Genomic DNA, 227,428 nt, shown 5'->3' with positions numbered 1-227,428 from the left:
CGGCCGTTCCCTGGTCGTGCGCCGGGACGATGTGCCGCACAACTTCTCGTTGGTCGTCATGGCCGAGGGGTTCGTGCTGCGGGGCATTGTCGTCGGGGTGGCGTGTCATGCCGTGCGGCCCGGCGCTTGGGTGCGCGTGGACGTGGATGCCGCCGCCCAATCTCCGCCCTGGGCTGTCATGTTCAGGCCTTGGGGCGGCCCTGACGCCATTTGGTAGCCGCACCCACTGGACGAAGTGAGTTAACGAACGCTAACCTCCAGGGCTGTAAGTTAACGTTAACTAACATCGATCACGCACAGTGCCCCTGGCTCGTCTGCCGAGCGGGCAGCGCAAGGAAGCAGTGATGACGACTCCGGCCACACAGCTCCAGCGGGGCCCGGCCCCCTCACCCTCCGCGACCGGGAAGCACTGGCCGACCGGTCTCAGACTCCCGACCGGCGTCGATCCACTGTCGGAGGACTACCGCCGAAACCGGGACGCGCACGCAGCAGCGGTGGAGGCGCTTCGCCGTCGGTTGTCCGAAGCCGCCGAGGGGGGCGGTGAGCGGGCCAGGGAGAAGCACGTCGCCCGCGGCAAGTTGCTGCCCCGTGACCGGGTGGAGACCCTGCTCGACCCTGGTTCACCGTTCCTGGAGCTGGCGCCGCTGGCGGCGTACGGGATGTACGGCGGCGACGCGCCGGCAGCCGGAGTGGTGGCAGGAATAGGCCGTGTCGCAGGCCGTGAGTGTGTCATCGTCGCCAACGACGCCACGGTCAAGGGCGGCACGTACTACCCGATGACCGTCAAGAAGCATCTGCGCGCGCAGCAGGTGGCGTTGGAGAACCGGCTGCCCTGCATCTACCTCGTGGACTCCGGGGGCGCGTATCTGCCGATGCAGGACGAGGTGTTCCCCGACCGTGAGCACTTCGGGCGGATCTTCTACAACCAGGCGCAGATGTCCGGGGCGGGCATACCGCAGATATCCGCGGTACTGGGCTCCTGCACGGCCGGCGGGGCGTACGTCCCCGCGATGAGCGACGAGACGGTCATCGTGCGGAACCAGGGGACGATCTTCCTGGGAGGTCCGCCCCTGGTGAAGGCCGCCACCGGAGAGGTGGTCACGGCCGAGGAGCTGGGCGGGGGAGAGGTTCATGCCCGCGTCTCCGGCGTCGTCGACCACCTGGCCGAGGACGACGCGCACGCTCTGCGCACGGTCCGGTCCATCGTCGCCACCTTCGGCCCGCGGGCCCCGAGGCCGTGGGATGTCGCACCGGTGGAAGAGCCGGCCGTGGATCCCGCCGGTCTCTACGGCGTCGTCCCGGCGGACAACCGGACCCCCTTCGACATTCGTGAGGTCATCGCCCGGATCACGGACGGGTCGCGTTTCGCCGAGTTCAAGGCCGAGTACGGCCAGACGCTGGTCGCCGGCTTCGCCCGCATCCATGGGCATCCGGTGGGGCTCGTGGCCAACAACGGCATCCTCTTCGCCGAATCAGCGCAGAAGGGCGCCCACTTCATCGAACTGTGCGACCAGCGCGGCATACCCCTGGTCTTCCTGCAGAACATCACCGGCTTCATGGTCGGCCGCGCCTACGAGCACGGCGGCATCGCCAAGCACGGCGCGAAGATGGTCACCGCGGTGGCCACCACCCGCGTACCGAAGCTGACGGTCGTCGTCGGCGGATCGCACGGCGCGGGCAACTACTCGATGTGCGGGCGTGCGTACTCACCCCGGTTCCTGTGGATGTGGCCGGGCGCCAAGATCTCCGTGATGGGCGGTGAGCAGGCCGCGACCGTGCTCGCGACCGTCAAGCGCGACCAGCTGGAGGCGCGCGGCCAGGAGTGGACCGCCGAAGCGGAAGAGCAGTTCAAGCAGCCGATCCGCGAGCAGTACGACGAGCAGGGCAGCGCCTACTACTCCACCGCGCGGTTGTGGGACGACGGGATCATCGACCCCCTCGACACTCGTACCGTGCTGGGGCTGGCCCTGACCGCCTGCGCCAACGCTCCCCTGGTCGAACCGCAGTTCGGCGTCTTCCGCATGTGACCCCTCCTTCCCCCTTCCACTTCGAGGAGCTTCCAGGTGTTCGACACCGTCCTGATCGCCAACCGTGGCGAAATAGCGGTACGGGTCATCCGCACGCTGCCCCGGCTCGGCATCCGCGCGGTCGCCGTCCACAGCACCGCGGACGCCCACGCCCGGCACGTACGCGAGGCCGACACGGCCGTGGCCCTGCGCCCCGGCGGACCGGCCGACGGCTATCTCGACATCGAGCAGATCGTGGAGGCCGCACTTCGCACGGGTGCCCAGGCGATCCACCCCGGCTACGGCTTCCTGTCCGAGAACCAGCTTTTCGCCCGGGCTGTCACCGATGCCGGACTGGCCTTCGTCGGACCACCGGCGACCGCGATCCAGCTGATGGGCGACAAGATCCGTGCCAAGGACACCGTGCGGGCCAACGGCGTGCCGGTGGTGCCCGGCAGCAGCGGCAGCGGACTGACGAATGACCAGCTCGCCGAGGCGGCACGCACGGTCGGCCTGCCGGTGCTGCTCAAGCCGTCGGCGGGCGGTGGCGGCAAGGGCATGCGCCTGGTCCGCGACCCGGCCGTGCTCCACGAGGAGATCGCCGCCGCACGGCGCGAGGCGAGCGGTGCCTTCGGGGACGACACCCTCCTGGTCGAGCGCTGGATAGACCGCCCCCGCCACATCGAGATCCAGGTGCTGGCCGACACCCACGGGAACGTGGTGCACCTCGGCGAGCGCGAGTGCAGCCTCCAGCGCCGCCACCAGAAGATCGTCGAGGAGGCCCCCTCGGTCCTGCTCGACGACGACACCCGGGCGGCGATGGGCGCAGCGGCGGTCGAGGCGGCCCGCTCCTGTGGGTATGTCGGCGCGGGCACGGTGGAGTTCATCGTCTCCGCCGACCGCCCGGACGAGTACTTCTTCATGGAGATGAACACCAGGCTCCAGGTCGAGCACCCGGTGACCGAGATGGTGACCGGCCTGGACCTGGTCGACTGGCAGATACGCATCGCCGCCGGCGAAGCCCTGACGTTCGGCCAGGATCAGGTCGGCTTCGACGGCCACGCCGTCGAGGTGCGCCTGTATGCCGAGGACCCCGCGAAGGGCTTCCTGCCCAGCGGCGGGCGGGTGCTGACCCTGCGCGAACCGGCCGGCGAGGGCATACGCGTCGACTCCGGCCTGGTGGAGGGCTACGAGGTCGGCAGCACATACGACCCCATGCTCGCCAAGGTGATCGCCCACGGTCCGGACCGGGAAACCGCGCTGCGTCGCCTGCGGGCCGCCCTCGACCGGACGCGTGTGCATGGCGTCACGCTCAACACCGGGTTCCTGCGCAGACTGCTGGAGGACAGCGACGTGATCGCCGGCCGGCTGGACACCGGGCTGGTCGAGGCCCGGCTGGACTCCCTCGTCGACGCCCCGATGCCGGACGAGATCGCGCTGGCGGCCGCACTCGCTGTCGAGTCGGCAAGGGAGCCCGCGCAGCGAGACGCGCACGCATGGGTCGACCCGTTCTCCGTGCCGTCGGGCTGGCGGATCGGCGGACCCGCCTGGACCACCCACCGCTTCCTCGACAGCGACAGCGAAGCGTTCGAGATACGCGTCCGTCGCACCCCCTTCGGCCCGGCCCTGTACGAGGTCTCGCGCGGCGGCGGGGAGGCCGAGTCGGCCGACCTGCGCACCGACGGATCCGGCGGTGTGCTGCTGACCTGGAACGGGACCGTTCAGCGACTGGACCACACGCTGGAGACCACCGCGAACGGCGAGGTCGTGCACTGGCTCTCGCGCGGCGCCGACACGTGGCGGCTGCGCACCTTCGATCCGGCCGTCGCGGCCGGGACCGGCTCCGCGGCAGCTGCCGGCGGCGCTCTCACCGCCCCCATGCCGGGCACCGTCACGCTGGTGAAGGCCGCCGTCGGAGACCTCGTCACAGCAGGTCAGACCCTTCTCGTCGTCGAGGCGATGAAGATGGAGCACGCTCTGACCGCCCCCTTCGACGGAGTGGTGGCCGAACTGCGCGCGGCACCCGGCACCACCGTGGCGATGGACGAGACACTCGCCGTCGTCGCGCCCGCATCCGACGCGGCCGACGCGTCCCCGAGCGAGGAAGCAACCTGACGCCCACCGTCACCCCATCCATCCATTGGACGGCCGCAACCCAGCTGTTCGGCCCCCTGTACCGCTTCCGCTTCCGCTTCCGCATTCGCGTGAGATCGAGGACCGCATGTTGAACCACCGGCTCAGTGATGAGCATGAACAACTCCGCCGTACGGTCGCGGAGTTCGCCCGCGATGTGATCGCCCCGGTGATCGGCGACTACTACGAGCGGCACGAATTCCCGTACGACATCGTCCGGGAGATGGGGAAGCTGGGCCTGTTCGGGCTGCCCTTCCCCGAGGAGCACGGAGGCATGGGCGGGGACTACCTCGCGCTCGGCCTGGTTTTGGAGGAGCTTGCCCGGGTCGACTCCTCGGTGGCCATCACTCTCGAGGCCGGTGTCTCGCTCGGCGCCATGCCCATCCACCTCTTCGGCACCCAGGAGCAGAAGGCCGAGTGGCTTCCCCGCCTCTGCTCGGGCGAGATCCTCGGGGCGTTCGGCCTCACCGAGCCCGACGGCGGCTCGGACGCCGGAGCCACCCGGACCACGGCCCGCCTGGACGAGGCCACGAACGAATGGGTGATCAACGGCAGCAAGTGCTTCATCACCAACTCCGGCACCGACATCACCGGGTTGATCACCGTGACCGCGGTCACCGGCACCACGCCGGACGGGCGCAAGGAGATCAGCGCGATCATCGTCCCCGCGGGAACCCCGGGCCTGACCGTGGCCGCGCCGTACTCCAAGGTGGGCTGGAACGCTTCCGACACCCGGGAGCTGGCCTTCACCGACGTCCGCGTCCCGGTGCGGAACCTGCTGGGCGAGCGGGGCCGCGGCTATGCCCAGTTCCTGAGGATTCTCGACGAGGGCCGCATCGCCATCGCCGCCCTCGCCACGGGCCTTGCCCAGGGCTGTGTCGACGAGTCGCTGAAGTACGCCCGCGAACGAAAGGCGTTCGGCCGCCCCATCGGAGCCAACCAGGCCATTCAGTTCAAGCTCGCCGACATGGAGATGCGCGCGCACACCGCCCGACTGGCATGGCGCCACGCCGCCTCGAAGCTGGTCGCCGGCGAGCGCTTCAAGAAGGAAGCCGCGCTCGCCAAGCTCTACAGCTCCGAAACAGCCGTGGACAACGCCCGTGACGCCACCCAGATCCACGGCGGCTACGGCTTCATGAACGAGTACGCCGTCGCCCGCTTCTGGCGCGACGCCAAGATCCTCGAGATCGGTGAGGGCACCAGCGAGATCCAGCGCCTGCTCATCGCCCGCGAACTCGGCCTCGCCGACCTGAACGGAGCACGCTGATGGACAAGGTCGTCACCTCGGCCATGGAGGCGGTCGCGGTCATACCCGACGGGGCCTCACTGGCCGTCGGCGGCTTCGGCCTCTGCGGCATACCCTCCGTACTCATCCAGGCCTTGCACGCGCAGGGCACCACCGACCTGCGCGTCGTGTCGAACAACTGCGGAGTCGACGGGTGGGGCCTGGGGATGCTGCTGGAAACCCGCCGCATCTCCCGTGTCACCGGGTCCTACGTCGGCGAGAACAAGGAGTTCGCTCGCCAGTACCTCTCTGGCGAGATCGAGTTGGAACTGGTGCCTCAGGGCACCCTCGCCGAACGCCTGCGGGCCGGCGGCTGCGGCATACCGGCCTTCTTCACCCCCGCCGGCGTCGGCACCCAGATCGCCGAAGGCGGCCTCCCGTGGCGTTACGACGCACACGGCGGCGTGGCCGTCGCCTCGCCGAAGAAAGAGGTACGCCAGTACCACGGGGCGGAGTACGTGCTGGAGGAGTCGATCACCACCGACTTCGCCCTGGTCCGCGCGGCCCGAGGGGACCGGCACGGCAACCTCGTCTTCGACAAGTCCGCCCGGAACTTCAACCCGCTCGCGGCGATGGCCGGACGGGTGACCATAGCGGAGGTCGAGGAACTGGTCGAGCCCGGCGAACTCGACCCGGACACGATCCATCTGCCAGGCGTGTTCGTGCAGTCGGTGCTCGCCCTGAGCGCCGAGGAAGCCGCCGACAAACGCATCGAGAAGACGACCGTACGCCCGGTCCCCGCGATCACCGAAGGGGTGCCGGGGCAGCGCGAGACGGCAGGAGGGCGAAACTGATGGCTTGGTCCAGGGACGAGATGGCCGCTCGGGCGGCGCGCGAGCTGACCGACGGGTCGTATGTGAACCTCGGCATCGGACTGCCGACGCTGGTGCCCAACCATTTGTCACCCGGCGTGCACGTGGTGCTGCAGTCGGAGAACGGCATCCTGGGCGTCGGCCCGTACCCCACCGCCGATCAGGTCGATCCCGACCTGATCAACGCCGGCAAGGAGACCGTCGCCGTGCTGCCGGGCGCCTCCTTCTTCGACTCCTCCCTGTCCTTCGGGATGATCCGCGGCGGGCACATCGACGCGGCGATCCTCGGTGCCATGCAGGTCTCGGCCGTGGGCGACCTGGCGAACTGGACCATCCCCGGAAAGATGATCAAGGGGATGGGCGGGGCGATGGACCTCGTCCATGGCGCACGGAAAGTGGTCGTGCTCATGGAGCACGTGGCCAAGGACGGCACACCGAAGGTCGTCGAGGAATGCACCCTGCCGCTGACCGGCAAGCGCTGCGTTCAGCGGATCATCACCGACCTGGGCGTCATCGACATCACCGAGCACGGGCTGGTACTCACCGAGACCGCGCCGGGGGTCACGGTGGCGGAGATCCGAAGCAGCACCGACGCCGAGCTGGCGGTGGCCGAGGCGCTCGACGCCGTGGGGGAGAGCGCCGCGTGACCTCGACGCCTGCCGGGCACAGGACGGCGGTGTCGATTCCGCTGCCGGGGAGGCATCGTTCGTGAGTGACGCGGCTGTCCTTTTGCCCCGCGACCCACGGGCAAAGGGACAGCCGGATGTTGTCAGCCGGAGAGCGCCCAGCGCGGCGGCCGGCGTTCACGGAAGGCGCGCATGCCTTCCGCGGCCTCCTCGGACGCGAAGAGGTCGGCGGAGAGCCTGACCATGGCATCACCCTGCTGCTCGAGCACATCACGCAGCCGCGCTGCAGTCAGCTTCTTGGACTCGACCAGACCCTGCCGGGAACACAGCCGCAGAGCGCTGACGATCTCCCGGACGCCGTTCTCCACACCCCCGGCGTCACGCGGAGCCTCGGTCAGCAGGCCCATGCTCACCGCCATCGCGCCGTCGAACGTCTCACCCGTCAGGAAGTAACGTCCGGCTGCCCGTTCGTCGATGCGGGGCAGGACGGTGAGGGAGATGATGGCGGGCGCCAGACCGAGACGGACCTCGGAGAAGGAGAAGGTCGTGTCGGCGGGCGCAACCGCCATGTCGGCGGCCGCGACGATGCCCAGCCCACCGGCCCGGGCATTGCCCTTCAGGTGCGCTATGACAGGGACCGGGGTCTCCACGATCCGCCGCAGCAATCCCAGCAACGTCTCGGCGCCCTGCTGCATACCGCCCTGCGCGGCTTCTTTGAGGTCCGCGCCCGCACAGAACGTCGGCCCGGTGTGGGAGAGGACGATCGCGCGAACGGTTTCGTCGGCCGCGGCCCGGGTCAGGCCGTCGTGCACCTGTCCCACCAGCGCGGCGGACAGAGCGTTGCGATTGCCCGGCGAGTCGAGGGTGAGGGTGGCGATGCCGTCTTCGATGTGGACTCGCACCACGTCGTCGGTGTGCTCTGCCATTGCAGCTCCTTCATGACGGGAACGGAGCGCGCCGAACGGAACCGGTGATACCTGGTTGAGCCCGCAGTCCCTGTACTACAGCCGGAGATCTTGTGACGGAGCCTGTGTGGCGTCGTTGACCGGGCATGATGCTGGGTGTGACGGCTGAGCAGATAGCCGGGTGGGATGCTGAATTGAATTGTCCGCGTTGACTGGTTCGTTGGGGTACTTGTTCAACCGGCCGGAGCCTCGGGTGGTGTTCGCGCAGTTCATCGAGGGGCTGCTGGCGGAGCTGCCGAAGAAGAACGGCTGGACACTGTCGGAGCGTGCCGGGCATGTGACCGCGGACCGGATGCAGTGGCTGCTCAACGGGTCGGTGTGGGACGCCGACCGGCTGCGTGACGCGGTCCGCGATTACGTCATCACGCACCTGGGCGGCCAGGACGCCTCACTCGTCATCGATGACACCCAGGCTCAGAAGAAGGGCACCAAGTCGGTCGGGGTGGCCTTCCAACACTGTGGGCTGACCGGCGATGTCCGCATCTGCCAGACCATGGTGATGCTCACCTACGCCACCGCCGCCGGGCACGCCTTCATCGACCGCCGCTTGTATCTGCCCGAGGAATGGACGGACGACCGCGACCGGTGCCGCCAGGCGGGGGTGCCCGACGAGATCACCTTTGCCACCAAGCCCGAACTGGCCATCACGATGCTGGAGCAGGCCCGCGCGGCCCAGGTGCCGTTCTCCTGGGTGCTGGCCGACGCCGGCTACGGCCGTGACCCGCAGCTTCGGGCCTGGTGCCACGGGCGGCAGGTGCCGTACGTGTTCGGCGTCCCGGTCGACCTCCCGATCGACGGCCCGCCGGGCAAGCCGCGCCAGCCGGCCGTGAAGCGCGCCGATGACCTGCTCCACTACGCGAAAACCCGTGACCAGTGGGAACGCCGCTCCTGCGGCGACGGCGCCAAGGGCGAGCGCCTCTACGACTGGACGGCCTTCGCCGTGCAGGTCAAAGACGAGAACCCGGCCGACGGCTTCACGCACTGGCTGGTACTGCGCCGGTCCCTGCACCCCAACCGACGCGGCAAGGACGGACAACTCCACCGGGAAATCGCCTGCTTCCTCGTCCACGCCCCCGCCGCCACCACGGTCTCGCAGGTCATCGCCAGAGCCGGCGGCCGCTGGCAGATCGAGGAGGACAACGAGATCAACAAGCAGCTCGCCGGCCTGGCCCAGTACCAGGTCCGCAAGTGGACCCCCTGGCACCGTCACGCCACCGCCTGCATGCTGGCCACCGCGTTCCTCAGCATCCAACGCGCCGCCATCCCCGAACCCGGCCAGACCCCCGAATCCGAGCCGGACGCCGACCCGGAGCAGGCCCCCGATCAGGGAAAAGCTCCGAGCATCGACGAGAGCGAGGCCGCTGGCTGATCCCCAGCTCGCTCCTGCGGCCCTCGGTCCACACCATCCGGCACTGCCTGGCCGCCACCCACCTCAACCCGCGCCACCCCGTGGAGACCGTCCTGACCTGCGAGTTATGGCGTCGGCTCCACCAGACCCGAGCCATGGTCAGCCACTACCGACGCCGCGGAGACCCGCTCCCGGACCCCCTCCGACCCTGGGCCCACCACCGGCCGATCCCACCCATCACCGACCCTCAAGATCTCCGGCTGTAGTACAAGCACCTTCCACAAACCGGCGTCACAATGTGGCCCGAATTCCCGAGGCTGTTGGTCACGCTGGCCATGGCCGGCTCCGCCGGCCTCATGGGGATGGACACCCCTGCCCCAGATCACCGCCGGTACCTGCTCGATCCTCTACAACGGCACCGAAGGAAACGCGGGCCTGGCCGGGGCTGCGTGCACGTGGCCGTCGGTCTCATCATGGCCGCACTCTTCGGGGTGACGGGCTACCACGGCCGCAAAGGGGCACAAGGCGTGCCGGCCCAGACGAAGCCCGAGAAGACCGCAGAGCGGCAGAGCGGAGCCGTACTCCCCCTCCGCTCGACCGCGGCAGCGCGAAGGTCGCCCCGAAAAAGCGACGTAAACCGATCGGTTTTCATTTCGTCGCGAGCGAGTTAACCTCGCGGTATGACCACCGAAGTGAAACTGAGCCCCAGGGAGCGGCTGCTGGAGGCGGCGGCCGCGCTCACCTACCGAGACGGTGTCGTCATCGGCGTCGACACGCTGTGCAAGGCGGCGGGCGTGTCGAAGCGCTCCATGTACCAGCTGTTCGAGAGCAAGGACGAACTGCTCGCGGCGAGCCTGGAGGAGCGCTCCGCCGCATTCGTGGCGACCCTTCTGCCCGCGGCGGACGACAGCCGCTCACCCCGCGAGCGGATCCTGCACGTCTTCGATCAGTTGGAGGAGCAGGCGGGTACACCCAACTTCCTAGGCTGTCGATACCTGGCTGCTCAGATCGAGCTGAAGGACCAGAACCACCCCGCGAGCCGGGTCGCGCACCGGGTCAAGGCGAACCTGACGGCCTTCTTCCGTGCCGAGGCCGAGCGGGGCGGGGCGAGCGATCCCGACCTACTGGCCCGGCAGCTGATCCTGGTCTTCGACGGCGCCAGTGCCCGCGCAGGCATTGGAGCCGACAGACTGACCGGGCTCATCACGCCCACGGTGGCCACCCTGCTCGACACGGCGGGCATGCACTGACGCGCCCCGTCTTCGCCAGGAGTCTCTGCAGACGGTGGGTGCTGCGGTCGCTGCCTTACAGCTTCACCCAGGCCATGACCCTGAGCCTCGCGACGACCTCCGCACCGCACCGGCCGTTGTGCACACGCCGAACCCTCCCCCGCCGCCACCGTCCCGTCGATCCAGACGACGACAACCGTCACTCCGGACGCCGGAGGCAGACACGACAGCCGCCGGGACCATCGCTGCCCCGATTTCGCCTCAACGGCGGATCAAGCCCGGCTCACCCATCCTTCGGTGCTGTCCTCGTTCGGCTGTGCCACATAGCCGGCCTGCGTGAGAATCTCCGTCAGGGCCTGCCTCAGAGCAGCACGGATGCCCTCATATTCCGCATCCTGACGGTTGACAGGATCTAGTTCACTGGAGGGCACCCAGCTCACCACCACAAAGTCCCCTTCCTGGCGGATTCGCAGCCCCGTCCCCTCCCCTGACTGGGCCGACGCGATGTCGAAGCCAGCACGCGCCAGTGTTTGGCACACATCGGTGAACAGTGTCTCATCGGTCACGCCCCGAGCCTATTGCCCTGATGATCACCGGCGGGCACCATCTGGCAAGCCAGCGTCGCCCCCTGCGTTCCCTCTGCTGTTACTGGTGCTTGCCCGGCTCGTATTTGGGCACTACGCCACCTGTTCATCGACCGGGTTCCCGGACCCATGGGCCGGTGACGTTCCACGACCCGTACCTGCGGCAATACCTGGTCACGCTCAGCGAGGGCCCCGTCGCTCGGGCGTGATGCGGAGCGGGCCGAACCAGGCTGGAAGCCAGGACGCCGGTGGTCAGCTGCCTGTCGGCCGCCGCTTCGTCAAAACGATCGGGCCCTTGAGTCCCGCACCTCCAAGGGATGCCCGCCCATATCACTTACCCGTACACTTGGATTGTGGGAACCGACACCCATTCCTTCCTTCGCGATCTCGCCCGAGGGCTCGAGCCGCAAGCGGACCAGCTCGTCGATGCGATGGTAGAACGCTTCCGCCGCGAGCTTCCCGAGGTGTGGAAGTACGAGGACGTCGCCGCTCTGATACCCACGACCGTGTCCCAACACGTCACCGCCGTTCTGGAAATTCTTCAGCACGGCAATGATCTGACCGAGGTCACGACGCCACCCGCCGGCATTGAGCTCGCTCGCCGACTCGCCAAGCACGGGGTGCAGATAAGTGAGCTCCTACGGTCCTACCGGTTCGTCCACGCCGGTCTGATCCGGCTGTTCTCTGAGGAGATGGCCCGCCTCACCAAGTCCCCGGAGCTGATCCACGCGGCGACGATCACACTGAGCACGATGGGTTTCGAGTACGTCGATCGCACCGCGGAAGGGGCCGCGGCGGCGTACCAGACGGAACGCGACCGCTGGCTGCAGCGGCGTCTGATCATGGTCAATGAGGCGAGCGTGCGGATCGGGACCACCCTGGACACCACGCGCACCGCCCAGGAACTGGCTGAGGTAGGTACCGACCAGTTCGCTGATCTCGTCACCGTTGACCTGCTCGACTCCGCACTCCGGGAAGAGGACACGGGGCCGACACCCGTTCCGTCGGTAGTCCGTCGCGTCGCCCAGCAGTCAGTGCTGGACGATTGGGCGGACTCAGCAGACGGTACGGGGGAGACGCACACCTACCCCGAGGGGTCGGAGCCGGCTCGCGCGCTGGCCACCGGACAGCCCCTGCGGCACCGCATCACGGCCTCCGACATTCCCACCTGGCTGGCGGTGTCTGCGGACCACAGACGTACGCTGCGAACCCTCGGTATCCACTCGGCGCTCCTGGTTCCACTGTGGGCCCGCGGAACCCCCCTGGGCCTCGCACAGTTCCTCCGCCACCGGACCGCGGACCCCTTCGACGACGAAGACCTGCTCCTGGCCCAGGAGATCGCCTCCAGAGCAGCCGTCTACATCGACAACGCCCGTCGCTACGCCCACGAGCGTTCCACCGCGCTCACCCTCCAGCGCAGCTTGCTCCAGCACCGGATGCCCGAACAGTCCGCCGTCGATACAGCATCCCGTTACCTGCCCAGCGGATCCCGCGCGGGCGTGGGCGGCGACTGGTACGACGTGATTCCGCTCTCCGGAGCACGTGTCGCCCTCGTCGTGGGGGACGTGGTCGGCCGCGGCCTCCACGCCTCCGCCACCATGGGCCGACTGCGCACGGCTGTCCGTGCTTTCGCGGACATCGACCTGCCACCCGACGAACTGCTCACCCACCTCGATGACGTGGTCATCCGCCTGCAGCGTGAGGAGGAACGGGGGGCGGACGGGATCAGCGCCACCTGCCTGTACGCGGTGTACGACCCGGTCTACCGTCTGTGCTCCCTGGCCAGCGCCGGACATGTTCCCCCAGCCGTCGTCACTCCCCCAGTCTCCGGCAGCGGCGGCCCGGCCTCGCGTGCGGTCGACCTCCCGAAGATACCGATCGGTGTACCTCTCGGCCTGGGCGGGTTCCCCTTCGAAACAGCCCAGTTCGAACTGCCGGAAGGCAGTCTCCTGGCCCTGTACACCGACGGACTCGTCGAAAGCCGCACGCGCGACGTGGACATCGCCCAGACACTGCTACGCGATGTGCTTGCCCAAGCGTCGGCGTCACTGGAGGAGACCTGCGACAAACTCCTGTCGGCGCTGCTGCCCAGCCGCCCCGCTGACGACATCGCTCTCCTCTTGGCGCGAACCCGAGCGCTCGACGCCGACCGCGTCGCCACGTGGGACCTTGCCACCGACCCAGCGGTCGTCTCCGGGGCCCGCGCCCAGGCATCCGACCAACTGGCCGCCTGGGGGCTGGAAGACATGGCCTTCACCACGGAACTCATGGTCAGCGAGCTGGTGACGAACGCCATCCGCTACGGCAAAGCCCCCATCCAGCTGCGCATGATCCTCCAGTCCACTCTGACGTGCGAAGTCTCCGACGCCAGCAGCACCGCCCCGCACCTGCGCCGTGCCCGGGTGTCCGACGAGGGCGGCCGCGGCCTGCTCCTGGTCGCCCAGCTCGCCCAGCACTGGGGCACGCGGCACAACCGCGAAGGAAAAGTCATCTGGGCCGAACAGCTCCTCCCGGGCAGCGGGAGCCCCGAACCGGTCCTGTGATGGCCGCTTGACACCCAGCGAGGCTATATCACGTCAGGGAAAGCCGGGAGGCGGAAGCCGTCCGGGCGGCCCCGGCTTCGACCGGCTTCACTGGCCCGCTCGACCTCGCGCTGGGCCTCCTCGACCGTGGCAAGGGCTTATGCGAACGGTCGGCATCGCGGTCACGGCCGCGGCGAATCGTCCCCTCGGAACCACGGATCGCACTGGGCGATCTCGCCGGGCGGGTAGACGTGCGCGAGACCGGGTCGGCGGGCGGACAGACGGGCCGTAGCCCGCGCACCCGCTCCCTGAGCACGGTCATGCCACGCCGCCGGCCGGTCCCCTGGGCGATGACGGCGGCGGACATGGTGGGGGTGGCCTTCAGCAACTCGCGGATCGCGGGCTCGAACGCATCGCCCGCGAAGCCGGCCGGGACACGCGTGTACTTCCGCGGCCGGGCGGTTCACAGCCTTCTTCACGGTGTTCTTCGAGATGCCCAGGTGCCGGGCGACAGCCCGGACAGGCACGCTGTCGGCGTGGTGCAGCCTGCGGATCTCTGCCCAGTCCTCCACCCGGATCGCCCTCTCCTCCTGGCTCCCTGGTAGGGCCAGGATGGCCAGAAGATCCCGGAGTGGGGCACGAGTGTCAGGGGCGGCGCCACACGTCGATACCCCTGCGCAGACGTTCCACCTTCGTACGAAGACATCTCGGGCTGACGTGCGTGTCGACGCGGAGGCAGCTGATCCCTGGCGGACCCGCTCATGCGCGCGGCCGAGGTAGTCGGCGCAGCCCAAGCCGAGAGCGACCGAGACGCTTGCGAGGGTCGACGGCGCCCGGTGTTGTCCCAAGGCGGCAGGCTCCAGCCTGGCTGTGACGTTGTCCAACGGCCCCGGCGTGACGTCTTCCAGCGGCCCCAGTTGATGGGGCTCGCGGGTGCATTGGGGGGTGGTGACGGGGCGAAGTGGCCCCACCTCAGCTCTTGCGGTGAGACGGTTCCTGTGGTTTTCGGCAGGGGCGGTGCTGTGGATGTCTTTGTCCAAGCAAGAGCTGTTCGACCGGATCCGGCGGGACAGCTGGCAGCGGCAGATGTCGATCCGGGCTCTGTCGAAGAAGTACGGCGTCCACCGCCGACTCGTACGCGAGGCTTTGTCCTCGCCGGTGCCCACGCCGCGCCGTCGGCCGGTGCGGACGTCGCCTCGGATGGAGCCGTACAAGAAGACGGTCGATGCCTGGCTGCGGGCTGATCTGGAAGCTCCGCGCAAGCAGCGGCACACCGTGCGGCGGATCACTGCGCGGATCGAGGAGGAGTTCGGCGAGGCGATCCCGTATCCGACGGTCCGGGACTACGTCGCGGCCCGCCGCAAGGAGATCGCCGCCCAGGTGGGAGCGCCCGTTGAGGCGTTCGTGACCCGGCACAACGCGCTCGGCGCGGATGCCGAGGTCGACTTCGGGGACGTCTACGTGGACCTGGCCGGCCAGCGCACCCGCTGCTATCTGTTCGCCTTCCGGCTGGCCTACTCGGGCAAGGCCGTGCACCGCATCTCACGATCGTGAGGTCAGCAGGCGTTCTTCGAAGGCCACGTCCACGCGCTGACCACGCTGAACGGGGTGCCGGCCGGCCAAGTTCGCTACGACAACCTCACTCCGGCCGTGAAGAAGGTGGTCTTCCACAGTCGCTCGCGGGAGGAGAACCCGCGCTGGACCGCTTTCCACGAGTACTACGGATTCACCCCGTTCTACTGCGAGCCGGGACTGCGCGGCGCCCACGAGAAAGGCGGTGTCGAAGGCCAGGTCGGCTACTTCCGCCGCAACTACCTCACCCCGGTGCCGCAGGTGGACAGCCTGGATGAACTCAACGCCCGATTAGCCGAGTTCGAGGCGAAGGAGGACGAGCGGCGGATCGGTGCGAGGATGCGGACGATCGCGCAGGACTTCGCCCGCGAGGCCGGTCACCTGCTGCCGTTGCCGGACGATCCGTTCACCACCGGCATCACACTCACGCCCCGCGTCGACCGCTATGGCCTGATCACCGTGAAGATGTGCCGGTACTCGGTCCCGGTCCGCTACATCGACCGCAAGGTCACTGTCACCCTCACCTGCGACGACCTGACCGTCTATGACGGCCGGCGGGAGATTGCCCGACACCGGCGGCTGACCGAACGTGGTGCCGAACACCTCGTGCTGGACCACTACCTGGAAGCCCAGCTGACCAAGCCGGGGGCGCTGGAACGCTCCGAGGCCCTCCACCAGGCCCGCGCCGAAGGCACCTTCACAGCCGTCCATGAAGCGTTCTGAGCCGCCGCCAAGAAGGCCCTCGGCGATGCCGAGGGAACGAAAGCCCTGGTGAAGGTGCTGTTGCTGCACCGGCATCAGCAGCACGGCGACGTGGTGGCCGGGATCCACGGGGCTCTCGGGGCGGGCACCTTCAACGAGGACGTCATCGCGCTGGAGGCCCGCAAGGCGGCCCAGACGGCCGGGCGGCACCGACCGTCACCGCAGACACCCTAGCCCCGGAGCCGCTGGATCGGGACCCGGCCCAGGTCACCCCGCTGACTCCGCGTCGTCTCGCCCATGCTTTGCCCGCCGACCAGCGTCCGCTGCCCCGCTTGGAGCAGTGGGACGAGTTGTTGCAGCTTCGCCGGAAGGACTCATCATGACCACCGCCCATCACGCGCTGACCGCGCAGGCATCCGACGCGGCGATCGACACCGCCTGCCGCCTGCTGCGGCTGCCCACCAGGCGAGCCCAGGCCGCCGACACGATCGCCCGGGCCGAACGCGAAGGCCTTTCCTACGCGGGTTTTCTCGCCGAGTTGCTGATGGCCGAATGCGAGGACCGGGACCGGCGCCGGGCCGAACGCCGCATCCGAGCAGCTCACTTCCCCCGCGAGAAGTCGCTGCGGGAGTTCGACTACAGCGTCAATCCCCACGTCGATCCTGCGGTCATCCACAATCTCGCCACCTGCGAGTGGATCGCCAAGGGGCACCCGCTGTGTCTGATCGGGGACTCCGGCACGGGCAAGTCGCACCTGCTGATCGCGCTGGGCACCGCAGCCGCCATGGCCGGCTACCGCGTCCGCTACACCACCGCCGCAGCCCTGGTGAACGAACTGGTCGAAGCGGCCGACGACAAGCAGCTGGGCAAGACCATCGCCCGCTACGGACGGGTCGACCTTCTCGAAATCGACGAGCTGGGCTACCTGGAGCTCGACCGCCGTGGCGCGGAAATGCTCTTCCAGGTCCTCACTGAACGCGAGGAAAAGAACAGCATCGCGATCGCTTCCAACGAGGCGTTCACCGGCTGGAGCCGGACCTTCACCGACCCACGGCTCTGCGCGGCGATCGTGGACCGCCTCACGTTCAACGCCACCATTATCGAGACCGGAACCGAGTCCTACCGCCTGGCCCGCACGAAGGCGCAGAAGAACGACGCCGCGAAGTACACCGTCACGACGCCACGGAGTAGCTGAGATCAGTCGCGGTGAGCGAGGCAGGCACCAAACGCAGCCACATCGTGCCTCGTTCGCGGTCTTGCCGTCGGCGTCGTAGGGCAGGACGTCGAGCGGGCTGGGGCCGTCGGCCGCGTACACCGCGCAGTCCGAGAGGACCGCGACCGGGTAACGGCCGGTGGCCGCCGCGAGGTTGAGCATCTTGCGGTGCATGTTGATGCGGGCCCGGGAGATGACGGTGGCGCGGATGTCGGGGCGCCATGTCGGGCGGGCGAGGGCGGGCCAGGCCTGACCCGGCTTCCAGCCCCCGCCGCGCGCCTTCTCCTGCAGCTTGCCGATGCCGCCCTTCACGGTCATCTTGACCGCGTCCACCACGATCCCCAGCTCCGGATCACGCTGCTTGTAGCCGTCCATCGCCTCCAGGCACTCGGCCGGGGACAGCTTCTCCGCGACGCCGAGGTCCGCCATGGTGGCGACATAGGCATCACGCAGCCGCTTGTACCAGCCGTCCAGGAACCGGCCGCTCTCCGGCCGCACCCATGCCTCCAGCGGTGTGACGTCGTAGCCGAGTTCGACGGCCTACGCCACGGTGGGGGTGGCGTACCAGGCCGGGCCCTCGGGGCGCTTGCCGGTCGGCGTGAACGGGCTGGGCAGCAGCACGCCGTCCAGGTCGCGCCACTGCTTGCCGACCTTCACCCGGGACAGGTCGACGTGGGAGAGGTCGACCAGCCAGGAGCCGGCCGCCGCCGCATCGAAGACCGGGCGGGTGACGTGCACGGGAGGTGCGGCCAGGCCGACGACGGCGCCGTTGGCGGCCGCACCGAAGGCGAGGTTCACATCCAGGCCGACCAGGTGCCGCTGCATGCACTCGTCATCGCTCAGGTCCCGCGCCCAGTCGTAGGCCTCCTCGAACAGCCTCTCATCGGGCCCGCGCACGTGGAAGCGGGGCAGATCGGCCAGGACGGGGTGCCCGTCGGTCGCCTCGCACGGCGCGGGGTCCAACGGCTCCGTACCCAGCGAGCCTGGCCGGTGCTCGCGGTGCCGCCTGCCGCCTGCCGTTCTCGTCCGGCTCGCTGGCGCGGGTCGGGGGGCTGAGCGCGGTCATCAGCTGCAGCCCCGTCACGGCGGTGGAGCCGACCGGCGTCATCACCCGGGTCGCGTACACCCCCAGCACCCTGGCGAGTTCCGCAGGCTCAAGTTGGGCGGCATGGCCCCAGGCACGGCCGTCCAGGGCCCGCCAGCAGGGGATGCACAGCTGCACGCACTGACGGCGGCTGCCCTGTACATCCAGTCGGACGACAACGAAGGCGAACTGGTGGGGCCGTCGCTGCGTGCCGACCCCACCGTGATCGGCGCACTGCGCTTGGACCTAGCGTCGCAGGACACCGCCTACCGCCGGCAGCTGCGTCAGGCATTCTTCGGTGACGTGGATCCGGACGCCGCCGGGGCCGCCCTCGGCCTGCTTTCCCCCGACGCCCCGGTCGGTATCGCACTCGGTGCCACCACCCTGACCCGAGACGGCTGGGGATCGATTCCACGCACCTACGTCACCTGCGCGCAGGACATGGCGATACGCCCGGCAGCGCAGCGCAGATTCATCACGGAAGCCGACGCCGCTTTCCCGGACAATCCGACATCCGTGGTGGCGCTGGACGCCTCCCACTCGCCGTTCCTGTCGATGCCGGACCAGGTTGCGGACATCGTCAAGGAGCTGGACCGTCGGGCGTAGGGTCGGCGGTCCCTTGGGAGTAGTGCCCTGTCGTGCTGTCGCTGCCCGGGAGGTCCTGGATGCCGTCGGTATGGGCTGTCGGAACAGCGGGAGCTGGGCGCTCGCCGTCGTGTGGCCGAGCTGCGGGAGGAGGCCGACCGCATCCAGGCCGAGCTGGCCGTGGCCGAGCGGGAATGGCAGGAGTGGGCCATCGCCCGCTCGCGGGTCGGCGAGGTGCTGGCCCCGGCGGACGAAACCATGCAGGACCACGCCCCGGGCCGACCGGACCGCGCAGGCCGCCGAGCAGCGGACCGGAAAGATTTCGCAGGTGCCTGATGCGGCGACGGCGAAGTCGCAGGAACCGGTGTGGCACGAGGGGCTGGACGGCTGCGCTCCCTGTGAGGCCGACCTCCGGCGATCCGCTCGGACCCGGTTTCCTCAAGCGGACGGCGTCGGCAGGAACACGCGAGAAACCGCGTCGGCGTCGTGGTGGATGGTGTGCGTGCACGGCCGCAACTCGTTTCAGGTGCCGGGCAGGGCACCGGTGCAGCTCGGTCATGGAGGCGGGGCCGACCCATCTGGTGGCGCACGAGCCGGCGCACCCGTACACCCGCGCCCTTCTGTCGGCCGCCCCGGTGGCCGATCCGGAGGTGCAGCGGCAACGGCGCAGTGTGACGGCGGCGGCCGCCCGGCCGACACCCCCGGGCAGCCGCTGAGCGGATGCGCGTTCGCCTCCCTGTCCGTTCGCGACGGAGCCGTGCCGGCAGAGCCGTCCCGAACCTCGCGAGCTGGCCGACGGGCGGGTCGTGACCTGCCACCGCTATCCGGAATGGCGGCAGGAGGTTCCGGCCGACGCGTCTGTGTCCTCACTGACGAGCACCTCGCCGAAGGCCTGATCCGCATCGCGATCCCACCGACCAACCGCGGCCGCATGCCTGGCCGGTGCCGCCGACGCACGCGAGCGCCGCGGCGAGGTCGCCGCACCGCGCCCCGCTTACTTGGGCTGACGTCCGAAAGAGTCCGTTTGAATCGATGGTCAGCGCATGCGTTCGGGCGCTCTGACGTGACAGGAACTGTGTATGCGATACGCCCCGCCCGGCCTCTGACAGCCGAGTTCTACCACCTGCGGATAGAGACCTCCTACGGCCGCGCCACGTCCGCCGACCTGGTCCACTGGCAGCCGCAGGGCACTGCCTTCGGCGTCGGCCTGCCCGGCCGCTTCGACCGGCAGGCGGTGTGGACCACGCATCCCATCCCGCACGGCGATGGTCCACACCGGGGTGCGTGGACTGGCGGCAGGCGGCTGGCCGGCGTGAGCGGAGGGGAAGGGTCGGGGCCGCCTCCTGGTCCGCCGTCGGCACACACCGTGGGGACGGGCCGCCCGGTGGCGACCCAGCCGAGGGCCTCGGCCATGGACACCCACCGGGCGCCACCCGGACCGAACAGCGACTCGGGCTCGGCGACCTGGGCATGGGCGGGCGAGGGCGGTTCGGCGGTACGGACGCGGGAGGCGAGCAGGAAGGCGCGCTTTCGCGTCCGGGGTACGCCGTAGTCGGCGTCGGCGCTGCGTGAGCCGAGGTTTCCCGGGAGCCGTCAGCGCACTCGCAGCATGTCGAGAGCCGTGAGGGCCACGTGCAGTTCGGTGCGCTGTGCGCCGGATTCGAGGTCACAGTCGAGGAGGCGTTCGACGGTGCGCAGGCGTTGGTAGAACGTCTCGCGCGACAGACCGCCGCGGCGGGCGGCGCTGGTCTTGTTGCCGGCCACGTCGAGGTAGTGGCGGAGGGTCGTCAGCAGGTCGGTGCCGTGTCGGGCGTCGTGATCGAGGAGCCGGCCGAGTCGTCGTTCGGCGTATTCCTGGATCCGGGTGTCCTCGCGGAGCGCGTACAGCAGGCGGCGCAGGTCGACATCGCGGAGTTCGTGGAAGGAGCGGCCCGCAGGGAGAGGCTGGTCGGGTGGGGTGGCCTCGGCCACGCGGCTCGCCTGGTGGAAGGAACGAGGAGTGTCAGTGAGGTGGTCGACCTCCAGGCCGACGCTCACGACGGCCCGCGGGGAAAGGTCGCGCGCCATGTGGCTCAGCCGTTCGACCACGGGTTGCCAGGGGTGTGAGGGGCTCAGGGCGAGCAGTACTCCCAGGCGGCCGGGGGACAGTTCGCCGGTGAGTGCCGGGATTCCCGTGGCGCGCAGGACTTGGGAGAGGCGGGCCTCGGGATGCGCTGTGGTGTCCATTGCGGGGAGGTCCACCACGACCGTGAGGAAGCGGCTGTTCTCGGTGGGCAGGCCCAGTGCGGCCAGCCGGGCGCAGGCGTCCGCTGCGGAGCGGTGGCGCTGCTCGACGAGGTCGCGCAGGGCGTTGCGGTGCGCGGTGCCTTCCCAGGGGGTCGGGTGGGTGAGGCGCGCGACGGTCAGGGCCATCGCCGTCCTTTCCAGGACGGTGATGTGCTCCGGTCCGAAGGGCGGTTCGGTGGTGGGGACGGGCAGCATGGCCACGCGGCCCCAACGTTCACCTTGATACTCGACCGATGCCGTGAGCCAGCCTTCCGGGCCGCGTCGGCTCGTGCGGTCGCCGGGCGGCGTCGCTCTGGAGCGTTGCTCCCAGTCGGTGAGCGCTTCCTCCAGGGTGGCGCCGGAGGGTTCGCAGATCAGTGCCTGGTGGACCAGATTTTCCAGGACGACCGTGCGGCCGCTCATCTCGGCTGCCGCGCGTATGACGTCCTCCGGTCCGGCGCCGCGCAGCGTCAGCGTGGTGAACGCCTCGTGGATGCGCTGGGTGCGGCGCATCGCCTCGGCCTGGTGGCCGAGGATGAGGCCGTGCACGACCTGGGTGACCTCGAGGAAGTTGACGTCCTTGGCGAGGGTGATCAGGGGCAGCCCGCGGGTGCGGCAGGCGTGGACGAGTGCGTCCGGCGGGCGGTGGTAGCGCCGTACGAGTTCGATGACCAGGGCCGCCGCCCCGATGCGGGCGAGTTCGTCGACGTAGCGTTGGATGCCTGCGGACTCCTCGGGCAGGGGCATGCCGGTGGTCAGAACGAGTTCGCCGCCCTTGAGGAAGGACGCGGGATCCGTCAGCTCGGTGATGTGGACCCAGCGGACCGTCCGGTCGAGCAAGGTCACGCCGGTCACGACCTGGGGCCGGCCGGCGGCCAGGACCGGCAGAGCAAGGACGTCGGCGACGGTGAGGGCGCGGGCGGGCGGGGTGCGGTCCTGGCCGCCCATGTCCGGCGGTCGTGCCGTCGAACGGCTGTCGTTCACGGTGTCTCCATGGGGGTGCCCCGCCCGAGCGAAGCCGAGAGGGGGAGTGCCCGGCCACTGTGACAAGCCTTGCTGACCTGCGCAAGGGCGTCCTGTCTCGGTGGATGAGGCGGTGAGCGCCGTGGTTCCGGCCCGTGCTTGACAGAACGTCCGAACAGCGGGCCCGTACCGGACAGATCGCGCGTTGGCTCGCCGCCGGGCGGCGGAGATGCTCGGGACACCGCAGCAGACCGAACATCGAGGCCGGGAGACGAACATGACCGCACTGTCGCCGCACCTTCGCCAGGCCACGCCAGTGGTGGCGGTCCGGGGCGAGGGCGTCCACCTCTACGGTGAGGACGGCCGCCGCTACCTCGACTTCACCGCCGGTATCGGCGTCACCAGCACCGGGCACTGCCATCCGAAGGTCGTGGCGGCGGCGCAGGAGCAGGTGGGCACGCTGGTGCACGGCCAGTACACGACCGTCATGCACCGGCCGCTGCGGCAGCTCGTCGAGAAGCTCGGCGAAGTGCTGCCGGCCGGCCTGGACAGCCTGTTCTTCACCAACTCCGGCAGCGAGGCCGTCGAGTCCGCGCTGCGTCTTGCCCGCCAGGCCACCGGCCGGCCGAACGTCATCGTGTGCCACGGCGGCTTCCACGGTCGTACGGTCGCCGCCGCCTCCATGACCACCTCCGGTACCCGCTTCCGCTCCGGTTTCTCGCCGCTGATGAGCGGTGTGGTCGTCACCCCGTTCCCGTCGGCGTACCGCTACGGCTGGGACGAGGAGACCGCCACCCGCTTCGCCCTGCGGGAGCTGGACTACACCCTCCAGACGATCTCCTCGCCCGCCGACACGGCCGCGATCATCGTCGAGCCGGTACTCGGCGAGGGCGGCTACGTGCCCGCCACCCGCGCCTTCATGGAAGGCCTGCGGGAGCGTGCGGACCGCCACGGCTTCCTGCTCATCCTGGACGAGGTGCAGACCGGCGTCGGCCGCACCGGCCGCTTCTGGGGCCACGACCACTTCGGTGTCACCCCGGACATCCTCGTCACCGCCAAGGGCCTGGCCAGCGGCTTCCCGCTGTCCGGCATCGCAGCCTCCGAGGAACTGATGGCCAAGGCATGGCCGGGCTCGCAGGGCGGCACCTACGGCGCCAACGCCGTGGCGTGCGCGGCGGCCGTCGCCACCCTCGACGTCGTACGCGACGAGAGGCTCGTCGAGAACGCCGACGCGATGGGCAAGCGGCTGCGTCACGGCCTGGAGGCGGTGGCCGACCGCACGCCGGGCATCGGTGACGTTCGGGGCCTGGGCCTGATGCTGGCCACCGAGTTCGTCACCGAGGACGGCAGCCCCGACCCCGAGACCGCCGCCCGTGTGCAGCGAGCCGCCATCGACGAGGGCCTGCTCCTGCTGCTGTGCGGCGCGTGGAACCAGGTCGTGCGCATGATCCCGGCGCTCGTCATCGACGAGACGGCGGTGGACGAGGGCCTCCAGGCGTGGGCGACCGCGGTGGAAGCCGGTACCTCAGGAGCATCGCCGCGATGAGCGAGAGCGTGGCGCGGCTGACCGCCCGCCTCACCGAGACGGCTCCCGGCCTGCGGGTGGAGTCCGGCCAGGGCGCCCTCGGCCAGTACGCCTACGACGCCTCCAACTACCGTGTCCCCCCGCAGGCTGTGGCCTTCCCCCGCAGCGCCGACGACGTGGTCGCGGTGCTGCGGGCCTGCAAGGAGACGGGCGTCCCCGTCACCGCGCGCGGCGGCGGGACCAGCATGGCCGGCAACGCGGTCGGGCCGGGCGTCGTCCTGGACTTCTCCCGGTACATGAACCGGATCCTGGACATCGACCCGGCCGGCGGGACCGCGCGTGTCGAGGCCGGAGTCGTCCTCGACGCGCTGCAGAGCGCGACCGCCCTGCACGGGCTCTCCTTCGGCCCCGACCCGTCCTCGCACAGCCGCTGCACACTCGGCGGCATGATCGGCAACGACGCGTGCGGCAACCGGTCCGTGCGGCACGGGCGTACCAGCTCGCACATCGAGGCGCTGGAGATCGTGACGGTCGACGGCGTGCGCGCCGTCGCCGACCGCACCGGACTGCACGCGGTGGACCCGCAGGACGCCGGACCCCTCGCCCGTCTCGAGGCGGAGGTACGCCGTCTGATCGCGGACAACCTGGCGCCGATCCGTACCGAGCTGGGCCGCATTCCCCGTCAGGTCTCCGGCTATCAGCTGCACCACCTGCTGCCCGAGCACGGCTTCGACATGGCCCGCGCCCTGGTCGGCACCGAGGGCTCCTGTGCGGTCGTCACCGCCGCGACGGTCCGCTTGGTGGCGACCGCACAGGCTTCCACGCTTCTCACTCTCGGCTACGACGATGTCGTCGACGCGGCCGAGGACGTGCCGGAGATCCTGCGCTGGAATCCCACCGCCGTGGAGGGCATGGACGAGGCGATCGTCGCCACCATGCGCGCCCGCCGCGGCCCGGACTCCGTGACCGGACTGCCCGAAGGGCGGGCCTGGCTGTACGTCGAACTCGACGGCGACGACGAGGCCACGGTCAACACCCGCGCGGCCCAGCTCCTCGACGTGCTCAAGGCACAGGGCCGGATGACCGGCGGGCGGGTCGTGGAGAGCGCGGCCGAACGGCGCTCCTTGTGGCGCGTCCGCGAGGACGGGGCCGGCCTGGCCGCCCGCCTCGTCGACGGTGGGGAGTCCTGGCCCGGCTGGGAGGACTCGGCGGTCGCGCCCGAGAACCTCGCCGGCTATCTGCGGGACTTCCGCGAGTTGCTCGCCTCCCACGTACTCACCGGCGTGATGTACGGGCACTTCGGCGCGGGGTGCGTCCATGTGCGCATCGACTTCGACCTCGCGACGGACGTGGGCCGCACTGCCGCCCGCCGCTTCCTGCACGAGGCGGCCGCCCTGGTCGTCGCGCACGGCGGGACCCTGTCCGGCGAGCACGGCGACGGGCGGGCGCGCGGTGAGCTGCTGGAGGTCATGTACAGCCATCGCATGATCCGGGCCTTCGCCGCCTTCAAGGATGTGTTCGACCCCGAGGGGCTGCTCAACCCGGGCGTGATCGTGGCCCCGGCCCCGCTCGACGCCGATCTCGCGCTGCACCAGATCCAGCCCCTGGCGACGGAGTTCTCCTTCCCGCATGACGAGGACGGCTTCGCGGGCGCGGTACGACGCTGCGTCGGCGTGGGCCGCTGCCGCAGCGACGCGGGCGGTGTGATGTGCCCGAGCTACCGGGCCACCGGGGAGGAGACAGACTCCACCCGGGGCCGGGCCCGACTCCTCCAGGAGATGGTCCGGGGCGACCTCGTCGAGGACGGCTGGCGCTCGACGGAGGTACGGGACGCCCTCGATCTGTGTCTGTCCTGCAAGGCGTGCTCCAGTGACTGCCCGGTCGGCGTCGACATGGCCACGTACAAGGCGGAGTTCCTGCACCAGCACTACAAGGGCAGGATCCGGCCCCGCTCCCACTACTCGCTGGGCTGGCTGCCGCTGACCTCGGCCCTGGCCGGATTCGCCGCCCGCCCCCTCAACGCGCTGCTGCGCGGACCGGTCGGCAAGCTGCTCGCCCGGCTGGGAGGGGTGACCACGAAGCGCCGGATCCCGGCCTTCGCCTCCCGGCGCGCGCTCCGCGGGGCCCTGCGCAAGGCGAGGACCGGTGAACCGGCGAAGGCCCTGCTCTTCGTCGACAGTTTCACCCGCGCCTTCCGCCCCGAGGTGGCGGGCGCCGCGAGCCGCGTGCTCGCCGACGCCGGCATCCCGTGCACGGCCGAGGACGGCCTGTGCTGCGGCCTGACCTGGGTCAGCACCGGCCAGCTGTCCACGGCCCGTCGCATCATGGCCCGTACGGTCGCCCACCTCGACAACGGTGACGAGCGGCCCATCATCGTGGCCGAACCCAGCTGCGCCGCCGCACTCAAACGCGACGTGCCCGAGCTCCTCGGCACGGACGCCGCCCGTCGGGTCGCGGAGCGCGTCCACACCTTCACCGGCGCCCTGACCGACCTGGCCGCGCCGGACTGGACCCCGCCGGAGCTGCCGGCCGACGTCGTCCTGCAGACCCACTGCCACGAGTACGCCACCTTCAAGGGCAGCCGCCCCACCGACCTGCTGCGCCGATTGGGTGTGGCCAAGGTCGACGAGGCCGAGGGCTGCTGTGGACTCGCCGGGAACTTCGGCTTCGAGGCGCAGCACTATGACACCTCGATGGCCGTCGCCGACCTCGCCCTCAAGCCACGACTCGACGGCATCGACGCCGAGGGACGGACCGTCGTCGTGGCCGACGGCTTCAGCTGCGCCACCCAGATCGACCACCTCGCCGGTGACCGGGGCATCCGCGCCCTGCACCTCGCGGAACTGCTGGACCCCACCGCCGATCAAGCCGCTCGACCAGGAGGAACCCCATGACCGACACCCCCACGCAGTTGTTCATCGGCGGGGCCTGGGTGGACGCCTCGGACGGCGCCACCATGCCCGTGGACGACCCCGCGACCGGTGAGATCATCGCGCACGTCGCCGACGCGGGCGCCAAGGACGCCCAGCGCGCCGAGGAGGCCGCCGTCCAGGCGCAGGAGGAGTGGGCCCGTACGGCGCCCCGGGTCCGCAGCGAGATCCTGCGCCGGGCCTACGAGATCATCGTCGAGCGCACCGACGAGCTGGCCCACCTGATGACGGCCGAGATGGGCAAGCCCCTGGCCGAGGCCAGGGGAGAGGTGGCGTACGCGGCTGAGTTCTTCCGCTGGTTCTCCGAGGAGGCCGTGCGTATCGAGGGCGGCCACGGCGTCCTGCCCGACGGCCGCAACCGCATGCTGCTCTCCCGCCGCCCGGTCGGCCCCTGTCTGCTGATCACCCCGTGGAACTTCCCGCTGGCCATGGGCACCCGCAAGATCGGCCCGGCGATCGCCGCCGGCTGCACGATGATCCTCAAGCCGGCCCCGCAGACCCCTCTGTCCAGCCTGGCTCTCGCCGCGATCCTGAAGGAGGCCGGGCTGCCGGACGGCGTGCTCAACGTCGTCACCACCTCCCGTGCGGGGGAGGTGTGCGAACCGCTCCTGCGCGGCGGGCGGATTCGCAAGTTGTCCTTCACCGGCTCCACCAACGTGGGACGCCTGCTGCTCGCCCAGAGCGCGGAGGCGGTCGTGCGGACCTCGATGGAGCTGGGCGGCAACGCGCCGTTCGTCGTGTTCGAGGACGCCGACCTGGACAAGGCGGTCGACGGCGCGATGGTCGCCAAGATGCGCAACATGGGCGAGGCCTGCACCGCCGCCAACCGCTTCTTCGTCCACTCCTCCGTGGCGGAGGAGTTCGGGCGGCGCCTGGCCGAGCGCATGGGCGCGCTGGTCGTGGGCCCCGGCACCCGGGACGGTGTCGACGTCGGCCCGCTGATCGACAGGGTCGGACGGGCCAAGGTCGAGGAACTGGTGGCCGACGCGGTGGAGCGCGGCGCCCGGGTGCTCGTCGGCGGCCGTACGCCCGAGGGGCCGGGCTGCTTCTACCCGCCGACCGTGCTCACCGACGTCGCCTCCGACAGTCGCCTGATGGACACGGAGATCTTCGGCCCGGTCGCGGCGATCCTCACCTTCGACGACGAGGACGAGGTGATCCGCCGCGCCAACGACACCCCCTGGGGACTCGTCGGCTACGTCTTCACCGAGGGCCTGGACCGCGCCCTGCGGGTCAGCGAGCGTCTGGAGGTCGGCATGGTCGGCGTCAACACCGGCCTCGTCTCCAACCCGGCCGCCCCCTTCGGCGGTGTCAAGCAGTCCGGGCTCGGCCGCGAGGGCGGCCGGGTCGGGCTCGACGAGTTCCTGGAGTACCAGTACCTCGCGGTGCCTGTGCGATGACGGCGGTCCTGCCCTGACCTACGCCGCATCGCGCACCGCGCGGGCCACGCCGTGCCCGGCCGCTCTGTCCTCCTGGCCGGGCACGGGGAGGGCCCTGCCTCGCGGCGGGCGGGCCGGGCCGAAGGCGCCCTCAGCGCAGGTGGCGTGCGGTGATCTCCGCCGCCGTCTCGGTCACCAGTCGCCCCAGCTCCGCGAGCCGACCGGGCTCGAAGCGTGAATCAGGCAGGGAGACGGCCACGGCGGCCAGCGGGACGCCCTCACCGTCCAGGACGGGTGCGGCGATGGCGCAGATCCCCTGGAGGTACTGGTTGTGGTTGACGGCGTAGCCACGCTCCCTGACCCGCTGGAGCTCCGTGCGCAGCTCCTCGGCGTCGGTGATGGTGTCCTCGCCGTACCCCTCGAAGGTGCCCGTCGCGAACTCGTCGACCTCAGGACGCGGGAGATGGGAGAGGATCGCGTGCCCGGTGGCCGTGGCGTGCAGGGGTGAGGTGTCGCCGATGGTGTGGAAGGTCCGTACGGGATGGTCGCAGTCGACGCGGTCGACGACGACCATGCTGTGCAGTGCGTCGGGCACCGAGAGGTGGATGGTCTCGTTGACCGTGTCGCGGAGGCGGATCATGGGTTCGCGGGCGGCGGCGAACAGGCTGGAGCCCTGCAGGGCTGCGGGCCGTACGGCCAGCACCCGGGCGCCGATCTCCCAGCGCGTGGTGTCCCTGCGGTTGGCCCGGAGCCAGCCCGCCTCGTTGAGGGTGACCAGAGTGCGCTGCACGGTCGACTTCGGCAGGCCGAAGAGTTTCGTCAACTCGCCCACGGTGACCGGCTGATGCCGGGCGACCGCCTCCAGGATGCGCAGTGACCTGATGACGCTCTTCATTTCCATCCGGGGCCCCCATCAGTCGCGTGGCTTCGTCGCTCACCTTGACTCCCTCCCCGGAGCCGCAGGCACGTTCATGCCGCATTCTAGCATGGCGTTCCACAATACGGCATGGGGGATGAGGCCCATGGCCTTCCATCGATGAGCGGCGGGTGTTCGCTTCTGCCCCCGTCGCGCCGTGCCGCGCGGTGGCCGCCCGGGCCCGACACCCCCGCAGGGCCCGGGGTGACGGCTGCCCTGACAAGCGGAGAGGGCCGGCTCGCACGCTTCGACGCGTGCAAGCCGGCCCTCTCCGGCGGGGCCTTCTTGGGCCACCACCTTCCGTCAGCCGCCCAGTAGGCGTCCGCTGATCTCCTCTGCCGCGCCGGCCACGAGGCCACCCCACTCGGACTCCCGTTGCACGTCGTACCGGGAGTCGGGCATCGAGATGGCCACGGCGGCCAACGGTGTCCCGCTCTCGTCGAGCACGGGTGCGGCGAGGGCGCAGACGCCCGGCCGGTACTGGTTCCGGTTGATCGCGTAGCCGTCGGCGCGGATCCGGTCCAGTTCGGCGCGCAGCTCGTCGGGGTCGGCGGGGGTCGTGTCGCTGAAGCGCTCCAGGCCCTGGGCGATGAGTTCCTCGACGTCCTGCTTCGAAAGCTGGGAGAGGATCGCGCGCCCGGTGGCCGTGGCGTGCAGCGGTGACGTGTCGCCGATGGTGTGGAAGGTCCGTACGGGATGGTCGCAGTCGACGCGGTCGACGACGACCATGCTGTGCAGTGCGTCGGGCACCGAGAGGTGGATGGTCTCGTTCACCGTGTCGCGGAGGCGGATCATGGGTTCGCGGGCGGCGGCGAACAGGCTGGAGCCCTGCAGGGCTGCGGGCCGTACGGCCAGTACACGGGCGCCGATCTCCCAGCGGGTGGTGTCCTTGCGGTTCGCGCGCAGCCAGCCCGCCTCCGCCAGGGTGACCAGGGTGCGCTGCACGGTCGACTTCGGCAGGCCGAAGAGTTTCGTCAACTCCCCGACGGTGACCGGCTGATGCTGGGCGACCGCTTCCAGAACCCGCAGCGATCTCGTGACGCTCTTCATTTCCATCCGGTTTCCCCCCGTTAATCCGCGGAATTTCTGCTGGACACCTCTTGACTCCCCTCCGAGCCACTGTCATTCTCGTGCCAGATTCTAGCACAGCGTTCCACAATGTGGCACGGCCCAAGCGGATGGATCCCGAAGAAGTGGGCCGGTACCGCGAGACACGGCGGCTGTGAGCCAAGGGCCCGAAGAAAGGGCCCGGCCCCCGTCCAAACCGACTCGAATCGACCAGTCTCACGTCGGGCGCTCAGCATGCGCCTCGACGTTACGAAAGGAAAGTCCTGTGTCAGCTGCCAGGAAGCGCGTCGCCGTCGTCGGCGTCGGAACGATGGGCAGCCAGGCCGCCTGGCGGCTGGCGGCCCGAGGCGCCGAGGTCGTCGGGTACGACCGGTTCGCCCCCGGCCACGACCGCGGTGCCGCAGGCGGTGAGACCCGGATCTTCCGCAGCGCGCACTTCGAGGACTCCCGCTACGTCCCGCTGCTCAAGCACGCCGACGCCCTGTGGGAGCAACTGCAGCAGGAGACCGGCCGTGAGCTGCGCCGGCTGACCGGATGTCTGCTGATGGGGCCGACCGGGCACCACCAGATGGCCACCGTCCTGGAGTCCATCGCGGAGCACGACCTCGACCACGAGGTGCTGGATGCCGAGCTTCTGGCGAAACGTTTCTCCCAGTACCGCATCGAGGACGGCGACGCGGCCGTGCTCGACCGCCGCGCCGGTTTCATCCGCCCGGAGCTGACCATCCAGAGCGCCGCCCGCCGCGCCGAGCAGCTGGGCGCGGTGATCCACCGCTACAGCACGGTCCGCGAGATCGTCCCCGTCGCGGGTGGCGTAGAGATCCGCACCGACGCCGGCAGCGAGCGCTTCGACACCGCCGTCGTCACCCCCGGCCCCTGGGTCAACGACCTGCTGCCCGACCTGCCGTGGGAGGTGGACGTCCGCCGCCTGGTCAGCGCCTGGTACGTGCCGACCGCCCCCGAGGCCTGGTTCGGCGAGGAGCGCCCGGCGTTCATCCGCACGGCACCCACCCACTGCTACGGCCTGCCCTCCCCGGACGGCATCTCCGTCAAGCTCGGCCTCTCCCGGGCCCTGCACCAGCCCGCGGGCGACCCGAACCAGCTGGACCGGACGGTGCAGCCCGAGGAACTGGAGATCTTCTCCGAGCTGATCGGGCGTCACATGCCGGACCTGCACCCGGACCCGACCCGCCTCTCCGTCTACATGGAGGGCTACACCGAGAGCAGCCGCCCCCTGGTCGGCCCCCTGCCCGGCGCCGAGAACGTGATCCTGCTCGCCGGCTTCTCCGGCCACGGCTTCAAGCTCTCGCCCGCCTTCGGTGACATCGCCGCCGACCTGGCTCTGGACGGCACCTCGCCCCAGCCCATCGACTTCATCTCCACCGTCGGCCGTACGGAGGCATGACCATGAACGACACCACCCTCACCGTCGGCTCCATCGAAGCCCAGCCCGGCACCAAGGTCCGCGGCACCGTCCGGGTCGACCTCGGCACCCTCACCGTCGACATCCCGCTGACCCTGGTCAACGGCGTCCGCCCCGGCCCCCGGGTCGTCATCACCGCGGGCGTGCACGGCGGCGAGTTCACGCCCATCGACGCCGTCGTACGACTGGCGGACAGGCTGGAACCCGGCCAGGTGCACGGGCAGGTGATCATCTGCCCCGTCGCCAACCCGCCCGCCGTGTACGAGGGCAGGCTCAACATCTCCCCGGTCGACGGCGTGAACCTCAACCGCGTCTTCCCCGGCGACCCGGCAGGCGGCCCCACCGAGCGGCTGGCCGCCTGGCTCTTCACCCACCTGGTCGACGGCGCCGACGTCTACGTCGACCTGCACTGCGGCGGCATCGACCAGGTCCTGCGGGACTTCGTCGGCTACCGCCTCACCGGTGACCCGGACCTCGACAAGGCCACGGGCGAACTGGCAGGCTCCTTCGGCATCGAGGACGTCATCCTCGGACTGAAGGCCGACGGCGGCAACAGCCACGCGGCCGCCGCCCGCCGGGGCATCTCGGCGGTCCTGGTCGAGGTCGGCTCACTCGGACAGCGGGACGAGCCCACGGCCCTGCGCCGCGTCGACGGACTCCTCACGGCACTGCGCCACCTGGGCGTCCTCGATCAGGACGGATCCGCCCCGGCCCCGATCCGTGAGTGGGTCTGGTCCGCCGGCGTCACCGCCGAGGCCACCGGCCTGTGGTACCCGGAGTTCTCCTTCGACGCCGACGTCATCGGCGAAGTGAACGAAGGCGACCTCCTCGGCCGCATCGTCGACCCGGCCGACGGCACGGAGCACACGGTCCACGCCCCGGCCGGCGGACGGATCTTCTACGCCATGCACGGTCTCACCGTCGCCCCCGGCGCCGAACTCGCCGCCCTCGCCGTGCCGTGGGACCCCGACACGGCCGCGCGGACCGACACCCTCCGGACGCCCGGTGTGGGCGCCGGGTCCGACGAGGCGGGCCCCCGCGCCTAGACCACCGTTCCCACCATCCCCCTTTCCACGTCCCCAGCCGCCCCTCTTCTCACGGCCGCACCACCAGGAGGCACACAATGAAAGAAGCCCGGATAGACCGCAGACTGTTCCTGCGAGGAATAGGCGGGGTCACGGCGGGCGTCGCCGCCGCGACCACCCTCGGCGCCTGCGGCACCGGCACCAGCCGGTCCGTCGGCAGCGGCGGCAAGAGCGGCAAGACGGTGGTCGTCCGCGACAGCGGCGGTTCCTACGGCGCGGCCCTCCAGAAGGCGATCTACACGCCGTTCACCCAGGAGACCGGGATCGCCGTCAAGGTGCTCAACGTGGACGACGCCCCGCTGCTCGCCCAGATCAAGCAGGGCCGCCCGCAGTGCGACCTCATCAACAACTCGATGATGTCCCACAACAAGTACGTCAAGCAGGACGCGCTGGAGGCGCTGGACCCCGACCGGCTCAAGAGCCTGAAGAGCGCGAAGATCCCCGAGGCCCAGATCACCGACCATGCGATCGGCCACAGCTTCTACGGGCAGTGCATCGCGTACCGCACGGACGCGTTCGGCGGCGCCAAGCCGGAGTCGTGGGCGGACTTCTTCGACACCAAGGCGTTCAAGGGCGGCCGGTCGATGTGCAGCCCGTCCGGTGACTTGCCGGAGCTGGAGTTCGCGCTGCTGGCCGACGGCGTTCCCATGGACAAGCTGTACCCGCTCGATGTGGACCGTGCCTTCAAGGCGCTGACCCGGCTGCGAGGCGACATCAAGAAGTTCTGGGACAGCGGCCCGCTCCCCGGTGTGCTGCTCAGCCGCCAGGAAGTGACGATGTCCACCGTCTGGGACGGCCGGATCGCCGATCTGGAGAAGCAGGGCGTTCCGGTCACCCGGCAGCTGAACGGCATGCGCCGTCAGTTCTCGGGCTACGCCATCGCCAAGGACGCGGCCCACGTGGACAACGCCTACCTGCTGATGGATTTCGCGCTGCGCGCGGAGAGCCAGGCCGCCCTGGCGAAGGCGTTCCCGTCGAACCCGTCCTCCCCCCTGGCCTACGCCAAGCTCACCGAGAACGAGCGCAACGCGCTCGCGGGTGCGCCGAAGTACTACGACAAGGGCTTCGACGCAGATGTCGACTGGTGGCTGAAGAACGAACCGGCCGTCACCAAGCGCTGGCTGGAGTGGGCTCGTGGCTGAATTCGGTATCGCCACACCGTCCGTCAAGGTGGCCGGCAACAAGTCGGCCACCGCGACCGGCAAGTCGCTGTCGGTGGTGGCTCTGCGCAAGACCTACGGCGACGTCGTCGCCGTCGACGAGGCATCCATGGAGATCGCGGCCGGGGAGTTCGTCACTTTCCTCGGCTCCTCCGGGTCGGGCAAGACCACGACGCTGATGATGATCGCCGGGTTCTGCGAACCCGACTCCGGCACCATCTCCGTCGGGGACCGTGACGTCACCCGCCTCGCCCCGCAGAGGCGGAACCTGGGTTTCGTCTTCCAGCAGTACCTGCTCTTCCCTCACATGACCGTGAGCGAGAACGTCGCTTTCCCGCTGACGCTGCGCGGGGTGGGCAAGGACGAGATCCGCCGCCGGGTGGGCGAGACGCTGGAGATCGCGGGCCTGTCGGGGTTCGGTGGCCGTAAGCCGCGTGAGCTGTCCGGTGGTCAGCAGCAGCGTGTGGCCTTGTGCCGCGCGCTGGTCTACCGGCCGCCGGTCATCCTCATGGACGAACCGCTCGGCGCCCTGGACAAGAAGCTCCGCGACCAGCTCCAGGTCGAGATCAAGACCATCCAGCAGGAACTCGGCCTGACCGTCATCTACGTGACGCACGATCAGGAAGAGGCGCTGGTCATGTCGGACCGCATCGCGGTGATGCGCAACGGCCTGATCGAGCAGTTCGACACCCCCCGGGAGCTGTTCGAGCGGCCGAGGACGCCGTTCGTCGCGGACTTCCTCGGCGCGGCCAACTTCCTGCCCGGCCGCGTGGAGCGGCACACCGAAGAGCACACCCTCGTCCGCCTGGACAGGTCCGGCGGCTTGCTGGAGGCGCGCCGTCACCAGTTGGCCCTGGGTACGCAGGTGAAGGTCGCTGTGCAGCCGGGCCGGCTGCGGGCCGTCGCCACCGACGACGGGTTCTGTACCGGCACGGTCGAGATGGCCACCTACGTGGGCACCCTGGTCCGCGCGGGGGTGCGCATCGACGGCAAGGAGGCGCCGCTGCTGCGGCTGGAGGTCCCGGCCGGCCGTGGCCCGGTCGCCGGTGAGCGGGTCGGGATCTCCGCCGACCCCGAGGACGTCAACCTCTTCGCCGACGAACAGGGAGGGTGAGCCATGGCAGCCACCCTCACCGCGGGCGCTCCCGCCCGTCCGCGCAAGCTCCTGGCCTCGCGCCGGACCCGGGTCGGGATCCTGTACGCGCTGCCGGTCGTGGTCTATCTGCTGGTGCTGTTCGTCTACCCGATCTTCAGCACGCTGGTGCTGAGCCTGAAGGACGCCGACGGATCGTTCACCTTGCACTGGTACGCCGACGCCCTGACCGGGGTGAATCTGTCGGTGCTGTTCACCACGCTGCGGATCTCCGCCGAAACGGCCGTGCTCAGCCTGGTCTTCGGGTTCGTCCTGGCCCAGGCGATCACCCGGCTGAAGCCGGTGTGGGCGGGTCTGGCGATGCTGGTCGTGGTCGTCCCGCACTTCGTGTCCGCCCTGGTGCGCACCTACGGCTGGATCATCATGCTCGGCGACAAGGGCCTGGTGAACGAAACCCTGGCGTGGGCCCCGGGGGCGCCCTACCAGCTGCTCTACAACGAACTGGGCGTCGTCATCGGCACCACCTCGATGATGCTCCCCTACACGGTGCTGCTCCTTTATGGGGTGATGCGAGGGGTGGACCGGCGGCTGCTGGCGGCCGCGTCGAGCATGGGCGCGGGCAAGGTGACGATCTTCCGCCGGGTCTATCTGCCGCTGGTCGCGCCTGGCCTGGCCAGTGCCGGCCTGCTCAGCTTCATCCTGTCACTGGGGTACTACATCACTCCGGCCCTGATGGGCGGACCCAACCAGACGATGATCGCCACCCTCATCAACCAGCAGGTGACGAAGGAGAACCAGTGGAACGGGGCGGCCGCGCAGGGCGTCATCCTGCTGGTCCTCACCCTGGCCGGACTGCTGCTGGTCAAGGTCGTCAGCTCCCTGGGCGCCAGCCGTAAGAAGAGGAACGCCTCATGATGGAGCTGCGCAAGACCCTCACCGGCCGAATCGCCCTGACCGTCGTCGCCACCCTGATCCTGCTGTTCCTGGCCCTGCCGATCGTCGTCATCCTCGTCACCTCCTTCAGCAACAACGCCTTCGCCGCCTTCCCGCCCGAGGCGTGGACGCTGAACTGGTACAGGGCCCTCTTCGCCGACGGCAGCAAATGGCCCGCCGCGCTCTCCCTGAGCGCCCTGGTCGCCGCGCTGAGCACCGTGTTCTCCCTCATCATCGGGGTGACCGCGGCGACCGCCCTGGTCCGCAGCGAACTCCCGCTGCGCTCGGCGGTGTTCGCCCTGGTCCTCGGACCCCTGCTCATCCCGCAGATCGTCACCGCACTCGGGCTGTTCCTGCTCTTCGAGCCGGCCGCGATGCTCGGCAGCCCGATCGCCATCGCGCTCGGCCACACCGTGCTCGCCTCACCCATCGCGGTCCTGATCCTGATCGCCACCCTGCGCGGCATCGACGAACGCCTGGAGGACGCCGCCGCCAGCATGGGCGCCGGCCGCCTCACCATCGCCCGGAAGATCACCTTCCCCCTCGCCGCCCCCGGAATGATCGCGGCAGCGATCTTCTCCTTCATCACCAGCTTCGACGAGTTCTACATCTCCCAGTTCCTCTCGTCCGTCGACACCGTCACCCTGCCCGTGCAGGTCTACAACTCGCTCACCTTCGAGATCGACCCCAGTGTGACCGCAGTGAGCGCCATCCTCATCGCCTTCGCCGTCCTCGCCCTCGGCCTCGTCGCCCTGGTCCGCTGGATCGGCACCGGACGGCAGGAATCCCTGCTCTCGGTCGAGAACACGGTGGGCGTCGCCGCCCCCGGAGGTGAGACCGTATGATCGACACCGCTCAGCGGCACCTGCTGCTGCACATGACCGCCAACGGATCGCTCGCGATGCCGGGCCAGGAACTGTTCGTCGTCAGCCGCGGCGAGGGCCCGTACATCGACGACGCGGACGGCAACCGCTACATCGACGGACTGTCAGGGCTGTACTGCTGCCAGCTCGGCTACTCCTACGGCCCCGAGTTCGCCGAGGCGGCCGAGAAGCAGCTGCGCGAGCTGTGCTACAGCCCGCTGTGGTCCGGCTCCGCGCACCCCACGGCGATCGAACTCGCCGAGCGCCTGTCGCGGATCGCCCCCGTCGACATCGAGCACACCTTCTTCTCCAGCGGCGGCGCCGAAGCCGTCGAGACCGCCTGGAAGATCGCCCGCCGCTACCACGCTCTGCGCGGCGAACCGGGCCGCACCAAGGCCATCGCTCGGCGCGGCGCCTACCACGGACTGACCATCGGTGCCCTCTCCCTCACCGACGACCCCGGCCTGACGGAGCCGTACGGCCCGCCGGCGATCGACACCCGGTTCGTGGCCAACACCAACCGCTTCGGTCTCGCACCGGAATACGCGGACGACGGCCTGTACACGGCCCGGCTGCTCGCCGAGCTGGAGGACGCGATTCTGGCCGAGGGGCCGGAGACCATCGCCATGCTGATCGCCGAGCCGGTGCAGAACCGGGGCGGCTGCATCACCCCGCCCCAGGGTTACTGGCAGGGTCTGCGGGCGCTGGCCGACCGGTACGGACTCCTGCTCGTCGCCGACGAGGTGATCACGGCCTTCGGCCGCCTCGGGGAGTGGTTCGGCGGGGACCGCTACGGCGCCCGCCCGGACATGGTCACCGTTGCCAAGGGCATCACCGCCGGTTACGCCCCCCTGGGGGCGACTCTGGTCAGCCAGGGTGTCGTCGAGGTCATCAACCGGCCCGGCACGGTCCTCAACCACGGCTACACCTTCGCCGGGCACCCGCTGAGCGCGGCCATCGCCCTGCGCAACCTGGAGATCATGGAGCGGGACCGGATCCTGGAGAACGTCCGTGACCTCCAAGGCCACCTGGCGGGCCGCATGGCATCCCTCGCGGACCTGAGAATCGTCGGCGACGTCCGGGGAGCCGGGTTCTTCTACGCCTGCGAACTCGTCGGCGACCAAGAGGACGGCGGCTTCGGCGACACCGCCCGCGCCGACCTGATCGCCGACCTGATCCCGCGCCGGCTGCGCGAGGCCGGCCTCCTCGCCCGCGTCTACAACCGGTCCGCGCCACTGGTCCAGATCGCGCCCCCGCTGATCAGCGACCGGGCCCTTCTCGACCGTATCGCCGACATCCTCGCGGAGACCCTCGCCGAGGCGTCCACCCGCATCTGATCCATGTTTCGGAAAGGAACGACATGTACTCCATCGGTCCGCTGACCGTCGCCCCCGGCGAGCGCGCCCAAGGCCTCATCCCGGTCGGCACCAGCAGCTACGGTGTGGAACTCGGCATCCCACTGATCGTCGTCAACGGCGCGCAGGACGGCCCGGTGCTGTGTGTGGACGCCGGCGTGCACGGCGACGAGTACGACGGCCAGGAAGCCGTCCGCCGCGTGGTCGCCGAGATCGACCCGGCCACCCTGCGCGGCACGCTCGTCGCCATCCCCTGCATGAACACCCCGGCCTTCGAGGCGGCGGCCCGCACCAGCGGCCTGGACCACCTCAACCTCAACCGCATCTTCCCCGGTGACGCGGACGGCTCGTACTCGCTGCGCCTGGCCGCCACCTTCGTCGAGCAGGTCGTCCCGGCCATCGACGCCCTGGTCGACCTGCACACCGGCGGCACGTTCGGTGAGATCGCCCCGCTGGTCATCCTTCAGGGCGGCTACGAGGAACTGGCGACGGACATGGCCCTCGCGGCCGGGCACGAGCTGGTCTGGAAGGGTGGCAAGTGGGGCGGCACGGTGCGCCATCCCACCCTCGCGGCGGGCAAGCCCGCCATCACCATCGAGGTCGGCGGCGGCACCTACCGCGAGGAGAACGTCGCCCTGCACATGCACTCCATCCGCAACATCCTCCGGCAACTCGGCATGATCGACGGTGCGGCGGAGCTGCGGGACACCTACACCACTGTCTCCGGCACTTTCGCCCGCTCCGACGCCGGCGGCTTCTTCGTCGGCCACGCCGAGCCGGGGGACACCTGCAAGGAAGGCGACCTGATCGCCACCATCACCGACCACTACGGCGACACGCTGGAGGAGGTCCTCGCCCCGCAGGACGGCATCGTGCTCTGGGTCCGCCGGATCCGTACCGTCCGCCCCGGCGACGAGGTCGTCATCTTCGGCGAGGTGCAGGGAGAGATCCGGCCATGACCGGCGAACTGCGGTTGACCGAGCTGCTCATCGACGGCAAGCAGGTGCCCGCCGCCGACGGCCGCTCCTTCACCGTCCTCGACCCGTCCGACGGCACCGCCATCGCCCAGGTGGCGCTGGCCGGCGCGGCGGACGTGGACCAGGCGGTGGCGGCGGCCCGCTCGGCCCTCACCTCTCCCGCGTGGGCCCGCATGCGCGCCGCCGACCGGGGCCGGGTCCTCCACCGGATCGCGGAGGCCATCCGCTACCAGGGCGAACGGCTGGCCCGGCTGGAGAGCCAGGACGTCGGCAAGCCGCTGAGCCAGGCCAAGGCCGATGTCGAGGCGGCGGCCCGCTACTTCGAGTTCTACGCGGGCGTCGCCGACAAACTCGGCGGTACCACGATCCCCCTCGGGCCCGGCCTGATCGACTACACCGTGCGTGAGCCGATCGGTGTCTCCGGCCAGATCATCCCGTTCAACTACCCCCTGCAGAACACCGCCAGGGGCTCCGCCCCCGCACTGGCGGCCGGTTGCACGGTGGTGCTCAAGCCCTCGCCCGAGGCGCCGCTCACCCCGCTGGAGATCGGCAGGATCGCCCTGGAGTGCGGCCTGCCGCCGGGCGTCCTCAACGTCGTCCCCGGTGACGGCGAGACCGGCGCGGCCCTCGCCGGACACCCGGACATCAACCAGGTCACCTTCACCGGCTCGGTGCCGACCGGCATCAAGGTCGCCCAGGCCGCCGCCGCCAACGTGGTGCCCTCCGTCACCGAACTGGGCGGCAAGTCACCGGTCGTCGTCTTCGCCGACGCCGACTTCGACCTGGCGCTCACCGCCGTCGCGGCCTCGGCCTTCGGCAACGCCGGCCAGACCTGCTCGGCCGGCACCCGGCTGCTGCTCCAGCGCGGCGCCGAGGAGTTCCTCGACAAGCTGGTCGACCACGCCGCCTCCCTGCGCGTCGGCCCGGGGCTCACCGACCCGGACGTCGGCCCGCTGGTCGCCGCTCGGCAGCGCGACCGGGTCCTCGGCTACCTGGACCTGGCCCGCGAAGAGGGCGCCGTGGCACGGGCCGGCGGCCGAGCGCCGACCGACCCGGCCCTCGCCGACGGCTACTACGTCGAGCCGACCGTCCTCACCGGCGTCACCAACGACGCCCGGTGCGCCCGCGAGGAGATCTTCGGCCCCGTCGTCACCGTCATCGAGTTCGACGACACCGACGAGGCCCTGGACATCGCCAACGACAGCCCGTACGGCCTCGCGTCCTACGTCTGGACCCGCGACATCGACAAGGCGATGCGCCTGGCCGAGGGCATCCGGGCCGGCCAGGTCTACGTCAACGCCACCGGCGTCGGCACCGGCGTCGAGCTCCCCTTCGGCGGCTACAAGCACAGCGGCTGGGGGCGGGAGAAGGGTCTCGCGGCCCTCGACAGCTACACGCAGACCAAGAACGTCTGCATCGGCTTCGGGAGGCGGTCATGAGATATCGCACGCTGGGCGAGCGCGGCCCGACCGTCTCCGTGGTCGGTGTCGGCGGCAACAACTTCGGCTCCCGTCTGGACGAGGACGGCACGAAGGCGGTCGTCCACGCGGCCCTGGACGCGGGCATCACCCTGTTCGACACCGCCGACATGTACGGCGGGTTCGGCGAGAGCGACAGCGGGCGCGGTGACGGCGAACGGCTCCTCGGCGCCGCCCTCAAGGGGCGCCGCGACGAGATCGTGCTGGCCACCAAGTTCGGCATGGAGATGGGGCAGGAGGCCGACCTCTACGGCCGGCGCGGCGCCCGCCCCTACATCCGGTACGCCGTCGAGGCGTCGCTGCGCCGACTCGGCACGGATCGGATCGACCTGTACCAGTACCACGAGCCGGACGGCGTCACCCCGCTGGAGGAGACGGTCGCCGCGCTCCGGGAACTGGTGGACGAGGGCAAGATCCGGTACATCGGCTGCTCCAACCTTCCGGCCGAGGACCTCACCGACGCCTTCGTCTCCACCCAGGCCCGCTACCACCTGCTCGACCGGGCGGTGGAGCGGGACCTGATCCCGGCCTGCCTGCGCCACGGCGTCGGACTGCTGCCGTACTACCCGCTGGCCAACGGTTTGCTCAGCGGCAAGTACCGGCGCGGCGAGCAACCCCCGGCCGGCAGCCGGCTGTCCTGGCGCCAGGGCTGGCTCACCGACGCCGCCCTCGACAGGGCCGATGCGCTCACCGCGTACGGTGCCGAACGAGGACGCACCCTCCTCCAAGTCGCCGTGGGCGCACTGGCCGCGCTCCCCGCCGTCGGCTCCGTCATCTGCGGCGCCATGACCCCCGAACAGGTCACCGCCAACGCGGCGGCGGCCGACTGGATTCCCACCCCGGCCGACCTGGCCGCGCTCGACGCGATCGTCACCCCCGGTGAACGCGTCGTCTGAAGCCCCCATCCTCACCCCCGGAAAATCCGAAATCCCGCGAGATCGAGGCTGAACACCATGCGAGAGATCGTCACCTTCGACGCCTATGGAACCCTGATCGACTTCCAGCTCGGCCCCACCACTCTGAAGATCCTTTCCGACTCCGGCCGGCTGGACCTGGACAACCTGGACGTCGACGAGTTCCTCGACGACTTCCGCGTCATGCGCTTCCAGGCCGTCCTGGAGGCCTACCGCCCCTACCACGAGGCCCTGCCCTCCAGCCTGCGCAACGCCATGCGCCTGCACGGCCTGGAGTACCGCGACTCCGACGGCGAGGCCCTGGTGGACGCGGTCCCCACCTTCGGCCCCTTCCCGGAGGTGCCGGAGGCCCTGCGCGCGCTGAAGACCAAGTACGAGATCGCCATCATCTCCAACACCGACGACAACCTGATCGCGCGGAACGTCGAGAACATCGGCGTCGAGTTCGACTACGTCATCACCGCCCAGCAGGCGGGCGCCTACAAGCCGGACCGCCAGACCTTCAAGCACGCCTTCCGGACCATGGGCGTCGAGCCGTCCCAGGTCATCCACACCGCCCAGGGCTGGGAGTACGACCACATCCCGACCCGTGACCTCGGCCTGAAGCGCCGTGTGTGGATCAACCGTTACGGCCGCCCCGGCAGCGCCGACTACCAGCCGTACGACGAGCTGCCCGACCTGTCGGGCCTGCCGAAGCTGCTCGGCTGCTGACCGACGGCGTAACCGGCGAACCAGACCGAGAACACAGAGGACGCACGCCATGAAGCAGATCCCCTACTGGCTGGACACAGCCCCCGCCCTCCCCGACCGTTCCGGCAAGGACCTGCCCGACGAGGCGGACGTGGTGGTGATCGGCGGCGGCCTCACCGGGCTGTCCACCGCTTACCACACCGCCCGCAAGGGCGCCCGTACCGTCCTCGTCGAGAAGGACAAGGTCGGCTCGGGCGCCTCCGGGCGCAACGGCAGCATGTGCACCCAGGGCATCACCATCAGCCCCGCGGAGGCGCGCAAGCGCTACGGGCAGGAACGGGCCCGTGAGCTCTACGACGCCTTCCGCGAGGCGGTCGACGTCGTGGAGGACCTCACCAGGGCCGAGAACATCGACTGCGACTTCAACCGCTCCGGCCGCCTCGGCGCGGTCTGCAAGCCCGGGCACTTCGAGGGACTGCGGGCCAAGCAGCGCGACCTGGCCGACAACTTCGGCCACGAGACCATCGTCCTGAGCAAGAGCGAACTGCGGGCCGAGCTCGGCACGGACTACTACCACGGCGCCCTGCTCGACCCGCTCAGCGCGGGCCTGCACGTGGGCAAGTTCGTCGGTGGCCTGGCACACGCCGCCGAGCGCGCCGGCGCCGAGATCCACGAACGCAACGCCGCCACCGGCCTCACCCGCCTCCCCGGCGGCGGCTTCGTGGTGGAGACCCTGCACGGCACCATCCGCGCCAAGCAGGTCATGGCGGCCACGGACGCCTACACCGACCAGTCGATGCCGTGGTTCCGGAAGCGGCTGATCAACGTCGGCAGCTTCATCATCGTCACCGAGCCGCTGGGGGAGGCACGCGCCAAGGAGCTCATCCCCAACGGCCGCCTGCTGGTCGCCCACAAGAACGTCGGCCACTACGTCCGCCTCACTCCGGACAACCGCCTCGCCTTCGGCGGCCGGGCCCGCTTCGCCCCCTCCAACCCGGCCTCCGACGTCAAGAGCGGTGACATCCTCAAGCGGGAGATGACCGAGATCTTCCCGCAGCTGGCGGGGGTGCGCATCGACTACGTGTGGGGCGGCATGGTCGGCTTCTCCTGGGACCGCGTTCCGCACGCGGGTGAGGTCAACGGCCTCTACTACTCCATGGGTTACTGCGGCCACGGCGTCCAGATGGCCACCTACATGGGCCGCGCCGTCGCCGAGATGATGGACGGCAACCCCGACGCCAACCCGCTGCGCGGCCTGGGCTTCCCGAAGGTGCCCGTCCCCTTCTACAACGGCACCCCCTGGTTCCTGCCGTTCGGCGGCGCCTACTACAAGGCGAAGGACAAGCTGCTCTGAGCCGATGGCGATGCCGATGCCGACGGCGTCGAAACCGCGGGGACTTCCCCAGCAAGACTCCTGGGACGTCCCCGCGGCCTTCCGGTCCCGCGGCCTGTTGCCGCACCCACTCACGTCCACGCTTGAACCGCATCGAGGAAGGGCCCGCTCCGGAATGACCGCCGTCACCCGCAGTGAACACGATCTGCTTGGCGACCGGGACGTTCCCGTGGACGCCTACTGGGGTGTGCACACGCTGCGCGCCACGGAGAACTTCCCCATCTCGGGCATGACCATCTCCGCCTACCCGCATCTGGTCGACGCGCTCGCCGCGGTCAAGGAGGCCGCCGCCCGTGCCAACGAGGAACTCGGCCTGCTCGCCCCGGAGAAGGCCGCCGCGATCATCGAGGCGTGCCGGGAGATCCGCGAGGGCAAGCTGCACGACCAGTTCGTCGTCGACGTGATCCAGGGCGGAGCCGGCACCTCGACCAACATGAACGCCAACGAGGTGATCGCCAACCGCGCGCTGGAGCTGCTGGGCCACGAAAAGGGCCGGTACGCGCACCTGCACCCCAACGAGGACGTCAATCTCGGCCAGTCCACCAACGACGTCTACCCGACCGCCGTCAAGATCGCCACGGTCTTCGCGGTCCACGGACTGCTCAGGGCGATGGCCGTCCTCCAGGACTCCTTCGCCCGCAAGGCCGTCGAGTTCCGCGAGGTCCTCAAGATGGGCCGCACCCAGCTCCAGGACGCGGTCCCCATGACGCTCGGCCAGGAGTTCTCCGCGTACGCCGTCATGATCGACGAGGACCGCCACCGTCTTGCCGAGGCCGTCGAGCTGATCCACGAGATCAACCTCGGCGCCACCGCCATCGGCACCGGCCTCAACGCACCGGCCGGGTACGCCGAGTCGGCCCGTCGCCACCTCTCCGAGATCACCGGGCTGCCGCTGGTCACGGCCGCGAACCTGGTCGAGGCCACGCAGGACTGCGGCGCGTTCGTGCAGATGTCGGGCGTCCTCAAGCGCATCGCCGTCAAGCTCTCCAAGAGCTGCAACGACCTGCGGCTGCTGTCCTCCGGGCCGCGCGCGGGCCTGGGTGAGATCAACCTGCCGCCGGTGCAGGCCGGTTCGTCCATCATGCCCGGCAAGGTCAACCCGGTGATCCCCGAGGTCGTCAACCAGGTCGCCTTCGAGGTCATCGGCAACGACGTCACCATCACCATGGCCGCCGAGGCCGGACAGCTCCAGCTCAACGCCTTCGAACCGATCATCCTGCACTCCCTCTCGGAGTCCCTCACCCACCTGCGCGCCGCCTGCCTCACCCTCGCCGAACGCTGCGTCGACGGCATCACCGCCAACACCGATCAGCTCCGGGCGAGCGTGGAGAACTCCATCGGCCTGGTCACCGCCCTCAACCCGTACATCGGCTACACGGCCGCCACCGACATCGCCAAGGAGGCCCTCGCCACCGGCCGGGGTGTCGCCGAACTCGTTCTGGAGAAGGGCCTGTTGCCGGCCGAGACCCTCGCAGACCTGCTGCGCCCGGAGGTCGTGGCCGGGCGGAGTCGGGCCCTGACCTGACATGCCCGGCGTACCGGCCCGGCGGGCAACAGGCGGTTTCGTCGGGGTGGTGAGCCGCGACCGGTGCCGTGGCCACCAACCTCTCAAGCTCAAGAAAGGAAAGGGCATGTCCCTTCTGAAGACCATCGACACCAATCCCTCCTCCGCTCCACACGAGTCCGTCCCGCTCCCGGAACGCCTGATCTCCGGCAACCCCGCCTTCAAGACCTGGGCCCAGGACGTCGCCCGCGGGGACATGATCCGTACGGGCGTCTGGGAAGCGACGCCCGGCGAGACGCGCTCGATCAAGGGCGAGACCTTCGAGTTCTGCCACATCCTCTCCGGCATCGTCGAACTCACGCCTGAAGGCGGCGAACCGGAGGTCTACAAGGCGGGCGACAGCTTTGTCATGAAGCCGGGCTTCGTCGGTGTCTGGAAGACCGTTGAAACCGTGCGCAAGGTCTATGTGATCGTGACGTGATGCTGATGCCGCGCGCCGCGGCCGTAACCCCGCCCGGTTTTCCGTGGTCGCCGTAGGAGGGGGCAGGACAGCGAATCGGTCGCCGATGCCGCGTGGTGCTGGCTACGCTTCTGCCGGGGACCGAGAGTCGGTGCGAGCCTCACTGCGGCCAACAGGGGGACATGTGGCGGATGTTCGGATCGAAACCGTTGCTGTGGACGCGACGGGCAGTCGGCAGATCTCCAGCCGTACGCGGTCGAGTTCTGCTCTCGGTGACCGGGCCGCCGAGTTGGAGGAGGCCATTGTCCAGGCATCGGACATTGCTCAACGGTCCCTCTCGCAGGTACAACGCCGCGACGGTTGGCGGGTGGCGAGCATGGAGGTGACGTTCGGGCTGACGTTGGCGGCGGAGGCCGGGGTCATCCTGTCCAAGGCGTCGGCTGAGGCGTCGTTCGAGGTCACCCTCAGCGTGGAGCGGGTCCCGGAGTCACCGTGATCGACGCGAGTTACTGGGTCGAGCTCTTCCACTCACAACAGCGCCTCGGCGGCGGGTTCCTCTTGACCCGTCGCTATGTGCTGACGGCACTGCACTGCCTCCGGGGCCTCAACACACTGGACGAGCACGTGGACGTGGTCCTGACGGACGGCAGCCGGCTGGCGGGCCAGGTGTGCCGCCGTGACAAGAACGCGGACCTCGCCCTGATCATGATCTCCGACGCTTACGAGGTACTGCTGCCGATACCCCGGGCCGGCGTCGCCCATGGCGGAGACGACTGGCACGGGCCGTACCGTCCTGCGGCATCCGAAGTACACCTCAGGGGACACGTCGACAACGGTATGACGGAGTACCTTTGCGAGGGAGGCGGGGTCATCGAGGCGCTGCAATTGACAGCGCACCAGTCCCTGGGTGACTACTCGGGCTATTCCGGCGGCCCCGTCGTCAAGGGCCTTCCCGAGGACCAGGAGCCCGTGATCGTGGGCATCCTCCTGGAGCAGGCTCCCGACCGAGCCGCTGCCGACCGAGCCGCCAACGTGCTCTTCGCGGCCACCATCGGGGAAGCCCTGCGCCGCTTCGACCAGTTCGATGTGGAGCATCTGCTGGATGTGGTCCATCCGGCAAGCGCGTCGCCCACACAGGTCCTGAGCGCACAAACGCTGACCGTCGAGGGAGCGGCCTCCTCGGTGGAATCATGGTTCGATCGGATCGACGAGTGGTCCCAGCGCGCGCTGCTCGATCCGTCTCAAGTCGCCGAACTCAGGTTCATCGCCGCAAAAGCGGCCATGGAACGTCAGTTGCGTGGTGACGACGCATGATCGACCTCTGGCAGGAAGCCATCGACCAGGCTGAACTGAGCCTGCGCGGAGACACTGGTGCCCGGCGCAGAGCGGCTTCGGCCACCCTCTTGCTGAGCAGGGCCCCCGATCTGTTCCAGCGGGCGCAGCCTGGCCGGGACCTTGCCTATCTGGTGGCGCTGCTCGAAGCGCTCGGCCTTGCCGCAGAGTCAGACGCGTTGCTGCGGGGCGTCGTCGCGCAGCTTCAGTGGGATCCGAAGTCGCTCGCGCTGCCCGGCGATACCCGCAATGAACTGGCTGTCATTCTGGTCGACCGTGGTCTCATCTCGGCTGCGGTCGGGGTCCTGTCGCCGGCCTTCGTCCTGGAGGCGCAGAATGATCCAGCCGGCGCCGCGGCCAGGAGCGTCGCCAATCTGGCGTCGGTCAAGCTGCGGTTGGGAGACCTCACGGGGGCCACGAGGGCGGCCGAGGAGGCGCTGAGGCTCGGGGCTTGTGACGACTCCTTGCATGAACCGGAGTCGATGGAAATCCGGCTCCTGGCGGAATCCGTTGTGGCGGAGGCCAACCGCCAGCAGGGACGCCACACCGAAGCGGATGAACGCGTGCACGCCGTCGCACTTACGGCACGCCGACTGGTGCGGCTGCTCGGCGGTGACCATCCGAAGTCACTCTCCGCTCTGATCACCGTGGCCCGGGCCCAGTTCGGATCGGCGCTGGCGGCAGGGGATCGTGAACGGTGGGAGCAGGCCGCCGATGTCCTCTCGATCGCCGCCCAAAAGGTGTCCGCCGTACTCGGCCCACACCATTCTCTGTCCCGCTCCGCGCTGGTCAACCTCGCCACCGCGGAGACCGAGGCCGCCCAGACACTGGGCGATGAGCGTCGCCTGGAGAGGGCGCGGCTCATGCTCGTGGCCGTGATCGAGCGTTCAGAAGGTGAGCGACGCGCGGCCCCAGCACCTTTGCCACGGCTTGCCGCCACCCCAGAAGCCGATCGATCCACGCGCCCGCCGTCCCAAAGCGGTTCGCAGTCGGACGGCGAAGGTACAGCCGAGAGCACCCCACCTTCGCCACACACACCGAATCCGCCACCGGCGGCCCGGCGGCCCGGCGGCCCAAGCGGGAGCGCTTCGGGGCCCGCGTCGGGTTCGTCGTGGCGGCCGTCGATCCGGCACCACCTGCTCAGCGAGGACCGCGCGGAGTTCGAACGGATCCTCGACGAGGCGCTGCGCTCCGTACCGCGCCGCCCGGAACTGGCCGCCGGAGTACTGCGGATCAGCCCCGAACAACTTCGCGCCATGGCACTCAACGCCTCCGCACTCATCACCGTGGCGGCAGCCACCGAGTACGAGCACTACGTGAAGGTCCGCGATGAACTGCGCTCACCGGCGTCCACCCCGTCGTCCGTCCGTGAAACAGGCCGAACGAAGCGGAGCACGAACGAGGTGGGGCTTGCCGCGACCATCGACGAAGTCACCCAATCAGCCGGCGCCGGCGCCGGCGCCGGCGCCGTGGCCGCTGTCCTTGCACCCGTCCTCGCCGGCACCGCTGCTGTGATCTGCCTGCTCGTCGGCTACATCCTGAAGGTTCTCAACCCCGAGCAGGCGATCGCACAGACGATGCTCACCGTCGGTTGGGTGTTCGGTGCCGTGACGGCTGCCGCGATTCTGGTCGGAGCCGCCGGGCTCCTCCTGACCGCTCTGCGCCACCGGCGCTCACGTGGCTCAGGAGCCTACGGTGAACTGAGCGAAGAGGTTGCCGGCGCCAGGGAAGCCTGGCGCGAGGCCCTGCTGGAGCGCGGCATCCTGCCGTTCCTACGGGATGCACTCGCCGACCCCGCCACTGCTGCGGCGCCGCACCGGACGGCATCGCGGAGAACGACCAGTCGCATCCCGCACCTCGGCTACGGCCCGGGTTTCAGCAGCACCGAGGAAGGGCCGACCCGCCCGAGCTTCACGAGTCCGGACTACAGCAGTCCGGACTTCGCAGGCCCGGACCACGACAGGGAGTAGATCCTCGAACGAGCGACTCCTGATAGTTCGAGCACCTGTGACGCCGACGCGTCGAGGAAGGCGTGGGCGAAGGACTCTGGGCGGTCGGCCCGAACCTGTCCCGGAATTCGCCCTGGTCCTGACCGTGCTGGAGGACTCATGCCCTGGCCCGGGTCAGGAACGGGGACTGAGCCCGCGCGTTCGCACCCCTCGCCTCGACCTCACAGCTTGAGGGTCATGCCGAGGCGGTGAGCGCCGGGGCCGAAGTGATCAGCGTGAGGCCCCTCTGGATCGGGGGTGAATCCGAGGGACTCGTACAGAGCCCTGGCCGGGTCGTTGCCGGGCTCCACCCAGAGCCGGACGGTGCTCGCCCCTTCGGCGCGCACGGTCTCCAGCGCCTGCGTCATCAGTGTGCGGGCCAACCCCTTCCCCCGTCTCGCGGGCGCGACGCCCAGACTGAAGATCCAGCTCTCCCCCTTGTACGGCGGTGTGGCGAGCACGTAGGCGCACAGGTGGCCGTCGTCGTCCTCGATCACCAGCAGATGGTCCGCGTACATGTCCAGCAACTGGCGCAAGGTCGAGTTCCGCATCGGATCGTCAGGAAAGGCGGCCCGATCCAGGCTGAGAAGATCGGACATGTCCTGCCCGTTGGCCTCGCGAGGCAGGCCGGGCGGAAGCGAAGGTGCTGGCATCGCACCAGAATTGCGTGGTGCCCCCGCCTGTTCAAGGGCTCGGATCAGGTATTGCGCGCCGTGTCCTGCTGTGCGTTCATCGTGTCCCCTTCCACCGACTGTATTGATACCGTGAGGCATGCCTTTCGGATCATCGGATGAACAGGCACAGTTGAACGGGGACGCGCAGTGGGACGACTTCGACCCCGCGAGGTACGTCGAGAAGAACTACAGCGAGGTGCTCTCCGTCGACGAGGAGATCATGTCGATCGTCCGCGCCCACTTCAGTGATCATTTCCGGGAACGGTCCGATCTGCCGGTCCACGGTATCGACGTGGGGGCGGGAGCCAATCTCTACCCGGCATTTCTGATGCTGCCCTGGTGCGACCGCATCACCCTGCTGGACCGGTCGAAGTCCAACCGCGCCTACTTGCGCGGGCAGATCGACGAGCACGACGGCAGTTGGGAGAAGTTCTGGCAGAAGCTGTGCCAGGACGATGCCTACGCGGCGATCCCGGACGGTCCCTGGCCCCGCCTGCGTGAGGTCGCGCAGGTGAAGGAAGGCGACATTCTTCGGCCGGTCGACCTGCCGGACCGCTGGCAGACGGGCACGATGTTCTTCGTCGCAGAGTCGATCTCCACGGACACCGAGGACTTCCATCGTGCCGTCCAGCACTTCCTGGAGGCCCTCACCCCCGGCGCGCCCTTCGCGGCTGCCTTCATGGAGCACAGCGCCGGATATCAAGTAGGTGATCTCTGGTTTCCCGCGAGCAATGTGAGCCGGACGGAAATCGAGGCCAGCATCCGGCGCTTCACCGACTCCGTGCAGATTCACGAAATCGGCGAGCAAGGCGAAGTGCGCACCGGCTACGACTACATCATTCTCGGTTGCGGTTTCCGGTGAGCGGGTAGATTTCGATGACCGTCCCGGGGAGGCGCGGCCGGCGAGGGGGAGAACCGGATGCGGATCAGGCCACGGCAGCATCTGCTGGACATGTGGCAGGCGCTGGCCCGGCATTCCTTCCCGGAGGGCCTGTGGGCCTGGGACGACACCGACGGACGCAGCAGTGTCGCGGACGCCGAGCGGCTGCTCTGCCTGCTGTATCCCGCCACCGAGATCCCGGCCTTCCGACTGGACCACCCCGACACCACGCAGCTCGACGTGGCGAAGGCGCTGAGGGCGCTGGGAGACACCACGGACATCCCCCTCCGGCTGATCGAGGTGCTCGGCGAGTTCATGGAGCGCAACCGCCGCGGACGGGAACCGGTCTTCGACGGGGGCCACTACTTCGTCCCGGTCGACCCGACATGCGAACTCACCGAGGAACAACGGGACATCGACGTCGTCGACTCCTACTCCATGTCCGTCAGCCTGTGCCTGGCCGTGCTGGAGTTCCTCAAAGGGTGCCGGAGCACGACCCGCCGGCAGTCCACGCTCGACCGCATCGACCAACTCCAGAGCGACACCAGCGTCCGGCTGTCCGCCGCGCTCGTGGGTCTGCTGCGGTCCTTCACCGTGCACGTGATCGACATCGCCTCCCCGGAGGGCCGGGTCCTCGCCGGTCTCCTGCATGAGGACGGACTCTCCGACCGTCAGGTCGTCGAGCGCTTCCAGCACCGCTTCGGGACGCTGCGCGCGACCATCACCGAAAGTCCCGGCCTCGACCTGCCCGCCGAGGTCCGTGACGAACTCACCAACCCCAACCGCCTGTTCGAGTGCGGCTGGGCCTGGAGCGTCGTGCGCGACGCCCCGGAGGTTGCCTTCAAGGGCCCCGCGTTCGAGGCGGTCCCGCAGCCCGCCGGTGTCGCCAGCCCTCTGCCCAACCTTCACTTCACGGTCGTCGCGCTGGACGGCATAGTCGACCTGATGTCCGAACGGACCCTCACCCGAGGCCTGCTCGACCCCGAGCAGCACAAACTGGCCAACGCGCTGCGGCTGCGCTGGGAGATCACCCACCAGTACTGGTCGGCTCTCGCGCGCTTCGGCCAGGACCGCTGGCCGCTCGCCAAGATCCCGTGGCGTACCACGTCCCAGCAGTCGGACTCGGCATACTTCTCCCTCTCCGTCGTCTCCGTCCTGGTGCACGACATGATGCGCCGGCGTACCACCGGCCACGACCTCAACAACCTCATCAAGGTCATGGAACGCCTCAACGAGCACGGCCGGTTCACCGGTAAAGCCACGAGCGACGGCCAAGAGGCAGGACCGCACAGCCCGGGGGTCACCCTGCCGCTGCCGGGCAGCGAGGCACTCGGGCCCGCCATGGCATGGGTGATGAGTGACTTTCCCACCCAATTGCTGAAACGAGCGGTCCAGTTGTGCTCGCTGGCGCAGAAGACCTCGGAGGAGGAGAAGCTGCTGCGCCTCGCGGAGGAGACCCTCGACCACGTCTGGAGCCACCGCGTCGAGGACGGTGTGGGCGCCGGCCTCTGGACCGGCCTGCCGGTCACCGGCCTCCACACACCGGTCCCGGCCGGAAGACCCTCCTGGAGCATCACGGAACGTGTCGCCGAGTGCATGGTCGCCGCGCACATCCTGTACATACAGCCGCCGAGCCACAGTCGCGACCTCTCCGGCCAGGCGCAGGAGGCGATCAGTGAAGCCGCCCACCTGCTGGGCAGAGAACAGGAGCAGTACCCGGCCCCGCGCCGCGCCACCGACCAGGAGAAGTGGATGAAGCGCCTGGAAGCCGACCTGGAGAGGGCGCACCGGCTCGTCGGCGAACAAGCGGGAACGGCGCTCGCGCTCGCCCTCGACGTCCTGGCCCGGCTGGACACCCTCGCCCGGGCCCGCGGCACCGACGGGAAGGTGTGACGGTGCTCGTCTTCGCGGCCTCGGACAAGGGCGGCACCGGCCGGTCCGTCACCAGCGCCAACCTCGCCTACCAGTGCGCCCTGGACGGCTCCGACGTCTGCTTCCTGGACTTCGACTTCGGATCCCCCACCGCCGCCACCGTCTTCGACCTTCCCGACGTCCACCGCCAGGCCGAGACGACCGGCCTGCACGCTTACCTGCAGGGCTCCGTCGGTGAACCCCTCCGCGTCGACGTCTGGGCCCGCACCGAACACGCCGACCTGCGCGAACGGCCCAACGGCTCCGGCCGTCTCGTCCTCCTGCCGGGCGACCGCTACGGCGGAGAGTTCGTCACCGGTGAGGAGCACGTGCACCGGTGTGCGGATCTCGTCCTGCGCCTCAGACGTGAGTTCGACGTGATCATTGTGGACCTGAGTGCCGGACGCAGCTACGCCGTCGACCTGGTCCTGGACGCCACCTCGCCCCGCGGCGGTCTCGACCGGCTCGCCCACCGGTGGCTCATCTTCCACCGGTGGACGCGGCAGCACGTCGCGGCGGCGGCGGAACTCACCTTCGGGCCGCGCGGCATCCTCACCACCGGCGAGGGAATGGGCCACGACCGGGACGTCCTGCGGGGCGCGATCCGCTTCGTGCGGGCGGCCGTACCCGATCCGGACTCCCCCCTGTGGTCCCACGTGGGGCCGGCCAGGTACGCGTGGATGACCCAGTGCGACAGCGCGCTCGAGAAGCTCGCCTCCGACCGGGGACTGGGCCGGACCGGCATGATCGCGAAGATCCCGCTGGAACCCGTCCTCCAGTGGCAGGAGAGGCTCATCACCGACCAGGACGTGCACGACCGGCAGATCGCCGACCCGGAGACCTGGCGGGCCCTCGGCGACCTCGCCCAGCGGCTGACCGACAACAGTTTCTGGGGAGAACGGTGAACCGACCCGCCCCGATCTTCCGGGAGTCCAGCGCCGAGCCGCGCACCGAATCCCTGCCGTTCTCCCACCTCTCCCTGGAGATCGGCCACTTGTACATGGAAGACATCGTCCAGGGGCCCGAGCGGCTACGGCGGCACTTCGCCACCGTACGGCCGTGGGTGGACGCCGTCCGGTCCGGCCTCGGCACATCCGTCACCGGCCCACGCCCCCGCGTCAGCACGTGCTTCCTCATCGACGACTACTTCTCCCGGCTCGCCGCTCCCGACGAACTGCTGCCCTCGCTCGTAGAAGAGGCCACCCGTGCCGGACTGACCATCGACTACCTGGCTCGCGAATCCGCCTGTGCGGTCGCTCCCGGCGCCGACCGTAGGCAAATCCGCCCCGCCGAGTCCGTCATGCACAGGCTGGTGGAATCCCCACCGCCGGGCAGCAGCGGCTTCCGGCCGCCCGTCAGCCGCACGGGATGGCTCAGCAACGGCAGCCGCACCCCGGCACGGCGCACCTCCGCCGCCCTGGACCCGGCCGGAGCGGTCTGGCAGCCGCCCAGGGAGACCGACGCGCGCGGCCACTCCGTCTTCATGGACGTCGAGCTGTGGAGCGAGACGGAAGGACAGCGCACGTGGTCCTGTGCCTTCCTCGCCGCGGTCTGGCAGCTGGTCCGGCTGGGACTGCTCCGCGACGACGGCCGCGCGGTGCTCACGCCGGTTCCCTGGGAAGGGCCGGACTTCCCCGAGGAATGGGACGCGCTGCCACCCGTGCTGCGGCTGAATCCAGCAGCCGCGCCCTTCACGGCGTACCTCACCTGCAGCGTGCTCCCCGGCCGCTTCCTGCCCGTCGAGCACGCCGTACGCGTGATCCTCGATCAGATCCAGGTCGAGGAGGGGCCGCTCGGGCAGGTGGCGCAGCGGTCCGCCGCCGAGTGTGTCGAGGTGCCTCCGGGCATCGCGGACCGTGTCTCCTATGTGTTCCCGCCCGGGCTGTGACATGACGACCGCCCGCACGGACCCCGGTTCCGTCCTCGCCTGCGGTGAGGTCCGCACCTGCCTGCTGCCCACCCGCGACCCGCTGGACGAGGCGACGGCCGTGCGCCTGTTGCGGCTGCGCACCGACGAACGGGTCAGGGTCTCCCGGCACCCGAGCCGCCAGGTGGTCTCTCCGGAAGTGCTGACCGGCGTCGACTGCCCGTTGCCCGCCGACACGGGCACGCGGGTCCGCGCGGTGGGCACGGTGCGGAACCGCGCGGTACTCGTGGAGGGCCGCGTGCTCCTGTCCTCGGCGTTCTTCTCCCTGGCCGCCGCCGGGACCGACCGGCGTCAGCCCTGGGGCCACTACCTGGTCCGGCCCGGGCTGCTCGTTCCCGTCGGACGACTGCCCGAGCAGACGGTCGCCCGGGGTCTTCTCCTCGGTCACCGTCCTGGACAGCTGGACATCGGGTCGATCGCCGAGTCCCTGATGGCGCGGATCTCCCGGCAGCACCGGGTCCTGGACCACGACCCGCCCCTCACCACGGTCGACACCCGCCTGCGCTGGGCTGCCACGCGGACTGCCCCCGGTGACCCGCCCTCTGTGCTCTTCACCAAGGACGGGGACGGGCTGCGGGTTGTGGAGCTGCGTCTGCCACCCGACACCGCACCAGCGGACGCAGCCGGACTCTGCGAGGATCTGGCGCTGCACGACTGGCTGCTGAGCATCGTCGCCGACAAACTCGACGGACTGCGGTCCGGCGACCGGTCCGGTCCCGGGGTCCTGGGGCCGCTCGTCGAGCACCTGCTGCACCTGTGGATGCCCCGGGCCCGCGTCGACCGCGTCCTGCACCCCGTATGGGAGCAGTTGGACGAGACGCCGGGTTACTGCAGGCAGTGGAAGACGCTCACCCAGCGCATTCGGGACCAGCTGACGCTTCTTTCGCTTCGCTCGCACCAGGAGGTGCCGGCGCCGGGCCGACAGGGCACCATCCTGTGAGTATCTGACGGGGGGAGAGGTACATGCAGGGAGATCCGGGCACTCCTGGACCGGCCACCATGGGGGTGCGCGTCGCGCCCCTCGTGCTCAAGGTCCTCATCACCGTCGTCGTGAGCACTGTCGCCTACGTGCTCACCAACCTGGTGGATCAGTCGGGCGACGAGTTGTGGAAGATCGCGGTCGCTGTCGTCATCGGCGGTTCCGCGCTCATAGTCCAGTACATGGTGGACTTCGAGCAGCGGCTGGCCACGGTCGAAACCGGGCACAGAGAGCGTAGTCGTCGGCTGGAGGAGCATTTCGACCACCTCAGTGACGCTGCCGCGTTGCTCAGCGATCTCGACGAGGCGGGCATGAGCACAAGCGACGCGAAACGCCTGATCAAGAGCCTGAGACGGGTCGGTCAGCAGGGCCCGGAGATCGTCAAGGCATTCGCCCGGTCAGAGGTCGAGAGCCTTGCCTCCGTCGTCACCGACCTGACCGGGATGAGCGCGCACTGGCCGCGGGACAACAACGAGTGGCTCATCCGCCTGACGCAGTGTGCCCAGCGAACCATCGACGCCACGAGCAGCTCCGTCGACCAGCCCTTCTGGGGCACGGACTCGGCGGGACCGTACCTGGACGCACAGACCGAGGCGATGGCGCTCCGTCGTGTCACGATCCGCCGTCTTTTCATGATCAAGGAGACAGAGGCGGACAACCCCGTCGTCATGGCCCGGTTCACCCGGCTGTGCCAGGCCCAGCGCAACGTCGGCATCACGGTGCGCTATCTCGTCCTCCCACCTTCTCCGGAAGAACAGCCGCACCCCAGGCCAGCGGCTCGGGACGTCGTGATCTTCGACACCGATCTGTACCTGGAGTTCGAACCGGACCAGCTCGGAGTCAACGTGAAGACCACGCTCGACGCGCAGCGCGAACGGGTCAACCGCCAGGTCAGGTGGTTCAACGCCCTCTGGGCACGGGCCCGGGAGATCGCTCCTGACGCCGATCCGGTGATCTGAGGTGCCGCGCGGAGGGGCGCTGGCCGAGCGTTCTTCCGAGCGTTTCCGCAAGACGTAGACGCTGCCGAGGTCGGCCCTCAGGCTGCTCACGCCGGTCGTAGGCCACGGGCTGTGGGGGAGACCGTCTGGCAGGGGATCGACCCCGCCTCCGTCAACGCGCCCTGTCCCGTACGACCGGCCGCGCCCGGCGCGTGGCAGCCGACACCACCCGCTCACGCTCCCGCGGCGCAGTACGGCAACCGCCTCGCCAAGCCGTTCGCGCTCACGGCGCAGAGCCAGTTCCGGGTGCCCGCCACCCGCGCCGGACTCCGCGCGCTACGCCGCCGACCTCGCGGAGGCGCCGACGTACGGCGCCGGCCTCGCGGAGGCGCCGGCGTACGGTACCGACGACAGCCAGGCACGCGGCTCACCAGACCGAGACGGCCACCCTCTGGCTCGGCCTTTCCCTCTCCCTCCACGCCGAGCCGCTGCGCGTGGCGCCGTTCCGCACGGACCAGGGCATCGCCGGGCAGGCGCAGTTGGTCGCGCTCTTCCGGGTGCCGGTGGACACGCGGATCGCGACGTCCGACAGCAAGTACGTCCACGAGCGGTGGCGTCCCGTCAGCGCGATCCGCTCCGGCGGTATCGACGCCGATCCGGACTGGACGCCGCTGCACGACGCGCCCGGCATCCGGACCACCCGAGCGGCCACAACACCTTCCCGGGTGCCGCGGAGACCGTGCTGTCGGCGCTCTCGGGGCCGCGTACCACCCCGTCCGACCTGGCGCCCCACAGCGCCCGGTGACCAGGACGTACACCACGTGGAAGCAGCTCTCGGACGAGAACGTGGACGCCCGGGGCTTCTCCGGTATCCACACCCGGTCGGCCGACGAGGCGGGGATCACCCTAGGCAAGAACGTCGCCGGGTACGTCCTGCGGAACGCGGGGCCGCTCCTGACCTCACGGCAGGACCGGTGTCACGGTAGGACACGGTCACAGCGCCCGCGACGCATAGGTCCTGACGTCCGCGGCCGAGTCCGTCGACGCGGCGGCCAGGGCCGCCTCGGCGCGCGCGGCCAGGGCGGCCGGGCAACCGGCCGTGCCCAGTGCCTCGTGGGCGGCCCCACGGACCAAGGCGTCGGGATCGTCCACGAGTTCCGCGAGGGCCGAGTGAGCCACGGCCGAGCACTGGCCCGCGGTGGCCAGTGCCTTGGTGATGGTGACGCGGACCTCGCGTGACGGATCGACGGCCGCCGCACGCGCCAGCTCTGCGGCGGCGTCGATCGACACGAGCGCTCGCACGGCCGCGATGCGGACGGCGATGTCGGAGTCCGACAACAAGTCCGCGAACAGCTCCACGTCACCCAGGCGCAAGGCGCGCAGGACATCCAGTGCGGTGGCACGGCAACCGGGTCGGGCTCGGACAGGGCGGCGGCGAGGCCAGCGTCTCGACAAGTTCGCGCAGGGAGGCGGCCGCTGCGGCACGGACGCCGGCGTCGGTGTCGGTGAGCGCGGCGTCCAGTGCCGGTCCTGTTCCGGTCGGGACGGTCTGCGTCAGGACCGTGACGGCCGTACGACGCACGGTGGGCTCCGGGCCGGTCAAGTAGGGGGTCAGGGCGGACAGTTCGGGCTCGCCCTCCGTGAGAGCGAGGAGGTCGAGCAGGCGAGGTGTGACCGGCGTGTCCGCGTCGGCCCCGGCGTGGGCGGGTGTGCCGGTCGAGGTGGGTTCCTGCCGCAACGCCACCGGCGCCGCTTCCCGGGCCCCCGCGGTCGCCACCTGTTCCGGGTGGACCTCGCCGAGGTGACGGGAGGGATCGCCGGCGGGGGTGAAACCGCCGACCGGGACCAGGAAGGGGACCACGGGGCGGGCCGTGAACTCCATCGCGCCCGTGGGGGACTTGCGCAGGTCGAGGTGGTGGAACCAGGACGTGTCGTCGCGCTCGGGATGGTCGAGGCGGTCGTGGTAGAGGCCCCAGCGGGACTCCGCGCGGGCCGGCGAGGTACCGCCGATCTCGCCGACGAGCACGGTGACCAACCGCGAGTCCGCGAGGAGCAGTTCACTTCCTACCGTGCGGTGCACTCCTTCGCCGGCCCGGTGCGCACCATCTCCAGCCCCGACGACGACGCCCTGCTGCACGAATTGCTCCGTACACCCGGGGACGGCTGTGTCGCGGTTGTCGACGGCGGAGGCGCCCTGCACGCCGAACTCCTCGGCGATGTGATGGCCGAGCGGGCGCGCGACAACGGATGGGCCGGTGTCGTCGTGTACGGGGCCGTCCGCGACAGCGCCCTCCTCGCCGGCCTCGACACCCGTGTCGTTCGGCGGCGTCACGTTCACAGCCCGTGACACCCTGTACGCCGACCGCGACGGAGTCGTCCTGCTGCCGCGCCCCTGATTCCCGGAGATCTTCAGTCGCTCGAGTGCGGTGCGAGGGTCCTGGGTGTGGCAGCCCATGAGGCGAGCAGGCGAAGTCCCTCTTCCGAGGGTGAGCCCGGTTCGGCGGTGTAGATGGTGAGGGTGAGGCCGGGTTCGGCGGCCATCTCCAAGCCCTCGTAGGCAAGGGTGAGGTCGCCGACGGCCTGGTGGTGGAAGCGTTTGGTCCCGGTGCCGTGGTGACGGACGTTGTGGGCGCCCCAGCGCGTACGGAAGCCGTCGCTGCGCGTGGACAGCTCGCCGACGAGGTCGTGCAGACCCTTGTCGTGGGGGTTGCGGCCGGCCTCGGTGCGCAGGATGGCGACGGCGATGTCGGCCGCGAGGTCCCAGTCGGGGTAGAAGCGACGGGAGGCGGGGTCGAGGAAGTTGAAGCGGGCCAGGTTCGCCTGGTTGCCGGGTGAGGCGTAGACGTCGGCGTAGAAGGCGCGGGCGAGCTCGTTGGCGGCCAGCACGTCCATGCGGCCGTTGCGGACGAACGCGGGTCCGGCGGTGATGGCGTCCAGGGTCCACTGCAGGCTGCGGTGCGGTTTCCACTGGTCCTTGGTACGCCGTCGGCGGGGCCGGGTCAGGGCGTCGCTACCGTCGGCGGCCTGGGCCAGATGCAGCAGGTGCGCGCGTTCGGCGTCGTCGAGCTGGAGAGCGCGGGCGACGGCTTCGAGGACGGCCGGGGAGACGCCGGCGAGGTTGCCCCGCTCCAGTTTGGCGTAGTACTCGACGCTGACGTCGGCGAGCGCCGCGACCTCGCTCCTGCGCAGGCCGGGGACGCGCCGGCGAGAGCCGGTGGGCAGTCCCGCCTGCTCAGGGGTGATCTTCGCGCGCCGCGAGGTGAGGAACTCGCGGACCTGTTCCTGGTTGTCCACCCCACGACCGTACGCCCGGCGCGCCGTGGGAGGGATGTACTGCCGGTACACCTCTCATCAGTGACTCGCCGCGGGCGTGAGATGCGGGTTACCTGGATCGCGTGGTGCTTCCCCGGCCGTTCCCCCGGCGGAGCGGGAGCGCCGCGGTCCCACGGGTTTCCCGCTTCCGGGAAGGCCGGCACGCGGGCCGTCACCGGGCGGCCCGGACCCTCGTACGTAAGGAAGCCCCCCCCATGCGCGGCGCAGTGATCCACGCCCCTGGTGACGTCCGCTTCGAGACCCTGGACGACCCGAAGATCCTCCGTCCCACCGACGCGATCATCCGGACGGCCGTCACCTGTGTCTGCGGCTCCGACCTGTGGCCCTACCGCGGTGCGGAGCCGATCGGCGACCCGCACCCGATGGGGCACGAGTACGTCGGCTTCGTGGAAGAGGTCGGCTCCGAGGCCACCTCGCTCCGGCCGGGCCAGTTCGTCGTCGGCTCGTTCGCCACCTCCGACAACACCTGCGCGAACTGCGGGAACGGCTTCCAGTCGAACTGCCTGAACCGCGAGTTCATGTCCACCTGCCAGGCCGAGTACGTGCGCATCCCCAACGCCCAGGGCACCCTGGTCGCCACCGACGAGACGCCCGGCGAGGATCTCTGGCCCGGTCTGCTCGCTGTCTCCGACGTCATGGGCACCGGCTGGTGGGCCGCCGACGCCGCCGAGGTCGAGCCCGGCTCGACCGCCGTGGTCGTCGGCGACGGCGCGGTCGGCCTGTGCGGCGTGATCGCGGCCAAGGAGATGGGCGCGGAGCGGATCATCGCCATGTCCCGACACGAACCCCGTCAGAAGCTCGCGCGCGAGTTCGGCGCCACCGACATCGTCACCGAGCGCGGCGAGGAGGGCGTGGCCCGGATCAAGGAGATGACCGGCGGGATCGGTGCCGACAGCGTCCTGGAGTGCGTCGGCACCGCCGAGTCCATGAGCCAGGCCCTGCAGTCCGCCCGCCCGGGCGGCAACGTCGGTTTCGTCGGCGTTCCCCACGACGTCGCCGTCGACGGCCAGGAGCTGTTCTTCTCCCACGTCGGCCTGCGCGGCGGCCCCGCCCCCGTACGCCGCTACCTGCCCGACCTCATCGACCGCGTCCTCACGGGCCGGATCGACCCGGGCAAGGTCTTCGACCTCACCCTGCCCCTCGCCGAGGTCGCCGAGGGCTACCAGGCCATGGACGAGCGCCGCGCCGTCAAGACCCTCCTCAAGCCCTGATCCCCTTCCACCCGAAGGAGCGGCCATGCAGATCACCCGCAGCTCGATCGACACCGTCAAGGGCCCGCCCGACTGGTTCACCGGCGACGTCCACATCGACGCCGTCGCCGCCGCCCCCGCCCCCTCCCGGGTCACCGCCTCCCTGGTGCACTTCATGCCCGGCGCCCGCACCCACTGGCATCGCCACCCGCTGGGCCAGACCGTCTTCGTCACCGAAGGCGTCGGCCTGTGCCAGCGCCGCGGCGGCCCTGTCGAGGTCATCCGGCCCGGCGACCGCGTCCTGTTCGAAGCGGACGAGGAGCACTGGCACGGCGCCGCCCCGAACCGGCTCATGGTCCACCTGGCCATCAACGAGGGCGACGACGACCACGCCGTCGTCCAGTGGCTGGCCCCCGTCACCGACGAGGAATACACCGCGACCCCGGCCACCGACTGACCTCGGACTGCCCATGTCCATGCCCATGCCCACGCCCACGCCCGCATGACGCCCCCGGGGACCTTCTCCATGCACTCCGCAGTCCATCGCGGTCTGGTCCGCTTCGCTCCAGCGGCCACCCTGCTGCTGGCCGTGACCGCCTGCTCCAGCGACTCACAAGACGCCGCGCCGTCGCGTTCGTCCTCCGTCTCGGCCCCTGCGGGACGGGAGACGGCAGCATCCGACGCCCCGTCCCCCACACCGGCCTCCCCGTCGTCCGCCTCCAGCAGGAGCACCGCCATGGACATCCGCGTCACCCTCGACGGCCGCTCCGTCGAGGCCACCTTGAACGACAGCCCCGCCGCCCGCGACTTCGCCGAGTTGCTCCCGCTCACCCTGGACCTGGAGGACTTCCACGGCACGGAGCGGGTCGCCGACCTGCCGCGCGAACTGGACACCTCCGGCGCCCCCGAACCAGCCGCGGCCAGGACCGGAGACATCGCCTACTACGCCCCCTGGGGCAACCTTGCCCTCTTCTACCGGGACGGGCCCGCTGCCTCTGCCGACCTGCTCATCCTCGGCCACCTCGACGTCGGCGCCGACCAGCTCGGCCGGGCCGGCCGCATCACCCTCGAAGCCGCCCCCTGATGCCCTCGACCGCCGCTGACGCACCTCGGCGTCCCGGCCCGCTCCACCCCTCGACACGAGAAGAACGGTATGACCCCCACGTACTTGAACCCCCACGTAGTTGAGCCCCCAGTGACTTGAATCCCACTCACGTGAACTCCACCGACTCGAACCCCACCTACGACTTCACCGGGCAGGTCGCCTTCGTCACCGGCGCCTTCGCCGGCAGGGGTCTGGCCGCCGCCCGCGCCTTCGCCGAAGCGGGCGCCGCCGTCGCCCCGGCCGACATCGACGACAAGGCCGTCGACGCCGCCGCGAAGGAACTCGCCGACGTCGGCCACCAGGCCCTCGCGCTGGTCTGCGACGTCTCCGACGAGGACCAGGTCACCGCTGTCGTCGACCGCACCGTGGACGCCTTCGGCCGCCTCGACACGGCCTACGACAACGCCGGCGTCATGCCCCCGCCCACCGACGCCGCCGACGAGGGAGACGCGGAGCAGTTCGACCGCGTCCAGGCCCTCAACCTGCGCGGCGTCCGGGCGACCATGAGGCACGAACTCCGGCACATGCGCACCCGGGGCGGCGGCGCCATCGTCAGCTGCTCCTCCCCCGGAGGCCTCGTCGGCAACCCCGGCCGCGCCGCCCACCACGCCACCGAGCATGGCGTGATCGGCCTGACCAAGAGCGCCGCCCTCGAGTACGGCGCTCGTGGTGTCCGCGTCAACGCCGTCTGCCCCGGCACCCTCACCACTCCCATGGTCGACACCATGATCGCCAAGGGGGAACTCGACCGTACGCACGCGGAGTCGGGCCAGGCCGTCGACCGGCTCGGCACCGCCGAGGAGATCGCCCAGGCCGTCCTGTGGCTGTACAGCCCCGGCACCGGCTACGTCACCGGCATCGCCCTCCCCGTGGACGGCGGGTACACCGCCCGGTAAGGGTCCTCTGCGTCGCCATCGGCCTCAGCCCGTGGATTCACAGCAGGCCGAGGTCTCGGGCGCGTAGTGCCGCCTGGGTGCGGTCCCGCAGGGCGAGGCGGGTCAGGATGCGGGACACGTGGTTCTTGACCGTGCCTTCGCTGAGGTACAGGCGCGCGGCGATCTCCCGGTTGGTGTGGCCCTGCGCCACGAGTCTCAGGATGTCCGTCTCGCGTGGGCTCAGGGCGACAGCGGGGGCCTGAGGCGGGCCGGGGCAGGGCAGGGACGTGGTGAGGTGGTGGGCGACGGAGGAGTCGAGCTGCGTGACGCCCGCGTGCGCCAGGCGGACCGCGTGTGCGAGTTCCTCGGCCGGCAGGTCCTTGAGCAGGTAGCCGTGGGCCCCGGCCCGAAGCGCCTGCACGACGTACTCCTCGTCGTCGAACGTCGTCAGCATCACCACCCTGCACTCCGGGGCCCGGCTGCGCAGGACGGCCACCGCTTCGACGCCGTCCATCTCCGGCATCCGGACGTCCATGAGGACGACGTCCGGGCCCAGTTCCAGTGTCTTCGCCACGGCATCCCGGCCGTTCACGGCCGTGCCGACGACCGCGATGCCCGGCCGGATGGAGAGCAGGGAGGCGATGCCGTCCCGGATGAGTGTCTGGTCGTCCACCACGAGCACACGTACCGCCGGCCTGGGCTCCGGGTCGTCGTCCATGTCATGCCTTCCGTGTCTTCCCGCGTGGAACGGTCACCGTCAGCCGGGTACCGGTGCCGGGACCGCTGTCGATGTCGACACGTCCCGCCACGAGGTGCACTCGCTCCCTCATCCCGAGCAGCCCGACTCCGGCAGTGGCCGCGTCCGGTGCGAAGCCCCGGCCGTCGTCGGTCACCATGAGACGTGCGACGTCCTCGGCCAGGTGGAGCACCACCGACACCCGCGTGGCCCGCGCATGCCGGCGCGCGTTGGTGACGCCCTCCTGTGCGGCCCGGTACAAGGCGGTCAGTTCGGGCGCGCCGTAGCCGTCCTGGTCGCCGCTCACCTCGACCGTGACCCGCGGCCGTGCCTCACCGCTGTGCGCCAGGCCGGCGAGCGCGGTCGACAGCGTGGGGCGCGGCGTCTCGCCCCGTAGCGTACGGACGGACTGGCGTACGTCGACCAGCGCGAGCCGTACCGACCTCCTCGCCTCGTTCAGCGCCTGCTGGGCCGCATCGGGGGCCAGGGCCCGGAACTCCGAGGCCATCTCCAACTGCACGGACATCGCCGTGAGATGGTGCCCGAGGCTGTCGTGGATGTCCCGGGCCAGCCGGTTGCGTTCGGTCGCGGCGGACAGCTCGGCGACCTGCGCCGCGTACTCCTCCGAGGCGAACCGCGCGCGCTGTTCGCCGACGGCCACGGCGGCCATCGAGAGCGCCAGCACCAGGCCGACGGAGAGCATCAGCAGGTCGGACACGCGCTCCGGGTCGCGGTACCAGCCGGGCACGGTCAGCAGGTACGCGGTGAGCGGTCCGGCCAGGCAGAGCGCGCCCAGCGCGAGCGCGGTCGTACGGCCGAACGAGAGGTAGGCGGTGAACGGCAGCAGCACGAACAGCACGTGCGACAGTCCCGAGGTGTCGAGGAGCACCACCACGCCGATCAGCGAACAACGCGCCAACAGGATCGGCACCCGTGCGGCGGGCCGGCGTCGGCCGCACGCCTCCAGAGCGAACAGCGCTCCGACCGCGGCGACGAAGCCGACCGTCCGCCAGACCGTCGGCCCGGGACCGCCGTCCAGATCGGCCGCCGCGTGGTACAGGCCGCCGAGCAACACCGCGCCGTACAACAGGGGCGGCACCCACCGCACAGGTACATACGCCGCCATGCACACCCCCTCGCCCGCTGCCGCCAGGCTAGGCCGAACGCCGCGTCGAGGGGACACTCGCGCGGAACTCCGGCGGGGTCGGGCCGGACGACACATGCCGAACGGCACCACACCGCCCGGCCGATGGTGACCTATGGCCTCCGATGCCCCCGTTCCTCACCTCCCGCCACCGCCCGCCCGCTCCCTACGGTGACGGCCCTGACCCACTGTCCGAGCAACCGGAGCGGCATCATGTCCTCACCCATCACCTCATCGGCAGAGGCAACGACAGAGACAGCGGCATCGGCATCGACGCTCCGCGCCGACGCCCTGTGCGGGACACTGTCCGGCCTGCTGATCGCCCTGCCCGCGCTGGTCGAGGCGTTCACCGGCGAGACCTCCGCGACCAGCGTCGCGTTCGCGCTCGCGCCCGCCTTCGCCCTGCCGCTGCTCACCGGCCTGCAACTCGTGCAGCGTCCGGCCACCGGCCGCCTCGGAGACGTCGCCCGCACCGTCAACCTCGTCGGCCTCGGCCTGTTCGGCGGCGCCGCCTTCGCCTCGAACCTGGTGCTGTTCTACTTCGACGACAACGTCGTCGACGCCACCCTGACCGGCCCCACCATCCCCGTGTTCACCGGCTCCGCGACCGTCTTCGCCCTGGGCTGCGCGCTGTTCGGAGCCGCGATGATCCGCGCCCGGGTGTTCCCGGGGATCCCGTCGTGGGGCTACGCCGTCGTCCTGCCGCTGTTCGCTTTCCTGACCGCGCTCCCCGACTCCCTGCTCACCAGCGCCCTGCACGTGCTGGTCGGCGTCATCCTGCTGTGGCTGTCCGCCGCGCTGTGGCGGATGGCTCGACGTCCAGGACCGGGATGTCCGCGATGAACAGCGGCTGGATCTTGCCGCGTTCGGCGGCCTGCGCGTAACGCACGAACTGGGTGCATGAACGTGTAGGCCGGATTGTTCCCACAGGCGGAGGAACTACGGCCTGTCGAGGACTCCCGGGGTGTCATGCAGGACCACGCTCCGCTGGAGCGGAACCCGCTCCGTGCGGAGCGTGTTCACCGGTGCCGCCGGGTCGGCCATGCCGAAGGAGATGCCGAACAGCAGCTTGAGCTCCGTGGGGACGCCCAGGACCTCGCGGACGGTGTCGGCGTAGACGCCGAGTACGGTCTGCGGGATGCCGGCCAGACCCCGGGCCGCCAGCGAGAGCAGGAAGTTCTGCGCGTACATGCCGATGTCGCCGGCCGTCCGCACCCCGTCGCCGAGTGCCGGCATGAACAGGAAGGCGGCATGGGGAGCGCCGTAGAAGTCCAGGTTCTCGCGGACCGCAGCCCTCCTGCCGTCCCGGTCCGAGCGCTCGACGCCCCGGGCCCGGTAGACACTCGCGCCCAGGGCTCGCGACCGCTCGACGTAGATGCCCTCCTCGCCGTACCCATCTGTGAAATCCGGAGAGGTCCGTCCCTCCTCCTCGGCCTGGAGCAGCTCCTTGCTCAGGGCGTCCCGTGCCGCACCCGAGACGACGTGCACCGTCCACGGCTGGGTGTTGCTGTTCGAGGGGGCGGTCTGTGCGTCTTCCAGCACACCGCGGATATCCGCAGGGGACAGGGCGGTGGGCAGGAACTGCCGGGGGGAGCGGCGGGAGCGTGCGAGGTCGGTGAAGGGTGATGCGGTGCCGGGCAAGGCGGTTCCTCTCCGTGACGCGCGGTCATCTGCCGTGCTGCGCGCTCTTCGTTCTTCGTCTTCGTTCGTGGTGTGCACGCGCTGCCGCTCTCGTGTCCGTCGCGTGCACGAGTGCCGCGTCGGGTGTCTCAGCGGTGGGCGGCGCGGTTCATCTCGACGACGTCGTCGACGGTGGGGTCGGCCGGGAGGGCGGCGATGCGTTCCGGGAGGCTGTCGCGGATGGCCGCGTCCTTGACGCGGTCGGCCGCGGCCAGGGCCGCGGGCAGTTCGTCGAGGGTCAGTTCGGTGCAGTAGGCGGGGCTGTTCGGCTGCTGGCGCCACGAGTCGGCCAGTGTGCCGGCGTCGTAGGGGTCGAAGCCGGTGTCGTCCACCAGGCTCATGGCCACCTTCCGCGCCTCCTCGGAGTCGCCGGCGACGGGGATGGCGAGGCGGCCGGGCGTTCCGGCCGGGACACCCTTGGTCCGCTGGGTTTCGGCCAGCGCGGCGTTCCACGCCTTGACCACGGGGCGGCCGAGCAGCTCGGCGGTGTACACGCTCTCCACCTGGCCGTTGTCCACCGCCTCGATCGGCTCGCTGAGCATGCCGGGGTAGTAGTTCGAGGTGTCGATGACCACCGTCTCGTCGGGCACCGACGCGAACAGGTCCGCCAGCCGGCCCGCCACCCCGAACGGGATCGACAGGACGATGACGTCCCGGCCCTGGACGGCGGCGTCGGCGAGATCCACCGCACGGGCCCCGGCCTCCAGCACCTCCGCCCGGACGGCCTCGGGGCCGCGGGCGTCGGCCACCTGGACGTCGTGACCGGCCGTGCTGAGCTTGGCAGCGATGTTCCCGCCGATGGCGCCGGCGCCTATGACAGTAATTTTCATTATTTGTCCCTCGGGAGGTTGTGCCGCCCCTGGGGGCAGCACGGTGTGATGGATGGGTGGTGGTGCCGCCCGGCGTTGCGGGGGCGGAGCGGGGTGCCTAACGATTTACGTCTGGGTGTCCCGCTCGCGGTAGCCGCTCGCGATGAGCGTGCGGAGCCGGTCGAGCGGCTCCTCCTCGGTACCCGTGCCTTTGATCCAGGCGACGGAACAGGCCGCGAGGAACAGGTCGTGCCCGCGCACCGACGCGCGCACGCGCCCCGCGAGCTGCGCGGCGCGCACGTACTGATCGGTGGCCGAGATGAGGATGTCGCAGGGGATCGTGAGGGGGTTGTCCGGGTCCTGCGCCCGGGCCGCGGCCATGAGCGGGTCCGGCAGCCCGCTGAAGGCGCTGAAGTACTCCTCCATCGCCCGCAGCCACTGCTCCAGCGCCTCGGCAGGATCGTCGAGCCGCTCGATGTCCGCCTGGCGGGCCACCAGTTCCTCGGAGCGTGTCTGCAGCACGGCCGCCAGCAGCGCTTCCCGGGTGGGGAAGTGCCGGTACAGGGTGCCTGGCCCGACGCCCGCCTCCTTGGCCACCGCCTCGAGGGAGGTGCCGACCCCGTGCTGCAGGAAGTGACGCTGCGCGGTCTCCAGGAGGGCCGCGCGGTTGCGCTGGACGTCCGCGCGGGGCTTGCGTCCCCGCAGTTCACCGGCGCTCATTGCACCCTCCTGCCTGCCGTTTCCTGCTGCCGCATCAAAACGGATGCTGCCTCCGCACTTGGTCGAGAGTAAAACGGAGGCGGCGTCCGGTCAAATGGGCGGCCTGAGTGCGGGGCCCGGACATCGCAGGGGGCCGACATATTTGGCCGTAGAGCGCAGGGTAGAAGCCGTGCGGGCTGTGCCATTCCAGGGTGCTTGTTCGGGCCTCCCGCGCCGAGCCCGGCCCGGTCCCCGGTCGCCGGTCCCTGGTCCCTGGTCCCCGGTCCAGGACGTCAGGGGGTGAGCTGTTGGTGTCCGATGACGGAGAGCAGTTCGAGTTTGCTGTGGCTCTCCGTGCCGGGGCGGGTGGTCAGCACCACCAGGGTCTGGGCGCGGTTCTCGGTGAACAGGAGCTGGGCGTCGACATCGATGCGGCCGAGTTCGGGATGGAGGAGGGTCTTGCAGTCGTCGTAGCTTTGTGCGACTTCCTGAAGTTCCCACATGCGGACGAACTCGGGGCTGTGTTCCTGGAGTTCGGCGAGGATCCGGGCGGCTCGGGGGGTGTCGCTGCCGGCTGTCAGCGCGGCCCGCAAGCGCGCCGCATGGGCGCGGCCGTGGTGTTCGTGGACCTCCTCGGGATACACCAGACGCTCGGCCGGGTCCATGAACCAGCGGTAGTAGCCGCTGCGGGCCAGACCGGTGTGGCGGGTCTGGTCGCCGAGCAGCGCGACGGCCAACGGGTTCATCGCGAGGGTGTCGAGCAGGTCGGTCTGCACCAGGGCCGGGGAGTCGTCCAGACGGTCCAGGACCCGCAGCAGGGTCGGGCTGACATGTTCGGAGCGGTGGAAGCGGGCCGGGGCGTTGTGGCCGATGAGGGCGAAGAGATGGTCGCGTTCGTCCAGGGTCAGCCGCAGGGCCCGGGCGAGGGCGGTGGTGATCTGGACGGAGGGTTGCGGGGCGCGCTGCTGTTCCAGCCGGGCGTAGTAGTCGGTGGACATGCCGACGAGCTGCGCGACTTCCTCGCGGCGCAGCCCCCGCGTACGCCTGCGTGGCCCCTCGACCAGCCCGACGTCGCGGGGGCGCAACATCTCACGTCGGTGGCGCAGGAATTCCGCCAGTTCCTTCTTGTCCATGCCGTCCATCCTCGCCGGATCCCGCCCGGCTATCCAGAGACCGCCGATCCATGGCTGAGCCCTTCCCTCCCACCCGCGCGAAGCCGCTCACACGTCCGACGCGAGGGCGCGCGGCGAGACGACCCGATGGTCACCTGCCCCTGCGTGACCCGCTGGGAGATTTACCGCCTGTCGGCGGTACGCCGCAGGCCGTCGGCATGGAAGGCGGCCCGCGGCGACGGGCTCCGTCGAGGACACCTGCCGCTTCGGACGAGGGTCAGCTGCCGGCGATCATGGCGAGGACGTCGTCGTAGGAGCCGTTGGCCTGTGCGTCGCGGATGAACCTGGCGCGCTCGACGACCAGCTCCTTCGCGTCGGGCTGCTCGCGCAGCAGGTCGAGGGTCTCGGTGAGGAAGTCGTCCAGCGGCATGGAGTGTTCGCTGTCCTGCTGGCCCAGCAGGGTCGTGCGCACGCCCGGCGGGACCACCTCGATCACCTGGACGCCGGCGTCGGCACCGGTGAGCTGGATGCGCAGGCTCTCGGAGAAGGAGTGCAGCGCGGCCTTGGTCGCGCTGTAGGTCGGGGTGCTCTGATACGGGACGAACGCGAGCGCTGAGGTGACGTTCATGACGACCGCGTCGTCCTTGCCCACCAGGAGGGGCAGGAAGGCGTACGTCATCCGGATCGCGCCGAGCAGATTGGTCGCGATGTGATCCTCGGAGACCTGGAGTCCGGCCGGGTCGAGGAGGTTCTCCCGCTGCATGATGCCGGCGTTGTTGACCAGGACGTTCAGCCCCGGGTGGCTCGCCGCCACGGTCTCGCGGGCCCGGGCGATCGAGTCGGGGTCGGCGACGTCGAGGACGAGCGCGTCGATGCCCGGGTGCTCGGCCGTGATGTCGTCGAGGAGTTCCTTGCGCCGGCCGGCGACGATCACCTTGTTACCGGCCTCGTGCAAACGCAGGGCCAGGCCGAGGCCGATGCCCGAGGTGCCGCCGGTGATCAGGATCGTGTTGCCGGTGATCTTCATGGGGGTCTTGCTCCTTCGGTACGGCGGGCCGGTGAGCGCCCGCAGCCTCGACCGTAGGGGCGCCCACGCAGGGGCGGGAGAGGACGGCTTATCCATGGATCGGCGCTCCCTGGCGGAGGATGCCCGTGGAGCGCAGACGCTCCCAGCGCCGCTTGACAGCGGACTGTCGCCTCGCAGTCGTGACGCCCACGGGGTTGAGCGGCGGCCTCGGGCCCTTTGCTCACCCCAGGACGGCGTAGGCGTTCCCGATGCCCTGCTCAAGGACCTCGTCGGAGAGCTTCCGGTCGGACAGGGCGCGGGACAACTGCAGTGTCCCCACCATCATGGTGTAGAGCCCGAGGGCCGTGCCACGAGCGGACTGCGGGTCCTCGGGCGTCAGACGGGCGGCGATCTCGTCGATGATGTTCCGCGCGCCGTCGGTGTAGGCCTCCTTGGTCGCGTCTCCGCAGCGGCCGATCTCGTCGAGCAGGGCGGCGGAAGGGCATCCGGTACCGGGGTTGTCCCGGTGCTCGGGCGACAGATACTCACGCACGAGGTCCTTGAGCCCCTCGCGGCCGGGTCGCAGGGTGCCGTACTGCGAGAGCTGTGTGTTCAGTTCGCCGGCCACGACATGGGCGACGAGGTCGTCCTTGGAGGTGAAGTGGGCGTAGAAGGCTCCGTTGGTGAGCCCCGCGTCCGACATCAGGGTGGAGATGCCCGAGCCGTCGATGCCGTCCTGCTTGAACCGCTGGCCGGCCTTCTCGATGATGCGTTGCCGCGTCACCTGCTTGTGCTCCTTGGCGTAGCGCACCACGAGCTTCCTCCGTTCGCTGCCCGGGGCGGTTGCCCCGCACTCCAGGCTAATCCATGACATGACGTACGTAATATGACGCCCGGTACGCGACCTCGGCCGCCGGCCGTCGATCGCGCGGACGGGCCGGTAGGTGGCTCAGGTCCGAGGTCGGGCGCCGGGTCCCAGCCGGGCGGTGACGTCCCCGGGGGTGAGGGCCGAGTGCTCCGCGGAGCACTCGACGACGACGCGGACCGGGGCGTCGCAGTCGGTGTGGCGGACGTCCAGTACGGGGCCTTCGGGTCCGACCGCGTACGTCTCGCCCCACTGGCTCAGAGCCATCAGGACCGGCCACAGGTCCCAGCCCTTACGGGTCAGGCGGTATTCGTTGCGTGAGCGGCTGCCCGGCTCCCGATAGGGGACGGTCTTCAGGACACCCGCCGTGATCAGTTTCCGGAGGCGGTCACTGAGGACGGCCTCGGACAGCCCGATGTGGCGGTGGAAGTCGTCGAAGCGGCGGACCCCGTTGACGGCGTCACGCAGGATCAGCAACGTCCACTTCTCTCCGACCACGTCGAGCGTGCGCTGGACGGGGCAGTTCTCCGAGCTCGCCTCAAGCCACTCCATCCCGCCATCGTAGACATCTGGCTTCGTCGTTGACAGTCAGGTGAGCGCCCGGCTAGCTTCACTTGCAAAAGTCAGATGGGAAGGTGCCCGGCCGTGGGACGAACGCGTACGTACCAGTGGGAAGATCCCGCGATCCTGGCGGAGGCCGCCGGACGCATGGCCGGCATCGACTTCCTGCGCGAGCTGAAGGCCGGACGGCTGCCGGGCCCGCCCATCAACTACTCCATCGACTTCACCCTGGACGAGGTGGAGCCCGGCAGGGCGGTCTTCGCCCTGACGCCGGGGGAGGAGCACTACAACCCGATCGGCAGTGTGCACGGCGGTATCTTCGCCACCCTGCTCGACTCGGCGGCCGGCTGCGCCGTCCAGTCCACCCTCCCGAAGGGCATGGCGTACACCTCGCTCGACCTGACGGTGAAGTTCCTGCGGCGGATCACCGTGGACACGGGCACCGTGCGCGCCATCGGCACCGTCCTCAGCCAGGGGCGTCAAACGGCCCTCGCCCAGGCGCAGTTGGTCGACGCGTCGGACCGGCTGCTCGCCCACGCCACCAGTAGCTGCATGCTCTTCCCGGTGCCTCCCGCGCAAGGGTGAGCCATCGGCGGCGACCCGGTGATGCCCGAGCGGTGATGCCAGACTCCCTTGACCTCGGCGTGGAACGCCGGGATGCGAGGTGAAACAGCTGCGGCGCACGGCGGTGGCGGCCCGTGACTCCACGGGTCGCGGGACCGCCCTGCGCCGCAGCCGTGCGGGGACGCCCGGAGTCGGTGGTGTGTCGAGGTGTCGGGGTCGGGCGCGTTCAGGGGGCGCCGGAGCGTATGCGCTCGACGAGGTCGGGGTTGGCCAGGCCATGATGCCGACGACGGTGATGACGTCGGGCGATCGAGGCGACCACTTCGCCGCCATGGAACAACCCGAAGAGCTCGACGGTGACATCCGCGCCCACTTCCGCGCCCACTTCCGTCCTTCTTCCGCGCGCCGACCCGTTGAGTCGGTCCCGCCACCGCCTCGTTCTCTCGCCCCCGGCCCGGGAGGAGGCGGCCGAGACGACAGCGCGGCGGCACCGAGACGGCCTACCGCGGCGGCTCTCCGCTCACGGGGCCGCCGTCACATCGCCGACGGTGCCGGCGTCCCCCCTCCGGTGATCGTGCCGGGACGGAGGATCCGTGGGCGGACCGGTCTCAGTCGGTCTCGGACGTCATCGCGATCACGACCTTGCCGGCCTTGGTGCGGCCCTGCTCGACGTGTGCCATCGCCTCCAGTGTCCGGTCGAACGGGAAGGTGCTGTCGATGACCGGTCGGAGCTTCCCGCTGTCGTAGAGGGCGCCGAGCTCGCGCAGCTGGGTGCCGTTGGCCTGCATGAAGAGGAACTCGTAGCGCACGCCGAGCGTCTTGGCCTGCTTACGGATCTTGCGGCTGAGCGTGTTCATGATCAGACCCATGAAGCCGGGGGCGCCGAGCTGCCTGGCGAAGCCGGCGTCCGGCGGGCCGACGACGCTGATGGCCAGGCCGCCGGGCTTCAGCACGGTCAGCGACTTCTCCAGGTTCGCTCCGCCCAGGGAGTCCAACACCAGGTCGTAGCCGGACAGCACCTTCGAGAAGTCCTCCTTGGTGTAGTCGACGACGACATCGGCGCCCAGGCTCCTGACCAGCTCCTCGGTCTGGGTGTTCGTGGTGGTCGCCACGGTGGCGCCGAGGTGCTTGGCGAGCTGGACGGCCGTCGAGCCGAGGCCGCCGGCGCCGGCGTGGATGAGGACCTTCTGGCCCGGCTTCACGTGGGCGCGCTCGACGAGGATCTGCCAGGCGGCCAGGGCCACCAGCGGCACTGCGGCGGCCTCTTGGAGGGTGAGCGAGGCCGGCTTGGGTGCGACGTCGTCCATGTCCATCGCGATGTACTCCGCGAAGCCTCCGATCCGCAGGTCGCGCGGGCGGGCATAGACCTCGTCCCCGACGTCGAAGCCCTGCACGGCGGAACCGACCCGGGTGACGACGCCGGCGACGTCGTGCCCGAGCACGAACGGAAGCTTGTACTTCAGGAGCTGCTTGAACTCCCCGTTGCGGACCATCTTGTCCAACGGGTTGACGCTGGTGGCGCTCACCCTGACCAGGACGTCACGCTCTCCGACGGTCGGCTCGGGCACCTCTGCGGCGCGCGCGCCGTCCTTGCCGTACTTCTCGACGACGAATGCCTTCATGGCGGCCGCCTTTCTGTGTGGGTGTGCTGTGGACCTGCGCGCCCGTTCCTCGTGTGCGGCCGGGTTGATGTGCGGGTCATGACGATACTTTCTGGGTATGTAAAAGTAAACTCAGCTCAGGTTAGAATCACCCCCATGGATGCGAGGACCGAAGATCTTCAGAATGTCGGCATGGACTTCCGTCTCGACCGGGACACGTCGAACTGTTCGATCGCCCGGACCCTTGAGGTCGTGGGTGAGAAGTGGACGATCCTGATCCTGCGCGAGGTCTGGTACGGATCATCCCGTTTCAGTGACTTCGAACGTATTCTCGGCTGCCCTCGCAACCTCCTCGCGGCGCGGCTCAAGATGCTCGTGGAGGAAGGGATCCTGGCCACCGGGACCTACAAGGAACCGGGCGCGCGGAGCAGGCCGAAGTACGTGATCACGCCCAAGGGCATGGACCTGGTCCCGGCCGTGATGGGGCTCCTGCAGTGGGGTGACCGCTACCGCGCGGACCCGGAGGGCCCGGCCGTACTGTCGCGGCATCGTGGGTGCGGTGCGCACGTCGACGCCCAGATCCGCTGCGAACGGGGCCACGCCGTGCAGGTGGAAGACATCGAGAGCATCCCCGGCCCGGCGTTTCGGATGAGGCCGGCCGGGTGAGCGGGCATGGATCACGGCGCCGGAGTGCTGAAGCCCACGTCCGGGGAACCGCCGCCGAGCGGGTGAACCACAGGGACGCCTCCCTCGTCCTCCACCGGTTCCCGGGCGGCGGGCGGTGGCCCGGAGACCTACCGTCGCCGTCGCAATGATGAACAGTTTGTTCGAATCGGGAGCGAGTCGGTCTCTCGCGGGAGCCGGCCGCCCCAGCCGAAAGGAAGCCGTCCATGGACGAGCAGGGTGAGCACTTCGACGTAGTCGTACTCGGCGCGGGCCCCGGCGGATACGTAGCCGCCATCCGGGCCGCCCAGCTGGGCAAGAGCGTCGCGGTCGTCGAGGAGAAGTACTGGGGCGGCGTCTGCCTGAACGTGGGCTGTATCCCCACCAAGGCCCTGCTGCGCAACGCCGAGCTCGCGCACATCTTCACGCGTGAGGCGAAGACCTTCGGCATCAAGGTCGAGGGTGAGGTCTCCTTCGACTACGGGGAGGCCTTCCGCCGCAGCCGGAAGGTCGCGGACGGCCGGGTCAAGGGCGTCCACTACCTGATGAAGAAGAACAAGATCACGGAGATCAGCGGTCGCGGCACGTTCGTCGACCCGCACACACTCCAGGTGGCCGACTTCGACGGCAACACCCGCACCATCGGCTTCGACCACTGTGTCATCGCCGCCGGGGCGACACCCAGGCTGCTGCCCGGCACCCGCCGTACCTCGCGCGTCGTCACGTACGAGGAGCAGATCCTCGCCGAGGACCTGCCGCAGTCGATCGTCATCGCGGGCGCCGGCGCGATCGGTGTCGAGTTCGCGTACGTGCTGCACAACTACGGCGTGAAGGTGACGATCGTCGAGTTCCTCGACCGTGTCGCCCCGCTGGAGGACGCCGAGGTCTCCGCCGAACTGGCCAAGCAGTACCGGAGGTTGGGCATCGACGTGCTCACCTCGACCCGCGTCGAGTCGATCGACGAGTCCGGTCCGCAGGTCCGGGTCACGGTCACCGGCAAGGACGGAACCCAGCAGGTCCTTCAGGCCGACAAGGTCCTCCAGGCGATCGGCTTCGCGCCGAACGTCACCGGCTACGGCCTGGAGAACACCGGCGTGCGCGTCACCGAGCGTGGCGCGATCGACGTCGACGGCCGCTGCCGCACCTCCGTGCCGCACATCTACGCCATCGGCGACGTCACCGCGAAGCTGATGCTGGCGCACGCCGCCGAGGCGATGGGCGTGGTCGCCGCCGAGACGATCGCCGGCGCGGAGACCATGGAACTGGACTACGTGATGATCCCGCGGTCCACCTTCTGCCAGCCGCAGATCGCCAGCTTCGGCTACACCGAGGCGCAGGCGCGGGAGAAGGGCTTCGACGTCCAGGTGGCCAAGTTCCCGTTCACCGCGAACGCCAAGGCCCATGGCCTGGGCGACGCCACCGGCTTCGTGAAGCTGATCAGCGACGCCAAGTACGGCGAACTCCTCGGCGGCCACCTCATCGGCCCCGACGTCACGGAACTGCTCCCCGAACTGACGCTGGCCCAGCAGTGGGACCTCACCGTCCACGAGGTCGCCCGCAACGTCCACGCCCACCCCACCCTGGGTGAAGCCGTGAAGGAAGCCGTCCACGGCCTCGCCGGCCACATGATCAACATGTAGCCGGGAGCTGGACGCCACGGCAACAGGGCCCGTTGGCGCTCGGATCGGTTGCGCGATCCCGGGCTGTCAAGGGGCCCTGATCCTTTGATCAGTTCACAGCGCCGGAACGGGGAACCGCACGGGCGCCTGCACCTGCGCCTTCCCAGGAAACGTCCGGTGCCGGCGAGCCCGGCGGCACCGAAGACGCCGACGAGACAGGACCGGTCCGCGTTCTCAACCGTCGAAGTCGACCGTGAGGGTGTCGGAGACGGCATAGGTCTGGCAGGTGAGGACGTAGCCCGCGGAGACCTCTGCCGGTTCCAGGGCGTAGTTGCGGCGCATGTCGGCGTCGCCGTCGGTGACGCGGGCGCGGCAGGTGCCGCAGACTCCGCCCTTGCACGCGAACGGCAGGTCGGGCCGGGCCTGTTGGGCGCCGTCGAGGATGCTGCGGTCGCGTGGCGCGGCGAACGTGGTCGCCCTGCCGTTGAGGACCACGGTGACCTCGCTCTCGGGGCCTCGGTCGGCGGTGTCCTCGCGGGCGGTGGTGGTCGGCGCGGGCGGCTCCTCGTCCGCGTGGAACAGCTCCCGGTGGACCCGGTCCGCCGGGACACCGAGTCCGGTCAGGAGCGCGTGGGTGTCGCGCACCAGGCCGTGCGGGCCGCACAGCCACCAGTGGGCGACCTCCCGGATGTCGAGGAGAGCGTCCAGCAGTGCGGTGAGCCGTGCCGTGTCGAGACGGCCGGAGAGCAGCTCGGCCTCGCGCGGCTCGCGGGACAGGACGTGGGCGAGCTGGAAGCGGGCCGGGTACCGGTCCTTCAGGTCGGCGAGTTCGTCGGCGAACATCACCGTGCCGGCGCGCCGGTTGCCGTACAGGAGCGTGACGCGCGCGTCCTCGTCCGCGGCGAGGACGGACGCGGCGATGGACAGCATCGGGGTGATCCCGGACCCGGCGGCGACGAGTACCTGGTGGCCGTAGCCGCCGGCACTGGTCAGATCCGGCGTGAACGCACCGGCCGGGGCCATGACCTGCAAGGTGTCCCCGGGGCGTACGCCGTGCACGAGCCAGGAGGAGAACAAGCCGCCCGGCACCACGCGGACGCCGATGCGGGGCACCGTGCCGGCCGGTGAGCAGATCGAGTACGAGCGCCGCTCGTCGCGACCGTCGATCTCGCGGCGCACGGTGAGGCACTGACCGGGCCGGAACGCGAACTCGGCGGCCAGGCCGTCGGGGACGTCGAAGGTGAGGGCGGCCGCGTCGGCGCACAGCGGTTCCACGGCGGACACCCGCAGCTCGTGGAAGGCGGGGCGACGGCGGGACCGCGTGGCGGTCGGGGGTGCTGGGAGGGTCATGGCAGGTCCTTGACGTGAGGGAACGGCTCCCGACAGGTACGGCAGCGCCGAAGTGCCGTGCAGGCGGTGGCGGCGAAGCGCGAGATCTCCTCGGTGTCGGCAGAGGCGCAGCGCGGGCAGGGCACTTCGGGCGGTGCGAGGGTGGTCAGGCTCACCCAGGCCGGGCCGGGGTCACTGCGCGGGCCGGGGGCGTCGCGCGGGCCGGGCGGCGCGATGCCGTGCTCCGCCAGCTTGCGGCGGCCCTCGTCGGTGATCCGGTCGGTGGTCCACGGCGGGTCGAGCACCGTGACCACCCGGACGTCGACGAAGCCGGCGGCCAGCAGCCGGGCCGCCACCTCGGCGCGCATCTCGGCCACGGCGGGGCAGCCCGCGTACGTCGGGGTGAGCCGTGCGACGACGGCTCCCTCCGGCGTCACCTCGACGCCGTGCAGCACCCCGAGGTCGGCGAGCGTCAGCATCGGCAGTTCGGGGTCGGGGACCTCGGCGGCGATCCGCGACGCCCGTTCCGACGACAACGTCACCACGACGCCTCCGGGTGGGCGCGGGCGACGCTCTGCAGTTCGGCGAGGAGGGGCGCCAGGTGCGGGGTGTGCCGTCCGTTCCTGCCGGAGCCCGGGACCGGGGAGGCCGGTGTGTCGAGCGGGGACACGTCGGTGGAGTGGTTCAGCCCTGCGTCGCCCAGTACGTGGAACAGCTCCAGCCGGGTCCGCGCGGCGACGGCGGCCGGATCCGCGCCGAGGGGCGCGGCCGCCCGGTCCGTCAGCAACTCGTCCAGCCAGGGGGCGAGGGCGTCCAGCGCGGCCCGTATCCGTGCGGCGGACTCGGCGGTGCCGTCACCGAGCCGTACCGTCCACTCCGCGGCCCAACGGCGGTGGTAGGCGAGCTCCTTGGAGCTCTTGGCCGCGATCGCGGCCAGCACCGGGTCGGCTGCGCCGGCGAGCGCCTCGCACACGGCCAGCCGCCAGACGGACAGCACCAGCAGGCGGCCGACGGTGAACGCGAAGTCGCCGCCCGGCAGTTCGGCGAGACGTACGTTGCGGAAGTCCTCCGCGTCGCGGAAGTAGGCGTACGCGTCCTCGCCACGGCCCGTGCCGTCGGCCAGGCCCGCCCTGGCGTACAGCAGACGGGCCTGGCCGAGGAGGTCCAGGCCGATGTTGGCGAGCGCCAGCTCCTCCTCCAACTCGGGCGCGCGGGTGCACCATTCGGCCAGCCGCTGCGCGGACACCAGGGCGTCGTCGCCGAGTGCCAGACAACAAGCGGCCAGGTCGGCGGCGTCGACCCCGTCGGGTACCGCCTGGTCGACGCCGTGCAGCGGGTCGGTGAACCCGGTGCCGAACGCCCACCGCGCGCCGTCGCCGTCGACGTACAGGTCCTCGTCGGTCATGGGCTGCTCCTAGCTGTTCCTGTCGATGTGGTTGGGTGCTGTGCGGGACTTTCGAAGCACCCCCTAGATGTGCGGGACGTCGTCGGGGATGTCGTAGAAGGTGGGGTGCCGGTAGACCTTGTCGCCGCTGGGCGCGAAGAAGGGGTCCTTCTCGTCGGGCGCGGAGGCCGCGACGGTGTCCGAGCGCACGGCCCAGATGCTCACGCCCTCGTTGCGCCGGGTGTAGAGATCGCGGGCGTGCAGCAGGGCCATCTCGTCGTCGGCGGCGCGCAGGGAGCCGACGTGGACGTGATTGAGCCCGCGCTTGCCGCGGACGAACACCTCGTACAGCGGCCAGTCGCCGGTTCTCTTCGTGCTCATGCCACCGCCCCTTCCCGCAGCCGGGCCGTCCGCTTGGCGGCGTGCGCGACAGCGGCCCGCCGTACCCAGGCGCCCTCCTCGTGCGCGGCCCGGCGACGGGCGACCCGCTCGGCATTGCACGGTCCGTCACCGGAGACGACCCGCTTCAGTTCGTCCCAGTCGGGGGTGGAGAAATCGTGGTGGCCGCGCTCCTCGTTCCACTTCAGGTCCGGGTCGGGGAGGATGACGCCGAGCTTCTCGGCCTGCGGGACGGTCATGTCGACGAAGCGCTGCCGGAGTTCGTCGTTGGTGTGGCGCTTGATCTTCCAGGCCATGGACCGCGCCGAGTTGGGCGAGTCGTCGTCGGGCGGGCCGAACATCATCAGGGAGGGCCACCACCAGCGGTCGACGGCGTCCTGCACCATGGCGCGCTGTGCGTCCGTGCCGCGCATCATGGTCAACAGCAGTTCGTAGCCCTGCCGTTGGTGGAAGGACTCCTCCTTGCAGACGCGGACCATGGCGCGTCCGTACGGGCCGTAGGAGGTGCGGCACAGCGGGACCTGGTTGCAGATGGCCGCCCCGTCCACGAACCAGCCGATCACCCCGACGTCGGCGAAGGTCCGGGTGGGGTAGTTGAAGATCGAGGAGTACTTCTGGCGGCCGTCGATCAACCGCTGCGTCAGGTCGGTGCGGTCGGCGCCGAGGGTCTCGGCCGCCGAGTACAGGTAGAGCCCGTGGCCGGCCTCGTCCTGCACCTTGGCGAAGAGGATCGCCTTGCGGCGCAGCGAGGGCGCGCGCGTGATCCACTCGCCCTCCGGCTGCATGCCGATAATCTCCGAGTGCGCGTGCTGCGCGATCTGCCGGACGAGCGTGGCCCGGTAGGCGTCCGGCATCCAGTCGCGGGGTTCGATGCGCTGGTCACGGGCGATGGTGTCCTCGAACGCGGACATGTTCACGGAGTCGGGTGCCTCTTCCGAGGGTGTCCCTTGCACGGGTGTCTCTTGCGCGGGTGTCCCTTGCGCGGGTGTCTCTGGCCCAGGGGTCTGCTGCATGAGTGCTCGATTCACGGGTGTTCCTGGCACGGGTGCTCGTTTCACGGGTGCTCGTTTCATGGGTGACGGGCGGTCAGCGGCCGCGGAAGACCGGGCCTCGCCGTTCGAGGAAGGCGGTGACGGCCTCGCGGTGGTCGTCGGTGGTGCCGAGCCGCCGCTGGACGACGGACTCGCGCTCCAGCGCCGCCGACAGGGTGGTGATGGCCGCCGACCGCAGCAGGGCCTTGGTCTCCCGGTGCGCGGCGGTGGGCCCGGCGGCCAGGGCGCGGGCCAGGGCCACGCCCTCGGCGGCGGCCGAGCCGTCCGTGACGACGCGGTGCACCAGCCCCCACTGCTCGGCGTCCCGCGCGGAGAAGGTGTCGCCGAGCAGCATGAGTCCGGCGGTGCGGGAGGGGCCCAGCTGCCGGGCCAGGGCGCGGGCCACCCCCGAGTCCGAGGCGAGGGCGACACCGCCGAACGCGGTGGCGAAACGGGCGCCCTCGGCCGCCACGCGTACGTCCGCGCAGAGCGCGAGGCCCAGTCCGGCGCCGACACAGGAGCCCTCGACCGCGACGACGAGCGGGATCGGCAGCGCGTGCAGCTCCTTCACCAGCGGGTTGTAGTGGTCGGGGATGTTGGCGAAGGCGGTGGCGGGCGAGGTCTTCAGCAGATGGGCGTGCTCCTTGAGGTCCTGGCCGACGCAGAAGTGCCGGCCGCGGGCGGTGATCAGGGCCGCCCGCACCCCGCGCCGGGCGTCCGTGGTCAGCCGCCGGGCGGCCATGAGGAGGGCGCCACGCAGGTGCGCGTCGAGGGCGTTGCCGGCGTTGCGTCCGCGCAGTTCGATCACGGCCACGGCGTCGGTGACCTCGTACGACACACCGTGCGACGCGGGGCTTTCGCTCATGGCCCGGACTCTTTCGCTCACTGCCATCGGTAGAACCCCTGACCGGTCTTGCGGCCCAGCTCACCGCGGGCGACCTTCTCCCGCAGCAGCCGCGGCGGCGCGAACCGCTCACCGAGCGTCGCCCGCAGGTGCTCCGCGATGGCGAGTCGTACGTCGAGTCCCACCACGTCCGTCAGCCGCAGCGGGCCCATCGGGTGCCGGTAGCCGAGGCGCATGGCCGTGTCGATGGCCTCCGGGTCGGCGACGTCTTCCTCCACCATGCGGATCGCCTCAAGACCGAGGGCGAGGCCGAGGCGGCTGCTGGCGAAGCCGGGCGAGTCCTTGACGACGACGTCCTGTTTGCCGAGCGCGTGCGTCCAGCGGACTGCCGCGGCCCGGGTCGCTTCGGTCGTGTCGGGGGCGAGGACCAGCTCGACGAGGGCGGAGACGGGCACGGGGTTGAAGAAGTGCATCCCCAGGAACCGCCCGGGCCGCCGCAGGACAGCCGCCAGTTCGCTGACGGACAGGGAACTGGTGTTGCTGGCCAGCACGCATCCCTCGTGCACGACATCCTCGGCGGCGGCGAGCAACTCGGCCTTGAGAGCCGCGACTTCCGGGACGGCCTCGACGACCAGATCGGCGTCGGGGGGCAGTTCGAAGACCGAGGAGACGACGCGGACGCGGTCCGGCGCGTCGAGGTGCGACGGCCCGGCGAGCGTCCCGCGCTCGGCCGCCTGCCGAAGTCCCGTGGTGATCCGCTCCGCCGCGGCGGCGGCCGCGGAGCCGTGGCGCTCCACGACGACCACGCTCGACCCGGCGGACGCGAAGGACTGGGCGATACCGGCGCCCATGCGACCGCCGCCGATGACCCCCACCACGGGGGGCGGTGCTGCTGCCGAGGTCATGCCCGGCCTCCGTGCTTCTCCAGGAAGCGCGTCATGCGCTCCTCCTTGTCCGGGCTCTCGAAGAGCACCGCCTGGGCGAGGTCGTCGGCCACGGGATGGGCCCCCGGCGCGTCGGTGACGAGCTTCGTGAGCCGCAGCGCGAGCGCGGAGGAGCGGGCCATCCGGTCGAGCAGCGCGTGCGCCTCGGCGGCCAGCCGGTCCGTCGGTACGACGTCCATGACCAGCCCGCAGGCGAGTGCGGCCCGGGCGTCGAGGGTGCGTCCGGCGAGCAGGACCTGCTTGGCCACCGACTCGCCCACCAGTTCTCGCAGCCGCCAGCACGCACCGGCGGCGGCGAGGATGCCCAGACCCGGTTCGGGGTTGCCGAACACCGCGTCCGTCCCGGCGATCCTGAGGTCGCAGGCGTACGCCAACTCGGCGCCGCCGCCCAGCGCCCAGCCGGGCACCGCGGCCACGGTGGGCAGGGGCAGCCTGCGCACCCGCTCGAACAGGCGGCTGTTGATCCCCTCCAGCGCCTCGTCCCGGCCACGCCGTCGCAGTTCACCGATGTCGGCGCCGCCGGCGAAGACGCCGTCGTCTCCGGTGAGCAGGAGGAGCTTCGGAGCCCGCTCCAACTCCTCGCACACGCGGTGCAGTTCAGCGATCATGCGGCTGTTGATGGCGTTACGGGCGGCGGGCCGGCGGAGGGTGACGACCATCCGGTCCGTGCGGTCCTCGACCGACAGCGTCTCGTGCGACGGGGTCTCGTACGACAGCGACTCGTACGACGGCTTCCCGAATGTCGGCTTCCCGAACGGCGGTTGCACGGATGCCGACCTCTCGTACGGGGGTTGCACGGATGCCGACGTCTCGTACGACGGTTCCTCGCGCGTGCTCATACGCGCTCCACGAGCATCGCCACGCCCTGCCCGACCCCGACGCAGAGGGTCGCGAGCCCCCGTCGGCCGCCCTCCCGTTCCAGTCGGCCCAGCAGGGTGAGCAGGACGCGGGTGCCGGAGCAGCCCAGGGGGTGGCCGAGGGCGATGGCGCCCCCGTCGGCGTTGACGCGGTCCGGGTCGAGGTTCAGCCGGTGCGTGACCGCGAGGGCCTGGGCGGCGAAGGCCTCGTTGAGTTCGATCGCGTCGAGGTCACCGACCGTCCAGCTCGCCCGCTCCAGGGCCCTGGTGGTGGCCGGCACCGGGCCGAGCCCCATCAGGTGGGGCTCGACGCCGGCCGAGGCGGCGGTGACGACCCGGGCCCGGGGAGTCAGCCCGTGGCGCTCCACCGCCGCCCCGCTCGCCACCACCAGGGCGGCAGCCCCGTCGGACAGCGGCGAGGAGTTGCCCGCCGTGACGATGCCGTCCGGGCGGAAGACGGCGCGCAGGCCGCTCAGCTTCTCCAGCGTGGTGGTCGGGCGCGGTCCTTCGTCCTCGGTCACCTCACCGTCCGCCACCGGTACCGGGACGATCTCCGCGGCGAAGCGGCCCGCTGTCCGCGCCGCCACCGCCCGCCGGTGGCTGCGCAGCGCGAAGGCGTCCGCCTCCAGGCGGCTGATGCCGTCCAGGGCGGCGACCTCCTCCGCGGTCTCTCCCATCGACAAGGTCGTCGTCGCGGGGAAGCGGGGGTTGGTGAAGCGCCAGCCGAGCGAGGTGTCGTGGACGTCGCCGGGCCGGGCCCAGGGTGTGCCGGGCTTGGCCATCACCCAGGGCGCACGGGTCATCGACTCGACCCCGCCGGCCACGACCAGCTCGGCCTCGCCGGCACGTACGGCCTGCGCGGCGGACGCGACGGCCGTGAGTCCCGAGGCGCACAGCCGGTTGACGGTGTACCCGGGCACGGTGTGCGGGAGTCCGGCCAGCAGCACGGCCATCCGCGCGACGTCCCGGTTGTCCTCACCGGCCTGGTTCGCGGCGCCGAGGATCACCTCGTCCACGGAGTCGGCCGGGACCGCGGAACGTCGCACGGCCTCGCCGACGACGAGCGCGGCCAGGTCGTCGGGGCGCACGGAGGCCAGCGCCCCGCCGTAACGGCCCTGCGGGGTACGGGCCCCGTCGATCAGATAGACCTCATCGGACATCGGCGTGCTCCTCGTGCTCGTGCTCCTCGGCGGGGGCGTGACGGCGGGACTGGAGGACGCAGAAGCGGCCGGTGACGAACGCGGGGTCGGTGAGGGTCGCGTTGGCGGCAGGGTTGGCCGACGTGCCGTGGAAGTCGCTGAAGGCGGCGGACTGGTTGGGGAACACCTCGCCGGTCAGGTTCTCCGACAGGTGCACCCCCGCCTCCAGGGCCGCCGCACGTGACGCCGCCAGGACGTCCTCGTCGGTCGCGTACACGCAGGCGGTGAGGGCGCCGTGGCGCCGCACGGTGTCGCGCAGGACACGCAGGGAGTGCGCGGTGTCGTCGGTGGCGATGACGAAGGAGACCGGACCGAACCACTCGCTCGTGTAGGTCTTCTCGTCGGCCTCCGCGTCGAGCCGGGCGACCAGCGGGGTGCGGACGACGGCGTCCGGGTGGTCGGGGTGCGTCACGGCCCGCGAGGGATGGGCGGTACGGCCCAGGGCCGCGGCCTCCTCCAGCCGCGCGAGGACCGAGCCGTTCACGATCGCGCCGAGGGTGGCGGTGGCGCGGGCCGGGTCGCGGAGCAGGTCGTCGAGCGCGGAGCCCAGATCGGCGGCGAACTCGTCGGCCGTACGCGGCCCTTGATCGGTGGGGAACCCGTCGCGGGGGGCCAGGATGTTCTGCGGGGTGGTGCACATCTGCCCGCTGTAGAGCGACAGCGAGAACGCGAGGTTGCGCAGCAGCCCGGCGTAGTCGTCGGTGGAGTCCACGACGACGGTGTTGAGACCCGCCTTCTCCGTGTGCACGACGGCCTGGCGGGCGTTGGTCTCCAGCCAGTCGCCGAACTCGCCGGAGCCGGTGAAGTCCACGATCCGCACGTCGGGGTGGGTGGCCAGGGCGGGAGCGGTGCGTTCGTCCGGCCCCGAGGCGGCGAGCAGCACCACGTCCGGGTCGAAACCGGCCTCCGTCAGCACCTCACGGGCGATCCGCACGGTGATCGCCAGCGGCAGCACGGCCCGCCGGTGCGGCTTGACGATCACCGGGTTGCCCGTGACGAGGCTCGCGAAGAAGCCCGGATAGCCGTTCCAGGTGGGGAAGGTGTTGCAGGCGACGAGCACGGCCACACCCCGGCCGACCGGGGTGTAGGTCTTGTCCATGACCAGTGGCCCGCCACGTCGCCGGGGCTTGCTCCAGCGGGCGGTGGCCGGATGTCGCCGCTGCGCCTCCCAGGCGTACGCCACCGCTTCGAGGCCGCGGTCCTGTGCGTGCGGGCCACCCGCCTGGAAGGCCATCACGAACGGCTGGCCGGTGGTGTGCTGGACGGCGTGCGCGATCTCGAAGCTCGCCGCGTTGAGGCGGGCCAGGATCTCGGCCGCCACGCCGGCCCGGACGTCGGGGCTCGCCGAACGCCACGCCGGGGCCGCGGACTTGGCGGTCGCCACGGCGGCCTCGGGCGCCAGATGTGGATAGCTGATGCCGAGCGGGAAGCCGTACGGCGACACCTCCGTGGCCGGGACGGTGCCGGTGGTGGGGTGCCCGTCGAGCGGGAAGGGGCGGTCGAGGAGAGCGCGGAAGGCCGCCTCGCCCGACTCCGGGGCTCCGGCCCCGTACACCGAGGCGCTGGGGATCTCCGGATACGGCGTCCAGTAGCCGCGGTCGGTGGTGCGGGCCACGGCCTGGTCGAGCAGGTCCGCGTGGCGGGCGTGGAAGGGTGACATGAAAGCTCCAGGCCGAACGTTCGGTCGGTTGGTGGGTGGAGTGTGCCCAGGAGTGGGGACGGCGAAAGGGGGTGGTCAGAGGTCGGCGAGCAGGACTGCCGGGCGCTCCACGCAGTCGGCCACGAAGCGCAGGAAGCCTCCGGCGGTACCGCCGTCGCAGACCCGGTGGTCGAAGCTGAACGACAACTGGGTGACCTTGCGGACGGTGAGTGCGCCGTCCACCACCCAGGGTTTGTCGACGATGCGGCCGACGCCGAGGAGCGCCGCCTCCGGGTGGTTGATGATGGGTGTGGAGCCGTCGACGCCGAACACGCCGTAGTTGTTGAGGGTGAAGGTGCCCCCGGTCAGCCGGTCGGGCGGCAGGCCGCCGGTCCGGGCCAGTTCGGTCAACCGGGCGAGTTCCGCGGCCAGTTGGACCGTCGTCAGCCGGTGGGCGTCCCGGACGACGGGGACGACCAGGCCGCGATCGGTCTGGGCGGCGAAGCCCAGGTGCACCTCGTCGTGGCGCAGGATCTCCCGGCGTTCGGTGTCCACGGCCGAGTTCAGCTCCGGGTAGCGCCGCAGACCGGCGACACAGATCCGGGCGAACAGGGCCAACAGGCCGACCCGGCGCCCGGGTGCGGCCGCCTCCAGTGCCTTCTTGGCCTGGAGCAGCCCGGTGGCGTCCACGTCGACCCAGGTCGTGGCGTCGGGGATCTCGGTCCGGCTGCGCGAGAGCTTGTCCGCGACGGCCTTGCGGACACCTCGCAGGGGGATGCGGACCGGGCCGTCGGAGGCGGGCGCGGACCGGGGAGCCGGCGCGGGTTGTGCCGTCGCCGGTGCGGTCTGGGCGACAGCCCGCTCCACGTCCCGTCGCAGCACGACCCCGGCGGGACCGGACGGCACCAGCGCGGTGAGGTCGATCCCGTGGTCGCGAGCCATCCTGCGCACCAGAGGGGAGATGACACGGGGAGCGTGGGGCTCCACCGCCGGCGCCGGAGAGATCACGGGCACCCCGGTCGCGGTGGAGCCGGCGCGTCGGCGGCGCCGGCGCGGCGCCGGCTCGTGCCCGGTGCCGTAGCCGATCAGCACGTTGCCGGAGCCGGCCTGCTCCTCCTCGCGGTACCGCTCGGCGGCGGCGTCCAGCCCGGCCGGTTCCGGTGCCGCGGGCACCCCCGCGCCCACCGTGATCAGCGGTTCCCCCACCCCCAGCGCGGTGCCCGCCTCCGCGTGCAGCCGCAGCACCGTGCCCGCGTACGGGACCGGCACCTCGACCGCGGCCTTGGCGGTCTCCACCTCGACCACGATCTGGTCGATCGTCACGGTGTCGCCGACGGCCACCTTCCACTCGACGATCTCCGCGTCGGTCAGGCCCTCGCCGAGATCGGGGAGCCGGAACAACTGCTCCTGCTGCGTGGCGGTGGTCATGCGACCGCTCCCTTCAGCAGGTGCCGCGTGTCGGGTTCGTCGGAGAACTGAAGGCGGTCGACGGCGTCGAGGATCCGGTCGACGCCGGGCAGGTGCGCGTGCTCCAGCTTCGGCGGCGGATACGGGATGTCGAAACCGGCCACCCGCAGGACGGGAGCGGCGAGCGAGTGGAAGCAGCGCTCCTGCACCCGGGCGGCGATCTCCGCGCCGACCCCGGCGAAGCCCTGGGCCTCCTGCACGACCAGGCAGCGACCGGTCCTGCGGACCGACTCCGTGACGGTCTCGTCGTCGAAGGGCACCAGCGTGCGCAGGTCCACGACCTCCAGCTCGATCCCGTCGGCGGCGGCCGCCTCGGCGGCGGCCAGCGCCACCGGGACCGAGGGGCCGTAGGCGACGACGGTGGCGTCCCGTCCCGCCCGCCGGATCGCCGCCCGCCCGAACGGCAGCGCCCCGCGGGTCTCCAGGTCGGCGTCCTCGCGCGACCAGTACAGCTTCTTCGGCTCCAGGAACACCACCGGGTCGGGATCGGCCACCGCGTCCCGCAGCAGCCAGTACGCGTCCTCGGCCGTGGCCGGGGTGACGACCTTCAGGCCGGGCGTGTGGGCGTAGTAGGCCTCGCTGGAGTCGCAGTGGTGCTCCACGCCGCCGATGCCGCCGGCGTAGGGGACACGGATCACCATCGGCAGGTTGATCCGGCCGCGGGTGCGGTTGCGCAGCTTGGCGACGTGCGAGGCGATCTGCTCGAACGCCGGGTAGGCGAAGGCGTCGAACTGCATCTCCACCACGGGCCGGAACCCGCCCATCGCCATGCCGACCGCGAGCCCGACGATGCCGGCCTCCGCGAGCGGGGTGTCGAAGCAACGCTCTTCGCCGAAGTCGCGGGTCAGCCCGTCGGTGATGCGGAACACCCCACCGAGCGGACCGACGTCCTCGCCGAAGACGAGGACCCGTTCGTTCTCGCGCAGCGCGTCGCGCAGGGCGGTGTTGAGCGCCTGCGCCATCGTGACCTTGGCCATGGTCGTCAGTCCTCCTGGGCCTGGGTGGTTTCAGCGAGCTCGGCGGCCAACTGGGCACGCTGCTCGCGCAGTTGGGGGGTCGGATCGGCGTAGACGTGGTCGAACAGCTCCAGCGGGTCGAGCACGGAGTCGGCGTTCAGGCCGGCGCGCACCCGCGCCGCCAGCTCCTCCGCCTCCTCCCGCAGCGCCGCCACGTCCTCGTCGGTGAGCGCGCCGCGCGAGCGCAGATACGTCTCCAGCCGGTCGACCGGGTCGGCTTCGCGCCACCGCTCGACCTCGTCGTCCTCCCGGTAGCGGGTGGCGTCGTCGGCGTTGGTGTGCGCGTCCATGCGGTACGTGTGCGCCTCGACCAGGACCGGTCCGTTCCCGGCGCGGGCGTGCTCGACGGCCGCGGTCAGCACCGCCAGCACCGCGACCAGGTCGTTGCCGTCGACCTGCTCGGAGCGCACCCCGTGGCCGATGCCCTTGTAGGCGAGGGCCGGCGCCGCGGTCTGCCGTGCCAGCGGGACGGAGATCGCGTACTTGTTGTTCTGCACGAAGAAGACGACCGGCGCGCGGAACACGGCCGCGAAGTTCAGCGCCTCGTGGAAGTCGCCCTCGCTCGTCGCCCCGTCCCCTACGAGGGCCATCGCCACGCCGTCCTCGCCCTTGCGGCGCAGGGACTCGGCCATGCCGGTCGCGTGCAGCACCTGGGTGGCCAGCGGGGTGCACTGGGGGGCGACCCGGGTGGCGGCCGGGTCGTAGCCGCAGTGCCAGTCGCCGCGCAGCAGCGTGAGCACCTCGACGGGGTCGATGTCGCGGGTCACCAGGGCGACGGAGTCGCGGTAGGTCGGGAACAGCCAGTCGTCGGGGCGCAGCGCGAGCACGGCGCCGATCTGGCAGGCCTCCTGGCCCCGGCTGGACGGGTAGACGGCGAGGCGGCCCTGCTTGGTGAGGGCGGTCGCCTGGGTGTCGAACCGGCGGCCCAGGACCATCCGCCGCCAGGCTTCGAGCAGGGCCCCGACGGGAGGCTCGGCGTAGTCGGCCGACGGCCTGGCGACCGGTGTGCCGTCCTCGGCCACGAACCGCACCGGCGTCAGGGACGGCAGGAGGCCCTGGACCGTCTGGCGGAGGCTCTTCACGGACATGGAGGGCACTCGCTTTCTCTGGACACTTGACAGGAGAATGGTGGCTACCACGGAATATGTGTTCAATAGCTCGGCCGAACCGGCGATGAACTGCCGAACATCAGGGTCTTGGAGGACAATGTGTCCGAGGAAATCCCTCTGCCGGGGGCGGTGGCCGGACGAACTGCCGTCCCGCTCGACGAGATCGACCGGCAGATCCTGAGCCGGCTCCTCGACGACGGCCGGATCTCGGTCCGCGCTCTCGCCGAGCAGGTGCACATCTCCCGGGCCAACGCCTACACCCGCATCGGCCGGCTCGTGGCCGAGGACGTCATCACGGGGTTCACCGCGCAGCTCAACGCACAGCGGGCGGGCCTGGGCACGAGCGCGTACGTGACGATGAGCATCGAGCAGAACGCCTGGCGGGACATCTCGCACGAGCTGCGCGAGATCCCGTACGTGGAGCACGTCGCCCTCGTCACCGGAGACTTCGACGTCCTGGTGCTCGTGCGCGCCCCGGACAACCTCGTGCTGCGCCAGGTCGTGCTGGAGAAGATCCAGGGGATCCCCGGGGTGCGCTCCACCCGCACCTGGCTGGTCTTCGACGAGGTGCGGGGGCGCGGCGCCACCTGGACGGCCTGAGGACCGGCGCGGTCATACGTCGACCAGCTCCGCGGCGACCCCCGGCCGGGCCGGTGCCGGGTCCGGAGCCTCCGCCGGCGGCGCGTGCCGCCGGGAGCGCACCACGCGGAACCGACCGGTGACGAAGTGGGTCCCGCAGCCGGGCAGTTCGGCGAGGGCCGAGGACGGGTCGGCGGGCAGATCGTCGAGGTTCTCCACCAGATGCACCCCGGCGTCCAGCGCGGCCGTCTCGGCCGCCGCCAGCACCAGCGGGTCGGTGGAGTGCACCGAGGCGTACAGCGCGCCGTGCCGCGCCACGGTACGGCGCAGGAGAGCGAGGCTGTGCGGGGTCGACTCGGTGCCCACCAGGAAGGAGACGGGGCCTGGCCACTCGCGCGTGTAGACGCGTTCGTCGGCGGCGCGCAGCCGCACCAGCAGCGGGCTGCGCAGATCGGCGCGGGGGTGGTCGGGATGGGGTACGGGGCCGGAGGCGTGCAGGACCGGGCCGTACCGTGCGGCGTCGGTCAGGGCGCCGCGCACCTCGTCGCCGACGATCGCGCCCAACACTCTCGCCGTGCGGGCGGGATGCCCGAGCAGCCGGTCCACGGCGTCGCCGAGGTCGGCCCCGAGGTCCCGCAGCGTCTTGTGCCCCTCGTCGGTGCCGAAGCCCCGCTCGGGAACCAGGATGTTCTGCGGCGTGGTGCGCACCGTCCCGTTGCACCGGCACGAGGCGAGGGCGAGCCCCCGAACCAGGCCCCGGTAGTCGTCGGTCGAGTCCACGACCACGGTGTTCAGTCCGGTCCGGCTGGCGAACACGGTGGCCTGGCGGGCGTGTTGCTCCAGCCAGTCGGCGAAACGCGCGGAGCCCGTGTAGTCCACGATGCGCACCGCCGGGTCCGTGGCCAGCCGCCGGTGCACCTGCCGCTCCGGTTCCGCCACCGCCAGGGTCACGAGGTCGGGGGAGTGGCCGGCCTCCGCCAGCACCTGCCGGGCGACGCGCACCGTGATCGCCAGGGGCAGCACCGAGCGCGGGTGCGGAGCGACGACGACCGGGTTGCCGGTCACCAGGCTGGCGAACAGGCCCGGATACCCGTTCCAGAGCGGGAAGTCCGGGCAGCCGATGAGCAGCGACACCCCCCGGGGCACCAGGGCGCAGGTGCCCTGCAGCGGTCGCCCGCCCCGGTCGACGCTCTTCCAGCGCAGCTCGGCCGGGACGCGTTCCGACTCGGCGAGGGCCTGTGCCACCGCCTCCAGGGCGCGGTCCTGGGCGCGTGGCCCGGCGGCCCGCAGGGCTCCCTGGAGGGGCTGTCCGGTGGTGTGGTGCACCGCGAGGGCCAGTTCGTGGCTGCGGGTGTTGAGCCGACGCAGGATCTCCACGGCGACACCGGCGCGCCGGTACGGTCCGGCGGCCCGCCAGCCGGCCGCACCGCGCCCGGCCGCCGCGACCAGTTCCCCGGGATCGCAGCGCGGGTAGTCGATGGCCAGCACGAGGCCGTACGGCGACGACTCCGTATGCACACGGCCGAGTTCACCGGGCTGCCCCAGCTCGAACGGCCGCCCCAGCAGCGAGCGGAACACCTTTCCCGCGGTGCGGGTCGACCTCATGCCCGCGTCGGCCGCGTCCTGGCCGGTCGCCTCGGTGAAGGGGCGACGGCACTCACCGGCGGCGATCGCGCGAACGACACTCCGCAGCAGTTCGCGGTGCCGTTCGTAGGGACCGGGGCGCATGGCCGTCAGCCTCGCCGGCTCGCCGCGAGCGCGAGGAGGGTGTCGTTCTCCTCCGGCAGCCCGATCGTCACCCGGACGCCCTCGCCGGGGAACGGGCGGACCACGACCTTCCCGTCGGCGCAGTGCCCGGCGAAGTCCACGCTGTCCTCGCCGAGCGGCAGCCAGACGAAGTTGGACTGGGAGTCGGGCACGTCGTGGCCCAGCTCCCGCAACCGCCTGGTGACACGGTCGCGTTCGGCGACCGTGAGGGCGGCCCGCCGAGCGACCTCCGCACCCTCGCCGAGGGCGACCGCGGCGGCCCGCTGGGCGAGGGCGCTGACACTGAACGGCACCTGCGTCCGGCGCACATGTGCCGCGATCCCGGGCGGCGCGACGCAGTAGCCGACGCGCAGCCCGGCCAGTCCGTACGCCTTCGAGAAGGTCCGCAGCACCGCGACGTTCGGCCGGTCGCCGAGGAGGGCGAGGCCGTCGGGGACCAGGGCCGGATCGGCGTACTCCCGGTAGGCCTCGTCGACGACGATCAGCACGTCCCGCGGCACCCGGTCGGCGAACGCGGTCAGCGCTCGCGCGCCGACCGCCGTGGAGGTCGGGTTGTTGGGGTTGCACACGAAGACCAGCCGGGTCCGGGCGGTGATCGCCGCGGCCATGGCATCGAGGTCGAGGGCGTGGTCGCGCAGCGGAACCCGCACCGCCGTACCGCCTGCCACGGCGGTGAGGATCGGGTACGCCTCGAACGAACGCCAGCCGAAGACGACCTCGTCACCGGGTCCGACGACGGTGTGGAGCAGCTGCCCGCACACCTCGGAGGAACCCGCGCCCACCGCGATCCGGTCGGGCTCGACGCCGTGGTGCGCCGCCAGGGCCTCGACCAGCGAGGCGGCGTGCAGATCGGGATACCGCGAGACGCCGCCGGCGGCCTCCGCGAGGACGTCGGCCACCCCCGGCAGCAACCCGTACGGGGACTCGTTGCTGGCCAGCACGACGGCGCCGGGCAGCTTGCGGCCCGGGACATAGGCGGGCAACTGGGACAGGGACGCACGGACACGCACCATGCTGGTCTCGCTTCTGCAGCGCTGGGACCCGAGGCTCTGCCGTCGGGCAGTTGACAGGGCACATCGTGAAGAGAGGACGACAAGCGCTCAACTGTTTGGGAAATTCGGCTACGAATCGTCGAAATCCAGGCAGCTGATCGGCAAACCGTCTTCCGGCGAGCCCTGCCGGACCTGCCGCGCGAGACGGACGGCGAGCCCCCTCCCGGACTTCTTCGCCGTCTTCCGCGTGTGGGCGCCCCTGATCACCGCGAGAACCGCACGTCCCGAGGGGGCGTCACCAGTACCGGGGCGTCGTGTCGCGCCACTGCGGCGGCCCGCCGCCGCGAAGCCGGATCTCGCCCTCGTCGCCGACGTAACCCTCGTAGCGCAGGTGGCCATGGAAGGTGTGGTCCGTGCCGACCAGTGCGGCCACGTCCAGCAGGCGCCTGTCGACCTCGGTACGGGCGACACCCTGGTCGTTCACCCGGAGGTACTTGATGGCCCGTGGGCGGCCCTGGTCGTCGGTGCCCGCGTCGTCGTCAGGGACGAACTCCCAACGCGCCTGGGGAGCACTCGCGGGCTCCGGCCCGGCGGCACCAGCCGGCGCGGTACCGAGCCTGCGCTGGAACGCCTCCTGGTCGGTCAGGCCCCGCAGGCGTGCCAAAGGGACCGGAGGGCGCACCTCGATCGTCCCCCAGACGCTGTACTCGGGGCTCCGTCCGTTCTCGTACCCCATGGGCTCCCCTCCGTGAATCGCCGACGCCCGACCTTATCGTCACAACGACGCACACCGGGAACGCCCGACGCCCGACCCGTACCACCGCTCGTCGCCGCGCCCCGCGGGGCCGGGCCGCCGGCGACGGGCCCGGCCCCGCGAGGTCGGGGTCATACGCGGTCGGCCGCGATCAGCACGTACTGGAAGGAGCCGTCCCGGTAGGACTCGATGAACGCCTCCTCGATCCCGGTGACCAGCGAGGACGTGGCCCGCAGCTCCCAGTAGGGCAGCGTCTGCGGGGTGAGGTCGACGACGGCGTGCGGCACCAGGCGGTTGTCCGCCATGGCACGCAGGTACTCGCGGCGGGAGTGGATGTTGCACTCGAAGTGGGCGTTGATCTGGGAGACCCACTTCGACGGCTGGCCGTAACGGGGGTTCCAGCAGCCGGTGATGGTCACGTACCGGCCGCCGACCTTCAGGAAGCGGGAGTGCTCGGCGAACAGGTCGTGGAGGTCGACGTACATGGTCGACTCGTTGTTCCACGAGGCCGCGATGCCGCCCTTGTCGAAGGGCGTGTCGAGCATGTTGCACACGCGGGAGCGGACGTGGTCCTCGACGCGCAGTTCGCGCGCGCGCCGGTTGCCGAAGTCGGCCTGGGAGGCGGACAGGGTGACGCCCTCGACCTTGGAGCCGAAGCGCTGGTGGGCCATGATCATGGACCCGCCGCGCCCGCAGCCGGCGTCGACGAGGGTGTCGCCGGGGCCGACGGGACCGAGGTGGTCCAGAAGGAACTCCGCCTGCGCCGACTCCAGCCGGTGCAACTCCGTGATGAGCTTCTTCTCGTACTCGCTGTGTGCCGGGTCGCCGAGCGCGGCGTGGTCCACGGCGCCGATGCCGTAGTGATGGTGGTAAAGGCCGTCCACGTCGCCGAGGCGCAGGTTGACGGGGCGTGCCTCGTCGTTCCAGTAGCGGGCGATGTCCTCCTGGTACGGCGTCGCCGGGGCCGGGATCCTCGCGGTGGCGGTGGTGGGGGCGGCGGAGTTCGTGGTGGTCGTTTCCGTGGTCATGGAGATATCCGTTCTTCACCAGAAATCGGGCAGGCTGTAGCGGTAGGTATTGGTGCGGTGCCAGTCGTGGTTGCCGTCGACCCAGGCGGCCACGCCCCTGAGGAAACGCAGCACGGTGGGCAGGGGGCAGGCCTGCGCGAGGTCGGCCGCGGCGGCCTCGAAGGCGTGCTGCAGTTCGTTGTGGACCTCGACGGCCTTCAGATAGGCGTCGCGCTCGGAGAGCCGCTCGCGTTCCGCGATCACCACCGGCAGGTTCAGGTGGTGGCCCGGGCTGTCGAGTTCCTTGGTGTACGAGTAGAGGTCGTTGACGATGGTCGTCGCGTTGCCGGCGAGGGCGATGACCCGTTGCGTGTCCGGTCGGGCGTGCAGGTCCGCGGGCAGTTCGTAGCCGCCGACGGTGTCGGTGATCGTGGGGCAGGGGCGGAAGTTGTTGAACTGGCGCATCGCCAGGTACTCCCACACCTCCGGGACATGACCGGTCTGCGCCCAGGCGGCCTCGGCGAGGTAGCCCATGTGCAGCCGGGCCATGTCGTGCCGGTAGCGGTCCGCCTGGGAGGGGGTGGCCGCGCGGACGAAGTAGTCCATCGCGCTGTGGTACGCCCGGCGCGGGGGGTCCGAGGCGAGGGATTCCCGCCACTGAGGCGCGTACTCCGCGGTGGTGTGGCAGTGGTCGAGGGCGGTGTGCGCCAGGAGGAGGCGCCCGCCGAGACCGACGGGGGACCCGCCGTGGTCCTCGCAGTAGCAGTCGTCGACCGCGTTCTCCGCGACCATCAGCCGCGTGGCGAGCATCAGGTGGTCGACCGTCGGGGCGTCGGGGTGGCAGGCGACCATGTAACGGCCCACGGAGAACCCGTCGAACTCCCCCTCCCACTCCTCGGGATAGAGCTGGACCTCGTCCTCGGCCCAGCGCTTGATCCGGCGGCTCACCTCCTCGACGCGTACGGGATCGGGCTCCGGGACGGGGTGGTGGTAGAGACCGGGGACCGCTCGCCCCGCGGCGGACGGAGCGGGTGCCGGGGACACCGGATCGGAGGGCGGGGCGCTGTACCTGCCGGCCACGGCGAGCGAGGCCGTGCCCGGTCCGGTCGGTCCGCGAAGGACCGCCCGGAGCGCGGAGTCGGCTGCCGTCGTGTCCGGCGCGTCCGGTACGGCGGTGGGGGGCGCCGAGGGCGGGGCCGGTGGCGGGGTCGGCGGCCGACCGGGGATCGTGACCGGCGGATGCAGTGATGCCAGAAAGCCGGAGGGGATCGGTGTGACCGGAGGGTCCGCGACCACCCTTGCGGGGGCGTCCGGCACGGCTGGGGGCGGTGTCGGCCGCTGCTCAGGGGGTGATGATCCGAGGGGCCCGGAGTCGGGCATCGGCGGCTCCTTGCTGCGGTGGGGTGGGTGCTCCGTCGTACGTGCGTGCACGAGGGCGCACGCGCACGCGGGCGTATGTGCGCGCAGGCCTACGTGCGTGCGCGGGGCGTGTGTCGGGCGCGGACCTGCCGCGTGCCTGCGGATCAGGGCCTCAGCGCGGCCTGTGCGCGATCTGCACGTTCTCCATCACGCCGAGGGCGTCGGGCAGGAGCACGGCGGCGGAGTAGTAGGTGCTGACGAGGTAGGAGGTGATCGCCTGTGCGTCGATGCCCATGAACCGCACGGAGAGACCCTCTTCGTACTCGTCCGGCAGTCCCGTCTGCCGTAGGCCGATGACGCCCTGGTTCTTCTCGCCGGTGCGCATCGCGATGATGGAGCTGGTCTGCTCCCTGCTGATCGGGATCTTGTCGCAGGGCAGGATGGGCACTCCGCGCCAGGCGGGGACGGTCTGCCCGCCGAGGTCGACGTGGTCGGGGTGGAGACCGCAGGCGTTGAAGCCGCGTGCGATGGCGGCGATCGTCCTGGGGTGGGCGAGGAACAGCTTCGTGCCGCGCCGGCGGCAGAGCAGATCGTCCATGTCGTCCGGGGTCGGCGGGCCGGAGCGGGGCTGGAGGCGCTGCTTGAAGTCGGCGTTGTGCAGCAGCCCGAACTCGCGGTTGTTGATCAGCTCGTGTTCCTGACGCTCCCGCAAGGCCTGGATGGTGAGCCTGAGTTGTTCCTCGCTCTGGTCCATCGGACCGTTGTAGAGATCGGCGACCCGGGTGTGGACTCTCAGAACGGTCTGCGCGACGGAGAGCTCGTACTCACGCGGCCGCAGTTCGTAGTCGACGAAGGTGCCCGGCAGGTCGGGCTCGCCGACGTGACCGGCCGACAGGGCGATCTCGGCCTCGCCGTGCTTGTTCTGCCGCTGCCGCGTGCGGGACCTGAACATGTCGACATGGGCTCGGAGGTGGGGCGCGGAGGCCTGGACGGCGGCGAAGTCGGCACGGGAGAGGGTGAGGAGGGTGCCGGAGGTCTCGGCGGTGACCGTGCAGTCGTGGCGGGTGTCGGAATCCGACAGCGCCTTCTCACCGAAGTGGTCGCCGTCCGCGAGCACCGCGACGGCGATCTCGCCGCCGTACCTGCCCTCGGAGGTCTGGCTGACCCGACCGTGGGCGATCAGATGGATCCGGTCGGCGGGGCTGCCGCGCTCGACGAGGACCTCGCCCGCCGTGAAGTCGCGCTGCGCGCAGCGGTCGGCGAGGGCGGTGAGGACGTCCGTGTCCTCGAAGCCGCGCAGAAGGGCCAGTTCACCGAGCTCCCGGGGGATCACCCGGACCGTGGCGCCCTCCTGGACGAACTCGACGCGCCCGTCGCCGAGCGTGTGGCGCAGCCGTCGGTTGACCCGGTAGGCCCCGCCTCCGGCCTCGACCCAGGGCAGCATCCGCAGCAGCCAGCGGGAGGTGATCTCCTGCATCTGCGGGGCGGACTTGGTGGTGGTGGCGAGGTTGCGGGCGGCGGCGGTACCCAGGGACTGCTGCGGTGCGGCGGGTGTGGTCCGAGCTTCCGGGACGCTGTCGACGGACATCGGGGGGCTTTCTCCTAGCGCGACGGGTCGTCCGGCGCACACGGGTGCGCCGACCGGGAGACAGGGAGGGGTGGGCAACGAGGGAGAAGGATCACGGGAATCCGTCCACCTGCAGAAACCTAGCCCCCGGACCGGCCCCAGCCGCCGGGCGGACGAGATGCTTACCTCGAAGCAGTGACAATCAGTGCGAGTCGGTTTATCAGGCCGTGATGCGGCATCGCCTCGTCTCCGCCTGGCTGCCACGGCAGGCATGTGAGCGGAACGCAAGTGATCTGCGACATATGATCCGGTCGCACGTTATGGGTAGCTTGAGGTTCTTGCCCCTTTCGCGGTGGTGCCCCGTCGAGCGCACCGCCTGCCGATGCCCGGTCCGGGAGACCCATGCGCCCTCGAATAGCCTCCGTGCCGCCCCTCGCCCTGGCGGGCGGTGCGCTGACCGTCGGTGTCGGCGGTCTGTATCTGGCCGGCCTGCTCGTCACGGGTGGGGAGATCGAGGCGGGTACGACGGTGCGCGGGGTGGACATCGGGGGCCTCAGCCGCACGGAAGCCGTCCGCAAGCTGGACGACCACCTGGCGGCGGCCGGCTCACGGGAACTGGCCGTGCGGGTCGGCGACCGCGGCGGGACCCTCGACCCGCGGCAGGCCGGACTCGCCTTCGACGTCGAGCGGACCGTCGACCGGGCGGCGCGCACCGCCTCCGATCCGTTCAGCGTGATCGGCGGCTTCTTCCGCTCGGGGGGTGACATCGAACCGGTCGTACGCCTGGAGGAGAGCAAGGCGCGCGCCGCACTCGGGAAGCTGGCGCAGACCCTCGACCAGCGGGTCCACGACGGGGCCGTGACCTTCGAGGACGGGCAGGTCGAGCAGGTCGCTCCCCACCGGGGCTACGCACTGGACGTGGACGCCGCGGTCGGCACCCTGCGGACCTCCTTCCTGCGCGGCGCGGCGGACGCGGTCACGGCACTGCCCGCACGCGTGACCGAGCCGGAGGTGGAGGCGGCGGAGGTGCGGCGGGCGGTGCGCGAGTTCGCGCGGCCGGCCATGTCGGCGCCCGTCACCCTCACCGCGGGCGCCAGCCGCTTCACGATCAGCCCGGCCGTCGTGGGCGAGTACCTGACGATGAGGCCGGACGACTCCGGCAGACTGATCCCGAAGCTGGACGGCAAGGGCCTGCGCGCCGCCCCCGCTGTGGCCCGCCCCCTGGCCGATGTCACCGCCACGGCCGAGAACGCCGCACTGCGGCTGGACGGCGACCGGGTCGTGGTGGCCGACGACGCCAGGACCGGCGTACAGGTCACCGACAAGGCGCTGAGCAAGGCCGTACTGCCGCTGCTCACGGAAACGGGTGCGGCCCGTACCGGCGAGGTGGCCGTACGACGGACCGAGCCCGAGGTGACCCGGGAGAACGCGGCGCGGCTGGGGCTGACGGAGAAGGTGTCGTCCTTCACCGTCAACTTCGAACCGGCCGCCTACCGCACGAAGAACATCGGTCGGGCCGCCCAGCTCATCAACGGCTCCCTCGTCATGCCCGACGAGACCTGGAGCTTCAACCGCACCGTGGGCCGGCGCACCGCGGCCAACGGCTTCGTCGAGGGCGTCATGATCCTCGACGACCAGTTCACCAAGGCGGCCGGCGGGGGTGTCTCCGCCGTGGCCACGACCGTCTTCAACGCGATGTTCTTCGCCGGGGTCAAGCCGGTGGAGTACGGGGCTCACTCCTTCTACATCGAGCGTTACCCGGAGGGCCGTGAGGCGACGGTCGCCTGGGGGAGCCTCGATCTCCGGTTCACCAACGACTCCGGCAAGGCCCTCTACATCCAGGCCGAGGCCACCGACACCTCGGTGACCGTCACCTTCCTCGGCACCCGGAAATACGACGAGATCACATCGGTCAAGGGGCCCCGGACCGATGTGAAGCCGCCGGAGAAGAAGGTGAGCACCGACGAGAAGTGCGTGCCGCAGACGCCGCTCGAAGGTTTCGACGTCACCGTCGAACGGGTCTTCCACAACGACGGCAAGGTGGTGAGGCGCGAGCCGTTCCGCACCCACTACACCCCACGCGACGAGATCACCTGCGAAGCCCCCGAGAAGGAGGCTCCTGAGAAGGAAGCCGCCGAGAAGGAGGCTCCCGCGAAGGCCGACGGCGACCGGCCCGACGACGCGTAGGCGGCGTCCGGCGCGGCCCGCGCGGAGGGTCCGCTGCGGCCGTCGAGGGCCGCAGCGGACGGTGGTTCACGAGGTGAACGGTGTGGAGCCGTCCTCCGCGGCGATCTTCCACAGGTGGTCGGCGGTACCCGTGTCGTCCCACTGCAGGGCCTGTGCCCCGGACGACGTGGACATGTTCTGGATGCCGAGGACCATGCCGCTGTTCTTGTTGACGAGCTTGGCGTAGCCGCCGCCCGCGTCGACGATCGACCACAGATGGTCGGCGGTCAGGGTGTCACCCCACTGGAGCGCGGTGGCGCCCGCGGTCTTGGAGGCGTCCTTGATGCCGAGGACCTGTCCGCTGTTGGTGTTGAAGATCTTGTAGTAGCCGTTCTCGGCCGGGACGATCTTCCACCAGTGGTTGGCGCTGCTCCCGACGGTCTGCTGCTGGACGGCGCCTCCGGCGGCGATGGAGGAGCCGGCGATGCCGAGTTCCAGGTTGCTGTTCTTGTTGGTGATCTTGACCCGGGGTGTCTCGGGGTACCAGGACTCCAGCTCGGTGACGCCGACGAACTTGCCTGCCTGCGGGGTGAACACCACCCGGAACTGGGATGTGGTGATCGTCGGGAAGGTCACCTCGTTGGGGTTGTCGGCGACGGGCGCGGCAGGGCTCTTCGTCTGGCTCGGGACGTTCACCCAGGCGCCGTCCTTGAGGTACTGCACGGTGTAGCTCGCCGGGACACGGATGTTCGCGCCGTCGTCGTAGGTGTAGAACTTCACCTCGTTGATCTTGCGAGGGGCTCCGAAGTCGACGCCGAGGTGGTCGGTGGCGTTGGGTGAGCCGGAGTTGGTCCAGCGGTTGTCGGGGATCTTGTCGTAGCGGATCCAGCCGTCCGTCGCCCGCAGCGGGGCGTCGAAGGTGGTGGGCTTGCAGGTCTGCCCGCTGTGGCAGTGCGGGCCGTTGGAGACCGTGTTGGTGTAGGAGGCGAAGGCCTTGGGGTAGGGCTGGGTGATGGTGCGGCCCAGCCAGTCCTGCTCGGCGGTGAGCGGGTTGGCGGCCACGTTCATCAGCCGCGTGGGCTGCGCCGGGGTGACCGGGGCGGCCACGTTCACGGTCGTGCTGGTCCCGATCGTCGCGGACTGGTGGATGCGCTGCCCGTCCTGGAAGATCTGCAGGCCGCTGCCCTTGCCGTAGTGCGTGCCGTCCCGGTCCCAGCGGATCGAGAGGGTGTGCCCGTGGTACGGCAGGCTCTCCACCGCGAACCAGTCCCAGCCGGACGGGATCAGCGGCTTCAGCACCAGCGTGTTGTTCGCCTGCGGCTTGATGCCCAGCAGACCGCTCAGCACCAGGTCGTTGAAGCTGGAGTGGTTGTAGTGCTCGCTGAAGTTGAACCCGTCGTAGATCCACTCGCCGGTGTCGCCGTTGGCGGCCTCGGCGACGTAGGGCTCGCCGTCCTTGTGCTGGAGGTCGGCGAACTGGGCCAGCATCGTCTGGTAGTCGGCCTTGGTGACGAAGTTCTGCGAGGGGTAGTCCTGCAGCAGGTTGGCGAGGCCGGTCAGGATCTGGCTGGTCTGGAAGGGCCAGCTCGGGCCGTTCCAGTGGCAGCAGTTGGCGTCGTCGCGCTTCTGCTCGGCGGGTATCGCCTCGTAGTTGAAGTACGGGTTCGCGGTGATCCGGTCCAGCTCGGCGAAGCCGGTGCCCTTGGTGAACTTCAGCGTGTTGGCCCCGGTCTTCATGGGGACCTGCACGGTGACGGACTTCGACTCCGAGAACTGGCCCCAGCTGCCGCCGGGCGCGTAGCTCACGGTGACCGGGCTCGCGGTGTCGCCGTTCACGACGACCTTGTGGGTCGAGGTGGCGGAGGTGGCGTTGGCGTAGTGGACCGTCACCGGGTACGTGCCGTTGCCGGGCGCGTCCACGGTGAAGGTGACCGCGCTGTCGTCGAAGTCGATCTGCCCGACGTACTTGCCGTTGGACGCCGTCGAGGAGTCGTGGGTGTTCGCGTGGACGACGGTGGCCTGCTCGGCCTCGAAGTCGTGCACCCGCTCCAGCGTCGTCGGCCCGAACGGCGCCTTGAACCGCTTGGCGTCCGTCAGGTACTTCCACGCCGACGAGTACTGCGCGTCGGGGAGGTTGAACGCCCAGGGGGCGTAGCCCATCGCCTCACGCCAGGTGGTCCGGGTCTGCTTCAGCGTGCCGTTGGTGCCGTCCGTGTTGTAGACCTGCATGAAGAAGTTCCGCTGCGGGTCCCACAGCGAGTTCTGCACGGCGGCCTTCAGCTGCGCGGCCTTGCCGTCGTACTCGTTCGCGGTCGCCGTGTCGCCGTTCATCGTGGCGATCTTGCTGATGGCCTGGGCGGCGGCGAACATGTACGCGTTGATCGTGGGCCGGTAACCGCGGCCGCCGCTGAACCAGTTGCTGCTGTGCATCGACGTCTCGGTGTACTCCGTGGCGTCGGACAGCGGGGTCTGGTGGAACAGGTCGCTGGAGGACTGCGTGCCGTTCACCGTGACGTCGGCGTCGAAGTTGGAGTCCCACCGCTTGTAGAGGGCGATCAGGTGGGGGAGCGCGGACTTGATCTGCGCCGCGTCACCGGTCACGAGATAACGCTGGTACGCGGCGCTCGTGATCCACTCACTGAAGTTGCGCGCACCCGAGTTGCCCGCCCCGCGCAGCCAGAAGTCCAGGTAGTCGCCCGCGTAGTCGCGGTTGTGCAGCCAGCGCCCGTCCAGCAGGTGGTAGCCGGTCGCGTCCGGCAGCGCGGTGTACGGGTTCCCGGCGTAGCCGATCGGCACGTCGTACTCGGTCGACACGTACCCGGTGCCCGGCACGGTGTAGCGCAGTGCCCGCTTGAAGGTGCTCCACCGGTAGTAGTAGACCTCGTCGATGTCGTCGTCGGGGGTGTCCAGGAACGGGATGTTGTCCTTGTACCACTGGCGCTCGTCGAGCTGGTTGGCGGCGAGGATCGCGTTCTTGTCCAGCGCGACCGCGTCGGGGTCGTCGGCCGCCAGGGCCGGGCTCGCTCCCGGGCCGGCCGACAGCAGGCCGACGGACAACGCCGAGGCGCACAGGACGGCCAGCGCGCGGCGCTTGGGTCTGAGGGGATGACGCATAGAGGTGTCCTCCATTGGGCACTCATGCGGTGGTTCGAAATGTTCGAAATGACGAACATTGTTCGAAAAGCTGTCAGACGGTAAGGGCGCTGATCGAGGGAAGTCAAGAGAGGGGAGCGGCTGTTCGGGACGCCGGACGCGGGGCGGCTCCGCGGCCACGCCGTCCCATGCGGGAGTGCGGTCTCCCGCCCACGGAGGTATGACTGACAGGGAGCCCGGCGGAAGGGGTGAGCGCACCCCTGTGCGCCGCCGGAAGGAGCCCCGGTATGCCTGAGGAAGAGACCCGGAGCGGGAGCGGTGGACAGGACCGCATCACCGCCGCGCCGGGTGGGCTGCTGGATGTGCTGCGGGTGGCGGCCCTCGTCCTGGGCAGCGACGGCCGGATCGTGCTGTGGAGCCCCGAAGCCGAGTCCCTGCTCGGCTTCAGTGCCGCGGAGGCGCTGGGGCAGGACGCGGGCGCACTGCTGGTGGACCCCGATCACCGGTCACTGGCACACGAACTGTTCGACCGGGTGCGTACGGGCGACCGCTGGGCCGGCGTCTTCCCGGTGCGGCACAAGGACGGCTTCACCCGCCGGGTGGAGTTCCGCACCATGCAGCTGCGCGACGCCCGCGGTGACGTCCACGCCCTCGGCCTGGGCACCGACGCCGACACCGTGCGCAATGTGGAGCGGGACCTGGCGCTCTCCCACATCCTGGTCAGCCAGTCGCCGGTCGGCATCGCGGTCTTCGACACCGACCTGCGCTGGGTGCGGGTCAATCCGTCACTGGAACGCATCAACGGCGTCCCCGAGGCGGCGGTGCTGGGCCGCCGCGTCGGCGAGGTGCTGCCCGCTCTCGACGTGGAGGCCATCGAGTCACGCATGCGGCGGGTCCTGGTGACCGGCGAGCCCCTGCTGGACCAGCAGACGGTCGGCAGGACGGCGGCCGACAGCGAGGAACACGCCTACTCGGAGTCGTACCACCGGATCGAGGACGCCAACGGTCGGGTGCTGGGACTGGCGATGGCGATCCTCGACATCTCCGAGCGGCAGCGGGCGACGGCCGAGGTCGCGAAGGCCCGCGAACGCCTGGCGGTGATCGCCGACGCCGGCGTCCGCATCGGCACCACGCTCGACCTGCGCCGGACGGCACAGGAACTCGCCGACGTGGCCGTTCCCGAACTCGCCGACCTCGCGGCCGTCGACGTGCTGGACTCGGTGGTCAACCCCGGCGGCACGGCCGCGCCACGCACGGACGGCTCCCTCGACTTCTGGGCGCTGGCGCTCAAGGCGAACCGTCCCACCGACGCGATCGAGGCCCCGGACCCCGTCGGGGAACCCGCCCAGTACGGCCCGTCCCGGCTGGTCACCCGGTGCGTACGCGAAGCGCGGCCGATCCTGCTGGAGCACGTGGACGACGCCGCGATCCGGCGTATCGCCCGGAGCGAGGCCGCGGCGCGGGCGCTGCGCCGCGCCGGTGTCCACTCCTGTCTGGTGGCTCCGCTGATGGCGCGCGGCGAGGTCCTGGGCACGCTCAGCCTGTACCGCACGACCGGGCCCCGGCCCTTCGACGACCAGGACCTCACCCTCGCCACCGAACTGGCCGCGCGCGCCGCCATCTGCATCGACAACGCACGCCTGTACGGACGCGAACGCGACATCGCGCTCACCCTCCAACGCAGCCTGCTGTCCCAGGAGCCACCGCAGCACGGCGGCCTGGAGGTCGCCTCCCGCTACGTGCCCGCTGTCAGCGAGGTGGGCGGCGACTGGTTCGACGTGCTGCCGCTCAAGGACGGCAAGGTCGGACTCGTCGTCGGCGACGTGATGGGCAAGGGTGTGCACGCTGCCGCGATCATGGGCCAGCTCCGCACGGCCACCCGCGCCCTCGCCCGGCTCGACCTGCCGCCGGCCGAACTGCTGCACCACCTCGACGGCCTCGCCACCTCCCTCGGCGACTCCGACACCCTGGCCACCTGCCTCTACGTCGTCTGCGACCCCCGGCGCGGCCGGTGCGAGCTCTCCCGCGCGGGCCACCTGCCGCCGGTCCTGGTCGACCCGCGGGGGAGAGCCGAGCTCCTCGACGTCGCCGGCGGGGTGCCGCTCGGAGTGGGTGGGGTGCCGTTCACCGTCGAGGAGCGGGAACTCGCCGAGGGGGCGCTGCTCGTCCTGTTCACGGACGGCCTGGTGGAGAGCCGCTCGACACCCGTCGCGGCGGGACTGCAGCGTTTGCTCGGTCTGCTGGACGACGCCGGGCTCCCCCTGGAGGAGACCTGCGACATGCTCCTCGGCGCCCTGGACCGCGAGCGGAACGACGACGTGGCGCTGCTCCTCGCCCGACGCGCAGGCCCGTATCCGCCGGTCGCGTGAGACCCCACCGCAGCGGCGCGCCGCCACCGGCGTGGACGGTCCCGGACGTGCCTCGGGGAGCGCTGCCCGAAGGCCGGCCGCACCGCCCCGCGCGCGGGAGCGGGCCCGTCGGTCCACGGTGACCGCGCGTCCACGTCGCCCGACCAACCCCCGGGCCAAGGCGCGCAGGTCACCGCCCAGTAGAGTGCGCCTCTGTCGTCCCCGAGAGCCGCCCCCGAACCGCCGAGGTACCCCCCAGTGACCCCCGCACGACCAGGACCGCCGTACGCCGTCACCGTCGTCGGGCTCGGTGCCGACGGCTGGCGAGGCGTCCCGGACGCCTCCCGGGCCGCCCTGCGCGACGCAGAGGTCCTGATCGGGGGCCCGCGTCAGCTCGACCTGCTCCCCCCGGAGTGCGCGGGCGAGCGGATCGCCTGGCCCTCGCCCCTGCGCCCCGCCGTCCCCGCCCTGATCGCCGCGCACACCGGCCGCCGGATAGCCGTCCTCGCCAGCGGGGACCCCATGTTCTACGGCATAGGCCGTGCCCTCGCCGAGGAGGCCGGTGACCGGCTGCGCGTCCTGCCGCATCCCTCCTCCGTCTCGTACGCGGCGGCCCGCCTCGGCTGGCCGCTGGAGGACGTCGAGGTCGTCACACTCGTCGGGCGGCCCGCGGCCAGGCTCGCCGCCGCCCTGCACGACGGGCGCCGACTGCTGGTGCTGAGCGCGGACGCCGGCACGCCCGCCGAGGTCGCCGCCCTGCTGCGGGACCGCGGCTTCGGGCCGAGCCGGATGCGCGTCCTGGAACAGCTCGGCGGCGAGAGGGAGCGGATCGGTGACGCGACCACCGCCGACGACTGGACGCGGGCACGACCGCCGGGCGACCCCCTCAACATCGTCGCCGTCGAGTGCCGGCAGGACCCGGACGCCCTCCGGCTCGGCGCCGTACCCGGCCTGCCCGACGAGGCGTACGAGCACGACGGCCAGCTGACCAAACGCCATGTGCGTGCCGCCACCCTGGCCGCGCTCGCCCCGGCCCCCGGCGAACTGCTCTGGGACGTGGGCGGCGGATCCGGCTCGATCGCGATCGAGTGGATGCGCACCCACCCCTCCTGTCGCGCCGTCACCGTGGAACGCGACCCCGTACGGGCCGCGCGCATCACCCGCAACGCCGACCGGCTCGGCGTACCCGGACTACGGGTCGTCACCGGTGCCGCCCCCGCCGCGCTGGCCGAACTGCCACGGCCGGACGCCGTGTTCATCGGCGGCGGTCTCACCGCGCCCGGCCTCCTCGACGCCGGCTGGGCCGCGCTGCCCGCGGGGGGACGGCTGGTCGCCAACACCGTGACCCTGGAGTCCGAGGCGCTGCTCGCCGACGCCCACCGCCGCCACGGCGGCGAACTGGTGCGGCTCGCGGTGGCGCAGGCCGTGCCCGTGGGCGGCTTCACCGGATGGCGGCAGGCCATGCCGGTGACCCAGTGGGCGGTGCGCAAACCCGTCGACGCCGTCGATCCCGTGGATCTCGTCGACCCCCATGACCCCGTCGACCCCCTCGACCCCCGCGACACCGCTTCGGAGGCAGACAGATGACCGTGTACTTCATCGGCGCCGGCCCCGGTGCCGCCGACCTGATCACGGTCCGCGGCGCCCGCCGGCTCGCCGCATGCCGGGTCTGCCTGTACGCCGGCAGCCTCGTCCCCCGCGAACTGCTGGCCGAGTGCCCGCCGGACGCCCGGCTCGTGGACACCGCCCAGCTCGACCTGGACCAGATCACCGCCGAACTGGTCCGTGCGCACGAGGAGGGCCACGACGTGGCCCGACTGCACTCCGGGGACCCCTCGGTGTTCAGCGCGGTCGCCGAGCAGATGCGGCGGCTGGACGCGGCCGGCGTGCCGTACGAGGTGGTGCCGGGCGTGCCCGCCTTCGCGGCGGCGGCGGCCTCCCTGAAGCGGGAGCTGACGGTGCCGACCGTCGGCCAGACCGTGATCCTCACCCGGATCGCCCACCGCGCCACGGCCATGCCGGAGGGCGAGGACCTCGCCACCCTCGGCCGCAGCGGGGCTCTGATCGTGCTGCACCTGGCCGCGCGGTACGTGGACCGAGTCGTCGAGGAACTCCTCCCGCACTACGGCGCCGACTGCCCCGTCGCCGTCGTCGCGTACGCCTCCCGGCCCGACGAGCTGATCATCCGGGGCACGCTGGAGGAGATCGCCGGGCGGGTGAAGGAGGCGGGTGTGCTGCGCACGGCTGTGATCATGGTCGGGCGGACGCTGGGGGCTTCGCAGTTCCGCGACAGCCACCTGTACTCGCCGGAGCGGGACCGGCATGAGTGCTGAGGGCGGAGGGGTGCGCGTGCGTCGCCGGGCGAGGGCGGACGGGCGCCTCTCGCGCAGTTCCCCGCGCCTCTGAGAGATCAGCGCACAGCGCTGCGGCCCACGACCGTGCCCGCGCGGTCGACGCAGATGACGTCGACCGCGACCGGCGCGCCCCGCAGGACGGACAGGGCCTCGTCGCGGGCGGCCGTGGCGACCAGGTCGCCGAGCGGCACCCCCGCCGCCGCGCACAACTGGAGCGCGGCGAGCCCGGTGTTGGCCTGCGCCACCTCCGTGGCGAGGGCCTCGTCCGCGCCGCCGCGCCGGGCGAGGTCCGCGAGGAAGCCCTTGTCGACCTGGGAGCGGGCGGAGTGCAGGTCGAGATGGCCGGCGGCGAGTTTGGAGAGCTTGGCGAAGCCGCCGCAGATGGTCAGCCGGTCCACGGGGTGGCGGCGCACGTACTTGAGGACCGCGCCCGCGAAGTCGCCCATGTCGAGCAGCGCGTCCTCGGGCAGCGCGTACTCCGCGACGACCGTCCTCTCCGAGGTGGACCCCGTGCACCCGGCGACGTGCGTGCGCCCGGCCGCCCGCGCCACGTCCACGCCCCGCCGGATGGAGTCGATCCACGCCGAGCACGAGTACGGGACGACGATCCCGGTGGTGCCGAGGATGGACAGGCCGCCGAGGATGCCGAGACGGGGGTTCCAGGTGGACCGGGCGATCTCCTCGCCGTGATCCACGGAGACGGTGATCTCGACATCGCCGGTGCCACCGTGCCGGGCCGCGACCTCGGCGACGTGGTCCCGCATCATCTGCCGGGGAACCGGGTTCACGGCCGGTTCCCCGACGGCCAGGGGCAGGCCCGGACGGGTGATCGTGCCGACCCCGGGGCCCGCCCGGAAGACCACCCCGGACCCGGCGGGCAGCAGCCGCACCGTGGCCCGGACCAGCGCGCCGTGCGTGACGTCCGGGTCGTCGCCCGCGTCCTTCACGATCCCCGCCATCGCGCTGTCGCCGGTCAGCTCCTCGGCCGCGAGCGCGAACGCCGGGGTCTGGCCCTTCGGCAGCGTGATGGTCACCGGGTCCGGGAAGTCGCCGGTCAGCAGCGCGGTGTACGCGGCCGTCGTGGCGGCCGTCGCACAGGCACCGGTCGTCCAGCCGTGCCGCAGACCGGTGTGCTTGAGTTGGGCCGCGCGACCGCCCCGCGCCCCGTCGCCGGTCCCACCACCGGCACCCCGTACTTCGTCACCGCTCATGAACGGACCCGGACTCCCATGCACGTACTGATACTCGGCGGAACCACGGAGGCCCGCCGTCTGGCCGAACTGCTGCACGCCACCCCGGGCGTCCGGCCGACCAGCTCCCTCGCCGGACGGGTCGCCCGTCCCCGGCTGCCCCCGGGCGAGGTCCGCGTCGGCGGCTTCGGCGGGGCCGAGGGGCTGGCGGCCTGGCTGCGCGAGCACGGGGTGGACGCGTTCATCGACGCCACCCATCCTTTCGCCGGGACCATGAGTTTCCACGCGGCACGAGCGGCCGCCATGACCCATGTTCCCCTGCTCGCGCTGCGCCGGCCCGGCTGGGTACCGGTCGCCGGTGACGACTGGCACGACGTCGGCTCGCTGACGCAGGCCGCGCGGCTGCTGCCCACGCTCGGTCGGAGGGTGTTCCTCACCACCGGGCGCATGGGTCTGGCCGCGTTCGCCGCCCTGGACGACCTGTGGTTCCTCGTACGGTCCGTCGACGCCCCCGAGGCACCGCTCCCGGCCCGCACGGAGGTGCTGCTCGACCGGGGCCCGTTCACCCTCGACGGCGAGCGGGACCTGCTGAGCCGCCACCGCGTCGACGTCGTCGTCACGAAGGACAGCGGGGGAGCGGCGACCGCGCCGAAGCTGACCGCCGCGAGGGAGGCGGGCCTGCCCGTCGTCGTGGTGCGCAGGCCGCCCGTGCCCGAGGACGTGCCCGTGGTCACGGACCCGGAGGCGGCGGCCCACTGGGTGCGGGAGCGCTCGGGCACCACGCGCTGAACCCCGGGGCCGGACGCGGCCACGTGGTACGCGCGCCCGCGGCGGCCGACGACGGTGGGCCGGGTGCGGCGCTCGCGCCGCACCCGCTCACCGCTCCGGATACCGGCGAGGCGTCCAGACGATCTCCTCACCCTCCCCGCGCCGGACCGCCCGGGTCTGCGAGGAACCGACCAGCAGGATCGTGCGCATGTCGACCTCGGCCGGGTCCAGCTCGGCCAGCCGTACGATCCGCACCCGCTCGCCGGAGCCGCCCACGTCCCGCGCGACCACGACCGGGGTGTCCGGCGCCCGGTGCTCCAGCAGCAGCTCGCGCGCCTTGCCCACCTGCCAGGTGCGGCTGTGCGAACCGGGGTTGTAGAGGGCGAGCACCAGATCCGCCGAGGCCGCCGCGCGCAACCGCTCGGCGATGACCTCCCACGGCTTGAGCCGGTCGGACAGGGAGATCGTGGCGTAGTCGTGGCCGAGCGGGGCGCCGACGCGGGCGGCGGCCGCGTTGGCGGCGGTCACCCCCGGCAGCACCCGCACGGGCACGTCGGCGTACTCCTCCTGCGAGGCGACCTCCAGCACGGCCGTCGCCATGGCGAAGACCCCCGGGTCACCCCCGGAGACGACCGCGACCCGCCGCCCGCGCCGGGCCAGGTCGAGGGCGAACTCGGCACGCTCCGACTCGACCCGGTTGTCCGAGCCGTGCCGCACCTGACCCGCGCGGCGCGGCACCCGGTCCAGGTAGGTGGTGTACCCGACCAGGTCGTCGGCGGCGGCGAGCGCGCCCCGCGTCTCGGGCGTCAGCCACAGCGGACCGGCGGGCCCGGTCCCGACCACCACGACCTCGCCCCGCTCCCGGGCCTCGGGCCGTTCGACGTCGACCTGGCTGGGCAGCACGGCCACCGAGAAGTACGGCACCGACTCCGGGTCCACGTCCGCCAGTTCGGCGAGCCGCTCCCCGGCCATGGTGGCCCGCTCCACATAGCGGGCCTCGCTAAGCCGCCCCGAACTCTCCAGCGCGCCGCGCACCTTGGTGAAGGTCCGCCCCAGCTTCATCACCACGGCCACGTCCGTCGCGGCGAGCCGCGCGGTCAGCTCCTCCTCCGGCAGGGTGCCCGGCAGGATCGTCAGCACCTCCTCGCCCTCGGCGAGCGGCGTGCCGAGCCGGGCCGCGGCGGCCGACACGGACGTGACACCGGGGATGACCTCGGTGTCGTAGCGGTCGACCAGCCGCTTGTGCATGTGCATGTAGGAGCCGTAGAACATCGGGTCGCCCTCCGCGAGGACCGCGACCGTGCGCCCCGCGTCCAGGTGCGCGGCCAGCCGGGCCGACGCCTCCGCGTAGAACTCCTCCATCGCGCCCTTGTAGCCGCCCGGATGGTCGGTGGTCTCCGTCGTCAACGGATAGACCAGCCGCTCCTCGATGTGGTCGGCGCGCAGGTGCTTCGCCGCGATCGAGCGGGCGATGGAACGGCCGTGCCGGGCGCTGTGGTACGCGATCACGTCCGCCTCGGAGATCACCTCGACGGCCCGGACGGTCATCAGGGACGGGTCACCGGGGCCGAGCCCCACCCCGTACAGCTTGCCGCTCACTCTTCCTCACTCGCGATCGCGTTGAGCGCGGCGGCGGCGATGGCGCTCCCGCCGCGACGGCCGCGTACGACGAGGTGCTCCAGGCCCGACGGATGCTCCGCCAGCGCGTCCTTGGACTCGGCGGCGCCGACGAACCCGACCGGCACCCCGATGACGGCGGCGGGCCGGGGCGCGCCCTCGTCGATCATCTCCAGCAGCCGGAAGAGCGCGGTGGGCGCGTTGCCCACGGCCACGACCGACCCCTCCAGACGGTCCCGCCACAGCTCCAGCGCGGCGGCGCTGCGCGTGGTGCCCAGCTTCGCCGCCAGCGCGGGGACGGCCGGGTCGGAGAGCGTGCACAGCACGTCGTTGTCGGCGGGCAGCCGCTTGCGGGTCACCCCGCTGGCCACCATCCTGACGTCGGTGAAGATGGGCGCCCCGGCACGCAGGGCCTCCCGGGCGCGGGCCACGACGCCGGGGGTGTACGTCAAGTCCCGTACCAGGTCCACCATTCCGCAGGCGTGGATCATCCGGACCGCGACCTGGCTGACATCGGCGGGCAGGGCCGCGAGGTCCGCCTCCGCGCGGATGGTGGCGAAGGACTGCCGGTAGATCGCCGGGCCGTCCTTCTCGTAGTCGTAGGTGGTCACGGTGGTCTTCTCGCTGCTCTCGGTCGTCGTACGGGGGTCGTTCGTGCGGGTCGTGCGCGTTCTCGGGTCCACGTCGTGTGTGTTCTCGGCCTTCATGGGGTGATCTCCCCCAGGGCGGCGGCGAGTCGGGAGGGGTCCGCCATGGGCGCGGTGCGGGGTTCTCGGCCGGGGGCGGTACGGGAGAGCTCGTAGCCGCCGCTCCCCACCGCCACCACGTCGATCCGTTCGCCCCGGGGGTGGCCGCAGCGGCGCTCGCAGCCGGACCAGTACAGCGGGAGCCCCGCGCGGCCCGCCGCCTCCAGGCTCTCGGTCGCGTCCGCCCGTACGTCCGCCAGGGACTTCGCGCAGCCGGGCCGTCCGATACAGGCGCCGACGCGCGGCCAGGGGGAGGCGGGATCGGTGACGAGACCGGTCACCGAGAGCCGGGCGAGCGCGTCGGTCACCTGCTCCCCGCGCAGGCCCGGTGCGGGGACGACGACCCCGCGCCAAGGGGTCAGCCGCAGTTCACGGCACGGTGTCGCCGACGCGAGGGCCGTCAACTCCCGCCACTGCAGGGGGGTGAGACGACCGAGGGGCGCATGTACGGACAGGGCGTCGCCGACGGCTCCGGGGGGTGGGCCGTCGGCTCCGGCCGTGGCCGCCGCGCTCTCGGGACGAACCCGGATCGCGGCGTCGACGCCGACGGCCGCAAGTCGGTCCCGGACCGTGCCGATCAGCTCGTCCTGGAAGGGGAGTTCGGTCACGCGCCAGACCCGTGCCCCGCTCTCCCGCGCCGCCTCCAGGAACGTCTCGGCGGCGGTCAGTGCGGCCCGGGCCGCGTCCTCACCCGGGACCGACAGGCTCTCGCGGGCCGTCCCCAGACTCAGCAGAGCTCTGTCGCCCCCGGCCGCCCGGACGGTCACATCGGCGTCCAGCGCGGCCACGTCCCCCCGCCCGTCGTCGAGCGCGAACAGGAACCGGCCCGACAACCGCCGCGCCGCCTCGCTCGCGCACAGCGCGGTGTCCAGGGCGGACAGCCAGGGCCGCACGTCGCGCAGACCGCGGTCGTCGAGACCGGACAGGGGCGAGGCCACGATGTTGCGCACCCGCTCGTGCCCGGCGGACGGCAACAGCCCCGCCGCGTCCAGCGACTCGGCCAGCTCGCCCCCGCAGCCGTCGGCCAGTCCGCGCAGTTGGACATTGCCGCGGGAAGTGAGGTGAAGATCACCATCGCCGAGCCGCCGCGCCGCCTCCGCGAGCGCCTCGGCCTGGCGGACGGTCAGCACACCACCGGGCACCCGGACCCGCGCCAGCGCCCCGTCGTCCGCCGCATGCAGCCGCAGCGCCCCCGGGCAGGCGTCGCCACGGTCCCGTGTGACCGCTGTGGCCTGGGACGATGAACGCAGGGGAGGCGTGGACATGGCGGCGAGCATACCCACCGGCACAACGGACGTATCCTCCGCCCTTTTGAGGCGACCCTTACTATGCTGCTCGGTGGATCATCCGGTCCATCGACGCCACCACGGCGACAGGGGAGGAAGCCCGGTGTGAGTCCGGCGCGGTCCCGCCACTGTGAGCCCGTCCCAGGAGGGTCGGGCGAGTCAGGAACTCCCTTCCCCGTACCACTCGGCCCGCCCGAGCAGGGGAGACTCCGATCCGACACCGCCCGGGGCGCGGACCCCGAGGAAGGCCAGCAGCCGCATGCAGCCATCGTCCGGGGAGCGCTCGACGCAGCCCCGCATCCTGCTCCTGTCGACCTCCGACACCGACCTGCTCAGCGCCCGCGCGGCCGCCGGCCCGGTCCCCTACCGCTTCGCCAACCCCTCCCGCCTCGCGCTGGACGACCTCCCGGCCCTCCTCGACGGCACCGACCTGGTCGTCGTACGCCTCCTCGGCGGCATCCGGGCCTGGCAGGACGGCCTCGACCTGCTGCTCGCCGACGGCCGCCCGGTCGTCGTCCTCACCGGTGAACAGGCGCCCGACGCCCAGCTGATGGCCGCCTCCACCGTCCCGATCGGCATCGCCGCCGAGGCCCACGCCTATCTCGCGCACGGCGGCCCGGCCAACCTGGAGCAGCTGGCCCGTTTCCTCTCCGACACCGTCCTGCTCACCGGCCACGGCTTCGACGCGCCGGCGGCCGCGCCCGCCTGGGGACCGCTGTCCCGGGAGGCCAGGAACACCGACGGGCCCACCGTCGCCGTGCTCTACTACCGGGCCCACCACATGAGCGGCAACACCGCCTTCGTGGACGCCCTGTGCGGGGCGATCGAGGACCAGGGTGCCCGCGCGCTCCCGCTCTACGTGGCCTCGCTGCGGGCCCCCGAGCCCGAGCTGATCGAGGAACTGCGCGCCGCCGACGCGGTCGTCACCACCGTCCTCGCAGCCGGCGGCACCAAGCCCGCCGAGGCCTCGGCCGGCGGCGACGACGAGTCCTGGGACGCGGGCGCCCTGACCGGCCTCGACGTGCCGATCCTCCAGGCCCTGTGCCTGACCGGATCACGCGCGGCCTGGGAGGAGAACGACGAGGGCGTCTCCCCGCTCGACGCGGCCAGCCAGATCGCCGTCCCCGAGTTCGACGGCCGGCTGATCACCGTCCCGTTCTCCTTCAAGGAGATCGACGAGGACGGCCTCCCGGCCTATGTCGCCGACCCCGAGCGCGCCGCCCGCGTCGCCGGGATCGCCGTACGCCACGCACGACTTCGCCACATCGCCAACGCCGACAAGCGCCTCGCGCTCGTCCTCTCCGCCTACCCGACCAAGCACTCCCGCATCGGCAACGCGGTCGGCCTGGACACCCCCGCCAGCGCGGTCGCCCTGCTGCGGCGCCTGCGCGAGGAGGGCTACGACTTCGGGACGGAAGCCGAGGTGCCGGGCCTGGCCTCCGGCGACGGCGACGAGCTGATCCGCGCGCTGATCGAGGCGGGCGGCCACGACCAGGACTGGCTCACCGACGAGCAGCTGGCCCGCAACCCTGTCCGGATCCCGGCCGCCGACTACCGCCGCTGGTTCGCCGAACTCCCCGAGGAACTGCGCTCGGCCGTCGAGGAGCACTGGGGACCGGCGCCCGGCGAGATGTTCGTCGACCGCAGCGCCAACCCCGAGGGCGACATCGTCCTCGCGGCCCTGCGCTTCGGCAATCTGCTGATCCTCATCCAGCCGCCGCGCGGCTTCGGCGAGAACCCGATCGCGATCTACCACGACCCGGACCTCCCGCCCTCCCACCACTACCTGGCCGCCTACCGCTGGATCGCCGCCCGCGCCGACGACGGCGGGTTCGGCGCCGACGCGATGATCCACCTCGGCAAGCACGGCAACCTGGAATGGCTGCCCGGCAAGAACGCGGGCCTGTCCGCCGCCTGCGGCCCCGACGCCGCCCTCGGCGACCTCCCGCTGGTCTACCCGTTCCTGGTCAACGACCCGGGCGAGGGCACCCAGGCCAAGCGCCGCGTGCACGCCACCCTCGTCGACCACCTCGTGCCGCCGATGGCCCGCGCCGACTCCTACGGCGACATCGCGCGCCTGGAGCAACTCCTCGACGAGTACGCCCAGATCTCCTCCATGGACCCGGCGAAGCTCCCCGCGATCCGCGCCCAGATCTGGACCCTCATCCAGGCCGCCAAGCTGGACCACGACCTGGGCCTGGCGGACCGCCCGGAGGACGACGGCTTCGACGACTTCCTGCTGCACGTCGACGGCTGGCTCTGCGAGGTCAAGGACGCCCAGATCCGCGACGGTCTGCACGTCCTCGGCACCCCGCCGACCGGCGCCGACCACGTCAACCTGGTCCTCGCCGTCCTGCGCGCCCGCCAGATCTGGGGCGGCACGACCGCCCTGCCCGGCCTGCGCGAGGCCCTCGGTCTCGACGAGTCCGCCGCCACCCGCACCACCGCCGACGAGGCCGAGGAGAAGGCCCGCGCGCTGGTCCAGGCGATGGAGGACGCGGGCTGGGACCCGGCGGCCGTGCCCACGGTCGTGGCGGCGACCGTCTCCGCCGCCCACGGCGAACAGGCCGCCCCCGTCCTGGAGTTCGCCGCCCGCGAGGTCGTGCCCCGGCTCGCGGCGACCACGGCCGAACTCGACCACACCGTCCACGCCCTGAACGGCGGCTTCGTCCCGGCGGGCCCCTCGGGGTCCCCGCTCCGCGGCCTGGTCAACGTCCTGCCGACCGGCCGGAACTTCTACTCCGTCGACCCCAAGGCCGTCCCCTCCCGCCTCGCCTGGGAGACCGGTCAGGCCCTCGCCGACTCCCTGCTGGAGCGCTACCGCGCCGACAACGGCGAATGGCCCACCTCCGTCGGCCTCTCCCTGTGGGGCACCAGCGCCATGCGGACGGCCGGCGACGACGTGGCCGAGGCCCTGGCCCTGCTCGGCGTCCGCCCGGTCTGGGACGACGCCTCGCGCCGGGTGACCGGTCTGGAGGCCATCCCGTACGAGGAGCTGGGCCGCCCGCGCATCGACGTCACCCTGCGCATCTCGGGTTTCTTCCGGGACGCCTTCCCGCACACCATCGGGCTGCTGGACGACGCCGTACGCCTGGCCGCGTCGCTGGACGAGCCGGCCGAGGCCAACCACGTGCGCGCCCACGTCCAGGCCGACCTCGCGGACCACGGCGACGAACGCCGGGCCACCACCCGGATCTTCGGCTCCCGCCCCGGCACGTACGGCGCCGGACTGCTGCAGCTGATCGACTCCCGGGACTGGCGCACCGACGCCGACCTCGCCGAGGTCTACACGGTGTGGGGCGGCTACGCCTACGGCCGGCAGCTGGACGGCCGTCCCGCCCGTGAGGAGATGGAGACGGCGTACAAGCGGATCGAGGTGGCCGCGAAGAACACGGACACCCGCGAGCACGACATCGCCGACTCCGACGACTACTTCCAGTACCACGGAGGCATGGTGGCCACCGTCCGCGCGCTGCGCGGCACGGCCCCCGAGGCGTACATCGGCGACTCCACCCGGCCCGAGACGGTCCGCACCCGGACCCTCGTCGAGGAGACGTCGAGGGTCTTCCGGGCCCGCGTCGTCAACCCCAAGTGGATCGAGGCGATGCGCCGCCACGGCTACAAGGGTGCCTTCGAACTCGCCGCCACCGTCGACTACCTGTTCGGCTACGACGCCACCACCGGTGTGATCGCCGACTGGATGTACGACAAGCTCACCGAGACCTACGTCCTGGACGAGACCAACCGCGCGTTCCTCCAGCAGGCCAACCCCTGGGCCCTGCACGGCATCGCCGAACGGCTGCTGGAGGCGGAGTCGCGCGGGATGTGGGAGAAGCCCGACCCGGCGGTGCTGGAGGGGCTGCGTCAGGTGTACCTGGAGACCGAGGGCGACCTGGAGGGCGGCGACAGCTGACGACGGGCGGGGGTGCGGGGCGATCCACCTCCCCGCACCTCCCGCGCGGGGGTGTCAGCGCCGGTCCCCGGCGGCCCGTACGAGGGCGTCGAACAGGCCCTGCTGCGCGGGGTCCTCGTGGGCGGTGTCCTCGGGGTGCCACTGGACGGCGGTGAACCAGCCGGGCGAGCCCGGGAGTTCGAGCCCTTCCACCGTGCCGTCGGCGGCGCGGGCGGTGACCTCCAGCCCTTCGCCCAGCCGGTCCACCCGCTGGTGGTGGTAGCAGGACACCTCCACCTTCTGCGCGCCGGTGGCCCGCTCCACCGCGGTTCCGGACCGGAGTTCCACCGGGTGCACGAGATGGCGGTGCTCGCGGCCGGGTCCGCCCATGTCCTGCTCCAGGGTGCCGCCGAGGGCGACGTCGACCACCTGCAGGCCCCGGCAGATCGCCAGGAGGGGGATGCCCAGGTCCAGCGCGGCACGGGCGACGTCGAGATCGAAGGCGTCCTGCGTCTCGTCCACGTCGTACACGGCGGCGTGGGTGTCGGTGGCGCCGTAGCGGTGCGGTGCGAGGTCGCCGCCACCGGGGAGGAGGATCCCGTCGAAGCGGGCGAGACGCGCGGCGACATCGCTGTCGGCCGGGTGGATGCTCGCGGGTTCGCCGCCCGCCCGCCACACGGCTTCGATCAGCGCGCGCGCGTTGACCTCGGCGGCGTACCGCAGCGCGGAGGTCGTGGCGGAGAAGCGGGCGGGCACCGCTATCAGGGGCCGGGTCACAGCTGGATCCACGTGGTCTTCAACTCGGTGTACTTCTCCAGGGCGTGGGCGGACTTGTCACGGCCGTTGCCCGACTGCTTCATGCCGCCGAAGGGGACGGTCAGGTCGCCCTCCTCGTAGCAGTTGACCCACACCGTGCCGGCCCGCAGCGCACGCGAGACCCGGTGGGCGGTGGACAGGTCGGAGGTCCACAGCCCGGCGGCGAGACCGTACTCGGTGGCGTTGGCCAGCCGCACGGCCTCGTCGAGGTCGTCGAAGGTGAGGACGGACAGGACCGGGCCGAAGATCTCCTCGCGGGCCAGCCGCATGCCCGGCTCCACCCGGTCGAAGACGGTGGGCCGCAGATAGCTGCCGCCGGTGTGGTGCAGGGTGCGCTCGCCGCCCGCCAGCAGTCGCGCGCCTTCGTCCACGCCGGTGCCGATGTGGTCGAGGACCCGGTCGAGGTGGGCCTCGCGGACCAGGGCGCCCATCTCGGTGGCCGGGTCGAGAGGGTCGCCGACACGCAGCTCCCGGGCTCGGGCCACGATCGCCTCGGTGACGCGTTCGGCGACGGAGGAGTGCACCAGGAGCCGGGAGGGCGCGGTGCACATCTCGCCCTGGTTGAAGAAGATGCCCCAGGCGGCGGTGGCGGCGGCCCTCTCCAGGTCGGGGGCGTCGGGGAGGATGATGTTCGGCGACTTGCCGCCCAGCTCCAGCCAGACGCGCTTGAGGTTGGAGTCGGCGGCGTAGCGCAGGAAATGCCGGCCGACCGCCGTGGACCCGGTGAACGCCAGCACGTCCACGCCGGGGTGGAGTCCGATGGCCCGCCCCGCCGTGGGCCCGTCACCGGTGACGACGTTGAGGACACCCGCCGGCAGTCCCGCCTCGGTGGCGATCCGGCCGAGGAGCAGGGCGGACAGCGGGGAGTTCTCGGACGGCTTCAGGACGACCGTGCAGCCGGCCGCCAGCGCCGGGGCGACCTTCCAACTCGCCAGCGTGAGTGGAAAGTTCCAAGGCACCACCGCCCCCACGACACCGGCGGGTTCCCTGGTGACCAGGGCCAGGGCGTCGGGGGAGGTGTGGGGCGACTCGTCGGTGAGTTTGTCGGCCAGCTGCCCGTACCAGCGGAAGGTGTTGATCGCCGCGCGCAGTTCGATGTCGTGCGCCTCCGTGTACGGCTTGCCCATCTCCAGGGTGATGGTCAGGGCGAGCTGCTCCCGCTTCTCCTGAAGGAGCTCGGCGACGCGCAGCAGGATCCGGCCGCGGTCGGCGGGGGCGAGACGGGGCCACGGGCCGGAGTCGAACGCGCGGCGGGCGGCGGCCACGGCCAGGTCGACCTCGGCGCTCCCGGCGTCGGCGACCTCGACCAGGAGCCGCCCGTCGCGGGGCGACACGACGGCGAAGGAGGCGCCCCCGCCCGGCTCGTCCACCCCGTCGATGTGGTGCTGGTCGGGCGGATCCAGCTCCTCGGCGCGACGGAGCAGGGTGTCGTGGGCGGGGGCGGGCATCAGCTCTCCTCTTCTTGTCCTTGCGTGGGCGGGGGCGTCGGGGGCGGCGGTCAGTCCGTGACGGTCCGGGCGCCCCGGGTCAGCCGTGCCACGACGAGCCCCAGGACCAGCACCGCGGGAACGGTCAGTTGCAGCCACACGGCGGTGGTCCGGTCGCCGCCGATGAGGGTGGTGAAGTTCTCGATGATCAGCCAGATCGCCCCGGCGATGCCGAGCGCGCCCAGGACCGGGGCGATCAGGGTGTTCCAGGGCCGGGTGTCGGCACGTGAGCGGCGGAAGAAGACCACCACGGAGACGGAGGTCAGGAAGTACAGCAGCATCATCGCCAGGACGGCCACCCCGCTGAACCAGGAGAACAGCGTGAGCACGGGGTCCTTGCCCAGCAGCGCGAAGGGCAGGACCAGGGCCGCCGCGATCACGGTCTGGACGAGGCCGGCCGCCCAGGGGGAGTGGCGTCCGTTCAGTGTGGTGAGCCCGCGCGGCAGCAGGCCCTCGCGGCCCAGGGAGAACAGATAGCGGTTGGCGGAGTTGTGGAAGGCCAGGATGCCGGCGAACAGCGAGGTGGCCAGCAGCACGGGCAGGACGTCGCCGGTCCAGGCGCCGAACTCCGCCGCGATGGGCGCGAAGACCCAGCCGGCGGCGTCGCCGCCCTCCAGCGCCTTGCCCGCCTCGGCCGTGGCCCGGGAGGCGCCGTGCGCGGAGACCAGCATCCACGAGGTGAAGGCGAAGAAACCGGTGACCACCGCGACGGACAGATAGGTGGCGCGGGGGACGGTCCTCCGGGGCTCCCGGGCCTCCTCGCCGTAGATGGCGGTCGCCTCGAAACCGAACATGGACGCCACGGCGAACATCAGCGCCACACCGGGGGCGCCCTGGAGCGCCGCGTCCGGCGAGAAGCTGTCGGCGAGGCCGAGCCCCTCGGGGCCGCCGCCCTTGAAGAAGGTCACGAAGGCGAAGGCGATCAGGATGCTGAACTCCGCCAGGACGAACACGGCCAGGACCTTGGCGCCCATCTCGATCCCGGCGGCGCCGAGGACCTGCACCACGACCATCGTGACCAGCGCCCAGACCCACCACGCGATGCTCGCGCCGGTGTAGTGCTCGACGAGGCCGCTCACCGTCGCGCCGTACAGGCCGTACATCGCGGCCTGGATGGCGCAGTAGGCGAAGAGCGCGACACCGGCGCTGCCGGAGCCGGCCGAGCGGCCCAGCCCCTTGCCGATGTACGTGTAGAAGGCGCCGGCGTCCACGACGTGGCGGCCCATGGCGACGAAGCCGATGGAGAACAGCAGGATCACGACGCCGGCCGCGAGGTACGCGGCGGGGACGCCGGCCCCGTTGCCGATGACGACGGCGATGGGGACGGCTCCGGCGATGCCGGTCAGCGGGGCCTGGGCGGAAAGGACGAAGAAGAGGATGCCCAGGACGCCGAGCGAATCGGGCTTGAGCCTGCCTGCGGTGGATGGGTCTGGTGAGCTGTGCGGGGCGACCGCCGTCTGACTGTCCACTCGGATCACCTGTCGGGGACGGGAAGGATGGATTCGTTTAGGCCCAAACGAGTTGCCTCATCGTGGGCCCGAACTATCCGTTTGGCAAGGGGTGTGGTGAAGATTTTCGGCAGGTGTAACGGCAGGTGTGACAGCAGGTGTGACAGGCGGGCGCGGGAACGCCGAAAGGCCCCGGACGTCGGACGCCCGGGGCCGCGACAGCGCAGGTCGGAAGCTAGGTGCGGGCGGCTTCGCCCACCGCGTCGGCCTTGCCCGTCGCGTCGGTCGCGCCCGTCGAGCCGGCCTCGCCCGCCGCCGCGTCGGTCGCGCCGTCCTCGCGCCCCTCGCCGTCGGCGTGGAGCAGCCGCAGGAGGACACGCAGCTCTTCCACGGCCCGCTCCGTGACGTCGGGCTCGTCGAAGACCAGCTGGTGCAGCACGAGACCGTCGAGCGCGGCGAAGACCAGCCGGGTCAGCGCCCTGTCCGCGCCGGCCGGCAGCATCCGGCCCAGCTCGCGCTGGGCGGCGTCGAAGTACTCGTCGTAGAGCTCACGGATCTGCGGCAGCAGCTCCGGCCTGCGGCGGGACTCCAGCAGCAGTTCGTACTGGAACGCCTGGGTGTCCGGATCGGCCGTGACCATCTCCGACAGACCGGTGGAGAAGTCCGTGACCTTTCCGGTGCCCGGTTCGAGGGAGCTGGTGTCGAGAGAGGTGCGGATGGTGTGGGCGAGGGCCTCCTCGATCAGGGCGTCACGCGAGCCGAAGTGGTGCACCACGAGCCCGTGGGTGACCCCCGCCTCCTCCGCGACCGCCCGATAGGTGAGCTTGCGCAACCCGCCCCGCGCCACCACGCGCACGGCGGCGTTGAGCAGGGCCTCGCGCCCCTCGCCGTAGTGCAGGCGCTTGCGTGGCCGTCGGCTCTTCGGGACGTCGGCGGAGTCGGTCATGCGCGTGACCCTACCCGCCCGCCATCCGCCCGTCCCCGCCCCGGTACGTCACCGCCGGGGCGGCCGGGCACCACGGAACCCCACCGCGATCTCACCGCCGCGGCGGCCGGATGCCACGGAACTCCCAGTCGCCGCCGAGTGCCGTGGACAGGACCTCCTCGGACTCGGTGGGCTGCGCGCCGACGTCGGCGCGTACGGCGGTGGGGCCGGTGACGACGTGGTTGGTGAGCCGTCCGAGGCCCTCCACCTCCACCTCGACGACATCACCGGGCTGTACGGGCCGGGAGTTGGCCGGGGTGCCGGAGAGCAGCACGTCCCCCGGGTACAGCGTGATGGTGCGGGCGATGTCGGCGACGAGGTAGTGCATGTCCCACTTCATCTCGTCCGTCGATCCGTCCTGGACGACCTCGCCGTTGACGTACGTCCGCAGCCGCTTGCCGTGGAAGTCCCAGTCGGTGACCAGGCCCGGGCCGAGTGGGCAGAGGGTGTCGGACCCCTTCACCCGCAGCATCGAACCGGCGTCGGTGTCACGGAAGTCGTGCAGGCCGTAGTCGTTGGCGATCGTGTAGCCGGCGATGTACGCGCCCGCCTCGGCCGGGGAGATGTTCCTGGCCGTCCTCCCGATGACGATGGCGACCTCGCCCTCGTAGTTGAGCCACTTGCAGCCCTCGGGGCGGACGATCGCGCCTTTGTGGGCGTTGAGGGAGGAGGTCGGCTTGTGGAAGTAGGTCGGCGTCTCGGGCAGTTCGATCCGGAACTCGTCGACCCGGCTGCGGTGGTTGAGGTGGACGGCGACCACCTTCGACGGCACGACCGGCGGAAGGTGATGCGCCTCCTCGATCTTGACGCGACGGCCGTCCCCGGCGACGAGCTCGTCCCCGTCGACGGTGACCTGGACGGTGGCGCCGTCCAGGAGGATGCGGCGGTACTCGGTCATGACAGGCCTTCCTGGGGGAGTCGGGGAGAGGAGGCGGTCCAGCCGCCCGCGGGGCGGTCGAACCAGAGGTGGACCTGACCCGTGCCGATGGAGTTCTCGTACTGCCCGTACTGCCGGGCCCTGGCGACGCAGGCCCGCTCGCCCAGGGCGCCCGCCATCATCAGGTAGTGGAAGAACCTGGCCTCGGGCTTGAACTTCCAGAACGCGTCCATGGTGTCGAGGACCTTGTCGTGCCGGCCCTCCTTGAACCAGGCGATCCGCTCGTGGTCGGCCTCGCGGGCCTCCGGCGTGAAGATGTGCGCCGGATCGGAGGCCTCGTGGTCGCGCAGCTCGCGCAGCGGCCAGAAGGTGTGCGACAGCGCGCCCGAGGCGATGACCAGGACCCGCCGCCCCGGGGTGGCGGCGATCCCGTCGGCGAGCGCCCGCCCCAGCCGCAGATGGTCCTCCATGTCCCCGGTCTGACAGACCCCGATGGTCACCCACCGCTTGTCCGGCAGCCCCTCGCCGAGGAACTTCCAGAGGTTGATCGTGGCGTAGTAGATCGGCAGGTACTCGTCCTCGATCGCGGTGATCCAGGTGCCGTGCTTGTCCGCGAACTTCTCGATGTTGAGGGCGAGTTCGGGGTCACCGGGGAAGTCGTAGGGCATCCGGCACATCCCGCGCGGCAGCTCCTCGGAGGTGAAGAGACCGGCCCGGCGCGCTTGCGCGGCGACCACGAACTCGACGGTGGTCGCCCAGTGCGAGTCGAGGACGACGACGGTGTCGTAGTCGTCACGGTCGAAGACGTCCCGGCGCAGCTCCCGCAGACCGGTGACGAGGGTGATCTCCTTGCCCTCGTTCAGCTCCAGCCGGTCGGCCTCCGGCAGGACGATGGTGGGGACGTGGGCGAGGAGTCCCGCCCCGACGATCTCACCCATGGCTCTTCCATCCGTTCGGCGCGGTCACGGTGTTCTTCAGGTCGCAGTAGAAGTCGAAGCTCCAGGTTCCGCCCTCGCGGCCGACCCCGGACTGACGGGAGCCGCCGAAGGGCGCCTGCAGATCGCGTACGAAGAAGCAGTTCACCCACACCGTGCCCGCGACCAGCCGCTCGGCGACCCGTGCCGCACGCTCGGGGTCACCGGTGGCGAGGGTGGCGGCCAGCCCGAAGCGGGTGTCGTCGGCGAGCCGTACGGCCTCGTCCTCGTCGGTGAAGGTCTGGAGGGTCAGCACCGGCCCGAAGACCTCCTCCTGCACGATCTCCGAGTCCTGCGCGACCTCCGTGAGCAGGGTGGGCGCGTAGTACTGCTCGTCCACGCGATGCCCGCCGACGACCACCCGGGCCCCCGACGCCACGGCCCGCCGCACGAACCCGTCGATCTTCTCCAGCTGGCGGGGATGGATGGTGGGCCCGATGTCGGTGGCCTCGTCCCGGGGATCACCCTGCCGCAGGGCACCGGCCTTCTCCGTGAACCGCCGGGTGAACTCCTCGGCGACCGACTCCTCGACGAGGAACCGCGTCGCGGCCAGGCACACCTGCCCGGCGTTGTCGTACTGCTCCACCGCGAGGTCCACCGCCAGGTCCAGATCGGCGTCCGCGAACACCAGCAGCGGTGACTTGCCGCCCAGTTCGAGGCTGAGGGGGGTGAGGTTCGGCGCCGCCGACGCGGCGATCCGCCGGGCCGTCGGCACCGAGCCGGTGAAACTGATCCGCCGGACGTCCGGGTGCGAGGTGAGCGCGTCGCCGATCTCCGAGCCGTACCCCTGGACGACGTTGAGCACCCCGGCGGGCAGCCCCGCCTCGGCGGCGATGTCCGCCAGCAGCGACGCGGTCAGCGGGGTCCACTCGGCCGGCTTCAGGATCACCGTGTTGCCGGCGGCCAGCGCCGGAGCGACCTTCCAGGTGGCCAGCATCAGCGGCGCGTTCCACGGTGTGATCAGCACGCACGGCCCCGCCGGGTCCCAGCTCACGTGATTGGTGTGCCCGCGTGTCTCGAAGTCCTCGTGCTCCAGCGTCAGCAGCCAGTCGGCGAAGAACCGGAAGTTGTGGGCCACCCGGGGCATGACACCCCGCCGGTGGGACCGCAGCAGCGCCCCGTTGTCGTTCGTCTCGACGATCGCCAGCTCTTCGAGTCGCTTCTCGACGCCGTCGGCGATGGCGTGCAGGATCCGGGCGCGTTCGGCGCGGGGGGTGGCGGCCCAGGCGGGGAAGGCCTCCCGAGCGGCGGCGACGGCGGCCTCGACCTCGGCGGTACCACCACGCGCGATCTCGCCGAGGACGCGCCCGTCGATGGGGGAGACGTCCGTGAAGGTCTCGGCGGAGGCGACCCGCCGCCCACCGATCCAGTGCCGGGTGTCGACGGAAACTCCGGCGACGATAGTTTTGTCAGAAGTTTTGTCAGACTTGTCAGACATGAAAGGGGCTTCCTTCTCACGATGGGGAGTGACCCGCCGACCCAGGGGCGCGGGGAACTGCGCGACCGGCTACGGACAACCCGCACCCGTCCACGAACCTCACTCGGCAGACGCCTCGGACGTCCCGGACTCCAGAAGTCGCCCCCCGTCCCAGACAACCCCGACCTGGCGGTAGTACGCGGCGATCGGCTCACGAACCTCCAACCGGGCCAGTTCCTCCGTCGGCGCCTCGAACAACTCCAGCTCCGCCTCACCCACCCACGGCTGACCCCCCTCGAAGGACGCCGCCCCGGTCTCGATCAACTCGTCCAGCGCCAGCCCCTTCCCGGTCTCGATCGACGGCAGCCACCGGTGATGCGCCATGGGATGCGCGTTCACGAACCCGTTCGTCTCCGCCGGCTCCCGCAGTGTCACCACCGCCTGGGCCAGCCTCCGGTCGGCCGCGGCCAGGGTCGCCCCGAACCGGGCCCCGGCCGCGATCCGCGGAGCGGGCCCGTACGGATGCGGCCGCGTCTGGTGGATGGACCCGAGCTTCTTCGGGTACCCCTGGTGCAGCCCGCGGGCGATCGCGAAGTCCTTGTCGACCCAGATGTGGACGCACCGCGAGTACGTCCGCCCCTTGTACCCGCAGCGGACGACCGCGAAGGCCTCCTTGTACTGGGAGCGCACGGGGTCGAGCAGTTCCGCTCCCGACGCCGAGCAGGACTGCCAGTCGGCCCAGATGAGAGCCACGGCTCCCGGGTCCTCGTCGGCCAACTCCAGCGGCTGGGGCAGCAGTTCACGCACCCGCGCCGGATCCGTGCGGTACTCGACCGTCAGCAGGTCGCCCGAGTAGTGCCACGGCGGCGACGGGATCAGCGACGAGGCTCCGCTCGCCGTCTTGGGGTGGAGGAATCCACGGACACTGGTCATGGTCAGGGGGTCCTTACGCGGTGAGGGCGGGCTGCTGGAGCAGTGCGGCGCGGTGGCGGGCGGCGGCGGAGACGGTCGCGGGGCCGCCGAGCGCGACGACCCCCACCAGCCGGCCGTGATGGTGGTAGCCGACCAGGACGTCCGCGGCCGGATCGCCGTCCAGGACCCGTACGTCGTCCCTGCCGAGCGCGGGTGCGCCGAAGGACTGGAGCCGGAAGTCGTGCTGGTCGCTCCAGAAGGTCGGCAGCGGCGCGAAGGGCGCGGGCCCGGCGCCGGTGAGGACCTTCGCCGCGTGCTTGGCGGTGTCCGTGGGGATGGACCAGTGCTCGACCCGGCGCGGTACTCCGTCGTAGCGGGCGTTGGGGAAGCGGGCGACGTCACCCACCGCGACCACCTCGGGCCGTCCGCCGACCCGGAGCTGCTCGTCGGTGAGCACCCCGTCGGTCAGGTCGAGACCGTTGCCGTCGAGCCACTCGGTGTTCGCCAGCGAACCGACCGACTCCACCACCACATCGGCGGGCAGTACGGTCCCGTCGGCGAGCACCACGCCCGTGACCCGGTCCTCGCCCTCGAACCCGGCGACACCGGCGCCGAGCGCGAACCGCACCCCGCGCTCCTCGTGCCGTCGCAGCAGCGCGTGCCCGAGCAACTCGCCGAGCGGGCCGACCATGGGCAGCGGCAGCGGATCCACGACCGTCACCTCGGCGACTCCGAGACCCACGGCGGTGGCGGCCACCTCGCAGCCGATGAACCCGGCCCCGACCACGACCACCCGGGCTCCGGGCCGGGTCAGTTCCGCCCGCAGGCCCCGCGCGTCGGCGAGGGTGCGGACGGTGTGCCGGCCGGCGAGCGGACCGGGACAGGACAGCCGCCGGGGCCGCATACCGGTGGCGACGACCAGAGCGTCGTACGACAGCCGTGATCCGTCGTCGAGGTCGACGGTCCGCTCGGCGAGGCGGGAGGCGACGACCCTGGTGCCGAGCCGCCACTCCACGTCGGCCACGCTCGCCCGGGGCCGGAAGGCCAGCGACTCGAAGGCCGCCTTTCCGGCCAGCACCTCCTTGGAGAGCGGAGGCCGGTTGTAGGGCATGTGCGGTTCCTCGCCGACCAGGGTGATCGCCCCGGTCCAGCCCGCCGCGCGCAGCTGCTCGGCGGCGCGCAGACCGGCCATGGAGGCGCCGGCGACGACCACCCGGCCCGGCCCTGGCGCCGGCCCTGTCCCCGGCCCTGCGCCGGTCACCGTGTCGGTCGGCGTGTCCGCCGGCCTGCCCGTCCCTGTCATGGGGCTCAGCCCTCGATCCGGATGGCCTGGAGCGGGCAGACGTCGGCGGCTTCCTCGACCTCGTCCACCAGTGCGTCGTCGGGGTCGCTGACATAGGCCAGACGCCCGTTCTCGTCGAGCCGGAAGACGTCGGGGGCGGCGAAGACGCACTGTCCGTGGTCCTGGCACTTGTTCATGTCGACGACGACCTTCATGGCCGGTCCTCCTGAAGTAGCTCGTTTGGCTCCAAACAACATAGGAAGCCGCTCACCCCTGGTCAATACCTGTCCAGGTGGATAATTTTTTGGCCCCGGCCCTTGCGGGCCGCTTCACCCGTTCATATCGTTTGGCACCAAACAAACGGCCTCAGTCGTCGAGGAGACAACGGTGAGCGCATCCGAAACACCGGCCGTCAGGCAACACCAGGAGCGGCTGGCCGCCGAGGGCATCGACGTGGTCCGGGTGACCTACCCCGACCTGATCGGTACCGACCGGGCCCGGGACGTGCTGCTCGACCAGTTGCCGACGGCCTGCGAGCACGGGCTCGCCTTCTGCCGGGCGGTCTACCACACCTCACCCCAGGGCGACGTGGTCCCCGTGGCCGGCGGTCTGGACGCGGGCCTGCCCGACATCCATGTGCGCCCCGACCTCGACACCCTGGTCGCCCTCCCCTGGGAGCCCGGTGTCGCCACCTGCCTCGGCGAGACCGTCGACCCGGCGACCGGGGCGCCCGCCCCCGAATCCCCCCGCGACCTGCTGCGCTCGGTGCTCGCCCGCTGCGCCGAGCAGGGCCTGCGCCCGGTGGTCGGCCCCGAACTCGAGTACTTCCTCTGCGACGCGGACCCGGCCTCCCCGAGCGGCTGGAAGCGCTACTCCGGCGCCACCGGCGCCGTCTACACCGCCGGCCTGCGCGCCGACCCCGACAACCATCTGCTGCGCACCCTGCGCCACCTCCGCGACCTGCGCATCGGCGTCACCAACGGCAACCACGAGTTCGACGGCGGCCAGTTCGAGATCAACCTGGCGCACTCGGAGGCGCTCTCGGCCGCCGACCGCTCCTTCCGCTTCAAGGCCGCCGTCAAGGAACTCGCCCGCAAGGAGGGCCGTCTCGCCACCTTCATGGCCAGGCCCTTCAACGACGCGGGCGGCTCCGGCTTCCACCTCCATCTGTCCTGCGACGACGAGCGGGGCCGCAACACCTTCGACGACCCAACGGGCCGCCACGGACTGTCCGACACCGCCCGCCACGCCATCGCCGGTGTCCTCGCCCACGCCCCGGCGCTCGCCGCCCTCGCCAACCCGACCGTCAACTCCTACAAACGCTTCGGCCCGGACACCCTCGCCCCCTGGCTGATCGACTGGGGCCTGGACAACCGCAGCGCCATGGTCCGCGTCCCGCCCGAGCGCGGCTCCGGCGCCCGGCTCGAACTGCGCCTCGGCGACGCCGGCGCCAACCCCTACCTGCTGATCGCGGGCACGATCGCCGCCGCGCTGCTCGGCGTCCGCGCGGGCGAGGAACCCCCGGCCCCACTGGAGGGCTACGGCTACGACACCGCCAGGTCGGCCGTGCTGCCGATGGACCTCTCCGCCGCCCTCGACGCCCTGGAGGCGGACACCGCCCTCACCGAGATCCTCGGCAAGGCCTTCACCACCTCCTACCTCACCTACAAGCGCGACGAGGTCGCACGCTTCCAACGGCACGTCACCGACTGGGAGTTCACCGAGTACGCCTACCACCTGTGACGCCTGGGAGCACCCCCGCCATGACCACTTCAGCCCGCCCCGCCTCCGTGCGCGAGGCCGTGCAGGAACCCATGCCGCTGGACGACGTGGACCTCGCCGACCTCGACAACTTCACCGACGGCGTCACCCCGTGGCGCATGTTCCACACCCTGCGCCACCAGGACCCGGTCCACTGGCAGCCCGAGGAGGCCCCCAACTCCGGCTTCTGGGCGGTCACCCGGCACGCCGACATCGCCCGCGTCGACCGGGACGCCGACACCTTCACCTCGACGAGGTTCGTCAACCTGGAGGAGGTCGACGAGGACCAGATCAGGACTCGCGCCTCCATCCTCGAACTGGACGGCGTCCGCCACCGCGCCCTGCGCAGCGTCATCCAGCGCCAGTTCGGCGCGAGCGTCATCAACAGCTACACCGACTTCCTGCGCGGCCTGACCGCCACCACCCTCGACGCGGCCCTCGCCAAGGGCACCTTCGACTTCGTCGCCGACGTCTCCGCCGACTTCCCCATCAACGTCCTGGCCCGCCTGCTCGACGTCCCCCCGGAGGACAACCAGCGGCTCATCGACTGGGGCAACCGCATCATCGGCAACACCGACCCCGACTACGCCGACGTCCTGCTGAACAGCGCGGAGAGCGAGCAGTACCGGCACCTGCCGTTCCGCTCACCCGCCTCCCTCGAAGTCTTCGAGTACGGCCGCGAACTGGCCCGGCAGCGACGCGGCGGCGACGGCACCGACCTGGTCTCCAAGCTCGTCAACACCACCCCACGCGACGGCGTCCCGCTCTCCGCGCAGGACTTCGACAACTACTTCCTGCTCCTGGTCGTCGCCGGCAACGAGACCACCCGCCACACCATCACCCACTCCATGCTGGCGCTGCTCCAGCACCCGGAGCAGTTGGCCCGCCTCCAGGAGGACCCGTCCCTGATCCCGGTGGCGACCGAGGAGTTCCTGCGCTGGGCGTCCCCCGTCTACCACTTCCGCCGCACCGCGACCCGTGACGTCGAACTCGGCGGCAAGCGGATCAAGGAGGGCGACAAGGTCGTCATGTGGTACGCCTCCGGCAACCGCGACGAGGAGGTCTTCGGCAACCCGTACGACTTCGACGTCGCCCGCGCCGACAACGACCACGTCACCTTCGGCAAGGGCAGCCCGCACCTGTGCCTGGGCAATCTGCTGGCCCGCACCGAGATCCGCATCATGTTCGAGGAGCTGATCCCGCGCCTCGCCGACATTCGCCTCGTCGGTGACGTCCCGCGCGTCCGCTCCAACTTCGTCAACGGCATCAAGAAGCTGCCGGTCGAGGTCACCCTCGCCTGACAGGCGCTCGGGCACCGGTGGGGGAGATGCCCGCCGGTGCCCGTCACGTCTCCGCGTCACGTCTCCGCGTCGCGTCTTTCCCTCATGTCGCTCCGTCTCGGCGGGCGAGTTCCTTGGTGATGCGGTCCCGCATGAACGCGGACGACTCCTTCGCCCGTTCCTCCCACGCGAAGACACAGGCGGTGGCCACCCCGTCGAAGTCCAGTTCGCGCAAGGTGCCGAAGAAGGCGTCCCAGTCCACCTCGCCCTGGCCGATGTCCAGGTGCTGGTGGATCCGGGCCGTCGTGCCAGGGGGGTTGAGGATGTAGCGCAGCCCGCTGGAGCCCTTGTGGTTGAAGGAGTCGGCGATGTGGACGTGCTTCAGCCTGTCGCCCGCGTGCCGCATCATCGCCGCGATGTCCGCCGTCGGGTCGGCGCCGGAGAGATGGAAGGAGTGCGGGGCGCAGTAGAGGTAGTTGACCCAGGGCTTGTCGATCGCCCGGACCAGGTCGACGGCCGGGGTGTTCTCCTCGCAGAAGTCGTCCGGGTGCGCCTCCAGGTTCAGGGCGATGCCCTCCCGCTCGAACGACGGCGGCAGTTCCTCCGGCGCGGCCGTTGTCGGCGGGCAGCGTCAGGGAGAAGACACCGATCAGCAACAGGGCGGTCGTGGTGCCGATCTGACCGTCCATCAGCGCCGGGCGGCGGTTGACGCGGCCCAGCAGCCGGATGCCGACGAAGGTGGCCGGCACCGAGATGACGCCGTTGGCGATGTTCGCGGTGAGCGCGCTGTCGGAGGCGAAACCGGCGTCGGTGAGGATCCGGGTGCCGTAGTACATGAGGTGTTGACGCCGGTGGTCTGCTGCACGATCGCGATGCCGAACCCGACGAACATCAGCCTGCGCAGCCAGGGCGTGGCCCGCATGTCCTGCCAGCCGCCGAGCTTCTCCCGCTCCTCCTCGACCGCGAGCGCGGACACCTCGGCGAGCTCGGCCTCGGCCCGCTGCCGGGACCGCACCTGCTTGAGCACCTCCAGCGCCTCGCGGAACCGGGTCCGTGAGGCCAGCCAGTGCGGACTCTCCGGCATCAGCAGCATGCCGAACCACAGCACGACGGCCGACAGGGGCGCGAGCACCAGCATCCAGCGCCAGACACCACCGGACTCGCCGCCGACCCGTGCGATGACCGCGTTGGAGGTGAAGGCCGTCAACTGCCCGGTCACGATCATCAGTTCGTTACGGGTGACCAGCGCGCCCCGCCGCTCGGCGGGGGAGATCTCCGCGAGATAGACGGGCACGGTCATGGACGCGCCGCCCACCGCGAGGCCCAGCACGAAGCGGGCGATCACCATGACCGCCGTGTTCGGTGCCAGGGTGCACCCCAGCGCGCCGACGAAGAACACCACGGCGAGCACGAGGATCGTCCGGCGCCGCCCGCGCGCGTCCGACAGCCGGCCGCCCTTGAGCGATGCGCCGGCCGCCCGCCTGGTGCGCTCCAGTGGCACGACTGTGGAGCCGTCCCCGGGGATGCCGACAGATATGTCGGGACATCTTTACAAATCGATGAGCAGTGGTGCGTGGTCATCCACCCGACCGGAGCGGGCACAGGATGTCGGGTGGGGCGGGGTGGCCGCTTCCTAGCGTGGTGGTCGAAAGGAAGGAGGCCGGGGTGCTGGAGCGGCTCAACCAGGCCATGGAGCACATCGAGCGCCATCTCGATCAGTCGATCGAGGTGGCGGACCTGGCACGGATCGCGGTGACGTCGGAGTACCACCTGCGGCGGCTCTTCTCCGCGCTCGCGGGCATGCCGCTGTCGGAGTACATCCGACGGCGTCGGCTGACCGTGGCCGGTGCCGAGGTGCTGGCCGACGAGCGGACGTTGCTGGAGATCGCGGTGCGCTACGGCTACGGCTCCGGAGAGGCGTTCGCACGGGCGTTCCGCGCCCTGCACGGCGTCGGCCCCGGGGAGGCCCGGCGGACCGGTGCCAGTCTGCGGTCGCAGCCCCGGATGTCCTTCCGCCTCGTCGTCGAAGGGAGCAGCAGCATGCGTTATCGCGTCATGGACAAGGAGGAGTTCCGGGTGGTCGGGAGGAAGACCCGCGTCCCCCTCGTGCACGAGGGGATGAACCCGGCGATCGCCGACTTCATCCGGGGCCTCGGACAGCAGACGCTCGACCGGATCGAGAGCCTGTCCGACCAGGAACCGAAGGGGATCGTCTCGATCAGTGACAACATCGACGCCAGTCGGGCCGAGGGCACCGAACTCGACTACTTCCACGGAGCGGTGACGCGGGCCGCCGCCCCCGAGGACATGGACGAGCTCGTCGTCCCGGCCGGGACCTGGGCCGTGTTCGAGAACTCCGGGCCCTTCCCGCAGGCGCTGCAGCACCTGTGGCGGGACGTGTTCACCCAGTGGTTCCCGTCCAACCCGTACCGGAGCCGTCCGGGTCCCGAGATCCTGCGGGCCAAGCTCTCGCCCGACGCGACGCGGGCCGACGCGGAGCTGTGGATCCCGGTGGAGCGGGCCTCGCTCTGAGCGCCGGCGCGCGACGGCTTCACGCCGTCGCGCGCCTGCCCCCCGCTCTCGTCCGCCGGTAGCGTGGAACGACGTCGACCTGAGGTGGGGGCATGAGGGCGATCGTCGTAGGGGCGGGCATCGGCGGACTGGCGGCCACCCTGAGCCTGGGGCGCGCCGGATGCGAGGTGACGCTCGTCGAGCAGGCGCCCCGGTTCGCCGAGATCGGCGCGGGCATCCAGCTCGCGCCCAACGCCACCCGCGTCCTGCGCCGGCTCGGCCTGCTCGACGCGGTCGACGCGCGGTCCACCCGGCCGTCGCGGCTGAGCTTTCGCACCTGGTCCGACGGCGGCGAGATCTGCCACTACGCGCTGGGACGCGAGGTCGAGGAGGCCTTCGGTGCGCCGTACCTCCAGGTCCACCGGGCCGATCTGCACCGGGCGCTGGCCGCCGCGGTACCGCCCGGGGCGGTGCGGCTGGACACCACGGTCGTGGGCATCGGACAGGACGCCGGATCAGCCCGGGTGACCACGGCTGGCGGGGAACAGCTGGAGGCGGACCTCGTCGTCGCCGCCGACGGCATACGGTCCTCGGCCCGCCGATGGCTCTTCGGCGCCGACGAGGCCCTGTTCTCGGGGACCGCCGCCTACCGGGCCCTGCTGCCGGCCGAGCAGGTGGCGGATCTGGACCTGCCGGAGTACGCCCTCTGGCTCGGCCCGGGACGCCACTTCGTGCACTACTGGGTGCGTCGCGGAGAACTGCTCAACGTCGTGGGTGTCGTCGGGACCGACGCGGCACGGGAGTCATGGACCGCCCGGGCCGAGCCGGAGGAGCAGCTCCACGCGTTCCGGGGGTGGGACCCCCGGGTGCGCGCCGTCCTCGGCCGGACCGGGACGGTGCTCCGTCACGGCATCCACACCCGTGCCCCGCTCGCCCGCTGGAACATCGGCCGGATCACCCTGCTCGGCGACAGCGCCCACGCGATGGCGCCCTTCCAGGCCCAGGGTGCGGCACAGGCCCTGGTCGACGCGGCCGTGCTCGGCGACTGTCTCGCGGAGGCGACACCCGCCGACGTACCCGCCGCGCTCGACCGGTACGTACGCCGCCGGCTGGCCGTCGCCACGAAGGTGCAGGCCGGTTCCGCTCGGGCGGGCGAGGACTACCACCTGCCGGACGGACCGGAGGCCGACGCCCGCAACGCCCGTATGGCCGCGCAGGCGGCGGAGCACGAGTTCGGTCCCCACGCGGGTGCCTGGGGAACCGACCCGTTCGACGAGCGACGGGCGCAGTAGGAGAGGCGCGCGGGGATGGGCGCGCCGCACGCGCCGGGCGACGACCGCCCGGCGCACGCCGTGTGGGCCCAGGGCGTCGTTGGTCCTCGCGGTCCGCCCGGGGCGACTCCCTAGGGAAGCGGCCCCAGGAACCGGATGTGGGGCCCGTCGTCCGGGCCGGTGCGGGTGACCGTGGCCCGTACGCCGTAGACGTCGGCGACCAAGGACTCGGTGAGGACGTCGTGCGGGGTGCCGGCGGCCACCACGCGGCCCTGCCGCAGTACGACGAGGTGGTCGCAGTACATCGCGGCGAGGTTCAGGTCGTGCAGGGCGACGACGCTGGTCAGGCGGAGCGTGCGGATCAGGGTCAGCAGGGCGAGCTGGTGCTGGATGTCGAGATGGTTGGTGGGCTCGTCCAGGAGGAGTTCGTTCGGCTCCTGGGCGAGGGCACGCGCGATCTGGACGCGCTGGCGCTCACCGCCCGACAGGGTGTGCCAGGACCGGTGGGCCTTGTCGCTGAGACCGGTGCGGACCAGGGCCGTGCGGACGGCCTCCTCGTCGTCGGCGGAGACGGACGCCCAGGCGCGACGGTGCGGGACACGGCCCAGCCGTACGACGTCCTGGACCGTCAACTCGACCTGTGTGTCCGCCTGTTGAGCCACGACGGCGATCCGTCGGGCGACCGCGCGGCGGCCCACCCGGTCCAGTGGACGGTCGTCGAGGGTGACGACTCCCGAAGCCGGCGCGAGGACCCCGGCGAGCAGGCGCAGCAGTGTGGACTTGCCCGAGCCGTTGGGGCCGAGCAGACCGGTGACGGTGCCCGGCCGGGGCGCCACACTGACCCCGTCCAGGATCAGCGTGCCGTCGGCGGCGCGGGAGACCCGCTCGGCGCGCAGCCCGGAGGAGGCAATTGGGTCGGCGGCGGTGTCGGTCATCGGGTGCTCCTGGTCCGGTACATGATGGCGACGAACGCCGGGACGCCGATGAGGGACGTCACCACCCCGACCGGGACCTCCTGCGGGTCCAGGACCGTACGGGCGAGGGTGTCGACCCACACCAGGAACACCGCCCCGGCCAGCGCGGTGGCCGGCAGCAGCCGACCGTGGCCGGAGCCGGTCAGCGCGCGGGCGGCGTGCGGCAGCACCAGGCCGACGAAGCCGATCGCCCCCGACGAGGCGACCAGGGCGGCCGTGAGCAGAGCGGTGGCGCACAGCAGTACGAGCCGGGTGCGGGCCACGGAGACACCGAGCGAGGCCGCCGCGTCCTGCCCGAACGCGAACGCGTCCAGTGCGTGGGTGTGGCCCAGGCAGACCAGCAGCACCACCACCAGCACCGCCAGACACACCGTCACATCCGTCCAGTCGGCCCCGCTGAGCGAGCCGAGCAGCCAGAACAGCACCGCGCGGGTCGTCTCGGCGTCGGCCGCGGTCATCACCATGAAGGAGGTGAGCGCGGAGAACAGCTGCATCGCCGCGACACCGACCAGCACCACGCGGTCCGTGGAGCCGCCGAGGGTGTGGCTGAGCAGCAGCACGAGCCCGAAGGAGGCCACCGCGCCCAGGAACGCGCCGCCGGAGACCGACAGGGCCCCGCCTCCCACGCCGAGCACCACGACCACGACCGCGCCGGTCGACGCGCCGGAGGAGACGCCCAGCACGAAAGGGTCGGCGAGCGGGTTGCGCAGCAGGGACTGCATCACCGCGCCGCACACGGCCAGTCCGGCCCCGCACACGGCGGCCAGCAGGGTGCGCGGCAGCCGTAGGTTCCACACGATGCCGTCCCGGATGGGCGTCAACTCCGTGTGCCCCCAGCCGAGATGGGCCACCACCGTGGACCAGACGTCGACCACGCCGATGTCGGCCGGACCGATGGTGATCGCGAGGGCGATGGAGAGAAACAGCCCTCCGAGCCCGGCCATCCACGCCGATCCCCAGCGCAGCCGGCGGCCGAAGGCCACCGCCACCGCCGTCGAACCGTCCGCTCCACCGGGCCCCGCCGGGCTCGGCCCACCGGTCTTCGTGGGAGCCGGCCCACCGGTCTTCGCCGAGGGCGGCCCACCGGTCTCCACCGCCGTCGACGCGTCGGTGACCGCGTCGACGGCCGTGCCCGTCTCCGTGCCCGTCTCCGTGCCCGTCTCCGTGCCCGTTTCCGTGCCGGGCTCCGTGTCGGGCTCCGTGCCGGTCATCCCGTGAGACCGTACTCGCGCAGTGCCGCCGCGAGCTTCTCCACGCCCTCGACGGTCCGGACGGTCGGGTTCATGGCCTGGCCGGGCAGCAGCACATAGCGCTTCTTCCGCACCGCCGTCATGTTCCGGGTGACCGGGTCGGACTCCAGGAACTCGATCTTCTTCGCGGCCGTCTCGGCCGTCTGCTGCTTGCGGACCAGGTCCCCGACGACGAGGACGTCGGGATCGCGATCCGCGACGGTCTCCCAGTTGACCTGGGGCCACTCCTCCTCGGTGTCGTCGAAGACGTTCTTCGCGCCCAGCTCGCGGGTGATGACCCCGGGGGCGCCACAGCATCCGGCGAGGTACGGGGACTGGGCGTTGGCGAACCAGTACATGACGGTGACGTCATCGGCGTCGAGTCCGGCGGTCGCCTTCCGCACCCGGGACTTGAGCTCGGCCACCAGCTTCTCGCCGCGCTCCTCGACCCCGAAGACGCGGGCCAGATCGCGGACTTCGCCGTAGACCGTCTCCATGGTCAGCGGCTCGGTGCGGACGCCGTCGCCGTCACCGCTGTTGTCCTTGCCCACACAGTCGGAGGGCGACAGATACGTGGGGACGCCGAGCTTCTCGAAATCCTCCCGGGTCGCCACACCGCCCTTGCCGAGCGTGGAGGCGAACGAGGAGACGACGAGGTCGGGTTCGGTGTCCAGGACCTTCTCGAAAGACGGCGCGTCGTCGGCGAGCCGAGGCACCTTCGCGTCGGCCTTCTCCAGTTCCTTCGGCAGCGGATCGGTCCAGGTGGCGGTGCCCACCATGCGGTCGGCGAGCCCGAGGGAGAGCAGGATCTCGGTCGTGCCCTGGTTGAGGGAGACGGCGCGTTCGGGCGGGCTGTCGACCCGTACCTCCTGCCCGCAGTTGTCGAGGGTCACCGGATATCCGGCGGACCCGCCCGAGGCCGGGCCACCGCCCGGGGGTGCTGCGGAGCCGGAGCCTCCGCAGCCGGTCAGCAACAGGGAACCGGCGGCCAGGAACAGGACGGCATGGCGGACGGGGCGTGCGAGTGGCACGGGACTTCCTTCGGCGTCGAGGGCTCATGCGCGAAGCCCGGTCGTACGATGCTTCCCCGGGCACCCCTCGGTGCCGGGGACCGCCAGCAGGTCTTCGGACTCGGGGTCACCCGGACGGGACGCCTTCCCGGACCGCGATCGTGATCGCCGTCCAGTGGCCGTTGCCCCGCCCGTCGCCCTCACCGCTGCGCGTCAGCTCCGGATTCGCACCGGATTCCCTGACCCGTACGCGTACTTACGTGTGCGTACGTGGGTTCGACTGGCGTCGGCAAGCTATCACAGGCCGCCGGCGCGCTGGGCCGCCGAGCGCTGAGGCCGCCGAGGGTTGAGGCCGCCCGAGGGCTCGTCAGGCCGCGGGCTTCCAGCCCGGGAGCGTCGGCAGGACCTTCTCGGCCACACGGAACAGGGCCGCGTCGTCGGGGACCTGGGAATCCTGGCGATAGATGACGAGCTCGAAGGTGGTGCCGCTGTCCTTCGGGTCGGTCGCGACCAGCAGCCGCCGGGCGACGCCGCCGGGGCCGGACTGCGGGTCACTGCCGTCGAGGCGGAACGAGAGGGAGATGGTCTGACCCGAGTACAGGGCCGCCGCATGTCCCAGGACCGTCCTGGTCTCGACGCCGGCGCCCAGGTAGCCGACCGACTCGGCGACGGGGAGGTCCTCGTACGACGCCGACAGCTCCACGGTGTACGTGTCGAGTTCGACGGTCGCCTCGGGGGTGACGGTCTTGGTGCCGTCGAACCAGGTGGACTCGTTCTGGCTGCCCGACGCGATGACCGCCTGCTCGGTGGGCGTCCCGAGGAGCTTCGGCAGGTCGGAGCGGTTCAGCGCGGTGCACAGCTGTGCACCCGAGACCTCGCCCCGTGGTGCCGGAGAGGCGTCGTCCGAGGACGAGCAGACGGCCGGCCCCAAGGTCTCGGGGGTCGTGTCGAGGAGGTCCGCCAGCAGCCACATCCCGCCCAGCAGCACCCCCACGGTCGCCACCGCCGAGACGACCTGAGCCCCCGTGCTCATCTCCTTCGTCGAGCCGACTCGGGAAGCCGCTCTCGAACCCGTCTCCGGATCTGCTGCCGATCCCATATCCGGACCGACTGCCGACCCCGTATCCGGACTTGCTGTCGCACCCGCCTCCGGACCTGCTACCGATCCCGACGCCGGACCTACCGAACCCGTCTCCGGACCTACTGCTGAACCCGTCTCCGCCCCTACTGCCGATCCCGTCTCCGCATCCTCTGCCGAGCCCGCTCCGGAATCGGAGAAATCGTCGACCATGTCCCCCGTGCCCCCACCTTGATGTGCACACGCCTGACGCGCGCCGGGGGAGCCTAACCGGTGCTCGTCGCCCGGGGAAACGCAATTCCGCGTACGCCGCTCGCCGTGGCCCCGCGAGGCCGGCCGCGCAGGCGTGAAGAAGGGCTCCTCGGGGGAGGACGAGACCCTGTGCGCCCGCTGCCCCGGGCGCCGACCCGGCCCGCGCGAAAGGAAGAAGAGGTATGACCGAGCAGGGCTCCCTCGGTGTCGCCGTCGTCGGCACCGGCCGGATGGGCGCCGATCATGTGCGCCGGATCTCCGAGGTGATCAGCGGCGCCCATGTGACCGCCGTCGTCGACCTCGACACCGACCGTGCCCGGGCGATCGCCGCCGGCATCGAGGGGTGCGCGGCCTACGGCGACCCGGCCGAGGCACTGACCGCACCGGGCGTCGACGCCGTCCTCGTGGCCTCACCGGGCCCCGCGCACGAGGCGGCCCTGCTCGCCGCGTTCGCCCACGACCTGCCCGTACTGTGCGAGAAGCCCCTCACCCCGGACACCGCCTCCGCGCTCCGGCTGCTGGAGGCGGAGCAGCGGCTGGGGCACCGCCGGGTACAGGTGGGGTTCATGCGCCGCTACGACCGTGAGTACGTCAAGCTCAAGGCCCTGCTGGACAGCGGCGACCTGGGCCGGCCGCTGCTGCTGCACCACCGGCACCGCAACGCCGAGGCCCCGCCCGGTTTCACCGACGCCATGGCCATCAACGACTCCGTGGCCCACGAGATGGACATCACCCGCTGGCTGCTCGGCCAGGAGATCACCGCCGTCAGTGTGCTGCGGCCCCGGCCGTCCGCGCACGCCCCCGAGGGCCTCAGCGACCCGCAGCTCGTCGTCTTCGAGACCGACGGCGGCGCGGTGGTCGACGTCGAGATCTTCCTCAGCGCCCGCTACGGCTACCAGGTGCAGGCCGAGGCCGTCTGCGAGGACGGCACGGCCCGCATCGGCGACGGGCACGACATGCTCGTCAACGCGGCGGGCCGCTGGGGCGGCACGGTCACCCCGGGCTACATCGAGCGGTTCGAGGACGCCTACGACCGACAGGTCCAGGCCTGGGTGGACGCCACCCGGCGCGGCGAGGTCACCGGACCCAGTACCTGGGACGGGTACGCCGTCGCCGCGATCTCCGAGGCCGGCGTCCGCGCCCAGACCGAGGGGGTCCGCACCGAGGTGGAACTCGTCGAACGCCCCGCCCTCTACCGCTGACCTTCGGCACCCGGCGGTCGCCGGCACCTGACGCCCGCTCACGCCCGGCCGGTGAGATCCAGCAGCACCTTGGAGGCGACCGTGCGGTCCCGGGCGGTCTCGAAGGCGAGGGCGGACCGCTCCAACGGGAAGGTGTGCGTGACGACCGGATCGACAGGAAGGCCCTGGGCCAGCAGGGACAGGGCCTCGTCGAACTCGGTGTCGAAGCGGAAGGAACCGCGCAGCTCCAGCTCACGGGTGACCGCCACATTGCCGAGCAGCCCGATCTCCCCGGGCGGCAGCAGCCCGAGCATGACCACGATGCCGCCCCGCCGCGCCCGCTCCACACAGCTGCGCAGCCCGGCCGGCGCCCCGGACGCCTCCACGGCGACGTCGAAGACGCCGGCCCAGTTAGGGTCGCCGGGCCGGTCCGCCCGCACGGTGGCGGTCGCGCCCACCTCGGTCGCGATCCGCAGCGGCTCCTCGTGCAGATCGCTGACGACGACCTCGGCGGCTCCGGCGTGCCGCAGCGCCGCCACGACCAGACAGCCGATCGGACCGGCCCCCGCCACCAGGACCCGCTTGCCCCGCACATCGCCGGCCCGGCGCACGGCGTGCAGGGCCACCGCCAGCGGCTCGGCGAGCACGGCCCGGCGCAGGTCGAGCCCGGGAGGCAGCTCCCGGACCTGACCGGCGGGCACGCCGAGGCGCTGCGCGAACCCGCCCTGCACATGCGGGGTGTGGGCCGCGCTGCCCAGATAGCGGGTGTGCGCACAGACGTTGCGCATGCCCCGTGCGCACTCGGGGCAGACCCCGCAGGGCGTGGCCGGATGGATCGCGACCGGCGCTCCCACCGCCGGGACGTCCGGCCCCTCGACCCCGGGACCGAGCGCGGCGACATGGCCGACCACCTCGTGACCGAGCACCATGGGCTCGCTCACCGCGAAGTCGCCCACCCGGCCCCGGTGGTAGTAGTGCAGATCGGACCCGCAGATACCGCCGAGCGCGACGGCGACCGCGATCTCACCGGCCGCGGGACCGTCGTACGGCCGTTCCTCGACCCGGAGGTCACCGGCTCCGTGGACAACACACGCGTGCATGGGGGCTCCTTGGGGGATGGACCGGGTCACAGGACGGACAGCATGCCGCCGTCGACATACAGCAGCTGGCCGCCCACGAAGTCGGAGGCGGGGGAGGCGAGGAAGAGCAGGGCGCCGACCAGGTCCTCGACCCTGCCCCAGCGGCCGGCGGGCGTCCGCCCGCGGACCCAGGCGCTGAACTCCTCGTCGGCGACCAGCGCCGAGGTCAGCTCGGTGTCGAAGTAGCCGGGGCCGATGCCGTTGACCTGGATGCCGTGCGGCCCGAGGTCGGCGCACATGCCCTTGGTCAGCATCTTCAGGCCGCCCTTGGTCGCCGAGTAGGGCGCGATGCCGGGGCGTACCGCCTCGCTCTGCAGCGAGCAGATGTTGATGATCTTTCCCTGCCCCCGGGGGACCATCCGGCGGGCGACCTCGCGGCCCACGAGGAAGGCGCTGGTGAGGTTGGTGTCGAGCAGGGTGTGCCAGTCCTCGTCGGTGAAGTCGAGGAACGGGGCGCGGCGTTGGGCGCCGGTGTTGTTGACCAGGATGTCGACGGGGCCGGCCCGGTCCTCGATCCGGGGGACGGCGGTGGCGACCGAGGCGGCGTCGGTGACGTCGAAGGCCTCCGCGAGGACCGCCTCGCCGAACGTCACGGCCAGCTCCCCGCGGGTGGCCTCCAGGGCGACGGCGTCCCTGCCGTTGAGGACCACCGTGCAGCCGGCCTCCAGGAGGCCCACGGCCAGCGCGCGGCCGATGCCTCGGCTCGACCCGGTCACCAGGGCGACCTTTCCGGTGACGTCGAAGAGGGGGTGGCTCGTCATGCGCGATCTCCCTTTTTTCCCACTGAATGGAAAAGTTATCTGCTCAACGGAAAATCATCGTCGGGGCGGCGGGCTGTCGCTGTCAACCGTGGGAGGCCTTTCCACTCAGTGGTAACTTGCCGCAGTGAGCGGCAGCGAGGTACCCACGGACGTGGTCGGACGCGCGATCCGGTTGCTCGTCCTCGTCGGCGAACACCCGTACGGCATCACCCTGTCCGAACTGGCCCGCGCCAGCGGCGTCCCCGTCAGCACGGCCCACCGGCTGGTCAACTCCCTGTGCCGCGAGGGTCTGGTGGAGTTCGAGGCCGACGGCAAGCGCTACAAACCGGGCCTGAGACTCTTCCAGCTCGGCCAGCGGGCCGGTCAGGTGTACGGCTTCGCCGGCACCGCCCTCCCCGTGATGCAGCGCGTGACCCGGCAGACCGAGGAAGCCACCCTGATGTCCGTCCTCGACGGCACCCGGCACCTGTACGTGCACTATGTGGACGGCCCCCTCCCGGTCGGCGTCCGCAGCGACCCGGGCCGGCACGGCCCGCTGCACTGCACCTCGATGGGCAAGGTCCTGATGGCCTTCGCCCCCGCCGACGTACGCGCCGACCTCCTGGACCGCGTCGAACTCACCCCGCACGGACCGAACAGCGTCACCGACCGCGACGTCCTGCGCGCCCACGTCGCCCGCGCCGCCGAGCTCGGCTACGCCACGGCCGACGAGGAACACCACGCCGGTCTGCGCGCCGTGGCGGTGCCGATCCTGCGCCCCGACGGCACCGTCTTCGCCGCCCTCTCCACCGCCGCGCCCGCCTTCCGCCGCAGCATGGACGACCTGGTCGCCATGGTGCCGCTGCTGCGCTCGGCGGCGGACGAACTGGGCGTCCGGCTGCCGGCCCGCTGACGCACCCTCCCCACAGGCCCCGGGACAGGGGATCCTCACTCCCGAGGGCGCTCGGCCGCGCCCGGCCGGGAGGGGCGACGGGCATGGGAAATCGCGAGGAACAGCGGACGCGAGCGCTCGACGGAAAGACCGCGCTGATCACCGGGGCGGGCACCGGCATCGGCCGCGCGACGGCCCTGATGCTCGCCGAGGAGGGCGCCACGGTGGTCCTCGCCGGACGACGACTCCACCTCCTCGACGAGGTGGCCGCCGTCGTCGCGGACGCCGGGGGCACCGCGATCGCCCGCGCCACCCACGTCGAGAACGCCGACGACGTGGGGCAGCTGATCCGCTGGACCCGGGACACGGCGGGCCCCGTCGACGTCCTCGTCAACAACGCGGGGGCAGCCGGCCGGGCCGGGGACGTCCGCCGGCTCGGCGAGGACGAGTGGCACGCCGTGGTCGACGTCAACCTCACCGCGGTCTATCTGCTCGCCCGGGCCGTCCTGCCGGACATGCTGGAGCGCGGCGGCGGCTCGATCATCACGATCTCCTCGCTCGCCGCCGTACGGCCCACGCCCCTCGGCGGGGCCCCGTACGGCGCGGCCAAGGCGGGCGTGCGCAACTTCATGACCTATCTGCGCAACACCTACCGCGACGACCTCGTCCGTGCCACCTGCATCCTCCCGGGCGAGGTCGACACCCCGGTCCTGGACAGCCGCCCGGAACCACCGAGCGCGGAGCGCCGGGCCGCCATGGTGCGACCGGAGGACGTGGCCCGCGCCGTACTGCTGTGCGCCACGCTCCCTGCGCGCACGGTCGTCGAGGAACTCGTCATCGCCCCTACGGTGTCGGGGCGGACCGGGGACCGGCCGGGGTCAGGGCCGCCGCGGCCGTCTTGAACAGCGGCTGCTTCGAGGCGGGGCCCCAGGCGGTGCGGGTGGTCTCGTTCGCCGCCCGGGGCGGGGACTTCTCGTCGGGGCCCGCCCCGGAGGGTGTGTCCCAGTAGCCGTAGTGGAACGGCACGAACAGCACCCCGGGCCGTAGGTCCGTCAGGTGGAGCCGCCCCCGCACGGCACCCGGCGGGCGCGCGCCCTCGACCGGCTCGTCCTCGCCGAGCCCGAGCCCTCGCGCGTCGGCCGCCGAGACCTCCACGCGGTGGAGCGTCCGCCCGGTGGTGAGCTGGAACGGGTACTCCGCGTCCGGTTCACTCCTGCGGGGCGACGTACGCGGCGGCCTTGATCATGGCCTTGCCGTCGGGGTGGCGCGTGCGGTACTCGTCCGCGTCCGCGGGTTCGCCCGTCACCAGGCCTGCCGCGGTTGACGGTCCACGGACCTGCCCCGGACACCGGCGATACGGCCGTTGACGACGGCGATGTCCATGGCGTCGCCGTCGGAGTGCGACAGCGACGCGGTCCGCACCCACCGCCCCACCGACTCGGGCCGTTCGCCCTCCGCGAGACACATGTCCACTCCCAGCGACCGCCGTCTCACGCGGACCATGTACTCCGCGGGCGGGGCGGGTACCCGGGGCGTGGGCCGGCCAACGGATGACCGAGCGCGCGAGAACGACCGGGCCGGCCCCGTGAAGAGCCGGCCCGGCCGCGGTGTTCGGGTCGATCAGACCAGGTCGAACCGGTCCAGGTCGGAGACCTTGGCCCAGGCCGCGACGAAGTCCTTCACGAACTTCTCCTTGGCGTCGTCGCTCGCGTAGACCTCGGCGAGGGCACGGAGCTCGGAGTTGGAGCCGAAGACGAGGTCGGCACGGGTGCCGGTCCACTTGACCTCGCCGGTGTCCGCGTCACGGCCCTCGAAGAGGGTCTGGTCGGCGGAGGTGGACTTCCAGGTCGTGCCCAGGTCGAGCAGGTTGACGAAGAAGTCGTTGGTGAGCACGCCCGGGGTGTCGGTGAAGACGCCGTGCGTGGACTGGGCGTGGTTGGCGCCCAGGACGCGCAGACCACCGACGAGGACCGTCAGCTCGGGGGCGCTCAGCGAGAGCAGGTTCGCCCGGTCGATCAGCAGGTACTCGGCGGGCAGGCGGTTGCCCTTGCCCTGGTAGTTGCGGAAACCGTCGGCCGCCGGCTCCAGCGCCGCGAACGACTCGGCGTCCGTGTGCTCCTCGGTCGCGTCCACACGGCCCGGGGTGAAGGGCACCTCGACCGGGTAGCCGGCGTCCTCGGCGGCCTTCTCGACCGCGGCGGCACCGCCGAGGACGATCAGGTCGGCCAGGGAGACCTTCTTGGCGCCGGAGTTGAACTCGGCCTGGACGCCTTCCAGGACGCTCAGGACGTGACGCAGGTCGTCCGGGTTGTTGACCTCCCAGCCGCGCTGGGGCTCCAGACGGATCCGGGCACCGTTGGCGCCGCCCCGCTTGTCGCTGGAGCGGAAGGTGGAGGCCGACGCCCACGCGGTGGACACCAGCTGCGAGACGGACAGACCCGAGGCGAGCAGCTTGCTCTTGAGCGCCGCGATGTCGGCCGCGTCGATGACCTCGCCCTCGGCCGCCGGCAGCGGGTCCTGCCAGATCAGGGTCTCCGCCGGGACCTCCGGGCCGAGGTACAGCGACTTCGGGCCCATGTCACGGTGGGTCAGCTTGAACCAGGCGCGGGCGAAGGCGTCCGCGAACTGGTCGGGGTTCTCGTGGAAGCGCTTGGAGATCTCGCCGTAGATCGGGTCGAAGCGCAGCGAGAGGTCGGTGGTGAGCATCGTGGGCAGCTTCTTGGCGTCGCTGTGGGCGTCGGGAATGATCGCCTGCGCGTCCTTGGCCACCCACTGGTTGGCGCCGGCGGGGCTCTGGGTGAGCTCCCACTCGTAGCCGAAGAGGATGTCGAAGAAGTCGTTGCTCCACTGGGTCGGCTTGGTGGTCCAGGTGACCTCCAGGCCGGAGGTGATGGCGTCGCCGCCCTTGCCCGTGCCGTAGGTGGACTTCCAGCCGAGGCCCTGCTGCTCCATGGAGGCGGCCTCGGGGTCGTCGCCCACGTTGTCCGCGGGGCCGGCGCCGTGGGTCTTGCCGAAGGTGTGGCCACCGGCGATGAGGGCGACGGTCTCCTCGTCGTTCATCGCCATGCGGCGGAAGGTCTCACGGATGTCGCGGGCCGCGGCGATCGGGTCCGGGTTGCCGTTCGGGCCCTCCGGGTTGACGTAGATCAGGCCCATCTGGACGGCGCCGAGCGGGTTCTCCAGCTCGCGGTCGCCGGTGTAGCGCTGGTCGTCCAGCCAGGTGGTCTCGGGACCCCAGTAGACGTCCTCGTCGGCCTCCCAGACGTCGGCACGGCCGCCGGCGAAGCCGAAGGTCTCGAAGCCCATCTGCTCCAGGGCGACGTTACCGGTGAGGATCATGAGGTCGGCCCAGGAGATGGACTGGCCGTACTTCTTCTTCACCGGCCACAGCAGACGGCGGGCCTTGTCCAGGTTGCCGTTGTCCGGCCAGCTGTTCAGCGGCGCGAAGCGCTGCTGGCCACGACCGCCACCGCCGCGGCCGTCGTGGATGCGGTAGGTGCCGGCGCTGTGCCAGGCCATACGGACCATCAGCGGGCCGTAGTTGCCGAAGTCGGCGGGCCACCAGTCCTGCGAGGTGGTCAGCACCTCCGCGATGTCCTGTTTCACGGCCGCGAGGTCGAGGTTGTTGAACGCCTCGGCGTAGTCGAACGTCTCACCGAGGGGGTTGGCGACGACGGGGTCCTTGGCGAGGATCTTCAGGTTGAGCCGCTCCGGCCACCACTGACGGTTTCCGCCGCCCTGGGTCGGGTGCGCGGCACGCCCGTGAGCGACCGGGCAGCCTCCCGTCTCCTCGGGCTTCGCGTCCGTGACGATCGCGTCATGGTTCTCAGTCATGGGAGTCCTTCCGGAACTGGTGGATCACGGTGCTGAACTGCTGGCTTCGGAACATGGGGGGCACAGGCCCCAGTAGATGACCTCGGCCTCGTCGATCGCGAAGCCGCGGTCGTCGGAGGCGGTCAGGCACGGGGCGTGCCCGACCGCGCAGTCGACGTCGACCACGACACCGCAACTGCGGCACACGAGGTGGTGGTGGTTGTCCCCGACACGGCCCTCGTACAGGGCCGGGCTGCCGGGTGGTTCGAGGCGGCGCACGAGTCCCGCGCCGGCGAGCGCGTTGAGCGCTTCGTACACGGCCTGGAGCGAGATGTGGCCCACACGGGCGCGTACGCCCGAGGCGATCGCTTCGACGCCGAGGTGGTCGCCGTCCCGGACGGTCTCCAGCAGCGCCACGCGCGCGGCCGTCACCCGCAGGCCGGCACCGCGGAGCTCCTCGGCGGTGTTCGGAGGCTGGGATGCGGTCATGGCGACCAACCTACCCCCATAAACACGAACAGTTCAAGAAAGCGAACCATCCAAGTTTCACGGGGCGCGCCGGTCACCGTCCCTGGCCGCTCCGGCAGGCCCCGCACCCTGCGGCCGGGGCGAGCGAATCAGCCCAAGGTGAGCAGCAGAATCGCGATCATGGCTCCGACGAGCCCGGCCGTCTGCCGGAAGTTCACCCGTTCGTGGAGCGGGGGCTGACCGAGGGCCGTGGGGCGGCCGGGCACAGGGACGACAGGACGACCGCCACGGACACCTGGTGCCGCTGGGTCCCCCAGAGGTGGAGGACCAAGCGGCCCAGAGGTGGAGGATCAACGCGAGCGCGGCGTCGCCGTCCCGGCCGGAGGCCGCACCCCCACAGCACATCCGTGAGCCGCCGGGGCGCCGGGAGCCGACCCATGGTGCATCCCGACGGGAGGGGGTATTCGGAAGTAGCCCCGAGCGGTCCCCGGCCCCCGCGCGGCGCTCGGGTTCCGTCGAGCGCTCCGGCCCCGCGAAGCGCTCAGGGCCGGGCTTCCCGCCCAAGGAGGTGTCCCGGGATGAGCCCCATCGAGCACACGAGCCCCACGAAGGCCCGCTCCCCGGAACCGCGGGCCTACGACGCCGAGCCGTTCCTCCCGAGTCGTGGCGGCCTCCCCGCGCACCGCCGGGCCGCGGCCGACTGCCGGGGCTGCCCCCTGCACGAGGACGCCACGCAGACCGTCTTCGGCAAGGGCGACGGGTCGGCCCGGATCCTGCTGGTCGGAGAGCAGCCGGGGGACCAGGAGGACAGGCAGGGCGAGCCGTTCGTCGGCCCGGCGGGGCGGCTGCTGCGACGGGCCCTGGACGAGGCCGGGATCGACTGGGACGCGACCTACGTGACCAACGCGGTCAAGCACTTCAAGTTCACCCGGCCCCCGGGCGGCGGTAAACGCCGTATCCACAAGGCGCCCGACCTGCGCGAGGTCGCCGCCTGCCGTCCCTGGCTGCTGGCCGAACTCCGTCTCGTCCGGCCCGAGATCGTGGTGGCCCTGGGTGCCACCGCGGGCAAGGCACTGCTCGGCGGCTCCTTCCGGGTCACCAAGGACCGCGGCGCGCTGCTGCCCATGCCCTCGGAGGGATCGCGGGGGCCCTACGTCGTCGCCACCCTGCACCCCTCCGCCGTACTCCGTGCCGACGACCGTGACGCCGCGTACGCGGGACTGGTGTCCGACCTCAGGGTGGCTGCCGATGCGTTGGCCAGGAGCGAGCCGTGACCCCGACGCCCCGAGCCCTCACGCGCCCGTCCCGCGGCCCCCTAGCCCTGGCCGCCACCCCCGGTCACCAGAACCACCTCCAGGGTGCGCGGGCCGTGGACGCCCTCCACCCGGTCCAGTTCGATGTCGCTGGTGGCGGACGGGCCGGAGATCCACGTCAACGGGCGCGTCGGGTCCAGGAGTTCGAGCGCCTGCGGCACCGACGACACGACCTGCTCAGGTACGCGGACGACACAGATGTGGTGGTCGGGTACCAGGGTGATCCGGCGGCGGCCCTGGTCGGGGGAGCCGTCGAGGACGATGGTGCCGGTCTCGGCGATCGCGAGGGCGCAGGCCGTGACGACGCTGTCGACCCGGTCCAACTCGTGCGCGGTGCTCTCGCCCCGGTCCGGCACCCGTGTCAGGTCGGTCCCCGACAGCCATTCCCGGCGCAGCCCCGGCGGCACCAGCACCGTCTTCGAGCCGTGCGCGCGCAACAGCCCCGCGACCACGTCCGCGAGTCCGTCCGCGTCCGTGCGGTGCACGATCGCCCGGTAGTCCGCCAGGTTCTCCGCCAGCAGCTCCACCCTCTCGGCGGCGCTCAGCGCGCCGTGCTCCCGGAGATAGTCCCGCTGAACGGCCTGCTCGTACCGGGGGTCCCTCCCAGGCCCTTCAGGCACTGGGGGAGTGTCGTCCTGGCGTACGTCGGCGAGGGCGCGTCGCACCCGTCCCAGGATCAGATCCCTGCTGCTCACTTCGTCCCCTCCCGGCCGCCGTCGGTCCGTCCGCCGTTCGTCCGTTGCCACCAGTCCCGGAACGGCTCGGGGGGCAGCGCGGGAAGATCACGGCTCGCGCTCCACGCCCTGCCGGGCCCCGGCAGCGTACGGGGATGGAAGCGGCGCGTGCGGGACGCGAGCCGCTGCCCGGCGCGCAGCGCGCCGGGGTGGCTGAACGCCCACCGCGCCGCGCGCATCGCCGCCCGCTCGGCCGCGTGCCCCTTCGCGGGCTTCAGCACGACCTTGCCGCCCCGCTCGGTCACCGGCCCGCCCTGGGCGACCCGCTCCCGCAGATGCACCAGCACCTCAGGGATGTCGATGGCGACCGGGCACACCTCGTAGCAGGCACCGCACAGCGAGGAGGCGTACGGCAGTGAGGAGTCGATCTCGCTTCCCGTGCCCCGGAGTTGGGGGCTGAGGATGGCGCCGATCGGGCCCGGGTACACCGAGCCGTAGGCGTGGCCGCCCGCCCGCTCGTACACCGGGCAGACGTTGAGACAGGCCGAGCAGCGGATGCAGCGCAGGGCCTGGCGGCCGACCTCGTCGGCGAGGGTGTCGGTGCGGCCGTTGTCGATGAGGACCAGGTGGAAGGTCTGCGGCCCGTCGTCGTCCGTCGTGCCCGTCCAGGTCGAGGTGTACGGGTTCATGCGCTCGGCGGTGGAGGAGCGGGGGAGGGTCTGCAGGAACACCTCCAGGTCCCGCCAGGTCGGCACGATCTTCTCGATGCCGACCACCGAGATCAGGGTCTCGGGGAGGGTGAGGCACATCCTGCCGTTGCCCTCGGACTCCACGACCACCAGCGTGCCCGTCTCCGCGACCATGAAGTTGGCGCCGGAGACACCGACCTTGGCCCGCAGGAACTTCTCCCGCAGATGCAGCCGCGCCGCCTCCGCCAGCTCGGCCGGGGTGTCGGTCAGGCCCTCGGGGGCCGGGCGGCCCCACTCGCTCATCTCGCGCGCGAAGATGTCCCGGATCTCGCCCCGGTTGCGGTGGATCGCCGGAACCAGGATGTGCGAGGGCCGGTCGTTGCCCAACTGCACGATGAGCTCGGCGAGGTCGGTCTCGTAGGCGCGGATGCCCTCGGCCTCCAGCGCCTCGTTCAGCCCGATCTCCTGCGTGGCCATCGACTTGACCTTGACGACCTCGCTCTCGCCGGTCGCCTTGACGAGATACGTGACGATCCGGTTGGCCTCGTCCGCGTCGGCGGCCCAGTGGACCGTGCCGCCCGCCGCCGTGACCGACTCCTCCAACTGCACGAGATACCGGTCGAGATGACGGAGCGTGTGGTCCTTGATCTGCTTGCCCGCCTCGCGCAGCGCGGCCCAGTCGGACACCTCCGCGACCGCGTTCGCGCGTTTGGCGCGGATGGTGTGGGTGGCGTGGCGCAGGTTCCCGCGCAGGGTCGTGTTGTGCACGGCCTCGTGTGCGGCCTCGGGGAACGCCGGCATCCCGACGAATGTCCCGCTCATACCAGCGGCTCCTCTTCCGTGCTCGCCAGGATCTCCGCGATGTGGACGGGCCGCAGGTCCGTCCGCAGCCGGGTCATCGTGCCACCGAGGTGCATCAGGCAGGAGTTGTCGGCCGCGCACAGCACCTCGGCGCCCGTCGACTCGGCGTTGCGCACCTTGTCCGCGCCCATCGCCGCCGAGACATCGGGGTTCTTCACGGCGAACGTACCGCCGAAGCCACAGCACTCGTCGGCACCGGGCAGCTCCACCAGCTCCAGTCCCTTCACGGCCTGGAGCAGCCGCCGGGGCCGCTCACCGAGGCCGAGGCTCCGCAGTCCGTGGCAGGTCGGGTGGTAGGTCACCTTGTGCGGGTAGTACGCGCCGACGTCCGTCACACCCAGCACGTCCACCAGGAACTCCGTCAGCTCGTACGTCTTCGGTACGACGGGCGCCAGCGTCCGCGCCAGACCGTCCCCGCGCCCCTCCGCACGGGCTCGCTCACCCATGCGTGGATACAGCTCCCGCACCATCGCCCCGCACGAGCCGGACGGCGTCACGATCGCCTCGTACTCCCGGAATACATCGGAGAACTTCCGGGCGAGTGGCTCGGCCTCGTGCCGGTATCCGGTGTTGTAGTGCGCCTGCCCGCAGCAGGTCTGACCCATCGGGAAGTCGACGTCCACACCCAGCCTGGTCAGCAGTTTCACCACGGCCCGGCCGGTGTCGGGATAGAGCGTGTCGTTGACACAGGTCAGGAACAGGGCGACACGCATCGCGGCTCCTTGGGGGTCGGTCATCGGATGAGTGCAGAGTACGACGCGCGTACGCGAAGGGCGAGGGGTCCCGCGCGACGATCGGCGGAGACGGGCGGACCCGCGCGCCGACCGTCGATGGGGACGATCCCGCCGGAGGAGGCCCCGCCGGAAGGGGCCCCGCCGGAAGGGGCCTGGCTCACCTGTCGGCGAGCCGGGCCTCCGCCGCACGCCAGGCCGCCGGGTCACCTTGCGGCTCGTACCGCACCAGCGGCTGGGTGCGGGCGAGCAGTCGCCGCATCGAGGCCCGGTCGCCGACCAGGCCGTGGGCGCGGGCCTGGACGAGGACGTTGCCCAGGGCCGCCGCCTCCGCCGGCCCGGCCACCACCGGTAGCCCGCAGGCGTCGGCGGTGAGCTGGCACAGCAGGGCGTTGCGGGTGCCGCCGCCCACGATGTGGACGACGTCGACGGGGTGGTCGGCCAGCGCCTGGGCCTCGGCGACGGCCCGCCGGTGGGCGAGGGCCAGCGAGTCCAAAATGCACCGGGTGGTCTCGGCGGGCGTCCGAGGGACGGGTTGCCCCGAGTCCCGGCACGCCTCGGCGATCCGCTCGGGCATCCGGCCGGGCGCGAGGAACGCCGAGTCCCCGGCGTCCACCACCGAGCGCAGCGCGGGCACCGCGGCGGCGCCCCGCAGCAGTTCACCCAGATCCGGGTCCCCCCACTCCCGTACGCACTCCTGGAGCAGCCACAGCCCCATGATGTTCCGGAGGTAGCGGACCGTGCCGTCGAGCCCCAGCTCGTTGGTGAAGTTGGCCGCCCGGCTCGCCTCGGTCAGCACCGGGGCCGCAAGCTCCAGGCCGGCCAGCGACCAGGTGCCGGTGCAGATGTACGCGAACCGCTCCCCGGTCGCCGGCACGGCCGCCACCGCCGAGGCGGTGTCGTGCGACCCGACCGTCGTCACCGGAACCGGTCCGGAGAGCCCCGTGGCCTCCAGCACCTCGGGCCGCAGCAGGCCCGCCGGGTCACCGGGCTGCCGCAGCGGTGCGAACAGGCCGAGGTCGATGCCCAGGCGGTCCGCGACGTCCCGCGACCAGTCACGGGTGCGCGGGTCGATCAGCTGCGTGGTGGAGGCGTTGGTCAGCTCGGTGCCGGACTCCCCGGTCAGCCAGTACGTCAGCAGATCGGGGATGAGCAACAACCGCTCGGCATGGGCGAACTGGGCGGACGACCGGGCGGCGACCAGCTGGTACAGCGTGTTGAAGGGCGCGTACTGCAACCCGGTCTCCGCGTACAGCTCGGCGGCGGGCACGGTCGCCCACACCTTCTCCGCGACACCCTCGGTCCGGGCGTCCCGGTAGTGCACCGGATTGCCCAGCAGAGCGCCGTCCGCGTCCAGCAGCCCGTAGTCGACGGCCCAGCTGTCGATCCCGACGGAGTCGACCCGCCCGGCCGCCTTCAGCCCGTCGAGCACCCCCGCGTACAGCGAGAGCACGTCCCAGCGCAGCCCCTCGGGGGTGCGCACCGGCCGGTTCGGGAACCGGTGCGCCTCGACCAGTTCCAGCGAGTCCCGCCCCGCGCGGCCGACCATGACGCGCCCGCTGGACGCACCGAGGTCGACCGCCGCGTACGACTTCACGGACCCGCCGGTCGCGGACGCGCTCATCGGAGGAAGGCGGCGGCCACGCCGGCGTCGACCGGCACGTGCAGACCGGTGGTGTGCGTCAGCTCCCCGCCGGTCAGCGCGAACACCGCGTTCGCCACGTGCTCCGGCAGCACCTCGCGCTTGAGGATGGTCCGCTGGGCGTAGAACTCGCCGAGCTTCTCCTCCTCGATCCCGTAGGTCGCCGCGCGCTGGGCACCCCAGCCGGCCGCGAAGATCCCGGAGCCGCGCACCACACCGTCGGGGTTGACGCCGTTGACGCGGATGCCGTGCTCGCCCAGTTCGGCGGCGAGCAGCCGCACCTGGTGGGCCTGGTCGGCCTTGGTGGCGGAGTAGGCGATGTTGTTGGGCCCGGCGAAGACGGCGTTCTTCGAGGCGATGTAGACGATGTCGCCCCCCAGCCCCTGCGCGATCATCGTCCGCGCGGCCTCACGCGACACCAGGAACGATCCACGGGCCATGATGTCGTGCTGCAGGTCCCAGTCCTTGGCCGACGTCTCCAGCAGCGGCTTGGAGATCGAGATGCCCGCGTTGTTGACGACGAGGTCGACCCCGCCGAAGGCCAGCGCGGCGGCCTTGAAGGCCTCCCCGATCCGCTGCTCGTCCGTCACGTCGACGGTCACGGCGACGGCCTTGTCCGCTCCGCCCAGCTCCTCGGCGACGGCGGCGGCGTTCTCGGCGTTGAGGTCGGCGACCACGACACAGGCACCCTCGGCCACGAGCCGGTGCGCGATGGCCTTGCCGATCCCGCTGCCCGCGCCCGTGACGAGCGCGACCCGGGTCGCCAGCGGCTTCGGCTTCGGCATCCGCCGCAGCTTGGCCTCCTCCAGCGCCCAGTACTCGATGCGGAACTTCTCCGACTCCTCGATCGGCGCGTACGTCGACACCGCCTCGGCGCCCCGCATCACGTTGATCGCGTTGACGTAGAACTCGCCGGCCACCCGCGCGGTCTGCTTGTCCTTGCCGAAGCTGAACATGCCCACGCCCGGGATCAGCACGATCGCCGGGTCGGCGCCGCGCATCGCGGGGGAGTCGGGCTCGGCGTGCCGCTGGTAGTAGGCGGCGTACTCCTCGCGGTACTCGGCGTGCAGTTCCTTGAGCCGCGCGATCGCCGTGTCGAGGTCGGCGGTCGGCGGAAGATCCAGCACGAGCGGCCGGACCTTCGTACGGAGGAAGTGGTCGGGGCAGGAGGTGCCGAGAGCGGCGAGCCGGGGGTGCTCGGCACGCGCCAGGAAGTCGAGCACGACCTCCGCGTCGGTGAAGTGCCCGACCTGCGCCCTGTCCTGCGAGGCGACGGCGCGGACGTACGGCGCGAGGGCCGCCGCCCGCTCCCGGCGCTCCGCGTCGTCCAGTGCCGCGTATCCCTCGACGAGGGGCCCGAACGGCTCCGCCTTCCCCCGCTCGGCGAGGAACCGTTCGGCGGTACGGATGATGTGCAGCGAGTTCTTCTCGCACTCCTCGGCGGTGTCGCCCCAGGCGGTGATCCCGTGCCCGCCGAGCACACAGCCGATGGCCTGCGGGTTCTCCCGCTTCACGGCGGCGATGTCCAGCCCCAGCTGGAACCCGGGCCGCCGCCACGGCACCCACACCACGCTGTCGCCGAAACACTCGGCGGTCAGCTTCTCCCCGTCGGCCGCGCAGGCGAGGGCGATCCCGGAGTCGGGGTGCAGATGATCCACGTGCGCGGCGTCGACCAGCCCGTGCATCGCGGTGTCGATCGACGGCGCCGCCCCACCCTTGCCGTGCAGGCAGTAGTCGAACGCGGCCACCATCTCGTCCTCGCGCTCCACCCCCGGATAGACGTCGACGAGCGCCCGCATCCGGTCCAGCCGCAGCACGGCGAGTCCGGCCTCGGTCAAGGTGCCCAGGTCACCGCCGGACCCCTTCACCCACATCAGCTCCACATCACCCCCGGTGACGGGATCGGTGTCCGTCCCCTTGGCGGACGCGTTCCCACCGGCGTAGTTGGTGTTCCGCGGATCGGCGCCGAGCCGACGGGACCGGGCGAGCAGAGCTGCGGCTTCGGGATGGGTGGCCATACGAGATCAATCCTTACGGTGACGAATGTACGAAGGGGGACTGCGGCGCCCCTCCAGGGGCGCGGGGAACTGCGCGACCGGCCGCGAACCGGCCGACGGCCCGCGACGAACAAGAGTGGGCGGACGGAACCCGGAATCAGGCCCCCCAGCCGGCCTGCTCTCCGCCGACCCGCTCCTCGACGATCTTTGCCGCCCACCCGGACGCGCGGTACGCGGCAAGGGGATCGGGGTCCAGCCCCATCTCCTCCCGCACCTCCCGCAGCAACGGCCGCACATCCGTGTTGTAGGCGTCCATCACCACGGCGTTGGCCTCCAGCACGTCCCCGGCCCGCTGGGCGGCGCGCAGCGCGTCCGCGTCGACGAGCAGTGCCTTCGCCGTGGCCTCCTGCACGTTCATCACCGACCGGATGATCGCCGGGATCTTCGCCTCGATGTTGTGGCACTGGTCGAGCATGAACGCGACCTCGGGAGTGAACCCGCCCCCACGCACCACCTCGTACATGATCCGGAACAGCTGGAACGGGTCCGCCGAGCCCACCATCAGGTCGTCGTCCGCGTAGAAGCGCGAGTTGAAGTCGAACGCGCCGAGCTTGCCCTCCCGCAGCAGCGTCGCCACGATGAACTCGATGTTGGTCCCCGGCGCGTGGTGCCCGGTGTCGACCACGACCTGTGCCTTCGGGCCGAGCTTCAGGCAGTGCGCGTAGGCGGTGCCCCAGTCCGGCACGTCGGTCGTGTAGAACGCCGGCTCGAAGAACTTGTACTCCAGCAGCATCCGCTGGTCGTCCCCGAGCCGCTGGTAGACCTCGGCGAGGCCTTCGGCCAGCCGGTCCTGGCGCTCACGGATGTCGTCCTGGCCGGGATAGTTCGTCCCGTCCGCGAACCACAGCTTCAGATCGCGCGACCCGGTCGCGTCCATGATGTCGACGCACTCCAGCAAGTGGTCGACGGCCTTGCGGCGGACCGCCGCCTCCGGGTGGCAGATGCTGCCCAGCTTGTAGTCGTCGTCCTGGAAGGTGTTGGAGTTGATGGCGCCCAGCTTCACGCCGCGCTGCTGCGCGTGCTTCGCGAGGGCCGCATAGTCCTCCACCTTGTCCCACGGGATGTGCAGCGCCACGGTCGGCGCCACGCCGGTGAACTCGTGGACCTTGCCGGCGTCGTCCAGCTTCTCCCAGGGGTTGCGCGGGACACCCTGTTGGGCGAACACCTTGAAACGGGTTCCGGAGTTTCCGTACGCCCACGACGGCGTCTCGACGGCCTGTGTCTTGAGGGCGGCCTTCACCGCGGCGAGCTCGGTCACGTCAGGGCTCCTACCGGCTTTGATGTCTGAAACGATTCAGCACCGGAAACTATGAGCGCCACGCCGGACTGTCAACCCCCCAGGTCAAGTCGGCTTTCCGTGACCCGGTTGTGACCTCTCGTATCGAAAAAATTTCGACCGAAACCCATTGACGTGACCTGGGCGGGGTGCCTAACGTCCCGGCAACCCAGTTGAAACCTTTCACGACGCAGTGAGGCAGCTTCTCCGCTAGCCACCGGCCGTCGTCGAGGAGCCCCCATGACCCACCGGTCCGACAAGGGTCCGGCCCCCGTTCTCGCTCTGAAGGGCATCTCCAAGTCCTTCGGCGCCGTACGCGCCCTGCGGGACGTGTCCCTGGAGCTGTTCCCGGGCGAGGTGCACGCACTCGCCGGGGAGAACGGCGCGGGTAAGTCGACCCTGATCAAGAGCCTCGCCGGGGTGCACCGACCGGACTCCGGTCAGGTGCTCCTCGACGGCGAGCCCACCGTGTTCCACGGCCCGGCCGACGCCCGGGACGCGGGCATCGCCGTGATCTACCAGGAGCCCACTCTCTTCCCCGACCTCTCGATCGCCGAGAACATCTTCATGGGCCGTCAGCCGCGGCGAGCCCTCGGCCGCATCGACCACAAGGCCACCCACGCGGCCACCCTCGCGCTGATGCAGCGGCTCGGTGTCGAACTCGACCCCGACCGCCCGGCACGCGGCCTGTCCATCGCCGACCAGCAGATCGTCGAGATCGCCAAGGCGCTGTCCTTCGACGCCCGCGTCCTGATCATGGACGAGCCGACGGCCGCCCTCACCGGCAGCGAGGTGGCCCGACTCTTCGGCGTCGTCCGCACCCTGCGCGAGCAGGGCTCGGCCGTCCTCTTCATCTCCCACCGCCTGGAGGAGATCTTCCAGATCTGCCAGCGCGTCACCACCCTGCGCGACGGGGCCTGGATCTCCAGCGAACCGATCGACGGCATGACCGAGGACGACCTGGTCCGCCGCATGGTCGGCCGCGACCTGGACGAGCTGTACCCGAAGCAGGAGGTCGAGCCGGGCGAAGTCGCGCTGAGCGTGCGCCGGCTGACCCGCGAGGGCGTGTTCACCGATGTCTCCTTCGACGTCCGCCGCGGCGAGATCGTCGGCCTGGCCGGCCTGGTCGGCGCCGGCCGTACGGAGGTCGCACGCGCCGTCTTCGGCATCGACCGCTGGGACGCGGGCGAGGTCTCCCTCGACGGCAAGGCGCTCATCAACGGCGCCCCCTCCACCGCGATGGCCGCCGGGCTCGCCCTGGTCCCCGAGGACCGCCGCGCCCAGGGCCTGGTGATGGACATGTCCATCGAGCGCAACATCGGCCTCACCGGACTCCGTACGACCGTCAAAGCCGGTCTGATGGACCGCGGCGCCGAGCGCAGCCGCTCCCTCGACTGGGCCGTCAAGCTCCAGGTCAAGTACGCCCGGATCGCCGACACCGTCAACACCCTGTCCGGCGGCAACCAGCAGAAGGTCGTCCTCGCCAAGTGGCTCGCCACCGGCCCGAAGGTGCTGATCGTCGACGAGCCCACCCGCGGCATCGACGTCGGCACCAAGGCCGAAGTGCACCGCCTGCTCAGCGAGTTGGCCGCCGACGGCGTGGCCGTGCTGATGATCTCCTCCGACCTGCCCGAGATCCTCGGCATGGCCGACCGCGTGCTGGTGATGCACGAGGGCCGGCTCACCGCCGAGATCCCTCGCTCCGAAGCCACCGAGGAATCCGTGATGGCCGCAGCCACCGGGAGGGCCGCCGCATGACGGTGACCACCCCTCAGAACACCCCCGTCGCCGAGGTGCCCAAGTCCAGCGGCACCCGGCTCGTGGACCGCGTCTTCAAGATGCGCGAACTCGCCATCCTGGTCGTCTTCCTGGTGATGATCGTCGTCACCCAGCTGGGCAACAGCGAGTTCCTCACCGAGCAGGGCATCAAGGACCTGCTGCTCAACGCGACCATCCTGGTGCTGGTCGCCGTCGGCCAGTCACTGGTCGTCATCACCCGTAACGTCGACCTCTCGGTCGGCTCCACCCTCGGTATCAGCGCGTTCGCCGCCGGTACCTATCTCCAGGGCGGCGGCAACGCGGTGGTGGCCGTGCTCCTGGCGGTCCTGATGGGCATCGGCTTCGGCCTGCTGAACGGCCTGCTCGTCAGCCTCGGCCAGGTGCCCGCCCTCGTCGTCACCCTCGGCACGCTCTACATCATCCGCGGCATCGACTCCATCTGGGTCGGCTCCCGGCAGATCGTCGCCTCCGGCCTCCCGGACGGGTTCATCGACTTCGGCTCCGGCGGCATCTACGCCGTGCCCTATCTCGCCCTGATCGCGCTGGCGGTCCTGGTGGCCACGGCCTACTACATGAAGCACTTCGGCAGCGGCCGTGAGCTGTACGCGCTCGGGTCCAACCCGGAGGCCGCCCGCCTGGCCGGTATCCCGGTCCGCAAGCGGATCCTGATGGCGTACACCTTCTGCGGCGCCCTCGCCGGGCTCGCCGGCGCGCTGTACCTGGCCCGTTTCGGCAACGTCGACTCCAGCACCGGCAACGGCTACGAACTCACCGTCGTCAGCGCGGTCGTGGTCGGTGGTGTGGTCTTCACCGGCGGCTCCGGCAGCGTCTACGGCGCGGCGCTCGGCGCCCTGCTGCTGACCTCCATCAACAGCGTGCTGCCCGCCCTCGGCGTCAGCTCGGTGTGGGTGCTCGCGATCAACGGCATCCTGCTCATCCTCGCCATCGCCGTGGACCGCGTGGTCGCGGTGCGGGTGGCGACCGCCCTGAAGAAGAGGAACGCCCGCCATGGCTGACTCCACGCTGTCGCGCGCCGTTCGCTGGGACACGGTGGTCGGGGCCCTCCTCATCGTCGTGCTCCTGCTGTCCTTCACCACCGTCGACGGCTTCGGCAACGCGCTCAACCTGTCCTTCCTGATCGGCAACACCCTGCCGATCGCGCTGGTCGCCCTCCCGATGACCCTCCTCGTGGTCTCCGGTGAGATCGACCTGTCGGTCGCCTCCACCGCCGGTCTCTCCGGCGCGGTGATGGGCGCCCTGTGGAACCAGGGCATGACCATCGAGACGATCATCCCGATCTGTCTGGCCCTCGGTGTGGTCTGCGGGCTGATCAACGGCCTGCTGGTCACCAAGCTCGGTCTGTCGTCCCTCGCCGTCACCATCGGCACGCTCGCCGCCTACCGGGGCATCGCGCAGATCGTCCTCGGCTCCGACGCGGTCACCGACTTCCCCACCCAGTACCTGGACTTCGCCGCGGGCCGGATCGGCGACAGCTTCGTCCCGCAGGCCTTCATCCCCTTCCTGGTCCTGCTGGTGATCGCCGTGATCGCCCTGCACGCCACCCCCTTCGGCCGCTCGGTCTTCGCGACCGGGGCGAGCGAGGAGGCCGCCCGGTTCGCCGGCATCCGGGTCAAGCGGCAGAAGCTGATCCTCTTCACGGTGACCGGCCTGATGGCCTCCCTCACCGGCATCTTCTGGGCCCTGCACTACGCCAGCGCCCGCTACGACAACGCCACCGGGCTCGAACTCTCGGTCGTCGCCGCCGTGCTGCTCGGCGGTATCGACTTCGACGGCGGCAAGGGAACACTCGGCGGCGCGATCGCCGGCGTGTTCCTCCTCGGCACCCTGCAGAACGTCATGAGCCTCCAGGACGTCTCCGCGCAGTCGCAGATCGTCGTCACCGGCGTCCTGCTCGTCCTCTCCGTGCTCGGCCCCCGGGTCGCACGCCAGATCTCCGTCGCCAGGGCCGGCCGCAGAGCCGCTTCGGCGCCGGTCACCAAGGCGCCCACTCCAGCCCCCTGACGGCTGGGCCCCCACCGCCGAACCCGTACCGCCCCACCGCCCGCCCCTCCGTATCAAAGGATCCTTCATGCGCAAGGCAACCCTCCGCCGTTCCTGTGCGGCGCTCGCCGCCGTCACCTCCTTCGCCCTCGCCGTCACCGCCTGCGGCGGCACCACGAAGAGCGACGTCAAGGACGACTCCGCCTCGGCCGCGGCCACCGGCAAGGCCGACCCCAACGCCGAACTGAAGAAGGGCCTGACCGTCGGCTTCCTGCCGAAGCAGGTCAACAACCCGTACTTCACCTCGGCCGACAAGGGCGGCGAGGCGGCCCTGAAGGAGCTGGGCTCCAGCTACAAGGAGGTCGGCCCGTCCAGCGCCACGGACACCTCCGGCCAGGTCAACTACGTCAACACGCTCACCCAGCAGCAGGTCGACGCCATGGCCGTCTCCGCGCAGGACCCGGGCGCCCTGTGCACCGCGCTCAAGCAGGCCATGAGCAACGACATCAAGGTCGTCACCTACGACTCCGACACCAAGCCGGAGTGCCGCAACGCCTTCGTCTCGCAGGCCAGCGCCGAGGACCTGGGCCGCACCGAGGTCCAGCTGCTCGCCGAGCAGATCGGCTACAAGGGCGAGATCGCGATCCTGTCCGCGGCGCAGACCGCGACCAACCAGAACACCTGGATCGAGTTCATGAAGGACGAACTCAAGGACCCCAAGTACAAGGACATCAAGCTCGTCAAGGTCGCCTACGGTGACGACGACGCCCAGAAGTCCTTCCAGCAGACCCAGGGCCTGCTCCAGGAGTACCCGAACCTGAAGGGGATCATCTCCCCGACCACGGTCGGCATCAAGGCCGCCGCCCAGTACCTGTCGGGCTCAAAGTACAAGGGCAAGGTCAAGCTGACCGGCCTCGGCACCCCGAACGACATGCGCAAGTACGTCAAGGACGGCACGGTCGAGGGCTTCGAGCTGTGGGACCCGGCGAAGCTCGGCGAGCTGGCCGCCCGTACCGCCGTGGCGCTGGTCTCCGGCCAGATCACCGGCAAGGAGGGCGAGACCTTCACCGCCGGTGACATGGGCGAGTACACCATCGGCAAGGACGGCGTCATCAGCCTCGGCAAGCCCACCGTGTTCAACAAGGAGAACATCGACAAGTTCGACTTCTGATCTCCGCACGCGAGTCACGCCACCCCCCTCACCCCCAGGAGCGGTATCTCATGCAGCGCGTCTGCTTCCTCCTCAAGGTCCGTCAGGACCGGATCGACGAGTACCGCGAGCGGCACGCCGCCGTGTGGCCGGAGATGCTCGAAGCACTCTCGGCCACCGGCTGGCACAACTACTCCCTCTTCCTGCGCGACGACGGCCTGCTGGTCGGCTACCTGGAGACCGAGGACTTCCAGGCGGCGCTGGCCGGCATGGAGGCCGCCGAGGTCAACGCCCGCTGGCAGAAGGAGATGGCGCCGTTCTTCGAGTCCCTCGACGGCGCCCGGCCCGACGAGGCCATGAAGCCGCTCACCGAGGTCTTCCACCTCGCCTGACCCCCCACGAAGCAGCACCCCTTCCCCCTCCCCCTCCCCACCTCGCTCGACAACGGAGTCCCCGAGATGAAGAGACGTACGCTGCTCGGTGCCGCCCTCGCCGGCGCCGTCGTGACCCCCGCCCTCGGCGCCGCCACCGCCCGGGCCGCCGACCCCGGGCCCTCGGTCACCCAGACCGGCAACACCCTGCTCGACAGCCAGGCCATCTACTTCGTCTCCTACGACGGCCTGGTCAACAACAACTCGTTCCAGAAGAACGCCCTGCTGACCTACAAGGGCTACCAGTACGCCGTCTGGTACACCGCCGACCGCAACGCCGTCGTCGGCCGCCGCGTCCTCGGCTCCGGCACCTGGTCCACCGTCAAGGTCGGCCACACGCTGCGCTACAACGACTCCCACAACGTCATCTCCATGGGCGTCTCCAAGGTCGACGGACGCCTCCACCTCAACATGGACTCGCACAGCGACGGCTTCACCTACGTCAAGTCCGTCGCCGGCCTCATGGACGACCCGGCCGGCCTGAGCTGGACCACGAGCCGCTTCGGCGCACCCCAGTCCACCCTCGACGGACTCGCCCTCACCTCGCAGTTCACCTACCCGCAGTTCGTCTCGATGCCCGACGGCAAGCTCCAGCTGAGCTACCGCGCCGGCATCTCCGGCAACGGCCGCAACGCCCTCGCCGAGTACAACGGCACCTCCTGGACCAACCTCGGCGAGTGGACGTCCTCCACCGGCACGTACACCAGCGAGCACGGCTCCTCGACGGCCCGCAACATGTACCTGCACGGCATCGACTACGACCGCAACGGGCGCCTGCACGCCATGTTCACGTGGCGCGAGCAGAGCAACAGCGTCATGTGCAACAGCGGCGGCATCACCAACCACGACACCGGCTACGTCTACTCCGACGACCGCGGCCGCACCTGGCGCAACAACGCGGGCACCGTCGTCGGCACCACCGGCGGCTCCGACCGGGTCTCCGTCACCGACGCCGGCCTCGTCGTGGACGCGCTCAACCCGGACCACTCCCTGATGAACCAGGAGAGCCAGTGGACCGACTCGGCCGGCCGCCCGCACGCCATCATCAGCTACGTCCCCGGCCGCTTCGGCCAGTGCACGACGAACTACGTCGCCAACCGCACGGCCAACGGGCGCGCCTTCCTCGTCCGCAAGAGCTCCTCCGGAGCCTGGGCGAAGACCGAGATACCGGTGCCGCTGAACTCCAGCCAGCGCACCAAGCTGGTCATGGACAAGTACAACAACGCCTACGCGATCTTCCCGTTCGGCCGGATCGCCGGCGCCTCGGTGGCTTCCGGGCACACCGACTGGCAGATCCTGTTCGACGGTTCCGGGCTCAACGCCTTCGGTGAGGTCGTGTTCGACGAGAGCCGGATCGCCCAGGACAATGTCCTGTCCGTGATGTACCAGGTGAAGTCGAGCGGCACCACACCGTCGGCGCTCCGCGTGATCGACTTCGCCCTGCCCGCCTGACCCGTTGTACGACCGTACGACGGCCTCGTTTCCGTCGCTGACCGGGCCATTTCCACTCAGGCCCGGCGGTAGTGTGAACGTATGCCCGCCGCTCCGTACCTTCCTGGAGGTCCCCGTCCGATGTCGCAGTCGGTGGGTATCAAGGACGTCGCCGCCGCCGCCGGAGTCTCCGTCGGCACGGTCTCGAACGTCATCAACCGGCCGGACTCGGTGGCTTCCGGCACCCGGGCCCGCGTGCTGGCCGCCATCGACCGCCTCGGCTATGTCCGCAGCGAGTCGGCGCGCCAGCTGCGGGCCGGGCGGAGCCGCATCATGGGGCTGCTCGTGCTCGACATGGGCAACCCCTTCTTCGTGGACGTCGCGCGCGGTGCCGAGCGGGCCGCGCGCGACGCCGGGCTCGGCGTGATGGTCTGCAACAGCGCGCAGAGCGCCGGCGAGGAGTCCGAGTACCTCTCGCTCTTCGCCGAACAGCGGGTGCGCGGGGTGCTGTTGACCCCCGCCGACGCCACCGGACGCAACATCGCGGCGTTCCGCCGCCACGGCATCCCCTTCGTCCTCGTCGACCGGGTGGCCGAGGGCACCACCGAGTGCTCGGTCTCCGTCGACGACGTCGCGGGCGGCGCCCTCGCCGTACGTCATCTGGTGGACGCGGGCCACCGTTCCATCGCGTACGTCAGCGGACCGGCGGGTCTCAACCAGGTGCGCGACCGCCGTACGGGTGCCCTGAGCGCCCTGCAGGAGGCGGGACTCGGCCCCGAGGCCCTGCGGGAACTGCCCACCGAGCGCCTCGACGTGGCCGCCGGCCGCGACGCGGGCGCGCGGCTCCTCGGCCTCGCCGACCGCCCCACCGCCGTGTTCTGCGCCAACGACCTGCTCGCCCTCGGCGTGCTCCAGGCCATGTACGCGGCCGGGGTGAGCGTCCCCGACGACCTCGCCATCGTCGGCTACGACGACATCGAGTTCGCCGCCGCGGCGGCCGTCCCCCTCACCTCCGTACGCCAGCCCGCCGTCACCATGGGCGCCCTGGCCGCCGAACTCCTGCTGGAGGAGACCGAGGCCGAGACCGTCCCGCACGAGCACCGGCGGGTCGTCCTCCAGCCGGAACTGGTGGTGCGGCGCTCCAGCCTCTCCGCGCGCTGAGCGACCGTTCAGTAGCCGCGCACCGACGGCGGCCGCCGTACTGATCCCCGGTTCAGCGAGAATTTCTTGATCCACGGGGTCGGCCGGACGGAGAATCTGTGCTGGACTGGACCACGGCCTGGAATCCGTCCGCTCAGGGAGCCCCGTTGTCCGTCAGCTACCGGCAGCCCGGTGTCGTCCTCACCGACCGCCGCTTCACCGTCCCCCTCGACCACGACCACCCGGCGGGGGAGCGGATCGAGCTCTACGCGCGCGAGGTCGTCGCGAGCGACAAGGCGGACGCCGAACTGCCCTGGCTGGTCTATCTGCAAGGCGGCCCCGGCTTCGGGGCGAACCGTTTCGTCGGCCGTGAGGCGTGGCTGGAGAGGGCCCTGCGGGAGTACCGGGTCCTGCTCCTGGACCAGCGCGGCACCGGTGCCTCCACCCCCGCCAACCGCCAGACCCTCCCCTCGCGCGGCGGTCCCGCCGAACAGGCCGACTACCTGGCCCACTTCCGCGCCGACTCCATCGTCCGCGACTGCGAGGCCATCCGTCCCGAGGTCACCGGCGGCGCCCCCTGGGCCGTCCTCGGCCAGAGCTTCGGCGGCTTCTGCGCGGTCACCTATCTGTCGATCGCTCCCGAGGGGCTGAGCACCGCCGTCATCACCGGCGGACTGCCGACGCTGGACGGCCACGCGGACGACGTCTACCGCGCCGCCTACCCGCGCATCGAACGCAAGGTCGCCGCGCACTACGCCCGCTACCCCCAGGACGTCGAGCGGGCCCGCCGGATCGCCGAGCACCTCCTCGAACACGACACCGTGCTGCAGGGCGGCCACCGGCTCACGGTCGAGGCCTTCCAGTCCCTCGGCATCCTCCTCGGCCGCGGTGACGGCAGCCACCGGCTGCACTTCCTGCTGGAGGACGCCTTCGTCCGCACCCCCCGGGGTCCGGCGCTCTCCGACGCGTTCCAGGAGGATGTCCAGGGCCTGCTCTCCTTCGCCGGGCACCCCCTGTACGCCCTCGTCCACGAGGCCTGCTACGGCCAGGGCGGGCGGCCCACCGCCTGGTCCGCCGAGCGTGTGCGCGCCGAGTTCCCGCAGTTCGACGCCGCCAAGTCCCTCACCGGGGACGGGCCGGTCCTCTTCACCGGCGAGTCCGTCCACCCCTGGACGTTCGCCACCGACCCGGCCCTGCGCCCCCTGCGTGAGACCGCCGAGGAACTGGCCGCCCGCACCGACTGGGCCCCGCTGTACGACCCGGCCCGCCTCGCCGCCAACGAGGTACCGGTCGCCGCCGCGATCTACCACGACGACATGTACGTCGACACCGACCACTCCCTCAGGACGGCCCGCTCGATCCGGGGCCTGCGCACCTGGGTCACGGACGAGTTCGAGCACGACGGCGTACGTGCCGGGGGACCGAGGGTGCTGGACCGACTACTGGCGCTGACGCGCGACGAGGTGTGACCACGAGCGGAGGGTCCGTGCCCGGGGCTAGTGTGCCGACATGAGCGACCCTCAGCACGAGCAGCCGGCGCAGCTCGAACCCATGCCCGACGACTGGCGGCGCGCCCTCGCCGTCGTGGCCCACCCGGACGACCTCGAATACGGGTGCTCGGCGGCGGTCGCCGCGTGGACCGACGCGGGCCGTGAGGTCGCGTACGTCCTCGCGACCCGCGGCGAGGCCGGCATCGACACGCTGGAGCCCGCCCGGTGCGGCCCGCTGCGGGAGCGGGAGCAGCGGGCGAGCGCCGCCGTCGTGGGCGTGTCGGAGGTGGAGTTCCTCGACCACGAGGACGGCGTCGTCCAGTACGGGCCCGCGCTGCGCCGGGACATCGCGGCCGCCGTCCGCCGGCACCGCCCCGAGCTGCTCATCACCCTCAACCACCGCGACACCTGGGGCGGCGTCGCCTGGAACACCCCCGACCACGTGGCGGTGGGCCGCGCCACGCTCGACGCCGCCGGTGACGCCGGGAACCGCTGGATCTTCCCCGACCTCCTCGACCAGGGCCTGCAACCCTGGGACGGCGTCCGCTGGGTCGCCGTCGCCGGCTCCTCCAGCCCCACCCACGCGGTCGACGCCGGCCCCGGCCTCGACCGCGCCGTCGCCTCCCTCCTCGAACACCGCACCTACATCGAAGCGCTGACGAAGGAGGACCCGGAGAGCTACGCCCGCGCACTCCTCACCGGGTACGCCCGCGCCGCGGGCGAGCGGTTCGGCGGGAGGCCGGCGGTGGCCTTCGAGGTGTTCTCCCGGTGACGGGCGGTGCCCGTGGAGTGTGGAGACCCTGTCGGTGAGTCCTGGTTAGGGTGGACCGTATGGAACAGACATCCGCTGCGGCCCGCCGCGCGCCCGACCTGCGTGACCTGCGCGCGGACTGCGGCAGTTGTTTCGGCCTGTGCTGTGCCGCCCTGCCCTTCACCGCCTCGGCGGACTTCGCCGTCGACAAGGCCGCGGGCACGCCGTGCGGGAACCTCGGAGAGGACTTCCGCTGCGGTATCCACGACCGGCTCCGGGGTGAGGGGTTCACCGGCTGCACGGTCTACGACTGCTTCGGCGCCGGGCAGAAGGTCTCGCAGGACACGTTCGGGGGCCAGAGCTGGCGAGCCGGCGGTCGCGAGCACGCCCGGCGGATGTTCGACGTCTTCCCGGTCGTCCGTCAACTCCACGAACTGCTCTGGTACCTGACCGAATCCCTGGCCCTCCCCGCCGCCCGCCCCGTGCACGCCGACCTCCGGCGCGCGCTCGACGAGACCGAGCGGCTGACCCGGCGGACGGCCGAGGAACTGGCGGAGCTGGACGTCGCCGCGCACCGGCAGCGTGTCAACGCACTGCTGCTGCGGGTCAGCGACCTCATGCGCGCGGGCGCCGGGCGCAGGCAGAACCGGCGGGGAGCGGACCTCATCGGCGCCCGCCTCAAGGGCGCCGACCTGAGAAAGGCCAACCTCCGGGGCGCCTATCTGATAGCCGCCGACCTGACCGGCGCCGATCTGCGCGGCGCGGACCTGATAGGCGCCGACCTCCGCGACACCGACCTCACCGACGCGGACCTGACCGGTGCCTTCTTCCTGACCCAGCCCCAGCTCAACGCGGCCCGCGGCACCGCCGGCACCCGGCTGCCGGCGTCAGTCACCCGTCCCGGTCACTGGACGTCCTGACGGCGACGACGGCGGCGGTGAGGACGGCGACGGCGGTGAGGGCGGGAGCCGCGCGGTGTCCCGCCCTGCCACCCCCACCCGACGCTCCACGTTCAGCCGCAGCCCCTCCGGCATCAGCGTCAGCCGTTCCGCCACCCGCAGCCGGTACCCCGGCTCCGGGCTCAGCTCGTAGCGGCGCAGCAACAGGCCCAGCACCAACGTGGCCTCGTGCAGCGCGAACTGGCGGCCGATGCACGCCCGAGCCCCCGTGCCGAACGGTTTGAACGTGTGCGGCGCCCGCGCGCGCACCGCCGCCGCGTCGAAGCGGTCCGGGTCGAACCGGTCGGCGTCCGCGCCCCACACCTCCGGGTCCCGGTGCAGCATCATGGTCAGCACCAGTGCCCAGGCTCCCCGCCGCATCGGATGGACCCCGCCCAGCACGGTGTCCGCCCGGGCCTCCCGGGAGAAGGCGGGCGCCGTCGGCCACAGCCGCAGCGCCTCGTCCAGCACCCGGCGGACATACCGCAGCCTGGCCACCTGCTCGTAGCCGGGCCGTACGGTGTCGCCCCACACCCGGTCCACCTCGGCGCGGGCGCGGGCCGCGAGGTCCGGGTGCCGGGCGAGGTAGTGCAGGGCGAAGGACAGGGCCCCCGAGGTGGTCTCGTGCCCGGCGACCAGGAAGGTGATGACCTGTCGTCGGACGTTCTCGGCGGACAGCCGCTCGCCGGTCCGCGGATGCGCCGTCTCCAGCATCCGGTCGAGCAGATCACCGCTCCCCGCCCCGCGATCCCGGACGCCGGTCCCGCCCCGGTTCCCGGTGCCACCGCGGGACCGCCGCGCCCGCACCACCGCGTCGACGGTCTCGTTGAGGTACGCCATGTCCGCCCGGTTGTGCCGGGAGGCGCCCCGCAGCAGCAGCGGCACCAACGGGTCGGGGACGACGTTGCGGCGCTGGGCGTAGGTCAGGGTGCCGACCATCGCCTCCACGAAGGGGTGCGGCCGGGAGCGTTCGAAGGAGCCGAAGTCGTGGCCGAAGCCGGTGCGGGCGATCGTCTCCAGCGTCAGCTTGGTCATGTCGCCGGGCACGTCCACGGTCTCGCCGGCCGCGCCCGCCCGGTCCCAGTGGTCCATCAGCCGCTCGGCCACGTCGAGCATCAGCGGGTGGTACCCGGCCATGGCCTCCCGGCTGAAGCCCGGGGCCAGGACGTCGTGGGCGAGCTGCCAGTTGGGTTCGTGGTTGTAGGCCGTGAAGAGCCCGTCCCCGGCCACCGGGCGCAGATTGGCGACGCCCACCCCCACGTGCTTGGCGAACCGTGACTCGTCCGCCAGTTCGGCCGCGAGACCCGCGCCCCCGACGAACACGATCTCCTTGGTGAACGCCTTCCGCCGGAAGATCGGCCCGAGCCGCCGCCCGAGCCGCAGGGACTCCTGGACCGGCGTGCGCAGGTTCGTCCCGAGGGCGTCGCCGAGGACGGGGAGCCGGTACGGCGGGTGCGGTATGCGGCGCAGTTCGGGCCAGCCCAGCTCCGCGCTGCGGAAACCCCTGGCGGTCGTGGTCCCCGTCGTCGCCGTCATGACCACCTCTCCCTCGCGCCCACGCCGTGCCGGAGCCGCCGCGACTGTTGTACTCGGGTTCAATAGTGGGGCCAGTCTCGACCCGCTGTTGAACCCGCGTCAAGTAAAGTGACGGCATGGCAGCCAGGCAGGGCGAGCGCCCCCGTCGTCGGCTCAGCACCGAGGAGCGGCGGGAGCAACTCCTCGCGGTCGGGGCCCGGCTCTTCTCGGAGAGCTCGTACGACGACGTGTGGATCGAGCAGGTGGCCGAGATCGCCGGCGTCTCCCGTGGTCTGCTCTACCACTACTTCCCGAACAAGCGGGTCTTCTTCGCGGCGGTCGTGGAGCGCGAGAGCGAGCGGATGCTGCGGATCATGACCCCCGCCCCCGGGGGCTCGGCGCGCGAACGGCTGGCCAACGGGCTCGACGCGTTCCTCGCGTACGTCGAGGAGCACGCCCACGGCTTCCGGGCGTTCCATCGCGCCGACGCCACCGGGGACCAGGCCGTGCGCAAGGTCTACCAACGGGCGTTGGCCGCCCAGGAGGCTCAGATCCTGGCGGCGCTGGCGTCGGACGAGGAGTTCGCGGCGGCCCTCGACGGGCGGCCGGAGATGCGGCTCGCCGTGCGCGGCTGGCTGTCGTTCACGACGGCCGTCTGCCTGGAGTGGCTGAGGGGCTCGGAGTTGTCCCGGCATCAGGTGCGGGATCTGTGTACCCGGGCCCTTTTCGGGGTTCTCGTCCCCTGAGTCGGAGCCCTGCGCCGGCGCCCCGAGTCGGCGCTCGGTCGATTCGCTGCGGCGATCGGAAAATTCACAGACTGCCGGACGGTGGTTGGCGTACGCCCCGATCTTCGATAGGTTAGGCAAGGCTTACCTAATGGAGGTTTGGGATGGGTGACCGTCACACCTGGACGGCCGCGCCCGCCGCGGCGGAGCGTGCCCGCTCGGTGCTCGCGGCGGCGTGGTCCTGCGCGGTGACCGCCGAGGGCGGCCGCGAGGAGTTCGTCGGCGCGCACGGCGTCACGGAGGACGGCCGGGTGATCCTGTGCGTCCCCGAGGACAGTACGCTCGTCGCCGCCGCGATCTGCGCACCGCGCGGCGAGCCGTCCGCCGTCCTGGAGTTCGCCGACGTGGCGCCCGTCCCCGTGCGCAACCGCATCAGGGCCCGGCTGTGGATCGCCGGCTGGTTCGCGCCCAAGGACGGCGACCTGGAGTTCAAGGCCACCCGTATCGTGCTGCGCGAGCCGTCCGGCGCGGTCGTGGTCGACCTCGACGAGTTCGCCGCCGCCCGACCGGATCCGCTGGCCGTGGCCGAGTCACGGCTGCTGACGCACCTCGCCGACGCGCACCCGGACGCCGTCGAACGCCTCACCCGGCTCGTCCCGCACGACAGCCTGCACGGCGCCGTACGCGTCCAGCCGCTCGCCGTCGACCGGCACGGCCTGACCCTGCGCATCGAGCGGGCCCGCGGCAACGGCGACGTACGCCTGACGTTCCACAAGCCCGCCGACGACATGGCCCAGCTCACCGAGCGGATGCACATCCTGCTCTCCCAGGCGAGCGCAGCGTCCTGCCCGCGCGCCCTACAGCGGCAGCGCACAGACGGCGACGGGTGACGCGAACGGCGCGCCCGCGCGCCGGAGTCCACCGCTGTCCGCGTCGACCTCGAAGACGCTGACCGCGCTCGACCGCTGCAGCGCGGCGAACAGCAGGCTCCCGTCGGGCGAGAGGGCGATCTGGCGCGGGAAGTCCCCGCCGACCGGCACGGTGTCAAGGAGCCTCAGCCGCGCGCCGTCCGCCTCTACCGCGTAGCGCGTCAGACTGTCGTGCCCCCGGTTGGCGAGATAGGCGTACGAGCCGTTCGGCGTCACGACCAGCTGCGCCGGGTAGTTGGTGCCCGACCCCGTGCCCGTGGACTGCGGCGGGCCCGGCGTGAGCCGCCCGCGGTCGGGCTCGTAGGCGCAGACCACGACCGTGTTGTCGACCTCGTTGGCGAGATAGGCGTACCGACCCTCGGGATGGAAGGTCAGGTGCCGGGGCCCGGCACCCGCTCGGACACGCGCCCGGGAGACCTCGGTGAGCGTGCCCCGGGACTCGTCCAGCCGGTAGGTGTAGACGGTGTCGTTGCCCAGGTCGACGGCGAGGACATGACCGCCGTCGGGGCTCGTGACGATCTGGTGCGCGTGCGGCCCGTCCTGGCCGGGGCCCGGCGCCGGACTGCGGTGCACGACCAGGTCCGTGCGCTCGCCCAGCGCGCCCGACTCCTCGACGGGGTGCACGGCGACACTGCCCGAGCCGTAGTTCGCGCTCAGCAGCCACCGCCCGCTCGGGTGGACCGAGAGATGACAGGGCGCCTCGCCGCCGCTGCCGCGGGTGCCGAGGACCGTGCGGTCGGACAGCCGTACGGCGGTCACCCCGCCCTCCGGCCGCTCGTTCACGGCGTACAGCGTCCGGCCGTCCGGGTGTACGGCGAGATACGACGGGTCGCCCACGCCGGTGATCGTCCCCTCACCCGTGACACGACCGCTCCGGGCGTCGTACGTCGCCACGCCGATCCCGGTGCCGCCGCCCTCGGCCGAGGTGTACGTCCCGATGTAGAGCGGCCGGGGGCCGGTGCGGGCGGGGGAGGGGGTGGCGGCCGCGGACTCGGTTCCGGCCCCGGTCCCGGGCTCCGTCGACGGGCCCGTCGGGGCGTTCGTCGCGGGGGAGGACGACGTGGACCCGGCCGGGCCGTCGGATCCCGCGCAGCCCGCCAGGGCGGCCGGCACGGCTCCCGCCAACAGTCCCAGGGCACGGCGCCTGCTCCAGCCGCCCCGGTCCCCAACCGCCTCGCTCGTCATTCGCGCACCTCGGGTCTCGCTTCTCCAGGACGCCACCACCTTGACGGGTGCGAGCGCCCCGGCGCAAAAGCGACGGCGGGCGTTGCGCGCCATGCAACGCCCGCCGTTCGTCCTCGACTACCAGTCGCCGTCCTGGATCGGCTTGCCCGGGGCGTCACCCAGCGGTGTGACCTGGCCGGGGGCGGGTGCCTGCCACGGATCGAGGTCGTCGCCGAGCCAGTCACCGACGGGCTTCACCGTGCCGAGGGCGTCGGCCGGGTCGAGATCGTGGGCGTCGTTGTCGTAGTACTCGAACCAGGGGAGCCCCGCCCGCGTGTAGGCCGCGCGGTCCACGGGCGACGGCGGCGGTGCCTCCCCGGTGATCCGGCGCCACTCGGGCGGGGTCACCAGATGGACGAAGACCCGCCCGGACGGCCGCTCCGCCCAGCTGCCGCGCGGCCAGGTGTCCCGGTAGACCTCCTGCCGCATCGACCCGCCGACCCCGAGGCCCATCGCCGCCGGCGCCCGGGGCGGGGCCGCGGGCGCGCTGCGCTGCGGGGCCGCGCCCGGAGCCGCCATCGGGTACGCGGCACCGGGAGGCATCGGCCCGCCACCCGGCGCCGGCGGCAGGGGGGCACTGCCCGGCGCCGACGGCATCGGAGCGCCGGTGGCCGGGGGTGCCATCGGCATGGCACCCGGCGGCATCAGGACCGGGCCCGTGCCTTCGTAGCCGCCGTATCCACCGACCGGGCCGACGGCCCGCTCCCGCTCGGCCCGCAGCCGCTCCTCCCGGCGCCACACGGCGAGCTGCCGGTCGTTCAGCGGGAACGACTGGAGCTGGACCCCGCCGAACACCTCATCGCCGGTGACCTGGCCCTCGACCGTGGCACCGAGTCCGAGGGGGACGGCCACGAACTGTCTGACCGTGCCCTTGCCCGAGTTGATGCCGTCCAGCCACGGCTGACGTGGGAGTACGACGTAGTTCTGCGGATCACGGGCGAGCGCACCGGTCCACGGCTTGCCCGACACCGCGCACACCTTGCCGACGCCGACCTGGAGCGCGGCCGGTTCCGTGGTACCGCCGAAGTGCAGCCACATCGCCTCGCGCAGGTACACGGGGAGCATCACCCCGCCGCGTGCCCGCATCTCCGCGGAAGCGGTGTGCGGATAGTCCTCGACCCGGCGGATCGGGAAGTCGCCCAGACCGGGCGGGAGCTGGTGCGTACCCGTCTCCGGCAGGCGCAGGGTGCGGATGAAGCGCACACGTACGCCACCCGGCAGATGGAGTGTGGTCCCGTCGATCCGCACGGTGCCTTCGGCCATTCCGTACGCCCCCCTCGTTGTCGCGTCGTGCCTTGTCCCTCCGCGGGACGCCACTGGTAGGACGTCTGCGGTCCGGCGTCACTTAGTACGTCCGACGAGGCCGGAGCGGTTCCGCCGACGGGGGCGCGCGATGCGTACGCGGTCGCGCAGGCGTGTGAGCCGGGGGGAGCGCTCGCGCTGTTCACGGGTGCAGCGGTCGAGCTCCTCCAGCAGCCGCTGGGAGCGGTGCTCGGTGTCCAGCTCGTCCAGCATGCGGTTGACCTCCGTCAGCACGGCGCCGTGCAACTGCCAGTGGCTCGCGTCGCGCTGGACGTCCTCCAGCAGCAGTTGGGCGAGCTTGTCGCGGGTCGCGACGGCCGTCGACAGCTCCGCGGCGAGCCGGTCCTCCGCGGACTCGGCGCTGCGGCTGACGTCGGTGGTGACCAGCACGGCGAAACTGACCACCGCGTCGCCGATCTCGGCGAGCAGCCGCTCGATGGCGGCCCCCGCCTGCGCGGAGAACAGCGGACTCGGCTCCCGCTCCTTGGCGAGGTCGGTGAGCGTGCGGGCCAGCACCCGCAGGACCACCGTGCAGATCTCCAGCGTGTCCAGGCCGGTCCGCAGCACCACCCGGTGCAGCAGGCCCTCCCGTACGCGCGGATTGAGCTTCAGGCTGTCCTCCGCCTGCTTGAGGGCCGCGTCCACCTCGACGATGTCGAAGTCGAGCTCCCGGGCCTCGTGGAGCCGGGCCGCCGCGGCCTCCGCCGGGGTGCGGCCCGCGGCCTCCTCGCCGACCCTTGTCATCAGCCGCCGCATCCGCCTGGCCAGGTCCTCGATGGACTCACCCGCCGCCTCCACCCAGACCGGGGGAGCGAGCAGCAGGTTGAAGGCGAGCCCGACGGCCGCGCCGATCAGGGTCTCCACCACCCGCGCCCAGGCCGTGTCGCCGACCCGGGTGACGCCGAGCACCAGCATCGCGCTGATCGCCACCTCGGGCACGAACTCGCTCACCCGCACCAGATGCCCGACCGCTAGCGAGGCCAGGATGATCAGGGCGAGGCTCCACCAGGTGAGGCCCACCAGGACACTGAAGCCGATGGCGATGACGACGCCGGCGACCACCGAGTTCACCCGGCGGATACCGGTGGTGAGGGTGGCGTAGAGGGTCACCTGTACGACCAGGAGCGCGGTCAGCGGGGCCGTCAGGGGCGCCGCCTCCGGACTGAACTGCAGCGCCACCACATAGGCCACCGTGGCGGCCGCCGCCGACCGTACCGACTGGACGATCACCGGGTCCTGCCGCCACTTGGCGACCCGTGCGCCGATCAGGCCCCATACCTCACGTACATCTCGCATCCTTGCGCTGTTCCCGTTCCGCCGCTTCACCGAACTCCTGAACGAGGACAGTAGTCACCTGGGTGATCGCACAGGGGGCCGCCGGACCGCGGGCTCGGGACGGGCTCAGTCGTACAGCTTCTCCAGGAACGCGGACAGGTTGCCCACCGTCCGGGTGATCTGTTCCTCCAGGGTGAGGCTCTCCTCGAACCGGCTTCCGCTGTCGAGGGCCTTCTTGCCGCGCACATAGAGCGAACAGGCGAGGTCGGCGCAGAGGTACACGCCGACCGAGTTCCCCTCCCGCCCGGCCGCGCCCGCCTTCCGTGCCGTCATCAACGAGACCCCGCCGCCCGGATGCGTCGTCAGACACACCGAGCACATGCTGCGATGCAGGAACCCGCGTCGCGCGGAGGGGAGCCGCAACGTGACGCCGACGAGTCCGTCCTCGCGCTCGGCGACCAGGTAACTCCGATCGGGCGCTCCCGGATCCCGCCAGCCGAGGAAATCCAGATCCGCCCACGAGCGCTGCTCCAGATCGCGGGGTACGAAGATCCTCTTCGCCTCCCCCTTCGAGCAGTTGACGAACGAGGTGCGGATGTCGTGCTCGGTGAGTGCCTGCATGACGGGCTGTTCTCCTGTGAAGAGCGGTGATCGGAATCCAGAACCTAGGGGCACTAGGTTTTCACCTAAGGTACGCGGAGTTTCGGTGAGGGGCCAATGGTTTTCGAGGCGCGGTTCCAGCGGACGGACCCGACCTGGCAGAGTGGGCTCGCACGGCTGTCCGGTTACCAGGGGGGACGGGAATGGACGACGGGGAACGGGCGCGACTCGCCCTCGCGGCGGCGGGAGTACCACCGGAGCACCTCGCCGAACGGCTGCCGCTGGGCGGCGGCACGTACAACACCGTCGAGGAACTGCGTCTCACCGACGGCACCCGGCTCGTCCTGAAGGTCCCGCCGCCGTCGTCCACCCCGGCCCTGGCCTACGAGAGCGAACTCCTCGCCGCCGAGGCCGAGTTCTGCCGGGTCGCCGAGACCGTCGGCGTCCCCGCGCCACGGGTGGCCGGAGTCGCCCTCGACGAGGCCGCGCCGGCCGGCCGGCACATCCTGCTCACCCACTGCCCGGGTGGCGGATGGGACGGGCTCGCCGTCGGCCAGGAGGCCGCGCTGCGGCGGGAGTTGGGCGGTCTGCTGGCCCGGCTGCACCGGGTGACCGGCCCCGGTTTCGGTTACCCGTCCGGGACGTTCGGCCCGCTCACCGCCGACTGGCGCTCCGCCTTCACCGGCATGTTCGACGGACTGCTCGCCGACGCCCACCGTTACGGGGCCTGGCTGCCCCGCCCCGTGGACGAGGTGGCCCGTACGGCGAAGGCGGCGTACGACGCCCTCGACGAGGTGACCGTGCCGCGTCCGGTCCACTTCGACCTGTGGCAGGGCAACATCCTCGTCGAGCGCGGGGAGACCACCCCCCGTGTCGGAGGTCTGATCGACGGCGAGCGCATGTTCTGGGGCGACCCGATCGCGGACTTCGTCTCCCTGGCGCTGCTGGCGGACATCCGGCAGGACGCCGACTTCCTGACGGGCTATCAAGAGGCGGGCGGGGAGGCCGACTTCACCCCGTCCGTGCGTAGGCGCTATGCCCTCTACCGCAGCTATCTCTATCTGATCATGCTGATCGAGGTGGTGCCCCGCGCGATGGACGAAGAGCAGATCGCGTGGCGGCGAGAGGCGGTGGCTCCGCAGCTGACGGCGGCCCTGGACGAGCTGGTGGACCTCGCCTGACGAGCGGCACACCCGGTACGACGAACACCTGGTTTGAGGTGATCGGACCGAGGTACCCGCGCCCGGTGCACGACAGCAGGAAGGAGCACGCCGTGGACGATCACCGCCTGGAGGGTCCCGGCGAGCACGCGGACCCCATACCGAGGGACATGCCCGACCAGCAGGCGACGGAGGGCGAGGACCCGTGGGAGGCGGCCCCGACGCGTGCCGCCGAAGAGCCGGACGAGGGCGCCCCGGACGAGGCCGCGGACGTGCCCGACACGGACGAGGCCGGCACCGGGCGGCAGGGCGCCCCGCAGTCGGGCTCCGTCAACCCTGAGCAGCCCGTGCCGGACGAGCCCTCCGGCTGATCCACGTCGGCCGGACCACGTCGGCTGGACCATGGCCCTTCGACCATGGCCCTTCGCTCCCCGACCTGTAGAGACTCGGCGACCTGTAGAGACTCGGCGCCTCCCCGGTGGGACCCGGGGAGGCGCCGTCACGTCCGGGACGCGACGCGAGGGGCGACACGCGTCATGTCCGGACCGCGAGGCGCGAGGGGTGAACTCAGCCGACCTTCCGCCCCCGAAGCGGCTCCGTCTCCGCCCCGGCACCTTGCCGCAGCCCCTCCAGGAATTCCTCCAGCACCTCCACCGCGGTGCGCTCGGGCCGCCAGCGCAGCTCGTCGCGAGCCTTCGAGCAGTCCATCAGCGGCAGCCGCAGTACGGCGTCGAAGAGGTGCGGCGAGGCGGGCAGCAGCCGGAGGTTCCACGCGGCGGCGATCGCCGAGCGGGCCGCGACCCGGGGCAGCCGCACCGGACGGGACCCCAGCACCTCGCTGAGCAGCGTGGCGTCCACGGGCGACTCCGCCGCGAGGTTGAAGGCGCCGCGGGCATCGGTGTGCAGGGCCAGCAGGTACGCCCGGGCGGCGTCGTCGGTGTGCAGGGCCTGCACCTTCAGTCCGGCGATGTCGGGCAGGAACGGCAGCAGGTCGGGCCGGACCAGCTGCCCCGGCAGGAAACGCCCGCCGAAGATACGACGCTGTTCGCTCGCCGACTCCCGCTTGAACAGGAACGCGGGCCGCATCCGCACCACCCGCACGCCGGGGTGCTCGTGCTCGAAGGAGTCCAGGGCACGCTCCAGATACGCCTTCTCCCGGCAGTACGCGGCATCCGGCCAGCCGTGCGTCGGCCACGACTCGTCGACCGCGCGGCCCTTCGGCCCGGGGGAGTAGGCGCCGACCGACGAGGCGTGCACCAGGGTCGGGACCTTGGCCGCCGCCACCGCCTCGAAGACCCGCATGCTGCCCAGCACATTGGTCCGCCAGGTCGCGGCCGGATCGTGCGTCGGCTGGAATGCCCAGGCGAGATGGACGACCGCGTCCGCCCCTTCGAACTCCTTGACCAGATCGGCCTGCTCGGATCCGACGTCCACGGCCGACCAGTCGGTCTTCGCGGGGGCCAGGTCGGGGACCCGCCGGGCCAGTCCCCGGATCCGGTCGACCCGCGCGTCCTCCGCGAGCAGCCGCACCAGACTCGTCCCGACATTGCCGGTGGCGCCGGTGACCACGATCTTCCCGCCGGTTTCTCCGTTCACCGCGGGCTCCTCTCTCGCGCTTCGATTGCTCCGGAGCGCCCACGAGTACCCGGCCCCGGGGGATGCACGCAGCCACTACCGGCCACCCCGGCGAGGTCGGGCGGCGAACCGGCTGTCGGCCTCCGTCCCTGCAACGCGCCCACTTCGAGAGGTACGCGGCCGAGCAGCGCGCCCCGCACCCCGACTGGCCGCCGACCGCATCCGCGAGGCGGCCAGCCGCCATGTCTCCCCGCCCGAGGTGGCCCCGCACTCCGCCGACGCCGCCGTGGCCCTGACCCTGGTGGACAACCGGCGGCCCTGAACTCGACTTCGGTACGCGGGCCGACGCGAGTCCCGAGGAAAGCGCCGGGGCCTGCTGCACGGGCTCGGACAAGGGGAAGCCCCGACCGGGACGGGGGAATCACGGTCGGGGCGGTCTGTGTGTGGGTGCGGACGGCGGTCGCCTCTCGGCGAAAGGCTCCACAGGGCTTCAGCCGAACGATCGTCCCTGTGGGCAAAAGGTGAGGCCCGGGGACACTGTCCCATCCACACCCACGGCTGGTTCAACGGGAAAGTATCAGTGGGTGTTCCTTCCGTATCGGGACAATGCCGGTGATCTGTGTCACGTCGCACCGGGGTACCCGTAGCGGCTGTCACCAGGTCATTCCTCCCGGCCCAGCGGACTCTCCTCCAGGGCGGCCAGCAGATGGGCCGGATTCCGGAACACCGCCTCCGCGCCGGCCGCCTCCAGTTCGGGCCGTGGAATACCGCCGCAGAGCACCGCCACACAGTGCACCCCGGCCCGGGCGCCCGCCCGCATGTCCCAGACGGTGTCCCCGACGAACACCGACCGCTCGGGCTCGGCCCCCGCCAGCTCCAGGGCCCGCTCGACCGGATCCGGCGCCGGCTTTCCCCGGGCCACGTCATCGGCGCTCGCCGTCGCCATGACGGCGTCGTCGGCGCCGATCGCCCTCCGCAACGCGGCCAGCTCGGCCCCGTCGGCCGAGGTCGCCAGCACCACGCTCCAGCCCTGCCCGTCGAGCCGCCGCAACAGCCGCCCCGCGTCCGGCAACGCGGGCAGCCGCTCGAAGTACGTCCCGTACAACGCCTTGTGCGCCGCACTCAGCGCGTCCTTCTCCGCGGGGTCCCGCCCCTCACCCAGCAGGTGCGTGATCAGATCACCCGACGGCAACCCCACCGCCCGGTGCACGTCATGCATGGCCACCCGATGGCCGGCCTGCCGAAACGCCTCCCACCAAGCGACCACATGCAGATGGTTGGTGTCGACAAGAGTCCCGTCGACATCGAACACAGCAGCCTTCTTCATGGCTCACCTTCCTGGGGAACACCGACATCCACGCCCGAGCTCCTAGGCACCCCCCGCCCCCACCGGATCAGGGAGCGACCGGTCCCGAGCCCATCCGAGAAGCTCATCCACCCCCCACGTCGTCACCACCCGCTCGGCCGGAACCCCGCACTCCTCGGCCCGAGCACACCCGTGCACCTGCCACGTCAACTGCCCCGGCGCGTGCGCGTCCGTGTCGATCGAGAACAACGCCCCCGCCTCCACGGCCCGCCGCACCAGCCGCCTGGGCGGATCCAGCCGCTCCGGCCGGGAGTTGATCTCGACGGCCGTCCCGGTCTCCGCGCACGCCGCGAACACCGCGTCCGCGTCGAACTCCGACTCCGGGCGCCCGCGCCCGGTGACCAGCCGTCCCGTGCAGTGCCCGAGCACATCGGAGTGCGGATCCCGTACCGCGGCGACCATCCGCCGGGTCATCGCCCGCGCGTCCATCCGCAGCTTGGAGTGCACGGACACCACCACCACGTCCAGCCGGTCCAGCAGCTCCGGCTCCTGGTCCAGCGAACCGTCGTCGAGGATGTCGCACTCGATGCCGGTGAGCAGCCGGAACGGCGCCCAGGTCTCGTTCAGCGCGGCCACCACGTCGAGCTGCTCCCGCAACCGCTCAGGGGACAGCCCGCGGGCGACGGTCAGTCTGGGGGAGTGGTCGGTGAGCGCCGCCCACTCGTGGCCGAGGCGCGCGGCGGCCCGGCCCATCTCCTCGATCGGGCTGCCGCCGTCCGACCAGTCGGAGTGCACATGGCAGTCGCCCCTGATCAGCGCCCTCAGCTCCGCGCCCGCGTCACCCTCGGTGAGGGGGGCCTCGGCCTCCCGCTCAAGTTTCCGCAGGTAGTCCGGCACCTCCCCGGCCAGCGCCTCGCGCGCCACCTGCGCGGTCTTCGGCCCGACCCCCTTCAGCGACTCCAGCGACCCCGCGGCCGCCCGCTCGGCCACCTCGTCGGCCGGCAGCGCGCCGAGCACGGCGGCGGCCGTACGGAACGCCCGTACGCGATAGGTGGGGGCCCGGTCCCGCTCCAGCAGGAAAGCGATCCGGTCCAGGGCCTCGACGGGATCCATGGCACCTCCAGCCCTCCGCTTCCAGCGTCGCCCAGCCCCCGGGTACCCGCACGGCGGCCGTACGATCACGGGCGCCGTCGGACCGGCCGCACCACCCCTCCCGGCCTCACCCGGTCACCGAACGCCGGACCGCTCTACCCTCGAGACATGACCGAAAGCGCGAGCCCCTACATTTCCCATCCCCGGGTCCTGGTGCTCGGGGTGCAGCCCGGTACGCCGCCGTTCCGGATCGTGGAGATCGACGGTCAGGTGGTCGGCGAGGCGAAGCAGCTGACGGACGTCCTTCAGGCGGCCGCCGCGTACGGGATCGTCGTGCACGACCTCGACGACCCCGACCAGGTCCGCTGGGTGGGCGGCGACAAACTCACTTGGACGTTGCGCTAGCCCTCTTGGACGCCGCGCCGGCCTCCTTGCGCCGGCTCACCCGCAGGCGCTGGACCCAGGCGCCGCGCGGTGTCTTCCGCTGAACCGGAGTCTTTCCCCCAGCGGGCGTCTTTCCCCGACCCGGAGTCTTTCCGCGAGCCGCTGCCCCGCGCCGGTCCGGTGCGGTTTTCGGCTCCCGCGGCGCCCGGACGTGGACGGCCCGGCCGAGACGTCGGCCCAGCAGCAGGTAGCCCAGCAGCGCGCCCGCCGTGTTGAGGATGACGTCGTCGATGTCGAAGGCCCGCCCGGTGACGAGCGCGCCCTGCACCAGCTCGACCAGCAGCATCATCAGCGCGGTCAGGGCGGGGACCCGCAGCAGACCGCGTGCGCCGGGCGCCAGCACCGGCAGCAGGATCCCGAACGGCAGGCCCAGCAGGACGTTCCCGCCGACCTGCTTGAGCGCGTCGCGCGGGTCGGGGTGGTGCCAGTAGAGCTCCAGGGAGGTGCCGGGGCGGAGGTTGCTGTGGGTGAGCGCCTCCGACGCCGGGGACGGCTGGAGGGTGAGCCCGGCCAGCACCGCGCCGAACGCCACCATCGCGAGGAACGCCAGGGCCATCACCAGGAGCCGCAGGGGCAGCGGGAGTGGTCGTCGATCGCGCTCGGCGGCCTGGGTACGGCGGCCGGAAGCGGTGGAACGGGATCGTGACGTGGTGCCGGCCATGCGACCCTCCCGATTTCAACTTCCCTCTTTCCCAGGGTGGTTACCCCCGAAGAGGCCCACGATGCCCGCCCGGGCGCCCCTCGCACGAGAAGTCGCCGACCGGGTCCCGCCGGGTTTCGCCCCGCCCCGCGTGGGCACCCGGACCGCGAGTGACAGGGACCCGCTCCCGTTCGAGGGGCGCCCATCGGGCGCCCGGGAGCGGCGGGTCGTGGGAGGGCGCGGTCGTACGCCGGCGCGGACGGGCCGGCATACGACGCGCCCTCCCCGCGGCCGGGAGGGCGCCGGTGTCCGGTCAGGACCCGTAGGTCACCTTCACCTCCTCGAAGCCAAGCGACTTCAGCAGTCCTTCGAGCATGTCGGTGGTGTTGGCCTCGGCGCGGTCCGTGAGCTTGCTCTCCTTCGCCGCGTCCCCGATGTGCTTGACGGCGAGGCGCTGCACCGCCTGTTCGCCATTGGGGTTGTCCGAGAAGAGGTCGCCGAGTCGGTCGAGCAGGCCACGTTCCTTGGAGACGGCATAGGAGTGCTCGGTGTCCAGGGCCGGCTTGCCGAGCTGGGCGTGCGGGAGGTCGATGGTGGCCGACGTGCGGTCCTCGTTCATCTTCACGTCGTTCTCGCCGACCTTGCCGAGGTCGACATAGGCGTCCACGGTGCCCGCGCCCACGTACAGCGTGCGGGTGCCGCGGATCGCGTCCGGCAGGTACTTGGCGTCCTTCTCCAGGTCGACGACCACCTGGAAGTTGCCCGAGGCGGCGTCGTAACGGCTCATGTCCTGGATAGACTTCAGGAGCGTCGGTCCCGAGCGGTCGTGCTCCTCGGTGCCGAACACGTCGTCCAGCCCTCCGAAGACCAGCATCCGCAGCGCGGCCAGCAGCACCACGATGAGGATGACCACGGCGGTGAGCAGCTTGGCCCAGCCGGGCAGACGCGTGCGCTTGATGGACGTCGTCATGTCGACGGTCCTCCTTCCTGCTTCAACGAATGCCCTCAAAGTCACTGGGGGAACGCCGAGTTGGTGATTGTCCGCAGTTCGCCGTAGTCCGGGGGCGCGGGCCGTCCGGGGCGGCGTACCGGATCGGCGTACGCGAAGCGGCCAGTAGCATGAGCCGCGCCACCCGTAATGATCATGTTCATGCGAGGAGCCGACCGTGCGTGACATCGCCGTTTTCACCGGCAGCGCCCACCCCGAACTCGCGGAGGAGGTCTGCGCGCACCTCGGGGTGCCGCTGAGTCCGTCCCGGGTGAGCCGGTTCGCCAACGACTGTCTGGAGGTGCAGCTCCAGGCCAACTGCCGGGAGAAGGACGTGTTCCTGGTCCAGCCGCTGGTCACGCCGGTGCAGGAGCATCTCGTCGAACTGCTGCTGATGTGCGACGCGGCGCGCGGGGCCTCGGCCGGCCGGATCACCGTGGTCATGCCGCACTACGCGTACGCCCGCTCGGACAAGAAGGACGCGCCGCGGATCTCCATCGGCGGCCGCCTGGTCGCCGATCTGATGGTGTCGGCGGGCGCCGGCCGGGTGCTCGCCATGACACTGCACTCCCCGCAGGTGCACGGGTTCTTCTCGGTGCCGGTCGATCATCTGCACGCGCTGCGCGAACTGGCCGCGCACTTCCGGCGCTACGACCTGACGCGTACGACGGTGGTATCACCCGACCTGGGCAACGCCAAGGAGGCGGCGGCGTTCGCGCGGATGATCGGCGCGCAGGTCGCGGCGGGCGCCAAGCAGCGGTTCGCCGACGACCGGGTGAGCATCAGCTCGGTGATCGGCGAGGTCGCCGGACGCGATGTGATCGTCCTGGACGACGAGATCGCCAAGGGCAGTACCGTCCTGGAACTCCTGGAGCGGCTGAGGGAGTTGGGGCCGCGCTCGATCCGGGTGGCGTGCACCCACGGGCTGTTCGCGGCGGGGGCTCTGAAGCGGCTGAGCGAGCAGCCCGACGTCCTGGAGATCGTCTGCACCAACACCGTGCCGGTGCCGGTGGAGGAGCGCACCGACAAGCTGAAGGTGCTCTCCATCGCCCCCGCGCTCGCGGAGGCCGTACGCCGTATCCACAACGGCGAGTCCGTCAGCGCCCTGTTCGACGCGCCGGCGGGCGACGGGGGACAGCAGGGCTGACGGGCGGGGCGTGGTCATAACGTGCCGGACGCGGCCTCGGGCTGTTCCAGGGCCGCGTCCAGGGCCGCCTCCAGGGTCGGGGCGGGCGGCAGCAGCCGGGCGAGGCCGGTGACCTTCAGGACGCGCAGGGTGAGCGGGTGGGTGCAGACCAGGCGCAGTTCGCCGTCGTGGTCGAGCACCCGCTGCCGGGCCCGGTAGAGCAGCCGCAGCCCGGAGCAGTCGAAGAACTCGACGTGCCTGAGGTCGATCACGATCCGGGCGCCGGGGCGGCCGGTCACCGCGTCGAGATGCGGAATGATCTCCACGGCCGCCGCGATGTCGATCTCGCCGTGCAGTTCGAGCACGGCGTGGCCGCGGTCCGTGCGGACACGCAGGTACCCGGTCGCGGGCGGTGTGGGGTCGCTCGACACGACGGCATCGCCTCCTACCGGACTCTGTGAGGGGTGCGAGGGCAAAACCCTTCCCCGCTCTGCAAGTTACCCTCGTCAGAGTGAATTTCAGCATGTTCGATTGACATATGTCTTCGATTTCTCCGGCAATCCGTCCGGAGTTTTGCGCAGTGCCCTCTACGACAGCGCGTGCCACGCCTTGGACAGCGCCTGCCGGAACTGCTCGGCCTGGTGCGCGGTGAGGCCGCTGATCATGCGTTCCTCCAGGTCACGCATGGGCTCGGCATAGCGGGCGAGCACCTCGCGTCCCTCGTCGGTCAGCAGGATCAGCAGCTCGCGCCGGTTGCGCGGATTGCGCTCCCGGCGCACGAGTCCGCGGTTCTCCAGACTCCGCACGAGATCCGCGATGGACTGGGCGGTGACGAACGAGTCGCGGGCGAGCTGGGCGGCCGAGAGTCCGTCGTGCCGCTCCAGGACGGTCAGGGACGTGTACTGCAGGGCCGTGATCCCGGCCGGCTTCACCAGTTCGTCCAGGTGCGAGCGGACAACGAGCTCAACCTGCTTGACCATGTAGAGGAGGGAGGGAGGTGCCTTGGTGCCGACCATGGGGTCAGCGTAAGGCATTGACAGGAAACCTGTGTGTAATGAAACTGCGAACCAACAGGAATCCTGTTGGTTGAAGACTTGGCGATCAAGGCTGGATCAAGGCTGAGGAGTGGGCAATGACGACCACCTTCGAGAACGAGCCCGGGCGGCTGTTCATCGGTGGACAGTGGCGTGAGGCGACCGACGGGGCGCGCACCGACGTGATCGACCCGTCCACGGGCCAGGTGGTCACGACGGTCGCGGAGGCGGGCGCCGCCGACGTCGACGCCGCCGTGCGCGCCGCGCGCGAGGCCTTCGACAACGGCGCCTGGTCCGGACTGAGCGGCCGCGAGCGCGGCCGGATCCTGAACCGCGTCGCCCAGCTGATCCGGGAGAACGCCGACGAGATCGCGGCCCTGGAGAGCCGTGACGTCGGCAAGCCCATCACCCTGGCCCACGCCGTCGACGTGACGAACGCGGCCAACGACTACGAGTACTACGCCTCCCTGGCCTGGTCCCTGGACGGCTCCGCCCGCGACGTCCCGAACAACCGCCTCGCGTACACCAGGCGCGGCCCGATCGGTGTGGTAGGCGCGATCACCCCGTTCAACTTCCCGCTCATCCTGGCCGGCACCAAGATCGCCCCCGCCCTCGCGGCCGGCAACACGGTGGTGCACAAGCCGGCCGAGGAGACCCCGCTCAGCGCCCTCTACATGGCGGGCCTCCTCAAGGAGGCGGGCGTCCCGGACGGCGTCTACAACGTCGTCACCGGGACGGGCCCGGTCGCGGGCGAGGCGCTGCTGCGCAACCCCGGTGTCGACAAGATCGCCTTCACCGGCTCCACCGCCACCGGCCGGCACGCGGCGAGCGTCGCCGGCGAGGGGCTGAAGCAGGTCACCATGGAGCTGGGCGGCAACGCGGCGCACATCGTCTTCGAGGACGCCGACCTCGAGAAGGCCATCGGCGCCATCATCGGGGGCTTCGTCTACAACACCGGCCAGTTCTGCATGGGCGGCCCCCGCCTGCTCGTCGCCCGTTCGGTCCACGACACGGTGGTCGGCATCCTCGCCGACGCCGTGCCCGGTGTCCCCATCGGCGACCCCCGGCAGCCGGAGACCGTCATCGGCCCGATGGCCGGCGAGCGGCACCTGAAGAAGGTGGAGGAGTACGTCGAGCTGGCCCGCAAGGAGGGCGGCCGGATCGTGTGCGGCGGCGAGCGCCTGGACCTGAACGGCGGCTACTACTACAAGCCGACCGTCATCGCCGACCTCGCCAACGACTCCCGGGTCGTGCAGGAGGAGGTCTTCGGGCCGGTCCTCACGGTGCAGCCCTTCGACTCCGAGGACGAGGCCGTCGAACTGGCCAACTCCACGCCGTACGGCCTGGCCTCCGGCATCCAGACCACGAACCTCACCCGCGCCCACCGCGTGGCCGACCGCCTCCAGGCCGGCATCGTCTGGATCAACGACTGGCCGATGCTCGACCCCGCCGTGCCCTTCGGCGGGGTGAAGGCCTCCGGCTTCGGCCGCGAGTACGGCCCCGAGGCCCTGGAGTCCTACACCAAGGTCAAGTCCGTCGTCGTCTCGCTCGACTGAGCACCTTCCCCGGGATCACCCCGGTGAGCCGCGGGACGCGTCCGGCGGCTCACCGACAGAACAAGGAGTTCATGAGCATGTCCACCACCACACGTGCCGCCGTGGTCGAGTCCGGAGGCGCGCCCTTCACCCTCTCCGAGGTCGTCCTCGACCAGCCGGGACCGGGCGAGGCCCTGGTCCGCATGGTCGCCGCCGGGCTCTGCCACACCGACCTCACCGTCGCCACCGGCGCGCTGCCCTTCCCGCTCCCCGGGGTCCTGGGCCACGAGGGCGCCGGTGTCGTCGAGGCCGTCGGCCCGGGTGTCACCTCGGTCGCGCCCGGCGACCACGTCGTCCTGTCCTTCACGTCCTGCGGTGGCTGTCAGAACTGCCGTGACGGACACCCGGCGTACTGCGCCACCTGGCTCCCGCTGAACCTGCTGGGCGGTCGCCGCGCCGACGGCACCAGCACCATCAGCCGCGACGGCGAGGACCTCGGCGGCCACTTCTTCGGCCAGTCCTCGTTCGCCGAGCGGGCACTGGTCGACGAGCGCGGCCTCGTCAAGGTCGACCCGGACGTACCGCTGGACTCCATCGCCCCGCTCGGCTGCGGCGTCCAGACCGGCGTCGGCGCGGTCTGGAACGTGCTGGAGCCCCGCGCGGGCAGCACGGTCGTGGTCCTCGGCGCCGGAGCGGTCGGTCTCTCCGCCGTGATGGCGGCGGCCCTCACCCCCGCGACGACGGTCATCGCCGTGGACAAGGTCGGTGAGCGGCTGGACCTGGCCAAGGAGCTGGGCGCCACCCACACGGTGAACGCGAGCGAGGTCGAGGACATCGCCGAGGCGATCATGGAGATCACCGGCGGCCGGGGCGCCGACGGGGTCGTGGAGACCACCGGCAGCGTCTTCGTGCTCCGCAAGGGCGTCGATGCCCTCGCCGCGCGCGGCACTCTCGTCATCGTGGGCGCACCGCCGTTCGGCACGGAGGTCTCCCTCGACGTCAACGGCATGCTCGGCGGCAAGCGCGTCGTCGGCCTCACCCTCGGCGACAACGAGATCCAGACCGCCATCCCGGTCCTCGTCCAGCTCGTCAAGGAGGGCAAGCTCCCGCTCGACCGGCTGATCAGCCGCTACAAGTTCGAGGACATCGGCCAGGCGGTCGCGGACATGAGCGGCGGCAGGAGCATCAAGCCGGTACTGACCTTCTGACCGCCCCCGACGCCTGAGAAGCCATCTCCCGCCGGGGCACGTCCTCCCTGCGTGACCTCGGCCCTGTGGGTGACCTGGACACACCAGGTCACCCACAGGGCTGTCCGGGCGTCACGAGCCCCTGGGCGCCGAGGGCGGCGCACGTCCCCGCGCTCAGCGGCTGCGGTGCAGTGCGACCAGCAACTGCCACGCCTGGTCGGCGATCTCCCGCGGGGTGCCGTCGAGGAGGCCGTGCAGCCAGTCGGCGAGGACCCCCGCGAAGGTCGCCGCCACGGCGGAGGCCACCAGCGGGGCGTCCGCGGCACCCGCGAGCTCGCGCTCGCGCAGGCTGTAGGCGCGCAGGTCCCGGTGCAGGACCCGGCCGAGCGGTCCGCCGCCACCGGGCGCCAGCAGCGCGCGGTACAGGGCGGCGTGCGGCGCGAGACCGGCGAAGAACTCCGGCAGGGCGGCCGGTGCGTGCACCGGGTCGGGGCGCCCCCGCCAGGCGTGCAGCGCCTCCACGGCCTCCCGTACGACATCGGCGCAGGCGTCGACGGCCAGCGCCTCCAGGTCCGGGTAGTGCACGTAGAACGTGGCCCGGCCCACCCCCGCCCGGCGGACCAGCGCGGCCACGCTGACCTCGTGCAGCGGGTGCCGCGCGCACTCGTCGAGGAGGGCCTCCCGCAGCCTGGCCCGGGTGCGGGAGGCCCGGGGGTCCTCCGTGGCCCGGGGCTCCTCGGGGGTCATCCGGCGACGAGGACGGCGGCCAGGGCCAGCGCGCCGGGCAGGGCCTGGGCGACGAGGATGCGGCGGTTGGCGGTGGCGGCGCCGTACACGCCCGCGACGATCACACAGGACAGGAAGAAGATCTGCGCCCGGAATCCGGTCGGGTCGTCGGCGATCAGGCCCCAGACCAGACCGGCGGCGAGGAAGCCGTTGTAGAGGCCCTGGTTGGCGGCGAGCGAGGCCGTCCGCCGCGCCATCTCGGCGTCCAGCCCGTGGAAGGACATCCCCGGCTTCTTCTGCCACAGGAACATCTCCATCACCAGGATGTACGCGTGCAGCAGGGCCACCAGCGCGACCAGCACGTTCGCCAGGATCTCCATGGTCAGCAGACTCCGTAGTTCACTCGATGCTTCCCGAACTTCTTGGGCAGGTGTCCACTATAGCTGGACGACTGTCCAGGAAGTCCAGTCGGGGAGGCAGGGACCGATGCCGACGGATTGTCAGAGCCGGCCGCTAGGTTCCGGTCCATGAGTGAGCAAGAGGTGATCGTGCGGCGCGCCCGCGCCGAGGACGTACCGGGGATCGTCGTCTCCAGTTCCCTGCTGTTCGCCGAGGACGGCGGGGAGCGGGACCCGAGCCTGAACGTGGACTGGCCGCGCCTGCACGGTGCCGAGGCCTTCACGGCCGCCCTGAAGGACCCCGGCAGGCTGCTGCTGGCCGCCGTGAGCGACGGCGAGGTGGTCGGTCACCTGTCGGGAGCGATGTCCGGTCCCACCGCCATGCGGCCCGTCGGCTCGGCGACCCTCATGGCGCTGTACGTCCGGCCCGAGCACCGGCGGTCCCGGGTCGGGGCCCGCATGGTCGACACCTTCCTCGCATGGGCGCGGGAGCGGGGCGCGGCACACGCGGAGGTGACCGCCTCGGCCGCCAACACCGACGCCATCCGGTTCTACGAGCGGGAGACGTTCCGTCCCCAGGCGCTCACACTGCGGCTGAATCTGTGACCGGAGGGTACCCGGGGAGCGTATGGGCGGCGGCGGACCGTCCCCCGCGCCCGGGATCCCGTACGGAGGAGACATGGCACTGGTACAGGCGGGCCTCGTGGTGCTGGACTGCGCCGAGCCGGAGAAGCTCGCGGTGTTCTACAAGGAACTGCTCGACGCCCAGGAGACGGACGCGACCGCCAACCGCGTCGAGATCGAGGGCGCCTGCGGTGCCCGGATGGCATTCCGCCGGGACGTCAACGCCACCCCGCCCAGCTGGCCCCGCCCCGAGAACTCCCTCCAGGCCCATCTGGACTTCTACGTAGAGGACCTGGACGAGGCCGAACGGCTGATCGTGTCCCTCGGCGGACGTCCCGTCGACACCAAGGAGGCGAGCGGACCCTTCGAGGAGCGCGGCTACTCCGACCCGGCCGGCCACTCCTTCACCCTGCGCCGTGAACACCCCACGGCCCCCAAGCAGGGTTAGCGGGCCCGAGAAAGCGGGCCCGAGAAAGCGGTCGGGCGGCCCACGCGGGGCCGCCCGACCAGCCCTCGAACGTCAGTCCCGGCCTCCCTTCTCGGGGGCCGGCCACACCCCGGTGGACCGCTCGATGGCCTTGGCGCCCGTGCGGTCCACCGCGCTGCGCACGACGGCGAAGATCGCGCCCTGGACGGCAGCGGCCAGCAGGATCTCGCCCCAGCCGCGGTCCCGGTCCAGCGCGTCGGGCGCGTCGTCCTCGTGCCGGATCAGCTTCCAGGTCTTGCGGAACGCGGCCGAGGCCACCGCACCACTCACCCAGCCCAGCGCGAAGCCGATCGGCTTGTAGGCGACGGGCAGCTTCTTCTTCTTGGACATCTGCTCCTCCTCCTTGGCGTCGTGATGTCGTCCCCTCAGGGACGACCCTGCGGGGCCACGACCTCGGCGGCCGGCACCGGCCCCGGCGGCGTGCCGTCACCGAACGGGCTGCCGCCCAGATCAGCCCGCCCGTGGGGGGCGAGCCAGCCCGCCAGATCGGGCCCGAGTGGCACCACGGCGGTCGGGTTGATGCCCGTGTGCACCTGGTAGTAGTGCCGCTTGATGTGGTCGAAGTCGACGGTGTCGCCGAATCCGGGGGTCTGGAAGAGATCACGGGCGTACGCCCACAGCACCGGGTCCTCCGTCAGCTTCCAGCGGTTGCACTTGAAGTGACCGTGGTAGACGGCGTCGAAACGCACCAGCGTGGTGAAGAGCCGGATGTCCGCCTCGGTGATCGTCCCACCGACGAGATAACGCCGGCGCGCCAGCCGCGCCGACAGCGCCTCCAGCCGCCGGAACACCCCGGCGCAGGCCTCCTCGTACTCCTCCTGTCCGGTGGCGAAGCCCGCCCGGTAGACGCCGTTGTTGACGTCCTCGTACACCTCGGCCATCACCGTGTCGATCTCGTCGCGCAGGGCTAGCGGATACAGGTCGGGCGCGCCCTCGCGGTGCAGGTCGCGCCACTCGGTGGCGAGATCGAGGGTGATCCGCTGGTAGTCGTTGGTGACCAGTCGACCGCTCGGCACGTCCACGATCGCCGGGACGCTGACCCCGCCCGGGTAGTCGTTCTCCCGCGCGTCGTACGCCTCCTTCAGGAAGCGGATGCCGAGCACCGGGTCGCGGCCGTCCGGGTCCAGCGTGAACCGCCAGCTCCGGTCGTCCTGGATCGGGTCGGCGACGGCCATCGACAGGGTGTCCTCCAGGCCCAGCAGCCGTCGCGAGATCACCGCCCGGCTCGCCCAGGGGCAGGCCCGGCTGACCACCAGCCGGTAGCGGCCCGCCTCCACCGGCCAGCCGTCGCGGCCGTCGGCGGTGATCCGGTCCGCGAAGTGGCTCCTGGACCTCTTGAACGTCTTCCGCCCGTACGCCTCGTTGCCCTCACCGACACTCATGCCGTCCGTCCTCCCGGCCCGTCCGGATACGTCTGCCCTGATGAGGGTTCCCCGATTTCCGCGACCCCCACGGTGTGAGCGCGTCCGGTCGGGGCAAGCGGCGAAGGTGACCCGGACACCAACAGACACCGAGACGGCGGACGAGCGGGGCGGGGCGGTTCTGGAAGGGCCGGGAACCCCGGAACAGGGCGGGACACGGGCCGACCGCAGGACCAGGATCACGGTCCTCGTCGCCCTGGGCGCCAATCTCCTGATCGCCGTGGCCAAGACCGTCGGCGGGCTCCTCGCCGGCTCGCCCGCCCTCCTGTCGGAGGCCGCCCACTCGGTCGCCGACAGCCTCAACGAGGTCTTCCTTCTCGCCGCGCTGCGCCGCAGCCGCCGCCCCGCCGACGCCCGGCACCCCTTCGGCTACGGCAAGGAGCGCTTCTTCTGGTCCCTGCTGGCCGCCGTCGGCATCTTCGTGATGGGCGGCTGCTTCTCCTTCTACCAGGCCGTCCACGCCCTGACGGCCGGGAGTACGGAGTCCTACGGCGGCTACGTGGCCGGTATCGCCGTCCTCGGCGTGGCCCTCCTCTCCGAGGGCGCCTCACTGCTGCGCGCCCTGCACCAGGTGCGGCGGCAGGGCGGCGTCGACGGGCTGAAGGACCCGGCGCTGCGCACGGTCGTCGCCGAGGACGGCACGGCGGTCCTCGGCGTGACCCTCGCGATCGCCGGGATGGCCCTGCACATGATCACCGGTCAGGTGATCTGGGAGGCGTCCGCCTCCTTCGCGATCGGGGCCCTGCTCGTGTACGTCGCCTACTGGCTCGGCCGGGACGCCCGCGAACAGCTCATCGGGGTCGCCGCCGACCCCGAACCCAGCCGGAAGATCCGCTCCCTGCTGGAGGCACAGCCCGAGATCGACACCGTCGAGGCACTGCTCACCATGCAACTCGGCCTGGACTCGACCCTGGTGGCCGCGCGCGTGGACCTCGTGCCCGGCCTCGACAGCGAGGAGGTCGAGCTGGTCGCCGTCCGCATCAAGCGCTCCATCGCCCACGTCGTCCCCGAGGCCGACCAGATCTTCCTCGACGTGACGGAGAAGACGGGGCCGGGGGAGCGGGCAGCGGAAAGCCCCGCCGCGACGGGGGAACGCGGCGGGGCCTGAGACTCGGGTGCCCGGCGAGCCGGGGACCATGCGCGACGAAACGAAGGTTTTTTCTCCGGCTTCCCCGCGCCCGCGTCCCCGGCCCGGCCGGGGAACGGTCACCCGTCCACCGGCTCCAGCACGAAGACGGGGATCTCCCGGTCCGTCTTCTTCTGGTAGTCCTCGTACGTCGGATACGCGGCGACCGCCCGGTCCCACCACTCGGCCTTCTCGTCCCCGGTGACCTCACGCGCGGTCATGTCCTGCCGGACGGGCCCGTCCTGGAGCTCCACCAGCGGGTCGGACTTGATGTTGTGGTACCAGACCGGGTGCTTGGGCGCGCCGCCCAGCGAGGCCACGACCGCGTACCGACCCTCGTGCTCCACCCGCATCAGCGGGGTCTTGCGGATCTTCCCGCTCTTCGCGCCGCGCGTCGTGAGCACGATGACCGGCAGACCGGTGTCCAGCAGCGTCGTCCCCTGCGTGCCGCCGGAGCTCTCGTACAACTCGACCTGCTCGCGCACCCACTGGGTGGGGCTGGGCACGTACTCGCCCTCAAGAGGCATGACAACCGTCCCTTTGCTGTCGCGTACAGACTTGTTCCTCGTATTCAACACCCGGCCCCTCGCGCAATAATCCTCATCGGGCCACGCCGGCGCGGGACTTGTGCCGACCAGGCAGCGGCCGCACTGGCGGAGCTTGGCGAGCGGATGCGCCCGCTACGGCATCAGCACCGCCAGTCCCGCGATCACGGCACTCGACACGAGGCCGGTGACCAGCCGTCCCCGGTGCCCGGTCAGCGCGCGGCCCAGCAGGGCGCCGCCGCCGGCGAGCAGCAGTTGCCAGCTCGCCGAGGCGAGGAACGCGGCGAGGACGAACACGGCCTGCTCCAGGGGGCTCACGGCGTCGGCGGCGCGGCTGCCGAGCACGAGCGCGGCGAAGTAGACCACCGTGGTGGGGTTCAGCAGGGTGATCCCCAGAAGGGCGACGTAGGCACGCGCCGGGCCGACCGGGTCCCGCTGCGCGCGGGTGGGGAGGCGCCGGGCGCGGTACTGGCGTACGGCCCCGACCGCGCCGCGTGCCGCCAGCGCGAGGAGGACCAGGGCGGAGGCCCAGCGCAGGGGGGTCAGCACCGGTTGCAGGGCGTGTGCGAGGGCCGTACCGCCGAGGGCGGCGAGCAGGGCGTACAGTCCGTCGGCCGTCGCGACGCCGAGTGCGGCGCACGCTCCGGTCCGCAGGGACGTGCGGGCGGTGAGGGAGACGAGGTAGGTCGCGACGGCTCCGACGGGGATGGCGATGCCATAGCCGACGAGGAGCCCCGTGACGAGCGCGGCCGTCACGACCGGGGCGGTGTCGGCTCCCACGGTCGGCCCGACTGCTGCTGCCCCCGCACCGACGAGGCGGTGGCGAGGGACGGCGTCGGGGAGGCGTGATGGATGAGCATGGGCAGATCGTCGGGCCCGGTGCTCCGCCCCCGCAAGCGAATTAGGAGCATGACCGGCAGCGCGCGCGGCCGGTCAGCCGTTGGCCCTTGACCGTGAATTCAACATCCACCTATCTTGTTTGAATCCAAACGATAAGGAAGGTCCAGGGTGGACGAAGAGGTGTGTCGAGCGTGGAGCCGTCACGCCTTCGGGCGGCGGCCACTGCGCCGGGGCGCGGGCTCGGCGCCGTTCAGCAGGGTGCGGCGGCGCTCCTCGCCGTGTTCCTCGACCTGGAGCACGACACTGCGCAGCCCCTCCGCGAGGCTCCGGCACTCCGCGTCGCTGAGCTGCCCGGTGACGAAGGCCTCCTCCTCGTTGAACGCCGGGAACACCCGCCGCATCAGCTCCTCGCCCTTCTCGGTGAGGGCCAGCAGTACCAGCCGGCCGTCCGTCGGGTGGTCCGCCCGCCGCACCAGCCCGCGCGACTCCAGCGTCCGGGCCACACCCGTGAGCGTGCCCTTGGAGATGCCCGCCTCCTCGGCCACGTGCCGGGTCTCGGACTCGCCCCACACCCACACCACCCAGAGCACCACGAAGGCCGTCCAGGTCAGATCGGAACCGCGCAGCACGGAGTTCTCCAGGTGCTGCCGCACCGCCGAGGCGGCCCGGTAGATGTTCGCCACCGCCGCCATCTGGTCCCGGCGGATCGGGAAGTCCCCGAGCTTCGCCGCGGCGAGCTTCTCGGCTTCGGTGATGGATCGCTGGCCGGGCACGGGTGCTCCTTCGGTGTCACGGCCGGACATGGAGGGCCCACTGCGGCCACCCCCGGTCCGGGTCCGTCGTTCGTGCGGACATTCGATAGTTCGGTCGTACGGTCGTTCGGTCATTCGGGATCAAATTGTACGGAGGAGAGGGAATCCACCATGAGCACCACCCCCCGCATGCTGCTGGTCCTCAGCGAGAACTGGACCCTCACCGGCGGCCGGGCCGACCTGCCCGCCGCCGTACGGTGGGCCCGCGAGGCCGAGGACGCCGGCTTCGACTCCGTCATGGTCAGCGAACACATCGTGCTCGGCCCCGACGCCGCCGCCGACGGCGTCATGGGCAATCCTCGCGACTACGCCCTCCCCGGCAATCAGGACCCGTACACCCCCTGGCCCCACTCCCTTCTCCTGCTCGCCTCCATCGCCTCCGTCACCGAACGCCTGCGCCTGGCCGCCGCGGCCGTCCTCGCCCCACTGCGCCACCCCCTGCTGATGGCCAGGGAACTCGGCACCCTCGACCTGCTCAGCGAAGGACGGCTGCTGGTGCAGCCCACCGTCAGCTGGAGCAGGGACGAATACGACGCGCTCGGGGTGCCCTTCGGCAGACGGGGCCGGTTGCTCGACGAGCACCTGGAGGTCTGGGCCAAGGCCTGGGGGCCGTCACCGATCTCCCACGACAGCGAGCACTACCCGTTCCGGGACGTCTACTTCGAGCCCAAGGCGTACCGCCCCGAGGGGCCGAGGCTGTGGTTCGGCGGGCAGCGCCTGCACGGCCCCGTGCTGCGCCGGCTGGTCCGCCACGGCCACGGCTTCCACCCCCTCGGGCGCCCGACCCCGGACGACCTCAAGGCGCTCGACGAGGCCATGACCGCCGCCGGACGGGACGCCGCCGAACTGGAGATGATCGGCGGCACCCAGGCGGTCTTCCCCGACGACCACTCCCCGGCGGACCTCGGGGCGGCCCTCGCCTCGATCCCCGAGCAGCTGGAGCAGGGTTTCACGACCTTCTGCGTCAAGCCCAACCAGTTCATCGACGACCCCGACGGGGTCGGCGCCTTCTGCAAGGAGGTCATCCGGCGGGTGACGGCACTGACCGGCTGACCCGCCGCATGACCGACGGCACGACACGACGCGGCCGGCGCCTGGATCCAGGCGCCGGCCGCGTCGTGTGCCCGCTCAGCGCTCGAAGACGACCCCGCCGTCGAACACCGTCATGTCGACCTCGACGCCGGTGATCTCGTGGGGGTCGAGACCGAGCAGCGGCCGGTCCAGTACGCACAGGTCGGCCACCTTGCCCACCTCCACGGACCCCTTCCACTCCTCGGCGAAGTCCTGCCGCGCCGGGTTGATCGTGTACGCCCGCAGCGCCTCCGCGAGCTCCACCCGCTGTTCGGGACCGCTGACCCGGCCGCTGGCCTTCGACTCGCGCAGCAGCATCCCGGCGACGCCCTGCCGCCAGTCGGGCTCGGTGATCGGCGCGTCCGAACTGGCGCACACCGCCACCCCCGCGTCGAAGGCGGAGCGCGCGGGCCACTGGTACGCCGACCGCTCGGTGCCCACGACCTCCGCCATCAGATCGGAGATCGTCCACTTGATGGCGGGGTTCATGTTGACGCCGTAGCCGTGCGCGGCCAGCCGGGCGAGGCTGTCCGCACCGATGAAGTCGCCGTGGATGACGTAGTGCCGGGCGTCGGCGCGCGGCACCGCCTCCTGCGCCGCCGTGAACGCGTCCACCACGAGATCGATGGCCCGGTCGCCGGTGACGTGGACCCCCAGCTGGTAACCGGCCTCGTGCGCGATCCGGATCATGTCGAACAACTCGTCGACCTGCAGATCGGGCGTGCGCCCGTGCACGCAGAGGGAGCCGTGTCCGCCGCCGACGTAGGGCTCGTTCATCCAGGCCGTACGGTTCGGCGGCACGCCGTCGGCGAAGATCTTCACGCCGATGGCGTTCAGCCGCCGGGGGTCCGCGGACTCCGGGCGGTGGAGCTCGGCCAGACCCTTGCGGACGTCGTCGGCGGAGCCGCCCATGGGCGCGGGCAGCAGGAGGACGCTGACCCGGGCGTGCAGGGAGCCGACCGCCGCCAGGTCCGCGTACGCCGTCCAGTTGTCGGTGCTCAGCCCGCCGAACAGGGTCTCGGCGCCGCCGGGGCCGAGACCCGGCTCGGTGTAGCTGGTGATGCCGCGCGAGTGGAGCTCGGCGACGACGTTGCGGATGGCCTGGCGGCGCTGGGCGACCGTGGGGGAGGGCAGGGCGGCCTGGAGGAGGACGCCGGCCGCCTCGCGCAGGATGCCGGTGGGCCGGCCGTCGGGGTCGCGGTCGACGACCCCGCCGTCGGGTGCCACGGTGTCGGCGTCGATCCCGCAGCGGCGCAGGGCCTCGCTGTTCGCCCACACCATGTGCTGGGAGAAGTCGGTCAGACAGACGGGGTGGCCGGGCGCCACCGCGTCCAGGTCGGCGCGGTGCGGGAGTCGCCCCGGCTCGGCGAGGCACTCGGCGAGATAGCCCGGGTCCCAGCCCAGGCCGACGATCCACTCGCCGGGCGCGGCGGCCCGCGCCGCCGCGCCCACCACCCCCGCGATGTCGGCGATCGACCCCACCGCCGGGTGGCCGACGTCCAGGGCGAACGGAGGCTTGGACAGGCCGTACGCGGCGCCGTGCAGATGCGAGTCGTTGATGCCCGGCAGCACGGTACGCCCGGCCAGCTCCACGATCCGTGTCGTCGGCCCGGCCAGGGCGCGCATCTCGGCGTCCGTACCGACCGCGACGATCTCCCGACCGCGCACGGCCACACCCTCGGCGACCGAGAAGCCGGCGTCGACGGTGATGACCTGACCGCCGGTCAGGACCAGGGTGGGGGAAGTGTCGCTCACGAGGACCTCTCTGGGGTGTCTGCATGCGAGGGAGTACGGGAAGGCCCCGGGGTGACGGTCACCGGGCCGCGCGCGGGCCGAAGAAGGCGAGCGCCGCGCCCGCCACCAGCGCCACGCCCTGCGCCATCTGCTGCCAGAACGTCGGCACGCTCAGCAGTGTCAGCCCGTTCTGCAGGCAACCCAGGAACAGCACGCCGAGCAGCACCCCGAGAACCGAACCGGAGCCGCCGCTCAGGGCGACCCCGCCCAGCAGCACGGCCGTGAGCACCGTCAGCTCGAAACCCGCGCCCGAGGTGCCCGCGACCACGCTGTCCAGCACGGACGCCTTGATCGCCCCGGCCAGCGCGGCGGCCGTACCGGTGACCACGAACAGCGCGAACGGCGTACGGCGGACATCGATGCCGGAGAGATACGCGGCCTCCCGGTTGACCCCGATCGCGAACACATGGCGTCCGGTGGGCGTGTACGCCAGGAACAGCGCCCCGGCGACCAGGACGACGGCGGCGATGACCACGGGGGCCGCGATCCCGGCGATCCGTGCCCCGCCCAGCCACGCGAAGCCGTCGCCGAAGCCGCTCAGCGGCAGCGGGAAGAGCTGCTGTGCCAGGCCGCGCACCGCCGCCAGCATGCCCAGCGTCACGATGAACGGCGACAGCCCCAGATAGCAGCAGAGCACTCCGTTCACGGCCCCGACCGCCGCGCCGACGGCCAGCGCCCCGAGGACGGCGACCACGGGGGACTGGGCCTGCTCCCCGGCGAGCCAGCCCGCCGTCAGGGCGCCCAGCGCCAGCGTCGAGCCCACCGACAGATCCAGGTAGCCACTGATGATCAACAGGGCCAGGGGCACGGCGACGATGGCGAGGGCCGCCGCGTCGGTGGCGATCCCGCGCAGGTTCCCGGCGTCGAGGAAGCTGCCGGTGGACAGCTGGAACCCCAGCACCAGCAGGGTGAGGACGACGATCAGCGGATGGCGTCGCACCGTGGAGAGCCCGTGCGCGGCCAGTGCGCGCGGGCCGGGGACGACGCGCTCGGCGGCGGTCACGGCGGTCATGCTGCTCCTTCGTGGGAGGGGGTGGACGTGGGCGGCTCGGTGGCGGCGCCGTCCGGGTGGTGCGGCTGTCGAGGCGGGGGCCCCGCGTCGTGGACGGCCGCGAGCAGGGACGCCTCGGTGAGATCCGGGCCGGAGAGTTCGGCGACGATCCGGCCCCGGTCGACCACCAGACAGCGGTGGGCGAGGCCGGCCGCCTCCTCCGGGTCGCTGGAGGCGAACAGCACGGCCGTGCCGTGCTGTTCGGCGAGTGCGGACACGACGTCGTAGATCTCCTGACGGGCGCCGACGTCGACGCCCTGGGTCGGCTCGTCGAGCAGCAGGACGTCGACGGTCCTGGCCTCGTTGATCCAGCGGCCCAGCAGCAGCTTCTGCTGGTTGCCGCCGGAGAACGAGGAGGCCGGTGGCCCCGGCCGCGCGGGCCGCAGCCCCACCGCCTCGGCGAGCGAATCGAACACCCGCCGCTCCGCGCGGAGGGCCCGTACCCCGCGCCGGCTGAGCGTGCGCACGCTCGGCAACAGGACGTTGTCCTGCGCGCTCAGCCCCGCGAACAGGCCCTGCGTCCGCCGGTCCGCAGGCACCAGCGCGATCCCGGCGGCGAGGGCGTCGGCGGGGCGGGCGGGGGAGACGGCACGCTCACCGACGTGGACACTGCCGCCCTCGGCCGGCCGCCTGCCGAACAACGTCTCCAGCACCCGCGTACGCCCGGACCCGATCAGCCCGTACAGGCCTACGACCTCGCCCTCACCGACGACGAGGTCGACGGGCCCGAAACCGGGGCCGCGCAGGCCGCGCAGGGTGAGACGGGCGGGCACGGGGGAGCGGCGGGCGGAGGGGGCCGAACCGGTACCGGGTGCGGAGGTTCCGCGTGGCCCCGTCCCGGTGGGTGTCGACGGCCCCGGTGCGCCGACTCCCGTGATGGCCCGCACCAGGTCGTGGCGGCCGTGGACGCCGGTCGCCGTATGAGCGACGCGGCCGTCGCGGAGGACGGTCACCGCGTCCGCGAGGCGTTCGACCTCGGCCAGGAGGTGCGTCACGTAGACGATGGCGAGGCCCTGGGCGCGCAGGTCCTCCACCCGGGTGGCGAGGGCGTCGCTCTCGGCGCCGGAGAGGGCGGCCGTGGGCTCGTCGAGGACCAGAACCGAGGCGCTGCGGCTGAGGGCCTTGGCGATCTCGACCAACTGTTTCTGGCCCATGGGCAGTTCACCCACCCGGTCGCGCGGCGAGCAGCTCGCGGCGACGCGGTCGAGGAGTTCGGCGGCCACCTTCTCCTGGGCCCGGCGGTCGACCCGCCCGTACCGGGTCCACTCCTGGCCGAGGAAGATGTTCTCGGCCACGGTCAGGGAGTCCACGACGCTGAGCGTCTGGAAGATGATCGCCACCCCCGCCGCGATCGACTCGCGCGGACTGAGCCGGGCGTACGGGACCCCGCCCACCTCGATCGTCCCGGCGTCCGGCGGGAACGCCCCGCCCAGGCACTTGATCAGCGTGGACTTGCCGGCGCCGTTGTGCCCGAGCAGGGCGTGCACCTGGCCGGCGGGCACGGTGAGGTCCACGCCGTCCAGCGCCCGCACCCCGCCGAAGGACTTGCCGAGGGAGGAGATCCGCAGGTTCGGCGGGTTCGCCGCCCCGGGATCCCTGGGGCTGCCGGCTGCCGCGGTCGCCCCTCGCGCGTCGCTCATGTCGGCCATCGCGCGGCCCTACCCGTTCTGGGCGAGCAGCGCGTCGATCTCAGCCGTGTCCCCGCCCTGGACCAGCTTGACCGGCACCTGGACGCTCGGGTCCGCCTTCCCGGCGGCGACCGCGAGCGGCACGTCGACGATCGCGTTGGCGATGTCCAGCGGGGCCAGGGCGGACGAGGCCCGGTAGAACGTGCCCTGCTTGATGGCGAGGAGCGAGGGGGCCGAGCCGTCCTGGCCGCCGACGAACGTCTTCCTGTCGTCCTTCTTCCGCCCGGCCTGCTGCAAGGCCTTGAACCCGCCGTACGCCGCCGCGTCCGTGATGCCGAGGATGATGTTCAGGTCGGGGTGCTTGGCGAGGAGCGCGCTGGACTTCGACAGCCCCGTGTCGGGGTCGATGGCCTGCTCCTGCGCCACCACGTCGACACCGGGCGCGAGCTCGGTGAAGGCGTCGATCATGCCCTTCGTGCGCTCCCGGCCGAGCTCGATCGTGTTGTCGACCAGGAACGCGATCTTCCCCTTGCCGTTCAGCTCCTCGTTGGCCCATTTGGCGGCCGACTCGCCGAGCAGCGTGCCGCTCTCGCGGAAGCTGAACTGGATGTCGGCGCTCTGGCTCTCCAGCGTCCCGCCGTACGTCACCCAGATCAGGCCCGCGTCGAGCGCGGCCTCGGCGATCGACTCGGTGGCTTCGAAGACCATCGGGAACGACACGATCGCCTGCATCTTCCGCGTGACCCAGGTGTTGAGGTTGCTGGCCTGGGTGTCGGGGTTGCTCGCGTCGCTCGTCGTCAACAGCTCGACGTCGTGCTTCTTCGCGGCTGCCGTCGAGAGCTTCACCAGGGTGCTGTAGAGCGGGATCTGGGTGAAGGGGTAGTCGAGGCCGATCTGGGTGAGCTTCCTCGCGGAGGGGGACGCGTCCGCCGCCTTCGCCGCACCGGAGCTGCTCTCCGGGGCGCTGCAGCCCGTGGTGGCCAGCCCGGTCGCGGTGAGCGCGCCGGCCGACCACGTGAGGAACTGCCTGCGCGAGGCCGGGGTGACGGAAGGGTGGCGTCTGGTCATGGCGGGGATCTCCAAGGGGGACGGGGCCCGTCAGCGGCGGGCGTCCTGCTGTGCCGAACAGAAAAGACCCCGGCGCCCCGCCCCACCATCCGTACAAATACCGAGTCCGCGGGCCACCGGCTTTCACGGATCGCTCACCTTCTTGTCCACCGCACCCCGCCCGCATATCGTTAGGGTCCAAAAGACCTGCCGGTCCCGGGGCGGCCCCGAGGCCGGTGCAGGTCTCGGGGCCGCCCCGGGAGGCTCGCATGCTCACCCACCACCAGCTCGCGGCCGCCACCCGCATCGGCATGCTGACCCGCGAACGCGACACCGCCGCCGCCTGCGCCGAGGCCCTGCGCGAACTCGGCCGCGCCCTGCCCCTGGACGCCGCCACCCTCCTGGAGATCGATCCGATCACCGGCGCCCACGTCCAGGTCGCGGGCGTCGGCTACGACGCCGACGTCTCCGAGGCACTGGCCGCCGAGTTCGTCTCGACCCCCTGGTACGCCAACGTCCTGAGCAGCGAGATCCCGCCCTCCATCTGCGAGGACGTCGAGGACCCGGGCGAGCGCTACCGCGACGGCTGGTTCTACGCCGAGCGGATGCGCCCGGCGGGCGTCCGCGACGCGGTCACCGGCGCCCTGCGCCACCACGGTCGACTCGTCGGTCTGGTCACCCTCTCCACCGCCACCCCCGACGCCTACGACACCGAGACCCGCCATCTGCTGGCATCCCTGCTGCCCGCACTGGGCGTCCTCGTCGACCCCACCGCGCACGCGGGCGCCCTCCACGATCTCCCGGCGGACGGCGGGGCCTGCCTCGTCGTCGACGACGACATCCTCGAACTCCCGGGCCGGGACCCCGCCGTGGTGCTCCGGGACGCCGAATTCCGTCGTCTCCTCGGCGCCTTCGCCGACTCGCACGGCACCCGGTTGCGCCTGCTGTGGCCCGTGGGCCCCGACTGGTACCGCGTCACCCTGCGCCGCCACACCCTCGGCACGGCCGTGGTACGCCGCGCGGTCCTCGTCCACGAGACGCCCGCCCCCCTGCCGTACGGGCTCAGTCCGCGGGAACTGGAGGTGCTCACCCGGGCGGCCACCGGCCGGACGAACCAGGCCATCGCCGAGGCGCTGTTCCTGTCCCCGCGCACGGTGCACACCCATGTCGAGCATCTGCTGCGCAAGACCGGCGCCGCCTCCCGCGCCGAGGCCACCGCCCTCGCCGTACGGGACGGGCTGCTCCGACCGACCGCCGCGGACGTCGAACGCTTCGTCGAGAGAGCGCCCGGCGGGTGACCCCGGTTCAGTAGGGTCGGAGGGTGACTGCGACTGCGAACACGGCCGAAGGCCGGCCAGGACGAGGCGGGCCCGGACAGGGCGGGCGACCCTTCCTCTACGTCGTCGTCTGCGCGGCGGGCATCGCCGCCGAGGTCAGCAAGCTGATCACCGCCGCCCAGGAACGCGACTGGGAGGTCGGGGTCATCGCGACCCCCGTCGCCATGGGCGGTTTCTTCGACGCGGCCGCGGTCGAGGCGCAGACCGGCCGCCCGATCCGTTCGGCCTGGCGGCGACCGGGCGACGCCCGCCCCTTCCCGCCTCCGGACGCCGTGGTGGTCGCGCCGGCCACCTTCAACACCGTCAACAAGTGGGCCGCGGGAATGGCCGACACCCTCGCGGTCGGCACCCTGTGCGAGGCGTGCGGCCTGGGCGTCCCGATCGCCGTGCTGCCCTGTGTCGCCGACGCCCTCGCCGCCCACCCGGCGTACCGCGCGAGCCTGGAGCGGCTGCGCGGCATGGGCGTCAGGTTCGGCGACCCGTACGCCGGTGGGGCCGAGGAGGACGGCGGGCGCGGGGAGTTCCCCTGGGAGCGGGCGCTGGACCTGCTGGAGGCGGCCGACGAGGGTGGGGCCCTCACACGCTGAGCTCCGTCGCCGTCCCCATCGGCAGCCAGCGGAACACGTCCCTCACCTCGGCGGGGGCCCCGGCCAAGGTCCGCTCGGCCGCCGCGCGGGCTTCACGGAAGTGACTCCACCCCTCGTAGTGCACCGGCACGACCGTACGGGGACGCAGCAGTCGGCAGACGTCCACGGCCTCGGCGGCGGTCATCGTGTAGCGGAGCGGGCCGGTGACCGGGAAGCCGACGCCGCCGAGGTGGAGCAGGGCGGTGCCCACGGTCAGCCGCCGGCCCACCTCCCGTACGCCCGCGAAGAGGACCGAGTCGCCGGAGATCCACAGCGCCCCGTGCCGCTGACCGGGCCAGGCGAGGGCGAAGCCCGTCACCTCGCCGACGACCGGACGGGACAGCGGCGGGCCGTGCCGGGCGGGGGTGGCGGTGACCTCGACGGTCGTGCCGTCGGGGGAGGACAGCTTGCAGGTGTCCCAGGGAGCCAGGCCCCGCGCGTTGCCGCCGAGGCGTCGCGCCCCGGACACAGTGGTGAGCACGACCTCGACGCCCGGCAGAAGGGCGCGGCCCGCGTCGTCGAGGTTGTCGCCGTGGTGGTCGTGGGTCAACAACACCGCGTCCACCGGCGGCAGTTCGGCGGCCGGCAGGGCGGGCCCCGCGGTCTTGCGCGACGACGTGCCCCAGCCGAACGCGTAGCGGCGGCCCGGCGGGTCGAAGGTCGGATCGGTCAGCAGCCGCAGGCCACCGACCTCGATCAGGGTGGTCGGGCCGCCGATGTGCGTGACGCGGACGCCGGTCATACGGGGATCCCTTCCGGACAAAGGCCCGGGGCGGCCGCGGCGACGGCCGCCCCGGGCACGGGAGTTCAGCGCGCGTGCGCGACCGCCCAGTCCAGGGCGTCGTCCGCGACCGCCTCCCACCCGGGCGCGGCGGGCAGCAGATGAGGCATCCCGGGGTACTCCTTGACCTCGGTGACCGTGTGCGACTTGTAGTGCTTGGCGTTGGACTGCTGCACCTTGGGCGGCATCAGATGGTCCTTCTCGCCCGAGACGAACAGCAGCGGTGGCCGGTCCTCGTTGTGGTAGTCCACATAGGTGCTCTGGTGGCCCGGCCGCAGGGTGGCGAGGGCGCTGTCCCAGAAGATGGCGCCGGACGCGGGGACGGCGTACCGCTCGTACAGTGCCCTCGACTCCTCCTCGGGGAAGGTGTTGGTGAAGGCGTAGTGCCACTGCTCGAAGGTGAGGCCGACCGCGCGGTGCCGGTTGGCGGGGTTCTTCAGCACCGGGAACGCCGACTTGATCTGGGTCAGCGGCAGCACGGCGACGCCCTCGGTGGGCGCCGAGTTGATCGCCACGCCCGCCGCGCCGAGGCCCCTGTCGAGGAGCAGCTGGACGAAGACACCGCCGGCGGAGTGGCCGATGAGGACCGGCGGTTTGTCGAGACCCTGGACGAGGGCGACCAGGCTGTCGACGATCTGGGGGACCGTCACCTTCTCGATCGGAGAGGTGTCGGCGTTCAGCGACTCGACCTCCACCTCGAAGCCCGGGTAGGCCGGGGCGAGGACCCGGTAACCGCGCTTCTCGTAGTGGGCGATCCAGTGCTCCCAGCTCCGGGGCGTCACCCAGAAGCCGTGGATCAGGACGATCGTGTCGGGACTGCTCATCGTTCTCCTTCCAGGAACTCCAGCGAGGTGCACAGGACGCTCAGGAGTTGAGGAACTCCAGCAGGTCCGCGCCGAGTTGGTCCTTGTGCGTGTCCGTGATGCCGTGCGGGGCCCCGGGATAGACCTTCAGCGTCGCGTTCTTGATCCGGGCCGCCGAGGCCCTGCCGCCGACCTCGAACGGCACGACCTGGTCGTCGTCGCCGTGGACGACGAGGGCGGGCACGTCGACGGCGTCGAGATCGGCGCGGAAGTCGGTGGCGGAGAAGGCCGCGACGCATTCGTACGCGTTCCGGTGTCCGGACTGCATGCCCTGGAGCCAGAAGGCGTCCCGCACACCCTGGGACACGTGGGCCCCGGGCCGGTTGTTCCCGAAGAACGGGCCGTCGGCGAGGTCCCGGTACAGCTGCGACCGGTCGGCGAGCGACCCGGCGCGGATCGCGTCGAACACCTCGACGGGTACGCCACCGGGATTGTCGTCGGTCCTGAGCATGAACGGCGGCACGGCGGAGACCAGCACCAGCTGCGCGACCCGTCCCGTGCCGTGCCGCCCCACATAGCGGGTCACCTCGCCGCCGCCGGTGGAGAAACCGACGAGCGTGACGTCCCGCAGATCGAGGGTGTCGATCAGGGTGGCGAGGTCGTCGGCGTAGGTGTTCATCTCGTTGCCGTGCCAGGTCTGGGTGGAGCGGCCGTGCCCGCGCCGGTCGTGCGCGACGACCCGGTAACCGTGCCTGGCCAGGAACAGCTGCTGAGCCTCCCAGCTGTCGGAGTTCAGGGGCCAGCCGTGGCTGAGCACGACCGGGCGGCCCTGCCCCCAGTCCTTGTAGAAGATCTGAGCCCCGTCGGCTGCGGTGACGTACGGCATGGGGGGTGCTCCCGTCTGCGGGCGTGTCCGGCCCGTGCATCCTCCGGCGGGTCGGCGCGGCGCCGAATCCTGTGGAACGCGTAGTCGTGACCGGGTGGGCCGCGCGGTCCGCCGCCCGCGACCGACGGTATGCCGAGGCCCTCCACCCCGCCACAGCTGCCCTCCGCGCCGAGGAGCCCCCGCCGGCCGCCCGCCTCAGAGCTCCGGGACCCGTGCCAGCTGCCGCCGCGAGGTGACGTCGAGCTTCCGGAAGATCTTCCTCAGGTGGTAGTCGACCGTGCTGGCGCTGATGAACAGCCGGGCGGCGATCTCGGCGTTGGTGGAGCCTGCCTTGGCGAGCCGGGCGATGGTCAGCTCCTGCGGGGTGAGCGCGCCGTCCGCCCCCGCCGGACCGCGCCGCGGATGCTCACCGGTCGCCGCCAACTCCCGTGCGGCGCGCGTCGCGTAACCCCGGGCCCGCATGGTGTCGAACATCGTCAGCGCCGTACGCAGCTGCTCGCGGGCGGCCTTGCGGCGCTTGCGGCGGCGCAGCCACTCGCCGTAGAGGAGATGCGCGACGGCGAGGTCGGCACGGGCGCCGCTGCCGGAGAGCAGCGAGATCGCCTCGCGGTACAGCGGATCGGCGTCGCTCGCGGGCGCCAGCAGGGCCCGGCAGCGTGCCAGCAGACCGAGCGCCCACGCGGTGCCGGTGGCCGTCGCCCGGGACTCCAGGGTCCGCAGGGCCGTCGTGGCCAGGACCCGGTCGCCGCAGCGGACGGCCGCCTCGACCAGGTGGGGGAGGATCCGGGAGTGGTAGGCGATCGGATCCTGCCCGACCAGCTCACGGGTGATCGTGCGGGCCCGCGCGTAGTCGCCGGAGCCGAGGGCGAGGACCGCCATGCCGATGCGGGCGATGGACTCCACCGCGCCGTTGCCCAGCCAGGCCCCGGCCTCCTCGGAGCCGCGCAGCACCGCTTCCGGTTCCTCGGTGTCCGCGTGCCAGGCGACCAGTTCGGGGTGCCGGTAGAGCGCCCACATGTCGTCGGTGGCGCCGATCGCCGCGCGGATCTGGAGGCCCTGGGCGTGCAGGTCGTCCGCGAGGGCCAGTTCGCCGAGGTTGGTCTCGTGCATCACCGAGCAGTACAGGGCGGTGTCCAGCTCCAGCAGGGCGCCGGTGTCACGGGCCACGTCGGCGGCCCGGCGCATGACCGCGCGCTGGGTCTCCTCGTCCCAGAGCATCATCGTCAGGGTGACGGTGGGCAGATACGCGCGGAGCACGTCCTGGTCCGAGGTCCGGGGGTCCCGCAGCATCTCGTGGGCCCTCCGCATGTGCGGCACGGCCCGCTCGTAGCCGTCGGTGACGAGGACGGCGAAGGCGCGCAGCACCAGGTCGACGCCGTTCGCGGGCGCCGTTCGCGGCAGCAGGTCGTCCACGGCCCCCGCGATGTCGGTGAACGTCGTGTCCCGGACGAGGTGTTCGGCGGTGATCGCGCCCTGGACCGCCCGCAGCAGCGCCTCCCGGGCCAGCTCCGGAGCCCCGTCGGCGAGGGCCCGCGCGGCCCGCAGACACAGCGCGGGCGCCGCCGCGAACGCGCCCATGTCGCCGAGGAACGTCACCGCCTGGGCTCGCACGAGCAGCGCCCGGCCCCGGCCGACGTCACCGAGCAGAGCGACGTCGATCGCGTCCAGCAGGGACTCCGCCTGGAGCGGTGCTCCCGCCGACAGTGCGGCCTCCGCCGCGGCCAGCAGCCGGCCGGCCCGGGCGGTTTCCCCCGGGGTCAGCTCGGCGGCCCTGCCGAGGAAGGTGGCGCGGGCCGCGTGACCGCCGCGCGCGCCCGCCCGGTCGGCCGAGCGCTCCACCTCGGCGGCCACCTCCTCGTCCGGCCCGAGGGCGGCCGCCGCCAGGTGCCAGGCCCGTCGGTCGGAGTCGGCGGGCCGGTCCGTCACCTCCGCCAGGGCCCGGTGGGCCCGTCCCCGTTCCACGCTGGTGGCCCCGCCGTACACCGCCGACCGCACCAGCGGATGCCGGAACTCGGCGGCCCTGCGCAGCACCACCAGCCCCGCCGCCTCGGCCGGCCCCGAGTCCTCCGGCCCGATCCCGAGCCGGCGCGCGGCACCGGTGACATAGCCGAGGTCGCCGCCCGGCGCGGTCGCGGCCACCAGCAGCCAGGTCTGCGCCGCCACCGGCAGCTCGCGCACCCGCCGCAGGTAGTGCGCCTCCAACCGGCTCCCCACGGGCAGCGGTTCGGGCAGCGCCGACGAGCCGGAGAGCTGGTCGGCGGTCAACTCCTGCCCCAGGTCGGCCAGCGCGAGCGGGTTCCCGGCGGTCGCGGCCACGATCCGCGCGCCCACCCGGGCGTCCAGCGGCCCGGTGACAACCTCCCGCAGCAGCTCCAGGGCGAACGGCTCCTCCAGGCCGCCCACCTCGGTGACCGGCAGACCCGCCGGTGCCTCGAACCCGGTCCGGGCCGCGAACACCAGCCCCACGCCCTCGGCGTGCACCCGCCGCCCCACGAAGGCGAGGACGCCCAGCGACTCCTCGTCGAGCCACTGCGCGTCGTCCACACACGCCAGCACCGGCCGCTGTTTCGCGGCCTCCGCGAGCAGCGTCAGCGTGGCGAGCCCCACCAGGAACCGATCGGCGGGCGGACCGTCGGCAAGCCCGCACGCCACCCTGAGCGCCTCGTGCTGCGACGCCGGCAGCCCACCGGGCTCCTTCAGTCCGTCCAGGAACGGCACGAGGAGCCGCTGCAACGCGGCGAACGGGAATCCCGCCTCGGACTCCACGCCCGCCACCTGTAACACCCGCAGATCGGCTGCCTCCCGGCCCGCGTGACCGAGGAGCACCGTCTTCCCGATCCCGGCGTCGCCCCGCAACAGCACGACCCCGCTCAGCCCCCGCCGCACCTCCGCCACCAGTCGTTCGAGCCGCTCACGTTCCCCGATCCGCCCCTTGAGAACCACGACGACGCCCTTCGACCAGGGGCCTCTTGTGCAGGCCGTATGAGGTTTTGGTGAAGACGCCCCATTCAACCAGCGCGTGGCCGGGTGCACGCGGGCATCGGGCCAGAGCGGTACGGAGGGGGCGCCCCGTGACGGATGGGGCCGCGTTCAATCGAACGGTTGAACGGATCGACGGCTTACGGGCGACGCGCGGCGGCCCCGGCCGAGGGCTCGCCCCCGAGGCCGCCGGACACCTCGCCGGACACCTCGCCGGTCACCTGGTCGCTCCGGGCACCGCCCTGAGCGACCGGGAGATCGAGGTCGTACGGCTGCTGGCGCTGGGCCGCAGCAACCGGGCCATCGCCGCCGCCCTCCATCTCACCGAGGCCACGGTCAAGACCCACCCGGTCCGTGTCTACCGCAAGCTCGGCACCGAGAACCGGGCGAGCACGGTCTCCGAGGCGGTCCGGCGGGGGCTCCTCGAACTGGGCCGAGGCTGCGGGGCCCGCTTCAGTGGGCGCCCATCGCCTCGAACTCCGTCCCGCACGGGCCCGCTCCCTCGCTCTCCGCGAGGGCCACGGGGGCGCCGCTCATCGTCAGCGTCTCGTAGTAGCGGCCGATGCGTTCGGCGGAGCGGCCCACGTAGTGGCCGATGAAGGACCGGCGGAAGCGGTCCGTGGTGCGGTTGGGCTGGGAGCCGTGGACCAGGCTGCCGTTGAAGAAGAGGACGTCGCCCGGGGCCATGTCGACGGGCACGGGAGTCAGGCCGGGCGGCGGTGCCACGTACTCCCGGGCAAAGGACACCTCCGAGTCCGCGACCTCCGGGCAGAACAGATCCATCCGATGCGTCCCGGGCACGACCTCCAGGCCGCCGTTGTCCCGGTCGATCACATCGCAGGCGATCCATGCGGCCACACAGGTCCCCGGCTCGACCCGCAGATAGAAGTTGTCCTGGTGCAGCGCCTGCCCCCGGGCCCCCGGCGGCTTGAAGTAGAACATGCTCTGCGCGGCCAGGACCTCCTCCCCGAGCAGCCCTTCGAGGATCTCCCGCAGCCGGGTGTCGAGGAGGACCCGCAGCGACAGGTCGTCGATGCGGTGCGGGTGCATCACCCGGGGGTGGGTGTCCAGCGGGTCGGCCGGTCCGTCCGCCGCGGGCCGTCGGGGCTGGAAGTGCCCCGGGATCGGGCCGCCCTCCCGCAGGGCGGTGAAACGGTCGCACAGCTCCTCGATCTCGGCGGGCGAGAACAGTCCCCGCACCACCAGACAGCCGTTCTCCTCGAACTCCGCCCTGCCCGTGACTGTCATCCGCGTGTCCCTTCCCACCGTCGTCCGACGTGCTCCACGCTAGGGCCGAGCGCCTTTCGGAAGGATGCCCGTGCGTGCTGACGACCTGCCTGGAACTGCTGCGCCCGCCGATCCGTCGCCGCCGCCGGGCCAGGTGATCATCGGACGCTTCGACCAGCGACCGCCCTACGCCGTGCACCGGCCGCGCGGCGCGGACAGCTGGCTGTTCACCTGGACCACGGGCGGCGCGGGACTGCTGCGGCAGGGCTCGGCGCGCACGGGGGCGGCCCCCGGGGACCTCGTGGTCCTCGGCCCGGGGGTGCCGCAGCACTACACCGTCGGGCCGGGCGCCGGGCACTGGGCGTTCTGGTGGGTGCACTGCCAGCCACGGGCGTCCTGGACGGCCTGGCTGCGCCCGTACGAGACCGGCGACCGGCTGTACGCCGTGCCGTCGGCCCCCGACGGCATCCGCGAACGCGTCGACGCGGCCTTCCGCCGGATGCTCGCCGACGCCCGCTGGTCAGGCGAGGGCCCACCGCCCGCCCCCGAGGCCGCCGGGCCGGGGGGCGAGCACACCGAGGTCGCTGTGGCGCACGGCACGGCGGCCCGCGAACTGGCCCTGTGCTCCCTGGAGGAGGCGGTGCTGCTCACCGCCGCCCGCTCCGAGCCGCGCCCCACCGGAGCGGACCCGAGGATCCGCAGGGCGGAGGATCTGATCGCCGCCGACCCCGGAGCCCCGCACACCGTCCGCTCTCTCGCCGAGTGCGTGGCCCTCTCCCCGTCCCGGTTCGCGCACCTCTTCACCGAGCAGCTGGGGCACTCCCCGATGCGCGCGCTGCGGCACGCCCGACTGCGCCACGCCGCCCGTCTCCTCGAGGCCACCGAACTGCCCGTGGAGCGCGTGGCCACCGCCTCCGGGTTCGGCAGCCCGTTCCACTTCAGCCGGGTGTTCCGGCAGCGCTACGGGGTGCCGCCGGGGGAGTACCGGCAGGGGCTGCGGGACGGCGGCTGAGGGAGCGCCTCGGCAGCGGGCGAGCGCGCTCCCGAGGTCGCCAAGGCGTACGTCCGTGAGCTGCGCGGGGTCGCCAAGGCGTACGTCCGTGAGCTGCGCGGGGTCGCCAAGGCGTACGTCCGTGAGCTGCGCGGGATCGTGATGGCGCTCGGCGTGCCGCCCGCACCGAGATCCGGGGGCACGCGGCCGTCCTGAGCAGTGGGGTGGGGATGATCATCCAGGAGACCCGGCACCTCCACGCGGCGCCGCTCAGCCCCCGAAGGCGAGCAGCGACAGCCACAGCGCCACCACCGAGGAGAGCAGCGCCGCCGGGACGGTGAGCAGGCCGAGGCGGGTGAACTCGCCCAGGTCCACGTCGTGCTCGTGCTGGTGGACGATGCGCCGCCACAGCAGGGTGGCCAGGGAACCGGCGTAGGTGAGGTTCGGGCCGATGTTGACGCCGAGGAGCACGGCGAGGACGGCGCCCGTGCCGAGCGGGGCGGCCAGGGGGATCAGCACCAGGACCGCCGGCAGGTTGTTGATGACGTTGGACAGGAGGGCGGCGAGGGCGGCCACACCGAGCAGGGCGAGCAGGCCGGTGCCGGACGGCATCACCCGCCCGAGGGCGTCGGCGAGGCCGTTGTCGACCACCGCGCGCACCACGATGCCCAGCGCCAGCACGAACGCGAGGAAGGGCAGCGAGACGGACCGCAGCAGTGCGACCGGGCCGGTGGTGCGGCGTACCAGCGCGCGGACCGACAGCACCACGGCCCCGGCCAGCGCGGCCCACACGGGCTCGATCCCGAGCACGGACGTCAGCACGAACCCGGCGAGTGTGCACACGACCGTGACCAGCGCGAACATCGGGAGCTCGGGTGCCTCGACCGGCTTCTTGGGCGCGGGCGTCACGGCGTCCAGGTCGGCCGCGAAGAACCTGCGGAAGATCACGTACTCGGCGGCCACGGCCACCGCCCACGGCGCCGCCATCAGCAGCGCGAACCGGGTGAAGGTCAGCCCGCTCGCCGTGAACGCCAGCAGGTTGGTCAGGTTGGAGACGGGCAGCAGCAGCGACGCCGTGTTCGACAGATGCGCGGTGGCGTACACATGTGGCTTGGGGCGGGCACCGAGCCGGGCCACGGTCGCGAACACCACGGGGGTGAGCAGGACGACCGTGGCGTCCAGGCTGAGCACCGCCGTGATGCCGGAGGCCAGCAGGAACGTCGAGCCCAGCAGGTGCCGGGGACGGCCCGCCGAGGCGCGGGCCATCCATGCCCCGCACGCCTGGAAGAGGCCCTCGTCGTCGCAGAGCTTGGCCAGCACGAGTACGGCGGCCAGGAAGCCGAGCACCGGGCCCAGGAGTTCGGCCTCGGCGCGGGCGTGGTCGAGGGAGACGGCACCCACGGCGACGGTGATGCCGGCGGCCGGGACCGCGACCACCGCCTCCGGCAGTCCGAACGGGCGGGCGACCGCGCAGCCGAGGACGACGACGAGCAGGACGACGGACAGGACCTCGGCGAGGGCGGTGTTCACGGCAGGGCTTTCGGGGCGTTCTTCGTGGGGGGAGGTCAGGGCGCGTGAGGGCGCGAAGACTGGTGCACCCTACAGCTGCCCGTCGACGCCCGGCGAACACGCGTGCGGCCCGCGGTGAGAGCCGGCTCACTGCGGCGACGTCGTGCTCACTCCTCCGACAACGCCAGATCCGCCCAGATCGTCTTGCCGTCCTCGGTGTGCCGGCTGCCCCAGCGCTGGGTCAGCTGGGCCACGAGCAGCAGACCGCGTCCGCCCTCGTCGAAGGTCTTGGCCCGGCGCAGATGCGGGGCGGTGCCGCTGCCGTCCGACACCTCGCAGATCAGGGTGGTGTCGTCGTGGATCAGACGCAGCTGGATGGGCGGGGCACCGTGCCGGATGGCGTTGGTGACCAGCTCGCTCACGACCAGCTCCGCCGTGAACGCCGACTCGCTGATCCCCCACAGCGCCATCTGCGTCAGCACGTACTGGCGGGTCCGGGCGACGAACGCGGGATCGGCGGGTATCGACCAGGTCGCCACCCGCTCCGCCCGGAGCCCTCGGGTGCGGGCCAGCAGCAGCGCCACGTCGTCGGGGGCGCCGTTCGCGGGGAGCAGGGACTGGACGACGTCCTGGCAGATGTCGTCGAGCGAGCCCTTGCGGCCGGACAGCGCCTCCGCCAGCAGCTCCTGACCGGCGTCGATGTCCCGGTCCCGGGTCTCGATCAGGCCGTCGGTGTAGAGGGCGATGACCGTGCCCTCGGGCAGTTCGAGCTCGGCGGACTCGAAGGGCAGTCCGCCGAGGCCCAGCGGCTGTCCCGACGGCACTTCCACCTCCATGGGCCGCCCGTCGGGATCCAGCACCACCGGCGGCGGATGCCCGGCACGGGCGAAGGTGCAGCGCCGGGTCACCGGGTCGTAGACGGCGTACAGACACGTGGCGCCCACCTCGCCGGTCACCCCCTCGCCGCCGGCCTCGGCGGACAGGCGTACGACGAGGTCGTCGAGGTGGGTGAGCAGTTCGTCGGGGGCGAGGTCGACGTCGGCGAGGGTGCGTACGGCGGTCCGCAGGCGGCCCATGGTGGCGGAGGCCTGGACGCCGTGTCCGACGACGTCGCCGACGACCATGGCGACCCGCATCCCGGACAGCGGGATGACGTCGAACCAGTCGCCGCCGACGCCGGCCTGGGCCGCCGGGAGGTAGCGGGAGGCGGCCTCCAGGGCGGGCATACGGGGGAGGGTCTGGGGGAGGAGGCTGCGCTGGAGGGCGAGGGCGGTCTCCCGTTCGCGGGAGTACCGGCGGGCGTTGTCGATGCAGACGGCGGCGCGGGCCGTGACCTCCTCGGCGAGGAGTTCGTCGTCGGCGGTGTACGGGTCGAGCCGCTTGAAGCGGGTCAGGACGGCCACGCCGAGGGTGGTGCCCCGGGCCCGGATCGGTACCGACATGGTGGTGTGGACACCCAGCTCCTTGACCCGCCGGCCGCGTTTCGGGTCCCAGGCGAGCCAGTCCGCGAGCGTGTTGGCGGGGTCCGTCGCCACGACCGTGTGCCCGACCGAGAGGGACGCCGCCTGTGGGGAGGTCGCCGGGTAGACATCGGTCCGGCCCACCTCGACCACCGCCTCGGGGCAGCCGGGGGTCACCGACTGGTGGGCGGCGCGGCGCAGGGTGAAGGGTGCGGAGAGGGGGCCCTCGTGCGGTTCGTCGCCGTGGTCGAGGGACTGCATGAGGTCGACGCTGACGAAGTCGGCGAGGACCGGGACGCACACATCGGCCAGCTCCTGGGCGGTGCGCCGCACGTCGAGGGTGGTGCCGATGCGGATGCTCGCCTCGTTCACCAGCTGCAGCCGCTGCCGCGCCAGGTACTGCTCGGTGATGTCGTGCCCGGTGACGCAGACCCCGATCGGCACCCCGGTCTCGTCCATGAGCGGGGCGATCGCCGCCGACCAGGCGTGGGCACGGTTCTCGTCGGCGGCCCGCAGGAAGGTCTGCACGTCCTTGCGGCGGCCCAGGGCCAGCGCCTCGCGCAGCTGCTCCTCCAGCTTCTCGCCCTGGCGTCCGCCGATGATCTCGGAGATGTGCAGGCCCCGGAGGTTCTCCTCGGGCATTCCCACGGCGTCCGCCATCACGTCGTTGATGCCGCGCAGCCTGAGGCGGTCGTCGAAGACGGCCATGGCGCACGGCGACTGGACCATGACGGCCGCCGTGAGCGGATCGTCGCGCACCAGCGGGCCGGGATCGTCCAGTGGACAGAGAACCAGCCAGCTGCCGCCGCCGTCGGCGTACTTCAGGCCCCGGTGGTGGGCGAGCAGCCACGCGGTCACCGTGCGGCCGTCGCGGTGACGCAGCGCGAGCGTCCCGTTCCAGCTGCGGCTGCCCGGCGGGGGCGGCAGGAAGGAGCGCCCGGGGGCCAGCAGCTCCTCGGCGGGGCGGCCCACGACCTCCGTCGCGTCCCAGCCCAGCAGACGTCTGGCGCCCTCGTTCCACTCGACGATCGTGCCGTCGCCGTCCATGGCCGCCCGCGCCGTGGCGGCACCGTCCAAAGCATACGCAGGGGTGTCACCGTGCGTAACCTTGCGGCTCCTCATCGTCGCGAGTTCCATTCCGCCGGACCGAACGGGCTTACGGGCGAATTCCAGCCTATGCGCTCCGCCGGAAAAGCGGATGGGAAACCGTACCTCCGAGCGATTCGCTGAACCGGTGTTCGGTAAGTGGGGCGAGGGGCCCTTGACGACCCGTGGGACGGGTCGTCAGATTTTGTTCGGTCACGATCGCATGTGATGGCTTGTGGGGTCTTGCGCTCCACGGCTCCCCGGAACGTCCACCCGCACGTTCGACGAAGGGAACATCATGACCGTCACCCGCAGATCCTTACTCGTCGCGGGCACCTCCGCCCCGATGGCGGGAGCACTGGCGGGCACCGCGGCCGCGGCCCCCCGGTCGAGACCCGCCTCCACCCGCCGCACCGTCCCGCTCCGGGACGGCTGGCGTTTCGCCCTGGTCAATCCCGGTGGCATCACCGACCCGACCGGCGAGTACGCCGACGCCGCCCGCCCCGGGTTCGACGACTCCGCCTGGCGGCGGGTCGCCGTCCCCCATGACTGGTCCATCGAACTCGCCCCGACCACGGAACACGGCACCACCAGCGGCACCGGTTTCTTCCCCGGCGGCCTCGGCTGGTACCGCACCAGCTTCACCCTGCCGCCCTCCCTCGCCGACAAGCGGATCTCGGTCGAGTTCGACGGCGTCTACATGGACTCCCACATCCACTGCAACGGCACCGAGGTCGGCCGCCACCCCTACGGCTACACCGGCTTCGCCTTCGACCTCACCGATCTGCTGCACACCGACGGCACCACCGAGAACGTCATCGCGGTCAAGGTGCAGAACCGCCTGCCCAGCAGCCGCTGGTACTCGGGCAGCGGCATCTACCGCGAGGCCCGACTGGTCGTCACCGACCCCGTGCACGTGGCGCGCTGGGGCACGTACGTCACCACGCCGGACATCACCGACAAGCGCGCCCTGGTCCGCGTCCGTACCTCCGTCGTGAACGCCTCCGGCGGCACGGCCGACGTCGAGGTCGTCTCCCGGGTCGTCGACGGCGGTGGCCGGACGGTCGCCCGTACGTCCTCCACGGTCGCCGTCACCGACACCGCGACCGAGACCCACGAACTGGCCGTCCGCGAGCCGAGGCTGTGGGACTTCGCGGACCCGCACCGCTACACCCTCACCACCGAACTGCGCGTCGGCGGCAGGACCACCGACACCCACCGCACCCCGTTCGGCATCCGCACCTTCCGCTTCGACCCCGACGAGGGCTTCCACCTCAACGGCACCCCGCACAAGATCAAGGGCGTCGACCTCCACCACGACCTGGGCGCGCTCGGCGCCGCCGTCAGCGCCGACGCGATCCGCCGGCAGATGACGATCATGAAGTCGATGGGGGTCAACGCCTTCCGCACCTCCCACAACCCGCCCTCGCCCGAGATGATCGAGGTCTGCGAGGACCTCGGCATCGTGATGACGGTGGAGGCCTTCGACTGCTGGCGCAGCCCCAAGACCCGCTACGACTACGGCCGTTTCTTCGACGAGTGGGCCGACCGGGACGTCACCGAGATGGTGCTCGCGGCCCGCAACTCGCCCGCAGTCCTCATGTGGTCGATCGGCAACGAGGTCTCCGAGTTCACCTCCACCTCCGGCCTCGCCATGGCCGACCGCCTGATCGCCGCCGTCAAGGCCTCCGACGACACCCGCCCGGTCGTCATCGGCTCCCACCGCCACCGCGGCGTCCCCGCACCCGGCACCCCGGGCGATCTGATCCTCGCCAAGCTCGACGGCCTGGGCCTCAACTACAACACCGCCAAGTCGGTGGACGCCCTGCACGCCCGCTACCCGCACCTGTTCCTCTTCGAGTCGGAGTCGTCCTCGGAGACCTCCACGAGAGGCGTCTACCAGGAGCCCGAGCGCCTCAACACCGGCGAGAACCACACGCCCGGCAAGCGGGGCGTCTCCTCCTACGACAACAACCTCGCCTCCTGGACCATGAGCGGCGAGTACGGCCACAAGAAGGACCGCGACCGGAAGTGGTTCGCCGGGCAGTTCCTCTGGTCGGGCATCGACTACATCGGCGAGCCCACGCCGTACGACGTCTTCCCGGTGAAGGCGTCCTTCTTCGGCGCGGTCGACACGGCCGGCTTCCCGAAGGACATGTACCACCTCTTCCGGAGCCAGTGGACCAGCGAGCCCATGGTCCATCTGCTGCCGATGACCTGGAACCACGACAGGGGCGCCACCGTCGAGGTGTGGGTCTACTCCAACGTCGCCACCGTCGAGCTGTTCCTCAACGGAAAGTCCCTCGGGACGAGGAGGTTCGACGAGAAGAAGACCCTCGACGGGCGGACCTACCTGGAGACCACCGAGCCCACCGGCGACGACAAGACCTTCACCGACGGCCCGTACCCGGGCAGCTACACCAGCCCCAACGGCAGCGCGGGCAAACTCCACCTCACCTGGAAGGTGCCGTACACCCCCGGCGAGTTGAAGGCGGTGGCACGGCGCGACGGCAGGGTCGTCGCCACCGATGTCCTGCGCACGGCCGGTGAGCCGCACGCCGTACGGCTCACCGCCGACCGCGCATCCATGAGGGCGGACGGGCGTTCGCTGGCCTTCGTCACCGCGGAGATCGTCGACGCCCGGGGCGTGGTGGTCCCCGACGCCGAGCACCTGATCACCTTCGACGTGCGGGGAGGTTCCCTCGCGGGCGTCGACAACGGCCGGGAGGAGAGCGCCGAGCGCTACCAGGCATCCACCCGGACCGCCTTCGGCGGCAAGGCGCTCGCGATCGTACGGTCGGGCGTCGAGGCGGGCGCGGTGCGCGTGACGGCACGGGTGAAGGGGCTGCGCACCGGGAAGGTGAGCGTGCGCGCCACGGCGGCGCGCGACAGGTCGACGACCCCGGCCGCCGCGTTCGAGCCCGAGCACCCGGCCGCCGTCACCTACCCCCACGCCGACGCCAGTTATTCCGGTCGCCCCGACACCCTGCCCGCCGCCGTGCTCGACGGCGATCCCGCCACCGGCTGGTCCAACGCCTTCCACAAGGCGGCCACCGCCCTGCTGCCCGCGTTCGGCGGGGCCCGGCCCGAGGACTGGGTCTCGGTCGACTGGGGGCGGCCCGGGACGGTCGACCGGGTCGAGGTCTCCTTCACCGTCGACGCGGGGCACACCCTGCCCGAGACCGTCGGGGTCGAGGTGTGGGACGGCGGACGGTACGTCCCCGTGCGGGGCGCGAAGACCGACTGGGCCGCCGTCTCCGACGCCCCCACGGCGATCACGTTCACCCCGGTGCGCGGCTCCCGCGTCCGCCTCACGCTGACGAGCCGTCATCCGGGCGAGGCGCGCGGCGCGATGCGGATCAGCAGGCTTGACGTTCTCGCGGTCTGACCGCGAGGCGCCGGGAGGCCGGGAGGCCGGGAGGAGCCCTTCAGGTCCGGACGGGAAAACCAGTCCCGTCCGGACCGTTGACGGGCTGTCATGTCTCTAACAGCATGGCCAACGTCCGCATCTGGGAGCGCTCCCACGCCTTGTCCCGCCCACCCTCCACCCCGCACCACCCGTCACCGACTGCGCCCCCACCTCCTCCGAGGAGCCCAGACGTGAAACGACACAGAACGACCCTGCTCGCCCTGACGACCCTCCTCGCGGCCGCGCTCACCGCGCTGCCCGCCGACCCGGCTCAGGCCGAGGAGGTCGAACAGGTCAAGAACGGCGCCTTCGACACCACCACCGCGCCCTGGTGGACGACCGGCAACGTCACCGCCGGCCTCACCGACGGCCGCCTCTGCGCCGAGATCCCCGGCGGTACCACCAACCGCTGGGACGCCGCCGTCGGCCAGAACGACATCACCCTGGTCAAGGGCGAGTCGTACCGCTTCAGCTTCTCCGCCTCCGGCACGCCCCAGGGCAACGTCCTGCGGGCCATCGTCGGCCTGTCGGTGGCCCCGTACGACACCTACTTCGAGGTCAGCCCGCAACTGAACGTCTCGGGCGACTCCTACACGTACACCTTCACCTCGCCCGTCGACACCACCCAGGGCCAGGTGGGCTTCCAGGTCGGCGGCAACGCGGACCCGTTCACGTTCTGCATGGACGACGTGTCGCTGCTCGGCGGGGTGCCGCCGGAGGTGTACGAGCCGGACACCGGGCCCCGGGTGCGGGTCAACCAGGTGGCGTACCTGCCCGCCGGGCCCAAGAACGCCACCCTGGTGACCGACGCGACGGCGCGGCTGCCCTGGCAGTTGAAGAACGCCTCGGGGGCCGTGGTCGCCCACGGGCGGAGCACCCCGCGCGGTCTCGACGCCTCCTCCGGGCAGCACGTCCACTCGATCGACTTCGGCGCCTACCGGGTGCGTGGCACCGGCTTCACCCTGGCCGTCGACGGCGAGACCAGCCGCCCCTTCGACATCGACCCGGCCGCCTACGAACGCCTCCGCCTGGACTCGCTGAAGTACTACTACACCCAGCGCAGCGGCACCCCGATCGACGACGACCTGCGCCCCGGCTACGGCCGCGCCGCCGGCCATGTCGACGTGGCACCCAACCAGGGCGACGGGAACGTGCCCTGCCAGCCCGGCGTCTGCGACTACCGGCTCGACGTCACCGGCGGCTGGTACGACGCGGGCGACCACGGCAAGTACGTCGTCAACGGCGGCATCTCCACCTGGGAGGTGCTGAGCACCTACGAACGCGCGCTGCACGCCCGCACCGGGAAGGCCGGAAAGCTCGGCGACGGCTCGCTGAACATTCCCGAGAGCGGCAACAAGGTGCCCGACCTGCTGGACGAGGTCCGCTGGGAGCTGGACTTCCTGCTGAAGATGCAGGTGCCGCAGGGCGAGCCGCTGGCGGGCATGGCCCACCACAAGATCCATGACGAGCAGTGGACCGGCCTGCCGCTGATGCCCGCCGACGACCCGCAGAAGCGCGAACTGCACCCGCCGAGCACGGCGGCCACCCTGAACCTGGCGGCGACGGCCGCCCAGGCGGCCCGCCTCTACCGCCCCCACGACCGCGCCTTCGCCGCGAAGGCCCTCACCGCGGCCCGCACGGCGTGGGCGGCGGCCCTGGAACACCCGGCCGTGTACGCCTCCGAGAGCGACGGCATCGGCGGGGGCACCTACTCCGACAACAACGTCACCGACGAGTTCTACTGGGCGGCCGCCCAGTTGTACCTGACCACCGGTGAGAAGGCCTTCGAGGACCATGTCCTCGCCTCACCCGTGCACACCGCCGACATCTTCGGACCCATCGGCTTCGACTGGGCCCGCACGGCCGCCGCCGGCCGCCTCGACCTCGCGACCGTGCCGAACAAGCTGCCCGGCCGCGACAAGGTCCGCCAGTCCGTGGTCAAGGCCGCCGACCGCTACCTGGCCACCCTGAAGGCCCACCCGTACGGCATGCCGTACGCGCCCGACAACAACCTCTACGACTGGGGCTCCAACCACCAGATCCTCAACAACGCGGTCGTCGTCGCCACGGCCTACGACATCAGCGGGGCCTCCAAGTACCGTGAGGGCGCGCTCCAGAGCATGGACTACCTCTTCGGCCGTAACGCCCTCAACATCTCCTACGTCACCGGCTACGGCGAGGTCGACGCCCGCAACCAGCACAGCCGCTGGTACGCCCACCAGCTCGACCCGGACCAGCCCAACCCCCCGAGGGGCACCCTCGCGGGCGGCCCGAACTCGAGCATCCAGGACCCCTACGCGCAGAGCAAACTCCAGGGCTGCGTCGGCCAGTTCTGCTACATCGACGACATCCAGTCCTGGTCGACCAACGAACACACGATCAACTGGAACGCGGCGCTGGCACGCATGGCGTCGTTCGTCGCGGACCAGAGCTGACACCCCACCGGGCACGCGTGCGGCCGACGTCCTCCGGGACGTCGGCCGCCGTGTCTGTCGGGGACCAGCCGCCACCACGCTTCGGTACCGCTCTCCATCATGTCCGACCTGCGATTATTTACGGGTAAGTACCCTCGCGGTACCGTTGGCGCATGCCAGCTCTGAATGTGGAGTTCAGCGACCGCGAGCTCGAGGATCTGCGGCAGATGGCCAAGGAGCGCGGTACGTCGATGAAGGCGCTCGTGCGCGAGGCCGCCGCGGCCGACATCGTGCGGCACCGGGCGCTGAAGGAGGGCGCGGAGGCCTTCCGGGAGTTCTTCACCGCGCACGCCGACGAGTTCGCCGCCGCCTTCCCGGACGACGAACCCGCCGCCAAGACGGAGGGGCGGGCCGTCTGACCGATGGCTCCCGTGATCCACATCGACGTGCCCTGGCTGCTCCAGCGACACGAAGAGGTCATGCCCGAGCAGCCCACTGTCAACGACTTCTCGGCACTCGTCGCCGCCGTGGCCCGGCACCGTGTCGACCCGCCGCGCCTCGGGGTCGACTCCGACCCGGCCTGGCGGGCCGCGGCGCTGCTGCACACCCTCGCCCTGCTCAAGCCCCTGCCGGCCGCCAACGCCCGTTTCGCCTGCGCGACGGCCGTGGCGTACATGTTCGTCAGCGGTGTCGGCATCGATCCGCCGTACGGGGCCCTCGTGGATCTCGCGCGCGACCTGATCTCCGGGAAGACCGACGTCTACGGGGCGGCGGACCGGCTGCGGTCCTGGCAGATCTGAGCGGGCCGGAGAGTCCGGAGCCTCCGGGAGCGAGTGGAGGTGTTCCCCCGGGGCCGCCGACCGAGGGCGGGAGGATCAAGGTCGGCGGCCGTTTCGCGCGGGAGAGCCGCCGTTCCGCGCGGGGCCTTCCGAGGTGGCCGGCTTCAGTGAACACCGAACCGTCGGCGCGCCGGGAGCGTGCGCGGGCCACCGTGGTGTGCGTGCGATTCACACGGGGTGCTTGAAGCCTTGAGCATTATGGAACCGGAGTGGTTCGTTCTGCGAAGCGGAAGGATTCGTACCGGTCATCTGACCTGCTTTTAGTGATGCGGATGTTGCACAAGTGCCTTGTTAGTCATGAGTAACTTGTGCAAGGGTGAACTTCCTGCGCAGGGGCAATGGCCCGGCCGGAAAGGCCATTTGGCTTTCCCGGTCGCCGAAGGGCCCAAAAGGCTCACGGAAGGCGGCCATCGTGCGGCTCCGTCCCCGGCCGCTTTCCCGGCGCCCGCCAAAAAGGTACGCACCAATCCAGGGCCCTTTTCGGCGGCCACAACTCCGTGTGCCATCTTGTGCCTTGGAAGGAACCCGCTCTGTGCACACCCCCCACCCTCCCCGCCCCACGTTTCCGCCCGCCCCCGGGCCGGTGCCCGGAGAGTCCGACGAGACTCTCGCCGCCCGGCTGAGGGGCTGGCCGGAGGGCGGTACCGGCGATCCCGTCGCCCTGTTGATGGCACGGCACTGGCAGCCGACCCACGACTACGCGGTCATCTGCCTCGCCACCCAGTCTCAGGTCGCCTCGATGGTCACCGCGACCGCCTTCCACCGTGTGCTCGACGGGCTGATGCGGGGCGAGTCGGGTGTCGCCCTGCGGCCCCGGCTGCTGGTGGCCGCGCGCGACACCGTCAAGGAGTGGTCCGCGGAAGGGGGCGTCTCCGGCGTGCTGCCGGATCTGCGCAAGCCCGCCGGCGGGCGCGGTATGCGGGCGGCGAAGTCGATGACGCCCGAAAACCGCAAGCTCATCGAGCGCTCATTCCAGGCCCTCCCGGCGGTGGCCCAGTGCCTGCTGTGGCACACCGAAGTAGAAGCCGAAACGATAACCATACCCACGGGTCTACTCGGGCTGGACACCGACAGCGCGGTCGCCACCCTGGAGCAGGCACGGGACAAATTCCGTGAGGGCTGCGTCCGGGCCCATCGGGAACTGGCGCCGTCCAAGGATTGCCGCTTCTACAACCGACTGCTGGACGTGCCCATTCGCCGCGGCGGCGCTCTGCTGCCGGACGTCCAGCAGCATCTGCTGGAGTGCCGCTACTGCCGTTACGCGGCCGAGCAACTCAGCCATTTCGAGGGCGGACTGGGCGGGGTCATCGCCGAAGCCGTCCTCGGCTGGGGCGCCCGGCGCTATCTCGACTCCCGGCCCGGCCGGATGCCGCAGAAGGGCGCGTCGAGACGTCCCGGGAGCGGCGGCCGGCACCGTCTGCTCTCCCAGATCCCGGCGCAGCGTCGCCGGATCACCTCCGGAGCGCGCAACCCCCGCGCCCTGCTCACCGTCGGCGTCTCCTCGGGCGCCCTGATCGCGGCGATCCTGGGCGCCGCGTTCCTCTCGGACGACGGCAGCGGCGCCGACCCCGCCGCCTCCACCAGCGCCACCGGGGGCGTCGCCACGGCGCCGGACACCGGCAACGAGGCCACCAGCGACAGTGCTTCGCCGACTCCGCCGGCCTCTGCCGGACGTCCCACGGCACCCCAGCAGACCCGGCTGCGCAACCAGGCCGCCGACCTGTGCCTCGACATCGCGGGCGGCAAGGCCGTGAAGGGCGCCTCGACCGAACTCGCGGTGTGCGACTCCGCCTGGACCCAGAAGTGGTCCTACGAGGAGGACGGTCTGCTGCGCAGTGTCGCCAACCCCGAGCTGTGCCTGGACTCCCAGGTGGACGCCGGCGTCGTCGTCCTCGGCGGCTGCGCGGACGAGCACTCCAAGCGGGGCGACGACGTCCGCTACGACTTCACCGTCCAGGGCGAGTTGCTGCCCAGGTGGGGCGAGGGGCTCGCCATGGCCCCCATCGGCACGGAGCCCAAGGAGGACGTCGTCGTCAAGGTCCGGGACAGTTCCACCAAGCAACGCTGGCTCACCGACGGGGTGACCGCCAGCCCCGAGTCCCTCTCGGTCTCCGGCTCGGAGGCGCCCACGCCCGAGACCGAGCCGGTCTCCGAGGAACCGGAGGCCGAGGACGCGACCTCGGCCCCGGATCCGGAGAAGTCCGCCACCCCGTCGCCATTCGCCACGCCGGAGGCCGAGGCGGAACAGGGTGGGTCGGTCCTGTCGGTGCGTGAGGACGGGGATGCCGGGGGTTCGGAGCCGGTTCCGCCGCTGACGCCGGTGACGTCCGTGGATGTCCCGGCCCTCTTGACGGGGCTAGGCCTGTAGGAGGTCGTGGTCCGGGTGCGGGTGGGTGGGGGCTGGTCGCGCGGTTCCCCGCGCCCCTGAAAGCGACAGGCCCTGCGGGCCTGAAGAAAGCCGGGGCGCAGCCCCGCTTCTCTCAGGGGCGCGGGGAACCGCGCGGGAACCGCGTCAGGCACCCCCGACCAGGCTGCCGGCATCCACGGTCCCCGGCCCCCGATGTCCGGACAACGCCAACGTGAGATCCAACTCGGCGAGCAGACACCGAATGACATGCTCCACCCCCGCCTGCCCGTCGAGCGCCAGCCCGTACACATACGGCCGCCCCAGCAGCACGGCGGCCGCCCCGAGCGCCAACGCCTTGAAGACGTCGTCGCCCGTACGCACACCGCTGTCGAAGAGCACCGTCAGCCGATCACCCACGGCCCGGACCACCCCCGGCAGCGCGTCCGCCGCCCCGACAGCTCCCGCCACCTGCCGCCCCCCGTGGTTGGAGACGACCACCCCGTCCATCCCCGCGTCCGCGGCGAGCCGCGCGTCGTCGGGGTGCAGCACGCCCTTCAACACGATCGGCCCGTCCCAGTGTTCACGCAGGAACGCGAGGTCGGGCCACGTCTTCCCGGGGTCGCCGAACATCCCCGCGAAATGCAGCACGGCCGCGTTCGGATCCTCGTGGACCGGTTTGGCGAGTCCCGCTCGGAACGCCGGGTCGGAGAAGTAGTTGGCGGTGCCGACGCCGTGCAGGAACGGCAGATACGCCCGCTCCAGATCGCGGGGCCGCCAACCGAGCAACGGTGTGTCGAGGGTGACGACGAGCACGGAGTACCCGGCGGCCTTCGCCCGCTGCAGGAAGCTCCGGGTGACCTCACGGTCCTTCGCCCAGTACAGCTGGAACCAGCGTTCCGCGTCGCCCATGGCTTCCGCGACCTGCTCCAAGGGCGTGCTGGACGCCGAAGACAGGATGTACGGCACGCCCTGCGCGGCGGCCGCCCGCGCCGCAGCCGGCTCCGCCTCCGGGTGCACGATCGACAGTACGCCGACCGGGGCGAGCGCCACCGGCGCCGGCAGCGCACGGCCCAACACCTCCACGGACAGGTCTCGTTCGCCCACGTCCCGCAGCAGCCGGGGCACGATCCGGTGCCGCTCCAGGGCCTCCCGGTTGGCGCGGGCCGTGCTGCCGTTCCCCGCGCTGCCCGCCACGTAGCCGACCGGACCGGCACCGAGCCGGTGCTCGGCCAGCTCCTCCAGCCGGGTCAGGTCCATGGGCAGCCGGGGCACGGCCCCGCCCATCCCACCCAGGTAGATCTCGTACTGGAAGTCCGCCCAGTGCTTCGCCATCCGTCCGCCCTGCCCCTCACCGTAGACAACGCCTCGCGTCCGACAACGCCTCGTGTCGCCGACGATCCTGACGAGCCGCAGGGGCGCCGTCCACCTTCCGAGCGCCTCGCGGACGAGGAGGCTTCGGCGTGGACCGGCGTGGACCGGCGTGGACCGGAGAGGCGGAGCTTCGGGCGAGGTGACGGTACGGGTGCGTGCCGACCGGTGACCAGAGGGCGCTTCGTCCATTCTTCGCAGGCCCGATGGATGAATCGTCCGCCATCTCCGGTCGCTTCGGGGGCCGTTCGGGCGGTTGTCGCGGGCCGAAGCGGAATGTTTCAGGCCGATTGCCCAGCGGTGGAGATCCGGCCATTCATGATCATGGGGCGATCGAGAACCGCCCAGAATCGGGGTTTGCATGTTCGAATTCCGTGACTTCTAGCCACTGATTCAATACTCAAAGTTACCGAAACCTGTGGGTTCGATGTGTGTTCCGGCCTGGGACCCGGCAGACTCGCGCTCGCCGAACCGGCACCGTCCGGGCCGGCTTCGTACACGCGACCGATGTGACGGGGCCGTCCGGGCACTCCTGCAGAGCGGAAGGATGCACACCATGCCGAAGACCGCGCGCCTGGCAGCGACTCTCACCCTGACGGCCGCCGCCGTCTGCGGTCCCCTCGCGGGGCCCGCGCTCGCGGCCCCCGAGCCCGCCGCGAAGGGGCTCTACGCCCCGTCGGCCCTGGTGCTGACCGTGGGCCACGGCGAGACCTCGGCCACCGTCACCCCCGAGCGCGCTGTCACCCTGAGCTGTGCGCCGAGGCCCGCCGGCACCCATCCGGCACCCGCCGACGCCTGTGCCGAACTCCGCGACAGCGGTGGTGATTTCGAGGCCCTGAGCCGCAGCGCCGGGGCGATGTGCACCAAGCAGTTCGACCCGGTGATCGTCACCGTGCACGGTGTCTGGCAGGGCAAGCGCGTCGCGTACGAGCGCACCTTCGCCAACGAGTGTGTGAAGGACTCCGCCGCGAGCGTGCTGTACGCCTTCTGAACCTCCCGTACGACACGGTCGCCCGACGGCGGCCGTAGGACCGGGGTTGCGTGGCCCCGTGAGTGATGAGCGAGGGCCCGTGGCTGGGGAGCGCGAGCCCTGTCGCGGTGCGTCACGCGATCCCCGTCCGGGGGCCGGCCGAAGCGGAGTGGGGCCGCGGGCCGGCCCCCGGCATCATGCCGGGGTCCGGTGGGTCACTCGGTGGTGACGGTCCAGCGGCCGACCTCCTGGTGGCCGGAGTCGTACAGGGTCTGCCCGTCCCCGGGGCTGATCTCGCAGTGCCTGAGGTTGCCGCCCCAGTAGCGCAGGATGCGCTCCAACTCCTGGACGGTGGTGCCCTCGTCCCAGTCCGTGCTGTCCAGGTCGACTTCGAGAAGGAACTTCACTTCGCGCGTCTCCACTTCTGTGTCCCTCTGATTCCGCGCCGGTGTCCGCCGGAACGGTGTGTGCCTGCCGCAGGTCCTTCAATCGTTTCATTGAAGTGCTACTTGAGACTTGGCCGTTGTGGAGGAGGGGGCGGGGGAGACGCGGGCGGGACGCCCGGTAGCGGCGGGAAACGGCCCAGCAGGCCGGCGGCGCGCAGCAACCGGTGTATCCGGGGCTGGTCGGAGACGAGACGGAGTCGCCCGCCGCGTGACCTGGCCGTGGCCTCCGCTCTGCACAGCACGCGCAGCCCCGAGCAGTCGAAGAAGGCGACGTGGCGCAGGTCGACGAGCACGTCCGGCTGGGCCGCCCCGGTGGCGGCGGCCGTCAGATGCTCGGCCAGGGACCCCGCCGACGCCATGTCGATCTCGCCCGAGACCTCGACGACGACGAAGGGGCCGATCCGGCGGGTGCGGGCGTACGGGTTGGCCGCCACCGACCCCGACTCCGGCCCGGATCCGGACTCTGGGGCCGTGCCCTCGGGGCGAGGGGCGGCGCGGTCATGGGCATCCGGAGTCATGGCGGCTCCACCTTTGTCAGGGGTAGGGCGCATTGGATCCGATTAGCTACCCCGGCGCGGAGCAGGCCATCCCTTTCGCGCCCCGCACAAGATCTACGACACTCGAAAAGGTGAATTGCCGCCCCGTGTATTGACTTTTGGGAGGGTGTCGTCGCCGAGGCCAGGGGCCCTAGTCGTGGTGGGACTCCTCCTGGGCCCGCTCGTTGGGCGTGATCGCGTCGCCCGCCTCGCCGCGGTGACGACGGTGCCTCTCGGAGTCGGTGACGTCCGTCTCGGCCCGCTCCGCCTCGTGCAGGACCTCGTCGAGGGCGGTGTCGGGCCTGTCTTCCCCGCTGGGCCCGCCGCGTCGGTCGTGACGGTGGTGCTTGTCGTGCTGGTCGTCCGGGCTCCGCTTGTCGTGGTGGGTCATGAGGGTGCTCCTTCCTGTGAGCTGAGCTGAGCTGAGCTGAGCTGAGCTGAGGTGCGGTGAGGTCGGTCGGAGTGAGGTGAGTGGGAGTGAGGCAGGCTCGGCCGGGTCGGGTCAGCGGGCCGGTGCCGCGATTCGCAGAGGGACCGCGCCCGGTGTGCCCGAACCGGCCGACCCGGTGGCCTCGACGTCCCGGGACACCTCCGCCCACCACGCCGGACCGTCCTCGATGTGCCGCAGCAGGACGCCCTCGCGGATAGCCCAGGGGCAGATCGTCACGCTCTTCAGGCCGGTGAGCTTCATCGTGGTGTGCCCTACCAGCGCCCCGGCGAGGCTCTGTGTCGCCCGGGGTGCGGAAATGCCCGGCAGGGCGGCCCGCTGGGCCGCGGGCAGGGCGGCGAGACGGGTGACGGCTTCGCCGAGGTCCGCGCACCGCAACTCCCGTTCCACGAAAGGCCCGTGGCGGCCCGGCGCGGATCCGCACAGCCGGGAGAGCTGCTGGAAGGTGCGCGAGGTGGCCACGGCCGTGCGCGGCCCCTCCCAGCGGATGCGCGCCGAGACGTCCCGGAGTTGATGACGGACCTTGCGGCGCAGCGCCTTGATGCTGTCCGGCGACGGCGGGTCCTGCCCGTGGAAGAACTCGTGCGTCAGCCGGTTCGCGCCCAGCGGCAGCGAGGCCACGAAGTCCGGCAACCGTCCCCGCCCGAAGGCCACCTCCAGCGAGCCGCCGCCGATGTCCAGCATCGCCAGCGGCCCCGACCGCCAGCCCATCCACCGTCGCGCCCCGAGGAAGGTGAGCTCGGCCTCCACCTCGCCGGGCAGCGTGCAGATCGGCACGCCGGTCTCCGCGCGCACGGTGCGCAGCACCTCCCGGCAGTTCGGCGCGGACCGCACCACGGCGGTCGCGAACGCCAGCGGCGTCGCCGCCCCCCATCTCTCCGCCGTACGGGCCGCCGCCGTGACCGCCTGGCACAACCGCCGTACGGCTTCGTCGGGCACATCACCCCCGGGTGGTACCTGCTCGGACAACCGCAGGCGCCACTTGGCGGTGTGCACCGGCAGCGGCACACCCCCCTCGGCGTCCGCCACCACGAGCCGTACGGTGTTCGATCCCACATCCACCACGCTCATCCGCATGACCTCCGAAGTACCCGGTAGTCGCCTCAACACGCGTGTCCCGTACGGCTACCGGGGGCACACCGTCGCATCCAGGCCGACCGCGCGCCGCGGGGTGCCACCCCGCAGAAGGGTCGCGATCCGAACCCCTGATCGGAATGATCAGGCTTATTGCATATGATGCGCAGGTGCAGCACTACGACATCAGGGTGGCAGGGCCCGAGGACCTCGACGGCGCGCGGACGGTGATGCTCGACACCGTCTACCGGGACTTCGGCACGGGCTATGTGCCGCGCTGGCACGGCGACATCATCGATCTCCGGGGCGCGTACGTCGCCCCGGAGCGCCATGTGCTCCTGGTGGCGGTCGACGAGCGGGACGGCGCGGTCGTCGCCACGGGCGCGCTGGACTCCCGGGGTCCCGCCCATCCGCCCAACCCCCGTTGGCTGGCTGAACGTTACCCCTCCGGGGAGACCGCCCAGCTGCGCCGCGTGTACGTCCACGCCGAGCATCGGCGGCGCGGGCTGGCCCGGCGGCTGGTCGCCGCGCTGCTGGACTTCGCGGCGGCCGACGGTGGTTACCGCTCCGTGTACCTGCA

At 71.5% G+C, this 227,428-nt stretch carries 200 protein-coding genes, 9 pseudogenes and 2 riboswitches (2 of these 211 cut by a window edge); of the genes and pseudogenes, 99 read left to right on the top strand and 110 right to left on the bottom strand.

Annotated features, from left to right (window positions below):
* The 6 genes from K1J60_RS47045 to K1J60_RS03480 all read left to right on the top strand — a co-directional run.
* Positions 1-239 carry the 3' end of a zinc ribbon domain-containing protein gene (locus K1J60_RS47045; protein WP_398684211.1) on the top strand. 370 nt of this gene lie to the left of the window's left edge, so 239 of the gene's 609 nt are visible here — the last part of the coding sequence; the start codon falls outside the window, past its left edge; it ends in the stop codon at positions 237-239.
* A gap of 105 nt (positions 240-344) precedes the next feature.
* Positions 345-2,027, top strand: a complete 1,683-nt coding sequence (locus K1J60_RS03500) for a carboxyl transferase domain-containing protein (protein WP_259407535.1) — start codon at positions 345-347, stop codon at positions 2,025-2,027.
* A gap of 36 nt (positions 2,028-2,063) precedes the next feature.
* Positions 2,064-4,121, top strand: coding sequence for an acetyl/propionyl/methylcrotonyl-CoA carboxylase subunit alpha (locus K1J60_RS03495; RefSeq protein WP_220644861.1), 2,058 nt, complete (start codon positions 2,064-2,066; stop codon positions 4,119-4,121).
* 109 nt (positions 4,122-4,230) lie between these two features.
* Positions 4,231-5,406, top strand: coding sequence for an acyl-CoA dehydrogenase family protein (locus tag K1J60_RS03490; RefSeq protein WP_220651252.1), 1,176 nt, complete (start codon positions 4,231-4,233; stop codon positions 5,404-5,406).
* On the top strand, positions 5,406-6,218 hold the full coding sequence (locus tag K1J60_RS03485; protein WP_220644860.1) for a CoA transferase subunit A: 813 nt from the start codon (positions 5,406-5,408) through the stop codon (positions 6,216-6,218). Before K1J60_RS03490 ends, K1J60_RS03485 begins: the two co-directional genes overlap by 1 nt.
* Positions 6,218-6,883, top strand: coding sequence for a CoA transferase subunit B (locus K1J60_RS03480; protein ID WP_220644859.1), 666 nt, complete (start codon positions 6,218-6,220; stop codon positions 6,881-6,883). Before K1J60_RS03485 ends, K1J60_RS03480 begins: the two co-directional genes overlap by 1 nt.
* A gap of 122 nt (positions 6,884-7,005) precedes the next feature.
* On the opposite strand, the gene K1J60_RS03475 is transcribed toward K1J60_RS03480, so the two are convergent.
* Positions 7,006-7,788 carry an enoyl-CoA hydratase family protein gene (locus K1J60_RS03475; RefSeq protein ID WP_220644858.1) on the bottom strand — a complete coding sequence of 261 codons (783 nt, stop codon included), beginning with the start codon at positions 7,786-7,788 and terminating at the stop codon, positions 7,006-7,008.
* A gap of 235 nt (positions 7,789-8,023) precedes the next feature.
* Here K1J60_RS03475 and K1J60_RS03470 point away from each other — a divergent pair, with 235 nt between their 5' ends.
* Together K1J60_RS03470 and K1J60_RS03465 are read left to right on the top strand one after the other, a co-directional pair.
* Complete coding sequence (locus K1J60_RS03470; protein WP_220644857.1) at positions 8,024-9,196, top strand: IS701 family transposase; 1,173 nt, start codon at positions 8,024-8,026, stop codon at positions 9,194-9,196.
* A 659-nt stretch (positions 9,197-9,855) separates the two neighbouring features.
* A complete protein-coding gene (locus tag K1J60_RS03465; RefSeq protein WP_220644856.1) occupies positions 9,856-10,425 on the top strand; it encodes a TetR/AcrR family transcriptional regulator in 570 nt (189 codons plus the stop codon).
* 251 nt (positions 10,426-10,676) lie between these two features.
* Here K1J60_RS03465 and K1J60_RS03460 read toward each other — a convergent pair whose 3' ends face one another.
* The gene (locus K1J60_RS03460) at positions 10,677-10,970 is read right to left on the bottom strand and encodes a hypothetical protein (protein ID WP_220644855.1); all 294 of its coding nucleotides are present in this window, start codon (positions 10,968-10,970) and stop codon (positions 10,677-10,679) included.
* 449 nt (positions 10,971-11,419) lie between these two features.
* On the opposite strand from K1J60_RS03460, the gene K1J60_RS03455 reads away from it, so the two are divergent.
* From K1J60_RS03455 to istB, 3 genes and pseudogenes are all read left to right on the top strand, one after another.
* Positions 11,420-13,531, top strand: coding sequence for an ATP-binding SpoIIE family protein phosphatase (locus K1J60_RS03455; protein WP_259407534.1), 2,112 nt, complete (start codon positions 11,420-11,422; stop codon positions 13,529-13,531).
* A gap of 1,005 nt (positions 13,532-14,536) precedes the next feature.
* Positions 14,537-16,167 (top strand): annotated as a pseudogene (gene istA / locus K1J60_RS47040) (IS21 family transposase).
* Positions 16,164-16,979 carry an IS21-like element helper ATPase IstB gene (gene istB, locus K1J60_RS03435; protein WP_220644850.1) on the top strand — a complete coding sequence of 272 codons (816 nt, stop codon included), beginning with the start codon at positions 16,164-16,166 and terminating at the stop codon, positions 16,977-16,979. The pseudogene istA and the gene istB overlap by 4 nt, the downstream one beginning before the upstream one ends.
* Positions 16,980-17,039: 60 nt before the next feature.
* Here the strand turns inward: istB and tap are convergent.
* Positions 17,040-18,240, bottom strand: a pseudogene (gene tap / locus K1J60_RS03430) (telomere-associated protein Tap); the annotation flags it as partial.
* Here tap and K1J60_RS03425 point away from each other — a divergent pair.
* The 3 genes from K1J60_RS03425 to K1J60_RS03415 all read left to right on the top strand — a co-directional run bounded on the left by K1J60_RS03425 (position 18,166) and on the right by K1J60_RS03415 (position 19,382).
* Complete coding sequence (locus K1J60_RS03425; protein WP_220644849.1) at positions 18,166-18,687, top strand: alpha/beta fold hydrolase; 522 nt, start codon at positions 18,166-18,168, stop codon at positions 18,685-18,687. The pseudogene tap and the gene K1J60_RS03425 overlap by 75 nt on opposite strands.
* 111 nt (positions 18,688-18,798) lie before the next feature.
* Positions 18,799-19,002 carry a hypothetical protein gene (locus K1J60_RS03420; RefSeq protein ID WP_259407533.1) on the top strand — a complete coding sequence of 68 codons (204 nt, stop codon included), beginning with the start codon at positions 18,799-18,801 and terminating at the stop codon, positions 19,000-19,002.
* 221 nt (positions 19,003-19,223) lie between these two features.
* A complete protein-coding gene (locus tag K1J60_RS03415; protein WP_220644848.1) occupies positions 19,224-19,382 on the top strand; it encodes an ABC transporter ATP-binding protein in 159 nt (52 codons plus the stop codon).
* A gap of 604 nt (positions 19,383-19,986) precedes the next feature.
* Here K1J60_RS03415 and K1J60_RS45575 read toward each other — a convergent pair.
* Positions 19,987-20,223, bottom strand: a pseudogene (locus K1J60_RS45575) (DNA cytosine methyltransferase); the annotation flags it as partial.
* Between the two features lie 36 nt (positions 20,224-20,259).
* On the bottom strand, positions 20,260-21,879 hold the full coding sequence (locus K1J60_RS03405; RefSeq protein WP_220651251.1) for a PucR family transcriptional regulator: 1,620 nt from the start codon (positions 21,877-21,879) through the stop codon (positions 20,260-20,262).
* A gap of 292 nt (positions 21,880-22,171) precedes the next feature.
* On the opposite strand from K1J60_RS03405, the gene K1J60_RS03400 reads away from it, so the two are divergent.
* Genes K1J60_RS03400 through K1J60_RS03390 form a run of 3 tightly spaced genes read left to right on the top strand, consistent with a single transcriptional unit; the run spans position 22,172 to position 27,749 of the window.
* Positions 22,172-23,440 carry an aspartate aminotransferase family protein gene (locus K1J60_RS03400; protein ID WP_220644847.1) on the top strand — a complete coding sequence of 423 codons (1,269 nt, stop codon included), beginning with the start codon at positions 22,172-22,174 and terminating at the stop codon, positions 23,438-23,440.
* Complete coding sequence (locus K1J60_RS03395) at positions 23,437-26,313, top strand: FAD-binding and (Fe-S)-binding domain-containing protein (protein WP_220644846.1); 2,877 nt, start codon at positions 23,437-23,439, stop codon at positions 26,311-26,313. The genes K1J60_RS03400 and K1J60_RS03395 overlap by 4 nt, the downstream gene beginning before the upstream one ends.
* Positions 26,310-27,749 (top strand): NAD-dependent succinate-semialdehyde dehydrogenase, encoded by a 1,440-nt coding sequence (locus tag K1J60_RS03390; protein WP_220644845.1) that lies wholly within the window; start codon positions 26,310-26,312, stop codon positions 27,747-27,749. Before K1J60_RS03395 ends, K1J60_RS03390 begins: the two co-directional genes overlap by 4 nt.
* Positions 27,750-27,879: 130 nt before the next feature.
* Here the strand turns inward: K1J60_RS03390 and K1J60_RS03385 are convergent, their stop codons facing one another.
* Together K1J60_RS03385 and K1J60_RS03380 are read right to left on the bottom strand one after the other, a co-directional pair.
* A complete protein-coding gene (locus tag K1J60_RS03385) occupies positions 27,880-28,623 on the bottom strand; it encodes an IclR family transcriptional regulator (protein ID WP_220651250.1) in 744 nt (247 codons plus the stop codon).
* Between the two features lie 324 nt (positions 28,624-28,947).
* The gene (locus K1J60_RS03380; RefSeq protein ID WP_220651249.1) at positions 28,948-29,694 is read right to left on the bottom strand and encodes an IclR family transcriptional regulator; all 747 of its coding nucleotides are present in this window, start codon (positions 29,692-29,694) and stop codon (positions 28,948-28,950) included.
* Positions 29,695-29,977: 283 nt separating this feature from the next.
* On the opposite strand from K1J60_RS03380, the gene solA reads away from it, so the two are divergent.
* From solA to K1J60_RS03295, 17 genes are all read left to right on the top strand, one after another.
* Positions 29,978-31,117, top strand: a complete 1,140-nt coding sequence (gene solA / locus K1J60_RS03375) for an N-methyl-L-tryptophan oxidase (RefSeq protein ID WP_220644844.1) — start codon at positions 29,978-29,980, stop codon at positions 31,115-31,117.
* 2 nt (positions 31,118-31,119) lie between these two features.
* Positions 31,120-32,181, top strand: coding sequence for a M14 family metallopeptidase (locus tag K1J60_RS03370; RefSeq protein ID WP_259407532.1), 1,062 nt, complete (start codon positions 31,120-31,122; stop codon positions 32,179-32,181).
* A 77-nt stretch (positions 32,182-32,258) separates the two neighbouring features.
* Positions 32,259-33,362 carry an ABC transporter substrate-binding protein gene (locus K1J60_RS03365; protein ID WP_220644842.1) on the top strand — a complete coding sequence of 368 codons (1,104 nt, stop codon included), beginning with the start codon at positions 32,259-32,261 and terminating at the stop codon, positions 33,360-33,362.
* Positions 33,355-34,494, top strand: a complete 1,140-nt coding sequence (locus tag K1J60_RS03360) for an ABC transporter ATP-binding protein (RefSeq protein ID WP_220644841.1) — start codon at positions 33,355-33,357, stop codon at positions 34,492-34,494. Before K1J60_RS03365 ends, K1J60_RS03360 begins: the two co-directional genes overlap by 8 nt.
* A gap of 3 nt (positions 34,495-34,497) precedes the next feature.
* Positions 34,498-35,388, top strand: a complete 891-nt coding sequence (locus K1J60_RS03355) for an ABC transporter permease (RefSeq protein ID WP_220644840.1) — start codon at positions 34,498-34,500, stop codon at positions 35,386-35,388.
* Entirely contained in the window at positions 35,385-36,251 is an 867-nt protein-coding gene (locus K1J60_RS03350; RefSeq protein WP_220644839.1) for an ABC transporter permease, read from the top strand. Before K1J60_RS03355 ends, K1J60_RS03350 begins: the two co-directional genes overlap by 4 nt.
* On the top strand, positions 36,248-37,606 hold the full coding sequence (locus K1J60_RS03345) for an aminotransferase class III-fold pyridoxal phosphate-dependent enzyme (protein WP_220644838.1): 1,359 nt from the start codon (positions 36,248-36,250) through the stop codon (positions 37,604-37,606). The genes K1J60_RS03350 and K1J60_RS03345 overlap by 4 nt, the downstream gene beginning before the upstream one ends.
* Before the next feature lie 23 nt (positions 37,607-37,629).
* Positions 37,630-38,583, top strand: a complete 954-nt coding sequence (locus K1J60_RS03340) for a succinylglutamate desuccinylase/aspartoacylase family protein (protein WP_220644837.1) — start codon at positions 37,630-37,632, stop codon at positions 38,581-38,583.
* Positions 38,580-40,040, top strand: coding sequence for an aldehyde dehydrogenase family protein (locus K1J60_RS03335; RefSeq protein WP_220644836.1), 1,461 nt, complete (start codon positions 38,580-38,582; stop codon positions 40,038-40,040). The genes K1J60_RS03340 and K1J60_RS03335 overlap by 4 nt, the downstream gene beginning before the upstream one ends.
* Positions 40,037-40,975, top strand: coding sequence for an aldo/keto reductase (locus K1J60_RS03330; RefSeq protein WP_220644835.1), 939 nt, complete (start codon positions 40,037-40,039; stop codon positions 40,973-40,975). Before K1J60_RS03335 ends, K1J60_RS03330 begins: the two co-directional genes overlap by 4 nt.
* 57 nt (positions 40,976-41,032) lie before the next feature.
* Positions 41,033-41,704: a haloacid dehalogenase type II gene (locus K1J60_RS03325; RefSeq protein ID WP_220644834.1), complete on the top strand. Its 672-nt coding sequence runs from the start codon at positions 41,033-41,035 to the stop codon at positions 41,702-41,704.
* A gap of 49 nt (positions 41,705-41,753) precedes the next feature.
* A complete protein-coding gene (locus K1J60_RS03320; protein ID WP_220644833.1) occupies positions 41,754-43,037 on the top strand; it encodes an NAD(P)/FAD-dependent oxidoreductase in 1,284 nt (427 codons plus the stop codon).
* A 154-nt stretch (positions 43,038-43,191) separates the two neighbouring features.
* Positions 43,192-44,601, top strand: coding sequence for an aspartate ammonia-lyase (gene aspA / locus K1J60_RS03315; protein WP_220644832.1), 1,410 nt, complete (start codon positions 43,192-43,194; stop codon positions 44,599-44,601).
* Between the two features lie 106 nt (positions 44,602-44,707).
* Positions 44,708-45,061, top strand: a complete 354-nt coding sequence (locus tag K1J60_RS03310; protein ID WP_220644831.1) for a cupin domain-containing protein — start codon at positions 44,708-44,710, stop codon at positions 45,059-45,061.
* Between the two features lie 85 nt (positions 45,062-45,146).
* Entirely contained in the window at positions 45,147-45,536 is a 390-nt protein-coding gene (locus tag K1J60_RS03305) for a CU044_2847 family protein (RefSeq protein WP_259407531.1), read from the top strand.
* Positions 45,533-46,354 (top strand): trypsin-like peptidase domain-containing protein, encoded by an 822-nt coding sequence (locus K1J60_RS03300; RefSeq protein WP_220644829.1) that lies wholly within the window; start codon positions 45,533-45,535, stop codon positions 46,352-46,354. The genes K1J60_RS03305 and K1J60_RS03300 overlap by 4 nt, the downstream gene beginning before the upstream one ends.
* A 1,142-nt stretch (positions 46,355-47,496) precedes the next feature.
* A complete protein-coding gene (locus tag K1J60_RS03295; RefSeq protein ID WP_220651248.1) occupies positions 47,497-48,342 on the top strand; it encodes a hypothetical protein in 846 nt (281 codons plus the stop codon).
* A 200-nt stretch (positions 48,343-48,542) separates the two neighbouring features.
* On the opposite strand, the gene K1J60_RS03290 is transcribed toward K1J60_RS03295, so the two are convergent.
* Entirely contained in the window at positions 48,543-49,013 is a 471-nt protein-coding gene (locus K1J60_RS03290; RefSeq protein ID WP_220644828.1) for a GNAT family N-acetyltransferase, read from the bottom strand.
* Positions 49,014-49,131: 118 nt separating this feature from the next.
* On the opposite strand from K1J60_RS03290, the gene K1J60_RS03285 reads away from it, so the two are divergent.
* Genes K1J60_RS03285 through K1J60_RS03260 form a run of 6 tightly spaced genes read left to right on the top strand, consistent with a single transcriptional unit; the run spans position 49,132 to position 55,690 of the window.
* Positions 49,132-49,896 (top strand): SCO2525 family SAM-dependent methyltransferase, encoded by a 765-nt coding sequence (locus K1J60_RS03285; protein WP_220644827.1) that lies wholly within the window; start codon positions 49,132-49,134, stop codon positions 49,894-49,896.
* 57 nt (positions 49,897-49,953) lie between these two features.
* The gene (locus K1J60_RS03280; protein ID WP_220644826.1) at positions 49,954-51,807 is read left to right on the top strand and encodes an SCO2524 family protein; all 1,854 of its coding nucleotides are present in this window, start codon (positions 49,954-49,956) and stop codon (positions 51,805-51,807) included.
* 2 nt (positions 51,808-51,809) lie between these two features.
* Entirely contained in the window at positions 51,810-52,730 is a 921-nt protein-coding gene (locus tag K1J60_RS03275; RefSeq protein WP_220644825.1) for an SCO2523 family variant P-loop protein, read from the top strand.
* Positions 52,727-53,713, top strand: coding sequence for an SCO2522 family protein (locus tag K1J60_RS03270; protein ID WP_220644824.1), 987 nt, complete (start codon positions 52,727-52,729; stop codon positions 53,711-53,713). Before K1J60_RS03275 ends, K1J60_RS03270 begins: the two co-directional genes overlap by 4 nt.
* Before the next feature lies 1 nt (position 53,714).
* Positions 53,715-54,692 carry an SCO2521 family protein gene (locus K1J60_RS03265; protein ID WP_220644823.1) on the top strand — a complete coding sequence of 326 codons (978 nt, stop codon included), beginning with the start codon at positions 53,715-53,717 and terminating at the stop codon, positions 54,690-54,692.
* 23 nt (positions 54,693-54,715) lie between these two features.
* Entirely contained in the window at positions 54,716-55,690 is a 975-nt protein-coding gene (locus K1J60_RS03260; protein WP_220644822.1) for a DUF6879 family protein, read from the top strand.
* 406 nt (positions 55,691-56,096) lie between these two features.
* Here K1J60_RS03260 and K1J60_RS03255 read toward each other — a convergent pair whose 3' ends face one another.
* Both K1J60_RS03255 and K1J60_RS03250 read right to left on the bottom strand, forming a co-directional pair.
* Positions 56,097-56,381: a hypothetical protein gene (locus K1J60_RS03255; protein WP_220644821.1), complete on the bottom strand. Its 285-nt coding sequence runs from the start codon at positions 56,379-56,381 to the stop codon at positions 56,097-56,099.
* A gap of 284 nt (positions 56,382-56,665) precedes the next feature.
* Positions 56,666-57,668: pseudogene (locus K1J60_RS03250) on the bottom strand (HEAT repeat domain-containing protein); the annotation flags it as partial.
* Here K1J60_RS03250 and K1J60_RS03245 point away from each other — a divergent pair.
* Positions 57,615-58,016: an RraA family protein gene (locus K1J60_RS03245; RefSeq protein WP_259407530.1), complete on the top strand. Its 402-nt coding sequence runs from the start codon at positions 57,615-57,617 to the stop codon at positions 58,014-58,016. The pseudogene K1J60_RS03250 and the gene K1J60_RS03245 sit on opposite strands and share 54 nt — an antisense overlap.
* Positions 58,017-58,078: 62 nt before the next feature.
* Here K1J60_RS03245 and K1J60_RS03240 read toward each other — a convergent pair whose 3' ends face one another.
* A complete protein-coding gene (locus K1J60_RS03240; protein WP_220644820.1) occupies positions 58,079-58,963 on the bottom strand; it encodes a helix-turn-helix transcriptional regulator in 885 nt (294 codons plus the stop codon).
* 233 nt (positions 58,964-59,196) lie between these two features.
* On the opposite strand from K1J60_RS03240, the gene K1J60_RS03235 reads away from it, so the two are divergent.
* The 4 genes from K1J60_RS03235 to K1J60_RS03220 all read left to right on the top strand — a co-directional run bounded on the left by K1J60_RS03235 (position 59,197) and on the right by K1J60_RS03220 (position 62,193).
* Positions 59,197-60,213, top strand: coding sequence for a zinc-dependent alcohol dehydrogenase family protein (locus tag K1J60_RS03235; RefSeq protein WP_220644819.1), 1,017 nt, complete (start codon positions 59,197-59,199; stop codon positions 60,211-60,213).
* Between the two features lie 25 nt (positions 60,214-60,238).
* Complete coding sequence (locus K1J60_RS03230; protein ID WP_220644818.1) at positions 60,239-60,649, top strand: (R)-mandelonitrile lyase; 411 nt, start codon at positions 60,239-60,241, stop codon at positions 60,647-60,649.
* 69 nt (positions 60,650-60,718) lie between these two features.
* Complete coding sequence (locus K1J60_RS03225; protein ID WP_220644817.1) at positions 60,719-61,276, top strand: cyclophilin-like fold protein; 558 nt, start codon at positions 60,719-60,721, stop codon at positions 61,274-61,276.
* Positions 61,277-61,407: 131 nt separating this feature from the next.
* Positions 61,408-62,193: an SDR family NAD(P)-dependent oxidoreductase gene (locus K1J60_RS03220; RefSeq protein ID WP_220644816.1), complete on the top strand. Its 786-nt coding sequence runs from the start codon at positions 61,408-61,410 to the stop codon at positions 62,191-62,193.
* Between the two features lie 37 nt (positions 62,194-62,230).
* Here K1J60_RS03220 and K1J60_RS03215 read toward each other — a convergent pair whose 3' ends face one another.
* Both K1J60_RS03215 and K1J60_RS03210 read right to left on the bottom strand, forming a co-directional pair.
* A complete protein-coding gene (locus K1J60_RS03215) occupies positions 62,231-62,890 on the bottom strand; it encodes a response regulator (RefSeq protein ID WP_220644815.1) in 660 nt (219 codons plus the stop codon).
* A gap of 1 nt (position 62,891) precedes the next feature.
* Positions 62,892-64,034 carry a sensor histidine kinase gene (locus tag K1J60_RS03210; RefSeq protein WP_220644814.1) on the bottom strand — a complete coding sequence of 381 codons (1,143 nt, stop codon included), beginning with the start codon at positions 64,032-64,034 and terminating at the stop codon, positions 62,892-62,894.
* A gap of 231 nt (positions 64,035-64,265) precedes the next feature.
* Here K1J60_RS03210 and K1J60_RS03205 point away from each other — a divergent pair, with 231 nt between their 5' ends.
* Positions 64,266-64,895 carry a hypothetical protein gene (locus tag K1J60_RS03205; protein WP_220644813.1) on the top strand — a complete coding sequence of 210 codons (630 nt, stop codon included), beginning with the start codon at positions 64,266-64,268 and terminating at the stop codon, positions 64,893-64,895.
* A 96-nt stretch (positions 64,896-64,991) separates the two neighbouring features.
* Here the strand turns inward: K1J60_RS03205 and K1J60_RS03200 are convergent, their stop codons facing one another.
* From K1J60_RS03200 to K1J60_RS03170, 7 genes are all read right to left on the bottom strand, one after another.
* Complete coding sequence (locus K1J60_RS03200; protein ID WP_220644812.1) at positions 64,992-65,693, bottom strand: nitroreductase; 702 nt, start codon at positions 65,691-65,693, stop codon at positions 64,992-64,994.
* 128 nt (positions 65,694-65,821) lie between these two features.
* Positions 65,822-66,562, bottom strand: a complete 741-nt coding sequence (locus K1J60_RS03195; protein ID WP_220644811.1) for an NADPH-dependent F420 reductase — start codon at positions 66,560-66,562, stop codon at positions 65,822-65,824.
* A gap of 105 nt (positions 66,563-66,667) precedes the next feature.
* Positions 66,668-67,261: a TetR/AcrR family transcriptional regulator gene (locus K1J60_RS03190; protein ID WP_220644810.1), complete on the bottom strand. Its 594-nt coding sequence runs from the start codon at positions 67,259-67,261 to the stop codon at positions 66,668-66,670.
* A 272-nt stretch (positions 67,262-67,533) separates the two neighbouring features.
* Positions 67,534-68,373 carry a helix-turn-helix transcriptional regulator gene (locus tag K1J60_RS03185; RefSeq protein ID WP_220644809.1) on the bottom strand — a complete coding sequence of 280 codons (840 nt, stop codon included), beginning with the start codon at positions 68,371-68,373 and terminating at the stop codon, positions 67,534-67,536.
* 256 nt (positions 68,374-68,629) lie between these two features.
* On the bottom strand, positions 68,630-69,379 hold the full coding sequence (locus K1J60_RS03180) for an SDR family oxidoreductase (RefSeq protein ID WP_220644808.1): 750 nt from the start codon (positions 69,377-69,379) through the stop codon (positions 68,630-68,632).
* A 220-nt stretch (positions 69,380-69,599) separates the two neighbouring features.
* Positions 69,600-70,172, bottom strand: a complete 573-nt coding sequence (locus K1J60_RS03175; protein WP_220651247.1) for a TetR/AcrR family transcriptional regulator — start codon at positions 70,170-70,172, stop codon at positions 69,600-69,602.
* A 135-nt stretch (positions 70,173-70,307) separates the two neighbouring features.
* Positions 70,308-70,775 carry a winged helix-turn-helix transcriptional regulator gene (locus K1J60_RS03170; RefSeq protein WP_220644807.1) on the bottom strand — a complete coding sequence of 156 codons (468 nt, stop codon included), beginning with the start codon at positions 70,773-70,775 and terminating at the stop codon, positions 70,308-70,310.
* 93 nt (positions 70,776-70,868) lie between these two features.
* Between K1J60_RS03170 and K1J60_RS03165 the strand changes: the two genes are divergently transcribed.
* On the top strand, positions 70,869-71,369 hold the full coding sequence (locus tag K1J60_RS03165; RefSeq protein ID WP_220644806.1) for a PaaI family thioesterase: 501 nt from the start codon (positions 70,869-70,871) through the stop codon (positions 71,367-71,369).
* 205 nt (positions 71,370-71,574) lie between these two features.
* Here the strand turns inward: K1J60_RS03165 and K1J60_RS03160 are convergent, their stop codons facing one another.
* Positions 71,575-71,733, bottom strand: coding sequence for a hypothetical protein (locus tag K1J60_RS03160; protein ID WP_220644805.1), 159 nt, complete (start codon positions 71,731-71,733; stop codon positions 71,575-71,577).
* Between the two features lie 223 nt (positions 71,734-71,956).
* Entirely contained in the window at positions 71,957-72,970 is a 1,014-nt protein-coding gene (locus K1J60_RS03155; protein WP_220644804.1) for an NADP-dependent oxidoreductase, read from the bottom strand.
* Positions 72,971-73,141: 171 nt separating this feature from the next.
* Here K1J60_RS03155 and K1J60_RS03150 point away from each other — a divergent pair, with 171 nt between their 5' ends.
* Positions 73,142-73,615, top strand: coding sequence for a winged helix-turn-helix transcriptional regulator (locus K1J60_RS03150; protein WP_220644803.1), 474 nt, complete (start codon positions 73,142-73,144; stop codon positions 73,613-73,615).
* 224 nt (positions 73,616-73,839) lie between these two features.
* The gene (lpdA, locus tag K1J60_RS03145; RefSeq protein WP_220644802.1) at positions 73,840-75,252 is read left to right on the top strand and encodes a dihydrolipoyl dehydrogenase; all 1,413 of its coding nucleotides are present in this window, start codon (positions 73,840-73,842) and stop codon (positions 75,250-75,252) included.
* A gap of 213 nt (positions 75,253-75,465) precedes the next feature.
* Here lpdA and paaE read toward each other — a convergent pair whose 3' ends face one another.
* The 13 genes from paaE to pdhA form a co-directional block, all read right to left on the bottom strand.
* Positions 75,466-76,581, bottom strand: coding sequence for a 1,2-phenylacetyl-CoA epoxidase subunit PaaE (gene paaE, locus K1J60_RS03140; RefSeq protein WP_220644801.1), 1,116 nt, complete (start codon positions 76,579-76,581; stop codon positions 75,466-75,468).
* Positions 76,578-77,102, bottom strand: a complete 525-nt coding sequence (paaD, locus tag K1J60_RS03135; protein ID WP_259407529.1) for a 1,2-phenylacetyl-CoA epoxidase subunit PaaD — start codon at positions 77,100-77,102, stop codon at positions 76,578-76,580. The genes paaE and paaD overlap by 4 nt, the downstream gene beginning before the upstream one ends.
* Positions 77,099-77,965 (bottom strand): 1,2-phenylacetyl-CoA epoxidase subunit PaaC, encoded by an 867-nt coding sequence (gene paaC / locus K1J60_RS03130; RefSeq protein WP_220644800.1) that lies wholly within the window; start codon positions 77,963-77,965, stop codon positions 77,099-77,101. Before paaC ends, paaD begins: the two co-directional genes overlap by 4 nt.
* A 63-nt stretch (positions 77,966-78,028) precedes the next feature.
* Positions 78,029-78,325 (bottom strand): 1,2-phenylacetyl-CoA epoxidase subunit PaaB, encoded by a 297-nt coding sequence (paaB, locus tag K1J60_RS03125; RefSeq protein WP_220644799.1) that lies wholly within the window; start codon positions 78,323-78,325, stop codon positions 78,029-78,031.
* On the bottom strand, positions 78,322-79,254 hold the full coding sequence (gene paaA, locus K1J60_RS03120) for a 1,2-phenylacetyl-CoA epoxidase subunit PaaA (protein ID WP_259407528.1): 933 nt from the start codon (positions 79,252-79,254) through the stop codon (positions 78,322-78,324). The genes paaB and paaA overlap by 4 nt, the downstream gene beginning before the upstream one ends.
* Positions 79,255-79,429: 175 nt before the next feature.
* On the bottom strand, positions 79,430-80,239 hold the full coding sequence (locus K1J60_RS03115; RefSeq protein ID WP_220644798.1) for an enoyl-CoA hydratase/isomerase family protein: 810 nt from the start codon (positions 80,237-80,239) through the stop codon (positions 79,430-79,432).
* 17 nt (positions 80,240-80,256) lie between these two features.
* A complete protein-coding gene (locus K1J60_RS03110; protein WP_220644797.1) occupies positions 80,257-81,123 on the bottom strand; it encodes a 3-hydroxyacyl-CoA dehydrogenase family protein in 867 nt (288 codons plus the stop codon).
* Entirely contained in the window at positions 81,120-81,821 is a 702-nt protein-coding gene (locus K1J60_RS03105; RefSeq protein ID WP_220651244.1) for an enoyl-CoA hydratase/isomerase family protein, read from the bottom strand. Before K1J60_RS03105 ends, K1J60_RS03110 begins: the two co-directional genes overlap by 4 nt.
* A gap of 176 nt (positions 81,822-81,997) precedes the next feature.
* On the bottom strand, positions 81,998-83,179 hold the full coding sequence (locus K1J60_RS03100; protein ID WP_220644796.1) for a thiolase family protein: 1,182 nt from the start codon (positions 83,177-83,179) through the stop codon (positions 81,998-82,000).
* On the bottom strand, positions 83,169-84,878 hold the full coding sequence (gene paaN, locus K1J60_RS03095; RefSeq protein WP_220644795.1) for a phenylacetic acid degradation protein PaaN: 1,710 nt from the start codon (positions 84,876-84,878) through the stop codon (positions 83,169-83,171). Before paaN ends, K1J60_RS03100 begins: the two co-directional genes overlap by 11 nt.
* A 75-nt stretch (positions 84,879-84,953) precedes the next feature.
* A complete protein-coding gene (locus K1J60_RS03090; RefSeq protein ID WP_220644794.1) occupies positions 84,954-86,285 on the bottom strand; it encodes a dihydrolipoamide acetyltransferase family protein in 1,332 nt (443 codons plus the stop codon).
* Positions 86,282-87,301 (bottom strand): alpha-ketoacid dehydrogenase subunit beta, encoded by a 1,020-nt coding sequence (locus K1J60_RS03085; RefSeq protein WP_220644793.1) that lies wholly within the window; start codon positions 87,299-87,301, stop codon positions 86,282-86,284. The genes K1J60_RS03090 and K1J60_RS03085 overlap by 4 nt, the downstream gene beginning before the upstream one ends.
* Before the next feature lie 5 nt (positions 87,302-87,306).
* Entirely contained in the window at positions 87,307-88,428 is a 1,122-nt protein-coding gene (gene pdhA / locus K1J60_RS03080) for a pyruvate dehydrogenase (acetyl-transferring) E1 component subunit alpha (RefSeq protein ID WP_220644792.1), read from the bottom strand.
* A gap of 120 nt (positions 88,429-88,548) precedes the next feature.
* Between pdhA and K1J60_RS03075 the strand changes: the two genes are divergently transcribed.
* Entirely contained in the window at positions 88,549-89,049 is a 501-nt protein-coding gene (locus K1J60_RS03075; RefSeq protein WP_220644791.1) for an Lrp/AsnC family transcriptional regulator, read from the top strand.
* Positions 89,050-89,061: 12 nt separating this feature from the next.
* On the opposite strand, the gene K1J60_RS03070 is transcribed toward K1J60_RS03075, so the two are convergent.
* The 6 genes from K1J60_RS03070 to K1J60_RS03045 form a co-directional block, all read right to left on the bottom strand.
* Complete coding sequence (locus K1J60_RS03070; protein WP_220644790.1) at positions 89,062-90,756, bottom strand: aldehyde dehydrogenase family protein; 1,695 nt, start codon at positions 90,754-90,756, stop codon at positions 89,062-89,064.
* A 5-nt stretch (positions 90,757-90,761) separates the two neighbouring features.
* On the bottom strand, positions 90,762-91,808 hold the full coding sequence (locus tag K1J60_RS03065; RefSeq protein ID WP_220644789.1) for a histidinol-phosphate transaminase: 1,047 nt from the start codon (positions 91,806-91,808) through the stop codon (positions 90,762-90,764).
* A gap of 274 nt (positions 91,809-92,082) precedes the next feature.
* On the bottom strand, positions 92,083-92,523 hold the full coding sequence (locus K1J60_RS03060) for a hypothetical protein (RefSeq protein WP_220644788.1): 441 nt from the start codon (positions 92,521-92,523) through the stop codon (positions 92,083-92,085).
* 149 nt (positions 92,524-92,672) lie between these two features.
* Positions 92,673-93,569, bottom strand: a complete 897-nt coding sequence (locus tag K1J60_RS03055) for a geranyl diphosphate 2-C-methyltransferase (protein WP_220644787.1) — start codon at positions 93,567-93,569, stop codon at positions 92,673-92,675.
* Positions 93,570-93,584: 15 nt separating this feature from the next.
* Positions 93,585-94,928 carry a family 2 encapsulin nanocompartment cargo protein terpene cyclase gene (locus K1J60_RS03050; protein WP_220644786.1) on the bottom strand — a complete coding sequence of 448 codons (1,344 nt, stop codon included), beginning with the start codon at positions 94,926-94,928 and terminating at the stop codon, positions 93,585-93,587.
* A gap of 151 nt (positions 94,929-95,079) precedes the next feature.
* Positions 95,080-96,495, bottom strand: a complete 1,416-nt coding sequence (locus K1J60_RS03045) for a family 2B encapsulin nanocompartment shell protein (protein WP_220644785.1) — start codon at positions 96,493-96,495, stop codon at positions 95,080-95,082.
* Between the two features lie 381 nt (positions 96,496-96,876).
* On the opposite strand from K1J60_RS03045, the gene K1J60_RS03040 reads away from it, so the two are divergent.
* Positions 96,877-98,661, top strand: coding sequence for a VanW family protein (locus tag K1J60_RS03040; protein ID WP_220644784.1), 1,785 nt, complete (start codon positions 96,877-96,879; stop codon positions 98,659-98,661).
* Between the two features lie 66 nt (positions 98,662-98,727).
* On the opposite strand, the gene K1J60_RS03035 is transcribed toward K1J60_RS03040, so the two are convergent.
* Entirely contained in the window at positions 98,728-101,754 is a 3,027-nt protein-coding gene (locus tag K1J60_RS03035) for an MGH1-like glycoside hydrolase domain-containing protein (RefSeq protein WP_220644783.1), read from the bottom strand.
* Between the two features lie 266 nt (positions 101,755-102,020).
* Here K1J60_RS03035 and K1J60_RS03030 point away from each other — a divergent pair, with 266 nt between their 5' ends.
* From K1J60_RS03030 to cobM, 3 genes are all read left to right on the top strand, one after another.
* A complete protein-coding gene (locus tag K1J60_RS03030; protein WP_220644782.1) occupies positions 102,021-104,102 on the top strand; it encodes a SpoIIE family protein phosphatase in 2,082 nt (693 codons plus the stop codon).
* Between the two features lie 237 nt (positions 104,103-104,339).
* On the top strand, positions 104,340-105,668 hold the full coding sequence (gene cbiE / locus K1J60_RS03025) for a precorrin-6y C5,15-methyltransferase (decarboxylating) subunit CbiE (RefSeq protein WP_220644781.1): 1,329 nt from the start codon (positions 104,340-104,342) through the stop codon (positions 105,666-105,668).
* Positions 105,665-106,414, top strand: coding sequence for a precorrin-4 C(11)-methyltransferase (cobM, locus tag K1J60_RS03020; RefSeq protein WP_220644780.1), 750 nt, complete (start codon positions 105,665-105,667; stop codon positions 106,412-106,414). The genes cbiE and cobM overlap by 4 nt, the downstream gene beginning before the upstream one ends.
* A gap of 77 nt (positions 106,415-106,491) precedes the next feature.
* Here the strand turns inward: cobM and K1J60_RS03015 are convergent, their stop codons facing one another.
* Positions 106,492-107,646: a cobalt-precorrin-5B (C(1))-methyltransferase gene (locus tag K1J60_RS03015; protein WP_220644779.1), complete on the bottom strand. Its 1,155-nt coding sequence runs from the start codon at positions 107,644-107,646 to the stop codon at positions 106,492-106,494.
* Between the two features lie 18 nt (positions 107,647-107,664).
* Here K1J60_RS03015 and K1J60_RS03010 point away from each other — a divergent pair, with 18 nt between their 5' ends.
* Positions 107,665-108,414 carry a cobalt-precorrin-6A reductase gene (locus K1J60_RS03010; RefSeq protein ID WP_220644778.1) on the top strand — a complete coding sequence of 250 codons (750 nt, stop codon included), beginning with the start codon at positions 107,665-107,667 and terminating at the stop codon, positions 108,412-108,414.
* 87 nt (positions 108,415-108,501) lie between these two features.
* On the opposite strand, the gene K1J60_RS03005 is transcribed toward K1J60_RS03010, so the two are convergent.
* The 3 genes from K1J60_RS03005 to cobG all read right to left on the bottom strand — a co-directional run bounded on the left by K1J60_RS03005 (position 108,502) and on the right by cobG (position 112,033).
* On the bottom strand, positions 108,502-109,992 hold the full coding sequence (locus K1J60_RS03005) for a precorrin-2 C(20)-methyltransferase (protein WP_220644777.1): 1,491 nt from the start codon (positions 109,990-109,992) through the stop codon (positions 108,502-108,504).
* Positions 109,989-110,621 carry a precorrin-8X methylmutase gene (locus K1J60_RS03000; RefSeq protein ID WP_033528817.1) on the bottom strand — a complete coding sequence of 211 codons (633 nt, stop codon included), beginning with the start codon at positions 110,619-110,621 and terminating at the stop codon, positions 109,989-109,991. Before K1J60_RS03000 ends, K1J60_RS03005 begins: the two co-directional genes overlap by 4 nt.
* 92 nt (positions 110,622-110,713) lie before the next feature.
* Positions 110,714-112,033, bottom strand: coding sequence for a precorrin-3B synthase (gene cobG / locus K1J60_RS02995; RefSeq protein ID WP_220651243.1), 1,320 nt, complete (start codon positions 112,031-112,033; stop codon positions 110,714-110,716).
* Positions 112,034-112,098: 65 nt separating this feature from the next.
* Positions 112,099-112,230: riboswitch (cobalamin riboswitch) on the top strand.
* 71 nt (positions 112,231-112,301) lie between these two features.
* Here cobG and cobN point away from each other — a divergent pair.
* Positions 112,302-115,955, top strand: coding sequence for a cobaltochelatase subunit CobN (gene cobN, locus K1J60_RS02990; protein WP_220644776.1), 3,654 nt, complete (start codon positions 112,302-112,304; stop codon positions 115,953-115,955).
* A 54-nt stretch (positions 115,956-116,009) separates the two neighbouring features.
* Here cobN and K1J60_RS02985 read toward each other — a convergent pair whose 3' ends face one another.
* The 10 genes from K1J60_RS02985 to K1J60_RS02940 all read right to left on the bottom strand — a co-directional run bounded on the left by K1J60_RS02985 (position 116,010) and on the right by K1J60_RS02940 (position 126,347).
* Positions 116,010-116,711, bottom strand: a complete 702-nt coding sequence (locus tag K1J60_RS02985) for a gamma-glutamyl-gamma-aminobutyrate hydrolase family protein (RefSeq protein ID WP_220644775.1) — start codon at positions 116,709-116,711, stop codon at positions 116,010-116,012.
* The gene (locus tag K1J60_RS02980) at positions 116,708-118,198 is read right to left on the bottom strand and encodes an aldehyde dehydrogenase (protein ID WP_220644774.1); all 1,491 of its coding nucleotides are present in this window, start codon (positions 118,196-118,198) and stop codon (positions 116,708-116,710) included. Before K1J60_RS02980 ends, K1J60_RS02985 begins: the two co-directional genes overlap by 4 nt.
* Positions 118,199-118,248: 50 nt before the next feature.
* Positions 118,249-119,706 carry an APC family permease gene (locus tag K1J60_RS02975; RefSeq protein WP_220644773.1) on the bottom strand — a complete coding sequence of 486 codons (1,458 nt, stop codon included), beginning with the start codon at positions 119,704-119,706 and terminating at the stop codon, positions 118,249-118,251.
* A gap of 214 nt (positions 119,707-119,920) precedes the next feature.
* Positions 119,921-120,631: a TetR/AcrR family transcriptional regulator gene (locus K1J60_RS02970; protein ID WP_259407527.1), complete on the bottom strand. Its 711-nt coding sequence runs from the start codon at positions 120,629-120,631 to the stop codon at positions 119,921-119,923.
* Positions 120,632-120,722: 91 nt separating this feature from the next.
* The gene (locus K1J60_RS02965) at positions 120,723-121,568 is read right to left on the bottom strand and encodes a fumarylacetoacetate hydrolase family protein (protein ID WP_220644772.1); all 846 of its coding nucleotides are present in this window, start codon (positions 121,566-121,568) and stop codon (positions 120,723-120,725) included.
* Entirely contained in the window at positions 121,565-122,485 is a 921-nt protein-coding gene (locus tag K1J60_RS02960) for a 3,4-dihydroxyphenylacetate 2,3-dioxygenase (protein WP_220644771.1), read from the bottom strand. Before K1J60_RS02960 ends, K1J60_RS02965 begins: the two co-directional genes overlap by 4 nt.
* Entirely contained in the window at positions 122,478-123,959 is a 1,482-nt protein-coding gene (locus K1J60_RS02955) for an aldehyde dehydrogenase (RefSeq protein WP_220644770.1), read from the bottom strand. Before K1J60_RS02955 ends, K1J60_RS02960 begins: the two co-directional genes overlap by 8 nt.
* Positions 123,960-124,058: 99 nt before the next feature.
* Entirely contained in the window at positions 124,059-124,871 is an 813-nt protein-coding gene (locus tag K1J60_RS02950) for an acetoacetate decarboxylase family protein (protein ID WP_220644769.1), read from the bottom strand.
* Between the two features lie 13 nt (positions 124,872-124,884).
* Positions 124,885-126,063, bottom strand: a complete 1,179-nt coding sequence (locus K1J60_RS02945) for an NAD(P)/FAD-dependent oxidoreductase (protein WP_220651242.1) — start codon at positions 126,061-126,063, stop codon at positions 124,885-124,887.
* A gap of 95 nt (positions 126,064-126,158) precedes the next feature.
* Complete coding sequence (locus K1J60_RS02940; RefSeq protein ID WP_220644768.1) at positions 126,159-126,347, bottom strand: ferredoxin; 189 nt, start codon at positions 126,345-126,347, stop codon at positions 126,159-126,161.
* Between the two features lie 172 nt (positions 126,348-126,519).
* Between K1J60_RS02940 and K1J60_RS02935 the strand changes: the two genes are divergently transcribed.
* Both K1J60_RS02935 and K1J60_RS02930 read left to right on the top strand, forming a co-directional pair.
* On the top strand, positions 126,520-127,875 hold the full coding sequence (locus K1J60_RS02935; protein WP_220644767.1) for a glutamine synthetase family protein: 1,356 nt from the start codon (positions 126,520-126,522) through the stop codon (positions 127,873-127,875).
* 20 nt (positions 127,876-127,895) lie between these two features.
* Positions 127,896-129,194 carry a cytochrome P450 gene (locus K1J60_RS02930; protein WP_220644766.1) on the top strand — a complete coding sequence of 433 codons (1,299 nt, stop codon included), beginning with the start codon at positions 127,896-127,898 and terminating at the stop codon, positions 129,192-129,194.
* Between the two features lie 82 nt (positions 129,195-129,276).
* Here K1J60_RS02930 and K1J60_RS02925 read toward each other — a convergent pair.
* A pseudogene (locus K1J60_RS02925) lies at positions 129,277-129,777 on the bottom strand (sugar phosphate isomerase/epimerase family protein); the annotation flags it as partial.
* Positions 129,761-130,632: pseudogene (locus K1J60_RS02920) on the bottom strand (MFS transporter); the annotation flags it as partial. The pseudogenes K1J60_RS02920 and K1J60_RS02925, both read right to left, overlap by 17 nt.
* Positions 130,633-130,838: 206 nt before the next feature.
* Between K1J60_RS02920 and K1J60_RS02915 the strand changes: the two are divergent.
* Both K1J60_RS02915 and K1J60_RS02910 read left to right on the top strand, forming a co-directional pair.
* Entirely contained in the window at positions 130,839-131,705 is an 867-nt protein-coding gene (locus K1J60_RS02915) for an AraC family transcriptional regulator (RefSeq protein ID WP_220651241.1), read from the top strand.
* Between the two features lie 92 nt (positions 131,706-131,797).
* Positions 131,798-132,976, top strand: coding sequence for an FAD-dependent monooxygenase (locus K1J60_RS02910; protein WP_220644765.1), 1,179 nt, complete (start codon positions 131,798-131,800; stop codon positions 132,974-132,976).
* Positions 132,977-133,086: 110 nt separating this feature from the next.
* Here K1J60_RS02910 and K1J60_RS02905 read toward each other — a convergent pair whose 3' ends face one another.
* The 4 genes from K1J60_RS02905 to K1J60_RS02890 form a co-directional block, all read right to left on the bottom strand.
* Positions 133,087-133,890: an ABC transporter ATP-binding protein gene (locus K1J60_RS02905; RefSeq protein ID WP_220644764.1), complete on the bottom strand. Its 804-nt coding sequence runs from the start codon at positions 133,888-133,890 to the stop codon at positions 133,087-133,089.
* On the bottom strand, positions 133,887-134,873 hold the full coding sequence (locus K1J60_RS02900; protein ID WP_220651240.1) for a FecCD family ABC transporter permease: 987 nt from the start codon (positions 134,871-134,873) through the stop codon (positions 133,887-133,889). Before K1J60_RS02900 ends, K1J60_RS02905 begins: the two co-directional genes overlap by 4 nt.
* A 263-nt stretch (positions 134,874-135,136) precedes the next feature.
* A complete protein-coding gene (locus tag K1J60_RS02895) occupies positions 135,137-136,189 on the bottom strand; it encodes an ABC transporter substrate-binding protein (RefSeq protein WP_220644763.1) in 1,053 nt (350 codons plus the stop codon).
* A gap of 68 nt (positions 136,190-136,257) precedes the next feature.
* Positions 136,258-136,468, bottom strand: a riboswitch (cobalamin riboswitch).
* A 67-nt stretch (positions 136,469-136,535) separates the two neighbouring features.
* Positions 136,536-137,201, bottom strand: a complete 666-nt coding sequence (locus K1J60_RS02890) for a DUF6215 domain-containing protein (protein ID WP_220644762.1) — start codon at positions 137,199-137,201, stop codon at positions 136,536-136,538.
* Positions 137,202-137,680: 479 nt separating this feature from the next.
* On the opposite strand from K1J60_RS02890, the gene K1J60_RS02885 reads away from it, so the two are divergent.
* Positions 137,681-138,700, top strand: coding sequence for a Gfo/Idh/MocA family protein (locus tag K1J60_RS02885; RefSeq protein ID WP_220644761.1), 1,020 nt, complete (start codon positions 137,681-137,683; stop codon positions 138,698-138,700).
* Positions 138,701-138,738: 38 nt separating this feature from the next.
* On the opposite strand, the gene K1J60_RS02880 is transcribed toward K1J60_RS02885, so the two are convergent.
* Both K1J60_RS02880 and K1J60_RS02875 read right to left on the bottom strand, forming a co-directional pair.
* Positions 138,739-139,779, bottom strand: a complete 1,041-nt coding sequence (locus K1J60_RS02880; RefSeq protein WP_220644760.1) for an L-idonate 5-dehydrogenase — start codon at positions 139,777-139,779, stop codon at positions 138,739-138,741.
* Positions 139,780-139,805: 26 nt separating this feature from the next.
* On the bottom strand, positions 139,806-140,579 hold the full coding sequence (locus K1J60_RS02875; RefSeq protein ID WP_220644759.1) for an SDR family oxidoreductase: 774 nt from the start codon (positions 140,577-140,579) through the stop codon (positions 139,806-139,808).
* Between the two features lie 124 nt (positions 140,580-140,703).
* Between K1J60_RS02875 and K1J60_RS02870 the strand changes: the two genes are divergently transcribed.
* Positions 140,704-141,471 (top strand): IclR family transcriptional regulator, encoded by a 768-nt coding sequence (locus K1J60_RS02870; RefSeq protein WP_220644758.1) that lies wholly within the window; start codon positions 140,704-140,706, stop codon positions 141,469-141,471.
* 83 nt (positions 141,472-141,554) lie between these two features.
* Positions 141,555-142,352, top strand: a complete 798-nt coding sequence (locus K1J60_RS02865) for an SDR family oxidoreductase (RefSeq protein WP_220644757.1) — start codon at positions 141,555-141,557, stop codon at positions 142,350-142,352.
* On the opposite strand, the gene K1J60_RS02860 is transcribed toward K1J60_RS02865, so the two are convergent.
* The 4 genes from K1J60_RS02860 to K1J60_RS02845 form a co-directional block, all read right to left on the bottom strand.
* Positions 142,294-142,605 carry a molybdopterin dinucleotide binding domain-containing protein gene (locus K1J60_RS02860; RefSeq protein ID WP_398683101.1) on the bottom strand — a complete coding sequence of 104 codons (312 nt, stop codon included), beginning with the start codon at positions 142,603-142,605 and terminating at the stop codon, positions 142,294-142,296. The two genes, K1J60_RS02865 and K1J60_RS02860, sit on opposite strands and share 59 nt — an antisense overlap.
* A gap of 147 nt (positions 142,606-142,752) precedes the next feature.
* Positions 142,753-142,917 (bottom strand): hypothetical protein, encoded by a 165-nt coding sequence (locus K1J60_RS02855; protein WP_220644756.1) that lies wholly within the window; start codon positions 142,915-142,917, stop codon positions 142,753-142,755.
* A gap of 153 nt (positions 142,918-143,070) precedes the next feature.
* Positions 143,071-145,284, bottom strand: coding sequence for a catalase/peroxidase HPI (gene katG / locus K1J60_RS02850; protein WP_220644755.1), 2,214 nt, complete (start codon positions 145,282-145,284; stop codon positions 143,071-143,073).
* A 24-nt stretch (positions 145,285-145,308) separates the two neighbouring features.
* Positions 145,309-145,752 (bottom strand): Fur family transcriptional regulator, encoded by a 444-nt coding sequence (locus K1J60_RS02845; protein ID WP_220644754.1) that lies wholly within the window; start codon positions 145,750-145,752, stop codon positions 145,309-145,311.
* Between the two features lie 557 nt (positions 145,753-146,309).
* Here K1J60_RS02845 and K1J60_RS02840 point away from each other — a divergent pair.
* Positions 146,310-147,005 carry a UdgX family uracil-DNA binding protein gene (locus tag K1J60_RS02840; protein WP_220644753.1) on the top strand — a complete coding sequence of 232 codons (696 nt, stop codon included), beginning with the start codon at positions 146,310-146,312 and terminating at the stop codon, positions 147,003-147,005.
* A 41-nt stretch (positions 147,006-147,046) separates the two neighbouring features.
* Here the strand turns inward: K1J60_RS02840 and K1J60_RS02835 are convergent, their stop codons facing one another.
* From K1J60_RS02835 to rhaI, 6 genes are all read right to left on the bottom strand, one after another.
* Positions 147,047-147,739 (bottom strand): LutC/YkgG family protein, encoded by a 693-nt coding sequence (locus K1J60_RS02835; protein WP_220644752.1) that lies wholly within the window; start codon positions 147,737-147,739, stop codon positions 147,047-147,049.
* On the bottom strand, positions 147,736-149,229 hold the full coding sequence (locus K1J60_RS02830; protein WP_220644751.1) for a LutB/LldF family L-lactate oxidation iron-sulfur protein: 1,494 nt from the start codon (positions 149,227-149,229) through the stop codon (positions 147,736-147,738). Before K1J60_RS02830 ends, K1J60_RS02835 begins: the two co-directional genes overlap by 4 nt.
* On the bottom strand, positions 149,226-149,981 hold the full coding sequence (locus K1J60_RS02825) for a (Fe-S)-binding protein (RefSeq protein WP_220651239.1): 756 nt from the start codon (positions 149,979-149,981) through the stop codon (positions 149,226-149,228). Before K1J60_RS02825 ends, K1J60_RS02830 begins: the two co-directional genes overlap by 4 nt.
* Positions 149,982-150,159: 178 nt before the next feature.
* Entirely contained in the window at positions 150,160-151,623 is a 1,464-nt protein-coding gene (locus tag K1J60_RS02820) for a rhamnulokinase (protein WP_220644750.1), read from the bottom strand.
* Positions 151,620-153,659 carry a bifunctional aldolase/short-chain dehydrogenase gene (locus tag K1J60_RS02815; protein WP_220644749.1) on the bottom strand — a complete coding sequence of 680 codons (2,040 nt, stop codon included), beginning with the start codon at positions 153,657-153,659 and terminating at the stop codon, positions 151,620-151,622. The genes K1J60_RS02820 and K1J60_RS02815 overlap by 4 nt, the downstream gene beginning before the upstream one ends.
* Positions 153,660-153,795: 136 nt before the next feature.
* Positions 153,796-154,956 carry an L-rhamnose isomerase gene (gene rhaI, locus K1J60_RS02810; RefSeq protein ID WP_220644748.1) on the bottom strand — a complete coding sequence of 387 codons (1,161 nt, stop codon included), beginning with the start codon at positions 154,954-154,956 and terminating at the stop codon, positions 153,796-153,798.
* Positions 154,957-155,214: 258 nt separating this feature from the next.
* Between rhaI and K1J60_RS02805 the strand changes: the two genes are divergently transcribed.
* The 10 genes from K1J60_RS02805 (at position 155,215) to K1J60_RS02760 (ending at position 166,067) form a co-directional block, all read left to right on the top strand.
* Positions 155,215-156,732, top strand: a complete 1,518-nt coding sequence (locus K1J60_RS02805) for a sugar ABC transporter ATP-binding protein (protein ID WP_220644747.1) — start codon at positions 155,215-155,217, stop codon at positions 156,730-156,732.
* On the top strand, positions 156,729-157,769 hold the full coding sequence (locus tag K1J60_RS02800) for an ABC transporter permease (RefSeq protein WP_220644746.1): 1,041 nt from the start codon (positions 156,729-156,731) through the stop codon (positions 157,767-157,769). Before K1J60_RS02805 ends, K1J60_RS02800 begins: the two co-directional genes overlap by 4 nt.
* Positions 157,762-158,775 carry an ABC transporter permease gene (locus K1J60_RS02795; protein WP_220644745.1) on the top strand — a complete coding sequence of 338 codons (1,014 nt, stop codon included), beginning with the start codon at positions 157,762-157,764 and terminating at the stop codon, positions 158,773-158,775. The genes K1J60_RS02800 and K1J60_RS02795 overlap by 8 nt, the downstream gene beginning before the upstream one ends.
* 67 nt (positions 158,776-158,842) lie before the next feature.
* A complete protein-coding gene (gene rhaS, locus K1J60_RS02790; RefSeq protein ID WP_220644744.1) occupies positions 158,843-159,925 on the top strand; it encodes a rhamnose ABC transporter substrate-binding protein in 1,083 nt (360 codons plus the stop codon).
* A 50-nt stretch (positions 159,926-159,975) separates the two neighbouring features.
* Entirely contained in the window at positions 159,976-160,296 is a 321-nt protein-coding gene (locus K1J60_RS02785; protein WP_030043960.1) for an L-rhamnose mutarotase, read from the top strand.
* A gap of 66 nt (positions 160,297-160,362) precedes the next feature.
* Positions 160,363-161,787 (top strand): BNR repeat-containing protein, encoded by a 1,425-nt coding sequence (locus tag K1J60_RS02780; RefSeq protein ID WP_220644743.1) that lies wholly within the window; start codon positions 160,363-160,365, stop codon positions 161,785-161,787.
* A gap of 120 nt (positions 161,788-161,907) precedes the next feature.
* A complete protein-coding gene (locus K1J60_RS02775; protein WP_220644742.1) occupies positions 161,908-162,927 on the top strand; it encodes a LacI family DNA-binding transcriptional regulator in 1,020 nt (339 codons plus the stop codon).
* Positions 162,928-163,073: 146 nt separating this feature from the next.
* Positions 163,074-164,375 carry an alpha/beta fold hydrolase gene (locus K1J60_RS02770; RefSeq protein WP_220651238.1) on the top strand — a complete coding sequence of 434 codons (1,302 nt, stop codon included), beginning with the start codon at positions 163,074-163,076 and terminating at the stop codon, positions 164,373-164,375.
* A gap of 40 nt (positions 164,376-164,415) precedes the next feature.
* The gene (locus K1J60_RS02765) at positions 164,416-165,168 is read left to right on the top strand and encodes a PIG-L deacetylase family protein (protein ID WP_220644741.1); all 753 of its coding nucleotides are present in this window, start codon (positions 164,416-164,418) and stop codon (positions 165,166-165,168) included.
* 59 nt (positions 165,169-165,227) lie between these two features.
* On the top strand, positions 165,228-166,067 hold the full coding sequence (locus K1J60_RS02760) for a pentapeptide repeat-containing protein (protein WP_220644740.1): 840 nt from the start codon (positions 165,228-165,230) through the stop codon (positions 166,065-166,067).
* Here the strand turns inward: K1J60_RS02760 and K1J60_RS02755 are convergent.
* Positions 166,035-167,621, bottom strand: coding sequence for a cytochrome P450 (locus K1J60_RS02755; protein ID WP_220644739.1), 1,587 nt, complete (start codon positions 167,619-167,621; stop codon positions 166,035-166,037). The genes K1J60_RS02760 and K1J60_RS02755 overlap by 33 nt on opposite strands.
* Before the next feature lie 116 nt (positions 167,622-167,737).
* On the opposite strand from K1J60_RS02755, the gene K1J60_RS02750 reads away from it, so the two are divergent.
* The gene (locus K1J60_RS02750) at positions 167,738-168,346 is read left to right on the top strand and encodes a TetR/AcrR family transcriptional regulator (protein ID WP_220644738.1); all 609 of its coding nucleotides are present in this window, start codon (positions 167,738-167,740) and stop codon (positions 168,344-168,346) included.
* 143 nt (positions 168,347-168,489) lie between these two features.
* Positions 168,490-169,215 (top strand): DUF2470 domain-containing protein, encoded by a 726-nt coding sequence (locus K1J60_RS02745; RefSeq protein ID WP_220644737.1) that lies wholly within the window; start codon positions 168,490-168,492, stop codon positions 169,213-169,215.
* On the opposite strand, the gene K1J60_RS02740 is transcribed toward K1J60_RS02745, so the two are convergent.
* The 4 genes from K1J60_RS02740 to K1J60_RS02725 form a co-directional block, all read right to left on the bottom strand.
* Positions 169,183-170,439 (bottom strand): lactonase family protein, encoded by a 1,257-nt coding sequence (locus K1J60_RS02740; RefSeq protein WP_220644736.1) that lies wholly within the window; start codon positions 170,437-170,439, stop codon positions 169,183-169,185. The two genes, K1J60_RS02745 and K1J60_RS02740, sit on opposite strands and share 33 nt — an antisense overlap.
* 117 nt (positions 170,440-170,556) lie before the next feature.
* Positions 170,557-171,741 carry a GyrI-like domain-containing protein gene (locus tag K1J60_RS02735; protein WP_220644735.1) on the bottom strand — a complete coding sequence of 395 codons (1,185 nt, stop codon included), beginning with the start codon at positions 171,739-171,741 and terminating at the stop codon, positions 170,557-170,559.
* A 78-nt stretch (positions 171,742-171,819) separates the two neighbouring features.
* Positions 171,820-173,076, bottom strand: a complete 1,257-nt coding sequence (locus tag K1J60_RS02730; protein ID WP_220644734.1) for an FUSC family protein — start codon at positions 173,074-173,076, stop codon at positions 171,820-171,822.
* A 105-nt stretch (positions 173,077-173,181) separates the two neighbouring features.
* Entirely contained in the window at positions 173,182-173,676 is a 495-nt protein-coding gene (locus K1J60_RS02725; RefSeq protein ID WP_220644733.1) for an FBP domain-containing protein, read from the bottom strand.
* A gap of 182 nt (positions 173,677-173,858) precedes the next feature.
* Here K1J60_RS02725 and K1J60_RS02720 point away from each other — a divergent pair, with 182 nt between their 5' ends.
* Positions 173,859-174,836 carry a phosphotransferase family protein gene (locus K1J60_RS02720; RefSeq protein WP_220644732.1) on the top strand — a complete coding sequence of 326 codons (978 nt, stop codon included), beginning with the start codon at positions 173,859-173,861 and terminating at the stop codon, positions 174,834-174,836.
* 92 nt (positions 174,837-174,928) lie between these two features.
* Positions 174,929-175,186 (top strand): hypothetical protein, encoded by a 258-nt coding sequence (locus tag K1J60_RS02715; protein WP_220644731.1) that lies wholly within the window; start codon positions 174,929-174,931, stop codon positions 175,184-175,186.
* Between the two features lie 196 nt (positions 175,187-175,382).
* Here K1J60_RS02715 and K1J60_RS02710 read toward each other — a convergent pair whose 3' ends face one another.
* The gene (locus K1J60_RS02710) at positions 175,383-176,411 is read right to left on the bottom strand and encodes an SDR family oxidoreductase (RefSeq protein ID WP_220644730.1); all 1,029 of its coding nucleotides are present in this window, start codon (positions 176,409-176,411) and stop codon (positions 175,383-175,385) included.
* Between the two features lie 110 nt (positions 176,412-176,521).
* On the opposite strand from K1J60_RS02710, the pseudogene K1J60_RS45570 reads away from it, so the two are divergent.
* A pseudogene (locus K1J60_RS45570) lies at positions 176,522-176,779 on the top strand (M15 family metallopeptidase); the annotation flags it as partial.
* A gap of 272 nt (positions 176,780-177,051) precedes the next feature.
* Here the strand turns inward: K1J60_RS45570 and K1J60_RS02705 are convergent.
* The gene (locus K1J60_RS02705) at positions 177,052-177,717 is read right to left on the bottom strand and encodes an HAD family hydrolase (protein ID WP_220644729.1); all 666 of its coding nucleotides are present in this window, start codon (positions 177,715-177,717) and stop codon (positions 177,052-177,054) included.
* Positions 177,718-177,759: 42 nt separating this feature from the next.
* Positions 177,760-178,809 carry a PHP domain-containing protein gene (locus K1J60_RS02700; RefSeq protein WP_220644728.1) on the bottom strand — a complete coding sequence of 350 codons (1,050 nt, stop codon included), beginning with the start codon at positions 178,807-178,809 and terminating at the stop codon, positions 177,760-177,762.
* 147 nt (positions 178,810-178,956) lie between these two features.
* On the opposite strand from K1J60_RS02700, the gene K1J60_RS02695 reads away from it, so the two are divergent.
* Positions 178,957-179,193: a hypothetical protein gene (locus K1J60_RS02695; RefSeq protein WP_033528548.1), complete on the top strand. Its 237-nt coding sequence runs from the start codon at positions 178,957-178,959 to the stop codon at positions 179,191-179,193.
* Here the strand turns inward: K1J60_RS02695 and K1J60_RS02690 are convergent.
* The 3 genes from K1J60_RS02690 to K1J60_RS02680 form a co-directional block, all read right to left on the bottom strand.
* A complete protein-coding gene (locus tag K1J60_RS02690; RefSeq protein WP_220644727.1) occupies positions 179,174-179,893 on the bottom strand; it encodes a VanZ family protein in 720 nt (239 codons plus the stop codon). The genes K1J60_RS02695 and K1J60_RS02690 overlap by 20 nt on opposite strands.
* Before the next feature lie 292 nt (positions 179,894-180,185).
* Positions 180,186-180,842: a DUF4230 domain-containing protein gene (locus K1J60_RS02685; protein WP_220644726.1), complete on the bottom strand. Its 657-nt coding sequence runs from the start codon at positions 180,840-180,842 to the stop codon at positions 180,186-180,188.
* Positions 180,843-180,883: 41 nt separating this feature from the next.
* Positions 180,884-181,024 carry a hypothetical protein gene (locus K1J60_RS02680; RefSeq protein ID WP_220644725.1) on the bottom strand — a complete coding sequence of 47 codons (141 nt, stop codon included), beginning with the start codon at positions 181,022-181,024 and terminating at the stop codon, positions 180,884-180,886.
* 14 nt (positions 181,025-181,038) lie between these two features.
* On the opposite strand from K1J60_RS02680, the gene K1J60_RS02675 reads away from it, so the two are divergent.
* Positions 181,039-182,007, top strand: coding sequence for a ribose-phosphate diphosphokinase (locus tag K1J60_RS02675; RefSeq protein ID WP_220644724.1), 969 nt, complete (start codon positions 181,039-181,041; stop codon positions 182,005-182,007).
* A gap of 14 nt (positions 182,008-182,021) precedes the next feature.
* Here K1J60_RS02675 and K1J60_RS02670 read toward each other — a convergent pair whose 3' ends face one another.
* The gene (locus K1J60_RS02670) at positions 182,022-182,417 is read right to left on the bottom strand and encodes an anti-sigma factor antagonist (RefSeq protein ID WP_220644723.1); all 396 of its coding nucleotides are present in this window, start codon (positions 182,415-182,417) and stop codon (positions 182,022-182,024) included.
* A 156-nt stretch (positions 182,418-182,573) separates the two neighbouring features.
* Positions 182,574-183,002 (bottom strand): MarR family winged helix-turn-helix transcriptional regulator, encoded by a 429-nt coding sequence (locus K1J60_RS02665; RefSeq protein ID WP_033528553.1) that lies wholly within the window; start codon positions 183,000-183,002, stop codon positions 182,574-182,576.
* Between the two features lie 116 nt (positions 183,003-183,118).
* Between K1J60_RS02665 and K1J60_RS02660 the strand changes: the two genes are divergently transcribed.
* A complete protein-coding gene (locus K1J60_RS02660) occupies positions 183,119-184,576 on the top strand; it encodes an aldehyde dehydrogenase family protein (protein ID WP_220644722.1) in 1,458 nt (485 codons plus the stop codon).
* Positions 184,577-184,653: 77 nt separating this feature from the next.
* On the top strand, positions 184,654-185,763 hold the full coding sequence (locus tag K1J60_RS02655; protein WP_220644721.1) for an NAD(P)-dependent alcohol dehydrogenase: 1,110 nt from the start codon (positions 184,654-184,656) through the stop codon (positions 185,761-185,763).
* Between the two features lie 153 nt (positions 185,764-185,916).
* On the opposite strand, the gene K1J60_RS02650 is transcribed toward K1J60_RS02655, so the two are convergent.
* Positions 185,917-186,489 carry a TetR/AcrR family transcriptional regulator gene (locus tag K1J60_RS02650; RefSeq protein WP_220644720.1) on the bottom strand — a complete coding sequence of 191 codons (573 nt, stop codon included), beginning with the start codon at positions 186,487-186,489 and terminating at the stop codon, positions 185,917-185,919.
* A complete protein-coding gene (locus K1J60_RS02645) occupies positions 186,486-186,848 on the bottom strand; it encodes a DUF1304 domain-containing protein (protein ID WP_220644719.1) in 363 nt (120 codons plus the stop codon). The genes K1J60_RS02650 and K1J60_RS02645 overlap by 4 nt, the downstream gene beginning before the upstream one ends.
* 147 nt (positions 186,849-186,995) lie before the next feature.
* Here K1J60_RS02645 and K1J60_RS02640 point away from each other — a divergent pair, with 147 nt between their 5' ends.
* Entirely contained in the window at positions 186,996-187,472 is a 477-nt protein-coding gene (locus tag K1J60_RS02640; RefSeq protein WP_220644718.1) for a GNAT family N-acetyltransferase, read from the top strand.
* Between the two features lie 73 nt (positions 187,473-187,545).
* Positions 187,546-187,938: a VOC family protein gene (locus K1J60_RS02635; RefSeq protein WP_220644717.1), complete on the top strand. Its 393-nt coding sequence runs from the start codon at positions 187,546-187,548 to the stop codon at positions 187,936-187,938.
* Positions 187,939-188,010: 72 nt separating this feature from the next.
* Here the strand turns inward: K1J60_RS02635 and K1J60_RS02630 are convergent, their stop codons facing one another.
* Both K1J60_RS02630 and K1J60_RS02625 read right to left on the bottom strand, forming a co-directional pair.
* The gene (locus tag K1J60_RS02630; protein WP_220644716.1) at positions 188,011-188,307 is read right to left on the bottom strand and encodes a DUF4235 domain-containing protein; all 297 of its coding nucleotides are present in this window, start codon (positions 188,305-188,307) and stop codon (positions 188,011-188,013) included.
* Positions 188,308-188,342: 35 nt separating this feature from the next.
* A complete protein-coding gene (locus K1J60_RS02625) occupies positions 188,343-189,359 on the bottom strand; it encodes a glutathione S-transferase family protein (protein WP_220644715.1) in 1,017 nt (338 codons plus the stop codon).
* Positions 189,360-189,465: 106 nt separating this feature from the next.
* Between K1J60_RS02625 and K1J60_RS02620 the strand changes: the two genes are divergently transcribed.
* Entirely contained in the window at positions 189,466-190,506 is a 1,041-nt protein-coding gene (locus tag K1J60_RS02620; protein WP_259407526.1) for a cation diffusion facilitator family transporter, read from the top strand.
* 98 nt (positions 190,507-190,604) lie between these two features.
* Here the strand turns inward: K1J60_RS02620 and K1J60_RS02615 are convergent, their stop codons facing one another.
* The 3 genes from K1J60_RS02615 to K1J60_RS02605 all read right to left on the bottom strand — a co-directional run bounded on the left by K1J60_RS02615 (position 190,605) and on the right by K1J60_RS02605 (position 192,682).
* Complete coding sequence (locus K1J60_RS02615) at positions 190,605-191,051, bottom strand: nitroreductase family deazaflavin-dependent oxidoreductase (RefSeq protein WP_220644713.1); 447 nt, start codon at positions 191,049-191,051, stop codon at positions 190,605-190,607.
* 153 nt (positions 191,052-191,204) lie between these two features.
* Positions 191,205-191,825 (bottom strand): LysE family transporter, encoded by a 621-nt coding sequence (locus K1J60_RS02610; RefSeq protein ID WP_220651237.1) that lies wholly within the window; start codon positions 191,823-191,825, stop codon positions 191,205-191,207.
* 284 nt (positions 191,826-192,109) lie between these two features.
* Positions 192,110-192,682 (bottom strand): MarR family winged helix-turn-helix transcriptional regulator, encoded by a 573-nt coding sequence (locus K1J60_RS02605; RefSeq protein ID WP_220644712.1) that lies wholly within the window; start codon positions 192,680-192,682, stop codon positions 192,110-192,112.
* A gap of 150 nt (positions 192,683-192,832) precedes the next feature.
* Between K1J60_RS02605 and K1J60_RS02600 the strand changes: the two genes are divergently transcribed.
* Positions 192,833-193,774: an LLM class flavin-dependent oxidoreductase gene (locus K1J60_RS02600; protein ID WP_220644711.1), complete on the top strand. Its 942-nt coding sequence runs from the start codon at positions 192,833-192,835 to the stop codon at positions 193,772-193,774.
* Between the two features lie 75 nt (positions 193,775-193,849).
* Here K1J60_RS02600 and K1J60_RS02595 read toward each other — a convergent pair whose 3' ends face one another.
* From K1J60_RS02595 to K1J60_RS02580, 4 genes are read right to left on the bottom strand one after another with little or no spacing between them, the layout of a single operon-like run.
* Entirely contained in the window at positions 193,850-195,547 is a 1,698-nt protein-coding gene (locus K1J60_RS02595) for an amidohydrolase (protein WP_220644710.1), read from the bottom strand.
* Between the two features lie 58 nt (positions 195,548-195,605).
* On the bottom strand, positions 195,606-196,598 hold the full coding sequence (locus tag K1J60_RS02590) for an ABC transporter permease (protein ID WP_220644709.1): 993 nt from the start codon (positions 196,596-196,598) through the stop codon (positions 195,606-195,608).
* Positions 196,595-198,277: a sugar ABC transporter ATP-binding protein gene (locus K1J60_RS02585; RefSeq protein WP_220644708.1), complete on the bottom strand. Its 1,683-nt coding sequence runs from the start codon at positions 198,275-198,277 to the stop codon at positions 196,595-196,597. Before K1J60_RS02585 ends, K1J60_RS02590 begins: the two co-directional genes overlap by 4 nt.
* A gap of 18 nt (positions 198,278-198,295) precedes the next feature.
* A complete protein-coding gene (locus tag K1J60_RS02580; protein ID WP_220644707.1) occupies positions 198,296-199,333 on the bottom strand; it encodes a sugar ABC transporter substrate-binding protein in 1,038 nt (345 codons plus the stop codon).
* 248 nt (positions 199,334-199,581) lie between these two features.
* On the opposite strand from K1J60_RS02580, the gene K1J60_RS02575 reads away from it, so the two are divergent.
* Positions 199,582-200,610, top strand: a complete 1,029-nt coding sequence (locus K1J60_RS02575; RefSeq protein WP_220644706.1) for a helix-turn-helix transcriptional regulator — start codon at positions 199,582-199,584, stop codon at positions 200,608-200,610.
* Positions 200,611-200,633: 23 nt separating this feature from the next.
* A complete protein-coding gene (locus K1J60_RS02570; protein ID WP_220644705.1) occupies positions 200,634-201,236 on the top strand; it encodes a flavoprotein in 603 nt (200 codons plus the stop codon).
* On the opposite strand, the gene K1J60_RS02565 is transcribed toward K1J60_RS02570, so the two are convergent.
* The 4 genes from K1J60_RS02565 to K1J60_RS02550 form a co-directional block, all read right to left on the bottom strand.
* A complete protein-coding gene (locus K1J60_RS02565) occupies positions 201,226-202,017 on the bottom strand; it encodes an MBL fold metallo-hydrolase (protein ID WP_220644704.1) in 792 nt (263 codons plus the stop codon). The two genes, K1J60_RS02570 and K1J60_RS02565, sit on opposite strands and share 11 nt — an antisense overlap.
* Before the next feature lie 65 nt (positions 202,018-202,082).
* Positions 202,083-202,880 (bottom strand): alpha/beta hydrolase, encoded by a 798-nt coding sequence (locus K1J60_RS02560; protein WP_220644703.1) that lies wholly within the window; start codon positions 202,878-202,880, stop codon positions 202,083-202,085.
* Between the two features lie 40 nt (positions 202,881-202,920).
* The gene (locus K1J60_RS02555) at positions 202,921-203,745 is read right to left on the bottom strand and encodes an alpha/beta fold hydrolase (RefSeq protein ID WP_220644702.1); all 825 of its coding nucleotides are present in this window, start codon (positions 203,743-203,745) and stop codon (positions 202,921-202,923) included.
* Between the two features lie 195 nt (positions 203,746-203,940).
* A complete protein-coding gene (locus tag K1J60_RS02550; protein ID WP_220644701.1) occupies positions 203,941-206,688 on the bottom strand; it encodes an ATP-binding protein in 2,748 nt (915 codons plus the stop codon).
* 200 nt (positions 206,689-206,888) lie between these two features.
* Here K1J60_RS02550 and K1J60_RS46825 point away from each other — a divergent pair.
* A pseudogene (locus tag K1J60_RS46825) lies at positions 206,889-207,158 on the top strand (LuxR C-terminal-related transcriptional regulator); the annotation flags it as partial.
* Between the two features lie 19 nt (positions 207,159-207,177).
* Here the strand turns inward: K1J60_RS46825 and K1J60_RS02540 are convergent.
* Entirely contained in the window at positions 207,178-207,972 is a 795-nt protein-coding gene (locus K1J60_RS02540) for a phytanoyl-CoA dioxygenase family protein (protein ID WP_220644700.1), read from the bottom strand.
* A 64-nt stretch (positions 207,973-208,036) separates the two neighbouring features.
* On the opposite strand from K1J60_RS02540, the gene K1J60_RS02535 reads away from it, so the two are divergent.
* The gene (locus K1J60_RS02535; protein ID WP_220644699.1) at positions 208,037-208,963 is read left to right on the top strand and encodes a helix-turn-helix domain-containing protein; all 927 of its coding nucleotides are present in this window, start codon (positions 208,037-208,039) and stop codon (positions 208,961-208,963) included.
* Between the two features lie 15 nt (positions 208,964-208,978).
* A pseudogene (locus K1J60_RS47035) lies at positions 208,979-209,202 on the top strand (Asp-tRNA(Asn)/Glu-tRNA(Gln) amidotransferase subunit GatB); the annotation flags it as partial.
* Positions 209,203-209,212: 10 nt separating this feature from the next.
* On the opposite strand, the gene K1J60_RS02530 reads toward K1J60_RS47035, so the two are convergent.
* Positions 209,213-210,472, bottom strand: coding sequence for an SLC13 family permease (locus tag K1J60_RS02530; RefSeq protein ID WP_220644698.1), 1,260 nt, complete (start codon positions 210,470-210,472; stop codon positions 209,213-209,215).
* 146 nt (positions 210,473-210,618) lie between these two features.
* Positions 210,619-213,033: a SpoIIE family protein phosphatase gene (locus tag K1J60_RS02525; RefSeq protein WP_220651236.1), complete on the bottom strand. Its 2,415-nt coding sequence runs from the start codon at positions 213,031-213,033 to the stop codon at positions 210,619-210,621.
* 262 nt (positions 213,034-213,295) lie between these two features.
* Here K1J60_RS02525 and K1J60_RS02520 point away from each other — a divergent pair, with 262 nt between their 5' ends.
* The 5 genes from K1J60_RS02520 (at position 213,296) to K1J60_RS02500 (ending at position 222,027) form a co-directional block, all read left to right on the top strand.
* Positions 213,296-216,385, top strand: coding sequence for a glycoside hydrolase family 2 TIM barrel-domain containing protein (locus K1J60_RS02520; RefSeq protein ID WP_220644697.1), 3,090 nt, complete (start codon positions 213,296-213,298; stop codon positions 216,383-216,385).
* 212 nt (positions 216,386-216,597) lie between these two features.
* On the top strand, positions 216,598-218,841 hold the full coding sequence (locus tag K1J60_RS02515) for a glycoside hydrolase family 9 protein (protein WP_220644696.1): 2,244 nt from the start codon (positions 216,598-216,600) through the stop codon (positions 218,839-218,841).
* Between the two features lie 152 nt (positions 218,842-218,993).
* On the top strand, positions 218,994-219,239 hold the full coding sequence (locus K1J60_RS02510) for a hypothetical protein (protein ID WP_220644695.1): 246 nt from the start codon (positions 218,994-218,996) through the stop codon (positions 219,237-219,239).
* A gap of 3 nt (positions 219,240-219,242) precedes the next feature.
* Positions 219,243-219,620 carry a toxin Doc gene (locus K1J60_RS02505; protein ID WP_033528576.1) on the top strand — a complete coding sequence of 126 codons (378 nt, stop codon included), beginning with the start codon at positions 219,243-219,245 and terminating at the stop codon, positions 219,618-219,620.
* 571 nt (positions 219,621-220,191) lie between these two features.
* Positions 220,192-222,027, top strand: a complete 1,836-nt coding sequence (locus tag K1J60_RS02500) for an RICIN domain-containing protein (protein WP_220644694.1) — start codon at positions 220,192-220,194, stop codon at positions 222,025-222,027.
* 144 nt (positions 222,028-222,171) lie between these two features.
* Here the strand turns inward: K1J60_RS02500 and K1J60_RS02495 are convergent, their stop codons facing one another.
* Positions 222,172-223,338, bottom strand: coding sequence for an alpha-hydroxy-acid oxidizing protein (locus K1J60_RS02495; protein ID WP_220644693.1), 1,167 nt, complete (start codon positions 223,336-223,338; stop codon positions 222,172-222,174).
* A 592-nt stretch (positions 223,339-223,930) separates the two neighbouring features.
* Here K1J60_RS02495 and K1J60_RS02490 point away from each other — a divergent pair.
* Positions 223,931-224,365: a protease inhibitor gene (locus K1J60_RS02490; protein ID WP_220644692.1), complete on the top strand. Its 435-nt coding sequence runs from the start codon at positions 223,931-223,933 to the stop codon at positions 224,363-224,365.
* 194 nt (positions 224,366-224,559) lie between these two features.
* Here K1J60_RS02490 and K1J60_RS02485 read toward each other — a convergent pair whose 3' ends face one another.
* The 4 genes from K1J60_RS02485 to K1J60_RS02470 form a co-directional block, all read right to left on the bottom strand.
* Positions 224,560-224,751, bottom strand: a complete 192-nt coding sequence (locus tag K1J60_RS02485) for a hypothetical protein (RefSeq protein ID WP_220651235.1) — start codon at positions 224,749-224,751, stop codon at positions 224,560-224,562.
* 98 nt (positions 224,752-224,849) lie between these two features.
* Complete coding sequence (locus K1J60_RS02480; RefSeq protein ID WP_220644691.1) at positions 224,850-225,308, bottom strand: STAS domain-containing protein; 459 nt, start codon at positions 225,306-225,308, stop codon at positions 224,850-224,852.
* A 169-nt stretch (positions 225,309-225,477) separates the two neighbouring features.
* Positions 225,478-225,717, bottom strand: a complete 240-nt coding sequence (locus K1J60_RS02475) for a hypothetical protein (protein ID WP_220651996.1) — start codon at positions 225,715-225,717, stop codon at positions 225,478-225,480.
* A 111-nt stretch (positions 225,718-225,828) separates the two neighbouring features.
* The gene (locus K1J60_RS02470; protein WP_220644690.1) at positions 225,829-226,851 is read right to left on the bottom strand and encodes a Ppx/GppA phosphatase family protein; all 1,023 of its coding nucleotides are present in this window, start codon (positions 226,849-226,851) and stop codon (positions 225,829-225,831) included.
* A gap of 167 nt (positions 226,852-227,018) precedes the next feature.
* Between K1J60_RS02470 and K1J60_RS02465 the strand changes: the two genes are divergently transcribed.
* A protein-coding gene (locus K1J60_RS02465) for a GNAT family N-acetyltransferase (protein WP_259407525.1) crosses the window boundary here: on the top strand, positions 227,019-227,428 show its 5' portion. 145 nt of this gene lie beyond the right edge of the window; only the first 410 of its 555 coding nucleotides appear in the window; it begins with the start codon at positions 227,019-227,021; its stop codon lies off the right edge, out of view.

This window comes from Streptomyces akebiae, from assembly GCF_019599145.1.
Lineage (GTDB): Bacteria > Actinomycetota > Actinomycetes > Streptomycetales > Streptomycetaceae > Streptomyces > Streptomyces akebiae.
Note: the sequence above shows the minus strand (reverse complement) of the source record. Positions and strands in the feature narration are given on the sequence as shown.

Excerpts from the sequence above, each read along its gene's own strand:
- K1J60_RS02540 (WP_220644700.1), bottom strand. The coding sequence starts at position 207,972 with ATGACAGTCACGGGCAGGGCGGAGTTCGAGGAGAACGGCTGTCTGGTG.
- K1J60_RS03100 (WP_220644796.1), bottom strand. The coding sequence starts at position 83,179 with ATGTCCGATGAGGTCTATCTGATCGACGGGGCCCGTACCCCGCAGGGC.
- K1J60_RS02730 (WP_220644734.1), bottom strand. The coding sequence starts at position 173,076 with ATGCGAGATGTACGTGAGGTATGGGGCCTGATCGGCGCACGGGTCGCC.
- K1J60_RS02755 (WP_220644739.1), bottom strand. The coding sequence starts at position 167,621 with ATGACGGCGACGACGGGGACCACGACCGCCAGGGGTTTCCGCAGCGCG.
- K1J60_RS02630 (WP_220644716.1), bottom strand. The coding sequence starts at position 188,307 with ATGTCCAAGAAGAAGAAGCTGCCCGTCGCCTACAAGCCGATCGGCTTC.
- K1J60_RS03380 (WP_220651249.1), bottom strand. The coding sequence starts at position 29,694 with ATGAAGAGCGTCACGAGATCGCTGCGGGTTCTGGAAGCGGTCGCCCAG.
- K1J60_RS03210 (WP_220644814.1), bottom strand. The coding sequence starts at position 64,034 with ATGGCGGCGTATGTACCTGTGCGGTGGGTGCCGCCCCTGTTGTACGGC.
- K1J60_RS03180 (WP_220644808.1), bottom strand. The coding sequence starts at position 69,379 with ATGAAGATCACCGGCAACACGATCCTGATCACCGGCGGCACCTCGGGC.
- K1J60_RS03395 (WP_220644846.1), top strand. The coding sequence starts at position 23,437 with ATGAGCGAGAGCGTGGCGCGGCTGACCGCCCGCCTCACCGAGACGGCT.
- K1J60_RS03015 (WP_220644779.1), bottom strand. The coding sequence starts at position 107,646 with ATGAGCGGTGACGAAGTACGGGGTGCCGGTGGTGGGACCGGCGACGGG.
- K1J60_RS03485 (WP_220644860.1), top strand. The coding sequence starts at position 5,406 with ATGGACAAGGTCGTCACCTCGGCCATGGAGGCGGTCGCGGTCATACCC.
- K1J60_RS02750 (WP_220644738.1), top strand. The coding sequence starts at position 167,738 with ATGGCAGCCAGGCAGGGCGAGCGCCCCCGTCGTCGGCTCAGCACCGAG.
- K1J60_RS02910 (WP_220644765.1), top strand. The coding sequence starts at position 131,798 with ATGAGGGCGATCGTCGTAGGGGCGGGCATCGGCGGACTGGCGGCCACC.
- K1J60_RS02580 (WP_220644707.1), bottom strand. The coding sequence starts at position 199,333 with ATGACCAGACGCCACCCTTCCGTCACCCCGGCCTCGCGCAGGCAGTTC.
- K1J60_RS02700 (WP_220644728.1), bottom strand. The coding sequence starts at position 178,809 with ATGGATCCCGTCGAGGCCCTGGACCGGATCGCTTTCCTGCTGGAGCGG.
- K1J60_RS03090 (WP_220644794.1), bottom strand. The coding sequence starts at position 86,285 with ATGACCACCGCCACGCAGCAGGAGCAGTTGTTCCGGCTCCCCGATCTC.
- K1J60_RS03195 (WP_220644811.1), bottom strand. The coding sequence starts at position 66,562 with ATGAAAATTACTGTCATAGGCGCCGGCGCCATCGGCGGGAACATCGCT.
- cobM (WP_220644780.1), top strand. The coding sequence starts at position 105,665 with ATGACCGTGTACTTCATCGGCGCCGGCCCCGGTGCCGCCGACCTGATC.
- K1J60_RS03055 (WP_220644787.1), bottom strand. The coding sequence starts at position 93,569 with ATGACCACGGAAACGACCACCACGAACTCCGCCGCCCCCACCACCGCC.
- K1J60_RS03310 (WP_220644831.1), top strand. The coding sequence starts at position 44,708 with ATGTCCCTTCTGAAGACCATCGACACCAATCCCTCCTCCGCTCCACAC.
- K1J60_RS02660 (WP_220644722.1), top strand. The coding sequence starts at position 183,119 with ATGACGACCACCTTCGAGAACGAGCCCGGGCGGCTGTTCATCGGTGGA.
- K1J60_RS02520 (WP_220644697.1), top strand. The coding sequence starts at position 213,296 with ATGACCGTCACCCGCAGATCCTTACTCGTCGCGGGCACCTCCGCCCCG.
- paaA (WP_259407528.1), bottom strand. The coding sequence starts at position 79,254 with ATGTCCGCGTTCGAGGACACCATCGCCCGTGACCAGCGCATCGAACCC.
- K1J60_RS02940 (WP_220644768.1), bottom strand. The coding sequence starts at position 126,347 with ATGAAGGTCGTCGTCGACATGAACAAGTGCCAGGACCACGGACAGTGC.
- K1J60_RS02635 (WP_220644717.1), top strand. The coding sequence starts at position 187,546 with ATGGCACTGGTACAGGCGGGCCTCGTGGTGCTGGACTGCGCCGAGCCG.
- K1J60_RS03190 (WP_220644810.1), bottom strand. The coding sequence starts at position 67,261 with ATGAGCGCCGGTGAACTGCGGGGACGCAAGCCCCGCGCGGACGTCCAG.
- K1J60_RS02600 (WP_220644711.1), top strand. The coding sequence starts at position 192,833 with ATGAGCACCACCCCCCGCATGCTGCTGGTCCTCAGCGAGAACTGGACC.
- K1J60_RS02680 (WP_220644725.1), bottom strand. The coding sequence starts at position 181,024 with ATGAACATGATCATTACGGGTGGCGCGGCTCATGCTACTGGCCGCTTC.
- K1J60_RS03330 (WP_220644835.1), top strand. The coding sequence starts at position 40,037 with ATGAGATATCGCACGCTGGGCGAGCGCGGCCCGACCGTCTCCGTGGTC.
- K1J60_RS02950 (WP_220644769.1), bottom strand. The coding sequence starts at position 124,871 with ATGACCAGTGTCCGTGGATTCCTCCACCCCAAGACGGCGAGCGGAGCC.
- K1J60_RS03340 (WP_220644837.1), top strand. The coding sequence starts at position 37,630 with ATGTACTCCATCGGTCCGCTGACCGTCGCCCCCGGCGAGCGCGCCCAA.
- cobG (WP_220651243.1), bottom strand. The coding sequence starts at position 112,033 with ATGCTCGCCGCCATGTCCACGCCTCCCCTGCGTTCATCGTCCCAGGCC.
- K1J60_RS03265 (WP_220644823.1), top strand. The coding sequence starts at position 53,715 with ATGACGACCGCCCGCACGGACCCCGGTTCCGTCCTCGCCTGCGGTGAG.
- K1J60_RS02800 (WP_220644746.1), top strand. The coding sequence starts at position 156,729 with ATGACGGTGACCACCCCTCAGAACACCCCCGTCGCCGAGGTGCCCAAG.
- K1J60_RS03050 (WP_220644786.1), bottom strand. The coding sequence starts at position 94,928 with ATGCCCGACTCCGGGCCCCTCGGATCATCACCCCCTGAGCAGCGGCCG.
- K1J60_RS02825 (WP_220651239.1), bottom strand. The coding sequence starts at position 149,981 with ATGCGTGTCGCCCTGTTCCTGACCTGTGTCAACGACACGCTCTATCCC.
- K1J60_RS02955 (WP_220644770.1), bottom strand. The coding sequence starts at position 123,959 with ATGTCTGACAAGTCTGACAAAACTTCTGACAAAACTATCGTCGCCGGA.
- K1J60_RS02555 (WP_220644702.1), bottom strand. The coding sequence starts at position 203,745 with ATGCCGTACGTCACCGCAGCCGACGGGGCTCAGATCTTCTACAAGGAC.
- K1J60_RS02890 (WP_220644762.1), bottom strand. The coding sequence starts at position 137,201 with ATGAGCACGGGGGCTCAGGTCGTCTCGGCGGTGGCGACCGTGGGGGTG.
- K1J60_RS03085 (WP_220644793.1), bottom strand. The coding sequence starts at position 87,301 with ATGGCCAAGGTCACGATGGCGCAGGCGCTCAACACCGCCCTGCGCGAC.
- K1J60_RS02505 (WP_033528576.1), top strand. The coding sequence starts at position 219,243 with ATGGCTCCCGTGATCCACATCGACGTGCCCTGGCTGCTCCAGCGACAC.
- K1J60_RS02725 (WP_220644733.1), bottom strand. The coding sequence starts at position 173,676 with ATGCAGGCACTCACCGAGCACGACATCCGCACCTCGTTCGTCAACTGC.
- K1J60_RS02695 (WP_033528548.1), top strand. The coding sequence starts at position 178,957 with ATGACCGAAAGCGCGAGCCCCTACATTTCCCATCCCCGGGTCCTGGTG.
- K1J60_RS03305 (WP_259407531.1), top strand. The coding sequence starts at position 45,147 with ATGCCGCGTGGTGCTGGCTACGCTTCTGCCGGGGACCGAGAGTCGGTG.
- K1J60_RS03280 (WP_220644826.1), top strand. The coding sequence starts at position 49,954 with ATGCGGATCAGGCCACGGCAGCATCTGCTGGACATGTGGCAGGCGCTG.
- K1J60_RS02525 (WP_220651236.1), bottom strand. The coding sequence starts at position 213,033 with ATGAGGAGCCGCAAGGTTACGCACGGTGACACCCCTGCGTATGCTTTG.
- K1J60_RS03405 (WP_220651251.1), bottom strand. The coding sequence starts at position 21,879 with ATGGGCGGCCAGGACCGCACCCCGCCCGCCCGCGCCCTCACCGTCGCC.
- K1J60_RS02930 (WP_220644766.1), top strand. The coding sequence starts at position 127,896 with ATGACCACTTCAGCCCGCCCCGCCTCCGTGCGCGAGGCCGTGCAGGAA.
- K1J60_RS03355 (WP_220644840.1), top strand. The coding sequence starts at position 34,498 with ATGGCAGCCACCCTCACCGCGGGCGCTCCCGCCCGTCCGCGCAAGCTC.
- K1J60_RS02585 (WP_220644708.1), bottom strand. The coding sequence starts at position 198,277 with ATGAGCGACGCGCGAGGGGCGACCGCGGCAGCCGGCAGCCCCAGGGAT.
- katG (WP_220644755.1), bottom strand. The coding sequence starts at position 145,284 with ATGACTGAGAACCATGACGCGATCGTCACGGACGCGAAGCCCGAGGAG.
- pdhA (WP_220644792.1), bottom strand. The coding sequence starts at position 88,428 with ATGTCCGTGAAGAGCCTCCGCCAGACGGTCCAGGGCCTCCTGCCGTCC.
- rhaS (WP_220644744.1), top strand. The coding sequence starts at position 158,843 with ATGCGCAAGGCAACCCTCCGCCGTTCCTGTGCGGCGCTCGCCGCCGTC.
- paaN (WP_220644795.1), bottom strand. The coding sequence starts at position 84,878 with ATGTCACCCTTCCACGCCCGCCACGCGGACCTGCTCGACCAGGCCGTG.
- K1J60_RS02865 (WP_220644757.1), top strand. The coding sequence starts at position 141,555 with ATGGGAAATCGCGAGGAACAGCGGACGCGAGCGCTCGACGGAAAGACC.
- K1J60_RS03170 (WP_220644807.1), bottom strand. The coding sequence starts at position 70,775 with ATGGAGTGGCTTGAGGCGAGCTCGGAGAACTGCCCCGTCCAGCGCACG.
- K1J60_RS02535 (WP_220644699.1), top strand. The coding sequence starts at position 208,037 with ATGCCCGTGCGTGCTGACGACCTGCCTGGAACTGCTGCGCCCGCCGAT.
- K1J60_RS03290 (WP_220644828.1), bottom strand. The coding sequence starts at position 49,013 with ATGCCAGCACCTTCGCTTCCGCCCGGCCTGCCTCGCGAGGCCAACGGG.
- K1J60_RS02510 (WP_220644695.1), top strand. The coding sequence starts at position 218,994 with ATGCCAGCTCTGAATGTGGAGTTCAGCGACCGCGAGCTCGAGGATCTG.
- K1J60_RS03030 (WP_220644782.1), top strand. The coding sequence starts at position 102,021 with ATGCCTGAGGAAGAGACCCGGAGCGGGAGCGGTGGACAGGACCGCATC.
- K1J60_RS02480 (WP_220644691.1), bottom strand. The coding sequence starts at position 225,308 with ATGACTCCGGATGCCCATGACCGCGCCGCCCCTCGCCCCGAGGGCACG.
- K1J60_RS03205 (WP_220644813.1), top strand. The coding sequence starts at position 64,266 with ATGTCCTCACCCATCACCTCATCGGCAGAGGCAACGACAGAGACAGCG.
- K1J60_RS02845 (WP_220644754.1), bottom strand. The coding sequence starts at position 145,752 with ATGACCGCATCCCAGCCTCCGAACACCGCCGAGGAGCTCCGCGGTGCC.
- K1J60_RS02645 (WP_220644719.1), bottom strand. The coding sequence starts at position 186,848 with ATGGAGATCCTGGCGAACGTGCTGGTCGCGCTGGTGGCCCTGCTGCAC.
- K1J60_RS02970 (WP_259407527.1), bottom strand. The coding sequence starts at position 120,631 with ATGACCGACTCCGCCGACGTCCCGAAGAGCCGACGGCCACGCAAGCGC.
- K1J60_RS02960 (WP_220644771.1), bottom strand. The coding sequence starts at position 122,485 with ATGGGTGAGATCGTCGGGGCGGGACTCCTCGCCCACGTCCCCACCATC.
- aspA (WP_220644832.1), top strand. The coding sequence starts at position 43,192 with ATGACCGCCGTCACCCGCAGTGAACACGATCTGCTTGGCGACCGGGAC.
- K1J60_RS03225 (WP_220644817.1), top strand. The coding sequence starts at position 60,719 with ATGCACTCCGCAGTCCATCGCGGTCTGGTCCGCTTCGCTCCAGCGGCC.
- K1J60_RS02905 (WP_220644764.1), bottom strand. The coding sequence starts at position 133,890 with ATGACCGACACCGCCGCCGACCCAATTGCCTCCTCCGGGCTGCGCGCC.
- paaC (WP_220644800.1), bottom strand. The coding sequence starts at position 77,965 with ATGACCGACGAGGACCTGTACGTCGACGGCGACGGCGCGCGGTGGGCG.
- K1J60_RS03385 (WP_220651250.1), bottom strand. The coding sequence starts at position 28,623 with ATGAAGAGCGTCATCAGGTCACTGCGCATCCTGGAGGCGGTCGCCCGG.
- K1J60_RS03040 (WP_220644784.1), top strand. The coding sequence starts at position 96,877 with ATGCGCCCTCGAATAGCCTCCGTGCCGCCCCTCGCCCTGGCGGGCGGT.
- K1J60_RS02625 (WP_220644715.1), bottom strand. The coding sequence starts at position 189,359 with ATGAGTGTCGGTGAGGGCAACGAGGCGTACGGGCGGAAGACGTTCAAG.
- K1J60_RS02965 (WP_220644772.1), bottom strand. The coding sequence starts at position 121,568 with ATGACCGAGTACCGCCGCATCCTCCTGGACGGCGCCACCGTCCAGGTC.
- K1J60_RS03390 (WP_220644845.1), top strand. The coding sequence starts at position 26,310 with ATGACCGACACCCCCACGCAGTTGTTCATCGGCGGGGCCTGGGTGGAC.
- K1J60_RS02650 (WP_220644720.1), bottom strand. The coding sequence starts at position 186,489 with ATGACCCCCGAGGAGCCCCGGGCCACGGAGGACCCCCGGGCCTCCCGC.
- K1J60_RS03185 (WP_220644809.1), bottom strand. The coding sequence starts at position 68,373 with ATGGACAAGAAGGAACTGGCGGAATTCCTGCGCCACCGACGTGAGATG.
- K1J60_RS03475 (WP_220644858.1), bottom strand. The coding sequence starts at position 7,788 with ATGGCAGAGCACACCGACGACGTGGTGCGAGTCCACATCGAAGACGGC.
- K1J60_RS03455 (WP_259407534.1), top strand. The coding sequence starts at position 11,420 with ATGGTAGAACGCTTCCGCCGCGAGCTTCCCGAGGTGTGGAAGTACGAG.
- K1J60_RS03110 (WP_220644797.1), bottom strand. The coding sequence starts at position 81,123 with ATGACCTCGGCAGCAGCACCGCCCCCCGTGGTGGGGGTCATCGGCGGC.
- K1J60_RS03415 (WP_220644848.1), top strand. The coding sequence starts at position 19,224 with ATGGAGGCGGGGCCGACCCATCTGGTGGCGCACGAGCCGGCGCACCCG.
- K1J60_RS02690 (WP_220644727.1), bottom strand. The coding sequence starts at position 179,893 with ATGGCCGGCACCACGTCACGATCCCGTTCCACCGCTTCCGGCCGCCGT.
- K1J60_RS02470 (WP_220644690.1), bottom strand. The coding sequence starts at position 226,851 with ATGCGGATGAGCGTGGTGGATGTGGGATCGAACACCGTACGGCTCGTG.
- K1J60_RS02775 (WP_220644742.1), top strand. The coding sequence starts at position 161,908 with ATGTCGCAGTCGGTGGGTATCAAGGACGTCGCCGCCGCCGCCGGAGTC.
- K1J60_RS02640 (WP_220644718.1), top strand. The coding sequence starts at position 186,996 with ATGAGTGAGCAAGAGGTGATCGTGCGGCGCGCCCGCGCCGAGGACGTA.
- K1J60_RS02840 (WP_220644753.1), top strand. The coding sequence starts at position 146,310 with ATGAGCCCCATCGAGCACACGAGCCCCACGAAGGCCCGCTCCCCGGAA.
- K1J60_RS02900 (WP_220651240.1), bottom strand. The coding sequence starts at position 134,873 with ATGGCCGGGCTCGGAGGGCTGTTTCTCTCCATCGCCCTCGCGATCACC.
- K1J60_RS03105 (WP_220651244.1), bottom strand. The coding sequence starts at position 81,821 with ATGGTCGTCACCCTCCGCCGGCCCGCCGCCCGTAACGCCATCAACAGC.
- K1J60_RS02980 (WP_220644774.1), bottom strand. The coding sequence starts at position 118,198 with ATGCCCGCCCCCGCCCACGACACCCTGCTCCGTCGCGCCGAGGAGCTG.
- K1J60_RS03260 (WP_220644822.1), top strand. The coding sequence starts at position 54,716 with ATGCAGGGAGATCCGGGCACTCCTGGACCGGCCACCATGGGGGTGCGC.
- K1J60_RS03365 (WP_220644842.1), top strand. The coding sequence starts at position 32,259 with ATGAAAGAAGCCCGGATAGACCGCAGACTGTTCCTGCGAGGAATAGGC.
- K1J60_RS02855 (WP_220644756.1), bottom strand. The coding sequence starts at position 142,917 with ATGTGTCTCGCGGAGGGCGAACGGCCCGAGTCGGTGGGGCGGTGGGTG.
- istB (WP_220644850.1), top strand. The coding sequence starts at position 16,164 with ATGACCACCGCCCATCACGCGCTGACCGCGCAGGCATCCGACGCGGCG.
- paaB (WP_220644799.1), bottom strand. The coding sequence starts at position 78,325 with ATGAGCACGAAGAGAACCGGCGACTGGCCGCTGTACGAGGTGTTCGTC.
- K1J60_RS03155 (WP_220644804.1), bottom strand. The coding sequence starts at position 72,970 with ATGAAGGCATTCGTCGTCGAGAAGTACGGCAAGGACGGCGCGCGCGCC.
- K1J60_RS02495 (WP_220644693.1), bottom strand. The coding sequence starts at position 223,338 with ATGGCGAAGCACTGGGCGGACTTCCAGTACGAGATCTACCTGGGTGGG.
- K1J60_RS03400 (WP_220644847.1), top strand. The coding sequence starts at position 22,172 with ATGACCGCACTGTCGCCGCACCTTCGCCAGGCCACGCCAGTGGTGGCG.
- paaE (WP_220644801.1), bottom strand. The coding sequence starts at position 76,581 with ATGACCCTCCCAGCACCCCCGACCGCCACGCGGTCCCGCCGTCGCCCC.
- K1J60_RS02615 (WP_220644713.1), bottom strand. The coding sequence starts at position 191,051 with ATGCCTCTTGAGGGCGAGTACGTGCCCAGCCCCACCCAGTGGGTGCGC.
- K1J60_RS02820 (WP_220644750.1), bottom strand. The coding sequence starts at position 151,623 with ATGAGCGCGTCCGCGACCGGCGGGTCCGTGAAGTCGTACGCGGCGGTC.
- K1J60_RS02785 (WP_030043960.1), top strand. The coding sequence starts at position 159,976 with ATGCAGCGCGTCTGCTTCCTCCTCAAGGTCCGTCAGGACCGGATCGAC.
- K1J60_RS02830 (WP_220644751.1), bottom strand. The coding sequence starts at position 149,229 with ATGAGCGGGACATTCGTCGGGATGCCGGCGTTCCCCGAGGCCGCACAC.
- K1J60_RS02880 (WP_220644760.1), bottom strand. The coding sequence starts at position 139,779 with ATGCACGCGTGTGTTGTCCACGGAGCCGGTGACCTCCGGGTCGAGGAA.
- K1J60_RS02575 (WP_220644706.1), top strand. The coding sequence starts at position 199,582 with ATGCTCACCCACCACCAGCTCGCGGCCGCCACCCGCATCGGCATGCTG.
- K1J60_RS03065 (WP_220644789.1), bottom strand. The coding sequence starts at position 91,808 with ATGGTGCGTGTCCGTGCGTCCCTGTCCCAGTTGCCCGCCTATGTCCCG.
- K1J60_RS02815 (WP_220644749.1), bottom strand. The coding sequence starts at position 153,659 with ATGGCCACCCATCCCGAAGCCGCAGCTCTGCTCGCCCGGTCCCGTCGG.
- K1J60_RS03285 (WP_220644827.1), top strand. The coding sequence starts at position 49,132 with ATGCCTTTCGGATCATCGGATGAACAGGCACAGTTGAACGGGGACGCG.
- cobN (WP_220644776.1), top strand. The coding sequence starts at position 112,302 with ATGCAGCCATCGTCCGGGGAGCGCTCGACGCAGCCCCGCATCCTGCTC.
- K1J60_RS03115 (WP_220644798.1), bottom strand. The coding sequence starts at position 80,239 with ATGAGCGAAAGCCCCGCGTCGCACGGTGTGTCGTACGAGGTCACCGAC.
- K1J60_RS03010 (WP_220644778.1), top strand. The coding sequence starts at position 107,665 with ATGCACGTACTGATACTCGGCGGAACCACGGAGGCCCGCCGTCTGGCC.
- K1J60_RS02740 (WP_220644736.1), bottom strand. The coding sequence starts at position 170,439 with ATGACGAGCGAGGCGGTTGGGGACCGGGGCGGCTGGAGCAGGCGCCGT.
- K1J60_RS03480 (WP_220644859.1), top strand. The coding sequence starts at position 6,218 with ATGGCTTGGTCCAGGGACGAGATGGCCGCTCGGGCGGCGCGCGAGCTG.
- K1J60_RS02590 (WP_220644709.1), bottom strand. The coding sequence starts at position 196,598 with ATGACCGCCGTGACCGCCGCCGAGCGCGTCGTCCCCGGCCCGCGCGCA.
- K1J60_RS02685 (WP_220644726.1), bottom strand. The coding sequence starts at position 180,842 with ATGACGACGTCCATCAAGCGCACGCGTCTGCCCGGCTGGGCCAAGCTG.
- K1J60_RS03500 (WP_259407535.1), top strand. The coding sequence starts at position 345 with ATGACGACTCCGGCCACACAGCTCCAGCGGGGCCCGGCCCCCTCACCC.
- K1J60_RS03230 (WP_220644818.1), top strand. The coding sequence starts at position 60,239 with ATGCAGATCACCCGCAGCTCGATCGACACCGTCAAGGGCCCGCCCGAC.
- K1J60_RS03320 (WP_220644833.1), top strand. The coding sequence starts at position 41,754 with ATGAAGCAGATCCCCTACTGGCTGGACACAGCCCCCGCCCTCCCCGAC.
- K1J60_RS02475 (WP_220651996.1), bottom strand. The coding sequence starts at position 225,717 with ATGACCCACCACGACAAGCGGAGCCCGGACGACCAGCACGACAAGCAC.
- K1J60_RS03465 (WP_220644856.1), top strand. The coding sequence starts at position 9,856 with ATGACCACCGAAGTGAAACTGAGCCCCAGGGAGCGGCTGCTGGAGGCG.
- K1J60_RS02705 (WP_220644729.1), bottom strand. The coding sequence starts at position 177,717 with ATGAAGAAGGCTGCTGTGTTCGATGTCGACGGGACTCTTGTCGACACC.
- K1J60_RS02780 (WP_220644743.1), top strand. The coding sequence starts at position 160,363 with ATGAAGAGACGTACGCTGCTCGGTGCCGCCCTCGCCGGCGCCGTCGTG.
- K1J60_RS02765 (WP_220644741.1), top strand. The coding sequence starts at position 164,416 with ATGAGCGACCCTCAGCACGAGCAGCCGGCGCAGCTCGAACCCATGCCC.
- K1J60_RS03350 (WP_220644839.1), top strand. The coding sequence starts at position 35,385 with ATGATGGAGCTGCGCAAGACCCTCACCGGCCGAATCGCCCTGACCGTC.
- K1J60_RS03335 (WP_220644836.1), top strand. The coding sequence starts at position 38,580 with ATGACCGGCGAACTGCGGTTGACCGAGCTGCTCATCGACGGCAAGCAG.
- K1J60_RS02745 (WP_220644737.1), top strand. The coding sequence starts at position 168,490 with ATGGGTGACCGTCACACCTGGACGGCCGCGCCCGCCGCGGCGGAGCGT.
- K1J60_RS03345 (WP_220644838.1), top strand. The coding sequence starts at position 36,248 with ATGATCGACACCGCTCAGCGGCACCTGCTGCTGCACATGACCGCCAAC.
- K1J60_RS02760 (WP_220644740.1), top strand. The coding sequence starts at position 165,228 with ATGGAACAGACATCCGCTGCGGCCCGCCGCGCGCCCGACCTGCGTGAC.
- K1J60_RS03070 (WP_220644790.1), bottom strand. The coding sequence starts at position 90,756 with ATGCGCCCCGGTCCCTACGAACGGCACCGCGAACTGCTGCGGAGTGTC.
- K1J60_RS03325 (WP_220644834.1), top strand. The coding sequence starts at position 41,033 with ATGCGAGAGATCGTCACCTTCGACGCCTATGGAACCCTGATCGACTTC.
- K1J60_RS02560 (WP_220644703.1), bottom strand. The coding sequence starts at position 202,880 with ATGAGCAGTCCCGACACGATCGTCCTGATCCACGGCTTCTGGGTGACG.
- K1J60_RS03370 (WP_259407532.1), top strand. The coding sequence starts at position 31,120 with ATGAACGACACCACCCTCACCGTCGGCTCCATCGAAGCCCAGCCCGGC.
- K1J60_RS02720 (WP_220644732.1), top strand. The coding sequence starts at position 173,859 with ATGGACGACGGGGAACGGGCGCGACTCGCCCTCGCGGCGGCGGGAGTA.
- K1J60_RS02565 (WP_220644704.1), bottom strand. The coding sequence starts at position 202,017 with ATGACCGGCGTCCGCGTCACGCACATCGGCGGCCCGACCACCCTGATC.
- K1J60_RS02805 (WP_220644747.1), top strand. The coding sequence starts at position 155,215 with ATGACCCACCGGTCCGACAAGGGTCCGGCCCCCGTTCTCGCTCTGAAG.
- K1J60_RS02885 (WP_220644761.1), top strand. The coding sequence starts at position 137,681 with ATGACCGAGCAGGGCTCCCTCGGTGTCGCCGTCGTCGGCACCGGCCGG.
- K1J60_RS03215 (WP_220644815.1), bottom strand. The coding sequence starts at position 62,890 with ATGGACGACGACCCGGAGCCCAGGCCGGCGGTACGTGTGCTCGTGGTG.
- K1J60_RS03045 (WP_220644785.1), bottom strand. The coding sequence starts at position 96,495 with ATGTCCGTCGACAGCGTCCCGGAAGCTCGGACCACACCCGCCGCACCG.
- K1J60_RS03235 (WP_220644819.1), top strand. The coding sequence starts at position 59,197 with ATGCGCGGCGCAGTGATCCACGCCCCTGGTGACGTCCGCTTCGAGACC.
- K1J60_RS02665 (WP_033528553.1), bottom strand. The coding sequence starts at position 183,002 with ATGGTCGGCACCAAGGCACCTCCCTCCCTCCTCTACATGGTCAAGCAG.
- K1J60_RS02795 (WP_220644745.1), top strand. The coding sequence starts at position 157,762 with ATGGCTGACTCCACGCTGTCGCGCGCCGTTCGCTGGGACACGGTGGTC.
- K1J60_RS02735 (WP_220644735.1), bottom strand. The coding sequence starts at position 171,741 with ATGGCCGAAGGCACCGTGCGGATCGACGGGACCACACTCCATCTGCCG.
- K1J60_RS03150 (WP_220644803.1), top strand. The coding sequence starts at position 73,142 with ATGGACTTCCGTCTCGACCGGGACACGTCGAACTGTTCGATCGCCCGG.
- K1J60_RS03425 (WP_220644849.1), top strand. The coding sequence starts at position 18,166 with ATGGCCCCAGGCACGGCCGTCCAGGGCCCGCCAGCAGGGGATGCACAG.
- K1J60_RS03035 (WP_220644783.1), bottom strand. The coding sequence starts at position 101,754 with ATGCGTCATCCCCTCAGACCCAAGCGCCGCGCGCTGGCCGTCCTGTGC.
- K1J60_RS03245 (WP_259407530.1), top strand. The coding sequence starts at position 57,615 with ATGGTCGAGGCGGTCGTGGTAGAGGCCCCAGCGGGACTCCGCGCGGGC.
- lpdA (WP_220644802.1), top strand. The coding sequence starts at position 73,840 with ATGGACGAGCAGGGTGAGCACTTCGACGTAGTCGTACTCGGCGCGGGC.
- K1J60_RS02875 (WP_220644759.1), bottom strand. The coding sequence starts at position 140,579 with ATGACGAGCCACCCCCTCTTCGACGTCACCGGAAAGGTCGCCCTGGTG.
- K1J60_RS03060 (WP_220644788.1), bottom strand. The coding sequence starts at position 92,523 with ATGGGGTACGAGAACGGACGGAGCCCCGAGTACAGCGTCTGGGGGACG.
- K1J60_RS02490 (WP_220644692.1), top strand. The coding sequence starts at position 223,931 with ATGCCGAAGACCGCGCGCCTGGCAGCGACTCTCACCCTGACGGCCGCC.
- K1J60_RS02655 (WP_220644721.1), top strand. The coding sequence starts at position 184,654 with ATGTCCACCACCACACGTGCCGCCGTGGTCGAGTCCGGAGGCGCGCCC.